Origin of the sequence: Rhodanobacter sp. B2A1Ga4, from assembly GCF_018101315.1 — a bacterium.
GTDB classification, from domain to species: Bacteria; Pseudomonadota; Gammaproteobacteria; order Xanthomonadales; family Rhodanobacteraceae; genus Rhodanobacter; species Rhodanobacter thiooxydans_A.
In genome coordinates, this window is the sequence record NZ_JADBJR010000005.1 from 1 (window position 1) to 230,686 (window position 230,686).

The following is a 230,686-nucleotide window of genomic DNA, read 5'->3' on the forward strand; positions in this document are numbered from 1 at the left end:
CCGCGATCCGGCGGAACCCACCTCGCTGCTGCAGGCCGGCGTGCCCGTCTGCTACGTGATCGAGCGCGACGGCTTCTCCGATGCGCTGATCCTGCAGCGCGCCTGTCGCGAAGCCGGCCTGCCCAACCCGATGCGGCCGCTGGCCGGCACCCGCCGGCGCCGCTCGGTATTCGCGCTGGCCCGGCGCGACGGCAGCCTGCTCGGCCGCAACCGCAAGCGCAACCCGAACGAACCGCTGCGGCAACTGGTGCACTCGCTGGAAGGCATGCCCGAGCGCGACATCCAGATCGTGCCGGTGTCGATCTACGTCGGCCGGGCGCCCAGCCGCGACAGCGGCTGGTTCCGCGTGCTGTTCGCGGAAAACTGGGTGATGGTCGGCCGCTTCCGCCGCATGCTCGCCCTGCTGCTGAACGGGCGCGACACGGTGGTGCATTTCTCCACGCCGGTGTCGCTGCGGCAGATGCTGGACGAATCCGGCGGAATCACCCCGGAGCGCTTCGCGCGCAAGGTGGCGCGGGTACTGCGCACCCACTTCCACCGCATCCGCGCCGCGGTGATCGGGCCGGACCTGTCGCACAAGCGCACCGTGGTCGATGCGGTGCTGAACGCCGAACCGGTGCGCGCGGCGATCGCCGCCAGCGCCGCCAAGGAAAAGATCAGCCACGCCAAGGCCTGGCGCAAGGCGCACCAGCTGGCGCTGGAGATCGCCGCCGACTACTCGCACCCGGTGGTGCGCTCCGCCTCGTTCCTGCTGGGCAACTTCTGGAACAAGCTGTACGACGGCATCTCGATGCACCACTTCGACAAGGCCCGCGCCGCCGCGCCCGGCCACGAGGTGATCTACGTGCCGTGCCACCGCAGCCACGCCGACTACCTGCTGATGAGCTACCAGTTGCACGTGTCCGGTGTGGTGGTGCCGCACATCGCCGCCGGGGTGAACCTCAACCTGCCGGTGATCGGGCCGATCCTGCGCCGCGGCGGCGCGTTCTTCCTGCGCCGCAGTTTTCGCGGCAATGCGTTGTACTCGGTGGTGTTCAACGAATACGTGGCGCAGCTGATCGACCGCGGCGTGCCGATGGAATACTTCATTGAAGGCGGCCGCTCGCGCACCGGCCGGCTGCTGGCGCCGCGCGCCGGCATGCTGGCGATGACCATCCGCGCGTTCCTGCGCGCGCCGCGCCGGCCGGTGCTGTTCCAGCCGGTGTACATCGGTTACGAGAAGCTGATGGAAGGCAAGTCGTACGCCGGCGAACTCAGCGGCCAGCCGAAGGAAAAGGAGTCGCTGCTCGGCCTGCTCCGCGGCCTGAAAGTGCTGCGCCAGCGCTACGGCCACGTGGCGCTGAATTTCGGCGAACCGATCGCGCTGACGCCGCTGCTGGACGCGGCCAGCGACGACTGGCGCGCCGCCGGCGCCGACCCCGAGGCGAAGCCGGAATGGCTGGGCGCGGTGACCAACCGCCTCGCCGCACAGATCCAGGTCAACATCAACCGCGCCGCCGACGTCAACCCGATCAACCTGCTGGCGCTGGCCCTGCTGGCCACGCCGAAGCACGCGATGGCCGAGAGCGACCTGCTGACCCAGCTCGAACTGGGCAAGACGATGCTGGAGGAGCTGCCGTACTCGGACCGCATCACGCTGACCCCGATGAACCCGGCCGCGATCATCGCCTACGGCGAGCAGATGGGCTGGATCCAGCGTGTGCAGCATCCACTCGGCGACGTGCTCACCGCCACCGGCGAGCGCGCGGTGCTGCTCAGCTACTTCCGCAACAACGTGCTGCACCTCAACGCCACCGCCGCGTGGGTGGCCTGCTGCTTCCTCAACAACCGCCGCATGTCGCGTGCCTCGGTGCTGCGGCTGGGCCGGATCATCTACCCGTTCATCCAGGGCGAACTGTTCCTGCCGTGGGACGAAGATGGCTTCGGCGCACAGTTGCAGGCGACCATCGACTTCTTCGTGCGTCGCGGCCTGCTCGAATCCACCGGCGACGGCCGCGTACTGGAACGAGCGCCCGGCCAGGACGACAGCGCGTTCCAGCTCAAGGTGATCGCGCGCAGCCTGATCCAGGCCTTCGAGCGCTACTACATCACCATCGCCGCGCTGGCCAAGAACGGCCCGCACACGATGACCGGCGCCGAGCTGGAAAACGCCTGTTCGCTCACCGCGCAGCGACTGTCCCTGCTCAACGAGCTGACCGCGCCGGAGTTTTTCGACAAGGCGCTGTTCCGCGGCTTCATCCAGAAGCTGCGCGAGCGCCGCGTGGTGTGGACCGACGAGGCCGGCAAGCTCGACTACGACGCCGCGCTGGAAGGCATGGTGCGCGACGCGCGGGTGATCCTGTCGCGCGAGGTGCGCCACTCGATCCTGAAGATCACCCCCGGCGGCGACAAGGAAGCCTCCATGGTCGAGCCCCGCGAGGATGCCGCCGCGCCCGCCCACGTGCCCGCCGACAGCGACGACGCCGCGCTGCACGAACGCCATGTCGACGCCGAGCATCACGAACACGATCGGCGCAGCGGCGGCGACCGTCGCGGCACGCCGCCCGACGCCTGACAACGGCGTTCCTGTAGCATTGCCGGCCATGAACGAACAACCCAAGACCACGCCCGAATCGACCACCCACTTCGGCTTCCGCGACGTGCCGGTGGGCGACAAGCAAAAACTGGTCGGCCAGGTGTTCACCTCGGTCGCGCGCAGCTACGACCTGATGAACGACCTGATGTCGTTCGGCGTGCACCGGCTGTGGAAGCGCCATTTCGTGGCGATCAGCGGCGTGCGCCGCGGCGACCGCGTGCTGGACCTGGCCGGCGGCACCGGCGACATCGCCGCACTGATGAAACCGGTGGTCGGTGATGAAGGCGAGGTGGTGGTGGGCGACATCAACGCGGCGATGCTCGGCGTGGGCCGCGACCGCCTCACCGACCGCGGCCTGGTCGCCGGGCTGCGCTGGGCCCAGCTCAACGCCGAGGCGCTGCCGTTCCCCGACAACAGCTTCGACGCGGTGACCATGGCCTTCGGCCTGCGCAACGTCACCGACAAGGACAAGGCACTGGCCGACATCTGCCGCGTGCTGAAGCCCGGTGGCCGCGCGCTGGTGCTGGAGTTCTCGAAGGTGCAGAGCGAGCTGTTCGGCAAGCTCTACGACTTCCACTCGTTCAAGGTGCTGCCGAAGCTGGGTCAGCTGTTCGCCGGCGACGCCGACAGCTATCAGTACCTGGCCGAGTCGATCCGCAAGCATCCCGACCAGCAAACCCTGAAAGGCATGATGGAGCGCGCCGGTTTCGGCCGCGTCGAGGTGCGCAACCTCACCAACGGCATCGTGGCGATCCATCGCGCGTACAAGTTCTGAGGCCGCCCTGACCCAGATCAGTGGCCGGCCGCACGTCGCGGCGTATGTTGGGGCTCCCTTTCCTGCGAGCCCGCACCATGTCCATCGATATCGTTTCCGAACAGAACGTGCACCTCTTCGACGCGCGCGGCGTGGCCCGCCGCTTCCGTCACTCGGCCATCTTCGGGGCGATCAACGTGCTGCGTTCGGGCGAGACGATGCGTTTCGTCAACGACCACGACCCGATCCCGCTGATCGCCCAGCTGCGCGAGCGCCTGGGCGACAACCTCACGGTGACCTATCGCCAGCGTGACGCCGATGCGGTGGTGATCGACTTCGGCATCACCGGCATGCCGGTCGAATGAGCGGCCGCGGCGCATGAATTATCCCGCCTTCTACGAGCAGGCCCCGCGCATCCGCATGCGCGACCCGCTGGCAGCCTTCCTCGGCGCCGCCGACGACGGCCTGCTGGAATACGCCTATGTCGACGCCGTGCGGCTGGCCGGCCATTCCTGCCCCACCGTGGCCGGTGCCTGGCTGATGGCACGCACGGCATTGCGTGCGCTGTATCCGGGCGAACCGGCCGAGCGCGGCGGCGTCACGGTACGCATGCCGGCCGCCGAGGACGAAGGCGTCACCGGCGTCATCGCGCAGGTGCTGACCCTGGTCACCGGCGCCGCCGCGGGCAACGGCTTCCATGGCATCGGCGGCCGTTTCGTGCGGCAGGCGCTGCTGGGCTACGCGGCCTCGACGGGCGCCGGCGCGGTGCAGTTCCGCCGTCGCGACAACGGCACCGCCGTGGCAGTGGAACTGGACCTGGCCACGGTGCCGGCGGCACCGAACCTGCGCGAACTGATGGTCGCCGCACTCCAGCCCGCCGCCACGGCGGAGCAGCACACGGCGTTCGCGCAAGCCTGGCAGGGTCGCGTACAGCGCCTGCTGCTGGAGCATGCGGACGACCCGCAGGTGCTGCAGCTGACCCGACTGAACTGATCAGGCCTGCTCGCAGGCCGGTGCGCACGCCGGCACCACGGAAGGTGCCGGGCGGCGCCGCGCATTCGCCAGTACCACGCCGCCGATGGTCACCGCGCCGCCGACCAGGATCAGCACATTCGGCACCTCGTGCAGCCACAGCCAGCCAATCAGCAGCGCGATCGGCGGCGACAGGTAGATGAAGCTGCTGACCCGCGAGGCCGAGGCACGGTTCACCGCCATGTTCCAGGCCAGGTAGCCGATGAAGGTGGGCGCGATGCCCAGCCACAGCAGCGCGCCGATACGCGGCCACGACGCCGCCGCCAGCGCTTGCGGCAAATGCCAGCCGAACGGCAGCGCGCCGAGCGTGCCGGCGAAGAACGCGAACGCGGTGACGCCGAGCATGCTGCTGCGCGCGAACAACGCCTTTTGACCCACGAAAAAGATCGCCGAGACGGCCACGCAGACCAGCACCAGCAAGGCATGCGGATCCACCTCCACCCGCTGTCCGCTGGCCAGCACCACCAGCACGGTGCCGATCAGCGCCACCGCCAGACCGATCCAGGTGCGCAGCGTCAATCGCTCGCCGATCCAGAACGCCGACACCGCCGCGGTGGCGGCCGGCACCAGCGAGATCAGGATCGAGGCGGTGCCGCTGGCGATCCGCGTCTCGGCGTAGTTCAGGCACAGGTGATAGACGGTGAGGCCAAGCACGCCGAGCAGGGCCAGCTGCGGCCAGTCACGCCGTGCCGGCAACGGCACGCGCCTCACCAGCAGCAATGCGGCAAAGCACAGCGAGCCGATCAGCAGCCGCGCAAACGCCACCTCACCGGGCGTGAATGACGGCAACGCATAGGCGATCGCGGCATACGCCGACGACCAGGTGAGCAGGGCAATCGCGATGGCCAGCAGCGCACGGCCATCGAGACGATCAACGGTATCCATGGGGACGGATTCCTGTAACGGGGAAGTGCGCATCCTAGTCTTGCCGGTCGCACCGAGGAATAATGCACAAAACCGTTTTCACTGCGTTTAGCCAGCGATCGAATCAATCAGCGGGGGATCCTGCCTTGGAATCGAAAGTCATGGAAGCAAAGCCTGAACTGGACGGCAAGGACTGGCAGCTGCTGGAGGCGCTGCAGCAGGATGCACGCCTGGGCTACGCCGAGCTGGGCCGCAAGGTGCGCCTGTCCGCACCGGCGGTGGCCGAGCGGGTGAAGCGGCTGGAGGAAGCCGGGGTGATCAGCGGCTACCGCGCCACGGTCGACCCCAGGCGACTGGGCTACGGCATCAGCGCGATGATCCGCCTGCGCTGCGACGGCATCACCTGCGCGCGCATCGGTACGCTGGTGGAAGACATTCCCGAGGTGCTGGAATGCCGCCGCCTGGCTGGCGAGGATTCGGCCCTGCTGCACGTGGTGGCGATGTCGATCGGCCATCTCGAATCCGTGCTCGACCGCCTGCTGAAGACCGGCGCCAGCACCAGCACCACCACCCTGATCGTGCTGCAGACGCCGCACGAGAACCGCCCGCTGACCCGCGCGATGTGGAATGCGGCACGCGCGATGTCCGACGATTGAAGCCCTCCCGCTACCGAGCGATCCGATGACCGACCCGACCGACGACCAGCATCCGGCCACGCCCGGCGAAGCACCCTCCAACCCCGAACGCCGCCGCCTGCTCGGCGGCATCGCGCTGGCTGGTGCCGCACTCACCCTCGGCAGCTGCAAACCGTTCGGCGAACGCCCGCCGGCGACGCCCGCAACCACCGACACGGCTCTGGACGCGCTGCTGCGCCAGCACATCCGGCACGTGGTGGTGCTGTACGCCGAGAACCGCAGCTTCAACAACCTGTTCGCGGGTTTTCCCGGCCTTGCCCAGCCGCTGCAGGCGCTCGACACGCCCGCCTACCGCCAGCGCGACCGTGACGGCCACCTGCTGGAGTCGCTGCCGCCGGTCTGGGGTGGACTGGCACCGCACTCGCAACTGGTCGACGGCCGCCATTACCAGATCGACGAGTCGGCGATCAGCGGCCTGCCGAACCGCCCGTTCGTGCTTGCCACGCCCGACGGCGCGCCGCTGCCGCACGGCGTGATCACCCGCGACCTGGTGCACCGCTTCTACGAGAACCAGCTGCAGATCAACGGCGGCCGCAACGACGGCTTCGTCGCCTGGGGCAATACCGGCGCGATGACCATGGGCCACTACGCCGACGGCGCGGCGAACCTGCGGCTGTGGCAGCTGGCCCGCCAGTACACCCTGTGCGACAACTTCTTCATGGGCGCGTTCGGCGGCTCGTTCCTCAACCACCAGTACCTGGCCGCGGCGCAGCCGCCTTACTACCCGCACGCGGATCGCGGCCCGGCGAAATTCCAGATCGCCACGCTGGAAGGCGACGACCCCACCGGCATCCGTCCGAAGCTGGCCGAGGACTCGCCGGCCAGCGCGATGCAGGGCCGCCCCACGTTTGTCACCCACGACGCGCTCACCCCCGACTTCTGGGCGGTCAACACGATCGGCCCGGCCTACGCGCCGGGATTCAGCCGCGACAAGCACGACCCGCGCCTGGCCGATGCAGCCAGCCCGAACACGCTGCCCGCGCAGAGCCACGCCACCATCGGCGACGCCCTGTCCGCCGCCGGCGTCGACTGGGCCTGGTACGCCGGCGCCTGGCAGCTGGCGCTGGACGGCCAGGGCGACGGCAACCACCGCGCGTTCCCGGAAGTGCCGAACTTCCAGCCGCACCACCAGCCGTTTAACTACTTCCGCCAGTTCGCGCCCGGCACCGCGGCTCGTGCGCAGCACCTGCGCGACGCCGGCACGGGCAGCGAGCCGGCCACCAACCACTTCCTCGCCGCGGCCGCTGCCGGCACGCTGCCGCCGGTGACGTTCTACAAGCCGCAGGGCGACCTCAACATGCACGCCGGCTACGCCAGCGTGGACGCCGGCGACCATCACCTGGCGCAGGTGGTCGAGGCGCTGCAGGCCAGCCCGCTGTGGCCGAACATGCTGGTGTTGATCACCGTCGACGAGAACGGCGGCTGGTGGGATCACGTGGCGCCGCCGAAGGGCGACCGCTGGGGGCCGGGCTCACGCATCCCGGCGCTGGTGGTGTCGCCGTTCGCGAAGAAGGGCTTCGTCGACCACAGCGTCTACGACACCGGTTCGATCCTGCGCTTCATCACCCGCCGCTTCGGCCTGCCGAAACTGCCCGGCCTCGCCCTGCGCGAGCAGGCGATGATCGCCGCTGGCGGCCCACCACCGGGCGATCTCACCGCCGCTCTGCACTTCGACTGACGCAACAAACTCCCTCCTCTGCAAGCAGGGGGAGGAGAAAATCCACAAGAGATCCCCGCCATGCGCGAGATGTACCCCGAGATCGAGCCGTACCGTACCCACCGCCTCGCCGTGGATGCAATCCACACCCTGTACGTGGAAGAGTGCGGCAACCCCGCCGGCCTGCCCGTGGTGTTCCTGCATGGCGGCCCGGGCGCGGGGTTGTCGGCCTACCACCACCGCTTCTTCGACCCGGCGCGCTACCGCATCGTGCTGTTCGACCAGCGTGGCGCCGGCCAGTCCACCCCGTTCGCCGAACTCACCGACAACACCACCTGGCACCTGGTTGCCGACATCGAGACGATCCGCGAGCAGCTGGAGATCGAGCGCTGGGTGGTGTTCGGCGGCTCCTGGGGTTCGACCCTGGCGTTGGCCTACGCGCAGACGCACGCCGAGCGCGTGCTCGGCCTGGTGCTGCGCGGCATCTTCCTCGGTCGGCCGCAGGAACTGCGCTGGTTCAACGAGGTGGACGGTGGCGCGTCGCAGATCTTCCCCGAGCGCTGGGCGCGCTTCCTCGCCTTCATCCCCGAGGCCGAACGCGGCTCGATGCTGGACGCCTACTGGCGCCGCCTGACCAGCGACGACGAGGCGACCCGGCTCGCCGCGGCCAGGGCGTGGAGCGCGTGGGAAGGCGGCAGCACCACCTTGCTGCACCACCCCGACGCCGGCGGCGAGTTCGAGGATCCGCACAAGGCGGTCAGCCTGGCCGTGATGGAGGCGCACTACTTCCGCCACGCCATCTTCCTCGAAGCCGACCAGCTGCTGCGCGACATCGGGCGCATTCGCCACATCCACGCCATCATCGTGCACGGCCGCTACGACATCATCTGCCCGATGGCCAGCGCGTACGACCTCAGCCAGGCCTGGCCGGAAGCACACCTGCAGGTGGTGCTGGCCGGCCACAGCGCGGCCGACCCGGCGATCGTGGACAAGCTGGTGGCGGCAACCGATTTGATGGCCGACCGCTACTGCTGAGTTCCCCCACCTTCACCGGCGCCGAGGAAACTCCATGCGCGTACTGGTCACCGGCGCCTACGGTTTCATCGGCGCACACATCGTCGCGGCGCTGGTCGCAGCTGGCCACGACGTGGTCTGCGCGGTGCGCGGCGCGCGCATCGACACGCGCTTTCCCGGCCTCGCGGCGGTCGCCTGCGACATGGCCCGCGACCTGCGCAGCGATGACTGGCTGCCCCGCCTCGCCGGCATCGAGGCGGTGGTCAACTGCGCGGGCATCCTGCGTGAGCGCGGCGCCGACACTTTCGCCGCCGTGCACGAGCAGGCGCCGCTGGCGCTGTTCCACGCCTGCGTGCAGGCCGGCGTGCGGCGGGTGATCCAGATCTCCGCGCTGGGCCACGCCGACGACGGTGCCTTCATCGCCTCCAAGCATCGCGGCGATGCCGCGCTGGCGGCACTGCCACTGGACTGGCTGGTGCTGCGTCCGTCGCTGGTCTACAGCGCGCGCGGCTCCTACGGCGGCAGTTCGCTGCTGCGCGCGATGGCCGGGCTGCCCGGCCTGCTGCCGCTGCCAGGCCGCGGCGGGCAGCCGCTGCAGCCGATCGCCGCCGAAGACGTCGGCGCGGCCGTGGTCGCCGCGCTGGCCCGGCCGCAGGTCGCCGGCGACGTGCTCGAACTGGTCGGCCCCGACGTGCTGGGCTTGCGCGACTACCTGCGGGCCTGGCGCCGCTGGCTGGGCTTCGGGCGCGCGTACGCGCTGGCGGTGCCCACGCCGCTGGTGCGGCTGGCCTGCGCGCTGGGCGAACAGCTGGGTCGCGGCCCGCTCGGCAACACCATGGCGCGCTTGCTCGAGCGCGGCAATGTCGGCGCCGCGGGCGCCATCGATCGCCTGCACGAACGCCTCGGCCTGGCGCCGCGATCGCTGCAGTGCGCGCTCGCCGAGGCGCCCAGCCAGGTGCAGGATCGCTGGCACGCGCGGCTGTATTTCGGCCTGCCGCTGTTGCGCGTGTCGATCGCCGTGCTCTGGCTCGGTTCCGGTGTGGTCGGCTGGCTGACCCCGCCGGCCGAGGTGGCGGTCGCCGCGCCCGGCAGTTCGCTTTCAGCCGGCAGCCTGCTCGCCCTGGCGCGCGCCACCGCCAGCATCGACCTGCTGCTGGGCGCGCTGTGCCTGCTGCACTGGCGGCCGCGGTGGGTGCTTGGCGCGATGCTGGCGATGCTGCTCGGCTACACGCTCGGCATCGGCATCGCGTGGCCGGCGCACTGGCTGGATCCGTTCGGCGGCCTGCTGAAGAACCTGCCGCTGATCGCGGCACTGGCACTGCTGCTGGTGACGGAAGAACGCCGATGAACGACGCCTACGCGCTGCTGAAAACGCTGCACATCCTGTCGTCCACGCTGCTGTTCGGCACCGGCCTGGGCACCGCCTTCTTCTTCTGGTTCACCCACCGCAGCGGCCAGCTTGCGGCGATCGCGGTCGCCGCACGGCTGACCGTGCGTGCGGACTTCCTGTTCACCACGCCGGCGGTGATCGTGCAGCCGCTGTCCGGCTACCTGCTGATGCGACTGCTGGGCTTCGACTGGCACACGCCATGGCTGCAGGCTGCCATCGCGCTATACCTGCTGGCCGGCGCCTGCTGGCTGCCGGTGCTGTGGCTGCAGTGGCGCGCACACCGACTTGCCGACGCCGCGTTGCGCGATGGCACCGCGCTGCCGCCGGCCTACCATCGCTGCATGCGCGTCTGGTTCGCGCTGGGCTGGCCCGCCTTTCTTGCGCTGATCGCCACCTTCTGGCTGATGGTGGCCAAGCCGCCCCTGTAGGGTTGAACCCCGCCCGCGGCCAGCCTGGCAAAAGGCACGGCGGGCCGCTTGCGCGTGCGCGCATCAGGCCACCGGGGCCTGCTGCCCGGCGGCCACCCAGCGGCGGAAACCGGCGTCGTCTACCGGGCGGCTGATCAGGTAGCCCTGCAGGCCGTCGCAGCCCATCTGTTCCAGCGCCTGGCGCTGGAACGCGGTTTCCACACCCTCGGCCACCGCCATGATGCCCAGCCGGTGCGCCACGTCGACGATGAAACCCGCCAGTGGATTGCCGGCGTCGGCCTGCAGCTGGCTGACGAAGGCGCGGTCGATCTTGATGACGTCCAGCGGCAGGTGCTGCAGGTAGCTCAACGAGGAGTAGCCGACACCGAAGTCGTCGAGCGCCAGCCGGAAGCCCGCGTCCGCGAGCTGCTGCAGCGTCGCCTGGGCGCCGTCGAAATCCTGCAGCAAGGCGCTCTCGGTCAATTCCAGGGTAAGCCGCGCCGGCGCAACGCCGGCCGCATGCACCTGCGCGACGAGCCGGGCGGCGTAATGCGGGTGGGCGAGTTGCCAGGCGCTCACGTTGACCGCCAGGGACTTGCCGAAGGCAACACCGTCGCGATCCCAGGCACGCAGGTGCGCGCAGGCCTCATCGACGACCCAGGCGCCGAGTGCGTGGATCAGCCCGGTTTCCTCGGCCAGCGGGATGAATTTGTCCGGCGCCACCTCGCCCAGTTGCGGGTGGCGCCAGCGCAGCAGCGCCTCGGCGCCAAGCAGCTCGCCTTCGGCGGTGATCTGCGGCTGGAAGTGCAGGGCAAACTGCGTGCCCATGCAGTCCTGCTCCAGCGCCGCGCGCAGGCCGCGCTCCAGGCTCAGGCGCCGGTCGGCCTCCTGCTGCATCGGCGGCAGGAACACCCGCACCGTGTTGCGGCCGGCCGCCTTGGCCCGGTACAGCGCGATGTCGGCGCGGCGCAGCAGCTCGGCCACGTCCTCCTCGCCAACGGGGTACACCGCCACGCCCACGCTGGCGCCAACCCCGAGCACACGCCGGCCATCCATCACCGGCTCGGACACCAGCGCGATCATGTCCTGCGCGATCCGTTCCGCACGTGCCTGCACGTCGGGCGGCTTGCGCTCGCGCAAGCCCAGCATCAACACGAACTCGTCCCCGCCCAGGCGCGCCAGCAGCGCGTCGGGCGGCGCGGCGGCGAGCAGGCGTTCGGCCATGGCCTGCAGCAGGCGATCGCCGACGTGATGGCCCAGTCGTTGATGGTCTTGAAGTTGTCCAGGTCGATCAGCAGCAAGGCGCCGCAGCCGCCACGGGCCAGCGCGTCGGCACGCGATTCGGCCAGCCGCTTCAGTGCGCTGGCGCGATTGGGCAGGCCGGTCAGGCTGTCGTGGTAGGCGAGGTGGCGCAGGCTGTGCTCGGCGGCGCGGCGCGTGCCTTCCTCGATCTCCAGCTGCCGCCGGGCGTGTTCCAGTTGCGCCGTGCGCTGGCGCATCTGCGCGGCCAGCGACAAGCTCATCAGCAGCACGAAGGGCAGGAAGGCGAAGGCGTCCAGGTACGGAACCCGGTAGCGGAGCAGGTCGACCACGATGTCGCCCCACAACAGGGCGACGAATTGCACGATCAGGCAACCGCCCAGCAACGCGGCGCGCAGCGTATCGCCGCCGCGGTACTGCGCCCATGCACGGCCGAGCGCCCACAGGAAAACCGCATAGCTGGCCACATGGAATGCCAGGCCCCAGATCGAACCGGTGCCGGTGACGCGATACAGCCGCTCGCCCCAGGGCAGCACGATGGGCTGGTCGATCTCCAGTCGCGAGAAGAACAAGGTGGTCGGCGCCACCGCGTTGACCCACAGGAAAACCGCCGTCAGCAGGCCCATCGCCAGCAGCATGCGCCAGTGGGTACCGGCGCCGACATAGGCGCGGATGAACACCACCATGGGAACGAAGCTCGCAATCGCCGCCGTGATCATCCAGCGCACCGCTTCGGTGGCCGCCGCCAGCGTGTCGGCGCGAAGCAGCAGTACGTTGCCCAGCGCCAGCGCGGCAATACACACACACAGCAGCGCGTAGGAAAGGTAGATGCCCTCGCCGCGCCGCCACAGGCCGATGACCACGAACTGCACGCCGGAGGCGAACGCGATGCCGGTGGTGGCGATCAAGGCTTCGATGAAATAGTCGATCACCGGTGGATCCGCGCCAATCAGCATGCATCCCCTCCCCTGCTTCGAGCTGCCGACGCGTCGCCATCGATCATGGCGACATCCGTACCGCAAGCTTGCACCTTTCGCCGCCAAGAAAAAAGTTTCGCCCGGAATCGCCGCCGGCGCGCACGGGCCTTCCGTCACGGGCCAGCCGCGCCGTGCGATGGCATACTCGTCGCCTCCCCGCACCCGGAGTCGCTGCATGCGCCTGCTTCCCGTCCTTGCCCTCGGCAGCCTCATGCTGCCGCTGGCCGCTTACGCCAACGATCCCAATTCCTACGCCCAGCCCGACCAGGTGCGCGTGACACATCTGGACCTCGACCTCACCATCGACTTCCCGCACCAGCAGCTCGACGGGCAGGCCACGCTGAAACTGGACTGGAAGAACGCCAAGGCGCAGTCGCTGGTGCTGGATACGCGCGACCTGAAGATCGCCCGCGTCGAGGCGCTGGCTGCCGACGGCAAGGCCACGCCACTGACCTACGCGCTGGCCCCGCGCGACAAGGTGCTGGGCAGCAAGTTGACCATTGCCGCGCCGAAGCATCCGGCGCAGGTGCGCATCGTCTACACCACCTCACCTGCGGCGTCCGGCCTGCAGTGGCTGACGCCGGCGCAAACCGCCGACAAGAAACTGCCCTTCATGTTCTCGCAGTCCGAATCCATCCACGCCCGCTCGTGGGTGCCGCTGCAGGATTCGCCGGCGATCCGCTTCACCTACGACGCCAACGTCAAGGCGCCGAAGGACGTGCGCGTGGTGATGAGCGCAATCAACGATGCCAGGCATCCGCTGGACGGCAAGTTCGCGTTCGACCAGCCGCACCCGATCCCGTCCTACCTGCTGGCGATCGCCGCCGGCGACCTCGCGGTGAAGGAGACCGGGCCGCGTTCGGCCGTCTACGCGGAACCGTCGGTGGTCGACAAGGCCGCACACGAGTTCGAGGACACCGAGAAACTGATCGCCGCCACCGAAAAACTGTACGGCCCGTATGCCTGGGGCCGCTACGACATCCTGGTGTTGCCGCCGTCGTTTCCGTTCGGCGGCATGGAAAACCCGAACATGACCTTCGCCACGCCGACCGTGCTGGTCGGCGACAAGAGCCTGGTCTCGCTGGTCTCGCACGAACTGGCGCATTCCTGGTCGGGCAACCTGGTGACCAGTGCCGCGTGGCGCGACATCTGGCTCAACGAGGGTTTCACCACCTACGTGCAGGGCCGCATCACCGAGGCGGTGTACGGCAAGGCGCTGGCCGACGAAGAGGCGCTGCTGTCCGCCCGCGCACTGCAGAAGAGCATCGGTGCGATGGCCGCCAACGCGCAGAAGCTGGCGCCCGATCCGCGCGGCGTCGGCGCCGACGATGCGCTGTCCGACGTGGCCTACGACAAGGGCTCGTGGTTCCTGCGCACGCTGGAGCAGCGCTTCGGCCGCGAACACTTCGACGCGTACCTGAAGGGCTACTTCCACCACTTCGCGTTCCAGAGCATCACCACCGAGCAGATGCTCGACTACCTGAAGCCGAACCTGATCGAGAAGTATCCCGGCAAGATGGGCTGGGACGAGGTGAAGGCCTGGGTCTACGGCGAAGGCATTCCGAAGGACGCGCCGCTGCCGGACTCGCCGCGCTTCAACGCGATCGACCGCGAGCGCAGCGACTTCCTCGCCGGCTCGCTGGCTGCCGACAAACTCGACGCCAAGGGCTGGAACACGCAGGAATGGATGTACTTCCTCGACCGCCTGCCCGACGCGCCGCCGCTGGCGAAAATGCAGCAACTGGACGCCGCCTGGCATCTCACCGGCACGCCGAACGCGGAGATCGGCATGCGCTGGTACAGCCACGCGATCGCCGCCGGCGACAAGGCGGTGTGGAACGCCGCCGCCGAGCACATGACCCGCATCGGCCGCATCTACCTGACCACGCCGTTGTACAAGGCGTTCGTGAAGACGCCGGAAGGCCTGGCCTTCGCCGAGCAGATCTACGCCAAGGCCAGGAGCGGCTACCACCCGCTGACCCAGCAGGTGGTCGAAGGCATTCTCGCCAAGGCGAAGAAGGCGAAGTAACCAAAGCTCCTCCCCCTGCGCAGCAGGGGGAGGTTGGGAGGGGGTAGCTTTTGATCTTCGATCAAGATCAAGAGCACCCCACCCCAGCCCTCCCCTGCAAAGCAGGGGAGGGAGTGACATCCGCAAACCTCACCAAGAAAACCCTCATGCCACCATCGACGAACAGCACCACCCCGCTCTGGAAACGCATGCTGCTGCGTCGGTTGAAATTCCTGGCGTGGCTGGTGGCACTGCTGGCGATCGTGCTGGGTGGCAGCTACCTGTTTGCGCCGCAGTGGCTGCTGCAGGCGAACGTCACGCGCGAGGCGATGGCAGCGCACCTGGAGAAACATTCGGTGCAGGCCGGCGACACACACTGGGTCTACTACGAAGGCGGCCAGGGACCGACCATCGTGCTGCTGCACGGTTTCGACGCCGACAAGAGCGTGTGGCTGGAGACGGCGAAGCTGCTGACGCCGCATTTCCACCTGATCATCCCCGACCTGCCCGGCTGGGGCGATTCCTCGCGGGTGCCCGGCGCCAGCTACAACATCGACGCCCAGGCCGGGCGCCTCGACGCGTTCGTGCAGACCCTGCGCCTGCAGCACTTCCTGCTGGTCGGCCACTCGATGGGCGGTGCGATCGCCGGCGTGTACGCCAGCGAACACCCCGAGCACGTGGCCGCTCTGGCGCTGGTCGACGCATTCGGCCTGAAGGGCAAGGAGAACACGTTCGACCGCGAGGCGCTGGCCGGCAGGAACCCGTTCGTGTACGACGACCGTGCCGGCTTCGAGCGGGCCAGCTTGCTGGCGTTCGAGAAGCCGCTGGACCTGCCCGGCCGCTTCGTCGACGTGTTCATCCAGCGCAACCAGCGCGACCGCGCCTTCATCGAGCGCAGCTTCGACGAATTGCGCGAGCCCGGACAATACCTTTCGGTGCAGAACCGGCTCGGCCAGCTGACCATGCCGGTGCTCGGCCTGTGGTGCCACGATGACAAGATCGTGGACATCTCCGCACTGGACAGCCTGCGCAACGGCCTCACCGCCGCCAGCGCGATCAGCACCAGCACCATCAACGGCTGCAACCACATGCCGATGCTGGAAAAGCCCGAACAGACCGCGCAGATCCTCACCGGCTTCGCGCTGTCGCACTGAGCCACGGCGCGAGCATCGCCGGTTGCTGAACGGATCCGCTCCTCCCTGGCCCATTATTGTGAATTGCGTGTGACACCGTGGGAGAATGCCGTGATGACGCCGCAGTCTGGCGTACCCATGCGCAGGAAGGCAGGACGGTGCAGCAAGTGATGAAGCGAAGTCCCTGGCGCATCTTCGTCGATGCGGTGATGCGGATGTCCGCCACCCGCACCAATTACTGGGCCGAGCTCGGCGTGGACATCGTGCTGTGCCTGTTGTTGCTGGTACTCGGCTGGCGCCGGCATGCAGGCGGCCCGCTGACGGCCCTGCTGGCGCTCGGCCTGGGCTTGTTCGCCTTCAGTTTCATCGAGTACTTCTTCCACCGCTGGATGTTCCACACGCGCATCCCGCTGTTCGCGCAGGGCCACGACCTGCATCACGCGCGGCCGCTGGGCTACGACTCGCTGCCGTTCTTCCTGCCGCCGGCGGTGCTGCTGGCGCTGGCTGGCGTATTCGTGCTGCTCATGCCGACCGGCTTCGCCCTGCTGCTGGCCAGCGCGATCACCTTCGGCTACATCGTCTACGGCCTGAGCCACTTCATCATCCACCACGTGCGCTTCAAGCAGCCGTTGCTACGCCGCTGGGCCGGCGCCCATCACGTGCACCACTATCACCCCGAGAGCAACTTCGGGGTCACTTCGCCGCTGTGGGATGTACTGCTGGGCACGAAGTACGTGCGCCAGCCGCGGAACCGCTGAGCCGGCCGCACGCGGGCGTCAGTCGGCCACGTCGTCGACCAGCCGGTCGAGTTCCGCCTTGAGGATCGCGCCGTGCTGGCGCAGCCAGTCACGCTGTTCACGCCAGTCCGGAAACAGGTTCTCGACCTGCGCCCAGAACCGTGGTGAATGGTTGCGCACCTTGAGATGGCACAGCTCGTGCGCCAGCACGTAGCGCAGCGCCGCCGGCGGCGCCAGCGCCAGCGCGAGGTCCAGGTTGATGCGGTCGCGGGTGTCCAGGCTGCCCCACAGGCTTTTCATCGGACGGATGCGCAGCGAGGTCGGCGCCAGCCCCAGCTGCGGCACGTAGCCGGCCAGCCAGCGCGAGACGTCGCGGCGGATCAGCGTTTCCAGGTGCGAGGCGAGCAGGCCGCGGGCGATCGGCAGCGCACGCGTGTGCGGACGCGGGATCACCAGGGTGAGGCCGGCCGCGTGCGGCTCGATCTTCGGGTAGGTGCCCTCGGCCCAGTCCAGCTCGGCCGTCTCGCCACGCAGCGGGAAACTGCACGGATAGCCCACGCGCAGCGGCGGCAGCGGCTCCACGATCAGGTTCAGTTCGTCGAGCTTCTGCTCCAGCCACTCGGCATGAACGCGCAGGAACGCACTGACCTGGGCCGGGTGGGTGCCGAGAGGGTAGGTCACTCGCGCGCCCTGCGGCGTCACCGTGAGGCGCAGCCGGCGTGCGCGCGGATGGGCGGCCTTCAGCACCCGGATGATGCTGCCGCTCACCGTGGCCAGTTCCAGCCAATCGCCTTCCAGATGCTGCGCCATGATCCTGCCTGCTACTCGCCTGGCCCGTTCTGATCAAAGATGGGGATCCGCCGCCCGCAAGCGGCCGGACACCCAGTATGGCGCGCCGGACGTCGCGGCGGTATGGATTTTTCGTTCAGCTATCGGCCGGGCGCGGCAGGCCGAACCACTCCTCCAGCTTGCCCAGCAACCGCTCCAGTTCCAGCGTCAGCAGGGCGAAACCGGCGTCCAGCTCGGCGTGGGCGTCCTGCTGGCTGTCGCCCAGCTCGTCCATCACCACGTCCAGGAATTTCAGCTTGCGCACGATCAGGTCCTCGCCCAGCACGAAACTGATCCGCTCATCGAAGGTGAGACCGAGCATGAACACCTGCTTGCCATTGCGCAGGTGTTCCTTGACCTCCTCGGCGTCCAGGTCCTGCCGGCGACAGCGGGCGATCGCGCCGGTGGCGGTGGCCGGGTCGCGCAGCTCGCATTCGTCGCCCAGGGCCAGGCCGGCCGGCAGGTTGCCGCTGGACAGCCAGTCGGTCATCAGCACGCGCGGGCCTTCCTCCGGCGCCAGCGGCACCGCCGGGAAGCTGCCCAGCGCCTCGCGGACCTGGCTCAGCGCGTTCTCGGCCGACTTGCGGCTGGAGGTGTCCAGCACCAGCCAGCCGTTTTTCCTGTCGACGTAGGCCGACATCCGGGAATTGCGCACGAAGGCGCGCGGCAGCAGTTCGGTCAGCAAATCCTCCTTGATCCGCTTGCGCTCGCGACCGCCGACCTTGCGGCCTTCTTCCTCGGCGATCTTCTGCACCTTGCGCTGCAGCTCGTCGTTGATCACCGCCGCCGGCAGCAGCTTGTCTTCGCCGCCCACGGTCAGCAGCGTGCAGTGCTTCACCGTGTGCGTGAGCGGCTCGCCTTCGCCGCGCCCGACCGGCGGCACGAAGCCCTTGGTGAACATTTCCAGCGGCCCGCACGGGCGCAGCCGGTGCTCGGCCAGCGCCTCGTCGAGGCGGTCAAGATCGGTGGCGACGGCGGGGGAAAAACGGAACAGCGTGAGGTTGCGAAAGAACATTCAGGATCCGGATGATGGTTGCCCGCAGGCAGGCATTTGTCTGCCCGTTCCCGGTGCGGGCCGGGAACGGGGTGATTCGGCAAGGGGGAAAGTTCAGCGACTGACCGCTGCCACGGCGGCGGCGACGGTGTCCAGGTTGGCCCGGTTCAGTGCCGCCACGCAGATGCGCCCGCTGTCGAGCGCGTAGATCGCATGCTCGTCGCGCAGCCGGTGCACCTGCGCCTTGCTCAGGCCGGAGTAGGAGAACATGCCGGCCTGGCGGTTGATGAAGCCGAAATTCGCGGCACCCAGCGCGGCCAGCTTGTCGACGAAACCGGCGCGCATCGCATGGATGCGCTCGCGCATGCCGCCCAGTTCCTGCTCCCAGCGTGCATGCAGCTCCGTGCTGCCGAGCACGCCGGCGACCAGCGCAGCGCCGTGCGTGGACGGGCTGGAGTAGTTCGCGCGGATGGTCTGCTTGATCTTCGACAGCAGCCGCGCCGCCTCGTCGCGGTCGGCACCGACCATCGACAGCGCGCCGACCCGCTCGCCGTACAGCGAGAACGACTTCGAGTACGAGTTGGCCACCACGAACGCCTCGATTCCCGACGATGCCAGCAGGCGCACGCCGGCGGCATCGGCGTCGGCGCCCTGGGCGAAGCCCTGGTAGGCCATGTCGATGAACGGCAGCAGCCGGCGCTCCTTCAGCAGGTCGACCAGCTGCTGCCACTGCGCCGCATCCAGGTCGACTCCGGTCGGGTTGTGGCAGCACGCATGCAGCAGCACCACGGTACCGGGCTCCAGCCGGCCCAGGTCTTCCAGCATGCCGGCGAAGTCCAGGCCATGGTTGGCCGGGTCGTAGTAGCGGTACTCCAGCAGGGCGAAGCCGGCGGTGCGGAACACGGCGTGGTGGTTGCCCCAGCTGGGGTTGCTGATGGCGATCTTCGCACCCGCTCCGGCCACCTGTTTCAGCAGGTCCGCCGCCACCCGCAGCGCGCCGCTGCCGCCGACGGTCTGCACGGTGGCGACGCGGCCGGCCGCCAGCAGCGGCGAGTCGGTGCCGAACACCAGCTGCTGGGTGAGCCGGTTGTACGCGGGCAGGCCGTCGATCGGCAGGTAACCGCGCGGCTTTGCCGCCGCGACCAGCGCCTGCTCCACCTCGCGCACGCTCGGCAGCAGCGGGATGCGGCCCTGCTCGTCGATGTAGATGCCCACGCCCAGGTTGATCTTGCCGGGGCGCGGATCGGCCAGGTAGGTTTCGGTAAGGCCTAGGATCGGATCGCCCGGGGCCATTTCAACGGAAGCAAAGAAGGACACGGCGGTTACTCGGTTCGGGTAGTGGGAGGGTGGAAGGTTCAAGCCTGCGCGGGCGCGGTCTCATCCGCTGCGTCGCCGGGCCAGGCAGGCGCCGCGGCAGCTGGCGCGCCGAAGCTGAAATCGAACAACTGGCGATCGGCCAGATGCGAGGGTGACACATGGCCCAGCGCGCGGAAAATGTTCTCGCTGCGCCCGGGCTGCTGCTGTTCCCAGGCGGCCAGCATGCGCTGCACCGCCTGGCGCTGCAGGTTGTCCTGCGAACCGCACAGGTTGCACGGGATGATCGGGAACTGCCGCTGCGCCGCGTATTCGGCGATGTCGCTCTCGCGGCAATATGCCAGCGGGCGGATCACCACGTGGCGGCCATCGTCCGAGCGCAGCTTCGGCGGCATCGCCTTCAGCTGCGCCTGGTAGAACAGGTTGAGGAAGAAGGTGGCAAGGATGTCGTCGCGATGATGACCGAGCGCGATCTTGGTGATGCCGTTCGCCGCCGCCCAGGTGTACAGCGCGCCGCGGCGCAGCCGCGAACACAGGCTGCACAGGGTCTTGCCCGCGGGGATCACCCGCGTCACCGTGCTGTAGGTGTCCTGCTCGATGATGTGGAACGGCACGCCGCGCGCGCCGAGGTAATCCGGCAATACATGCTCGGGAAAATCCGGCTGCTTCTGGTCCAGGTTCACCGCGATCAGCTCGAAGCGCACCGGCGCCTTCGCCTGCAGTTGCAGCAGCAGGTCCAGCAAGGTGTGGGAATCCTTGCCGCCGGACAGGCACACCATCACCTTGTCGCCGTCCTCGATCATGCCGAAATCGCCGATTGCCTGGCCTACCTGGCGACGCAGGCGTCGGGCCAGCTTGCCGGCCTCGGCGGCAACGGATGGACGGAGAATGTCGAGCTGGGCGGACATGACGGCAATCGGACGGCGAAGACTTCCCATTGTAACGCCCAGGCAACCGGCTACTGCAGCGGAAAACGGCGCTAAACTAGAAGGACCGCCCCCCGGCCACCGTCACTGCCATGCAGGTTCAGGATCACGCAGAAATCGTCCACCTGCTCGCCGAGTTGCGGATGGAACACCGCGACCTCGACGCAGCGATCGACCAGTTGGCCTCGGCGATCGGCCGCGACGAACTGCAGCTGACCCGGCTGAAGAAGCGCAAGCTGCTGCTGAAGGACAACATCGCCCGGCTCGAGAGCAAGCTGATCCCCGACCTCGACGCCTGAACACCGCATCGGACCACCCATGATCCCGTTCACCCCGATCCGCCTGCAGGACGATTACGTCGTGCTGGAACCGTTGAGCCTGGACCACGTGTCGGCACTGGAAGCCGCCGCTGCCGACGGCGAGCTGTGGAACCTCGCGGTCACCAGCGTGCCGCCGCCGGGACAGGCACGCGGCTACGTCGAGAAAGCGCTGCAGGGCCAGGCCGAAGGACACATGCTGCCGTTCGCCGTGCGCGAGGCCGGCAGCGGCGAGATCGTCGGCAGCACCCGCTATTACGAGATCGACGCCGCGCTGCCGCGCCTGGCCATCGGCTACACCTGGTACGCGAAGCGCTGGCAGAAAAGCCACCTCAACACCGCCTGCAAGCGCCTGCTGCTGGAACACGCGTTCGAGACGCTGGGCTGCGTGGCGGTGGCCTTCCACACTGACGAACTGAACGAGGATTCGCAGCGCGCGATCGAGCGCCTCGGCGCGCAGCGCGAAGGCGTGTTGCGCGCCCACAAGCGCCGCGCCGACGGCAGCCTGCGCAACACGGTCTGCTTCAGCATCCTCGCCGACGAATGGCCGAATGTGGCGAACTGGCTGGGCATGCGGCTGGATCGCCTCGCCGTGCGGTAGGGCGGTACCGCTCGCCGCTGTCGCCACGGCCTCCCGAAAAACAGCGGGCCGTAACCGCCCTACAGCAGACGATTGACCAGCCGGTCCAGCCGAACGCGGTTCAAGCGGCGCAGCAGCTTGCGCACCTCGGCCGGGTAGCGCCGCGGGCTTTCCAGCGCACGGTAATCCGCCAGCCGCGTGGCATGCCGGCGCAAGGCCGCCCACTCCGCCTCGTGCTTCGCCCGCAGCAGGTGCGCGGGATCGCGCAGGACCAGGCCGTTCTCCAGATCCAGCGACCACGCACGCGGGTTGAGGTTGTTGCCAGTCAGCACGGCCACGTCGTCGTCGATGAACAGGCCTTTCAGGTGGTAGCTGTTGTCGCCGTCGCGCCACAGGTGCAGGTTGAGCTGGCCGCTGTCGACCTGCCGGCGATGCGCCCGCACGAAGCGGCGCAGGTTGTTCTCGTACAGGTAGCGCAGCAGGCCGATGGTCTTGAACGGCTGCCCCGGCGGTATGTAGAAATCGTTCGCGCTCTTGTCGCCGACCATGATGTCGATGCGGCAGCCGCGCCGCAGCAGCTGGCCCAGCAGCACCCGCACCTGCCGCGGCAAATTGAAGTACGGGGTCAACACGATCAGGCGCTCGCGCGTGCCACGCAGCAGGTCCAGCAGCACCTCGTTCAGTGTGTTGTCGCTGCGGCCAAAGCCCAGCAGCGGCGTCACCGCGACCTCGCCACTGGCCAGCGTCGCCTGCGGCACTTCGTAGCTCAGGCGCTGCAGCTCCTGGCGGAATTCGCGGATTGCCGGCTGCAGCGATTTCGTGGACGGCACCTCGGCCACGTTCAGCCGCTGCACCGCATCGCTGCCGATGAAGTGCTGCTTGACGAACCCGGCCATCGCATCGGCCAACCCGCCATGTTGCAGCAGGTGGTAGCGGTCGAGCCGGTAGCGCCCGTGGCGCACCAGGTAGACGTCGTTGAGGCTGGCGCCGCTGTACAGCACGGCGTCGTCGATCACGAAGCCCTTCAGGTGCAGCACGCCGAACAGCTCGCGGTTCTGCACCGGCACGCCGTAGATGTCGACGCCCGGGCCGAGCCGCGCGGTGTACTCGCGGTACATGCCCGCATTGCCTTCGCTCTTCTGCTTGCCGATCAGGCCGCGTTGCGCGCGATGCCAGTCGACGAACACCGACACCTGCAACGCCGGCTGCCGCGCCTTAGCCGCATACAGCGCGTCGAGCACCTCGCGGCCGCCGTCGTCGTCCTGCAGGTACAGCGTCACGATCACGATGCGCCGGCTGGCCTGTGCGATCAGGCGCAGCAACTCCTGCCGGAACGCGGCCGGATCGGGCAGCACGCTGATCGCGTCGGCCGGCACCGCGAAGAACGGCAGTTCGGCGCCTGCGCGCGGCCTGCGCCGGAACGGCAACATGCGGCGCGCGAGACGGCCGGGTGCGGTGATCAACTTGTTCATGGCGACATCGGCAGACAACAGCGCGCATCATCGCAAACCGTGCGCGGTACGCCTACCGCCGCTGCTTATCGGCGGCGCGCGGGTGCACCTCGATGGTGGCGGTCATGCCGGCGGCGATCAGGGTGTCGTCCGGCAGGTGGCGGGTGTCGATCGCGATACGTACCGGCACGCGCTGGGCCAGCCGCACCCAGTTGAAGGTGGGGTTGACGTCGGCCAGCAGGTCGTTGCCGGTGGGGTTGTCGCGGTCGGTGATGCCGCGTGCGATGCCGGTGATGGTGCCCTTCAGCTTCACGCCACCGGCCATCAGGCGGATGTCGACCGGGTCACCCACGTGCAGCTGCGGCAGCTTGGTTTCCTCGAAGTAGCCGTACAGGTAGTAGCTGTGGCTGTCGATCAGGGCGAGCCGCGGCGTGCCGGTAGCCGCGTAATCGCCGACACGGATGTCGAGGTTGGTGACGTAGCCATCCACCGGTGCGCGTACCGCGGTGCGCTGCAGATCGAGTTTCGCCTGATCCAGCGACACCTGCGCCTGCTCCACGGCAGCCTGCGCCTGTTCGCGCACTGCCGAGGCCTGCTCGCCGCCCGCCCGGGCCTGCGCCCAGGTGGCGCGGGCGGAATTCGCCGTGGCCGCCGCGTCACTGCGCACTTCCCTGGCGACGACGTCACCGAGTTGCTGGCGACGCGTGGCTTCCTCCTGGCGCATGTCGTACTCGGCCTTGCGTGCGGCGGCACTGGCCAGCGCCGCGCCGATGTTGGCGCCGGCGGCGCGCGCACTCGCCTCGGCGGCATCCAGGTTGGCCTGTGCCTGGTCGACCGCATAGCGGAAGCGCGCGGTATCAATGATGAACAGCAGGTCGCCCTTGTGCACCAGCTGGTTGTCGGCCACGGCCACGCTCGTGACCAGGCCGGAGACATCCGGCGCGACCCGCACCACGTCCGCACGCACGCGGCCGTCGCGGGTCCACGGCGAGTACAGGTAGTGCGTCCACAGGGCATGGCCGAGCAGCGCTGCGACGACGACGACAACGCTGGTGAGGGCAAGACGCAGCAGCAGGGGTTTGTTGTTCATAAGATGGACTCAGTGGATCAGCAGCAGCCCGGCGGCGCCGAACAGGCAGACAAACAGCGCCAGCCGCACCAGCGACGGATGCAGCACGTAGCGATACAGGCCGAGCCGGCCGATCGCCGTGTCGAGCAGCCACATCAGCGGCAGGCAGCCGAGGAAGATGACCACCAGGCCGGGGACCAGGGCTCCGCCGATCGAGATTTCATGAGGCATGGACAGGCTCCTCCGCCGCCGGCATGTACGGCGCCAGCGCCGACTCATCGTCGCGCAGCACGCTGCGCAGTCGATGCAGGTGCAGCAGCACGCGGCGGCTGCCGGCCTGCGCGGCGAACGGGCCGCCGGCGATCCCGGCGAGCGCCTCGGTGACCGCCAGCTCCGCGCGCTGCCAGTTCGCCGCGTCCGGCATGTCGAACAATTGCGCCACGGCCAGCACGGCCTGTTGCACGTGCTGTTCCACGGCACCTGGCAGCTGGCTGCCGGCCATGTCCTGGCGCAGCTCGATCAGGCCGCGGCCGCACTCGTGCACGGTCAGCGCCCACGCCAGCAGGTCGCGCGATTCGCGGCTGTCCGGCCGGGTATGCGTCACCACCTGCAGGAACAGGTCGCGATTGACGCTCTCGAACGCATGCAAAAGCCCCGTCAGCGGCGCACTGGCGGCCAGCACCACCTGCCGGCGCAGCTGGCGCATCTGGCGCTCGCGCTGCCAGCCGGTACCGGTGACCGCAGGGAGCACCATGAAAGCCACCGCACACAGCGCGAACCCGGCCAGTTGTGCCATCGCCTCGTTGATGAACGAGGCCGGGTCGTAATTCATCCGGTTGGTCAGCAACATGCTGGCGACGAAACCGATGCCATAGCCCACGCCCATGGTGGAGATGGCCGTTTGCGCCTGCACGTAGAAGCCAAGGATCAGGAACGGCAGCGTGGCCGCGACGAACATGACATAGCCATCGCTGCTCGGCAGCAGGCCGAAGGTGACGAGGAAAGCCATCGCCATGCCCGTGCCCTGGGCGAACAACGTACGGAAGGCCACCGTCACCGGGTTCGGCGCCATCGCCAGCAGGCCGGCAAAGATGGTGGCGATCAGCATCGCGCTGGCACCGTGCGGCCAGTCGCTGGCCAGCCAGAATGCGCTCAGCGTGATCATCGTCAGGAAGGTGCGCAGTACCGCCAGGCCGGCGCCGGCGTAATCGTTGCCGCGGCGGAACTGCACCCGTTCGACATTGCCGCGCAGGCGCTTCGCGCGCAGCGAGTTTTCCACCAGGGTGAAGTCGTGCAGCTCGTCGGCGAAACGCCGCAGCAGGATTGCGCCGGTGTCGAAATCGATCCGCGCCGGCTCCGGCAACGCGGCGCGCAACTGCTGCGCCAGCACTGGCAGGCTCTGCTCGCAGGCATGCAGCCGCGGCGCCAGCACGGCCGGGTCGTGCTGCTGCGCCGATGGCGGCGACAGCGCTGCGCCGATCGGCTGGTACAGCGCGATCAGTGCAGCGGCGGCATCGCCGCGGCCGCTGCGCTGCAGCCGGTTGATCAGGTGGTGCACCGACTGGAAGGTGGTGGTGGCCGACATGTAGAACTGGTTGATCAGGCGCATGCGACTGCTGCGTGCGCGCGCCTCGGGATCCTCGAAGATCACCGCGGCGCGCAGGTTTTCCAGCTGCACTGCGCCGCGCACGAAGCGCAGGTAGGCCTGCTCCATCTCGGCACGGGCGATCGCGCCGCCGGTGCTGTTGCGGGCAAAGTCGAGAAAGTGGCTGAACTGCTCGCGCGCACTGCGCCGCAGCACCTCGCGCAGGCGGCCCGGCAGGACCAGGTCGCTGACCGCGCCGGCCACGATCACGCCCAGCAGCACCTCGCTCACCCGCATCACCGCCGAATCGAACACGTCGAGCGGGTTGGCGACCGCCGGCATGGTCACGATCGCCGCGCTGTAGCCGGCCAGCACGAAACCGTAGGACATGAAGTTGCGGTACAGCGTGGCGCCGCCGGCGCACAGCGCCACCCACAGCGACAGCGACAGCAGGAACAGCACGCGCTGTTGCGGGAACAGCGCCAGCAGCAGCACGCCGAACACGCTGCCGGCCAGCGTGCCGATCGCGCGGTAGAAGCTCTTGGCCAGCACCATGCCGCTCTGCGGATGCATCAGCAGCACCACCGTGATCATGGTGGTCGAGGGCTTCTCCAGTTGCAGCCACATCGCCAGCCAGGTGGCCGCGTACAGTGCCAGCGCGGCCTTGAGCACGAAGATCCACGCATGGCCCTCGCCAGCGAGAACGTCGGCCAGCCACGGCCAGCGCGACAGCCGCGGCATGGATTCGATGGCGGAGGCGGACATGTTTCAGCCCTGTCCGAGATGGTCCAGGAATTTCTTCAGCAGCTTTTCCAGCTGAACCGACTCGCGCGGCGACAGGCCCGCACCCTGCCGCTCCAGCAGGGCGCAGATCCCGGGCAGGAAACTCTCGACCAGCGCCACGCCTGCCCGGGTCAGGGTGAAGGTGACCTTGCGCCGGTCCTCGCTGCTGCCGTCGCGCGCGATCAGCCCCTTGTCGCACAGCTCATTGCCCAGCCGCGTGATGTTTGCGGATTTTTCGCCCGCCGCCTCGGCCAGCTGCGAGGGATGCAACGCGTACCCCTCGGTGCCGTACAGCATCATCAGCAGGTTGTATTCCGGGTGATTGATGCCCCACGGCTTGAGCAGGGCATTGGCGTCGTCGTGCAGCTGCTTGTAGATGTGCTTGACCAGCCGCACCAGCACCGCCGGTTCGCGCGGAAACGCCGGATACCGCCGGCGGGTGACCGCCAGCCGCTGCTCGGTGGGAACGAAGCTGTTCACGGCGATATCCAATTACCTGTCATGTATTTTATACATATATGTAATATCAATATGTGCATATTATGCCGAGTCCCGCCGCCAGGCAAGCACCCGCCATGCAGGCATGAAAAAAGGCGCCCGCGGGCGCCTTTCGATGATCGGACGAGAACTGCTCAGCCGCCGTGAACGGGGAACGTCTGCGTTTGTCCCGGAGTCGAGCCGGATCGGGTCGGCGCACTGGTCGGCGTGGGCCGGCTGGCGCCGCACTGATAGGCGCCCCACGGCTGCGAGCCGTCGGTCGGCTCGGCCAGCGGCTTGATGGTGTCGGCGTGCATCTTGGCGGCTTCGTTGCGGGCCAGCACTTCGAGTTCGTCGCGCACCTTGATGTCGTTGCGGTCGACCGGGCCGACGCGGTCCATCACCGAGACGGTGACCTTGCCCAGCTCGTGGCAGGAGGAGACGTCGCCGCTCCAGGCCGTGCGCACGTTCTTGGCGGCATCGTCGAGCGTGATGCCCCAGCTGCAGGCGCCGAGCAGGAGGACGGGGACGAGCAACAGCAGGGTCTTGCGCATGGGTGGCTCCGCGACGGTGGCTTGGACATGAAAGAGGCCGGGCATGGCCGGCCCGGCCTCCATCCTAGCGCGGGGACGGCGGCGCGTCCCCCAACCGATCCACAACGCGTGGTGCCGGCGCATGCCGGCACCGCACCTGGGCTCACTTCACCGGCTTGCCGTCGGCGTCGAGCACCTGCACCTCGCCCAGCTTCAGCGCGCGGATCGGCGCCTCGATCTTCTTGAGGTCGCCGACGATCACCCAAGTGAGCTGGTCCGGGTGGATGATCTCCTTCGCCGCCGCTTCCACCGAGGCATCGGTCTGTGCCTCGATGCGCGACTTCAGGGTCTGCACGTAATCATCCGGCCGGTGGTATAACGCAATGCCCTGCAGCGCGCCCATCACCGCCGCGGTGGTCTGGTAGCTGCCCGGCATGCTGCGCACGTCGCCGACCTTGATCTTGCCGATCTCCTGCGCGGTCAGCGGCTGCCCGCCGATCACGCCCTTCGCCTCCTTCAGCATCTCGGCCACCGACGGTGCGGTCTTGTCGGTCTGCACCGGCGCGTACAGCATGAACGGGCGCTGGCCTACCGCGTTCTGCAGGAAGCTGAAGGCGCCGTAGGCCCAGTGCTTGTCCTCGCGCAGGTTCATGTTGAGGCGCGAGGTGAAGGTGCCGCCGAAGGCACCGTTCATGGTCTGGATCTCCAGGTTGTTCGGCGCCTCGGTCGACGGCGCCAGGCTGCCGGCGAGGATCAGGCTCTGCTGCGCGCCGGGGCGGTCGACCAGGTACACGCGCACCTGCGATGGTGGCGCCACCTTGCCGATGTTCTTCGCCGGCACCTTGCTGGCTGGCGCTTTCCAGTTGCCGAACGCGGCATTCAACTGCGGGATGATCTTGTCCAGCGTGGTGTCGCCGGCGACCAGGATCTGCATGTTGTCCGGGCGGATGAAATCGCCCACGAACGCGCGCATGTCGGCGGCGCTCAGCGACTTGATCGAGGCCTCGGTGCCGGTGCCGGTGAACGGGATCGCGTAGGCGTGGCCCTTGCCGTACAGCAGCGGCGGCAGGGTGCGCAGCGCGATGCCGATCGGCTGGCTCTTCTCCTGGGCGATGCCGGCCAGCCACTGGCCGCGCAGGCGGCTGATATCGGTCTCGCGGAACGCCGGGTTGCGCACGATGTCGGCGAACAGGTCGAGCGACGGCTTCAGCTGGTCGTCCAGCGCGTTCAGCGTGGCGTTGCAGTAATCCAGTCCGCAACCGCTGGCGATGATCGCGCCCAGACGTTGCTTGCGCTTGGCGATCTCGACCGAGTCGAGTTCCTTGCTGCCCTCGTCCAGCATCGCCATGGTGAAGCTGGAGGTGCCCAGCTTGCGGCCCTGGTCGGCGGCGTAGCCGGCGTCGAACAGCAGTTGCAGCTGCACCGCCGGCACCGTGTGGCGCTCGGCCAGGATCACCTCGATGCCGTTGTCCAGCTTGCCGCGCTGCAGGGCGGGGAAGCTGAGGTCGGGGAACGTGCCGACCGCGGGCACGCCCTTGCTGCGGTCGACATCGCTCTTGACGGTACGGTAGTCGCCCTTCGCCGACAGCACCGGCGCCGGCGCACCGCTGGCCGCGGCGCGGCCGGCCACGGTGGCCATGTCGGTGTCCTCGACCTTGCCCGGCAGCACGGTCAGCGTGTAGTCGCCCTTGGCGACCCACCGCTTCGCCACCGCGGCGACGTCGGCCGGCGTGGCCGCCATGAGTTCCTTGAAGTCCTTCAGGTAGGCGCCCGGATCGTTGCGGTACAGCTGGCCCTGGGCCAGGATCGAGGCCTGCGTGTTGACCTTCTCCAGCCCGCGCACGAACGAGGCGCGGGTTTCCGTCTTGACCCGCGCCAGCTCGTCGGCGGTCGGGCCGTCCTTCAGGAATTTCCGCCACTCGTCGGCGATCGCCGCCTCGACCCTGGCCGGGTCAGCGCCCTTCTTCACGTCCACCTGCAGGTTGAACAGGCTGGCCAGCACGTGCTGCTCGACGTCGACCGAAACGCTGTCGGCCAGCTTGTCCTGGTAGACCAGCCGCTGGTACAACCGCGAGGTCTTGCTGCCACCCAGCACCGCGGCAGCCAGCTCCAGCAGGTTCTCGTCGCGGCTGCCGCGGCCGGGCACGTTCCACTCGCGGTAGATGCGCACCTGCGCCACGTTGTCGGTCATCGTGCCGCGCGTGGACTGCGTGCGCGGCGCCACCCACGGCTGCGGCCGCGGCACCTGCGGGCCGGCGGCGATGTCGCCGAAGTACTTCAGCATCTTCTCCTTCGCCAGCGCCGGCGTGATGTCGCCGGAGAGCACCACCACCGTGTTGGCGGCGCCGTAGTAATCCTTGAACCACTGCTTCACGTCGCCCAGCGAGGCGGCGTTCAAGTCCGCCATCGAGCCGATGGTGTCGTGGTGGTAGGGGTGGTTGGCCGGGAATGCCTCAGCCTGGATCAGCTCGCTGGCGCGGCCATACGGCTGGTTCTCGCCCTGGCGTTTCTCGTTCTGCACCACGCCGCGCTGCTCGTCCAGCTGCGGCTGGCCGATCGCGCCGAGCAGGTGGCCCATGCGGTCCGATTCCATCCACAGCGCCATGTCCAGCGCGCTGGTGGGCACCGTCTCGAAATAGTTGGTGCGGTCGAGCCAGGTGGTGCCGTTCTGGTCGGTGGCGCCGGCCAGCTCGAACGGCTTGAAGAATTCGTCCTTGTGATTCTCCGAACCCTGGAACATCAGGTGCTCGAACAGGTGCGCAAAACCGGTCTTGCCCTTCGGCTCATAGGAGGAGCCGACGTGGTACCACACGCTCACCGCCACCACCGGCGCCTTGTGGTCCTCGTGCACCACCACGGTCAGCCCGTTCGGCAGGGTGAAGCGGGTCCAGGCGAGTTCGGGGATCTGCTGCGCCTGCGTCGTCGCGGCCGCGGTGGCGGCATCCGGGGCAGCCAGTGCCAGCGGCATCCCGCCGGTCAGGGTAAGCAGGCCGGCGATGAGCAGGGCGAGTGGTTTCTTTGTCACGGTGAACCTCCTGTTTCACGGATAAGTCCACGCAGGCTAGCGACGCCCTGCGGGCATCGCAAATGACTTGTGGCACGGTCGCGGCCGGCCTGTCCGGCTGTCCGGCGGCGGGCGGACAGCTGTCCGCGGACAATGCCGCAGCTGCCAAGCTCACTTGCTTATCATTTATAAATCAATGATTTGACTACATGGCAGCGCTTGGCACGGGGATTGCTCAAACGGGAAGGCAGGAACTTCACTTCATTCATCGGAGACATGACCATGAAATTCGAGACCTTGATGCTGCGCGGCCTGTTCATCGCCTGCCTGGCGGTCTGCGGCCTGATCCTTGGCGCGATGGTGACGACCACGCCGGCCTCTGTGCAGCTCGCCGCCAACAGCACCATCGGCGCCATCCTGCTGGCCGCGCCAACCAGCTGCGCACTGCCACCGGACGGCGTGGTCTGCCCGCAGTTCGGCGGCTGAGCATTCGACGCAGATCGGCACTGACACGCGATAATGGCCGGATGCTGCATGTCATCCTTTTCCGTCCCGAGATCCCGCCGAATACCGGCAATGTGATTCGCCTGTGCGCGAACACCGGCGCTGCGCTGCACCTGATCCGGCCGCTCGGCTTCCAGCTCGACGATGCCCGGCTGCGGCGCGCCGGGCTGGACTACCACGAGTACGCCAGCGTCGCGGTGCATGACGACCTGGCCAGCTGCCTCGATGCGATCGGCACGCCGCGAGTGTTCGCCTTCACCACCCGCGGCCGCGTCGCCCACGTCGACGCCCGCTTCGCCGATGGCGACGCGCTGCTGTTCGGCTGCGAGACCGCCGGGTTGCCGGGCGAGGTGCTGGAAACGATTCCCGCCGAGCAACGCCTGCGCCTGCCGATGTGCCCGGACAGCCGCAGCCTGAACCTGTCCAACAGCGTCGCCGTGGCCGTCTACGAAGCCTGGCGCCAGCTGGGTTTCCCCGGCGCCGCGGACGTCTGAGCCCGGCCGGCGGGCTACAATCGCCGGATGAACGCCGCCACTCCCAACTCCTGGTTGCCGCAACCGCTGCGCAAGCTCGCCGGCCGTGCGCTGGAAGCCGCGCTGAACCACACCTTGTCGCTGGACCCGGACACGCAGCAGAAGCTGGCCGCGTTGAACGGCCGCAGCGTGCAACTGCATCTGCGCGGACCGGAGCTGGCGCTGGCCGTCATCGTCGACGAGGCGCGCCTGAAAGTCGGCCCGCCGCAAGACGATAGCCAGCTGCGGGTCGCCGCCACCCCGGGCAGCCTGCTGGCCATGATGTTCCGCCGCGACGACGACGGCATCGCGCCGGGCAAGGTGGAGATCGCCGGCGACGCCGAACTGGCGCGCCGACTGGAAAAACTGGCCGGCAAGTTCGCCCCGGATTTCGAGGAAGCGTTCGCGCGCACGTTCGGTGACGTGCTCGGCGTGCCGCTGGCGAAAGCCGTGCGCAACGGCCTCGCCCACGCCCGCGAAACCGCCAGCCATCTCAGCGAGGACAGCGCCGACTGGCTGCGCGACGAGGCTCGCGTGGCGATGGCGCCAGGCGAGGTCGAAGGGTTCCTCGACGGCGTGGACGACGTGCGCGAGCGCAGCGAGCGACTGGAATCACGCATCCAGCGGCTGATGCGACGCCTGCAGGGCAACGCCGCGTGACGCCGCTGAAGGTGGTACCGCGCCTGCTGCGGGTCGCCTCGGTGCTGCTGGCGTACCGGCTCGACGAACTAGTCGACGCCACCCACCTGTACCGTCCGCTGAAGCTGCTGCGCCCGCTGGTGTCGCGCCCGCGCATCGACATCCGCGGACTGTCGCGTGGCGCGCGCCTGCGTCATGCGCTGACCGAACTGGGCCCGATCTTCGTCAAGGCCGGCCAGGTGCTGTCGACCCGCCGCGACCTGGTGCCCACGGACATCGCCGACGAGCTGGCGCTGCTGCAGGACCAGGTCGCGCCGTTCCCCGGCAGCGAGGCACGGGCCATCGTCGAGGGCGAACTGAAATCATCGATCAGCCGTCTATACGCCCAATTCGACGAAACCCCGCTGGCCTCCGCCTCGATCGCCCAGGTACACGCCGCCACGCTGCACGACGGCCGCGAGGTGGTGGTGAAGGTGCTGCGCCCCGGCATCGACGCGCAGATCGCCCGCGACGTGAAACTGCTGCGCTCGCTGGGCGAGCTGGCCCAGCGCTGGCACCCGAACGCCGACAAGATCCGCCCGCTGGACGTGGTGGCCGAAGTCGAGAAGATGCTGGAAAACGAGCTGGACCTGCAGCGCGAAGGCGCCAGCGCCAGCCTGCTCAAGCGCAATTTCGCCAGCGGCGTGGACCTCTATGTTCCCGAGGTGCACTGGGAACTGACCAGCGCGCGTGTGCTCACCCTGGAACGCGTGCACGGTATCAGCAGCGACGACATCGCCGCGATCGACGCCGCCGGGCTGGACCGCAAGGCACTCGCCGCCAAGGGCGTGCGGGTGTTCTACGAGCAGGTGTTCCGCGACAACTTCTTCCATGCCGACGCCCACCCCGGCAACATCTGGGTCGACCCGGCGCGCACCGGCGAACCGCGCTTCATCGCGCTGGACTTCGGCATCATGGGCTCGCTGCCCGAGGCCGACCAGTACTGGCTGGCACAGAACTTCATCGCGCTGTTCGAGCGCGACTATGCGCGCATCGCGCAATTGCACGTCGCGGCCGGCTGGATGCCCGCCGACGTACGACTGGATGAACTGGAAGCGGCCGTGCGCACCGTGTGCGAGCCCTACTTCACCCGCCCGCTGGCGCAGATCTCGCTGGCCGAGCTGGTGGTGAAGCTGTTCCAGACCGCGCGCCGCTTCGAGCTGACCCTGCAGCCGCAGCTGATCCTGCTGCAGAAGACCCTGCTCAACATCGAGGGCGTCGGCCGCATGCTCGACCCGGAGATCGACATCTGGGCAGTGGCGCATCCGGTGCTCAAGCGCATCCTGCGCGAACACTACAGCCCGCTGCGCGCCCTGCGCGACGTGCGCAAGCGGCTGCCCGAATGGCTGCACCACGCACCGGAATTTCCCGAGCTGGTGCGCGACGCGCTGCGCCAGATCGGCCGCGGCGAACGGCGCGAGCTGGCCGATCCGCTGGCGCTGGAACTGCAACGGGACAATGCCCGCCGCCAGCACAAGCTGCTCGCCTGCGGCCTGCTCGGCAGCACGCTGCTGATCGGCGCCACCTTGCTGTGGACACTCAATCCGCAACACGGCCCCTGGCCACCGCTCGGCGCCGGCATTGCAGGCCTGCTCGCGTTCGCCATCGGCTGGCCCCGCTCCCGCTGACCGACGCGAGAAACCCATCGGAACGCAGGGTGGACACTGTCCGCCGCTTCACGCCAGGAGCCGGCGGGTAGTGCCCGCCCTACGTTGCCCCATAACCGCACCACACCTCGCTCGACGGGTCCGCATGCTCGACATCCTCTACCAGGACGACGCCCTGATCGCGGTGAACAAGCCGGCGAACCTGGCCGTGCATCGCTCGAAGATGGTGGGCAACGCGGAAGAATTCCTGATCGACCTGCTGCGCGAGCAGGTCGGCGACCACGTGTACCTGGCGCACCGGCTCGACCGCGCCACCAGCGGCGTGCTGCTGGTCGCACGCAGCAAGGAGGTCGCCGCCGCACTGGGCGAGCAGTTCATGGGCCGCTCGGTGCGCAAGCAGTATCTCGTCGTGGTGCGCGGCTGGCCCGAGCCGGCGGAAGGCATGATCGATTATCCGCTGTCAGGTTCGCGCGAAACCGGCCCTCGCCGCGAGGCGCGTACGCGCTACCGCCAGCTGGCCACGATCGAAGTGCCGATCGAACTGGGTCGCTACCCGCAGCAGCGTTATGCCCTGCTGCTGGCGGAACCCGAAAGCGGCCGCTTCCGCCAGATCCGCAAGCACCTGGCGCACATCCACCACCCGGTGATCGGTGACTGCCAGCGCGGCCGCGGCGACCACAACCGGCTGTACAAGCAGCACTTCGGCTGCCATCGCATGCTGCTGCACGCCTGGCGGATTCGCTTCGCACATCCGCTGACCGGCGCTGCCCTGGAGATCGAAGCCCCGCTGGACGCCTCGTATGCCGGGCTGCTCGATCGCTTCGGCTGGACGCTCGAAGAGAAGTGAGCTGGCCGGCGTGAGAAAGGCCGCTCCAGGCTTTCTTCGGCTTCTCGCTGCCCTCCACTCACTCCCCGCTTCTCCCCTACACTTCCCGCATGCTGACCATCAGCCGCACCCTCTCCCTGCCCGAATCCGAACTGGTCGAGCGCTTCCTGCGCGCCGACGGCCCGGGCGGGCAGCATGTGAACCGCACCGAGAGCGCGGTGGAGTTGCGCTTTGACGTGGTCGGCTCGCCGTCGCTGCCGGAGGAGGTCCGCGCGCGCTTGCTGGCCCGGCGCGACCGCCGGCTAACCGCCGAAGGCGTGCTGGTGATCCAGGGTCGCCGCTTTCGCGACCAGGCGCGCAATCGCGACGACGTGCGCGAGCGGCTGGCCGAGCTGATCCATGGCGTGCTGCTGCCGCCGAAGAAACGCGTGGCCACCAAACCGACCCGTGCCTCCAAGGAGCGCCGTCTGGTCGGCAAGCAGCAACGCGGCAAGATCAAGCAGACGCGCTCGCGCAAACCGGACTTCGAATGAACGGACGCCTGTTTACTCCCGCACAGCTACCGGCACAGATGCCCCGCCTGCGTGACGGCTGGCAACGCCGGACCTGCCGCGCCGCGCTGCGCATGGCCGGCTGGAGCCTGGTCGGCGAGTTTCCCGACGTGCCCAAACTGGTGCTGATCGCCGCGCCGCATTCGTCCTGGTGGGATGGGGTGTGGGGGCTGCTGGTCAAGGTGGCGGTCGGCGCCGACGTGCACTTCATGGGCAAGCAGGAGCTGTTCTTCTGGCCGCTCGGCGGCCTGCTGCGCCGGCTTGGCGGCATGCCGATCGACCGCACCGCCGCCCGGGGCGTGGTCGAGCAGATGATCGACCAGTTCCGCCAGCGCGACCGGCTGTGGCTGGGCATTGCGCCGGAAGGCACGCGCAAGCCGGTGAAGCGCTGGAAGAGCGGCTTCTGGCGCATCGCCCGCGAGGCCGGCGTGCCGATCTTCCCGGTGGCGTTCCATTACCCCGACAAGACCATCCGGTTCGGCCCGCTGTTCGACACCAGCGCCGACATGGAGGCGGACCTGGCCCGCCTGCGCGCGTTCTACGCACCGTTCCGGGGCAAGCACCGCAACGTGTGACCATCGGCAGTGCAGCGACGCCCACACGGCGGGCGCCGGATGGACTGCCTGCGCGGCATCGTATGGCTGGGTTTCGGGCTGAACTGGCGCTGCAACCGCGCGGCTGAGCCAGCTGTCCGCGGGCGCCCCGCCTTGTCCGTTCCTGACCCGGTGGGGCCATCCCGTCCCCTTCCTGCGACGCGGAAGGGCACACGCGGGATGCAGACCCGGCTAATAGCATGAATCAATACGTCATGGCACGGCACGTGCTTACCAATAATCACAGAAAATGTGATACTCATCACATTAGTTGAAATGTCCTGCGACTCCGTTACCAGGCGCAGGACACACAAGGGGGAATCCGAACATGCACGTGTTGATCACGGGCGGGGCCGGTTTTATCGGCTCCCATCTGGTAGCGCTGCACCTTGCGCGCGGGGACAAGGTCCACGTGGTGGACGACCTGTCGACCGGGCTGCGCGCCAACCTGGCGTCCTTCGAGGCGTCGCCGAACTTCCGCTTCGACGAGGCGGACATGCTGACCTGGCCGCTGCTGCAGCAGGCTGCCGCCTGGGCGGACCGGGTCTATCACCTTGCCGCCGTGGTCGGCGTGTACCGCGTGATCGCCGAACCGACGCGCGTGCTGGCCACCAACATCGCCGCCTGCGAACGGTTGTTCCGCACCATCGCCGCCAGCGGCTGGCAACCGCAGGTGGTAGTCGCCTCCAGCTCCGAGGTCTACGGCCACCGCCATGCCGAATTGCTGACCGAGGACATGGACCTCAGCGTATCCACCCGCGCCGGCACCCGCTGGAACTATTCGGTCAGCAAGATCGCCGATGAGGCGCTGGCCCTGTCCTATGCGCAGAAATTCGGCATCCCGGTGCTGGTGGCGCGCTTCTTCAACACCATCGGCCCGCGCCAGACCGGCCGCTACGGCATGGTCGTACCGCGTTTCGTGGAGCAGGCGGTACGCGGCGAGCCGATCACGGTGTACGGCGACGGCGAGCAGACCCGTTCGTTCTGTGACGCGCGCGACAACGTGCGTGCGCTCGACCTGCTCGCTTCGCGCGAGAGCGGCGACGCGCTGGTGGCGAACGTGGGCAACGACCGCGAGATCAGCATGAACGCACTGGCCGAGCTGATCCGCCAGCGCGCCGACAGCGACTCGCCGATCACCCACGTGCCGTACCTGAAAGCCTACGGCGAAGATTTCGAGGACATCCAGCGGCGCCGGCCGGACCTGACCCGGCTGCGCACGCTGACCGGGTTCCAGCACCGCTACACGCTGGAAGACACGCTCGACGAGCTCATCCGCGAACGACGCATCTCCCTGACAGGCAGCGAACATGGCCACCGCACCCTGGTTTGTCATCAGTCCTAACGCGCTACTCAGCGTGATCGGGTTGCTGCGCGGTCCGGACCGGACCGTGCCGACGCCTGCGCAGGACTGGCGTACCGCCACGGTGGACGTGGTCATCCCCGCCTACCGCGAGGCGGAGAACATCGCCCATTGCCTGGTCTCGGTGGCGCGGCAGACGCACAAGCCGCGCAACATCATCGTCGTCGACGACGGCAGCAACGACGGCACCGCCAGCCGCGCCGAGCTGACCGCGCAACGGCTGGGCATGAAGATCACGGTGATCCGGCGGCAGGCGTCGATCGGCAAGACGCCCACGCTCAAGCGCCAGGCGCGCGAGTTCGACGCCGACGTGGAGTTCATCCTCGACGGCGACACCTTCCTGGAATCGCCGGACTACATCGCCCGCTGCGTCGAGGAACTGTACAAGGGCGTCGGCATCGCCTCGGTCTGCGGCCGCGTGCTGCCGATGCGCCTGTCCGACCGCCGCCGTCTCGCGGAAACCCCGGAATACACCGTGGTGCTCGGCGGCAGGCCGTATGTCGACCCCAAGTCCAGCCGTTCGCGCCTGCAGCTGATGTGGTGGGGCCTGACCAACATCTACCGCGACTGCCTGTACCGCTTCCTGCAGGGCTTCGTGTTCCATGGCCAGGTGGTCTTCTTCGGCGGCATCACCAACCCGGTGGGTTGCGCCGTGGCTTACCGCCGTGAATACGTCAAGGACCTGTTCGACCGCTACGAGCCTCAGTTCGGTGACAACCTCACCAACTCCGAGGACATCTTCATCGGCTTCGCGCTGATCAACCAGGGCTATCGCAACGCCCAGCTGCTGGACGTGACGGCGCGCTCGGAGGAGCCGCTGGCCACGCGGCTGCCGCGGCAAATCTCGCTGTGGTCGTCGTCTTTCCTGCAGAGCTGCTACTACTTCGACGCGCTGGTGCGCAGCCCGTTCAAGGTGTTCGCGCGCATGCGCCGGCGCTGGCACGAAAAGCAGGGCGAGCACGGCAAGCACATCCAGGAGCTGCGCAAGGTCCAGGAGCCGTACCGACAGGCGTTCGGCGAGGAAGTCACCAAACGCTACGGGCGCCCGCTGGGCTGGATCATCTTGATGTCCGCCTTCGAGAAGATCGGCTTCCCCACCGCGTTGATCGTGATGGCCCTGCTGCGCTGCTGGGAACCGCTGCTTATCACCCTGCTGGCGGAATCGGCGCTGTCGCTGATCGTGTTGACGGTGATCTCCCGCGGCGAGCGCTGGAAGATGCTGGGCAAGGGTCTGCTGGTGACACCGCTGCGCTACGTCCTGATCCTGGCCGAGATCCGCACGATCGGCCAGTTTGCCATCGACCTGTGGATTACGGGGAATCGCAAATGGCGCAAATGAAATCCCTCGCCTGGCTCGTCGGCGCGCTGCTGGCGGCGCCGGCCGGTGCATGGGCACAGAACCCTGCCGTCCAGCCGCTGGACACGCAGGCACGGGCGCTGATGTGGACCGGCCACGCCGATGCCGCCACGCGGACGATGCGCGAATACGTCGCCGGGCACCCCGGCGACCAGGCCGCCGTGCTCGACCTGGCGCGCTACCTGACCTGGAGTGGCGACTATGCCGGCGCCCGCGACGTGCTGGACGCCCATCCGGAAGCGACCCGCAGCAGCGAAGGCCAGGTCGTGCTCGCGTCGGTGCTGGCCTGGGGTGGCTTGATCCGCACGGCGCAGCAAGCCAATGCGGCGCCGCTGGCCGCCGACCCGAACGGCCTGCTGCCCAACTACGCGCAGGCGATCGCCTTGCGCCAGTCGGCGCGACCACGCGAAGCGCTGCCCTACGTCGAGGCGGTCAAGCGCGCCAGGCCGGACGGCAAGGATGCGCGCGACCTGGAGCGTTCGGTTCGCATCCGCACCGATTCCCTCGTGGCGCTGGACTACCAGCACGGCTCCGATTCGGACGACCTCGAGCGCTCGCAACCGACCCTGCGCGCGGAACTGGCGCAAGGCGAGGCGCTGCGCTGGACGGCCGAGCTCGGCCGCTGGAACTACCGCGCGCCGCTGAGCAGCCCGTTCGCCAGCCTCACCGGCGCCCGCTCGCTCGATGAGAACCGCGGGCTGGTCGGGCTGCGCTACGCACCGTCCCTGTACACCACGCTCAGCGCGGCCATCGGCCGTTCCTCGATCGACGGCGGCGGCACCACGCTGTGGCGGCTCGGCGTGGACCAGCGTTTCAGCGACACCTTCCGCGCCGACCTGCTGGCCGACCATGATCGCGTCGCCGCCTCGCCACGCTCGCTCTCGCTGGGGCTGGACCGTACCAGCGTCACCGGTCACGCGCAGTGGACGCCAGACTTCCGCTGGACCGGCGACCTGTGGCTGCGTCGCGACCATTTCAGCGACAGCAACAACAGCACGGACTGGAATGCCGCCATGCGTCGCGCGGTCGTGCGCCAGCCCGGCATCATGCTGGACCTCGGCGCCAACGCGGAGCACTTGTCGTTCGACCACAACCCCGGCCACGGCTACTACGCACCGGACAACTACCGGCGCTACGCGCTGACCGCCAACCTCTACGTCGGGCTCGGCGAAGACGTCGGCCTGTCGGTGCAGGCGGGCCTGGGCCGGCAGCGCGACGAGACCTTCACCGCATGGCGTCGCGCCAACGACATCAGCGCATCGCTGGTGGTCGGCATTTTCTCGCCGTGGCAACTGAGCGTGAACGCCGGCTACAGCGAGCGGGTGCTCAACACCGGCGCATACGAGGGGCGCAGCTGGGGCCTCACGCTGACCCGCCGTTTCTGAGGGTCTGCGCGGGACGGGCATGGATGCAGGCAGGCCGCCGTTGCGCAGCGATATCCAGGCCCTGCGTGGCCTGGCCGTGCTGCTGGTGATCCTGCAGCACGCCCGCGCCGGCTTCATCGGCGCGGGCTGGCTGGGCGTCGACATCTTCTTCGTCATTTCTGGTTTCCTGATCACCGGCCTGCTGGCCAGGGACATCGGTCAGGGCCGCTTCCGCTTCGCCACGTTTTACTTCCGCCGCGCCAAACGGCTGCTGCCGGCCGCGTACGTCACCTTTGCGGTGACCGCGGCAGCCGCGTTCTTCCTGCTCGATGCCAGCGAATGGCAGGATTTCACCCGGCAACTCGCCGGTGCGGTGAGCTTCACCGGCAACTTCGTGCTGCTGCAGCAGACCGGCTACTTCGCGGGCACTGCAGCGCTCAAGCCGCTGCTGCACGTGTGGTCGCTGGCGGTGGAGGAGCAGTACTACCTGCTGTTGCCGGCGGCGCTGCTGCTGGTGCCGCGGCGCTGGTGGTTCGCCGGCAGCGTGCTGGTGCTGGCGGCCAGCTTCGCACTGTGCGTGGTGCTGAGCTACTCGCGGCCCGAGGCGGCGTTCTACCTGTTGCCCACACGCGCCTGGGAGCTGGCGATCGGCTCGCTCGCGGCGCTGGCCGGCGCACCGGGCCCACGCCGGCAGGCCTGGGTGGCGCGCCTGTTCCTGCCGGCGCTGGCCGCGCTGTTCGTGGTGCCGGTGTGGCCGCTGCCCGCACCTCATTTCGCCAACATCGCGATCGTCTGCGTGGCGACCCTGGTCGTGATCATGCGTCGGCACCCCGAGTTGCAGGACCGGCCGCTGCCGAACGTGCTGGCCGCGGTCGGTGACGCCTCCTACTCGCTGTACTTGGTGCACTGGCCGGTCTTCGCCCTGCTCAACAATGTCTACGCCGGCGACCCGTCCTTCGGCACGCCTGCGCCGGCGGTCCTGGCGGGCGCAGTCGCGCTGGCGCTGCTGCTGGGCTTCGCCCTGTACCGCGGCGTCGAGCGGCCGCTGCGCCGGCTTGAACTGCATTCGCCGGGACGCTGGTCGCTGGCCGCACTGGCCGCTTCGCTGGGCCTGGCACTGCTGCCGCTCACCCTCGCCGCGCGCAGCGGCACCCATGCGCTGCGCGGGCCAGCGATCGACTACGCCTGGCTACGCCGCGACAACGTCGGCTTCGACGCGGTGTGTGACGGCTACCAGCGCCTGGAATACACCATGCGCTGCAGCAACGCGGCACACCCGGCCACGATGATCTGGGGCGACTCGTTCGCCATGCATCTGGTGCCGGGGCTGGCCGCCACCATGCCCGGCGGGGTGCTGCAGGCCACCAAGAGCGCCTGCGGGCCGCTGCTGGGTCTGGCACAGATCTACCGCGTGTACACCCGCGAGTTCGCCGAGCGCTGCCTGAGTTTCAACGACTCGGTAATCGCCTACCTTGCCGCGCACCCGGAGATCCGCACGGTAGTGCTGTCCAGCCCGTTCTACGAGTACTTCGACCCGGCGCGGCGCATGCTGCACGTGGTTGACGGGCAGGCGCGAGTGGAACCGCCCGATGCAGACACCGCGCTGGCGGCACTGGCCGCCACCATCGGCCGGGTCCGTGCGCTGGGCCGCCGCGTGGTGATCGTGGCGCCGCCACCGGGCGACGGCTTCGACTACAGCCACTGCCTCGAGCGCAAGGCGCGCAACCGCACGCTGTTCGGCCGCTTCATCGACTGCGACATCCCGCTGGCGCAGTACCGTGCCAGCAAGCGCCGGGTGTTCGCCTTCCTGCAGCGGATCCACGCACAGGCCGATGTCGAGGTGGTGTCGTTCGATGCGTTCCTGTGCGACACGAAGGCGTGCCGCACCGAACTGGACGGTACCTTCCTGTACCGCGACGACGGCCACCTGTCGTACGACGGCTCGCTCCTGCTCGCCCGGCGCATGCACCTGGACGCACTGATCGCGAAGGCGGCGCGCTGACCCGGCTCACGCGGGCGCAGCTCAGCGCCCCGAATGCCCCGGCTCGTCGTAGTCGCGATGGGTCAGCAGGCCGGGGCGGATCAGGTCGATGAAGGCGCGCGCCTCGGCGCTGAGGAACTTGCCCTTGCGCATCACCACGCCGTAGCTGCGTTGCGGGAAAAACTGCTGCATGTTGCGCACGGCCAGGCGCGCGTGGTCGGCCGCGGTGATGCAGATGCCGGTGACGATGGATATTCCCAGGCCCATCGCCACGTATTCCTTGATCACGTCCCAGCCGCCCACCTCGATCGCCACGTGGTATGGCACCTGGCGCTGCTGGAACACCAGGTCGACCAGGCGGTAGGTGGACAACCGTTGCGGCGGCAGAATCAGGCCGTACGGCGAAATATCCTCCAGCGTGATCTTGTCCTTCGCCGCCAGTGGATGGTCCGGCGGCATGATCAGCATCGGGTCGTAGTGCTGTACCGGCGCCCAGGCGATGTCGTTGGGCACGTCCAGCATCGAACCGACCGCGAAGTCGGCCTCGTCCGCACGCAACAGCGCCAGACCGTCCTTGCCGGTGACGTTGGCCAGTTGCAGCTGCACGGCCGGATGCTGCTCGCGGTAGCGGCGCACCAGCTCGGGCAGCAGGTACTGGATGGTCGAGGTACCGGCGGCGATGGTCAGTCGGCCGGCCTGCAGGCCCTTGACCCGGGCCTGGAAGTCGCGGTCCAGCGTGTCCCAGCCCTCCACCAGCGGTCGCGCCAGCTCGTACAGCGCCTCGCCCGCGTCGGTGAGGTTGATGCGCCGGCGGCGGCGCTCCAGCAGGCTCACCCCCAGTTCGCGCTCCAGCGCCTGCAACTGCAGGCTGATCGTGGGCTGCGACAGGAACAGCGCCTCGGCGGCACGGGTCAGCGTACCCAGCTTCACCACGCTGACGAAGGCGCGCAGCTGCTTGTGGCGGTTGCCCTTGTAATAGAAACGGCCGACATCGGCAGGCTCACCGCCGGTGCGCTTTTTTGCTGCGCTGCGGTGTATTTTTTTTGACTTGTTCGGCGCGACCGTGTGCTTTTTCATCGAGGTATTTCAGTAAATTGCATTACAGATTGATTTTATCAATATTAGTGATTGAAACATTCACTTTGTCAAACACACGATTACTGCCCTAGCTTCGAGTCACCCACGACCCGGAGCGAACCCATGGCAGTCCCGCAGGAACGACTCGAACTCGGCAGCGTCGAGATCCACGCCGACCCGGCCAGTTACGCAGGCATCCTCACCCCCGCGGCGCTGGATTTCCTGGCCCGGTTGCACCGCCGCTTCGAGTCCACCCGGCAGCAGTTGCTGCAGGCCCGGCGCGAGCGCCAGGCCGGCTACGACGCCGGCGGCCTGCCGGACTTCCGCGCCGATACGCTGGCGATCCGCGAGTCCGACTGGGCCGTGGCACCGATCCCGGCCGCGCTGCAGGACCGCCGCGTCGAGATCACCGGCCCGGTCGAGCGCAAGATGATCATCAACGCGCTGAACTCCGGCGCGAAGGTGTTCATGGCCGACTTCGAGGATTCCTCAGCGCCCACCTTCGCCAACCAGCTCGACGGCCAGCTCAACCTGCGCGACGCGGTGGACGGCACGATCGGCTTCACTTCGCCCGAAGGGAAGAGCTATCGCGTCAACGACAACCCGGCCGTGCTGGTGGTGCGCCCGCGCGGCTGGCACCTGCACGACAAGTTCTTCAGCGTGGACGGCGAGCCGATGGCCGGCGCGCTGGTCGACTTCGGCCTGTTCGTGTTCCACAACGCCCGCGCACTGCACCGCCGCGACCGCGGCCCGTACTTCTACCTGCCCAAGCTCGAGGCGATGGAGGAAGCCGCGCTGTGGGACGCCGTGATGGCCGCCGCCGAGGACGAGCTGCAGCTGCCGGTCGGCACGATGAAGGCCACCGTGCTGATCGAGACGCTGCCGGCGGCGTTCCAGATGCACGAGATCCTGCATGCGCTGCGCCGTCGCGCGGTCGGCCTCAACTGCGGCCGCTGGGACTACATCTTCTCGTACCTGAAAACCCTGCGCGGCCATCGCGACCGCCTGCTGCCGGAGCGCGGCCAGGTGCAGATGACCGCGCCGTTCCTGAAGGCCTACTCCGAACTGCTGATCCAGACCTGCCACCGCCGCGGCGCGTTCGCGATGGGCGGCATGGCGGCGCAGATCCCGATCAAGGGCGACGACGCAGCGAACGAGGCGGCACTGGCCAAGGTGCGCGCCGACAAGCTGCGCGAGGTCAAGGCTGGCCACGACGGCACCTGGGTGGCGCACCCGGCGCTGGTGCCGGTGGCGCAGCAGATTTTCGATGAGTACATGCCGACGCCGAACCAGTTGGGCGTGCTGCGCACCGACGTGCAGGTGAGCCGCGAACAGCTGCTCGCCGCACCGAACGGCACGATCACCCGCGCCGGCTTCGACAACAACGTCGAGGTCTGCCTGCGCTACACCGCCGCCTGGCTGGACGGCCTGGGCTGCGTGCCGATCCACCACCTGATGGAGGACGCCGCCACGGCCGAAATCGCTCGCGCGCAGCTGTGGCAGTGGCTCCATCATGCCGACGACTCGAACACGGACGCACTCGAGTTCCCCGACCACGCACCGATCGACTTCGCCCTGTTCGATCACGCCGTGGCCGCCCACACCCATCGCCTGCAGGGCAGCCAGCACCCCGGTGCCGCCCGCGCCGACGCCGCTGCCTCCCTGCTCAGCGCGATGACCCATGCCGACCAGCTCGGCGACTTTCTCACCCTGCCCGCTTACGAACAACTCGCCTGATCGACCTCGTGGGAGCGCACAGCGTGCGCCCCTGCAACAACGCCATCACCGGAGCCACGCCATGAAGACCGCCCTGCCCACCGCCGAACAGATCTCGCTGGACTGGAACAACAACCCGCGCTGGGCCGGCGTCCAGCGCAATTACTCCGCCGAGGACGTGGCGCGCCTGCGCGGCACCGTCGCCGTCGAACACTCGCTGGCCCGCCGCGGCGCCGAGCGGCTGTGGAAATCGCTGCACAAGGAAGACTTCGTCAATGCGCTGGGTGCGCTCACCGGCAACCAGGCGATGCAGCAGGTCAAGGCAGGCCTGCAGGCGATCTACCTCTCCGGCTGGCAGGTCGCCGCCGACGCCAACGTGGCCGGCGAGATGTACCCCGACCAGTCGCTGTACCCGGCCAACTCGGTGCCACTGGTGGTCAAGCGGATCAACAACACGCTGCTGCGCGCCGACCAGTTGCACCATGCCGAAGGCAAGGACGAGATCGACTGGCTGGTGCCGATCGTGGCCGACGCCGAAGCCGGTTTCGGTGGCGTGCTGAACGCATTCGAGCTGATGAAGGCAATGATCGAGGCCGGTGCCGCCGGCGTGCATTTCGAAGACCAGCTGGCCTCGGTGAAGAAATGCGGCCACATGGGCGGCAAGGTGCTGGTGCCCACGCGCGAGGCGGTCGACAAGTTGAACGCCGCGCGCCTGGCCGCCGACGTCGCCGGCGTGCCGACCCTGATCGTGGCGCGCACCGACGCCGACGCCGCCGACCTGCTGACCTCCGACATCGACGCCAATGACCGCCCGTTCATCACCGGCGAGCGCACCGTCGAGGGCTTCTTCCGCGTGCGTCCCGGCCTGGATCAGGCGATCAGCCGCGGCCTCGCCTACGCGCCGTACGCCGACCTGATCTGGTGCGAGACCAGCAAGCCGAACCTGGATGACGCGCGCCGCTTCGCCGAAGCGATCCACGCGAAATTCCCGTGCAAGATGCTGGCCTACAACTGCTCGCCCAGCTTCAACTGGAAGAAGAACCTGGACGACGCGACCATCGCCAACTTCCAGAAGGAACTGGGCGCGATGGGCTACAAGTTCCAGTTCATCACCCTGGCCGGCTTCCACAGCCTCAACTACGGCATGTTCGACCTGGCGCATGGTTATGCGCGCCGCCAGATGACCGCCTTCGTGGAACTGCAGGAAAAGGAATTCGCCGCCGCCGAGCGCGGCTTCACCGCGGTCAAGCACCAGCGCGAAGTCGGCACGGGTTATTTCGATGCCGTCACCCAGGCGATCCAGCAGGGCCAGTCCTCGACCACGGCGCTGAAAGGTTCGACCGAGGAGGCGCAGTTCAAGCAGGCATCGGCGGCCTGACGCAAGCCATGGTGTAGCAGCGCACGGGGTGCGCTGCTACACGCTGGACGGTGGCACCAGCGCGATGACCGTCCAGCCCGGCTTCGGCTCCAGCTCACGCCTGGTCGAAGCCACCCGCAACGCGCCTTTCTCCTCCACGCCGAACATCAGCACGCTGTTCGAGCCGTATTGCTCAATGAAGTGCGGCCAGTCGAAGGTGACGGTCAGTTTCGTCGATTTGATCCGCCAGCCCTGCTCCATCATCTCGGCGAAGCGGCCGTGGGTCATTTCCTCGTCGAACAGTGGCGGCGCCAGCAGGCTGCCGGCCAGCGCCGCGCGATCGGTATTCTCCTGCGGCGTGAGGTTGCGCAGCCGGTACACCTTCGCGCGGCCGAATTCCTGCCGGTAGTGCACGCAGGCCAGCGAGTTGCGCTCGCGATGGGTAGACACCGCCAGCAGCCGGCCGATGCCGGTGAGATCGAGGTGGCGTTCGGCATGCGGCGAGGCCGGGTTGCCGAAGAACGTGGCCAGACCTTCCATCCGCGCCAGTCGAATGCCGTCCCAGTCGTCGTCGGCCAGCACCATGCGGAAACCGGCCTCGTGCAGCGACTTGCCGATCGCACGGGCGACCGCATCCGAGCCGAAGACCAGCACGCCGCGCGGCTCCGGCTCCGCCACCTTCAGCCAGATCGCCAGCGGCCGCGCGGTGGCGCTCTGCAGGATCACGGTGCCGATGATCAGGGTGAACACCAGTGGCACCAGCGCCTCCGCGCCGGCCACGCCGAGCTGGTCCAGGCGCAACGCGAACAACGCGGAGACCGACGCCGCCACGATGCCGCGCGGCGCCACCCAGCCGATCAGCGCGCGCTCGCGCCAGTTCAACCCGCTGCCGAAACTCGAGAGCGCCACGGTCAGCGGGCGCACCAGGAATTGCGCGATCAGGAACAACACGATGCCCGCGCCCAGCATGCCGTCCGGCAGCGGCCAGTGCAGCCGCGCCGCCAGCAGGATGAACAGCAGCGACACCAGCACGGTGGTGAGGCTTTCCTTGAAGTCGAGGATGTCGTCGATGTGCACGCCGCGCAGGTTGCCCAGCGCGATGCCCATGATCGTCACCGCCAGCAGCCCCGACTCGTGGGTCAGCGTGTTGGAGATGCTGAAGGCCAGCAGCACCGCCGCCAGCACCGCGTAGTTCTGCAGGTACTCGGGGATCATCTGCCGACGCAGGAAGAACGCCATCAGCCAGGCGGACAACGCGCCGATGCCCACGCCGCAGCCGATCGTGGCGATGAACACACCGATGGTGTGGCCCTCCTGGCGCGACACGATCGCCTCGTAGATCAGCACCGCGAACAGCGCGCCCAGCGGGTCGATCACGATGCCTTCCCAGCGCAGCGTGTTGGCAATGCGCGCGTTCGGGCGCAGCGTGCGCAGCATCGGCGCGATCACCGTCGGCCCGGTCACGCAGGCCAGCGCACCGAACAGCAGCGCGATCGGCCAGGCCAGCCCGGCGACGAGATGGGCGGCCAGCGCCAGCATCAGCAGTGAAGCGATCGCGCCATAGCTGACCAATCCACGCACCGCCTTGCCGATCCCTGGCAGTTCGTGGAAACGCAGGGTCAGGCTGCCCTCGAACAGGATCAGCGCCACCGCCAGCGAGACCATGGGGAACAGCAGCTCGCCCAGCAACTTGTCCGGATCGAGCATGCCACCGACCGGTCCCAGCACGATGCCGGCCAGCAGCAGGAACAGGATCGCCGGCAGCTTCACCCGCCACGCCAGCCACTGCGCCAGGAAACCGATCATCAGCATGCCGGCGAGCATCAGGCCCAGCTCGATCGTCATCGCAATCCTTGGACACCTCGGGCCGCCATCGGAACACGCGGCGGTGCACACGTCCAGCGCCTGAAAAGCAGAGGAGTGCGGCGTGAGGCGTGAGCAGGAGCGGATGCGTGTTTTCCCCGCTGCCCACTTCCCTGCACGCACTCCCGCCCTAAAACCGGCGGTACTGCAGCGCCTCGGCCAGGTGTTCGCGCTCCAGCAACGCGGCGCCGCCATCGAGATCGGCGATCGTGCGGGCTACCCGCAGCACGCGATGATAGGCGCGGGCGGACAGGCCCAGCCGCTCCAGCGCCGATTCGAACCAGCGCCGCTCGGCCGGCCCCAGCGCGCAGTCGCGCTCCAGTTCGCGCGTGCTGATCTCGGCGTTCGGCCGGCCCGCGCGCATCAGCGATTGCCGCCGTGCCTTGAGCACGCGCGCACGCACCGTGGCGGAATCCTCGTCGCGTTCATTGCGTGGCGTACCCAGCTCCGCCAGCGGCACCGGCGGCACTTCCACGCACAGGTCGATGCGGTCCAGCAGCGGTCCGGAGATGCGTGCGCGGTAGCGCTGGATCTGGTCCGGCGTGCACTGGCAACGGGGACTGCCGGCGTAGCCGCAGGGGCAGGGGTTCATCGCCGCGACCAGCTGGAACTGCGCCGGAAACATCGACTGCCGCGCCGCCCGCGAAATCATGATGTGACCTGACTCCATCGGCTCGCGCAGCACTTCCAGCACGTGCCGGCTGAACTCGGGCAACTCGTCCAGGAACAGCACCCCGTTGTGCGCCAGCGAGATCTCGCCCGGGCGCGGATACGAACCGCCGCCGACCAGCGCCACCGCCGACGCGGTGTGATGCGGCGCGCGAAAGGGCCGCCGTCGCCAGTGCTTCGGATCGGTGACCTGGCCGGCCACCGACAGCACGGCGCAGGTTTCCAGCGCTTCCGACTCCGACAGCGGCGGCAGGATGCCGGGCAGCCGCTCGGCCAGCATGGTCTTGCCAGTGCCCGGCGGTCCCACCAGCAGCAGGTGGTGGCCGCCGACGGCGGTGATCTCCAGCGCGCGCCGCGCCTGCAACTGGCCGCGCACGTCGGCCAGGTCCGGCCCGTCGTCGGCGCCACCGTTGCTGGGAATGCCGACCGGCATCGACAGCTCGTGCGCGCCGCGCAGCCAGCCGCACACTTCGGCCAGGGTGCTGGCCACTCGCACGTCCACGTCCGGCACCAGCGCCGCCTCGGCGGCGTTCTCGAGCGGCACCACCACGCGGCGCCCGCGCGCACGCGCACGCAGCAGCGCCGGCAGCACGCCGGAAACGCTGCGCAGCGAGCCGGTCAGCGCCAGCTCACCGAGGAACTCGCAGTCATCCAGTTTTTCGCGCGGCACCTGGCCGCTGGCGGCGAGGATGCCCAGCGCGATCGGCAGGTCGAAACGGCCACCGTCCTTGGGCAGCTCGGCCGGTGCCAGGTTCACGGTAACGCGACGGCCGGGGTATTCGAAGGCGGTGTTCTGGATCGCCACGCGCACGCGATCGCGCGCCTCGCGCACAGCAGCCTCGGGCAGGCCGACGATATTGGTACACGGCAAGCCGCCGGAAAGATGTACCTCGACCATCACCTGCGGTGCGGCGATCCCTTCCTGGGCGCGACTGAGGGTAACGGCAAGGCTCATGCGGCCGCTGATCGCCGGCGCAGGGGGGATGGGTCGCTGACAGGTACAGACATCGAGCGACTCCATCCAGCAGTGCTAATAAATAACCGCCTCCGATCGTTCTCGGGGTGAGGGTGACGGATCGGAGGCGGCTCCCGGGAGGTGGTTGTCACTGACCCGCGCGGGCAGCCACCGTGGCCTCCAGTTCGGCCACGCGTCGCTCCAATTCGTCGACCTTGGCGCGAGTGCGCGCCAGTACCTGGGACTGGACTTCGAATTCTTCGCGGGTGACCAGGTCGAGGCGGCGCAATCCTTGCGCCAGAACGTCCTGGAAGTTGGTTCGCAAATCCTGATGCGCCTGTGCCACCCCTGGCGGTACCAACGACACAAGTCGCAGGGCAATCTTGTCGATATCCTGCCTATCCATCATGGATAGCGCCTCGAGCTCGTCGAGGTAAATATTAGGTGAACGGAAATCGGGGGCGCCATCGGTATGCTCCGTCAAAGATTGTAAGGATTGTCCTACACGAGCCTCGCTCAGGCGACAACACCCGGCCGGACAGGCAAAATGCCACTTTGGCCCTGGCCGATGCCTTCCCAAGGAAAACCCATGAAGCTGGTCGTGGCGATCATCAAGCCGTTCAAGCTGGACGATGTGCGCGAGGCGCTGGCCGAAGTCGGCGTGCAGGGCATCACGGTCACCGAGGTGAAGGGGTTCGGCCGCCAGAAAGGCCACACCGAACTGTACCGGGGTGCCGAGTATGTGGTCGATTTCCTGCCCAAGATCAAGCTGGAAGTGGCGGTCGCCGACGACCAGCTCGACCGCGTGATCGAAGCGATCCAGGCCTCTGCCCGCACCGGCAAGATCGGCGACGGCAAGATCTTCGTGAGCACGCTGGAACAGGTGATCCGCATCCGCACCGGCGAACTCGATCACGACGCGCTGTAACGCCGCGGCCACCCGCGCCGGCGCCCGCCGCACCCGGCCTGCAATACGACTTATGCACAAGTTGTTGGGTTGACCCTGCCCGGACCACCCGATATGTTGTGTGCGTCGGTGCCCGACCAGATGCGACATCGGTCGGGCTTAAAAGGGAATCCGGTGTGACTCCGGAACTGCCCCGCAGCGGTAAAGCGGAAACGAACGCCCCCACATTGCACTGGCCCTCCGTGGCTGGGAAGCGGGAGCAAGTAGGCGGATCGCCCTGATCCTCGTCCGCAAGTCCGAAGACCTGCCGGCACAGCGGGACGAACGTGTCCCGCTGCGTAGTGACGGCTTCCGCGGGGAAGTGCGTCGTGGAGTCGGTCGCCGTCGGGCGGCCGGCTGGCGCGTCGCCTCCGGAATCGTCGCTATCAGGCCCTGCGCGCGGGAGCAGGTGTTTGATGTCCTTCGCCGGAGCCACCTGCCATGCAAGCCCTCGATACCGCCGAACGCGAGCGCGCCGTTGCGCGCGCCGAATCCCCCATCCCGTCCGCCGATGGAGCCGCCTTCGCACTGACCCCGCCGCACAGCGCGGCATCCATGCACGTGACCAAGCGCAACGGCAGCCAGGAGGCCGTCGACGTCAACAAGATCGTGCGCGCGGTGACGCGCAGCGCCGAAGGCCTGCACGCGGTTGATCCGCTGCGGGTGGCGCTGAAGACCATCGGCGGCCTGTACGACGGCGCCACCACCGCCGAGCTGGACCAGCTGTCGATTCGTACCGCCGCTGCGCTCACTGCCGAGGAACCCGAGTACGGCCAGCTCGCCGCGCGGCTGCTCGGCGCCTACATCGACAAGGAAGTCAGCGGCCAGGAAATCCAGAGTTTCTCGCAGTCGATCGCGCGCGGTGCGGAACTGGGCATCCTCAACGAGCGCCTGCGCGACTTCGTGGCCGCCAACGCGCGCAAATTGAATGACGCGATCGACGTATTGGCCACTCGTCGCTTCGAATACTTCGGCCTGCGCACGGTGTACGACCGCTACCTGCTGCGCCATCCGCAACAGCGGCGGGTGATCGAGACACCGCAGCATTTCTTCATGCGCATCGCCTGCGCGCTGGGCGGCAACGAGATCGGCGAGACGCTGGAGCTCTATCGGCTGCTGTCCTCGCTGGAATACCTCGCCAGCTCGCCCACCCTGTTCAACGCCGGCACCGCGCACGAGCAGCTCAGCTCGTGCTACCTGCTCGACTCGCCGGTCGATTCGCTGGAGTCGATCTACGACAAGTACGCCGACGTGGCGAAGCTTTCCAAGTTCGCCGGCGGCATCGGCCTGGCCTATTCGCGGGTGCGCTCGCGCGGCTCGCTGATCCGCGGCACCAATGGCCACTCCAACGGCCTGCTGCCGTGGCTGAAGACGCTGGATGCCTCGGTCGCCGCGGTGAACCAGGGCGGCAAGCGCAAGGGCGCCGCCTGCGTCTACCTGGAATCGTGGCACGCCGACATCGAGGATTTCCTGGAACTGCGCGACAACACCGGCGACGACGCGCGCCGCGCGCACAATCTCAACATCGCCAACTGGATCCCCGACGAGTTCATGCGCCGGGTCGAGAACGACGGCGACTGGTCGCTGTTCGATCCAAAGGTCGTGCCGCACCTGGTCGACAGCTGGGGCGAAACGTTCGATCGCGCCTATGCCCAGGCCGAAACCGACGGTCTCGCGGTGAAAACCGTCAAGGCGCGCGAGATCTACGCCCGCATGATGCGCACACTGGCGCAGACCGGCAACGGCTGGATGACCTTCAAGGATCGCTGCAACGCCACCAGCAATCAGACGGCCATGCCCGGGAACGTGATCCACCTGTCCAACCTGTGCACCGAGATCCTGGAAGTCAGTTCGGCGACCGAGACGGCGGTGTGCAACCTCGGCTCGGTGAACCTGGCGCGACATGTCGCCAATGGCGCGTTCGACTTCGACCAGCTCGCCGCGACCGTGCGCACCGCGGTACGCCAGTTAAACCGCGTGATCGACCTCAACTACTACCCGATCGACACTGCGCGCAACGCGAACATGAAGTGGCGTCCGGTCGGGCTCGGCATGATGGGTCTGCAAGACGTGTTCTTCAAACTGCGGTTGCCGTTCGACTCGGCCGGGGCGCTGGCGCTGTCCACTCGCATCGCCGAGGAAATTTACTTCCACGCCCTCTCGCAATCGTGCGAACTGGCCGAGGCCGACGGCGCGCACCCCGGCTTCGCCGAGAGTCGCGCCAGCAACGGCGAGCTGCAGTTCGACCATTGGCCGGATGCCGCCCCGCATGACCTCGCACGCTGGGATGCCCTGCGCGAGCGCATCAAGCAGCACGGCCTGCGCAACTCGCTGCTGATCGCGATCGCGCCCACCGCCACCATCGCCTCGATTGCCGGCTGCTACGAGTGCATCGAGCCGCAGGTCAGCAACCTGTTCAAGCGCGAAACCCTGTCCGGCGATTTCCTGCAGGTGAACCGCCATCTCGCCGACGAGCTGAAGACGCTGGGACTATGGACGTCCGAAATCCGCGACGCGATCAAGCTGGCGGAAGGCTCGATCCAGGGCATCGCCGCGATCCCCGAACGGCTGCGCCAGATCTACCGCACCGTGTGGGAATTGCCGCAGAAATCGCTGATCGACCTGGCCGCATCGCGCGGCGCCTGGATCGACCAGAGCCAGTCGCTGAACCTGTTCATGGAAAACCCGAACATCGGGCAGCTCTCGTCCATGTACATGTACGCATGGAAGGCCGGCATCAAGACCACGTATTACCTGCGCTCGCGACCGGCGACGAAGATTGCCAAGACCACGGTAAGCGACCAGGCACAGGCAACCGCGGCTGTCGTTTGCTCGCTGGAGAACCCGGAGTACTGCGAGGCCTGCCAATAACGCTCTTGCCCCTCCCCTGCGATGCAGGGAAGGGCGCCCCTTTCTCAGAAGGAACCGCCATGTCCGCCCAACCCATCCGCAACGCCCACATCCTCGATCCGGGTTTCGAACTCACCCTGCGCCCGATGCGCTACCCCGGCTTCTATGAAAGGTACCGCAACGCGATCAAGAACACCTGGACCGTCGAGGAAGTTGATTTCTCGATGGACACGCGTGACCTCGACACAAAAATGTCCGCCGCCGATCGCCACCTGATCCGGCGGCTGGTGGCGTTCTTCGCCACCGGCGACACCATCGTGTCGAACAACCTGGTGCTGAACCTGTACCAGCACATCAACGCGCCGGAGGCGCGCATGTTCCTCTCGCGCCAGTTGTACGAGGAAGCGCTGCACGTGCAGTTCTACCTCACCCTGCTGGACACTTATATTCCGGACCCGGTCGAACGCAACGCGGCGTTTGCGGCCATCGAGACGATCCCGTCGATCCAGCAGAAAGGCGCGTTCTGCTTCAAGTGGATCGACTCGATCCAGGACCTGCGCCGGCTGGAAACACGCGAGCACCGGCGCCAGTTCCTGCTCAACCTGATTTGCTTCGCCGCCTGCATCGAGGGGCTGTTCTTCTACGCCGCCTTCGCCTACGTCTACTACCTGCGCTCGCGCGGGCTGCTGCACGGGCTGGCCGCCGGCACCAACTGGGTGTTCCGCGACGAGAGCGGGCACATGGCGTTCGCATTCGAGGTGGTGCGCACGGTCCGCGCGCAGGAGCCGGAGCTGTTCGACGACGCCATGCGTGCCCAGGTCGAGGAAATGATCGAGGACGCGATCGCCTGCGAGACGCTCTTCGCCGAAGACGTGCTGTCCGGCGGCGTCGCCGGCATGTCGGTGAGGGACATGCGCCAGTACCTCGAGTACTGCGCCGACCAGCGCCTGGCCCAGCTCGACCTGCCGAAGAAATACGGCGCGAAGAACCCGTTCGACTTCATGGACCTGCAGGATGTGCAGGAACTGGCCAACTTCTTCGAACGCCGCGTCTCGGCCTACCAGGTTGGCGTGCAAGGCGAGGTGGCATTCGACATGGCGTTCTGAGCCATTTATCGCAAATTCTTGCGGGTGCGGATAAGGCACCTGGGACATGCAGGCTTGTCACGGAACGGCATTAGAATGACTCGCCGAGCCGCGGCAAGCAGGCAGCGAATCCTGCAACTGCACTCGTCCGAACCGGGGAAAGCCATCGACGATCCGACACCACCAGGCCCGTTGCCTGGCGGCACGGGCACGGCGGATCTCCCCCGCTGCTGCCCACACTCAAGGATCACCGATGACTACTCCCATCCGCATCAGAGTGCTGCCGTTCGCCATCGCCTCACTGCTGGCCATGGCGCCGGTCGCCGCGCAGAACATCACCACGTCCGGCGTCAGCGGCCGGGTGCTGGACGCCCATGGCCAGCCCGTGTCGGGTGCCACGGTGACGATCGTGCACCAGCCGACCGGCACCACCAAGGAAGTGACCACCGACGCCGATGGCCGCTACGCGGCGCAGGGGTTGCGCGTGGGCGGTCCGTTCGAGATCTCCGCGGCCAAGGCCGGCATGGCCGCCGTGGAGCAGGACAACGTGTTCCTGCAGCTGGGCCAGCCATCGTCGATCAACCTGAGCATGGGTGCCAGTGCGCAGCAGGCAAGCAATCTCGGCGCGGTCACCGTAAACGCCTCGACCCTGGCGCAGACTTTCTCCTCGGACAACAAGGGGCTGTCGACCAACATCTCGCAGCGCCAGCTGCAGGCAACCCCGCAGGGCAACCGCTCGATCGACGACGTGGTGCGCCTGGACCCGCGCGTCACGGTGACCGACCAGGGCACCGGCGCGATCTCCGCCTCCGGCATGAACAACCGCTACAACAATATCGCCGTCGACGGCGTGACCCAGGGCGACCCGTTCGGCCTGAACGCGAACGGCCTGCCCTACCAGAAGTCGCCGATCTCGCCCGAGACGATCGCCGAATACAACATCTCCACCGCCAACTACGACACGTCCTCCGACACAGTCGGCGCCGACGTCAACGCGGTGACCAAGTCCGGCACCAACCAGTTCCATGGCGCGCTGTACTACGCCTACCGCAATGCCAACCACCTGGTCGGCGACGCCGGCTGGCTGCCCAGCGACAACCCGGGCTACCACTACAAGGGCTACCAGAAGGACACCACCTACGGCTTCAACGTCGGCGGCCCGATCATCAAGGACAAGCTGTTCTTCTTCGTCTCGGCCGAGCACGAGAAGACCACCGGCATCGGCGCCGATTCGGCCAACGGCCTGGACGACTCGCTGGGCAACGGTCCGTCCACCAGCAACAAGGTCTCGCCGGGCGACCTGCAGAAGATCATCGACGCGGCCAAGCAGCTTGGCCTGACCCCGGGCACGTTCGGCGGCCCGACCGGGCTGACCTACGACGACAAGCGCTACCTCGGCAAGATCGACTGGAACATCACCAACAACCACCGCGCCAGCTTCACCTTCCAGCGCACCAAGGAGCTGCTGCCCGCGGTAGGCGGCAACAGCCCGAACAGTGTGGGCCTGACCAGCTACACCTATACCAAGACGATCACCACCAACAACTACGTCGCCCATGTGTTCGACGACTGGAGCGACAGCTTCTCCACCGAAACCAAGGTCGGCTTCCAGAAGTTCGTGCAGGACACCGCCGCGCCGTTCCAGCAGCCGGCGGTGAACGTGAACCTGTCGCCGACCGGCAAGGGTCCGTCGGTGAACCTGGGCGAGGAGCGCTTCCGCCACTACAACCACATCGATACCAAGAAGTTCAGCGTGTTCCTGGCCGGCACCTATTACGTCGGCGACCACGCGATCAAGGGCGGCATCGATTACCAGAGCAACAAGATCAACAACCTGTTCGGGCAGACCGAATTCGGCCAGTACAACTTCTGGGGCATCGACAACTTCGCCGCCGGCAACTACAACTCGTACATCCTGTTCCACCCGGCGCCCGGCTACACGCTCAATGACATTGCCGGCAAGTGGACCTACAGCCAGTACAGCCCGTTCCTGCAGGACACCTGGCAGGTCAACGAGCAGTTGTCGGTGCAATACGGCGTGCGCGTGGACATCCCGCATTCCAGCGCGCCGCCGGTCTACAACGCCGCGTTCGCGCGGGCCTTCGGCTACCCGAACAACTACACGGTGGGTCCGGGCAACCGCGTGGTCGAGCCGCGCCTGTCGTTCAACTACCTGTTCGACAGCAGCTACAAGACCCAGCTGCGCGGCGGCGTCGGCCTGTTCCAGACCTCGCCGCCCACGGTGTGGATGACCAACCCGTACCAGAACAACGGCATCACCCTGCTCTCCTACAACACGTTCGATCCCTCGCAGGCGGCGTTCAGTCCGGATCCGTTCAACCAGAACATCCCGGCCGGCGGCGGCGCCGGCTCGATCGATACCATCGCCAGGGACTTCCGCCTGCCGACCGTGTGGAAGGCCAGCCTGGCGCTGGACCGCGAGCTGCCGTGGTGGGGACTGACCGCGTCGGCCGAGTACCAGCACATCCAGGTACGCGACGGCATCCTGTACCAGGCGCTGAACTTCGGCGCGCCCACCGGCGTGCTGCCGGACGGCCGCGAGCAGTTCTGGAAGACGCCGGGCGAGGCGCCAGTCTCGAAGGACGCGCTGGCCAACCAGAACCGTGCCTTCAGCACGCAGTCGACCCTGCTCACCAATACCCACAAGGGCAAGTCGGACAGCCTCACCCTGGCGCTGAACAAGCCCTTCTCGGCAAACTGGTTCGGCAACCTCAGCCTGACCTTCAACCACGCCACCGACGTCGACCCGGGCACCGACACGATCGCCTACAACGGCTACCAGCGCGTTGCCCGGCTGAACCCCAACTCCAACGTCGAGGCCACCTCCAATTACAACGTGGCCAAGGCGCTGAAGGCCTCGCTGACCTGGCAGCACGCGTTCTTCGGCGACTACCAGACCCAGGTGTCGGCGTTCTATAGCGGCCACACCGGCATGCCGTACACCTGGGTGTTCAGCAACGACGCCAATGGCGACAGCATCTCCGGCTGGGACCCGGCCTACATCCCGTCCGCCAACGACCCGAAGGTGACGTACGCGCCCGGCACCAGCCAGCAGCTGATCGACCAGTTCCAGGCATTCCTGGCCAACGAGAAGTACCTCAAGGACCACCGCGGCCAGATCGCCGGTCGCAACGGCACGCGCACCGCTTGGGTGAACGAACTGGACATGAGCTTCTCGCAGGAAGTGCCGGGCATCTTCAAGGGCAACAAGGGCGAGCTGCGTCTGGACGTCTACAACATGCTCAACCTGCTCAACAAGGACTGGGGCCAGCAGCGCAATACCGGCATCTACCCGACCCGCACGCTCGCCAGCTACGCCGGCGTGAACGCGCAGGGCCAGTACGTGTATACGCTGCCGAAAGACAAGAACGGCAACTACCAGCCGCAGCTACTGCAGACCTACGACGGTGGCTTCTACGACCCCAGCCGCGTGGTCTCGCGCTGGTCGGCGATGCTGACACTGCGCTACACGTTCTGAGCGACCCGCCACACGCGACACGAACCGCCGGCGCCTCGATGGCGCCGGCTTTTTTTCGGACCCTGGCAGGGCCGTGCCGCCGCCGGCGTGACCGACGGCCTATTGACTACAGATGTAGTCAAGGCGTACGGTGACTACACCTGTAGTCAAACGGCATTCGGCCATGCGCAAACCCACCATCGGCGACCAGGAACTGGCGCTGCTGCAGCACATCGACGACTCCGGCGCCGCCTCGGTCGGCGAGGTGGCGGCAAGTTTCGGCGAGCCGCGCGGGCTGGCCCGCTCCACCGTGCTGACCATGATGGAGCGGCTGCGCGGCAAGGGTTATCTCAAGCGCAAGCAACTGCGCGGCATGTTCCGCTACAGCACCGCCACTGGCGCCGGCGAAGCGGTGCGCAGCGCGGTGGGCAGCTTCGTCGAGAAGACGCTGAGCGGTTCGGTCTCGCCGTTCGTGGCGTGGATGTCGGAACACGGCGAAGTCTCCGACAGCGAACTGGCCGAACTCGAGGCGCTGGTGGCGCAGCTGCAATCGCGACGCAAGGGAGCATGAGATGAACACTCTCGGCCACCTCGCGGATGTGTTGTTCACCCGGCTCGTCTGGACGTCCATCCAGGCCAGCGTACTGATCGCCGTGGTGCTGCTGATCGTGCGCCTGTTGCCACGACTGCCGGCCGCGCTGCGTTGCTCGCTGTGGTGGCTGGTCAGCCTGCAATTGCTGCTCGGGCTGTGCTGGCACGCGCCACTGGCGCTGCCGCTGCTGGCACCGGTCACCACCAGCGCGAACGAGCCATCCATCCCGGCCGCGCTGGCACGCGAACCGGCAGCGTCCATCGCCCTTCGCGCCACACCGACACCATCACACGAGCCAGCACCACACAGCGTCGCGACAGAGTCACCCCTTTCCTGGCGGGTGCTGCTGCCCCTGCTCTGGCTGACGGCCATGCTGGCGCAATTGCCCCTGCTGGCGCGCCAGTGGCGTCGCTCGCGGCAGTTGCTGGAGCAGGCCGCACCATTGGCCGATGTGCCGATGCAGATCCTGTGCGCGCAACGTGCACGCGCGCTCGGCCTGCGGCGTTGCCCACCACTGTACGTCTGCGCCGATATCGATTCGCCCCAGGTGAACGGCCTGCGCCAGCCGGTGGTGCTGTTTCCCGCCGTGCATGCGATGACGCCCGCCGAATCGGCGATGGCCATTGCACACGAACTGGCCCACCTGCGGCGCGGCGACCTGTGGCTGGGCTGGCTGCCGGCCATCGCCTCGCGACTGTTCTTCTTCCATCCCATGGTGCGGTGGGCGATGCGCGAGTACGCCTTCGAACGCGAGGCCGCCTGCGACGCCGACGTGCTGCGGCAGACCGACACGCCACCCCATGCATACGCCCAGCTGCTGCTGCGCCTGGGCGTATCCCGTCCGATCCACGCCGGTCTTGCCGGCGCGTCCCCCACGTTCCAGAACCTGAAGAGGCGACTGACCATGCTCCAGCATGTTGACCCCGTTTCCCACCGGCATTTGCGCGGATGGCTGCTGGTGGCGCTGGTCGCCATGGCCGGCGTGCTGCCTTACCGCGTCACCGCCGCGAACAGCAAACAGCACAATGCCGCGTCGCCGGTGGCCAGCACCACGGCCGTTGCGCCGGCGGCACCGGTGGCCGCCATGCGATCCGTCCCCCCGGCGCCTCCAGCGCCACCCATGAACACACTACCCGCGCCTCCGCCGCCCCCACCGTCTCGCACGCACAGCTTTTCAGCACACCACGTCAGTATCGAAACCTCGTCCGATGCTGCCTACGGTTTCGCCTTGCTCGATGGCGATTCGGTCACGGTCAACGGCTCGGACGCCGACGTCGATGCGGTGAACCGGCTGCGCAAGGGAAACGAGCCCATCCTGTGGTTCCGTCGCGGCAACAAGTCCTACGTGGTTCGCGACAGCACCTACCTCCAGCGTGCCAAGGCCATCTATGCACCGGTAAGCGAGCTGGGAAGACAGCAGGGTGAGCTGGGTGGCGAGCAGGGACGCCTAGGCGGCGAGCAAGGCGGGCTTGGCGCACGACAGGGTTCGCTGGGCATGCGCCAGGGGCAACTGGCCGCCGAACAGGCCAAGCTGGCAGGCGCGCAGGCGGCGCTGGACATGGATCCACACAACGACAAGCGCCGGGCCGAAGTCGAGGCGGCGCAGACACATCTGCAGGCCGGTGAAAACGACCTCGCTCGGCAACAGGACGAGCTGGCGCGCCAGCAGGATGCGCTCGCCAAACAGCAGGATGCGCTCGGCGCAAAGCAGGATGCGCTGGGCAAACGGCAGGAGCAGGCCACCGCTGAAGCCAACCGGCAGATCAGTGCCTTGATCGACGAAGCACTGGCCAAGGGCGTCGCGAAGCCGACGGCCCTGCGCTGAGCGGAATCACGGCCGCCCCGCGACGCATCGTTTTGCCCTCCCCTGCTCGCAGGGGAGGGCTGGGGCGGGGTCGCTCTTCATCAAGTCAAGGTCAAGAGCGTTACCCCCTCCTGACCTCCCCCTGCTGCGTAAGGGGAGGAACCGGACGTAGCGCTCAGCGCCAGGGCCACGCCTTCAGCTGGTACTCGTGCGGCGGCGTGTTGCCGGCCAGGTACTGCACGAAGTAGTCCCAACGACGGCGGGTGGCGTACGGGGTGGCTGCGGCGTAGCCGTGGTGGACATTCGGGATCAGCAGCAGGTCGAAATCCTTGTTCGCCTTGATCAGCGCGTCGGCCACCAGCAGGGTCTGGTAGGGCGGCACGTTGTCGTCCATGGTGCCGTGCACCAGCATCAGGCGACCCTTGAGGTTCTTGGCGAAACTCTGGTTGGCCTGGGCGTCGTAGTTGGTCTTGCCGTCCTTGTCGGTCACCAGCAGGCCCTGCCACTTCTCGGCCCAGTCGTCCTCGTAGTTGCGGTTGTCGTGGTTGCCGCTCTCGGCCCAGCCGACCTTGAAGAAGTCGGGGTAGTGGAACATCGCCGCGGCGGTGGCGTTGCCGCCGCCGGAATGGCCCCAGATGCCGACGCGGTCCAGGTCGATCCACGGATACTTCTTGCCGAGTTCCTTGATGCCAAGCACCTGGTCAGGCAGCGTGTTGTCCTCGACGTGCTCGAAGTAGGCGTCGTGGAACGCCTTGGAGCGCCACGGCGTGCCCATGCCGTCGAGCGCGATCACGATGAAGCCGAGTTCCGCCATCGCCTGGTGGTCGGCGCGTGCGGAGGAGAAGCTGCGCCCCCGCACCGAACCGGTCTGCGGGCCCGGATAGATGTAGTCGATGATCGGGTACTTCTTCGACGCATCGAAGTTCGTCGGCTTGAACATCATGCCGTACAGGTCGGTCTTGCCGTCGCGGCCCTTCACGGTGAACGGGATTGGCGGTACCCAGCCGGCGGCCTTCAGGCGCGAGATGTCGGCGGTGGCCACGCTGGCCAGCTGACGGCCGTCGACCGCGCTGCGCAGCACGGTGACCGGCGGCGTGGTCGGGGTGGAATACGCATCGACGAAGGCCTTGCCGTCCGGCGACAGCGTCACCGTATGGTCGGCCGCTTCCGGCGTCAGCAGCACCGGCTTGCCGCCGTCCAGGCTGACCTTGAAGAACTGCTGGTAGTACGGGTTCACGCCCGCCGTGCGGCCGACGCCGCGGAACCACACGGTGCGCGTCTTCGGATCGACCTTCAGCACCTCGGTGACGTTGCCGTCGCCCCTGGTGATCGCATGCTTGAGCTTGCCGCTGGTGAGGTCGTACAGGTACAGGTTGCCCCAGTTGTTGCGCTCGCTGAACCAGATCGCCTCGTTCGTCTCGGGCAGGTAGCGCCAGTTCACCGCACCATTGCCGCTCTCGTAGTACGTCGGCACCACTTCCTCGAACACCGTGCGCACCTTGCCGGTGTTCGCGTCGGCGATGCGTAACCACTCGTGCTTGTGATCGCGCGAGGTGGAGACGAAGGCCAGCGTCTTGCCGTCCGCCGCCCACTTCACGTCGTCCCAGCCGCCATCGGGGCCGCAGCTGACGTCGTCGCACAGGCTGGAGCGGTGCTGGTCCGGCGGCATCTGCAGGCGCGTGACCTTCTTCGCGGCGACATCGATGATGACGCGCTCGATCATCGTCACGTCCTTGTCGCCGACCAGCGGGTACTTCCACTTCTCCAGCTTCGGATGGCCGACGTTGGTGCTGACCAGGTACATCTCGCCAGTCTTGCGCTGGTCCTGCTGGAAGGTGGCGATCCGCTTCGAATCCGGCGACCACTCCACGATCGCGTTGTCGGTGTGCTTCCAGCCGGCGTTGTCGGTGGCGTAGCCGAAGTTCTCGACGCCGTCGGTGGTGAGCTGGGTTTCCTTGCCGCTGGCGACGTCGCGCAGCCACAGGTTCCAGTCGCGGATGAACGCCTCGCTCTGCTTGTCCGGCGACAGCGCGCCCGGCTCCTTGCCGGTCTTCACCAGCGAGGCGCGGTCGACGCAGCTCGCCTCGGCGGCGGCGAGGTCGCATACGTAGTGCTTGCCGCGCACGGCGACGTCGATGCGGCCGTCCGGCTTCGCCTCGTAGCCGGTCACCGGCAACTTCTCCGCATCGACCGGCTTGCCGCTGGCCTTGCCCAGCGCCGCGGCCAGCTTCACCTGATCGAACAGCGGCGCGGCCTTGCCGCTGGCCGCATCCATCCGCACGAAGTGATCGCCGCCGGCATCGTGGTCGACATACCAGAAGTGGCCGTCATCCAGCCAGTCGACCTTCTGCACCGCGTGATCGACCAGCGGTGCGGTGTTGTAGCTCATGAAGCGTTCCGCCTGCGCGTAGTCGTTCGCGCTCAACGTCCGTCCCTGCGCGGCCACGCCGGCGGACAATGTTCCCATGACCAGCGCGCCAAGCACGCGTGAACTGCCGATCTTCAAACCCATGTTGCGTTCCCCTTGCGGAAGCGGATTCCTGCGGTTGCCGACCCTGGCCCAGATGCACCGAACACCCGATGCTAACGTGGCATGACCGATGGCACCCCTGCCATTGGTCCCGATTGCCCCGCTCATGCCGCAAGATGCGCCACCGCATGGACGCCACGCAACCCGCACCCGTCCTCCATGGAAGCCACCCCCGATGCCGCCTGCCCCGATCGAAGCCCGCCTGCTGGAAATGGTTTTCCCCGACCACACCAATCACCTCGGCACCCTGTTCGGCGGCCAGGCGCTGGCGTGGATGGACAAGGCCGCCTTCATCGTGGCCTCGCGCTACGCACGGCGCACCGTGGTCACCGCGCGCTCGGAGGAGGTGAACTTCCGCGTGCCGGTGCGTACCGGCCAGCTGGTCGAACTGGTCGCCAGCGTGGTCAGGGTCGGCCGCAGTTCGATGCACGTCGAGGTGGAAATGACCGCCGAGGATCCGCTCAGCGGCGACCGCCGGATCTGCACCACCGGCCGCTTCGTGATGATCGCGCTGGATTCCAACGGCTCGCCCACGGCGATCCCGGCGCTGCCGGACACCATCGACCCCGCTTGACGGGCCTGCACCGGCGGTTGCACGCTGCGCCATCCATGTTCCCGGAGCCGCGCCATGTCGCAGCGCCTCAGAGTCATCGGCAATTACCTCTCGCCCTACGTGCGCAAGGTGCTGGTGTGCCTGGAGCTGAAGGGGCTGGAATATGAAGTCGACCCGATCGCGCCGTTCGTGGGCGACGACGAGTTTTCCCGGCTGAGCCCGCTGCGCCGCATCCCGGTGCTGGTCGACGGCGCGCTGGTGCTCAACGACTCCTCGGTGATCTGCCAGTACCTGGAGGACCGGCAGCCCACGCCGGCGCTCTACCCGCGCGACATCGCCGATCGCGCCCGCGCGCGCTGGCTGGAGGAATACGCCGACACGCGGCTGGCCGACGGGTTGATCTGGCGGCTGTTCTATCAACTCGCGATCAAGCGCCACATCTTCGGCGAAGTGCCCAACGAGGCGGTGGTGCAGCACGCGCGCGACCAGGCGATCCCTGCCGCACTCGACTACCTGGAGCAGCAGCTGCCGGACGACGGCTTCGTGTTCGGTGCACTGTCGATCGCCGATATCAGCCTCGCCAGCTTCTTCCGCACCGCCTCGTTCGTGCGCTACGCGATCGACGCGGAACGCTGGCCGCTGATGGCCGCGCTGGTGGCGCAGGTGCAGGCGCTGCCGGTGTTCCGGAAACTGGCCGGCTTCGAGGACTGCATGCTGCGCCTGCCGCTGGCCGAGCAGCGCGGCGCCCTTATCACCGCTGGCGCCCCGCTGACCAGCGACACGCTCGGCACCAGCACGCCGCGCCCCGGCCCACCACGCGCGTCGTGATTGCACCCTCCCCTGCAACGCAGGGGGAGGAGCCATCACGACACACGCGGGCGTGGTCCACCGTGGCGGTGAGGCTGCCCAGCCCGACGATCCGCGTCTACAGCCGCATGGCTTCGAACCGATCCATCGCGATGGTTGTCTTGCATGGATTGGTGACAGCCATCATTGAGCATGTATCCGACGACCCTCACGGCGCACCATGCGCCAACCTTCACCCACCGGAGCCGCCTCATGCAGACCCGCACTCTTGGAAAGAATGGCCCCGAGGTTTCCGCCCTCGGCCTCGGCTGCATGGGCATGAGCGCGTTCTACGGCGCCCACGACGACACCGAGTCAATCGCCACCATCCACCGCGCGATGGATCGCGGCCTCAACCTGCTCGACACCGCCGACATGTACGGTCCGCACACCAACGAGGTGCTGCTGGGCAAGGCGATCAAGGGTCGCCGCGGGCAGGCTTTCATCGCCACCAAGTTCGGCATCGTGCGCGACCCGGACAACCCGGCCGCACGCGGCGTCAACGGCCGTCCGGACTACGTGCGCGCCGCCTGCGACGCCAGCCTCAAGCGGCTGGGCATCGACACCATCGACCTGTACTACCAGCATCGCGTCGACCCGACCGTGCCAATCGAAGAGACCGTCGGCGCAATGGCCGGGCTGGTTGCCGCGGGCAAGGTGCGTCATCTCGGCCTGAGCGAGGCCTCCGGCGCCACGCTGGAGCGCGCGTGCAGGGTGCACCCGATCGCCGCGCTGCAAAGCGAGTTCTCGCTGTGGACGCGCGACCCGCAAACCAACGGCATGCTCGATGCCTGCCGCAAACTCGGCGTCAGCCTGGTGGCCTATTCGCCGCTGGGTCGCGGCTTCCTCACCGGCGCGATCCGCTCGCCGGACGACTTCGACGCCGACGACTACCGGCGCAACAGTCCGCGTTTCATGGGCGACAACTTCACCCGCAACCTGCGGCTGGTCGAGCAGGTGAAATCACTGGCCGCCGACAAGGGTTGCTCGCCTGCGCAGCTGGCGCTGGCCTGGGTGCTGGCGCAGGGCGACGACGTGCTGGCGATTCCCGGCACGCGCAAGCGCTCACGGCTGGACGAAAACCTGGCTGCGCTCGACGTGCGGCTCACCCCCGCCGAGCTCGCCACCATCGACGCGGTATTCCCGCCCGACGCCGTCGCCGGCAACCGCTACGCCGATTCGATGATGCACATGGTGAACGTGTAAAACCCTGCTGCGCGCCTCCCTTGCTGCAGAAGGGAGGCGCGCCGCCGCTGCTCCCCTGCACGCAGGGGAGAGCCGGGATGGGCCCCGCTCTTGATCTTCCCCCGGCAAGCCGCACCCGCAGAGCAGTTAAACTGCGCGCATGAGTACCCCCGAACACTCCCCGCTCGGCAAGGACACGGTCTACGCCGACCGTTACGATCCCGGCCTGCTGTTTCCGATCCCCCGCGCCGACAAGCGTGCCGAGATCGGCCTGGGCGAGGTGCTGCCGTTCCACGGCGTGGACATCTGGAACGCCTACGAATTGTCGTGGCTCGACCAGCGCGGCAAGCCGCAGGTTGCCCTGGCCGAGTTCCACGTGCCGGCGGCCTCGCCCAACATCATCGAGTCGAAGTCGTTCAAGCTGTATCTCAACGGCTTCGCGCAGGAGCGCATCGCGGACGCCGCGACGCTGTCCGCCACCCTGATGCACGACCTGTCCGCGGCGGCCGGTGCAGTGGTCAACGTGCAACTGCGCGACGCACGCGCCGCTGCGCTTCCCGTGATCGATCTGGACGGCCATCTGCTCGATGACCAGGACATCGCCATCGACCACTACGGCCCGCCAAACGCCGATTTCCTGCAGGCCGACACCACCGCCACGCCGGTGGCGGAAACCCTGGTCTCGCACTTGCTGCGCTCGAACTGCCCGGTCACCGGACAACCCGACTGGGGCAGCGTGCAGATCGCCTACCGCGGCGCACCGATCGACCACGCCGGCCTGCTGCGCTACCTGGTCTCGTTCCGCACCCACAACGAGTTCCACGAGCAATGCGTGGAACGCATCTTCGTCGACCTGACGCAGTGCTGCGCGCCACGGCAGCTCAGCGTGTACGCGCGCTACACCCGCCGCGGCGGACTGGACATCAACCCGTTCCGCAGCAGCACGCCGGCCACGCCCGCCAACCCGCGCACGGTTCGGCAGTAGGCCCGCCGACGCGCGCGTCAGTGCCGCGTGAAAGTTCAGCCATGGCCATTCCCACCGGTAATCGACGCTTCAGATCGGCGGCGTTAGCCTCGGTGCCCTGACACCAGGCTTCCCAGCGGCATCCGCCACGTCATCGACACCGGAGTTCCCATGACCCGACCCATGCGTCCCATCGCGCTGTACGGCACCCTCCTGACCGGCCTGCTGCTCGGCGGCTGCGGCAAGCACGAATCGACACCGGCCAGTGCGCCGGCCCCGGCCAGCACCGCTCCGATGGCCATCACGCCAACACCGACACCGCCGCCCGCCACTGCCAGCACGGCCGCGTCACCGCCCGCTCGCACGGCCAGCGTAGCCAGCGCCGCCCCGGTGGCCGCCCCGCCGGCCGCGCCGTTCACGGTGGCCAGGCTGACCCTGGGCAGCACGGTGAACGCCGAGCACCAGGTAACCCGCGCCAGCAACAGCTTCACCACCAACGACAAGACCATCTATGCCAGCGTCGCCACCGAAGGCAGCACCGGCGGCGCCACGCTCAACGCGAAGTGGAGCTACCTGGAAGGCCAGGGCCAGCTGGTCAGCAGCATCAGCCAGTCGATCGCCACCGACGGCCCGGCCATCACCACGTTCAAGGTGCAGAACCCCGACCTGTGGCCGGAAGGCAAGTACAAGGTCGAGATCTCGCTCGACGGCAAGCCGGTGGCGAAGCAGGATTTCCAGATCAGGAAGAGCTGAGCGGGAAACAAGTGGCAAGCAGTGAGCAACGTGCGAGCGCCATGCCGGCGGTTCCGCGTTGCTCACGCATCTTCACTCAAGCCTGCCGGTTCAGCGCCTTGCACCCGATCGCCGGATCGTCGGTGAAGAACGCATCGATGCCGGTGGCGAGGTAGGCGCGGATCTCGGCGATGGAACCGGCCGCATTGAAGTCGTGCGGGTCGCTGCCGTGCCACAGGTCGAGCGGCTGGAAACCGTTCTCGGGACGGAAGGTGTACGGGTGCACTTCGAGGCCGGCGACATGCGCGTCGCGCACCAGCGCCGTCGGCACGCCCAGCACCCGGTTGGCCGTCAGCGGGATGATCGCGCGGATGTCCGGGCCGATCGCGTCCGCATACGTGGCGATCTCGCGCAGCCCGGCCGGCGTCATCATCTGTGCGTAGCTGAGCCTGCCGCCCGCCGCGACCACGTCGTACGGCTGTTCCCCCGCGTCGCCGAGCAGTTGCAGCAGGCGGATGTTGCCGTGCGCACCACCGAGCCGGCCGCGCAGATACCTCAGGTTGCCGACCTCGAACGACTGGATCTCCACCGGCGCCGTGCGGGTATGCTCGTGCGCGGCCAGCGCGGCCAGCAGCGCGTCCTCCATCGGCAGGCCGATGTCCCGGAAATAGCTGCCGTGCTTGATCTCCGGGATGATCCCGATGGCCTGCCCGCGATCCTTCGACCCGGCCGCGACGAGGTCGATCACCTCATCCAGCGTCGCCAGCGGAAACTCGCCGTCATGCCGCGTGCCGCGCAGCTCCGGCAACCGTTCGCGCGCGCGCAGCGTCTTCAGCTCGGCCAGGCTGAAGTCCTCGCTGAACCAGCCGGTCACCAGCTCGCCGTCGATGATCTTGCGGGTCCTGCGCGCGGCGAACCCGGGGTAGCTGCCCACGTCGGTGGTACCGCCGATCTCGTTCTCGTGGCGCGCCAGCAGCACGCCGTCCTGCGTCATCACCAAGTCCGGCTCGATGAAGTCGGCCCCATCGGCGATCGCCCGCGCATACGCCGCCAACGTGTGCTCCGGCAGATGCGCGCTGGCGCCGCGGTGGGCGATCACCTGCACCCTGGCGGCAAGCGGCTTTTCGGCGGCGGCGATGGCAGGTGCGGACATGCCATGGAGCATAAACGAACGCGGCGGACGCGTAGCGACGCCAGCGCGCCTGACGCCATGGGGCGTGCAGGGATCACAAAAGTGGTGCGCCCGGCGGGATTCGAACCCACGACCCCTGCCTTCGGAGGGCAGTACTCTATCCAGCTGAGCTACGGGCGCATGCAAGGCCGCGCGGCAGGCCGGCCGAAGGCCGCTGCCGCGGGGGAGCGCAGTATAGCGGAGTTGCCGACGAGGGGCATGCGCGGCGCGGCGGGATGTGGTGCCTTGCCCCGCACGCGCCCTGTTGCCCTGCCCCTCTCCCGCAGCGGGAGAGGGGCGCACGCGGTTTCAGCGGGCCTTGAGCAGCGCGCCCAGGGTGTCGGGCTTGCTGGTGTCGCGGACCAGGTGCGGGTACTTCAGGCCGTCGTGGTAGTCGATGCGCACGGTCTTGTACTCGTTGAAGTTCTTCACCAGCAATTCGACCGGCTGGTTCTTGTCCTTCGCGGCGGCGGTGACGGCGTCCTTGAGCGCATCGGCGTCATAGTCGTGGCCGTTGACCGCAATCACCGTCATGCCGGGCGAGATGCCGGCCTTGAATGCCGGGCCGTCCCACAGCACGTCGCCGATGGCACCCGCCTTGCCGATCGACAGGCCGAGCGAGTAGGTCAGGTCGGCGGAATGCCGGCGCGCCTCGATCGCCTTCACCGCCTCGGACGGTTTGTCGGTGTAGACCAGCTTCCAGCCGTGCGACTCGATGCCGCCGGTCAGCGGGCCATGGCCGTCCAGACGCGTGCGCAGGTACTTCGCCCAGTCGTACGGCGCGATGTCGTTGAGCGTCTTGACCACGTCCTCGAAGACGTAGGTGTTGACGTCCCACTTGCCGTTCTCCATGCCGAAGAACGCCTTGCCGAAATCGTCGATGCTCTTCTTGCCGCCGCTGAGTTCACGCAGCTTGCCGTCGACGTCGAGCCAGATCATCTGGCCGGCCGAGTAGTAATCCTCGCTGGCCTGGTAGTTGCGGTACGGCAGGGGCGCGCGCTGCGCGATCACCGGATCGTTGGTGGTGTCCTGCACGTTGCGGAAGCTGGCCAGGCCGGGGCGGCCCTTGTCGTAGGTGGCGGCGGTGAAAGCCCACATGTCGCGCGCCTGCTCGGCGTCCCACAGGCCCGAACGCGCCGCCATCACCTGGCCCCAGAACTGGGTCTGGCCCTCGTACACCCACAGCAGGGTGTCGCTCATCGGCTCGTTGAAGTTCGGCGTGGCGAGATCCGCACCGCGGCGGTACTTGCCGTCCCACGAGTGGTTGAACTCGTGCGAGAACAGGTCGCGGCCCAGTGCGTTCTTCTTCCACTCGGTGAAGAAATCGGCCGAGGTGCCATCCTCGCTGGAGCGGTGATGCTCCAGGCCATTGCCGCTCATCTTGTCGCTGAGCGAGACCAGGAAATCGTAGTGATCGTAGTGGTGCGCGCCGTACATCTTGTACATCTGCTGCACCAACTCGCGGAACGGCTTGATCTGCTCCGGCTTGATCTCCAGGTACTTCGCGTCGTCGGCCACGATGTTCATGTGCACCGGCGCCTTCGCGCCCGGGTCGAGATCGATGCGCTTGAAGTACTTGCCGGCGTAGATCGGCGAATCGACCAGGTCGTTGTAGTTGATCGGCTTGAAGTGGATCGTGTCGCCATCCTTCGAGGCCACTTCCAGCGCGGTGCCGGCCTGCCAGCCGGTGGGCAGTTTCACGCTGGCCTCGGTGTTGATCTGGCGCGCGAAATGGCCGGCGGGATAGATCGTCACCGCGTTCCACTGCAGGTTGAGCATTTCCGGGGTCATCACCACGCGGCCCTGGTTGCGATCCTGCGGCGACAGGAACTGGAACGTCACCTCCACGCTGCTCACGCCCTGCGGCACGTCGAGGTGGAAGGCGTACACGTTGAGTGGATCGCGCGTCCACGGCAGCACCTGGCCGTTCGCCTTCACCACCAGCCCCGCCATCTTGTCGATCGGTCCCGTCGGCGAGTGATTGCCGGGGATCCACTGCGGATACAGCAGCGTCAGCGGACCGGCTGCGACCGGCAGCGTTTCATGCACGCGGAAGATCCGATGCACCACGTCGGTGGCGTCCACCGTGACCTTCAAGGTGCCCTGGTACGGCACATCCTGCGGTGCCGGGACATCGGCGAGCGCGGCGAAACTGGCCAGGCCGAAGGCGGTAGCGGCGAGGGCGGAAGCGAGACGGGTGGCTTTCAATGTGTTCTCCGGGGGTGGAAATGGGAAGCCTGGCGGACGCTGCCGCTCGATCCGCATTCCACGGTGCGAGGCGGACAGACCAGGCAGGCTCCGGGAATCGCGTCGCGGAAAGTTGCCGCGACAGGAATCCGAGGCGTCGATGCTAGACCGGCAACGCCGGGCTTCACCCCTGCCGAAGGTCACGACGATGGCTCGCACATGAACCGGTCCGGCCGATCGCGGAGACCTGGCATCCATCTTGCTCGGCTTGCGTTGACGCCCTCACCTTTCCACCCGCGGAAACCGCATGCACGCCCTGTTCAAAAGCCTCCGGCTCGCCGACAACCCGGAGCAGCGCCGCGAGTACAGCCGCTATCTGGCGCTGCGGATGGGACCGATGATCCACGCCCTGACGCTGGTGGGTGCGCTCGCCTATCTGGTGGCGGTCGTCGCCAGCACCCTGGTGCGCCACTCGCCGCTGCCACTGTGGCTGCGCCTCGCGCCGCTGCTTCCGCTGCTGCTGGTGGCCTCGTCGACCCGGCATGTGCGGCAGCCGCGGCTGCTCAGCGCGCTGACCCTGCTGTGCATTTTGCTGCTGGAGATCGGCATCAACCTCAACGGCTTCGGTGACATGCGCGGGCATTCCATGGTGTTGCCCGGGCTGCTGTTGCCGGTGGCGTCGTCGGTGATCTGGCTGGGGCGCTGGGATTTCGTCGCGGCGATGCTGCTGTGCGCGCTGGGGCCGTTGCCGTTGCTGTTGTTCGGCCGCATCGATGGCGTGCAGGTGTTCCAGTACCTGGTCTACATGACGGTCGCGATCGCGCTGTCGACGGTGCTGCGCGCGTTCATGGCGCGCACCCTGTTCGAACAGTTCCGGCTGGAGCACCAGCTGCGCGAGCAGGCCAATACCGACGGCCTCACCGGCCTGCTGTTGCGCAACCGTTTCCTGGAGCTGGCGCGGTCCGCGATGGCCGAGCTGCACCACCAGCAGCAGCCGGCCTGCATGCTGTTCCTGGATGCCGACCACTTCAAGCAGATCAACGACCAGTATGGCCACGCCGCCGGCGACGCCGCGCTGATCGCGCTGGCCGCGACGATGCGCCGGCAGATGCGCCAGGGCGACCTGATCGGCCGCATCGGCGGCGAGGAGTTCGCCATGCTGCTACCCGGCAACAACCTGGAGCAGGCGCGCCAGCGTGCCGAGCAGTTGCGTCAGTCGATACACGAGATCCGGCGCCCGGACGGCCCGCTCACCGTCAGCATCGGCATCGCCGAATGCTCGCCACGCTGCTGCGACGACATCGAGGCCCTGCTGGCGCGCGCCGACCAGGCCATGCGCCAGGCCAAGAACGCCGGGCGCAATCGGGTGGTGTGCAGCCCCGACGATTGCTGAGTGTCGCGGGCGTTACGTCCGCCCGCCCTGTTCCATCCGGCTGTGCCGGATACCGTAGGCGAAGTAGATCACGCAGCCGATCGCCATCCAGAGGATGAAGCGCTCGTAGGTGATCCACGGCAGGCCATAGATCAGCGCCACGGAAAACAGAATGCCCAGGGGCGCGGTGAACCACACCGCCGGCGTGCGGAAGTTGCGCTGCAGGTCGGGCCGGCGCACGCGCAGCAGCATGATCGAGGCGCAGATGATGATGAAGGCGCTGAGCGTGCCGATGTTGACCAGCTCGGCCACCTCGCCGATCGGCAGCAGGCCGGCGACCAGCGCGGTGAACACGCCGATGATCAGGGTCGGCCGCGCCGGCGTGCCGAAGCGTGGGCTGACCTTGGCGAACCAGCCCGGCAGCAGGCCGTCGCGGGCCAGCGCGAACCAGATCCGCGCCGCGCCCAGCATGAAGGCGAACAGCACGCTGGTGACGCCGATCACCGCCGCCGCCGCAATGGTCACGCTGAGCCAGTGCAGGCCGATCGACTCGAACGCGTCGGACACCGAGGCTTCGCCGCCCAGCTTGCTGTAGTGGGTGATGCCGGTGAGCACCAGCGACACCGCGAGGTACAGCACCATCGCGATCGCCAGCGACAGCAGCACCGCCCGCGGCAGGTCGCGCTGCGGGTGCTTCGACTCCTCTGCCGCGGTGGTCAGCGTGTCGTAGCCGAACACCGCGAAGAACACCACGCTGGCGCCGGTCAGCACGCCCTGCCAGCCGAAGTGGCCGATGCCGGTGACGGCATCGACCACCCGCGGCGGCACGAACGGGTGCCAGTTCGCCGTATCGATGTAGAACACGCCCACCAGCACCACCAGCAGCACGCCGATCACCTTGATCGCCACCACCAGGGTATTGAAGCGCGCGCCCCACTCGGTGCGCACAGTCAGCAGCACGGCGACCGCCAGCGACACCGCGGCGGCGATCACGTTGAAGCGATGGCCATCGCTCGGCCCGGCGATGGCGTTGGTGCCGTGCAGGCCGAACAGCTGCTGCAGGTAGTACTGCATGGTCTGCGCGCTCATGCTCTGCTGCGCCCACTCCGGCAGGTGCACGCCGGCGGAGTTCAGCAGCACCTGCACGTAGCCGGACCAGCCGATCGCCACCACCGCCACCACCAGCGCGTATTCCAGCAGCAGGTCCCAGCCGATGATCCACGCGGCGAATTCGCCGAGCACCGCGTAGCCGTAGGTATAGGCGCTGCCGGTGACCGGGATCAGCCCGGCGAACTCGGCGTAGCACAGCGCCGCGCAGGCGCTGCCGACGCCGGCGATGAGGAAGCTGATCGCCACCGCGGGGCCGGCGTTCATCGCCGCCTGCTGGCCGGCCAGCACGAAAATGCCCACGCCGATGATGCCGCCGATGCCGATCGCGGTGAGCTGCCACAGCCCGAGCACGCGGCGGAAATCGCCGCGCGTGCCGGCCTCCGCCTGCAGCTGCTCGACCGTCTTGTGGCGCACCAGCTTGCTGAAGAATCCCATCGCCTGCCCCTGAGTCAAACAAGCGGCGATCATAGCGAATGCGCACGCAGGCACCCAGCGCGGTGCAACACGGTTGCCACCGGACCGCCGAAGTTCCGCGCAAATCCTGCAGGGCGGGCAACGGCCGCCGCTTTTGCCGGAGCAGACAGCCGGCGGGCGATGCCTGCCCTAGCGCAGCGAAGCAGCTGCGGATTCAGCGGGAACAGCGGCCACGCCCGCGCCGACCGACGACGGGCGCAGCCATGGCAGTGCGAGCGCGCTGAGTCCGAACACCAGCGCGATCGCCAACGCGAGATGGCCGTCCAGATGGCCGACGCCGAACCAGCGTCCGCTGAGCAGCGGTACCGCGGCGGTGGCCAGCACGCGCACGCCTTCCGCCCACGGCGCCCAGCGGCGGCCTTCCATCAGCGCGCCGAGCACGCACAGGCCGGCAACCAGATAGATCGCATACAGCAGCAATTCCGGCAAACTGGCCTTGCCGGCCATGCCGAGGAACTGCGTGGTCATGCCCAGCAGCAGCGCGAACTGCAGCAGTACATAGACCTTCAGTGGCCGCGACAGCGGCGGGTCGAAACGCTCGCTCGGCATCACGAAATCCGGCTTCGGGTAGCGCGCCGCCACATCGGCCGGGCGCCAGCCCGGCGGCTTCAGCCACACCAGCAGCTTGTCGCGCCAGCGCCGCGCGTGCCACGCGTCCACCGCGCTATGCCAGTACACCTCGGCGTTCGCCCACAGTGGATTCCAGCTGCGCAGCGGCGAGCGGGTGCCGTATACCGGCGGTTCGTTGTCGTCTTCCTCGACGAAGCTGCCGAACAGGCGATCCCACACGATCAGGATGCCGCCGTAGTTGCGGTCGAGGTAGCGGTCATTCACCGCGTGGTGCGCGCGATGGTTGGACGGCGAGCAGAACACCCGGTCGAACCAGCCGAGCCGGCCGATCTGCTCGGTGTGCACCCAGAACTGGTACAGCAGGTCGATCAGCGCCACCACCACGAACACCTGCAGCGGCACGCCAAGCACGGCCAGCGGCAGGTAGAACAGCCAGCCCAGCAGCATGCCGCTGCCGGTCTGGCGCAGCGCGGTGGACAGGTTGTAACGCTCGCTCTGGTGGTGCACCACGTGCGCGGCCCACAGGATGTTCACCCGGTGCCCGGCGCGGTGCAGCCAGTAGTAGCAGAAGTCGTAGCCCAGCAGCGCGCCGGCCCACACCAGCAGGCTGTCCGCCGGCAGCACGAACAGCGCCAGGTGTTCGACGCACCACGCATAGATACCGATCGTCAGCAGCTTGCCGAACACGCCGACCAACTGCGAGATCACACCCAGCCCGATGCTGTTGATCGCGTCGTTGCTGGCGTAGGCGTCGCGCCCGCGTCGCTTCGCCACCAGCAGCTCGATGCCGATCAGCAAGAAGAACACCGGGGTGGCCCAGGTGATGATGAGTTCCTGTGTATTCACTACCCTGCCCCGTTCGCCGTACCGACGCGCTGCACCGAGCGCGCGATCCACCACAGCGCCAGATAATACGCCGAGAGCACCCACAGACTGGCCAGCGGCAGCGGGCCGCGGAAGCGATCCCAGGCCAGCAGGCTGTCGCTGAGCATGAAGGTGAGTGCGCCGAGCGCGGCCAGTCGCGCGGCCGGTGCCTGCGCATCGCCGCGCCGGGCAAACATCCGCGCGCGCACCAGCGCCTGCCCGCCCATGCTCGCCAGCACCAAAACGTACACGATCACCGGCACGCGCAGCGGCGCGCCGATCGCATCCCACAGCAGATAAAGGTTCACCGCGCCGTAGCCGAGCGTGACCAGCAGCAGCCACGGCCGCGCGGCGAAGCGGCTGTCGCCGAGGAACGCGGCGATGAAGCACAGGTGGCCGCACAGGAACGCCAGCAGTCCCGGCACGAACAGGTCACCCGGCATCATCAGGAACACGTCGCCGAGCAGCGAGCAGGCGATCCCGGCCAGGATCCAGCGCCGGTAGCGCGACGACTGCGCCGGACGCGCGCGCCACGCCAGCACGAAGATCAGCACGGTGGCCAGCGGCTTGCCGCACCAGTGCAGCCAGCGCCAGCCCTGGCCGGGATCGGCAGCAGCCAGCAGCGCGCCGGCGATCGCGGCGATCGCGGCGCCCAGCGTAGCCAGCGCCAGACCGCGCGGGTATGGCGCGGACGCGCAGGCGAAGGTAGCGACGGACATGGGCGATCCGGGTGACGAAGCTTGCCCGATCATAGCCCGGGCGATCGCGTCGGCGATGAACATGGCAAGGGCCTGCGACCATGCCGTGGCAACGGCATGGCCGTGCTCAATCCTTGCCGTACATCCGGCGATACACCGCGCTCACCCGTTCCTCCAGCGCACCACCCTGATGCGCCCGCCTGAACGCGTCGTTGAGCTGTTTCTCGGCGGCGTGCAGATCGCGCAGGAACTGCCGGGCGTCGTCCGACAGGCCACCGTCAGCCATCTGTCGTTCGAGGCTGGCGGCGGAGCTTTCCCGGCGTGGCGGCTTGCGCTGGTTCATGCCCAAGGGCAAGCAAGACGCCTGCCAGTAGCGCCGGCACCGGCGCCACGCAGAATCGACGCCTGGCGCCGGCCTGCCGGCATGGCCGCTGGCGACGGAAACTGCCGCGGCGGGTCACTGATACACGTGCAGCCGGCCGATCGTCCAGGCGTGGTAGGACGCCAGCAGGCCTGGCACAGCGCAGTCGTCGTACAGGCCGTGGCAGCGTTCGCGCAAATCGGTCGCCGCGGTGAAGTACGCGTCGGTGGGCACGCCCGCCGCCTGCAGCACCATGCTGGGCAGGAAGGCGATGTCGAGCAGCGGGTACTGCGGCAACGGCGGACCGGCGACGTTGCTCTTCAGCATGTAGTAGGTGAGGTAGTCGCGGTACGGCCGCAGCGCCGGCGGCAAGCGGCGCGGCAGATCGCGGATCAGGCCGTTGAAGGACGGCTGGTGGTCGCCGAAGTGCAACAGCACGGTCGGCTGCGCGCGGTCAAGGAAGGCATGCTCCAGTGCACGCATGGCCAGGTCCGAAGCGTGCAGGCGCGCGAGGTAGGTGTCGAAGTTCAGCGCGGTGTCCGCCGGCAGCCCGCGCAGCAGGTCGCGGTAGGGTCGCGGCAGCTTCGCCATCGGCTCGTGGTCGTGCGGGCCATGCTGGTTCAGCGTCAGGATCATCAGGAACACCGGCTGCCCCGGCTTCTTCACCTTGTCGTAGATGCGCTTTGCCGCCGCGAACATCTGTGCGTCGCTCTCCTCCCACTCCTCCAGGCCGAGCTCCCCGGCGCCGTACAGGTGGTCGAAGCCGTAGGCCTGGTACGCGTTGCGCCCATTGATGAAGTCGGCACTGGTCGGGTAGACGCCGATGGTGAGGTAACCGAGCCGGCGCAGCTGCAAGGCCAGCGCGTCGTGCACGTTCGGCGCCAGCACGTACGGCGCGTACATGCCGCCGGGACCGAAGATATCCTGCGGCATGCCGGTCAGCGCGGCGAACTCGCTGACCCAGGTGCCGCCACCGAAGGTATGCACGCGCAGCATGCCGTGCGCGCGGGTGCGCGCATCGGGGCGGAACATCGCCACCCGGCACGGCGGCACGTTGCAGGCATCGTAGATCGACGGGTCGAAGGTGCTTTCCTCCAGCACCTGCACGATGTCCGGATACGGTGGCGCCGTGCTGCCGGGGGCGCCCTGCGCGGTGGCGCCCCAGTCCTGCTCGGCCACGGCGTCATCGGCCATCGCCGGCAGCTCCACGTCGGCGTCGTGCAGGTTGACGAAGAAGTTGGTCAGCTGCGCGTCGTCGGACATCTTCTGCCACGCGTTGCGCGAGTGCACCCGCGCGAACGGCCCGCTGGGCAGCATGCACAGCCACAGCGCCAGCGCGCACGACGCGACGCCGCCAAGGCGCATGCCGGCGACGCGCCGCGACCGCGGCCGCGCCAGCACGCGCCAGTCCCAGCGCCACACCAGGTACAGCAGCGGTGGCAGCAGCACGCCCAGGCCGATCCCCACCGTGTACAGGTGCGGATAGTGGCGCAGCGTGTCGAGCAGGCTGGTGCGCACGTAATAGATGAAGTCCGACGGCATCAGCTGCGAATCGAGGTAGCGCAGCTTCAGCACCGCCACTGACTTCAGCAGCAGGAACAGCCCGCCGCCGACCAGCAGCGCCGTGCCGAGCCGACCGAACGCGAACAGCAGCACGCCGGACGTGCACAGCATCAGCCCCATGATGAAGCCGCGCTGCAGCGGCTGCGGCTCCTGCCAGGCGGTGAGCGCGATGCAGCCGGCGAAGAACGCCAGCGCGCACAGCACCACCGCACCCGCCCGCGTGGGACGCAACGACATTCGACGCATGGCTGGAAAGTCCCCCTGCAGGACGGGTATCACCGAAGTGCCATCTTACGGTCTTGCAACGGCAACAAAGCGCCCCCCCGGCACATCGTTCCACTGGCGTTGGGCCTGGCGCCGCTGGCGAGGCGCAGGCCTGCCCCGGCGACGGATGGGCAGGCACCCGGTCACCCTGATCTGCTAATTTCCGCGATCAGTCCCCCCGCATTCCCACGGAACCACCATGTCGCCACGCCCGTTCACGCTCGCCACCCCGCTGCTCGCCCTCGGCACCGCCCTGCTCGCCGGCTGCACCATGCTTCCCTGGCAGGGCGGCAGGACGCCCGACGGCGCGCGCGCGAACGTGGCGATCCTGGAAACCACCGACGTGCACGCGAACGTGCTCAGCTACGACTACTACAAGCTGAAGCCGGACGATTCGCTCGGCTACGAGCGCACCGCCACGCTGATCCGCCGCGCCCGCGCGGAATTCCCCAACAGCTTCCTGTTCGACAGCGGCGACACCATCCAGGGCAGCGTGCTGGCCGACTACCAGGCGCTGGTGAAACCGGTCGCCTGCGACCAGGAACTGTCCATCTACAAGGCGATGGACGCGATGGGCTACGACGGCGGCACCGCCGGCAACCACGAGTTCAACTACGGCCTGGGCTTCCTGTCGCAGGTCACCGGCACGCCGATGAACGTGGACGGCGGCCACACCGACCGCTGCGCCGGGCCGAACTTCCCGCTGGTGCTGGCCAACGTCTACAGCGCGCGCGACGGCAAGCCGATCTTCAAGCCGTGGACGATCGTCACCAGGACCATCACGGCCTACACCCCCGACGGCAGCAAGATCCAAGTGCCGCTGAAAGTCGGCATCATCGGCTTCACCCCGCCGCCGATCCTGGAGTGGGACCAGCAGAAACTGGCCGGCAAGGTCACCGTCAGCGGCGTGGTCGAGGCGGCGAAGAAGTACCTGCCCGAGCTCAAGGCGCAGCACCCCGACCTGGTGGTGGCGATCCTCCACGGCGGCCTGAACACCGCGCCGTACACCCCGGACATGGAAAACGCCGGCTGGTACCTGGCCGGCGTGCCCGGCATCGACGCGCTGCTGCTCGGCCACTCGCACACGGAATTCCCCGGCCCGCGCTACGCCGGCATGAAGGACGTCGACGCCCGGCTCGGCTTCGTGCGCAACGTGCCCGCGGTGATGGGCGGCTTCTTCGGCAAGGACCTCGGCGTGATCCAGCTGGTGCTGAACCGCAAGGGCGGCCGCTGGGTGGTCGACCTGGACAACACCCACAGCGAGGTGCGCCCGATCTGCAAGGCGAAGCACGATTGCGTGCCGGCCGATCCGGCGATCGCGCCGCTGGTGCAGCAGGCGCACGAGGCGGCGATCGCCTACGTCAACACGCCGATCGGCGAGAGCACGCTGCGCCTGAGCAGCTACTTCGCCGACGAAGGCAACATGACCGCGCTGGCGCCGGTCAACGCCGCGCAGATCGACTACGTGCGCCGCGAGCTGCCGCGCCTGCATCCCGAGCTGGCGAACCTGCCGGTGCTGGGCGCCGCCGCCGCCTTCCGCACCGGCTTCGGCGGCCCCGACGACTACACCGACGTCGCCCCCGGTCCGCTCACCCTGCGCAGCGCCGCCGACCTGTACTTCTATCCGAACACGCTGGCCGCGGTGAAGATCGACGGCGCCGGTGTCAAGGCGTGGCTGGAAAAATCCGCCGAACGCTTCAACCGGATCGACCCGGCCAAGGCCAGCGAACAGCCGCTGATCAACAGCCGCTTCACCGGCTACAACTTCGACCAGCTCCAGGGCGGTATCCACTACGTCATCGACGTGTCCAAGCCGGCCGGCCAGCGCATCACCACGCTGACCTACCAGGGCAAGCCGGTCGAACCGACCCAGCCGTTCATCGTGGTCACCAACAACTACCGCGCCAGCGGCGGCGGCCACTTCCCCGGCCTCGACGGCAGCAACATCGTACTGACCGCGCCCGACGGCACCCGCGAGATCCTGGCGAAATGGTTGGAACGCCGGCACACGGTCGGTGCGAAGGATCTCGAACCGACCTCATGGACCTTCGCCCCGCTGAAGACCCGCGGCCCGGTGGTGTTCACCGGCGCCAGCGGCAAGCAGGCTGTGGCGCGCGAGGCCGGCCTCGACAACATCCGCCAGCTGAAGGACCACGGCGACGGCACGGCGACGTATGTGATCGACCTGTCGCGTTGAACGACGCGTTTTTGTAGGGCGGGCACTGCCCGCCGCTCCGGCTTTCTGCTGAGTCCTGGGACGCCTCAGGAGCAAGAGCTTTCGTCCTCCTGCGGAGGCCGAGGTACTTCTCTTTTGCTTGTCCAAAAGAGAAGTACCCAAGAGAAAACGACACCCCGCTTGGCGCTTGCCGCCCATCCATGGGCGGCAAGTCCGTGAGCCGGGGCCGGGCTTTTCGACCGGACTCCTGTCCGGGCGAAAAGGAGTCGACATCCATGTCGACTCCCGCTGCGCGGCCTGTCGACCCCGACTCACCGCCGCGCAAGGGACCCCGGGTAGAGCAGCGGGCCATCGTGGCCCGCACTTTCTAGAAGATCCAAGGCCGCGCCGCCTGCGCCTTTAATGTAATTGGCAGTTGCCGTCCCTCCACGTCACGCGCGCCAAAAACGTCTCGCGCTCCGCTCGTTGAGTCGGCCTCAGGGCCGACCTGCGGGAGACCCGATACAGTACATACTTGATGGCTCGGAAGGTCCGCTTTCGACCCATTGCAGACACTCGAGTATTCGGAACAGTAATTATCCCGCCAACTACTTAGTTGTTTAAGAGATGGAGCGCTACTCGAAAGACTCATCCCGCTCTCGACTGGTGCGACCGAGTATTTCGGTCCACCAATCAATACGACGGCTAATTTGTGCCATCGCTTGTTCTCTGGACGCCTCTTCCGGAGATCCTTGCTCGATTGGAAGGGAGCTCAGAATGTCCTGAATCCTATGCAGAATAGGCACCTCGCGCTCCGAACTGCCCGATCTCTCGCCGCGCTCTGCGATCTCCTCGATGAAGGCACACTTGTCGAGAGCCAATTCGTAGAGCCGATGAGCAACAAGAGGCTGTTGATCAGTGGGATCTGCAAGCCTACAGATCCGGGCGGCGAAGGAGATGCGCGGGACAGAGTCTTCAGCACACCACTGGATGAGCAAGTCATCCGAAATAGTTGGAACGCCCTTCCCCGTAGGGTCTACCGTCGATTCCTCTAAAATCAGATCGCTCACGGCATGCCGGCGCTTTGGATCTTCCAAGCCGAATAGGTAAGTTAGAGCCTCCTTGGGGTGTCGGCGAATGATTGGTGCCAAGAAGTTGCCCGTCGTGCTGGGGAGATAACGGGGGTGGATGGTGCGCGCCTGAACAGCGCGCGATAAGACACCTTGGATGTCTTCGAAGGCCACCGAATGCTTGACAGCGCACGAGATCAGTTCTTCGATCTCATAGTCCAGCCGCTCCTGCGCATGATCGTCGAGCTCGGGCCAATCGATGAGCGTCAAGAAGTCGCGACAGTATCGGCTAAGGAGCTGTTGCTCGGATTCTCTTCGCTCCTTGGCGCTGTAGATGACCATATGCAGAACATCAATGGCGACGTGAATACCTTCTTGGCCTTTGGTCGTAAGGCTATCGAGGATCGTAGTGATACTCTCTACGGAAACGGGTCTGAGCGCGCCGCCGTAACCGAGACTCCGATAGCGCCATAGCGGTGCCAAGTTCGCATCCAGGGCTCGGCGTATCCGCTCGGCCCCCTGCTCGTCCATCGGCACTGAGATTTGAAGGTTCGGGAACCAAGGCCCGATAGCCGGGTTGTCAATCGCGCTGTCCAGTAAAGATGCCGTCATCACCGCGTCCTGTTCCCCCCAAGCGGAAATCAGCCCACAAACAAATGAAGGATTGAGCTGCTCGGGATCGGGTGCTGCTTCGATAAGCGCGCGAATCTGCGCGAAAAGCCTTGGCGCATCGGGTGTTGCTTGAGCCACGCCGCGACCAACCGAAAGCACGTAGTAGCGAGCACTGCCATCGATCAGGGCGGGCAGCAACTCACGCAAGAGCGCCGGATCTACGGCGAGCGCTTGACCCAAGCTCTCGCCTCTGGCGGCTGCTCGATCGGCCGCGTCGGCAATGTCCTCGTCGTTGTCCTCGTGATCAATGGGATCCCGCATCGAGATCATGGCACGGACCTGCGCGCGAAGTCCGGTGGGCGCCACCAATGCCTTGAAGGTGGTTGCGTTCGTTCGAAGTTCACCGTCTACATTCTTGCGCCTCAGAAGCTCGTTGACAGCTTTCCAGGCGTCCAGCCAGCCGTCACACGCGACCAGACGAGGGGCAAGCGCCGCCATGCGATCGGTAAGAAGAGAATCCCCGGCGAAACCAAAGACGCCTCGGCCTAGCGCCGCCCGAATGCGCCGCCCTGTATCGTCAGCTCTGGTAGCGTAGGGCTCGGCGATATTGATAAAGAGCAGATACCACTCCCGCTGTTCTTCAATGCTCTTTGGCCACCACCCGCTGCTGCGCTTGCGTGCGCCGAACTGAAAGGTCGACTGGTTGCGAAAGCCACGGACCCTTAAGGTCTCCTCAAGCAAGACCAGTCCAATGCGTCGCTCGCTGGGCTGGTCGGACGTCAACAGCCGTTCCACGAACTTCGCCCGCTGCGCTCCCGGTGCCATGGTGCCCGAATAGTAGAGCTGAAAAAGCGGCTTGAGTTGATCCAGCGTTTGCTCCCCGGTTCTTCGGTCTATGGACTGCAGGGGCAGAAGGTCAAGCAGGACTTTGACGCATCGATCAAATAGATCCGGGTCATACGCAATGGACTGGACGAGCTGGGCAAGCTTGTCCACTTCAGACTCATGACGCTGACCGGCACCGCCTTCCGCGGCGAAGCGTTCCGTTGCGGCCAGCGCTTGCTCAGGAGTGACCACCGAAAGGCGCAAAAAGATCAGGAAGTCCTTTGTCGAGAGACCGGCCAGATCTGAAAAGAAGCCGCCGGGTTCCAGCCAAAGGCAAACCAGCTTCTTGGCAGCGGATGACGCATGGAGAAAGCTTAGACGGTGAGCGAAGGATGACCGCACTCTCTCCGAAGCGGTGGCACACAGGCGATTCTCAAGATCGGATGCCGGATGCTCTTCCAAGGCTTCGGCGGCAAGCCGATTTGAAACCGCATGCGGCAACAAGGCTCGCCATTTTCCTCGTTCCTGAAGCAACCCACGCCGGCGCAGCTCAACCATGTTGCGTCGGAAGTCTATAGGTGTACTGCTAGCGAATGATGCGAGGATCGCTATTTCCGAGGTTGCCGAAAGATCTTCACCATCGAACGAATAGATCAAGCTGGCCGCTTTCGCGCAACGTAGCAGCTCATCACCGGCGCCACGGGATTGCTCGAACAGCCGCCTGAACAGGTCGCCATCCTTCAGCGAAGAGAGATCGTCCGATTGTTTTGAGGTGGAAGCCAAGGCGAACGCAAGACGGGAGTTGCCTTCACTGGCTGCAATGACAACATGAGCGTCGCTCCAAGACAGTTGCGGGTAACGGCTGCGCAGGAGCGCAGACAATGTCTCATCAGAGACGCCCTCCAGTCGATAGACAGTGGTGTCGTCAGGCAGATCGTCCTGGATGTCGTATTCAATCGTCAGAAGCCCAAGCTTGTTGGCCACCTTTGCCTTGCGCTCGACGAGCGCACGGTGAGACTTCTGACCACAGTTGTCGACGATCAATATCGATCGCTCGCCAAAGCCGGCGAGGGTCTCGATCATCACCTCAGGTGAAGGATCAGGACTGTTCGAAATATCGGTATAGATCGCCCAGTCCTGCGAGAGGGAAGCAGCATTAGTTTGGATACGGGGGTCGAATAGGACCTGCGCCAAACGGGTCTTGCCGACGCCGGACAGGCCGACGAGCCGCACCGTGGTTCCAGCTGCCAGATCGCGCCGGATCGCATTCAAAGCTTGAAGATCGGTCATCGCCTCGACCGCACCCGGAGCGAAGACCCGAGGCTCCTTCCCCACAATGAACTCGGCACTCTGGTCAGTCTCTTTGTAGGCCCACGGCCCGTAGCCATTCCATCCCTGGATCGGCTTGCCGATGCGTTCGCGTACCCAAATCGCGAGTGGTGGAAATTGCTCGACCCAGTCAGCGATCTGGCGCGCACCGAGAAAGTCGACCCTGATTTTGCCTGTCAGTCCATGGTCGTTTAGCACCGTTTCCATGGCTGCTACGCGATTCCGCCGTTTCGGATCAGCGGGATCGTCGCGAGTAGAGGCGATGACATAAGCACCAGTGTCCGGTGCCAAAGCGGCTATCGATGGGCGGATGACTCCTTTGGGAGCCATCTCCGCAACGATCTTGGCAGGCCCAAACAGCTCGGCTTTGACTTGGATGATGGCAACGCTTCTGCCCAAGGGGCCGCCTACATCACAGACAGGTTGACCGTCGACCCGGACATCGACACCTTCGTCCGCTGCCCGCTGGTCCCCACCCCAGAAGACATTGGCAGGATCAAGACCGACACGCTGAATGTGTAAGCGGCAGAGACGGGCCAGTAGCTCTCTGGCCTGTCCGTCGTCCAAGGCTCGCATGTGGTCCGTTTGGACATGGAAGATGGGGTGCATGCCGCGATTGTCGCAAGAACGGAGGGTCTATTGAGCGTGATATAGAGCATCACTGATTAGCCTTTCAAAAAAGTACGCGAGAGCGTCCTCAAATCATGGCTTTGGTCGTTCCAACCCAGCCTTTGGCGAACTTCAACCAACGACCGCTCTTGGCCGAACTGAGACATTCGTGGCATTGAAAAGCCCCGCTCGCAGTCGGACTTTCTTGTTCTTGGCTTTACGGCTTTCGCCACTGCGCTCGAGGTCGGGCACCGAGTCCGGGCCAGGATGGCCCGCTGCTCTACCCGGGGTCCCTTGCGCGGCGGTGAGTCGGGGTCGACAGGCCGCGCAGCGGGCGTTGCCAGGGATGGCAACGCCTTTTCGACAGTACACGGATGTACTGTCGAAAAGCCCGGCCCCGACTCACGGACTTGCCGGGCAGGAGCCCGGCAAGCGCCAAGCGGGGTGCCCCTCTCTTTGGTTCCTTTCTCTCGGGCAAGCGAGAGAAAGGAACTCGCCCTCCGAAGGAGGACGAAAGCTCTTGCCTCTGGAGCTTTTCGCGCCGAACGAAGCAAGAGCATCACCCACGAGCGGGCTCCTACAGAGGCACGACCGAAGGCCTTGTGCGCGGGAGCAACCAAACGATGCGACCCAAGACAAGAACCCTGCGGTGGCGGTTCGACGGCCCCCTCAACGAATCATCACGAACACCGTCACGATGACCAGCAGCACCAGCGGATACAGGCTGGCACGATCAAACAGTCGTGCCGCCTGGCGGCCATCCAGCGTGCGCGCCAGACGGAACGCCGGCGGCAGCAGCAGAACGGTGCCGGCAGCGAGAATGGCGAGCTGGAACAACCAGCCGCCACCCAGCGGCGACAGGCGCGGCAACAACGCGCTGGCGAGTACGGCCAGACCCAGGCTGACCACCACCAGCACGCCGGCCGCGCGCAGGCCAAACACCAGCGGAATGGTGCGTGCGCCGATGCGGCGGTCCTCCTCGATGTCGTTCCAGTCGGCCGGGATGTTCTGTCCGCCGATCTCCCACAGCATCAGCCAGATCAGCGTGCCCAGCAGCCCACGCCACGAGGGTTCGGGAATGACCGCGAACACGGCGGCGATCGGGCCAGCCGACTTGACCAGACCGCTGACCACGGTGCGCCACCAGGTCACCTTGAGCAGCTTGACGTAGACCACTTCCAGCGCCGCTGCGGCGAACACGATGACGAGGATCCGCGGGTTCAGCAGCCAGGTGCCGAGCACGGCCAGCGCGAACCAGCCGCCGAACCACGCCAGCGCACCCTTCATGCTGATCAGGTTCTGCGCCAGCGGGTAACGCATGGCGGATGCCTCCACCGCGTAGCCCGGGGTGATCCCGCCGGCGACCTTTTCCTTGTCGTCCTTCACCCCGATCAGGTCGTTCAGTGCATAGACGGCCGTATAGCCGGCCAGCGCGGTGGCCAGGGACAGCGCCAGCACCCGCCACGACGGGAAGTGCCCCAGCCACAGCAGCGCGACGAAGCCGGGCATGGCGATGTCGAGCACGCCGTGGACGGAACGCGACAAGGCAAGGAAACGCCGCATGGGGTTCAGCCTTTCCTGACGAAGCAGGCCATGTAGTTGATGTCTTCGCGGTTCGGCGCGACCCGGAAGCGGCGCGTCAGCGGGTTGTACATGAGGCTGTCCACCGCCCTGAACTCGAGCCCCGCCGCACCGGCCCACGCGCGCATCTCCACCGGCCGGATCAGCTTGCTGTAATGGTGAGTGCCGCGCGGCAGCAGGCCGAGGATGTACTCGCCGGCCACGATGGCGAAGGCGAACGCCTTGAGCGTGCGGTTGATGGTGGAGAAGAACGCCACGCCGCCCGGCTTGAGCAGGGTGGCGCAGGCGGCGATGACCTGCTCCGGATGCGGCACATGCTCCAGCATCTCCATGCAGGTGACCGCGTCGAAGCTGCCGGGCTCGTCGCGTGCGAGGGTCTCCGCATTGAGCTCGCGGTAGTCGATGGCCAGCCCGCCACGCTGGGCATGTTGGCGGGCGATGCCCAGCGACATCCGCGACAGGTCGATGCCGGTCACCCGCGCGCCGGTCTTTGCCAGCGCTTCGGCCAGGATGCCGCCGCCGCAGCCCACGTCGACCACGCGCGGCGCCGGTACGCCGATGCGCTCGGTGATGAAGCGCAGGCGCAGGTCGTTGATTGCGTGCAGCTGGCCCATCTTGCCGTGCGGGTCCCACCACAGCTGGGCGATGCGGTTGAAGTGGGCGATCTCCGCGGCATCAACATTCGGCGATTCGGTCATGGCTGCTCGTGGTCCGCTGGGTCAGGGTGTGGATGGAGGCTTCGATTTCCGCGCGCGCGATGTCGTTGACGAACACGCACTCGCCCAGCCCCGCGGGCAACGGCACGCGCTGCAGGCCGTTGCGGTGCTCGACGCGGTCGAGCAGCGACTGCCACATCAGCTCGGCGTCGAGCAGGGCGAGCTCGGGGGCGAGGCCGAGGCGCTCGACCAGCGCGAAGATGCGCCCGGCCGCGGCTGCATCGAGCAGGCCACGCCGCCGCGCGATCGCAGTCGATACCAGGATGTCCAGCAGCACCGCCTCGCCGTGCAGCAGGTCGTCGCCGTAACGGGTTTCCAGGCCGTAGCTGAAGGTGTGGCCGAAGTCGACCTTGCGCGCCAGCTCCTCCTCGTGCAGGTTCGGCGCCAGCTCTTCCAGCATGCCGCCGATGGCGTGGTCGAGGATCTCGCCACCGTGCGCGTCCTGGAACGCCGCCGCCAGCGAAGGCGCGCCGTGCTGCTCCAGCAGGCGGAACAGCGCGGCGTCGCGGATCACCGCCAGCTTGACGATCTCGCACACGCCGTTGCGCAGGTGGCGCGGCGGCAGGCTGCGCAGCAGGCTGCGGTCCAGCAGCACCCGGCGCGGCGGCTCGAAGTTGCCCAGGCGGTTCTTGTGGTCGTTGAAGTTGATCCCGGTCTTGATCCCCACCGCGGCGTCGACGTAGCCCATCAGCGTGGTCGGCACCTTGATGTGCGGCACGCCGCGGCGATAGCTGGCCGCCGCGTAGCCGACCACGTCGGTCAGCACGCCACCGCCGATGGCGATGATGGGTTCGTCGCGGCGATGGATCGGGAAGCTGTCCAGCTCGTGCAGCACCGAAAGCCAGGCTTCCAGCGACTTGCCGCCCTCGCCGCCCGGCAGGGTGACGATGCGCGCGTCGACCCGATGGTGCGCGAAATAGGCGCGGATGCGTTCGCCGTGGTACGCGTGCACGCACTCGTCGACCACCACGAAGCGGCGCCCTTCCTGTACGCGGCCCATCGACAGCAGCGCGTCGCTGTGCGGATCGAACACGTCGGCCACGTTGAGCAGGTCGTATTCGATCCGGCGCGTGGCGCTGACCTGCCAGCGCGTGCTCTGCGCCGCGCTCATGTGATGTCTGGCCATGCCGCGCGTTGCGCCAGCACCTCGCGCGCCACGGCCTGTGCGCGCGCGAGGTCGTGGTTACGCCAGTGGCCGCACTGGTCGATACGCGCATATGGCACGGCCTCGGCCACGAGCACGCCTTCGAGGATGGCCTCGAGCGCGTCCTCGATGACGGCGCGGCGGCCCTCGCCAAGCAGGGTGAGGTAGAAACCGGTCTGGCAACCCATCACGCCGATGCCGATGAAGTGCCGCGGCAACAGGCGGCCGTAGCCTTCCAGCAGGAAATGCTCGATCGAATGCAGCTCGGTGCTCGACAGGCAGGCGTCGGCGTTCGGCCGGCGCAGGCGCAGGTCGATGCTGTAGACGATGTCGCCCGCCGCTCCCGCATGAGCGCCACGCAGCTTGACGCTGGGCGCCTTGAGCAGGCGGTGGTCCAGTTCGCCGACGGTGTCGCTGCGCCAGCCCAGTGCCTCGAAGTCGATCATGGTGGTTGCCCGTTGGAACGGCCGATCATTCATGCCGGCTGCGCGATGGCGGCCAGGTGGCGGTAGCTCCGGTCGATCGCCTGCTGCCAGCCCTCGACGTGGTGGTAGAGCTCGACCGAGCCGAAGCCGTCGAAGCCGTGCTCGTTCAGGGCCTTGAAACTGGCGGCCAGATCCAGCGTGCCTTCGCCGGGAATCTCGTGGAAATGCACGATGCCGGTGCGCGTGTTGGCGACCATTCGTTCGAACAGCGCCGGACCGCGCACGCCGCGCAGGTGGGCGACGATCGGCCACGCCCGTTCGAGCACGTCGAAGCTCAGCCCTGGCACCGAGATCAGGTAGGTGAAGATCTCGTCGTCCTGCGGCGAGGCGCCGGCGTACAGGCTGGCGTAGTCGACCAGGGCCGCCGCCTGCGTGATGCCGGCCTGCGCCAGCAGCGCGTCGATGCGCGATCGCCGCGCCGCGTCGGGTGCGCGGTCGGCGAAGTACAACGGGTGGTGGCGATCCAGCAGCAGGTAGTCCGCACTGTCGGGGAAATAGACCAGTGCGCTGGCATCCTCCAGGTCGAGTGCCGGCACGGCATCGTTGCGCACGATCCTGAGGTTGTGGCCCTGGCGCGCATCGGAGATGTGCAGGTAGCGCGCGTGCGGCGCGGCCTGCGCCAGCGCGCCGATGTAGTCCGGCTCGGAGCAGTAGGCGTGGCAGATGTCGATGTGCAGCGCGAAGCGCGGCGAGCCGACCGCGCGGATCAGTGCCAGCCCCTGTGCCAGCGTCTCGATGTACATGCCCGGCTCGGGCTCGATCAGCAGCGTGATGTCCTCGTCGTCGCGGATCTCGCGCAGGCATTCGCGGATACTGTCGACCAGCAGCTCGCCGGGATCGACCTGCGGCTGGCGCACGTGCTCCTCGCGCAGGAAGCCGCTGCCGAAGGTGACCAGCTTGACGCCCAGCCGGCGCGCCACGCGGATGCCGCGCTTGACCAGGTCGATGCGGCGCTTGCGCCCGGCCACGTCCAGCGTCATCAGGGACGGTTCGTGCGGCCGTTGCGGGGTGAAGAAGTGCGAGGCGGTGGCCACGCAGGCCGGCACGATGCCCGTTGCCTCCAGCCGCGCGCGCACGGCGTCGAGGTCGGCCTCGGTGAGGTTGAAGGGGTTGAACTGGTCGCGGTGGAAGGACAGCTCGATCCCCGCGTAACCGGCCCGGGCCACGGCGTCGATCGCCTCCAGGAACGGCAGGTTGGTGAGGCCGAAGGTGCTGTAGCTGAGCTGGATCATGCCCGGGAGCCGTGATGAGCGAGCGGTGGCGGGACTCGAGTGCGCCGCTGGCCCGAACCCTGCGGCTGCAGCACGCACGACGTCGGTTGCGCCACGCGGGCCAGCCTACGTCGAGTTGGTATCCGCGCAGCGTGCGGGCGCGGCGGCACGCTCGCCATGACCCACGTCAAATCGCGCCCGCCGGCGCCTGCGTTGGGATGCCGCAGGGCGCCGGCGGCCGGCTGCAATAGCGCGGCAATAGCAGCGCGCCGGCGCGCTGGAATCCGGTCACTGCAGGGTCAATGTTTCTCGCCGGGATGGGAACAGGATCAAGAGCGGCCCCACCCCGGCCCTCCCCTGCGAGCAGGGGAGGGAGCAACGCCCGACGATGTCGAAATTCCGCCGCTCAGTCGCTCGGCGTATTCCGGTATTTTCCGACGTCGGCTGCTTGCACCGCAGCGGCCTTGTTCGACCACGACTGGCGGATATAGCCGACCACCGCGGCCACGTCGGCGTCGCCCAGTTGCTGCGCGAACGGCGGCATCGAGTACGGCTGCGGGTTGCCGGCGGTGACCGGGGCGAAGCCACCGAGCAGCACGCTGCGGATCGCGTTGATGCCGGTTGGTTCGGTCACCGAGGTGTTGCCGTCCAGCGGCGGGTAGACGCCGGCCACGCCGCGGCCATCCTTGCCGTGGCAGTCGGCGCAGCGCTGCGCGTAGAGCTGGCCGCCGTACTCATGGCTGGCCGCCTGCGCGAACGGCGCAGGCGCGGACTGCGGACGTGGCGGCAGCGACTGCAGATAGACGGCCACCGCCTGCAGGTCGGCGTCGCTCAGGTGCTGGGTGCTCAGGCGCACCACGTCGGCCATCGGCCCGAACGCCGTGCCCTTCGCCGACTGGCCGGTCTTCAGCAGGTCAACGATGTCCTGTGCGCGCCAGCCATCGAGGCCGCCACCCGGTTGCGTGCTGAGGTCCGGCGCGTACCAGTCCAGCTGCGGGATCTGGCCGCCGGTGAGGTGGCGGTCCTGCTCGATGCCGCCGAGCGAGTCGCGCGTGGTGTGGCATTCGTTGCAGTGGCCCAGGCCCTGCACCAGGTAGGCGCCGCGGTTCCATTCCGGCGACTTCGCCGGATCGGACTTGAACTCGCCGGGCTTGAAGTACAGCGCGCGCCACGCGAGCAGGCTGCTGCGCACGTTGTAGGGAAACGCCAGCCCCAGTGCCGTGTCGGGCCGCTGCACCGGCGGCAGCGACTTGAGGTAGGCGAAGATCGCCAGCGCGTCGTCGCGGCTCACCTTGGTGAATGAGGTGTAGGAGAACACCGGGTACAGCAGCTCGCCCTGGCGGCCCTTGCCTTCGTGCAGCGCGCGCCAGAAATCGTCGAAGCTCCAGCGGCCGATGCCGGTGTCCGGATCGGGCGTGATGTTCGGCGCCGGCACGTCGCCGAACGGCGTGCCCAGCGAGCGGCCGCCGGCGTAGCGCTGGCCGTCGCGCGCGGTGTGGCAGGCGGCGCAATCGCCGGCCGTGGCCAGGTATTCGCCGCGCGCGATCAGCGCCGGATCGTGCAGCGCGGCGGCATCCGCCTCGCGTTGTGCCGGCGACGCCGCCGTCAGGCCGGTACGACCGAAGTACAGCCAGCCCAGCACGACTGCCGCCAGCAAGGCCGGCACCCACCATCCACGTCGCCACCACTTCATTGACCTGCTCCGCTCTTGCCCATCACGCACCAGCCCGGCAACGGTTCGGTCTGCGCACTGGCCGGTGCCGGATGCATGTCGGCCGGCGGCTCGTGGCTGGCCAGCCACGCGGACACGGCGGTGATGTCCGATTCGCGCATGCGGTTGGCGACCACGCCCATGCAGTACGGCCCTTCGGCCGCGCGCTGGCGCGTGCGCCACGACACCAGCTGGGTGTTGAGATAGTCGTACGACAGGCCCATCAGGCCCGGCATCATTGGCTCCACGCCGGTGAGCCTGGTGCCGTGGCAGCTGACGCACGACGGCACGCCGCGGGTGGAGTCGCCGCGCATCACCAGTTGCTCGCCGCGCCGCAGGGTCTCCGCCGACACCGCCGGCACCGGCAGTTTCCGGTACGGCACATCCTGCTGCGCGAAGTAGCCTGCGATCTCGCGCAGGTACGCCGGGCTCAGCTGGCGCACCACGTATTCCATCGGCGCGTGCCGGCGCTGGCCGCTCTGGAAATATTCCAGCTGCTGCAGCAGGTAGCCGGCCGGCTTGCCCGCCAGGCGCGGTATCGCCACGCTGTCCGGCGAGCCTTCGCCATGTGCCCCGTGGCAGCTGGTGCACGCGGCGACGCGCTGCTGCATGGTGTCGGGAACCGGTGCGGCACCGGCCTGGGACGCGGCCGCCGAAGCCGTACCACAGATGCCGAACGCGAACAGCACGACGGCCGCGCGTAGCCAGCGGCGCAGGAAAACGAGACGGTTCATCCGTCCATTCTAGGCCCGTGCAATGCCTCTCCCGGGACCGAATCGGCCGGTCGCGACAACCTGCCGCAGGTCGCGGCGACGCCGGCTGGCCGTGCCCAGCACCGTCGAAAGTTGCAAATGCATCTGTTGACCGCAGTGCAACAATCCGCTTAAGGTCGGTGCCATGTCGCCGCTTTCCACGCCCGCACGCATGCACTTCGCCCCGGTTCGCACCGGCCGCATGCCCGCGCGCGCGGGCGCCATTGCCGCCACCATTACCACCACGATTACCACCGGTACCACGGGTCCCGGGCGGAGCGTCGTGCGTAGCTGAGTTTTCCCACGCAACGGCCCGCCCTCGAAGAGGCGGGCCGGCCCATGCCGACACGCCAGCGAGAACGGGCCTCCACCGGAGAGGCCACCGTGATCACCTGTGCACCCGAGCAAGTCCAGCATTTCCCGTTGCCGCCGCCGTCGATGACCCGCATGGGCACGACCCGGCGCCGCGTGCTGGCAGTGGGCGTGATCGGCCCCGGCCGGGTCGGCAGCGCGCTGCTGGAACAGCTGCGCGCTGCCCAGCCGCGGCTGGCCCGCGACAGCGCGCTGGAGCTGAAACTCTGCGGCGTGGTCGCCAGCAAGCGGATGTGGCTGGACTGCGACGACGCCGAACTCAATGCCCGCCACGGCGGCGCGCAGATCTGGCGGCCGAACGACCTGGACGCGTTCGCCGGGCACGTGCGCGGCAACGACGGCCGCCATGCGCTGCTGATCGACTGCAGCGCGAACGACGAAGTCGCCGCGCACTACCCGCGCTGGCTGGCCGCCGGCCTGCACGTGGTGACGCCGAACAAGCTGGCCGGCAGCGGCCCGCTGCCACGCTGGCAGGCGATCCGCGCGGCCTGCGCCGGCGGCGCGCGCTTCCGCTACGAGGCCACCGTGTGCGCCGGCCTGCCGGTGGTGCAGACGCTGCGCGACCTGCTCGACACCGGCGATGAACTGTTCGCGGTGCACGGCATGTTCTCCGGCACGCTGGCCTGGCTGTGCAACCGCCACGACGGCCGCCAGCCGTTCTCTGCGCTGGTGCGCGAGGCGCATGCGCTGGGCTATACCGAACCCGACCCGCGCGATGACCTGTCCGGGCTGGACGTCGCCCGCAAACTGGTGATCCTCGCGCGCGAGGCGGGCTGGCCGCTGTCGCTGGAAGACGTCGACCTGGAAGGTCTGGTGCCGCCCGCGCTGGCCGCGTTGTCGCGCGACGACTTCATGCAGCGGCTCGACGAACTCGACGCGCCGATGGCGGCGAAACTGGCTGCGGCGCGCGCCGAAGGCGGCGTGCTGCGCCACGTGGCGCAACTGGACCGGCACGGCCGCGCCAGCGTGCGGCTGCAGGTGCTGCCGGCCGCGCACGCATTCGCGCATACCCGACTGACCGACAACATCGTGCAGTTCAGCACCCGCCGCTACTGCGATAATCCGCTGTCGGTGCAAGGCCCCGGCGCCGGTCCCGAGGTGACCGCCGCCGGCGTGTTCACAGACTTACTGCGCATCGCCGAGTCACTGGAGGCGCGCGCATGAACTCCTTCTTGCTGGAACCCGCCATGGCCCCACCGCGTCGCGCCAACCCTCCGCAAGTCGCCTGCGCCTTCGCGCCCGCCAGCGTCGGCAACGTGGGCGTCGGCTTCGACCTGCTCGGCCACAGCGTGGCCGGCGCCGGCGACCGCGCCGAGGTGCGCCGCATCGACGAGCCGGTGGTGCGCATCGCCGCGATCCGCGGTTGCGTCACCGAACTGCCCACCGACCCGCGCGCGAACACGGCCGGCACCGCGCTGCTCTCGCTGCGCGAGGCGCTCGGCCTACCGTACGGTTTCGAGCTGACCCTGCACAAGGGCATCGCGCTGGGTTCGGGCATGGGCGGCTCCGCCGCCTCCTGCGTGGCCGCGCTGGTGGCCGCCAACGCGCTGCTGGAAAAGCCGCTGCCACGCGAGGCGCTGTACGCGTTCGCGCTCGACGGCGAGGCGGTGGCCAGCGGCAGCCGCCACGGCGACAACCTCGGCTCGATGCTGCTCGGCGGCCTGGTGCTGGCCACCCACGAACGCCTGCTGCGCATCGACGTGCCGGCCGCGTGGCATTGCGCGCTGGTGCATCCGCACGTGGTGCTGGAGACGCGCCGGGCGCGCGCGGCGCTGGCCGGGCACTACGCGCTGGGCGAGTTCGTGGCGCAGAGTTCGAATCTCGCCCTGGTGCTGGCCGGCTGCTGGCGCGGCGACGCGGCGCTGGTGCGCGAAGGCCTCAAGGACGTGCTGGTGGAACCGCGCCGCGCTCCGCTGATCCCGAACTTCGCACGGGTGAAGCAGGCCGCGCTCGATCACCACGCATTCGGTGCCAGCATCTCCGGCGCCGGCCCCAGCGTGTTCGGCTGGTACGACAACCGCGCCGACGCCGAAACAGCCAGCGTGGCGATGCAGGCCGCGTTCGCCGAGGCCGGTCTGGACAGCGATGCCTGGGTGTCGCCGATCAACGGACCAGCTGCCGCCTTGATCGACGCGATCGAGGCCACCGCATGAGCGCCACCGAACCCTTGCGCTATCACAGCACCCGCGGCGCCGCCCCGGCCGTGCCAGTCAGCCAGGCGATCGCCGCCGGGCTGGCGCCGGACGGCGGCCTTTATGTGCCCGAGTCCCTGCCGCGACTCGATCCGGCCGCGTTCGATCCGCACGGCACGCTGGCCGACACCGCCGCCACCCTGCTGGCGCCGTTCTTCGCCGGCGATGCGCTGGCCGCTGAGCTGCCGGCGATCTGCGCCGAGGCGCTCACCTTCGACACGCCGCTGCACGCCCTGCCGGCACATCCGCACGCCATGATGCTGGAGCTGTTCCACGGCCCCACTTCGGCCTTCAAGGATGTCGGCGCGCGCTTCCTCGCCGCCTGCCTGCGCCGGCTGCCGCGCCGCGATGCACGGCCGCTGACGATCCTGGTCGCCACCTCGGGCGACACCGGCGCCGCGGTGGCCGCCGCGTTCCATCACCAGCCAGATGTGAGCGTGGTGATCCTGTATCCGGACGGCCTGGTCTCGCCGCGCCAGGCGCACCAACTCGGCTGCTTTGGCGACAACGTGACCGCGCTGCGCGTGGCCGGCCGCTTCGACGACTGCCAGCGCATGGTCAAGGCCGCGCTCAACGACGCGGAGCTGCAGGCGGATGTGCCGCTGTCTTCGGCCAACAGCATCAGCCTGGGCCGCCTGCTGCCGCAGATGAGCTATTTCGCGCACGCCGCGCTGGGCTGGTGGCGCGAACACGGCACGCCGCTGAACTTCATCGTGCCCACCGGCAACCTGGGCAACGCGCTGGCCTGCCTGTGGGTGCGCGAACTGGGCCTGCCGGTCGGCGAAGTGCAGCTGGCCTGCAATGCGAACGCCACCCTGCCTGACTATTTCGCCGGCGCCGATTACCAGCCACGCGAAGCCGTCGCCACCCTCGCCAACGCGATGGACGTGGGCGCACCCAGCAACTTCGAACGGCTGCGCTGGACCTTCCCCGATGAAACCAGGCTGCGCCAACTGCTGCACGCACACAGCGTGGACGATGCCACCATCCGCGCCACCGTGCTCCGGCATGCCCGCGAGCATGGTGAGGTCGTCTGCCCGCACACGGCCACCGCACTCGCCCTGCTCGACCGCGAGCACCCGAGTGAAAGTCGTGCCCAGGTAGTGGTCGCCACCGCTCATCCGGCCAAGTTCGAAACCGTGCTGGAACCCCTGCTCGGCCATCCGCTGGCGGTACCGCCAACCCTGGCAGCCTTGCTCGAACGACCGGCGCAGGCGGAAGCCATGGCAGCACGCGACGCGGCACTGAAGCAGTGGCTGCGGGAACATGCAGGGGCACCCCCGACCAGCCCTTCCTGATCGACGGTAGCTGCCCGCCAGTCCTTCCGTCGGGATGTCGTGAATGGATCCGCCTTCGTCGCACCGGCTCACTTGCACTTGAGTACCGGCGGGTCTAATTTCTGGCAGCGGCCCGTCAGTTTGCCGCAGGTCGGAGCCCCCGCCAGCTGTCAGCAGGGACACCCGTTCCACGCCGGTTTGCCGGCACTGTTCGTTGCTTCTATGGAGGGATCACCACATGAACAAGTTGAGCATCGCTTTCGCACTGACCGCACTGATCGCGCTGGGTATGCCCGTGCTCCACGCACAAGAGTCACATGCACAGGACCCTGGTGATTTAGGCAGGCTCTCGCAATCGGCATACGACATGCAGCAGAACGAGTTACGCATGCGGGCAAACTGGTACAACGACCTGCAACACGGCGATCGCCAGACCTCGATCAATTCCCTGGCCAACCTGACCAAGTTGCGCGAAAAACTCGCCGAGGCCTGGCAGACGCTCGGGCTGTCGCCGCCGGTGGCCAAGGCAGTCGCGGCAGCCTATCAGCCGAACTTCTCCCTGAATTCCAGACGCGCCTCGCTGCTGGGCAAGTCGGATGAGGAAATTGCCGCGCTGATCCAGTCCTCGCTGGCCAAAAAGGACTACCTCCTGGCCAACCAGACGCTCATCGATCTGCAGACGAAAAGAATGAAGCTCGGGACGGGCGCCTCGCCCGATGGCATGCACTGATCCCTCGCGTCGGAACACCGATGCGCGATGGCACGGAAACAAGCTGCCCGCATCCACCGATGCGGGCAGCCTGCTGCTGCCTGCTCAGTCCCTGCAAGCCAGGGTTTCATCGAGCACGCCATCAGCAAGGCGCCGAATTGACGGTGACAAGCAGCACTCCGGGCTCAGCCATCGCTGACTCCCCGAGTGGGCCGGAAGTCGGGATGGCTGGGCCGGCATGCTTGCCAGCCACATTGCCCAGCTCACTTGCAGCTGAAACTCCCGGGCATTAGGTTCCCGACGGGGGCCAGCGAGCCTGGCCGCGGGCCGATGCCGGAACAGGGCAGCGGGAGCGACAACCAGCAAAAGTCGACTCTCCGTGCCTTCGATACGTGGTCAACGCGTCAATCGGGAGGGGCTGTCACATGAAAAGACTGATCGTCGTTTGCATGGTTGTGATGCTGGCATCCGGTGCAGTTTACGCACGGAACGCCTTGGCGCAGTCGCAATCTGCGTACAACCTGCAACAGAACGAGATGCGCAGCCAACAGAGTTCCGCCAACGCCCTGCAGCACAACGACCGCCAGACCTATGTCAATTCACTGGCCAACCTGACCAAACTTCGCGCCAAGCTCGCGGAGGCCTGGCAGACCCTTGGCATGTCGCCGCAAGCGGCCCAGGCCGTCGCGAACGCCTATCAACCAAGCCTCGCACAGAACGTCCACCATGTTTCCCTGCGCGGAAAGAGCAGCCAGGAAGTGGCGGCCATGCTTCAGTCTGCCCTGGCCAGCAAGGACTATATGCTGGCCAACCAGACGCTCATCGAATACGAGAAAATCAAGACGGGACTGGGAGCGGATACCTCACCAGACAGCCCGCATTGAAGCCCCGGGCACGGCAATCCGGACACGGATTCCGCACGAAGTCTGGCCGGCATTACGTTCAGTCAGTAGCAGGCGACCTGGCAGGCAGGCCAATGTCCGAAACGGATCCCGTGCATGAATTGTGCGTGCGGAAACAGGCCGCGCATATCGCTTGGCGCTTGAATCAGCCACCAACCAAGGAGGGAATGCCACATGAAGAAAACCATCATCGTCTGCATGTTTTTCGCGCTGGGATCCGCTTCGCTTCATGCGCAGAACACCCAGTCGAATTACGACCTCCAGCAGAGCACGATGCGCATCGATCAAAATGTAAATGACGACTTCCAGCAGCGCTACCGCCAAAACTACGTCAATGCCCTGGTCGACCTGACCAAGCTTCGTGACAGTCTCGCGCAGGCCTGGCAAAGCCTTGGCTTGTCACCGCAAGCTGCCCGGGTCGTGGCGAACGCCTACAAGCCCAATCTCGCGGGGAACATCCATCACGATTCCCTCGACGACAAGAGCAGCCAGGAAGTCGCGGCCATGCTCCAGTCTGCCCTGGCCAGCAAGGACTATATGCTGGCCGACCAGACACTCATCGACTACGAGCAGGGCAAACTGAGTATGGGGACGCGCAGGCCGCCAGCTGGTCACCACTAAGGCCTTCTCCACGACGACCCGGCCAGAGATGACGAAGAACTCGCCGTCCAGGCGTCGAATCCCCCTGTGCGAGGAGGCCTGGCAGCCCACTCATCTGGACACCTGGACGTCCAAACGCCCGTCACACGGCTAATTTCGATTTTTTTGAAAAATTATGTTGACAGGCGTCGATGAACTGCTTTACGGTCGACTCATGTCGCAGCGCAACAGCCACCGCAGCATCGCCAATGACAACCGTCTCCTGACGGTTGCCGGCCTGCTGCAGGCTCGCGGCACGCTCCTTATTACCCTCGTACTCGTACTCCTTATTACCAACGGAGGTGCGGGCTGAGGGCATGTGTCCAGGTAGCTAGAAAAACCTGAAAACACCCGAAGAACCCCGCACCCGGTAACGGATGCGGGGTTTTTTTGTGCCTTCGGCGCCGCCCACAGCGGAGCCATGATGAAAACCCCCGGCCAGCACAACGCACCCGCCAGCGACGACGACGTAGTCGCCGGACGCGTGCGGATCTTCGACACCACCCTGCGCGACGGCGAGCAGGCGCCCGGTTTCTCGATGGACCGGCGCGCCAAGCTGCACATGGCGCAGCAGCTCGAGGCGCTCGGCGTGGACGTGCTCGAAGCGGGTTTTCCGCAGGCCTCGCCGGACGATTTTGCTGCAGTCGCGCAAATCGCCGGGGCGCTGAAAGCCACCACGGTCTGCGCCCTGGCACGCTGCCAGGACGGCGACATCGACAGTGCCGCCCGTGCGCTGCAGGCGGCCCGCCATTCGCGCATCCACCTGTTCCTGTCGACCAGCCCGCTGCATCGCGAGCACAAGCTGGGCATGAGCAAGGCGCAGGTACTGGAGACGGCGGTGCGCGCGATCGAGCGCGCCCGCGGGCTGTGCCACGAGGTGGAATTTTCCGCCGAGGACGCGCTGCGCACCGAACCCGACTTTCTCGCCAAGGTGTTCAGCGCCGCGGTCGCCGCCGGCGCCAGCACGCTCAACGCGCCGGACACGGTGGGCTACACCACGCCAACCGAGATCGTCGAACTGTTCGAGTACCTGCGCCGCCACGTCGTGGGCGCGGAGCGGGTGGTGTTCTCCAGCCACTGCCATGACGACCTCGGCATGGCAGTGGCGAACAGCCTCGCCGCGGTGAGCGCCGGCGCACGCCAGGTGGAGTGCACCATCAACGGCATCGGCGAGCGCGCCGGCAACGCCGCGCTGGAGGAGGTGGTGATGGCGCTGAAGGTGCGCGCGCCGCACTTCGGCGTGGATACCCGCATCGACACGCGCCAGCTGTATCCCACCTCGCGCCTGCTGACCGAGCTGACCGGCCAGGCGGTGCCGCGCAACAAGGCGATCGTCGGCGCCAACGCGTTTGCGCACGAGTCGGGCATCCACCAGCACGGCATGCTCAAGCACCGCGGCACCTACGAGATCATGCGGCCACAGGACGTCGGCATCGCCGAAACCCGCCTGGTGATGGGCAAGCACTCCGGCCGCGCCGCGCTGCGCCAGCGCCTGCAGACACTGGGCCACACGCCGGACGACGCTGCGCTGGACGACATCTTCAGCCGCTTCAAGACGCTGGCCGACCACGGCCGCGAGCTGCACGACGAAGACCTGGAAGCGCTGGCACTGGGCCGCGATCCGCACGCTGCCGGCCCATGGCATCTGGTGCAGCTGCACGCCAGCTCGCACTTCGGCGGCAGCGCCTCGGCCTCGGTGAAGCTGGCCCACGACGACGGCCGCGAGGTGGGCGAAGCGGCGATCGGCGACGGCCCGGTGGACGCGGTGCTGCGCGCGATCGAGCGCGCCACCGGCACGCCGTTGGCACTCACCCGCTTCCAGATCGACGCGCTCGGCGAAGGCGCCGACGCCCAGGGCCACGCGCAACTGAGCGCCCGCCATGCCGAGCGCGACTGGCGCGGCCACGGCAGCAGCACAGACATCGTCGAGGCCACCGCGTTGGCCGCGCTGGTCATCGTCAACCGGATCGAACGCCAGGCGCCGGCCACCGCCGGAACCACCACGCACGCCAAGGGAGTCACTGCATGAGTACGCCATTCGTCTGGCACAACGGCCGCATCAAGCCGTGGGCCGAGGCCAACGTCCACGTCAGCACGCACGCGCTGCACTACGGCTCCTCCGTGTTCGAGGGCGAGCGCGTGTACGCCACCCCGCGCGGTCCGGCCTATTTCCGCCTTGCCGACCACACCCGTCGCCTGTTCGAGTCGGCTCGCGTCTACGAGATCGAGGTCGGCTACAGCGAGGAGGAGATCAACGCCGCCTGCCTGGAGCTGATCCGCGCCAACGCGATGCCATCGGCCTATGTGCGGCCGATCGTGTTCCGCGGCGCCGGTGGCCTGGGCGTGCTGGCGAAGGACGGCGCGCCGGTCGAGGTAGCGCTGATGGCGATGGCCTGGGGCGCGTACCTGGGCGAGGCGGCCGAACGCGGCGCCGACGTGTGCGTATCGTCGTGGCACCGCCCCGCGCCGAACACCATCCCGAGCTGGGCCAAGGCCGGCGGCAATTACCTGTCGAGCCAGCTGATCGGGCTGGAGGCACGCCGCAACGGCTACGACGAAGGCATCGCGTTGGGCCACGGCGGCCTGCTCAGTGAAGGCGCCGGCGAGAACATCTTCCTGGTCAAGCGCGGCAAGCTGCTCACGCCGCCGTCCAGCGCCGGCATCCTGGCCGGGATCACCCGCGACAGCGTGCTCGCCCTGGCCGCCGATCTCGGCATCGCGGTGGAAGAACGCGAGCTGCCGCGCGAGGCGCTGTACTCGGCCGACGAGGTGTTCATGACCGGCACCGCCGCCGAGATCACCCCGGTGCGCTCGGTCGACCGCAAGGCGATCGGCAAGGGTGCGCCGGGTCCCGTCACGCAGCAGCTGCGGCAGGCGTTCTTCGGCCTGTTCGAAGGGCGTACCGAAGATCGCCGGGGTTGGCTCACACCGGTGTACAGCGAAGCCACGGCGCAGGAGGCAGCGTGATGGCCAGGACCCTCTTTGAAAAAATCTGGGATGCCCACGTGGTCGCCGCCGAGACCACCGACACGCCGGCGATCCTCTACATCGACCTGCACCTGGTGCACGAGGTCACCTCGCCGCAGGCGTTCAGCGAGCTGCGCGAGCGCGGGCTGAAGCTGCGCCGGCCGGATCGCATGCTGGCCACGCTGGACCATTCCACGCCGACCCTGCCGGCGAACGCCGACGGCAGCCGCCCGTATGCGAACGCCGAGGCGCAGGCGCAGGTCGCGCAGCTGGAGGCGAACTGCCGCGAGTTCGGCGTCGAGCTGCACGGCTGGGATAGCGCCGAGCGCGGCATCGTGCACGTGATCGGCCCCGAGCTGGGCGCGACGCAACCGGGCATGACCATTGTCTGCGGCGACAGCCACACCTCCACGCATGGTGCCTTTGGAGCCTTGGCATTCGGCATCGGCACCACCGAGGTCGGCCACGTGATGGCCACGCAATGCCTGCTGCAGCGCAGGCCGAAGACCATGGCAATCCATGTGGACGGCCAATTGCCTGTCGGCGTCGGCGCGAAGGACCTGATCCTGCACATCATCGGCAGCATCGGCGTCGATGGCGGCACCGGCCACGTGCTGGAGTACCGCGGCGCGGCGATCGAGGCGCTGTCGATGGACGAGCGCATGACCGTGTGCAACATGTCGATCGAGGCCGGCGCGCGTGCCGGGCTGATCGCGCCGGACGACACCACGTTCGCCTGGCTGAAAGGTCGTCCGCGCGTGCCGCAGGGCGCGGCGTGGGAGACAGCCGTCACGCAATGGCGTGCGCTGAAGAGCGACGACGGCGCGCGTTACGACCGCGAGGTGCGCATCGATGCCGCGGCGGTGAAGCCCACCGTCACCTACGGCACCCACCCCGGCATGGCGATCGCCATGGACGCACCGGTGCCGCCGGCGACGAATGCGCAGGAGCGCCGCGCGCTCGACTACATGCAGAGCAAGCCGGGCCAGCCGATGCAGGGCACGCCGGTGGACGTGGTGTTCATCGGCAGCTGCACCAACTCGCGCCTGTCCGACCTGCGCGAAGTGGCGCGCGTGCTGCACGGTCGACGCGTCGCCGACGGCGTGCGCATGCTGGTGGTGCCCGGCTCCGAGGCGGTGCGCCGCGACGCCGAGCGCGAAGGCCTGCACCAGGTGTTCCTTGCCGCCGGCGCCGAGTGGCGCGTACCCGGCTGCTCGATGTGCATCGCCATGAACGGCGACCTGGCCCAGCCGGGCCAGCTGGTCGTGTCCACCTCCAACCGCAACTTCGAAGGCCGCCAGGGCAAGGGCGCGCGCACCGTGCTGGCCAGCCCGGCCACCGCTGCGGCGAGCGCGGTGGCCGGGCGCATCGCCGATCCGCGCGAGTACATGACGCAGGAGCAAGCCGCATGAAACCCGTCACCCATCTCCACTCGCGCACTGCCGTGCTGGCCGACGAGAACATCGACACCGACCGCATCATCCCGGCGCGCTTCCTCACCACCACCACCCGTGACGGATTGGGCAAGTTGTGCTTCCACGACTGGCGCTACCAGGCCGACGGCAGCGACAACCCCGCCTTCCCGCTGAACCGGCCGGAAGCGCACGGCTGCGCGATCCTGGTCGCCGGGAACAACTTCGGCTGCGGTTCCTCGCGCGAGCACGCGCCGTGGGCGCTGCTGGACTACGGCATCCAGGCGGTGCTGTGCAGCGAGATCGCGGACATCTTTCGCGGCAACGCGCTGAAGAACGGCCTGCTGGCGATCCAGCTCGACGAACTGGAACACCGCTGGCTGCTCAGGCACCCCGGCATCGAGCTGGCGATCGACGTGCGCGGCCAGTTCATCGCACTGCCCGACGGCGGCCGCATCCCGTTCGTGCTGGAACCGTTCGCCCGGCACTGCCTGCTCCACGGCGTCGACCAGCTCGGCTACCTCTTGCAAAACGAGAAGTTGATCACCCATTACGAACAACAGGAGCAAGCGGCATGAAGGCCCATATCGTCACCCTGCCCGGCGATGGCGTCGGCCCCGAGGTCACCGCCGCCGCCGTGGCCGTGCTGAAAGCCGTGGCCGCGCGCTACGAACACGTGTTTGCATTCGAGGAACAGTTGATCGGCGGCGCCGCGATCGACGCCTGCGGCGAACCGCTGCCAGCCGCCGCGCTGGCCGCGTGCCGCCGCGCCGACGCGGTGCTGCTGGGCGCCGTGGGCGGACCGAAGTGGTCCGATCCAGACGCATCGGTGCGCCCCGAGCAAGGCCTGCTGGCACTGCGCGCCGCGCTCGGCGTCTACGCCAACCTGCGCCCGCTGCAAGTGCATCCGGCGCTGGCCAACCTGTCGCCGCTGAAGAACGACCGACTCCGGCACGTCGACGTGCTGTTCGTGCGCGAACTGACCGGCGGCATGTATTTCGGCGCGCGCACCCGCAGCGCCGATGCCGCCACCGACGAATGCAAATACACCGTGGCCGAGATCGAGCGCGTGGTGCGCCGTGCGTTCGCGCTGGCGCGCGACCGCCGTCGCCATGTCACCTCGGTCGACAAGGCCAACGTGCTGGAAACCTCGCGGCTGTGGCGCAGCACGGTGCAGCGCATCGCCGCCGAGTATCCCGACGTGACGCTCGAGCACCAGCTGGTCGACTCGATGGCGATGCTGCTGCTGACCCGGCCCAACCGCTACGACGTGGTGGTCACCGAGAACCTGTTCGGCGACATCCTCACCGACGAAGCCGCCGCGCTGGCCGGTTCGCTCGGCCTGCTGCCGTCGGCGTCGCTGGGCGACGGCCGGTGCGGCGTGTACGAACCGATCCACGGTTCGGCGCCGGACATCGCCGGCACCGGCGTGGCCAATCCGGTCGGCGCGATCCTCTCTGCCGCGCTGCTGCTGCGCCACTCGCTGGGCCTGGAGGCCGAGGCGGTCGCGGTGGAGTCGGCGGTGGAGCAGGTGCTGCGGCATGGCCCGCACAGCCGTGATATCGGCGGCGACGCCGGCACCGACGAGGTGCGCGATGCGGTACTGGCCGCGATCGAGGACCACGCCGACAGCGCCGCCGCATTCTTCTGCGGAGCACGCGCATGCGGCTGATGTGCACTCACCCTTTTCCCAGCGGCCACATGGACGTGTCCGTATTTTCTGCTGCCCCCTGCGCGCATGCGACGCGGATGGTCCCTGCACGCCGTGATGGCGCCGACTCCCTGGCCATCCCGTCGACCTCCCTCGCGCGCCGGGGGCGCTTTTCTTTCCGCAACTCCTGGAATCGCCATGCGCAGTGACCTCATCAAGAGCGGCCCCGACCGCGCCCCCGCCCGCGCCATGCTGCGTGCCACCGGCCTCGACGACGAAGCCATCGCACGGCCGCTGGTCGCCGTGGTGCACACCTGGTCGAACGTCAGCCCATGCAACCTCAACCTGCGCGAGCTGGCGGTCGAGGCGGCGGCCGGCATTCGCGCCGCGGGCGGCACACCGGTGGAGTTCAACACCATCGCGGTCACCGATGGCATCGCGATGGGCACGCCGGGCATGCGCTCGTCGCTGATCAGCCGCGAGGTGATCACCGACTCGATCGAACTGGCGGTGGACGGCCACTGCCTCGACGCGATGGTGGTGCTGTGCGGCTGCGACAAGACCATCCCCGCCGCCGCGATGGCCATGGCGCGGCTGAACATCCCCGGCGTGGCGTTGTACGGCGGCAGCATCGCGCACGGCACCCACGACGGCCATCCGATCACCATCCAGCAGGTGTTCGAGGCGGTCGGCGCGCACGGCGCCGGCAAGATCGACGACGCGGAACTGACCGCGGTGGAGCGCGACGCCTGCCCCGGTGCCGGCGCCTGCGGCGGCCAGTTCACCGCGAACACGATGGCGATGGTGCTGACCACGCTGGGCCTGTCGCCGCTGGGCTACAACGACATCCCCGCCACCCATCCGGCCAAGGGCGCCGCCGCCTTCCGCTGCGGCGAACTGGTGATGGAATGCCTGCGCGCGGAACGCACGCCGCGCGAGCTGATCACGCGCACCTCGATGCGCAACGCTGCGCGCATGGTCGCCGCCACCGCCGGTTCCACCAATGCGGTGCTGCATCTGCTGGCGATCGCGCGCGAAGCCGGTGTCGAGTGGACGCTAGAGGATTTCCAGCCGGCCTCGGAACACACCCCGGTAATCGCCGACCTGCTGCCCGGCGGCCGCTACACCGCGGTCGAGCTGTTCGGCGCCGGCGGCAGCGCACGGGTGGCGCAGGAACTGATCGCCGCCGGCATGCTGGAAGACGTACCCACCGTCACCGGCCGCACGCTGTTCGAGGAGGTCGCCGCCGCGCCACACGCCGCCGCGCAGGACGTGGTGCATCCGGTAGGCGCACCACTGAAGCCGCGCGGCGGCTACTCGATCCTGTACGGCAACCTGGCGCCGGAAGGCTGCATCCTCAAGCTCGCCGGCAAGGGCGCCAGCCATTTCGAAGGCCGCGCCCGCGTCTACGAAAGCGAGGAGCAGGCGTTCGCCGCGGTACAGGCCGGCGACATCGGCAAGGGCGACGTCATCGTGATCCGCAACGAAGGCCCCGCCGGCGGCCCCGGCATGCGCGAGATGCTCGGCGTCACCGCCGCACTGATCGGCCGCGGCCTCGGCGACGACGTGGCACTGATCACCGACGGCCGTTTCTCCGGTGCCACCCACGGCTTCATGGTCGGCCACATCGCGCCGGAAGCCGCGCGCGGCGGCCCGATCGCGCTGCTGCACGAAGGCGACCGCATCCGCATCGACGCCGACACGCGCGCGATCGCCACCGATGCCGACCTCGCCGCACGTCGTGCCGGCTGGCAGGCACCGGCACCGAAGGTCAGCCGCGGCGCGCTGGCCAAGTACGCGCTGCTGGTCGGCTCCGCTTCCGACGGTGCCACCACGCATCCCGGCACCACCGTCTCCACCCCTCAACCCATCCACACCGAAACCCACCAGGGAGTCACCGCATGAGCAGCCACAACCCCCTCGCCACATCCCGCATCGCCGTACTCGGCTACGGCAGCCAGGGCCGCGCGCATGCGCTCAACCTGCGCGACTCCGGCCTCGATGTCGTGGTCGGCCTGCGCCCGAACGGCCCGACCTGGCACAAGGCCAAGGCCGACGGCTTCAACGTCGTCGAGCCGGCCGAGGCGGTGAAGGGCGCCGACCTGGTCGCCGTGCTGGCCCCGGACATGGTGCAGCCGACGCTGTACAGGGAGGCGATCGAGCCGAACATCAAACCCGGTGCCGCGCTGTTGTTCGCGCACGGCTTCAACGTGCACTTCGGCCAGATCAAGCCGCGCGCCGACATCGACGTGATCCTGGTCGCGCCGAAAGGCCCCGGTGCGCTGGTGCGCAGCGAGTACGAGCGCGGCCGCGGCGTGCCGTGCATCTGGGCGGTGCATCAGGACGTCAGCGGCCAGGCCGAGGCGAAGACGAAGGGCTACGCCGACGGCATCGGCGGCGGCCGCGCGATGATCATCCAGACCGACTTCAAGGAAGAGACCGAGACCGACCTGTTCGGCGAGCAGGCGGTGCTGTGCGGCGGCGCCAGCGAGCTGGTGATCAAGGGTTTCGAGACCCTGGTCGAGGCCGGCTACCAGCCGGAAATCGCCTACTACGAGGTGATGCACGAGCTGAAGCTGATCGTCGACCTGTTCTACGAGGGTGGCCTGGCGAAGATGCTGCAGTTCGTCTCCGAGACCGCGCAGTACGGCGACTACGTCAGCGGCCCGCGGGTGGTCGACGCCGGCACCAAGGCGCGCATGAAGGAGGTGCTCACCGACATTCAGGACGGCACCTTCGCGCGCAACTGGATCGCCGAGTACCAGGCCGGCCTGCCGAACTACAAGCGCCTGAAGCAGGCCGACCTCGAGCATCCGATCGAGCAGGTCGGCGCCGCGCTGCGTGCACGGATGCCGTGGCTGCAGCCGAACCAGGCACCTGCTGCCGTCGCGCCGCTGAAGAAGGCTGGCTGACCGCTTCTGCTCCTCCCCCTGTTTCACAGGGGAAGGCTGGGAGGGGATGCGCTTTTGACTTGAAGATCAGGAGCACCCCACCCCAACCCTCCCCTGCCTTGCAGGGAGGGGCACGGTATCGAATCCTTGGGAATTTTTCTCGTGAATGCACCAGCACTGAAAGCCGAAACCACCACCGACCGGCACCCGCTGGCCGGGCAGAGCATGAGCGGCGCCGAAGTGATCGTGCAGGTACTCGCCGACGAAGGCGTCGGCGTGCTGTTCGGCTACTCCGGCGGCGCGATCCTGCCGGTGTACGACGCGGTGTTCCGCCACAACGCCGAGCATCCGCGCTCCGACGGCGGCGAGGCGATGCGGCTGGTGGTGCCCGCCAACGAGCAGGGCGCCGGCTTCATGGCGGCCGGCTATGCGCGCGCGTCGGGCCGGGTCGGCGTGGCCATCGTCACTTCCGGCCCCGGCGCCACCAACATGGTCACGCCGGTACGCGACTCGATGGCCGACTCGATCCCGCTGGTGGTGATCTGCGGCCAGGTCGGCACCGCGGCGATCGGCAGCGATGCGTTCCAGGAGGCGCCGGTCAGCAACATCATGGGCGCCTGCGCCAAGCACGTGTTCCTGGTCACCGACGCCACGCAGCTGGAAGCCACCATGCGCACCGCGTTCACCCTGGCGCGCAGCGGCCGGCCCGGTCCCGTGGTGGTGGACGTGCCCAAGGACGTGCAGAATGCCGCGCTCACCTGGCACGGCAGCGGCGAACTGCTGCTGGCCGGCTACCGCGCGCGGCTGCGCGCGGTCGAGCAGTCGGCGCTGAATGATGCCGATTGCTCGGCGTTCTTCGCCGCGCTGATGCAGGCGCGGCACCCGCTGATCTACGCCGGCGGCGGCGTGATCGCGGCGGAGGCCTCGGCCGCGTTGCGTGCGTTCGTCGACGCCTTCGGGCTGCCGGTCACCACCACGCTGATGGGCCTGGGCGGCTTCGACAGCACCGACCCGCTGGCGCTGCACCTGCTCGGCATGCACGGCACCGCGTATGCGAACTACGCGGTGGAGGATTGCGACTTCGTGCTGGCGCTGGGCGCGCGCTTCGACGACCGCGTCGCCGGCGTGCCGGACAGATTCGCGCCGCGGGCGAAGTTCATCGCCCAGCTCGACATCGACCCGTCCGAGATCGGCAAGGTGAAGTCGGTCGACTGGCAACACGTGGGGCCGATGGTGCGCGCGCTGGAACGGCTCACCGCGTATGGCCGCGCGCATGGCCTGCGGCCGAAGCTGGGCGCCTGGCATGCGCACGTGGCCGAACTGAAACGCGTGCACGCGATGAACTACGACCGCGCCAGCACGCTGATCCAGCCGTACGCGGTGATCGAGGCGATCAACCGCCACACGCAGGGCAACGCCATCGTCAGCACCGGCGTCGGCCAGCACCAGATGTGGGCGGCGCAGTATTTCGACTTCCGCGCGCCGCGCCGCTGGCTCACTTCCGGCTCGATGGGCACGATGGGCTTCGGCCTGCCGGCCGCGATCGGCGCGCAGTTCGCGCATCCGGGCAAGCTCGTCATCGACATCGACGGCGACGCCAGCATCCGCATGAACATCGGCGAGCTGGAAACCGTCACCACTTACGGCCTGCCGCTGAAGGTCGTGGTGCTCAACAACGTCGGCGACGGCATGGTGCGGCAGTGGCAGAAGCTGTACTTCAAGGGCCGCTTCGCCTCGTCGGACAAGAGCCTGCACAAGAAGGACTTCGTGCGCGCCGCGCAGGCCGACGGCTTCGAGTGGTCGCGGCGGCTGGAATGCGCGGACAAGCTGGAGGCGACGCTTGCCGACTTCCTCGCCTACCCCGGCCCGGCCTTCCTGGAAGTGATGATCGACCCGGATGCCGGCGTGTACCCGATGGTCGGCCCCGGCGCCAGCTACGCGCAGATGATCACTGGCGATTTCATCGCCTCGCGCGCTGCGCCGGCCGCGCGCGAGCCCGCCACCTCGAACATGTTCTGAGCCGTGAACTTTTCCACCCGCCCGAGATCACGACCAGTCTTCACCGTCGTCATTCCCGCGAAGGCGGGAATCGCATCACCGCCCTCAAGTGCGATTCCCGCCTTCGCGGGAATGACGAAGCAAGGGCATGTCCCGGCAGGCCAGGGACTCACTAACGGAGCCAATCGCATGAACCACACCCTGTCCATCCTGTTGCAGAACGAAGCCGGCGCGCTGGTGCGCGTGGCCGGACTGTTTGCCGCGCGCGGCTACAACATCGACACGCTGACCGTGGCGGCCACGCACGACCCCGCCGTCTCGCGGCTCACGCTGAGCCTGCAGTGCGACGAAGCGGCACTCGGCCAGATCCTGCAGCAGACGCGCAAGCTGGTCGACGTGCTGCAGGTGGCGCACCCGGCGACGGCGCTGGCTGCATGAATGCCGTTGCGCCACGGACCACCGATGACGATGCGGTGGCGGAAGGCGACCTGCTGGCACAGATCCGCGCCGCGCGTGTCTACGACGTGGCGCAGGAATCGGCGCTGGAGCCGGCGCCGCTGCTCGGTGCGCGGCTGGACCGGCGCGTGCTGCTCAAGCGCGAGGACCAGCAGCCGGTGTTCTCGTTCAAGCTGCGCGGCGCGTACAACTGCATGGTGCAGCTGGGCGCGGCGCAACGCGCGCGCGGCGTGGTCGCCGCCTCCGCCGGCAACCACGCGCAGGGCGTGGCGCTGGCCGCGGCAAAGCTGGGCATCCACGCCACCATCGTGATGCCGGTGACCGCGCCGCAGGTGAAGGTGGACGCGGTGCGCCGCTTCGGCGGGACGATGGTCGAAGTGCTGCTGGCCGGCGATTCCTACAGCGACGCGCAGGCCGCCGCCGCGCGCCTGCAGGCCGAGCGCGGCGCGGTGTTGGTGCACCCGTTCGACGACCCGGCGGTGATCGCCGGCCAGGGCACGATCGGCCTGGAGATCCTGCGCCAGCACCCGCGCCCGCTGCAGGCGGTGTTCGTGCCGGTCGGTGGCGGCGGCCTGCTCGCTGGCGTCGCCGCCGGCATCAAGGCGCTGCGGCCCGGAGTGAAAGTCATCGGTGTGCAGGCCAGCGATTCGGACGCGATGGCACGTTCACTGGAAACCGGCGAACGCGTCACGCTGGATGAAGTCGGCCTGTTTGCCGACGGCACCGCGGTGAAGCAGGTCGGCGCGCTGACCTTCGCGCTGTGCCAGCAGCACGTGGACGCGATGCTGCGGGTGGATGCCGACGCGATCTGCGCGGCGATCCGCGACATCTACCAGGACACCCGCAGCGTAGCCGAACCCTCCGGCGCGCTGGCGCTGGCCGGGTTGAAGCAGTACGCCGCCACCCACGGCGACGACGGCGGCACGCTGGTGGCGATCGTTTCCGGCGCGAACATGAACTTCGACCGCCTGCGCTTCGTCGCCGAGCGCTCCGAAGTAGGCGAGCAGCGCGAGGCGGTGTTCGCGGTGACCATCCCGGAGGAGCGCGGCAGCTTCCGCCGCTTCTGCGCCGCACTGGGCCGCCACGACATCACCGAGTTCAACTACCGCATCGGCGACGCCCGTTCCGCGCACATCTTCGTCGGCGTGCGCATCGCCAGTCGCGACGAGCGCGAAGCGCTGGCGGCCGCCTTCTACGAACAGGAATTCGGCGTGCTTGACCTCACTGACGACGAACTGGCCAAGCTGCACCTGCGCCACATGATCGGCGGCCGCTCGCCGCTGGCACAGGATGAGCGGTTGTACCGCTTCGAGTTCCCCGAGCGGCCCGGCGCGCTCACCGATTTCCTCGGCCGCCTGCATCCGGACTGGAACATCAGCCTGTTCCACTACCGCAACCACGGCGCCGACCACGGCCGCATCCTGGTCGGCATCCAGGTGCCCGCGGCCGAGCTTCCGCTACTGCAGCGCTTCCTCGCCACGCTGGGCTACCCGCACGTGGACGAGAGCGCGCACCCCGCCTACCGGCTGCTGCTGCGTAGCTGACGGCTCAGAACAGATCGATGCTGCCCGCCGCCATCTCGCGCCCCAGCAGGCCACGCGCACTCAGGTCCTCGTAGCCGCAGATGCCGTTGCGGCCGTGCTGCTTCGCGAAGTAGAGCGCCTTGTCGGCGCGATCCAGCGCGCTCGCCGGGTAATCGTGGCGGCCGACGCCGGCGTAGCCGATGCTGACGGTGACGCTGCCCACCTGCGGAAACACATGCTCGGCGATGCGTCGCCGGAATCGCTCCAGCACGGCATGCACGGTGGCCTGTCCGGTCGGGCCGAACAGGATCACGAACTCCTCGCCGCCGAAGCGGAACAGCACATCGCTGCGGCGGAAGCAGGCGCGCATCTGCTGGGCCAGCAGCAGGATCACCTCGTCGCCATAGACATGCCCGTAGTTGTCGTTGATGCGCTTGAAGTGGTCGATGTCGAGAATCGCCAGCCATACCTGCGACTGCTCCGCGGCAGGCGCGGCGGACGGCCCGCGTGCCTCCGGTGCGGCCGCGGCTGCCTCGTGCAGCGCCTGTTCACGCTGGTAAAGCAGCCGCTGCAGCTGGCGCTCGAGGCTGCGCCGGTTGTACAGGCCGGTCAGCTTGTCGCGCTCGCTTTCATGGAGCAGGGCGGTGTAGTTGGCATAGATGCGGGCAAACCCCTCGGTGAGCGGCCGACTGGCTGCCGGCGGCATGTCGCTGTCCAGCTGCAGTGCGCCGATCGCGCGGCCATCGCACAGGATCGGCACGACCAGCCGGTGCATGTCCTGCACCCTTTCCGTCTGCACCTCCAGCCGGTGCATGCAGCGATGCAGCAGCTTCAACGCCGGATCGACCCGGTCCGGATCGTCCGTCTGCAACTGATAGGCGCCTTGCGCGTCCGGCACGCAGCGCACAACATTTTCCACATAGGTGCCGTCGACCGCCCGCTTGGCCAGCACCACCCGGTGCGCCGAAGTCAGTTCGGCCAGCGAAAGCACCAGGCTGTGGTCGAGCGCAGCGACGTCGCGGTGGTGGGTGAATGACGCCACCGAATCGAGCAGACGCGAATGCACGAACGAGTCCGCCAACGCAGACTCCGCCGCCACCGGCATGGAGGTGTCGGCAGCACCGTCGTCGGCTGCGGGCGCGGCGTGCGACGGAACGGTGTCCTCTTCGGTGATTTCGTCTCCGGCCATCAATGCTCCAGGCACCGGCGGCCATGGGCATCGTACGGCGCATGCTTGGCGTCACCCCGAACGGTATCGCCCTCAAGCCATATCGGCTGCCGGGCGCGGGACTTTAGCCGGCCGGTGATCCAGCGCGCTATTCGAGGCGGCAGGGCGCGCTAGACTTCCGTGCATGGTTCCCCCATCCCGCAAGAAGTACTCGCAGCGCAGCGCAGCGCCTGCGTCTGCCACCCGGCCACGGCCCGGCCCGGCGAAAACCACTGCCAGGCCGGTGCGCCCGGCGGACAGCTCGACCCGTGCCACGCGGGTGCTGGACTGGCTGCTGCAAAAACTGCCGACGCGCCAGCGCGAGAAAGCCCGCGACTACCTGGTGCTGACCCGGATGGACCGCCCGATCGGCGCGCTGCTGCTGCTGTGGCCGACCTGGTGGGCGCTGTGGCTGGCGGCTGGTGATTTCCCGCCGTGGAAGCTGCTGCTCATCTTCACCCTCGGCGTGTTCGTGATGCGCGCGGCCGGCTGCGCGATCAACGATTTCGCCGACCGCAAGCTCGACCCGCAGGTGGAACGCACCGCCGGGCGGCCGATCGCGTCGGGACGGGTGACGCCGCGCGAGGCGCTGGCGGTGTTCGCCGCGCTGCTGGCGTTCGCCTTCGTGCTGGTGCTGCTCACCAACCGGCTGACCATCCAGCTGGCGTTCGCCGGTGCCGCGCTGGCGGCGATCTACCCGTTCACCAAGCGCTGGACCTACCTGCCGCAGGTGGTGCTGGGCGCCGCGTTCGGCTGGTCGATCCCGATGGCGTTCGCCGCGGTTTCCGGCAGCGTGCCGCCGGTCGGCTGGCTGTTGTTCCTCGGCAACATCCTGTGGTCGGTGATCTACGACACCGAATACGCGATGGTCGACCGCGATGACGACCTCAAGGCCGGCGCGAAATCCACCGCGATCCTGTTCGGCGACGCCGACCTGCCGATCCTCGGCATGCTGATGGGCACCTTGCTGCTGGCGATGCTGTTCGTCGGCCAGCGTGCGGCACTCGGCTGGCCGTACTGGCTGGCCCTGCTGGCCGCCGCCGGCCTGTTCGGCTACCAGCTGTGGCTGATCCGCGAGCGCGCCCGCGACGCCTGCCTGGCCGCATTCCGCCACAACAACTGGCTGGGGCTGGCGCTGTGGATCGGCATCGTGCTGGCGCTGGCGGTGCGGTAGGAACGCACATTGTCCACAAGGGTGCGCCCCTACAAACGCGTAGAGGGAGACGGCGCCCGCGCCAGCGCCCACACGTCCACCCGCTGCACGCCGGCGCGGCGCAGCACGCGGGCGCATTCGGCCAGGGTGGCGCCGGTGGTCATCACGTCGTCGAGGATCGCCACATGCGCGGGCAGCGCCACGCCTTCGCGCACGGCAAACGCGCCATGCACGTTGCGGCGGCGGGCGAGCGCGTCGAGTTCGGTCTGCGCCGCGGTGGAGCGCCGGCGCAGCAGCGCGTCGTGATGCTGCGGCACGCCGGACGCGCGCGCCAGCGAGCGGGCCAGTTCCAGCGCCTGGTTGTAGCCGCGCCGGCGCAGCCGGCTGTGGTGCAGCGGCACGGCCAGCAGCAGTTGCGGCAGCCGGATCGGACATGGCTCGCGCTGCCACAGCATCGACAGCACGCGGCCGGCAGCGAGGTCGGCGCCGAACTTGTAGCGCGACTCCAGCCGGTCCAGCGGCCAGCCGTAGCGGAACGGTGCCCACGCCGCATCCCACGGCGGCAGGCGACGCTGGCACTCGCCGCACAATGCGGCCGGCGTGGCCAACGGCAAGGCGCAGCGCGCGCAGCAACTGCGGTTGCGTGGCAACTCCTCGGCGCAGGCGGCGCACAGGTCGATGCCGTCGGCGCCGGCTGCACCGCACAGCAGGCAGCGCAGCGGCAGCACGAAACGCTGCAGCCGCCGCCAGGGCGTCATCAGCGCATTCATCAGCGCTGCGGCTTGAACAGGGCCGCGTCGAGGATCGACCACAGGTGGACGATCCAGCCCAGCCACACGATCCACAGCACCGCGGCCAGCACGAACATGACGATCGCGATCAGCAACCGCCCCTGCACCAGCTGGCCCAGCCCCGGGATGAAGAAACTGCAGATCGCCGCGATCACATTGCCGGTACTGCCTTGTCCTTCGCTCATCCCCACATTCCCCGATCAGGTGGTTTCCCCGAGCAGGCGATGGTAACGACAGCCGGGCGCCGTGTCCCGTCAACTATTCGCCAAGGTATCGAGTTGACACACTCCCGGGCGACTTCCACACTTTCCCGCTTCCTGCTGGGAGTACCGTTGCATGCCCGACACTGCCATCCGCCACGACTGGGGCCGCGCCGAAGTGGCCGCGCTGTTCGCGCTGCCGTTCAACGAGCTGCTGCACCGCGCGCACAGCGTGCATCGCGAACACCACGATCCGAACGCGGTGCAGGTGTCGACCCTGCTGTCGATCAAGACCGGCGGCTGCCCCGAGGACTGCGCCTACTGCCCGCAGGCGGCGCGCTACGACACCGGCGTTGCCGCGCAGAAACTGATGGACACCGACGACGTGCTGGAACGCGCCCGCGCGGCCAAGGCCGCCGGCGCCAGCCGCTTCTGCATGGGCGCAGCCTGGCGCGGGCCGAAGGACCGCGACATCCCCAAGGTCGCCGCGATCGTGCGCGCGGTGAAGGACCTGGGCCTGGAAACCTGCGCCACCCTGGGCCTGCTCGGCGACGGCCACGCACAGGCGCTGAAGGACGCCGGCCTCGACTACTACAACCACAACATCGACACCGCGCCGGAGTTCTACGGCGAGATCATCCACACCCGCGAGTACCAGGACCGACTGGTCACGCTGGCACAGGTGCGCGACGCCGGCCTGAAGACCTGCTGCGGCGGCATCGTCGGCATGGGCGAGACGCGCGAGCAGCGCGCCGGCCTGCTGCAGGCGCTGGCCAACCTGCCCGAACATCCGCAGTCGGTGCCGATCAACCAGCTGGTGCCGGTGCCCGGCACGCCGCTGGGCGATACCGAGCCGCTCGACCCCTTCGAGTTCGTGCGCGCCATCGCGGTGGCGCGGATCCTGATGCCGCTGTCGATCGTGCGCCTGTCCGCCGGCCGCCAGCAGATGGACGACGCGGTGCAGGCGCTGTGCTTCTTCGCTGGCGCCGGCTCGATCTTCTACGGCGAAAAGCTGCTGACCACCGGCAACCCGGATGTGGAAGCCGATCGCGCGCTGTTCCGTCGGCTCGACCTGCATCCGATGGAGGTGGTCGAGAGTGCGGGGACGGTGCATGCGGACATTGGCAACAATGAAACCGCCGGTTGCGGCCATGGCTGCGGTTGCAGTGCCGCGGCGTAAGAGCACCCCACCCCACCCCTCCCCTGCTCACCCCGTTGGGGTGAGCAGGGGAGGGAGCAGAGCGCGCGACGCCGGCTTGGCTCCTTCCCCTGCATCGCAGGGGGAGGTTGGGAAGGGGTGCTCTTCACCCCGCGCCGAACACTGACCCATGCCCCGCCCCGACCTCCTGCAACGGCTGGCCGTCCAGACGGCCGAACGTGAACGCGCCAACCTGCGCCGCCGACTGCGCACGATCGACCACGCCGACGGTCCATGGCTGGAAAGCGGCAGCCAGCGCCTGCTGTCATTCTGCAGCAACGACTACCTCGGCCTGGCGCAGCACCCGCAACTGATCGCCGCGCTCACCCGCGCGGCGCGCGAGGAAGGCGTCGGCAGCACTTCGGCGCACCTGATCTGCGGCCACCGCCGTGAACACGCCGAGCTGGAAGAAGCCTTGGCCGTCTGGACCGGGCGCGAGCGCGCGCTGCTGTTCTCCACCGGCTACATGGCCAACCTCGGCCTGCTGCAGGCGCTGCTCGCGCGCGGCGATGTCTGCGTGCAGGACAAGCTCAACCACGCCTGCCTGCTCGATGGCGCCAGGCTCAGCGGCGCCGAGTTGAAGCGCTATCCGCACGCCGACGTGGACGCCGCCGCGCGCCAGCTGGCGGCGAATCCTGACGCGGCGGCGCTGCTGGCCACCGACGGCGTGTTCAGCATGGATGGCGACGGCGCGCCGCTGCGCGAGCTGGCGCAGCTGTGCGCACGCGAGCGCGCCACCCTGATGGTCGACGATGCGCATGGCCTCGGCGTGCTCGGCGCGCATGGCGCCGGCAGCCTCGACGCGGCGAAGCTGGGCCAGCATGAAGTGCCGCTGTTGATGGCCACGCTGGGCAAGGCGCTCGGCTGCAGCGGCGCGTTCGTGGCCGGGCCGGCCGCGCTGATCGAGGGACTGATCCAGTTCGCGCGTCCGTACATCTATACAACCGCGATGCCGCCGGCGCTGGCTGCCGCCGCGCTGGAGGCGGTGCGGCTGGCGCAGTCCGAGGGATGGCGCCGCGAAAAACTCGCCACCCTGATCGCCCGTTTCCGCCGCGGCGCGGCCGAACTCGGCCTGCCGCTGGCGGCCTCGCCCAGCGCGATCCAGCCGCTGCTGCTGGGCGGCGCCGAGACTGCACTGGCGGCGGCACAGGCGCTGGAACGGCAAGGCCTGCTGGTCACCGCGATCCGCCCGCCGACCGTGCCCGCGGGCCACGCGCGGCTGCGCATCACGCTGTCGGCGGCGCACGAGGAAGCCCACGTCGACCGGCTGCTGGGTGCGCTGGAAACGCTGCATCTGCCGGCCACGCTCCGGGCGCCCGGTGGCGACCACGTATAATCGCCGCCTGCTCCGCCGATTCCCCCGCATGTCGATCGTCAACATCTCCGCCTACAAGTTCATCAGCCTGGACGACCTGCCCGCGCTGCGCGAGCGGCTGCTCGCGCGCTGCGAGGCGCTGGCGCTGAAGGGCACGATCCTGCTGGCGCCGGAAGGCATCAACCTGTTCCTCGCCGGCAGCCGCGCACAGATCGACGGCTTCATGGCCACCTTGCACGACGACCCGCGTTTCGTCGACATCGTACCGAAGGAATCGCTATCCGACGACGTGCCGTTCGGACGTCTGCGCGTGCGCATCAAGCGCGAGATCATCACCATGCGCCTGCCCGCGATCCGCCCCGAAGGCGGTCGTGCGCCAGCGGTGGACGCGCCCACGCTGCAACGCTGGCTGGACCAGGGCCACGACGACGAGGGCCGCGAGGTGGTGCTGCTGGACACCCGCAACGACTACGAGACCGATGCCGGCAAGTTCACGCAGGCGGTCGACTACCGCCTCGCCAGCTTCACCGGCTTCCCCGCCGCGATCGCCGCCGACCGCGAACGCTACGAAGGCAAGACAGTGGTCTCGTACTGCACCGGCGGCATCCGTTGCGAGAAGGCCGCGCTGCACATGCATGGGCTCGGCATGGAGCATGTCTATCAGCTCGACGGCGGCATCCTGAAATACCTCGAACAAACCAATGGCACGCACTGGCAGGGCAACTGCTTCGTGTTCGACGGGCGCGGCGCCGTGGACAAACAGCTGCTGCCCGCGCCAGGCACCGACGCATGAGCCTGTACGTCGACCGGCGCGGCCACGGCCCCGTCCCGCTGGTGCTGCTGCACGGTTGGGCGATGCACGGCGGCGTGCTGGCGCCGCTGGTCGAGGTGCTGGAAGACCAATGCACCATGTACGTGGTCGACCTGCCCGGCCACGGCCGCTCGCGTGACTGCGGGTTGCCGCTGGAACCACGCGCCTGCGCCGAGGCGATCGCTACCATCACCCCGCCGGCGTTCTGGCTGGGCTGGTCGCTGGGCGGCACCATCGCGCTGACCGCCGCGCTGGAGCTGCCGCGGCAGGTGCGCGGGCTGGCGATGCTGTGCGCCACGCCGAAATTCGTGCGCGACGCCGGCTGGCCGCACGGCAGCGACGACAAGCTGGTGCACCAGCTGGCCAGCGACCTGGAAACCGACTACCACGCCACCATCGAGCGCTTCCTGGCGCTGGAGGCGATGGGCAGCGCCGACCCGCGCGGCGAACTGCGCCACCTGCGCGAGCTGGTGTTCGCCCGCGGCGAACCCGACTTGCGCGTGCTGCAGGAAGGCATCCGCATCCTGGAAAGCAGCGACCGTCGCGCCGCCCTGCCCGACCTCGCCGTGCGCAGCGCCTGGATCAGCGGCCGCCGCGACCGGCTGGTACCGCCGCAGGCGATGGCCTGGTCGGCCAGCCAGTGCGGCGGCCAATACACCGAAATCCAGCAGGCCGGCCACGCGCCGTTCTTCGGCCATGCCGACGCGGTGGCGCAGGCGCTGCGGCCGTTGCTGTTTCCTTCTTCCCTTGAGCAGGTTCGATGAGCGACTTTCAACTCGACCAACAGCGCGTGCGCCGCAACTTCGGCCACGCCGCCGGCAGCTACGAACAGCACGATGCGCTGCAGCGCGAAGTGGGCGATGCCCTGCTCGAACGGCTGGGTTTCTACCTGGAAACGCCGCTGCGCGTGGTCGACGTCGGCGCCGGCACCGGCCGCGGCAGCGCGCTGCTGAAGCAGAAATACCCCAAGGCCGAGGTGATCGCAGTCGACCTGGCGTTGCCGATGCTGCGCGCGGCGAAGCAGCACAACAGCTGGCTGAAACCGTTCCGCCGCGTCTGCGCCGAAGCCACCCACCTGCCGCTGGCCGACCACAGCGTGGACGTGCTGTATTCCAACCTGTGCTTCCAGTGGGTCGACGACCTGCCGGCGCTGTTCGGCGAATGCATGCGCGTGCTCAAGCCCGGCGGCTTCATGGCGTTCTCCAGCTTCGGCCCGGATACCCTGATGGAGCTGCGCGCGGCCTGGGCCGAAGCCGACCAGGAGCCACACGTGGGCCGCTTCCTCGACATGCACGACGTCGGCGACGCCATGCTCAACGCCGGCCTGCGCGACCCGGTGCTGGACGTGTTCCGCTACACCCTCACCTACAGCGAACCGCGCAAGCTGCTGGAAGAACTGCGCGGCCTGGGCGCCACCAACGCCGACCGCGCACGTGCCCGCGGCCTCACCGGCAAGGCGCGCTACCGGCGCATGCTGGCTGCGTACGAAAGCATGCGCCGGGACGGGCGCATTCCGGCCACCTGGGAAGTGGTCAGCGCGCACGCCTGGGGTCCGCCAGTCGGCCAGCCGCGCCGCGTGCCCGGCGGCGAGGTGGCCACCTTCTCGATCGACAGCCTGCGCGGCTCGCGGCGGCGTTGATTCACGAAGCGACGGCAGCAGGCGCCACTTGCGCCAGCTGCCGGGTATCGATGCGATCACGCCAGCGCAGGAACGGCTGTTCCACCGCGTAGTGCAGCGTGGCGCCGACGGCCAGCACGCCCAGGGCGTACAGCGCGAACGCTGCCAGCCCGTGCACCTGCCAGGGCTGCACAAGCCACGTCGCCACCGCATGCAGCGCCAGCTTGTGGCTGAGATAGAGGCTGTAGGAAATCCGCGCCAGCCAGCCCGCACCCGGCACCTGCCAGCGCGCGGGCAAGCCGATGGCGGCCATCACCCCCAGGGCCAGCGCCAGCGACAGCAGCGGATAACCGAGCACCGACGGCCAGAACCCCAGGCGATCGCGGAACAGCCACAAGGCCAGCGCGAACAGCCCGGTAGCCGCCACGAGCAGGCGGCCGCGATGCGTCTGCCAGCGCATCCATGCCTGCGGTCGACGGACCCGCAGCGCCGCCAGCGCCACGCCTGCGAGCAAACCGTCCAGCCGCGCCCAGGTCGGGTAATAGATGCCTTCGACGAAGCGCAGTCCGAAGGCCGGCCCGGCCATCTCGCGCACCGGCGCCATGTCGTGCAGCCACACGTAGCCGCGCACGATCATCCCGAAACTGACCACGCCCAGGCCCACCGCCAGCGCGCGGCGCGGCGAAGGGCGGCGCATCAGCCACCAGGCCAGCCACGGGAACACCAGGTAGAAATGTTCCTCAACGCACAGCGACCACGCGTGCGAGAACGCCTGGTTGTGCTGGTAGTCGATCAGCAGGTTGAGGGTGAAGCTGAGGAACTGCCAGGCCGGCTGCAGACCCGGCGCCTCGCGCGCCGCCGGCCAGGCGACGTACACCGCCAGCACCGCAAGGAACGCCGGCAGGATGCGGAACGCGCGGCGACGGTAGAAATCCCGCCACGCCAGCGGTTCACCACGACCCAGCGGCGCAAGCAACTGGTAGCCGATCAGATAGCCGCTGAGCACGAAGAACAGGTCCACGCCCATCCAGCCATAGTTCGCCAGCCAGGCGACCTGCTCGCCGATGCCGCCCACGATGTAGGAATGGAACAGCATCGCCCAGACGATCGCCCAGGCGCGCAGCAGGTCCAGTCCGGGGAGTCGCTGCATGGTGCTTCCTGGTGGGGTGGTAAAGCGTGGGAGGCCTGGAGTCTGGCAAAACGAACTGCGTCGATGCGGGCAAGGCCGGGGCAAACGGCGGGCAATCGCATGACAACGGCCAGGTTTGCACAGCTAGGCAGACTCGCCGGCCAGCAACGCCGCGCGCAACGCATCGACGTAGGTGCGGCTGGCGCGCAACACGGTGCCGTCGCGCAGACGCAGCAGGTGGTCGCGGTTGGACAGCGCCTGCAGCTCCGCCACCCGATCCAGCCGCACGATGCTCGAACGGTGGATGCGGGCGAACCGCGCCGGATCGAGCCGGTGACCCAGCCGCTGCAGTGGCTCGCGCAACAGGTGCAGTTGGCCACCCACGTGCAGGCCGGCGTAGTCGCCCTGCGCCTCGATCCAGTCGATCGCGTCCGCATGCACCAGTTGCACGCGATGGCCGAGCCGCACCTGGAAACGCGTGGCGTAACGCGGCACCTGCGCAGCAGCCCCGGCACCACGACGCAGCGCCAGTGCCTGCCGCGCGCGGTCCAGCGCATCGGCGAAACGATCGTCGTCGATCGGCTTCAGCAGGTAATCCAGCGCACGCAGTTCGAACGCGCGCAGCGCGAATTGCTCATAGGCGGTCAACAGCACCACCAGCGGACGCTGCTGCGGTGGCACGGCTTCCAGTACCTCCAGTCCGCTCAGGCCCGGCATCTCCACGTCGATGAAGACCAGGTCCGGCGATTGCGACTGCAGCGCGGCGAGCGCCGTGGGGCCATCGCTGCATTCGCCGACCACGGTGACGTCGGCATGGTCGGCCAGCCGGGCGCGCACGCCGCCGCGTGCCAGCGGTTCGTCGTCGACGATGAGCACGCGCAGCTTCATACAGCCGCCGCCAGCGTGCGGAACGGCAGGCTGATCTCGACCGTGCAGTCGCCATTGGCCGCGAGTGAAAAATCGAAGTCATGCCCGGCGCCATAGAGATGCGCGAGCCGTTCACGCACATTGTTCAGGCCGATCGCGGAGCGTGACCCCGCATCGGCTCCGGCCACCGACGCCACGCCGTTGTTGCGCAGGCGCAGTTGCAGGCGCCCGTCCACGCGTTCGACGTGCAAGGCCAGCCGTCCGCCCTCGGCGCGCGGCGCGATACCGTGGCGAATCGCATTCTCCACCAGCGGCTGCAGCAACAGCGCGGGCACCGCGGCGTGCAACAGGTCGGCGCCGACCCGCAGGTCCAGGGTCAGCCGGTCGCCCAGCCGGATCTTCTCGATGTCCAGGTAGTGACCGGTCAGCGCCAGTTCCTCGGCCAGCGACACCTCGTGCACCTCGCTGCGTTCCAGCGTGGCGCGCAGCAGGTCGGCCAGGCGCGCCAGCATGCGGTTGGCATCGGCGCCGCGCTGCTCGGCGACCAGGGTGGAGACGGCATTGAGCGTGTTGAACAGGAAGTGCGGGTGCAGCTGGTAGCGCAACGCGCGCAACTCGGCGTCACGGGCCAGCGCCAGCGCCTCGCGCACCCGCTCGCGCTCGGCCTCCAGCGCGCGGTAGCGATCGACCACGGCATGGATCGCGCAGAACGCGATCAGCGCCAGCCAGCAGCCGTCCAGCCCGCCGAACAGTCGATGCCAGTCATACACCGGCACCGCCTTCCAGTGCACCGCCAGCAGCAGGGCCAGCGCGTTGTTGGCGATCGACATCAGGTAGGTCAGCGCCAGCAGCGCGAGCACGCTCACCGGCCACGACACGCGACGCTGCAGCGCACGCTGCACGACGACCAGCGGCAGCGTCCACAGCAGGTAGGCAAGCGCATACACGCCGCGAAACGCCAGCGCATGGCCGTGGCCGATCTCCGGCAAGGCCATCACCGTCATGCACAGCACCAGCGGTGCGCCGGCCAGCCACAGCAGCCAGATGGAAGCCGCCCCCTCACGGGCGGTGGCGACACGCATCATGTGGATTCCCTGAAACGGCGCGCGGCCCGCGCCCTGTTCGCCACTCTAGCGCGTGCGATCCGGGTAACTCGAATAGGCCATGGCACTGATCTTCCAGCCCTCGCCCGTGTGCACCAGCTGCCAGGTTTCGCTGCCGACGTTGTTGCGCCGACCATCGACCAGGAAGATGAAATCGAAGTACACCGACGCCACCGCGCCGTCGGTCTGGATGCGCACGTTGGAGAACTGCTCCTCGATACGCTGCTTGCTGTCGCCGATGAAGGCGGCGAAGTGGCGATAGTTGTCGGCGTGCACGCGCGACAGATCCGGCTTCTTCGCCTTGATCTTGCGGTAGGCATCCTCGCCCAGCACCTCGAACCAGGAACCGCCGTCGGCCACGAACATCCCTTCGAGCGCCGTCTTGTCGTGCGCGATGATGGCGGCCTGGAAGCGCTCGACCAGTTGCCCGATCTGCGCCTTTGCCTGGACGTCATCGGCGGCCCGTGCCGTGCCCGGCAGGCTTGCACACGCCAGCACCATCCACAAACCGGAAGCCATCACGATCTTCTTCATGCGCCTTGTCCTCAGGTGGGGTCGAAGCCGCATTGAAGTCGCATGCATGGCGAAGCCACCAGCGTCTTGCGCCAGGCCGTGCCTGGTCGTCGACGAAGCGAACGTGGGTGCTCAGTTGGGCGACGGCTCGGCCACCGGCTGGCGCACGCTCAGTGCCGTGCCGGCTGCGGCCACGATGATCGCCGCGATTGCCAGCCACTGCAGCGCACTCAGCTGCTCGCCCAGAAAGCCGACGCCGGCGACGGCCGCAATGGCCGGTTCCAGGCTCAGCAAGGTGCCGAACGTGCGCGTGGGCAGGCGGGTCAGCGCCAGCATCTCCAGCGAATACGGCAAGGCCGAACTGAGCACCGCCACGCCCAGCGCCAGCGGCAGCAGCGCCGGCGCGAACAGCGCGCTGCCCGCGTGCACGACCCCGAACGGAATGGCCAGCAATGCCGCGATGCAGGTACCCAGGGTCACCGTGTCCGCGCCATGCGCCGCACCCGCCTTCTGGCCCAGCACGATGTACAGCGCCCAGCCCACGCCCGCGGCCAGCGCATACATCATGCCCACTGGATCGAGCGCCTGTGCCTGGGCGCGCAGCGGCAGCAGCAGGGCCAACCCCGCCAGCACCAGCGCGATCCACGCGAAATCCAGCCACCGGCGCGAGCCGAACAACGCCAGCGCGAGCGGCCCGGTGAACTCGAGCGCCACCGCGATGCCCAGCGGAATCGTGCGCAGCGACATGTAGAACACCAAGTTCATCGCGCCGATCGACAGGCCGTAACCCCACAGCGCACGCACGTCGCGCACGCGTCGCGGCGAACGCCAGGGCCGCCGCACCAGCAGCAGGATCAGCGCACCCAGCCCCAGCCGGCACGCCGTGGCGCCCTGCGCGCCGATCAGCGGAAACAGCTGCTTGGCCAGCGCGGCGCCGCACTGGTACGACACCATGCTGACCAGCAGCATGGCGACGGCGAACAGCACCGGGGCGTATTCGGAACGTGGGGACACGGATGAAGCCGGCAGGAAACGGGTGGCCAATGATGCCCGTGGCCGTGCGCAAAGCCCACCGCTGTCACCCGCAGGGCTGCGCACACCTGGGGTCCACCGATCGGCCAGCCGTGCCGCGTATCCCGCGGCACGGCCCCCTCACCGCCATGCACGCATCGCGGCGCAAACGACACACCCGCATGCGGGCTTCGTGCGCAAGGCGCACGAAGCCCGGCCGATCAGAAGCTGTACTTCAGCGACGCGCCCACGCCGTAATCCGGACTGCCATTGGCGAAGCCGGCAAGCGCGTAGGCCTGCACGCGCAGGCTGTCGTTGAACTTGTGGTTCCAGTAGCCGGTGACTTCGCTTTGCGGGGCACCGCCATCGGCGATCCGCTCGCGGTAGTAGTAGTACGCGCCGATGTTGTCGCTGGGGCCGAGCTTGTAATCGGCACCGATGTTCGCGTTGAAGCCGTTCTTCAGCTTGATGTACTGCGAGCTACCGTATTTCATCCAGCCCACGCCACCGAACGCGGTCCAGTCGCCGACAACCTTGTAGGTATCCAGCGAGAGGCCGTAATCGTTCTTGCCGGTGCCCAGGCCCTTGTTCTCGTCGGCAGTGCCAAATTTCACCTTGCCGGTGAGATCCAGGCCGGCGGTGCGATCGGCGCTGGTGAACAGCTCGTAGCCGGCTGACGCCGTGATGTCGCCCAGGCCGGAGGCCGAACCGCTGGAGGTGGTGGTGGTGTTACCGCCGCCGATACCGCCGATGATGTGGCCAAGGCCGCGCCCGAGCGGGTTGCCGTTGTTCACCTTGCCCACGCCGGGGATCACGTTGCCCGCGCCGCTGATGTTGATGTACGGCACGGTGAGCTTGAAGGTCCAGCGGTCGGTCTGGTACGCCGCCGTCACCGGCACCGACCAGATGTCGGTTGTGGTGTCGGTGCCGTACTTGCCGCTGCTGTAGTCGGCGCCTGCGGCAAGGCTGAACTGGTCGCTGCCCGACGTGGCGGCATGGGCCGCTGGCGCACCGATCAGCAGCAGTCCGCCGACGATCATCCAGTGTTGTGGGTTGCGCATGAAGAGTTTCCTTGCTGAAAGAGATATGGCAGCAGGCCCGGCATCACACCGGGCCTGCATGGATTACGACATGCCGGAGAAGCCCGGAATCAGCCGCCCGGGCGACCTGCATGGGTGGGATGGTCCGGAATCTGCGGGCGATCCGGGATCGTGGGCTTGTTCGCGAAGTCCGGCTTGCCGGCAAAATCGGGCTTGCCCGCGTGGTCGGTCGCGCTCGGGCGGTCAGCCATGTGGCCCTTGCCGAACTCGACCTTGGTCACCGAAACGCCGGCGTGCGCATGCGCGCTCGCCGAAGCGCTGCCGGCGGCCTTCGGCGAACGCATCACGTCACCCAGCTTGAAGCCCATGCTGTTGGCGATCTGGCCCCAGCCTTCGCCGGCAGCGCGCGCGGCCAGCACGCCGTTGAGATCGATGCTGGTGCCGTCGGCCAGCACCAGGGTGCCACCGTTCAGCGCGGCCTCGAGTTCGGCTGCGGTCGGATCGGTGATGCCGGCCTGGGCCAGGCTGGCTTCGGCCAGTGACAGCGCGATCTTCACGTTGCCGTAGCCCATCGGGCCGGTGGCGGGGGTGAAGGTGGTCGACACCGTGGTCGTGGTACCCGTGGTAGTACCGGTGCCGGTGGTGGGCGCCGGCTCGGTGAGCGTGATCGCGGTGCCGTCGCGCAACCCCTGCACCAGCGCCTGCGCGTTGGTGGTCGAACCGGCGAACGTGTCGAACTGGTTGCTCAACGTCACCGATTCATGGGTGGCCGTGGTGGTGGTGGTCGTGGTCGTCGTGGTGCCGGCGGTTTGCGCCATCACCGGTGCGAGGGACAACGCACCAAGCACCGCAGCACAGATCAGCGTGTTTTTGAGAGGACGGAATGTCATGGAATGGCTCCAGAGAATGCAACGATGGCGGAATGCCGACAAGACGACGCGGTGTGCTTCCCTGCAGGCAGGCCCCTGTTCCGAATCCGCCTCATGGCACGGCCGATTCGCATGCCGCCGACGTCTCTGCATGCATCTTGGCGTCATGCGCGCACGGCGCACAAGCAGCGACGGCGCTCTTGTTCAGCATGCATTTCACGCGCTGAACAACAGCCGTCATCATTCCTCACGATTGTGTGAACGACTAGGCATTTTTGCCATCACATTGCCCGCATCCAGCGCCGATCGAAACTTTTTGCGATGCGGCCTAACGTGACCCGTTGTGCCGGAAACAGCCGACCAGATGGTCATCAATCATGCCGGTGGCCTGCAGCAGCGAGTAGCAGATGGTGCTGCCGACGAAGCGAAAACCGCGTTTCTTCAGCGCCTTGCTCATGCGGTCGGACAGTGCCGTGCTGGCCGGCACCTCGGCCTGGCTGCGCCAGTGGTTACGCAGCGTCCTGCCGTCGACGAACGACCACAGATAGCTGTCCAGACTGCCAAACTCCGCGATCACTTTCGTTGCGGCGATCGCGTTGTCGCGGGTGGACCAGACCTTCAGGCGATTGCGGATGATGCGCGGATCGAGCAGTCGCTCTTCCAGTTCACGGTCGCTCATCGCGGCGACGCGGGCGATCTCGAAATCGTGGAAGGCCTTGCGGTAGTTGTCGCGCCTGGCCAGCACGGTGCGCCAGGACAAGCCGGCCTGGGCGCCTTCGAGGCAAAGGAACTCGAACAGCGCGCGGTCGTCATGCAGCGGCACGCCCCACTCGGTGTCGTGGTAGTCGCGCATCAGCGCATCGCTGCCCGCGGCCCAGTGGCAGCGTTGAAGTTCGGGGGTCTCGGTCATGGCTGGCGGAAGGTCGATGGGTGGCGCACAACGTAACCCAGGCCGCTAGACTTGTCGCCCCACTCCGTACCGGTTTCCCATGCCCCCCTCGCCATCACGCGGCGCACTGTCCGCGTTGCTCGTCACCATCCTGATCTGGGCCTACAGCTGGGTCGTGATGAAACAGGTGCTGGCGTACGCCGGGCCGTTCCACTTCGCCGCGCTGCGCTACCTGCTCGGCGCCGCCGTGCTGTTCGCCGCGCTGCTGCTGTCGCGGCAATCGCTGCGCCCGCCGCCGTTGCTGCCGACGCTGCTGATCGGGCTGTGCCAGACCACCGCGTTCCAGGGGCTGGAGCAGTGGGCGCTGCTCGATGGCGGCGCCGGCCACGTGGCGCTGCTGGCCTACACCATGCCGTTCTGGGCGGTGCTGCTGGCCTGGCTGCTGCTGGGCGACCGGCCCACCGCGCGGCACTGGCTGGGGCTGGCGCTGGCTGCGTTCGGATTGCTGTGCATCATCGAGCCGTGGCGCAGCATGGGCAGCACGCTCAGCACCACGCTGGCGATCGCCGGCGGTGTCGCCTGGGCCGCCGGCACGGTGCTCAGCAAGCGGCTGTTCCAGCGGCACGCGCCGTCGGTGCTCAGCCTCACGGCGTGGCAGATGCTGCTGGGCGGCAGCGCGCTCGGCGTGATCGCGCTGGCGGTGCCGGAGCGCACGATCGAATGGAACTGGATCTTCATCGGCGGGCTGACCTACAGCGTGCTGCTGGCCTCCAGCCTGGCCTGGTGGTTGTGGTCGATCGTGCTGCAGCGGCTACCGACCACGGTAGCCAGCGTGTCCAGCCTGGGCGTGCCGATCGTCAGCGTGCTGCTGGCCTGGCTGATCCTGCACGAGCAGCCGTCGGCGATGGAACTGCTCGGCATCGTGTTCGTGCTGCTGGGACTGGTCGCGGTCAGCGGCGTGGGCGCGCGGCGGCGCCGCTGAGCGCCATTCAGCGTGCGGGCTTTCGCGCGGCGATATGATGCGCAGCTGCCGAAACCGAAGAAACGTCGATGTTCGATCTACCCCAACTGTGGGCACACTGGGTCAGCTGGCTGAGCGCACATGCCGTGGTGCCGCTGCTGGATACGCTGCACCTGGACGGCTTGAGCGGCAGCCCCGACGACATCGCCGCCGCGCTGCTGATCGCGGCGCTGCAGGTGGGCATCATCGGCCTGGTCTTCCGCCCGCTGGAGACATGGTTTCCGGCCGAGCGCTGGAGCGACCGCCGGCTGACCCGGGTCGACCGCAACTACACGCTGCTGATGCTGCTGGGCATCTTCCCGCTGTTCACCTACCTGGTGCTGATGCCGTTCAGCCACCTGCTCGGCGGCGGTGGCGATGCCGTCGACGCCGGCACCGGTTCGGCGCTGGCGCTGACGCACTGGGTGCCGTGGTTCGACCAGCATCCCTACGTGCTGTTTGCCGTCTACTACGTGATCTACGACTTCGTGTACTACTGGATGCACCGCACCCAGCACGCGATCCCATGGTGGTGGGCGCTGCACAGCATGCACCACAGCACGCGCCAGATGAGCTGCTGGACCAACGACCGCGGCAGCCTGGTGGACGGTTTCATCCAGTCGATGATCCTGGCCACGGTGGGCCTGGTGATCGGCGTGGACCCGGACGAGTTCGCCTGGCTGATGCTGCTCGGCGAACTGGTGCAGAACTTCTCGCACACCAACGTGCGGCTGGGCTTCGGCCGCGTGTTCGACCGCGTGTTCGTCGCCCCGAAATTCCATCGCCTGCACCACATGCTGGTCGATCCCGAGCGGCCGACGCTGCACAACTGCAACTACGGCCAGGTCCTCTCGGTCTGGGACGTGCTATTCGGCACGGCGCTGTACGGCGAGCCGCCGCGGCCGACCGGCGTGGGCGACCCGCTTGTCGACGCCGACAACAACTACGGCCTGGTCGGGCTGCATTGGGCCGCGCTGAAACGTTTCTGGGTCGCCGTGCGCCAACCCGCCGGCTGGCGGCCCGGCGAAGTGGCCTTCGGCGTCGACTACACGCCGATTCCGGTCGGCCAGCTCGACCTGCATGCCCTCGCGCGCCATGCGCCCGCCGTCACTGCCGACGAGGACGCGCCGGCCAGCGGCAGCGCGGCGGTGGAATCCGTGCCGGGTTGATCCGCCCTCGCGCCTACCAGGGCAACGTCTGCAGATCCACGTTGCCGCCGGTCAAAACCACGCCGACGCGCCGGCCGGCGAAGCGCTGAGGCTGTTTGAGGATCGCCGCCAGCACGGTGGCGCTGGACACTTCCACCACCTGCTTCAGCTCCGACCACAACAGCTGCATCGCCGCGATGGTCTCCGCGTCGCTGACCGTGATCACTTCGACGCGATGCATGCGCAGCGCATCGAGGTTGCGTTCGCCGACCAGCGCGCGCAGGCCATCGCATATCGTGTCCGGCACCACCGTGGTGACCCGCGTGCCGTGCGCCAGCGAGCGCGCCGCGTCGTCGGCACCGAGCGGCTCGGCGCCGAACAGGGTCAAGGCTGGATCGATGCCATGCGCGGCGATCGCCACGCCGCTGGCCAGGCCGCCGCCGCCGACCGGGGTGATCAGCGCATCCAGCTCCGGCACCTGCCGCAGCAGCTCCAGCGCGAGCGTGCCCTGGCCGGCCATCACCCGGGTGTCCGCATACGGGTGCACCAGCTCGGCGCCGGTGACGTGCTGCACCTCGGCGCACATCGCCTCGCGCGCGGCCTGGGTCGGCGCGCAGCGATGCAGCACCGCGCCAGCGCGCTCGATCGCTTCGAGCTTGGCGCGTACCGCGCCTTCCGGCACCACCACGTGCGCAGCAATGCCGCGGGTGGCGGCGGCCAGCGCCAGCGCGTTGCCGTGGTTGCCGGAAGAATGGGTGACCACGCCGCGCGCCGCCTGTACGTCGCCGAGCGACCACACCGCATTGCAGGCGCCGCGGAACTTGAACGCGCCGCCGCGCTGCAGGTTCTCGCACTTGAAGTGCAGCTCGGCGCCGCTCAAGGCGTCCAGCGCCGCACTGCGCAGCACCGGCGTGACGCTCGCGTACGGCGCAATGCGCGCGGCGGCGTCGCGGATGTCATCGAAGCTGGGCAAGGCATCCATCACGGTTCGATCTCCACGCCACAACGGAAATGGCGCTCGGCGCCGGGTTCGAGCCGAATCGCCGCGGCGCATTCGGGCCGGTTGAACGCGTCGGCCATGCACTCCATCGGCTCCAGCGCCACCGCGCGGCGCGCATCGCGGCTCACCGTGTCGGCGGTGAACGCGTGCATCACGCCGTGCTCCTGCCACACCGCGATGGCGAAGCCGCTGGCCGGGTCGCGCAGGCGGGTGCGGATGCGGCCGTCGGCGTCGGCGTCAAGGTCGGTGTAGCCCTGGTCGATGATGCTGTCGCCGATCCGCCGCGGCTCGCGGAAATCCAGCGCCGGCGCATCGTCCAGCGCCACGTAGGCTTCCGCGCCGGCCAGCGCGATCAGGTCGGCGCCGGTGCGGATCAGGGTCTGCGCGGGAATCTGCAGCTGCCAGTCGTCGATCTCGCCATCGGTCACGCGGAAGTACGGATGCCAGCCGAGGAAACACGGCGCGGCATTGTCGCCGACGTTGCGCATGCGTGCTTCCAGGGTGAAGCCGCCAGCATCCAGGGTGTACGTTACGGCGAGGTCGATCGCATGCGGATAGCCCGGCTGCGGACGGATCGCGGAAGTGGTCAGGGTGACTTGCGCGCCGCTGTCGTCGGCGCTCAAGGCGGCGATGTCGAAGTCCACGTCGCGCACGAAACCGTGCCGGCTGGCGCGCGCGGCGCCGACGACGCCGGGCTGCAAGTCCTGCGGCTGGCCGTCGAAGCGGTAGCGCGCGTCGGCGATCCGCCCGGCGAACGGCACCATGATCGCGAAGCGCGAACCGGGACGCGCGGCCACTTCGGCCGCGTCGCGGTAGCCATCGGCGAGATCGCGCGTGGCGCCGGCGAAGACCACCTCGAAGCCGAGCAGGGCCGCACCATGCCGCGCGATGCGGACACGCCGACCGCCACCGGCATCGGCCAGCACCACGATTTCCTGACCGCCGAGACGGCTGCGCTCGGCGGCATATCGCGTCGCATTCACGGGGTTCTCCTGCCGTTGAAACACCCCATGTTAACCTGAGCAGTCCCCATTCCCGTTGCCGTTCTCCCATGCACGCACTTCCGCAACAAGCTTCAGCGTCGATCCGCCTCAGCGACTACCGTGCGCCCGCCTGGCGGGTCGAGACGGTCGAGCTGGATTTCGACCTCGGCATCGACGCCAGCGAGTTGTCCGCGCGCCTGCTGCTGCGGCGCGACCCCGCGCAGGACGCGTCGCTACGCTTGGACGGCGAGAACCTGCAGCTGCTGTCGATCAAGCTGGACGGCGAACAACTGCCCGCCACGGCCTATCGCTACGCCGGCAACGTGCTCGAAGTGGACGGCGCCCACGACGGCAGCGTGCTGGAGACCCGCGTGCGGTTGCGCCCGGCGGCGAACACCGCGCTGGAAGGCCTGTACCTGTCCGGCCCGCGCGAGAGCGGCTTCCTGCTGACCCAGTGCGAGGCCGAGGGTTTCCGCCACATCACTTTCTTCCCCGACCGGCCCGACGTGCTGTCCCGCTACACGGTTACCCTGCGCGCCGACCGCGCGCGCTTCCCGGTGCTGCTGGCGGGCGGCGACCCGGATGGCGCTGGCGAACTGGAAGGCGGCCGGCACTGGGCGCGCTTCGTCGACCCACATCCGAAGCCGAGCTACCTGTTTGCCCTGGTCGCCGGCCATCTGGAAAAAATCGAACGCGACTACGTCACCGCCGACGGCCGCGCCGTGCAACTGAAGATCTGGGCCGAAGCCGACGCGATCGACCGCTGCCACTACGCGATGGATGCGCTGGAACGCGCGATGCGTTGGGACGAGCAGGCCTACGGCCGCAACTACGACCTGGACGTGTTCCACGTGGTCGCCACCCATGACTTCAACATGGGCGCGATGGAGAACAAGGGCCTCAACATCTTCAACGCGAAGTGCCTGCTGGCCGCGCCGGACTCGACCACCGACGAGGAGTACCGCCACGTCGAGGCGGTGGTGGCGCACGAGTACTTCCACAACTGGAGCGGCAACCGCGTCACCTGCCGCGACTGGTTCCAGCTGTCGCTGAAGGAAGGGCTGACCGTGTTTCGCGAGCAGAGCTTCTCGGCCGACATGAACTCGGCACCGCTGAAGCGCATCGAGGACGTCGCCCTGCTGCGTCGCGCCCAGTTCCCCGAGGACGCCGGCCCGCTGGCGCATCCGGTGCGCCCGGCGCAGTACAGCGAGATCAACAACTTCTACACCGCCACGGTGTACGAGAAGGGTGCCGAGCTGGTGCGCATGCTGGCCGGCGCGCTGGGTCGCGACGGCTTCCGCCGCGGCATGGACCGCTACTTCGCACGCAACGACGGTCGCGCCGCCACGCTGGAGGATTTCCTCGCCGCGCTGGGCGAGGCGAACGACACCGACCTCTCGCCCTATCTCGCCTGGTACGCCCAGGCCGGCACGCCGCGACTGAAGGCGCAGGGCCGCTACGACGCGGCCGCCCACACCTATACGCTGACGCTGGCCCAGCACATGGCCGGCGCCGCCGCGACCGAGGCCCGGCCGCCGCTGCCGATCCCGGTCAAGCTGGCACTGTTCACCCAGCGCGGCGACATGCTGCCGCTACATATGGACGGCCAGACGTCCAGACCCGCCACCGAACAGGTGGTGGTGCTCGACCGCGCCGAGCAGAGCTTCGTCTTCACCAACGTCGCCACAGTGCCGGTACCGTCGCTGCTGCGCGGGTTCTCCGCGCCGGTGATCCTGGAATGCGATTACACGCCGGACGAGCTGGCCCTGCTGCTGGGCCACGACGCCGATGGTTTCAACCGCTGGGAAGCCGGCCAGCAGCTGGCCGCACGCGCCTACGAGGACCTGCGCGACGGTACCGTCGGTACCGCCCTGCAGGCCTGGTGCGATGCGCTGGCCAAACTGTTCGACAGCGCGGCCCTCGACGATGCCCTGCTGGCCGACCTGCTGACACCACCGGGCGAGGTCGAACTGGCCGAGCGCGAAAGCGCGATCGATCCGCAGCGCATCCACCGCCTGCGCCAGACCCTGCAGCAGCGGCTGGCGCAACGGCTCGGCGCCACCGCCCTGCGCCAGCGTTACGCGGCGCTGGTTGCTCACGCCACGATCGAACTCGACGCACTCAGCCAGGCGCGTCGCCGGCTCAAGCGCCGCGTGCTGGAGCTGCTGGCGCTGCTCGACCACGATGGCGCCTGCGAACTGGCGGCCGCGCAGTATCGCGACGCACCCGGAATGACCGACCGCCTCGCCGCGCTGTCCGTGCTGGTGCGCCACGACGCCCCGCAGGCTGCCGCGGCACTGCGCGATTATCGCGAACGCCACGCCGGCAATGCGCTGGCGCTGGACAAGTGGTTTGCGGTGCAGGCGCAGCTGCCGGGCAAACCGGCACTGGCTCGCGTACGCGAGCTGGAGCGCGACGCCGCATTCACGCTGAAGAACCCGAACCGGGTGCAGTCGCTGCTGGGTGCGTTCGTGCGCAACAACCCGAGCGGCTTCCACCGTACCGACGGCGCCGGCTACCGGTTGCTGGCCGAACGGCTGGTGGCGCTGGATGGGCTGAACCCGCAGGTTGCAGCGCGGCTGGCCACGGCATTCAATGGCTGGCAGCGGCTGGAGCCGCTACGGCGCGAGGCCGCGCATGCGGCGATCGTGGAACTGGCCGGTCATCGCGGGCTTTCCCGCAACCTGGCCGAGATCATCGACAGTGTGCTGAATCACTGATCGAACGCGGCGGCAGCAAGCCTGGCCCGCGCAGTCGCCCTGGCATGCGTGGCGGTGCCACCACGCACGCGGGCGGGATGCTTCATTCAGACGGCCAGATGATCGAGCGCATCGAGCAGGCTCTGCATGCGCGACTCCAGGCTCGGCTGCAGCGCATCGCGCTCGCTGTCTTCGCGGTCGCTCAAACCGTCGATGGCCATCTCGACCCGGCCGAGTTCGACCAGCAGGTCGTGATGCGGATAAACCGGTTGGAAATCGAAGCTCGTGTCCATGGCGCATCCCTCAGTAGTTGGTGACTTGGGGAGAAGCAACCGCCGTGCCACACGTGATCTGGATCACGCTCGATTCGTGCCCGTAATCACACGACTGACGCAGCACGTCAGCTGCTGCCGCGATCGGACACAAAATCCCTTTTCAGTCACCCCTTGTTCACGCATTTGCGGCGAATATCGACCCACGTTCCACGGCAACGACCGTGGTTCGCGCCAGCAGATTTCCGGTTTCTGGCGCCCGGCAATACGGTCATCCTGGATTCCCCCTGTTCCTGAGACCGCCGGGCGTCAGATCTAACAGCACAAGGCCCCGCGGCCGCCAAGCCGCGGGGCCTTGTCTTTGTGGGCCCTGACAGACTTTTCGGCCGCGCAAAAGACGACGGCACCCCGAGGGGTGCCGTCTTGCTTCCTTTCCTGGTACGCGATCGAACCCCTGTCCGTCCGATCTCGGCGCGCGTGGTCGCGCAGCGTCTGCCCCTGAAAGTGCTGGTTCTCCGTAAGCAGGAAATGTGCCAGCCGTCCCTGGCGACTCGCAAGCCGTTGCTGGCGTTACCATGGCGCCCCGTTTCGTCACTTTTTGCACGCTCAGGTCAGTTTGATGCGCCACCCGACCCACTACGACGTCATCGTGATCGGCGGCGGCCACGCCGGCACCGAAGCCGCGCTGGCCGCCGCGCGCACCGGTGCACGCACCCTGCTGCTCAGCCACAGCATCGAGACGATCGGCCAGATGAGCTGCAATCCCGCCATCGGCGGCATCGGCAAGGGCCACCTGGTGAAGGAGATCGACGCGCTGGGCGGCGCGATGGCGCACGCGGCTGACCGCGCCGGCATCCAGTGGCGCACGCTGAACGCGTCGAAGGGCCCAGCCGTGCGTGCCACCCGCTGCCAGGCCGACCGCGCGCTGTACAAGGCGGCGATCCGCCGGATGGTGGAGACGCAGCCGAACCTGGAACTGTTCCAGCAGGCGGTGGACGACCTGCTCATCGAGGGCGGCCGCGTCTGCGGCGTGGTCACCCAGATGGGGCTCACCTTCGGCGCGCACAGCGTCGTGCTCACCGCCGGCACCTTCCTCGCCGGCAAGATCCACATCGGCCAGGCGCAGTACGCCGGTGGCCGCGCCGGCGACCCGCCGGCCAGCACGCTGGCGCAAAGGCTGCGCGAGCTGCCGGTCGCCGCCGACCGCCTGAAGACCGGCACGCCGCCACGCATCGACCGACGCAGCATCGATTTCAGCGGCCTGGAAGAGCAGCCCGGTGACGCGCCGGCGCCGGTGTTCTCCTATCTCGGTTCGCGCGACGAGCATCCGCGCCAGGTCAGCTGCTGGATCACGCATACCGCCGAGCGCACGCACGAGATCATCCGCGGCGCGCTGGATCGCTCGCCGCTGTACACCGGCCAGATCGAGGGCGTCGGCCCGCGCTACTGCCCGTCGATCGAGGACAAGGTGGTGCGCTTCGCGGAGAAGTCCTCACACCAGATCTTCATCGAGCCGGAAGGGCTGGATACGTTCGAGATCTACCCGAATGGCATCTCCACCTCGCTGCCGTACGACGTGCAGCTGGCGCTGGTGCAGTCGATCAAGGGTTTCGAGCACGCGCACATCACCCGCCCCGGCTACGCGATCGAGTACGACTACTTCGACCCGCGCGGACTCCAGCCGTGGCTGGAGACGAAGGCGATCCCCGGCCTGTATTTCGCCGGCCAGATCAACGGCACCACCGGCTACGAGGAAGCCGCCGCGCAGGGCCTGCTTGCCGGTCTCAACGCCGCGCTCGCGGTGCAGGGCAAGGCGCCGTGGTACCCGCGCCGCGACGAGGCCTACCTCGGCGTGCTGATCGACGACCTCACCAGCAACGGCACCATCGAGCCGTACCGCATGTTCACCTCGCGCGCCGAATACCGGCTGCACCTGCGCGAGGACAACGCCGACCTGCGCCTCACCGAACAGGGTTTCGAGCTGGGCGTGGTGCCGCCGGCGCGCTTCGACGCGCTGCGTGCCAAGCGCGACGCGGTCGAGCGCGAGCTGCAGCGCCTGGGCACGCTGTGGGTGACTCCGGGGAACACCCGTGGTGCCGCGGTCGAACGCCAGCTGGGCATCGTGGTCAGCCGCGAAACCAGCGCCATCGACCTGTTGCGCCGGCCCGAACTCGATTACGCGACGCTTGCCGGCGTGCCCGAACTCGGGCCAGCGGTGGAGCGCGACGACGTCGCCGCGCAGGTCGAAGTTCAGGTGAAGTACGCCGGCTACCTCGAGCGCCAGCGCGAGGAGATCGAGCGCCAGCGTCGCCACGAGCACACCGCGATCCCCGCCGGCTTCGACTACGACAAGGTGCGCGGGTTGTCGGCCGAGGTGCTGCTGAAGCTGAAGCGTTCGTTGCCGGCCACCATCGGCCAGGCCGCGCGCGTCAGCGGCGTCACCCCAGCCGCGATCTCGCTGCTGCTGGTGCACCTGAAGCGCCGCGTCGCTTGATCGACCTCTCCTGCTTCCGCTCATCCGCCGCGCACATCCGGGCCACTTCCTTCCCTGCGAGTTGCCGCGCACGCCCCGACGCAAGGGGCAGGCGCCATGGCGGCGCCAGCCCTTGTCCCGTCACCGCACGGAAAAGCAAACCTGCCCTCGGCAGGCGATCACCAGCGCGCCGCGCAGGCATCCGGCCAGCACGATGCATCAGGCTTAGCGAGAACCTGCCTGTACCTCGGCAAGTGATGCGCCCCTTGTCTCGGTCGATGCCGCCAGCTGGTTGTCCGAACTCCCCGAAACCGGCCGGGGAACCAGCCGGCACTGTTTGCCATCATTCCTGACGAAGTGCTTGCAATACACGTCGACGATGGCCAGCGTCCGCCGTGCACGGTCGGACAACAAAATTTTCCAGGCGTGGCTTTCGCCAGGTGAGTTGTCGATGGCCACATTGACGAAAGGCGACTGGGCCATGCCCTGCTTGCGCAGGCCTTCCAGGCTCTCCGTCGCACGCCGTGCTTCCATGTACTGCCCATGCCTGTTGCCGACGAGCACCTTCAACCCGAAGCCCGTGTTCAGGTCGACCGTGTAGGTCTCGTATTGGCCCGCTGGCGCGGTGACCATGATGTTCTGCAAGCTGGCCGTTCGCGACTGGTCCTGGGCGATGCTGCCGCCGCTGGCGCAGGCCAGACCGAGCGCGACGATTGAAGCAATGATCGTGTGTTTCATATAAGCCTCCAGGTGGATCCCCCGGTCCGTTGCGGAACCATAGGCCGATGCAGCGGGACTTGATTCACGGATTCACGATGGATGGTTGTGGATTGACTGATGGTTTGTAGTGAGTCCACCTGCGAAACAGACCGGCCGAAACCTCGGGAATCATCCGGGGTACTGAAGCTGCCCCGTTCGCCGGGTGGCACGAGCCGGGCGCGCTATCCCCGAGCCAGTGCGCGGGGCCACGATCCGGAAGAGCGGCCCGCTGCATCCAGGCCCTCTGCCGCCATGCGACCATGGCATGATCCGTACATTCACCAGCGCGAGGAGTGGGCTCGATGGAAATCTGGATCGGCCGTGACGGCGAACGGCATGGCCCGTACAAGGAAGACGACGTGCGCGCGTGGCTGCGCAGCGGCCAGCTGAGCGCGGCCGACCTGGCCTGGCACGAAGGCCTCGCCGACTGGCAGCCGTTGTCGGTGCTGTTCCCCGATGAAACTCGCAGCGTGCCGGCCGCTCCTTCCACGACGCCATTACCGTCAACCAACGCCGCGACCCTGGAAGATTGTGCCGGCTTCTGGAAGCGATTCGCCGCCTGGGTGATCGATTACCTGATCCTGCTGGTTCCGGTCTTCATGATTGCGCTGTCCATGGGCGCCACCACCGCATTCGAGCATTTCATGACACAAATCCAGGGCGGCGCCACGCCCACCCTGGCGATGGAGGAATACGCCAGGGCCGTTCGTCCGGCCACGATGTGGGCACTGCTGGTGGGCTATCTCTACTACGCCTTCTTCGAATGCTCCGCCTGGCAGGCCACGCCGGGCAAGCTGGCGCTGGGCCTGCGCGTCACCGACCTGGAAGGAAGGCGCATCAGCCTCGGGCGCAGCCTGGCCCGCAACGCGGTTCGACTGACCAATGTCCTGACCGCCCTGATCCCCCTCGTCTGCTATCTGGCGGTGGCATGGACCACCCGCAAGCAGGGCTTTCACGACCTGCTGGCCAAGACCCTGGTACTGAACGGCCGCGCCAGCGAGTTCAAGCCGAGCCAGGCAGCGTCCGGCAACGGCAACACCTTCCGCGCCTGAATCACCCGGCGGCGGTGACCTCGAAAGACCTGCCGCCATCCGGCGCCGCAGCCCTCTCGGTTCACGTGGAACCGCGGCACGCCGGACGCCAGGGAACCCATGCCCAGCGACCGCCGCGGATCATGAGGAAATCGCGGAACAAGTCGGTGGAAATGCTGTGGCTGCCACGAGTGTTTCATGCGCAAGCAATCGGGTGTTCGCATCGGCCGGCAACGTCACGCGCATCTAATCTTTGACGGCGTAGCTTCAGAAAACTTCGTGGCCCAGGTCGAAGCCATGCCTCGAATCGAGCCTGAAAACACCGGAATCTATCGGTTCGACAATATCCTGGTCGAGCCAGCCGCGCACCGACTGGAGCGCGACGGTCGGCCGTTGCCGGTGGAACCCAAGGCCTACATGCTGCTGCTGACCCTGCTGTGCCATGCCGGCGAGATGGTAAGCAAGGACGCGCTGCTGGATATCGTCTGGGGACATCGTCACGTCACACCCGGCGTACTCAACCGGGCGGTTTCGCAACTGCGCCACACGCTGGGTGATTCGTCTGCGGAGCCGCGCTACATCGCCACCGTGCACAGCCTGGGCTTCCGCTTCATCGGCACGGTGCATTACACGCCCCCTCCGGTGGATGGCGCCGTCGATTTGCCGGCCAGGGCACCGCAGCCGCAGCCGTCGGCCCAGGCGCAGGCCTCGAACGGACAAGCGGAGGCCGTGCGAGTCCCTTACCGCCGCCGCTTCGCCGACGGCGACCCGTTCCTGAACTTCATCGACCTGAAGCCATGCCTGGGCCAACTCGCCAATTGGGCGGCCCTGTTGCCATGGGGCGACACGCAACGCCGAGCCATCCTCGCGGTCCTGAGCCTGGAATACGCACGCCTGGGCGAAAGTGGCGTGGCGACACCGTCGCTGGTCTACCACAGGGCGGTACTGGCCGCGCTGGAAGGCGAGCGGGAAGCAGCCATCGCCGTCCTGGGCCAGGCGATCGACGAAGGTTTCCGCGACGACCTTGCCTTGCGGCACGACCTGGCCTGGCGCCCACTGGCCGATGATGCGGACTTCCACCAGCAGCAGCAGCGACTTGACGCACTGCTTGCCACCGAACGGACGCTGCCCGATCCACTGCCAACATCCTGACCGCGCCACGGACAACTCCGTGACTGGGGCGCCGCGTCATGTCTGGCGGCAACACGCGCAAGGAGCTGGCGGCATGGCGCCACCAGCTCCTGCTTCGTTATCGCATGGGCGTAGGCTGCGCCCCGGCTCCGGATCGACCATGCGACTCACCTGCTTGATGCGCCTGCAGGTCACCATTGCGACAGACGTGTCAGGCCATTCGGGCGCGGCCAACCGGATTCAATGGATGTCGATGACAGCCACTGCCTTGTCCGGACCGACCCAGCGGACCTGTTTCACCAGACCGCTCGAATTATCGACGGCCACCGCGGCAACGGTCTGCGGGCCAAGTCCAAGATGACGCTGGCCTTCCCATCTGTTCGCCGCGTGTTGCGCCTGGATGAACCCTGCCGGGGTGTGGCCCACAAAGACCATCAGGTTGTAGCCGTAGTGCAGGTTGGTGGTATAGGTCTCGTACTGGGCGGCACTGACGCTGCCGGCGCAGGCAAGACCGAGCACGATGCTCGTGGCAATGATCAGACGTTTCATGAGTTCCTCCCGGCAGACGCGATGTCTGTGCAGGTGAGTATGGTTTGGTGCCTCCGCTGAGGCATGAGGTATCCGCGGGAAACCGTCTGGAAAGCCTGTCGATTCCGCGGTGGTTCCACGACGAAAAGCACGGCGACGCACCAGGCCGCCGATCCGCTCAGTGCTGTTGCTCCACCTCCGCCAGCTGCGGGCGTCCCGCCTGCTTCGACGCCAGGCGCTGGTCAGACGCGTGGGTCGCAACCGACTGGGGAACCAGCTGGCACCGATGGCCTTCCGCCGGTGCGGCCTGCTTGCAATACACGTTCACGATGGCAACCGTGTCCTGGGCGGCATCGATCAGCCGGATCTGTCTCGCCATGCCCGGGCCGGACGAGTTGTCGATGGCCACCGAGACAAACGACTGCATGGCCATGCCCTGCTTCCGCAGGACTTCCGAATTCTCGGCCGCCCGCTGCGCCTGCATGTACTGCCTGTGCGTGTTGCCGACAAGCGCCGCCAGTCCGTAGCCCGTGGACAAGTCGACGACGTAGGTCTCGTACTGGCCCGGTGCGGCGGTGACCGAGACATTCTGCAGGTTGGTGGTTTGGGACTGGTCCTGGGCGATGCTGGCGCCGGCGACGCAGGCAAGACCGAGCGCGATGCTCGTGACAATGATCAGACGTTTCATAAGACCTCCAGACGGACGCCAATGTCCGTTGGGCCACTCTGGGCTGCAGCTGCAGCTCCTGCTTGATGGATTACGGGAGGATTCGCGAGGATCCACTGATAATTTCCGGTGGATCCGCCGGGGAGATGCGAAGGTCGGCAGGCCCATGGAACCGCTGTCGATCCGCGCGCGCACCGGCGGATCGATGCACGCCGGTTCGAAGATTGCCAGGGATCGGTATCCGGTCTCGCCGGAACCCGCTGCGCATCGAACCGATGGCGAAGCTCGTCGCGTCTGGCCGAGGCATCCGGGCGGCTTGCTATCATCGACGGTCCACCCGGCTGGCGCCGGCAACCAGGGAACCGTGGCCAACTCATGCTCAGCATCGAACAACGCATTGCCAACGACATCGCCGCCAGGACCGAACAGGTACGCGCGGCAGTCGACCTGCTCGACGGCGGTGCCACCGTGCCGTTCATCGCACGCTACCGCAAGGAGGTCACCGGCGGCCTCGACGACACCCAGCTGCGTTTGCTGGAGGAACGCCTGCGCTACCTGCGCGAGCTGGAAGAACGGCGTGCGGCGATCCTCGCCAGCGTCGAGGAACAGGGCAAGCTCGGCGATGCGTTGAAGGCCGATCTGCTCGCCGCCGACACCAAGGCGCGGCTGGAGGATCTGTACCTGCCGTTCAAGCCCAAGCGCCGCACCAAGGCGCAGATCGCCCGCGAGGCCGGGCTGGAACCGCTGGCGACCGGCCTGCGCGAAGACCCCACACTGACCCCGGAAGCGTTCGCCGAATCGTTCGTCGATGCAGAAAAGGGCGTCGCCGACGTGCGCGCCGCGCTGGACGGCGCCCGCGCGATCCTGATGGAGTCGATCGCCGAGGACGCGCACCTGGTCGGCGAACTGCGCGACTGGCTGTGGGCGCAGGGGCAGATCCGCGCGAAAGTGGTCGAGGGCAAGGAGAACGAGGGCGCGAAGTTCCGCGACTACTTCGACCACGTCGAACCGATCGGCAAGATCCCCTCGCACCGCCTGCTGGCACTGATGCGTGCGCGCAACGAGGGCGTGATCGAACTCGAGCTCGCGCCCGCCGCCGACAGCGAGCAGGGCCATGCCGAAGGCGAGGGCCGTGTCGCGGCGCACGCGAACATCCACAACCGTGGCCGCGCCGCGGATGCGTGGCTGCGCGAGACGGTGCGCCTGACCTGGCGCGTGAAGCTGCATCTGCATCTCACCCTCGACCTGTTCGGCCGCGTGCGCGAAGGCGCCGAGGACGAGGCGATCCGCGTGTTCGGCGACAACCTCAAGGACCTGATGCTGGCCGCGCCGGCCGGCGCGAAGACGGTGATGGGACTGGATCCCGGCATCCGCACCGGCTGCAAGGTCGCGGTGGTCGACGCCACCGGCAAGCTGCTGGCCACCGACACCATCTATCCGCTGGAGCCGCGGCGGCAGTGGAACGAATCGCTGGTGTCGCTGGCAAAGCTGTGCAAGCAGCACAACGTGGACCTGATCGCGATCGGCAACGGCACCGGCTCGCGCGAGACCGACAAGCTGGCCGGCGAGCTGATCAGGAAGCTGCCCGAGGCGAAGCTGTCGAAGATCGTGGTGAGCGAGGCCGGTGCCTCGGTGTATTCCGCCTCGGAATTCGCCGCGAAGGAATTCCCCCAGCTCGACGTGAGCCTGCGCGGCGCCGTCTCGATCGCGCGCCGCCTGCAGGACCCGCTGGCCGAGCTGGTGAAGATCGAGCCGAAGGCGATCGGCGTGGGCCAGTACCAGCACGACGTGAACCAGATCAAGCTGGCGCGCGCGCTGGATGCGAAGGTGGAGGACTGCGTCAACGCGGTCGGCGTGGACGTCAACACCGCCTCCGCCGCGCTGCTCGCGCGCGTGGCCGGGCTGTCTGCCTCGGTCGCCGAGAACGTGGTCAAGCACCGCGACGCCAACGGCCCGTTCGCCAATCGCAAGGCGCTGCTGAAGGTGCCGCGGCTGGGCGACAAGGCGTTCGAGCAGTGCGCCGGCTTCCTGCGCGTGTCCAGCGGCGACAACCCGCTGGACGCCAGCGCGGTGCATCCGGAAGCCTACCCGGTGGTCGAGCGGATCATCGCGCAGTGCGGCCGTGAGGTGCGCAACATCATCGGCGACGCCGGCTTCCTGCGTGGCCTCAAGCCCGAGCAGTTCACCGACGAGAAATTCGGCGTGCCGACCGTGCGCGACATCCTGAAGGAACTGGAGAAGCCCGGCCGCGACCCGCGCCCGGAGTTCGTCGCGCCGAGCTTCGCCGAGGGCGTCGAGGACGTGAAGGATCTCAAGCCCGGCATGATCCTCGAAGGCCGCGTCACCAACGTGGCCGCGTTCGGCGCCTTCGTCGACATCGGCGTGCACCAGGACGGCCTGGTCCACGTCTCGGCGCTGTCGCACACCTTCGTCAAGGATCCGCGTGATGCGGTGAAGGCCGGCGACATCGTCAAGGTCAAGGTGATGGAGGTGGACCTGCCGCGCCAGCGCATCGGCCTCAGCATGCGGCTGGACGACGAGCCGGGCCAGGCGCGCGGTGGCCGTCCGGGCGGCGGCAACGATGCTCGTGCCGGCCAGCGCGACAACCGCGGCCCGCGCCCGGGTAGCGGCGCAGCAAAGCCGACTCCTGCGCCGGCCAACAACGCATTCGCCGACGCGCTGGCGCGTGCCACCAAGCGTTGAATTGCCGGCGCCAGGCCCGCAGGCGGCGGCGATGCGCTGCAGCATGCGGTTCCGTATGGAATGCCGTAACGTAACGTCCAGCTAACAAGGCCATTCCGGCCCAGGAGTATCCACATGCTTCGTTCCCGCCATCTGGCCGGTGCCATCGCCACCGCCCTGCTGTTCAGCACGGCTGCTGCCGCCACCGACTTCAGCAACGTCATCGTGTTCGGCGACAGCCTCAGCGACGGCGGCAACATCTCGCTGGCCACCGCGCCCGCGATCCAGCCGCCGCTGCGCTTCACCACCAACCCGGGCACCACCACCGCGGAGAATGTCGCGGCGAAGCTCGGCTTCACGCTGGCCCCGTCCGCCGTCGGCGGTACCGATTTCGCCTGGGGCGGCGCCGGCTTCGTCAACAACGTGGCCCCGGTGCCGACCATTCCGCAGCAGCTGCAGATGTACCTCGGCGCGACCGGCGGCCATGCCGACGGCAACGCCCTGTACCAGGTCTGGGGCGGCGCGAACGACATCTTCTACCTGAGCAGCGCGCTGACCGATCCGAACGCGATCGCCGCTGGCGCGGTCAACGCGGCGCAGACCGAGGTCCACATGCTCGGCAGCCTGCAGGCCGCCGGCGCCAGGTACGTGGTGGTCTACAACCTGCCCGACCTCGGCAAGACGCCCTCGGCCGCGGCCGGCGGCGCCGCCGCGCAGGCCGGCGCCAGCCAGCTTGCCGTGCTCTACAACGGCGTGCTCAACAGCGGGCTCGGGCAACTCAGCAGCAACGGCCTGAACATCATTCCGGTGAACACCTTCGCCCTGCTCAACGAGGTGATCGCCAATCCGTCCGCCTACGGCTTCAGCAACGTGACCACGCCGGCCTGCGGCGCCGGTTCCAGTTCGGTGCAGTGCGGCCCGCAGGGCTCGGGCCTGCCGTACACGTATGCACCGGGCACCGACCAGACCTACCTGTTTGCTGACGGCGTGCACCCGACCACCGCCGCCCACGCGATGCTCAGCCAGTACGTGCTGTCGGTGATCCACGCGCCGGAACAGATCTCGCTGCTCGGCGAAGCGCCGCTGGCGGCCAGTACCGCGCAGAACCGCGTCATGCGCGAGCAGATGCTGACCACCGGCAAGGATGGCGATGTGCGCACCTTCGTCAACATTGATTACGCGAAGCAGCGCTTCGACGCCACCAGCCATTCCCCGCGCACCAACAGCGACAATTTCAACTTCACCCTGGGCGCGAACTTCTTCGCCGGCGAACACGTCACCGCCGGCGTGGCGCTCGGCATCGGCCAGCACAACGCCGATTTTTCCGGTGGCGGCGGCTACAAACTGCAGGACGTCAGCGGCCTGGGCTATGTCGGCTACCACAACGGCGGTGGCTACGTGGGCGGCTACGTCAACTTCGGCCAGTCCAACTTCAAGGACATCGAGCGCCGCCTGAGCATCGGCACCATGCAGCGTACCGAAAGCGGCAAGACCGACGGCTCGCACCTGGGTGGCGGCGCCACCGGCGGCTGGTGGTTCAACCTCAACGACGAGCTGCAGACCGGGCCATTCGCCACCATCGACTGGCAGACCGTGAAGGTCAGCGGCTACAACGAGAACGGCAACGACAGCAGCGCGATGTGGTTCGGCCGGCAGCAGCGCGACTCGCTGCTGGGCACGCTGGGCTGGCGCCTGCGCGGCCAGTGGCAGGTCAACAACCTGCTGATGTCGCCCTACGTCGAACTGGCCTGGAACCACGACAGCAAGGCCGACCCGCGCCTGGTCAGCGCCGGCCTGAACAGCATGAACGGCAGCTTCGCCCTGACCGGCTTCAGCCCGGACCAGAGCTGGGGCACTGCAACGCTCGGCCTGTCCGCCCAGCTCACCCCGAGCGTGCAGAGCTGGATCGGCTACAGCGGGCGTTTCAGCGACAACAGCCAGAAGTACAACAGCGTCAACATGGGCGTGCGGATCAGCCTCTGATCCGGCGAGGCCGCGACCCGGACCGCCGGGTCGCACCATGAAAAAGCCGTCCGCATTTGCGGACGGCTTTTTTGTGGGCCTTCCCGTCGAAGCGGGAGCCTGCAGCGGCTTACTTGTTCTTGCCGCCGGTCGCGATGCCGAGGATGGCCATGGCCTGCTTCTTCAGCGTCGCCGCCACCGCCGGATCGAGCGGCTGCACGTCGCCGCCGACCTGGTGCTGCTTCAGCACCAGCGTGCCGTCGTCGCTCCAGCCGGCGCGGTCGATCGCGCTCGGCTTGCCATCGCGGCTGGCCTTGGTCTCCTGCACGATCGCCCACGGCTTGTCGCCCTTGTAGGCGTAGTCGGTGCTGGTGTAGCCCTTGTCGCCGTAATCGACTTCTTCGCGGATGTACTTCACTTCGCCGGCCTGGCGGAACAGCTGCCAGCCGCGCGAATCATTGGCCTCCAGCTTGGTGCCGTGGCTGATCTTCATGCCGCCGATCTGCGCCTTCGCCTCGGCGAACTCGGCCAGGATCTTCTCGCTGGGCGTCTGTTCGGCCACCAGTTCGATCGCCACGCCGTCGTTCTTGCTGCCCTTGGCCAGCACCGGCGCCTGGATCGGCATCGTGTACTTGCGGTCGCCGTCGGTCAGGGTCGCCTGGATCACGTACAGATCATTCGGCTTCACTTCGGCCGGGTTGAAGCTCAGCGTGAACGGCTGCGGGAACGTGCCGGCCGGCGCGGTCTTGCTGGCCAGCGGGGCGGAACCCGCGGCGGTGGACGACACGTCCGCCAGGTTCAGCACCAGGGTGGCATTCGCCGACGGCGCGGGCGTGCCGGCGCGCAGCGAGATCGTGCCGCTCACCTGGTTCGGAATCTGCGGCGTGGCCGCAGCCGTTTTCGCGGAAGCGGGCGCAGCGGGACCCGCCGGCTGAGACGAATCGGGAGCATTGCTGCAACCCGCCAGGGCCAGTGCCGCAACCGACATCAGCGACAAAACCGTCTTGCGCATGGGGAAAACCTCATCAAACGTGGAATCAAGCACGAGGCCGTTCAGGCGCTTGGCGCCACGACTCTACGCGGGGGAAGTTCCAAGCATAGCCCAAAAGGGGCGGCATCGAAAAGTCAAGCCATCCAATGGCCTACCATGCGCCAGCGTACGCGGCCAGCATCAGGTTGCCGCATCAATGGCGTCGCAGGGCCCGGTGCGCGATGTCACGGCGGCAGAACGCGCCGTCGTAATGGATCCGGCTTAGCGCGGCATAGGCGCTTTCGCGCGCCGCGGCGATGTCGTCGCCCAGCGCGCACACGGTCAGCACGCGACCACCGGCCGTGACGGCGCGGCCCTGTTCGTCGAGCCGGGTACCGGCATGGAAGACCTTCACGTCGCTGTCCGGCAGCGCATCGAGGCCGCTGATCGCATCGCCCAGGCGCACCCGGCCCGGATAACCGCCGGCCGCCATCACCACGCCGATCGCCGGGCGCGCATCCCAGCGCGCCCGGGCATGTTCCAGCCGGCCGTCCAGCGCCGCATCGATCAGCTCGACCAGGTCCGATTTCAGCCGCAGCAGGATCGGCTGCGTTTCCGGATCGCCGAAGCGCACGTTGAACTCGATCACCTTCGGCGCGCCCGACTTGTCGATCATCAGGCCGGCGTAGAGGAAGCCGATGAACGGCGCGCCCTCGGCCGCCATGCCGCGCAGGGTCGGCTCGATCACTTCCTTGAGGATGCGCTGCTCGACCTCCGGCGTGACCACCGGCGCCGGCGAGTACGCGCCCATGCCGCCGGTGTTCGGGCCGAGGTCGTTTTCGTCGCGGCGCTTGTGGTCCTGGCTGGAGGCCATCGGCAGCGCGTGGCTGCCGTCGCTCATCACGATGTAGCTGGCTTCCTCGCCGTCGAGGAATTCCTCGATCACCACCCGCGCCGACGCATCACCGAAGCTGTGCGCACCGAGCATGTCGTGCAGCGCCAGCTCCGCATCGGCCAGGGTCAGCGCCACCACCACGCCCTTGCCGGCGGCGAGGCCGTCGGCCTTGATCACGATCGGCGCGCCCCCGCTCCGATGGGCCTGTTCGCGCACGTAGGCCAGCGCCGGATTCAGTTCGCTGAACACCGCGTAGTACGCGGTGGGAATGTTGTGCCGCTGCAGGAAATCCTTGGCGAATGCCTTGGAGCCTTCCAGTTGCGCGGCGATCGCGCGCGGGCCGAAGATGCGCAGGCCGGCGGCGCGGAAGCGGTCGACCACACCCGCCACCAGCGGCACTTCCGGGCCGACCACGGTCAAGCCGATTTTTTCGCGCTTCGCCAGCTGCAACAAGCCATCGAGATCGTTCATCGCGACGTCGGCGTTGCGCACGCCCGGCTCGCGCGCGGTGCCTGCATTGCCGGGCGCCACGATCACCTCGTCGACCTGCGGGGACTGCCTGAGCTTCCACGCCAGCGCGTGTTCGCGCCCGCCGCTGCCGATGACCAGGACCTTCATGCCGATGCTCCGGGGGAGAGTTGCCGTTGGGGTGGCCGGCTATTGTAGCGGGGTCGCGAGGCAACTCCGGGCCGAGGCGGGAACTTCGCCGGCGAACCCGCTGCCATGCGCGCTCGCGACGGCACCATCGTCGTACACTCGGGCGGCACGGATGCGCGTATCGCTGCCGCATCCCCGGCAACATCATTCGCAATGGAGGTTACGCATGTCCGTACCTGACAGTGGCAAGCCCGCCCATTCCACTTGGCCGGCGGTCGCCGGCACCGCGCTGCGCGTGGCCTTCGGCATGATCTGGGCGGTGAGCGCCGCGCTCACCTGGACTGCCGATTTCGCCAGCCACTACGTGGGCTACCTGCACAACGCCGCCACCGGGCAGCCGGCATGGTCGGCGTGGTGGTTCGACATGTGGATCGCCCTGGTCACGCCGCACGTGGGGCTGTTCGTGTGGGCCACGCGCATCGCCGAGACGCTGCTGGCGCTGGCGCTGCTGCTGGGCTTCGCACGCAAGCTCACCTACATCGTGGGCATCCTGTTCAGCCTGCTGATCTGGAGCACCGCCGAGGGTTTCGGCGGGCCGTATTCGGTGGGCGCCAACAACATCGGCGCGGCGATCAGCTACGTGCTGATCTTCGCGGCGCTGATCGTGATCAACCTGCGCGCCGGCCCCAGCCCGTACAGCCTGGATTACCTGATCGAGCGCCGCTGGCCCGGCTGGCGCCGCGTGGCCGACTGGAACGACAAGCTGCCGCTGGCCGAAGTGCCGCGCCTGCCCTGGCGCGTGCAGGGACCGGCGCTGGCCGGCGTGCTGATCCTGGTGGCGCTGCTGCTGGCCGGCCTGCACAGCGCGTTGAACGTGCGCTCGTCCAGCCCGCAGGCCGCCGCCGCCGCGGTGACGCCGCTGTCGCTGGCCTCCAGCCAGCCCATCGAGAAAGCCCGCGACGCTCGCCTGCCGCCGCTGCAGCCGGGTGACAGCGTGGAGGTGCACATCACCTCCAGCAACGACAGCGTGGAGATCGCCAGCGGCGTGCAGTACCAGGCCTGGACCTTCGGCAAGACCGTGCCCGGCCCGGTGATCCATGTGCGCCAGGGGCAGACGGTGAACTTCACCCTCACCAACCGCGGCACCATGCAGCATTCGATCGACTTCCACTCGGCGATCACTCCGCCCAGCCTGCACTACGTGGACATCATGCCGGGCGAGTCGATCACGTTCTCGTTCGTGGCCAGGGTGCCCGGCGCGTTCCTCTACCACTGCGGCACGCCGCCGGTGCTGCTGCACATCGGCAACGGCATGTACGGCGCGATCATCGTCGACCCGGCCACGCCGCTGCCGCCTGCGCAGGAGAGCTACGTGCTGGTGCAGGGCGAGTGGTACACCCAGCAGGTGTCAGGCAAGCTGATGGCCGGCAACTACGAGAAGATGCAGGCGATGCAGCCGGACGAGGTGGTGTTCAACGGCGCAGCGTTCCAGTACCGCGACCACCCGCTCACCGCCAAGCCCGGCGACCGGGTGCGCCTGTACGTGGTCAACGCCGGCCCCAGCCTGTGGAGCGCATTCCACGTGATCGGTGCGATCTTCGACAAGGTGTATCCCGGCGGCAACCCGGCACAGGCCATCGACGGCGTCTCGACCTACTCCGTCGGTCCCGGCGAGGGTGCGGTATTCGACCTGACGCTGGACGAGGCCGGCCACTACCCGTTCGTCGACCACGCCATGGCGCACATGCAGCTGGGCGCGCAAGGCGTGTTGCTGGTGGGCGGCCCGAACGAGACGGCAGCCAAACCGCCGGTGAGCAAGGCGCCGGTCGTCGCCGCACCCGCCGCGCCGCCGCCGGCTGCCAGCGGTCCGTACCAGTTCGACCCGGCCCGCGGCGCTTCGCTGTACGCCACCAACTGCGCGGCCTGCCACCAGGCCACCGGCCTGGGCCTGCCCGGTGCATTCCCGCCGCTGAAGGACAACCCGGTGGTGCAGGATGCCGACCCCACCAAGCACATCGAGGTGATCCTGAAGGGTCTGCAGGGCCAGGTGATCAACGGCACCAGCTATCCCACCGCGATGCCGCCGTTTGCCGCTGCACTGAACGACGCCGACATCGCCGACATCGCCAACCACGAGCGCAGCTCATGGGGCAACCAGGGCAAGCCGGTCACCGCCGAGCAGGTGAAGGCGGTACGCGGCAGCGCGAAGTGAAGTGAGTCCTGCCGGGCGTTGCCTCGCGGCGTCGCCCGGCAGAGTTTGAAATTCGCAACCGCTCAGCCCAGCAAGGCCAGCAGCGCCGCCCGCGGCAGCTTGCCGGTTTCGTTGCGCGGCAGCACATCGACCAGCTTCAGCGGGCGCGGCAGGAACAGCGGGTCGATCGCACGGCGCAGCGCGTCGAGGATCGCATGCGCCTCCAGGCCCGGTGCCACCGCCAGCGCGGCAATGCGGTGCACGCCCAGCGCATCGCCGTCGTCGAGCTGGAATACCACGCCGTCGCGCACGCCTGGAATCGCCAGCAGGCGCCGGGTGAGATCGGCCAGCGAGGCGCGCTTGCCGGCAATTTCCAGCATGTCGGCATGCCGGCCGCGCAGGCGAAAGCGGCGGCCGCCGTGGGACAGGCTGACGATATCGGCCAGGGTGACCGGCGCGGCCAGTTGCGGTGCCTCCACCGCGGTGCCGTCCGGCTGCGGGTGCAGGTTGCTGCCGTCGTACAACGACCAGTCCTCGTCCGCGGTGGGGCGGCGGCTGGCGAATACGCAGGTCTCGGTGGAACCGAACACTTCCAGCAACGGTGCGCCGAAGCGCTGCTCGGCCGCCCGCGCCAGCTCCACCGGCAGCGGCGCCGTGGCCGACAGCATTGCGGCAACTGGTGCCAGCGCGATGCCCGACTCGACCAGCGCGCGCAGATGCACCGGCGTGGTCACCAGCACCCGCGGCGCCGGCACCTCGGCCAGCGCGGCCGCCACGTCGGCCGGAAAGAACGGGCGCCCGGCATGCGCGCCGGCCTCGCCCAGCAGCGGCAGCAGCACCGACATCTCCATGCCGTACATATGCTGCGGCGGCACCGTGGCGACGATCTCGAAGCGTGACCCGACCACCGCACGCAGCATCGCCAGGTTGCCGGCGTTGCTGGCGTGGAAGCTGGCCCAGGTCTTCGGGTTGGCGCTGGGTGTGCCGGTGGAACCGGAGGTATAGCCGATCGCCACCACCTGGTCGGCAGGAATCGACGGCCACGCCGCTTCGGGTTCAAACGACGATGTGGCATCCAGCGCCGGCAGCTGCCGGTAGCCGTGCGGCGCGGGATCGAGCGCCTGCTCGCCCAGCGCGTAGCAACCCGGGTGCGCCGCCATCACCTCATCCACCGCCTGCGGCGCGCGCGACGACGGCAGCAGGTTGGCCTGGCCGCGCAACGCGATGGCGCAGAACGCGACCAGGAACGCATAGCGGTCCTCGCACAGGTTCACCGCCGCGGTGGCCACCGGCAGTTCCGCCGCCACTGCCTGCACCTGCGCCAGGAAGCATGCCGCGCTCACCGGCGCGCCGTGGCGCCACGCCACCACTCGCGCGGGATCATCCGCAACGAGCAGCGGCAGCCGTCGCGGCGCCTCGTGCTGGTAGGTGTCGTAGACGATGGCCAAGCTGCGGTCTCCCTGATCTTCGATTCGTCACGTGCGGCAGCATCGCGCCGCACGATGAACGGCGGCATGAACGGCGGCCGCTGGCGGCCCACGCCGGTTCAGCCGACGCATGGTCGACACGCTCCCCAAACGCTCAGGCGCGGATGATAGCGCCCGACAGCGCGTCACGGATCACCGTGGGGCTGGCCTGGCCGCCCAGCGGGGCATCCAGCAGGCCATCCAGCGCATCGCCGAAATAGTCCGCCACGGTCTGCGCTGCCCGCGCCGGCGGTAGGCCGTGCGGGTTCGCGCTGGTCGACACCAGCGCGCCGCCGAACGCGCGACACAACGCGGCGGCGGGCTCGTGCGCGGTGACCCGCAACGCGATTCCGGCATGTGCTCCGGCAACCCAGGCCGGTACCGCGGTCGAGCGCGGGAAGATCCAGGTGTGCGGACCGGGCCAGCTCGCGCGCACTTGCTGCAGGATGTCGTTCGGGACCGCGGCCAGTTCGATGTAGCGCTCGACCTGGGCGAAATCCGCGGCGATCAGCAGCACGCCCTGGGTCGCCGGGCGCTGCTTCAACGCGAACACGCGCTCGAATGCGGCGCGGTCGTGCGGATCGCAGCCGAGGCCGAACACCGCCTCGGTGGGATAAGCGAGCACGCCGCCGCCGTGCAGCAGCGCGGCGGCGGCATCGAGTTCGGCGAGGGTAAAGCGCGCCAGCACTCAGGCCCCGGTCTTGCTCGTCGCGGCCTTCTTTGCAGCGGCCTTCTTCGTGGCGGTCTTCTTGGCCGTCGTTTTCTTCGCCGTGGTCTTTTTCGCTGCGGGCTTCTTGCTGGCGGCCTTCTTCACCGCCGTCTTTTTGGCCGGCGCCTCCTTCTTGGCGGCTGCCTTCTTGGCCGCCCCCTTCTTGCCGAAGCGGCCCTTGCGCACCGGCGCAGCCGCCAGCAGTTCCAGGCATTGCGCCTCAGTCAGCTCCTTCGGCTCCTGCTCCTTCGGGATGCGCGCGTTCTTCTCGCCGTCGGTGATGTAGGCACCGTAGCGACCGTTGAGCACCTGCACGCCGTTGCCGAAATCGAGGATCAGCCGGTTCGCCAGCATCTCGAGTTTTTCCTGCACGATCTGCAGTGCACGTGGCAGCTCGATCGTGTACGGATCGTCCTCCGGTTTCAGCGAGGCATAGGTACTGCCCTGCTTCACGAACGGACCGAAGCGGCCGATCGCCACGCTGACCTCGTCGCCGTTCTCGGCCTGACCCAACTTGCGCGGCAGCTTGAACAGTTCGAGCGCCTCGGCCAGGGTGATCGTGTGCATGCTCTGGCCGGGGCGCAACGAGGCAAAGGTCGGCTTGTCTTCATCATCCTTGGTGCCGATCGCCGCATACGGCCCGAACCGGCCCAGCCGCACCGAAACCGGCTTGCCGGTCTTCGGGTCACTGCCCAGTTCGCGCGCACCGGTGGCCTCGCTGCGGTCGACCGACTCGGTCTTCTCGTCCACCTGCTGCTTGAACGGCAGCCAGAAGCGCTCCATCAGCGGCACCCACGCCTCTTCGCCGCGGCTGACCGCGTCCAGCTCGTCTTCCATCTTGGCGGTGAAGTCGTAATCGACGTAACGGGTGAAATGCGCGGTGAGGAACTTGCTGACCGCGCGGCCGACGTCGCTGGGCTTGAAGCGGCGGCTGTCGAGGAACACGTACTCGCGGTTCTGCAGCACCTGGATGATGCTGGCGTAGGTCGACGGGCGGCCGATGCCGTGTTCTTCCAGCGCCTTGACCAGGCTCGCTTCGGAATAGCGCGGCGGCGGCTCGGTGAAATGCTGGTCGGCGGCGATCTCGTGCAGCGGCACCGCCTCGCCCTTTTCCAGCCGCGGCAGGCGACGGCCTTCATCGTCGTCGTCGGCCTTTTTCTGGTCGCTGCCTTCCTCGTACACGGCGAGGAAGCCGGGGTCGATCACGGTGGTACCGCTGGCGCGGAACGAGGCATCGCCACCGGCGACGTCGGGCAGCGCGAACTCCACCGAGACGGTGTTCAGCGTGGCATGGATCATCTGGCAGGCGACCGTGCGCTTCCAGATCAATTCGTACAGCTTGCGCTGGTCGTCGTTGAGAAAGGCAGCCACCGATTTCGGCGTGTGCATCGCCGACGTCGGACGGATCGCCTCATGCGCTTCCTGCGCATTCTTGGACTTGGTCTTGTACACCTGCGGTGCATCCGGCAGTGCCTGGCCGCCGAAGTCACGCGCGATCAACTGACGCAGCTCGGCCATGGCGTCGTCGCCGAGCATGGTCGAGTCGGTACGCATGTAGGTGATCAGGCCGACGTTGCCTTCGTCACCCAGCGCCACGCCCTCGTACAGGCCCTGCGCCACCTTCATCGTGCGACTGGTGGTGAAGCCGAGCTTGCGCGCGGCCTCTTGCTGCAGGGTGGAGGTGGTGAACGGCGCGGCGGGGCGGCGCTTGCGTTCCTTCGAGCTGACCTCGCTGACGGTGAGGCGGCCACGTGCGGCCTGCTTCAGCGCCTCGCGCGCGGACTGCGCATCGGTTTCATTGGTGAGATCGAACTGCTCGAACTTCTTGCCGTTGAGCCTGGACAGGCGCGCGGTGAAGTCACCTTCGGCGTGCTTGAGCTGGGCTTCGATGGTCCAGTACTCGCGCGCCTTGAACGCCTCGATCTCGTCCTCGCGCTCGACGATCATGCGCAGCGCCGGCGACTGCACGCGACCGGCGGACAGGCCGCGCTGCACCTTGCGCCACAGCACCGGCGACAGGTTGAAGCCGACCAGGTAGTCCAGCGCGCGACGCGCCTGCTGGGCGTCGACCAGGTCGTGCGAGAGCTGGCGCGGTGCGGCCACCGCGGCCTTGATCGCCTTGGGCGTGATCTCGGAGAACACCACCCGGTGCAGCTGCTTGCCCTTGGTCAGGCCGCGCTCGTTGAGGATCTCGCTGATGTGCCAGCTGATCGCCTCGCCTTCGCGATCCAAGTCGGTCGCCAGATAGATGTCGTCGGCCAGCTTGGCCGCCTTGGCGATCGCGTCGACGTGCTTCTCGTTGCGCTCGATGACCTCGTAGGCCATGGTGAAACCGTGTTCGGTGTCGACCGCGCCCTCCTTCGGCTTCAGGTCGCGCACGTGGCCGTAGGAGGCGAGGACCTGGAAGTCCTTGCCAAGGTATTTGTTGATCGTCTTGGCCTTGGCCGGTGATTCGACGATGAGCAGGTTTTTTGCCATGAAGCTGGATATCCGAAAGTGAATCACCGGCGCTTCCGTGCCGGGCATATATATAGTTGAAAACACGCCGCGCCAGCGACTGTCAAGCCCGCTGCCCCTGCAAACAGCGCACGACGGCAACTCAGCCGCCGGGCAATTGCTGGTAGCGGTTGCCCGGCAGGCTCGCCACCCGGGCCTCCAGCTCCAGCATCAGCAGCATCGAGGAAAGTGCAGCGGCGGACTGCCCGGTACGCTGCACAAGTTCGTCCAATGTCGCTGGTTCATGGCCAAGTTCGGTCAAAAGCCATCGATACCCGGAATTGTCGCCAGCCCCGGCAGGCCCGCATGCCGCGCCGTCGCCGTCTGCAATCCGTGGCGGCCCGTCCGCCTCGCCGCCAGCCGTGTCGAGCCGCGCAGCCAGTTCGCCGCCAAGCATGCGCGCTGCCGGCGTCAATGTCTCGACAATCTCCACCGCGGTCTCGATCAGCCGGGCGCCGTCGCGGATCAACCGGTGGCAACCCCGGGCCAGTGGGTGGTGGATGGAGCCGGGCAGCGCGAACACCTCGCGGCCCTGTTCGGCAGCCAGCCGGGCGGTGATCAGCGAGCCGGAACGCAGCCCCGCCTCGACCACCAGCGTGCCCAGCGCCAGGCCGGCGATGATCCGGTTGCGCCGCGGGAAGTGATCCGGGCGTGCCGGCGTGCCGGGCGGAAACTCGCTGACCAGCGCGCCCTGCGCGGCGAGTCGCCGGGCCAGCGCATGGTGCTTGCGCGGGTACACCCGGTCCAGCCCGGTGCCGACCACCGCGAGCGTCTTCGCGCCGGCATCCAGCGCGGCCACGTGGGCGGCGCCGTCGATGCCATCGGCCAGGCCGCTGGTGATCGCAAAACCGGCATCCGCCAGCGCCAGCGCAAACGCCCGGGCGTGCGCCAGGCCCACCGCACTGGCGCCGCGTGCGCCCACGATCGCCACCTGCGGATACAACAGCAGGCTGGCGTCGCCGACCACGAACAGCACGGCCGGCGGCTGCGCGATGTGTTCCAGCTGCGGCGGGAAATCCGCTTCGGTACAGCACAGCAGCCGATGCCCGGGTTCGGCCAGCCAGGCCAGGTCGGCGCTCAGCCGGGTCGCGTCGGGCCGGGCCAGCCAGGCCCGGGCTGGCTCACCAAGCCGGGTCGCGTCGCGGCACAGCTGTGCCAGCACTGCCTGGATGTCGCCGCCGGCCGCATCCAGCCGTTCGCGCAGGCCGCCCGGGCCGAGGCCAGGGGTGCGCAGGGCGATCAGCCACGCGCGCAGTTCATCGGGATCGTCCATGTCCATGCCGGCAGTTTACGCAGCGACCCGCAAAGAAAACGGCGCGGTGGGAGCCGCGCCGTGCTGTAGGCAGATGCCGTGATGGCGCCTTGCCGAGGCTTACTCCGGCATGGTCAGGCGGGCGCCGACGTGCACCGGCCGCAGGCCGTCCATCACCAAGCCGTAGCTGACCCGGTCGAAGGTGCGGAACACCATCACGTGGCCGATGTACTCGTCGGGCAACTTGACCGTCTCGCCTACCCCGCGCCGCCAGCTGTTGCTGGCCACGTCGTCGTGGACCGTCTCGCCGGGCTGCATCATCGTGTAGGTCTGGCCGTTGTCGACGCCGTCCTTGGCGCCGATCGACAGCATCACCACCTGGCGCGGGCCGGCCGCGTCCATCGCGTCGGCGAAGCCGATCACCTTGGCGTTGGCCGGCACCGACTTCGGCGCGTGCGGGTAGTAGCTGGCATCGTACGGCTTGTCGTCGATCGGCATGATGCGATCGCCGCTGCGGATTTCCTTGGTGGCGCCGAGCAGCAGCAGGGTTGCCGGATCGCCCGTGCGCAGCGTTTCGGCGGTGCCGATCACGCTGACCTCGACGCCGAGATCGTCGCCCTTGCCGTAGTGGCCGTCGTTGCGGGAATCCTCGCGCCACGGCGCGTTGACCATCGCCGCGTTGCTGTCCAGGTCGTGGGCGACCAGGTCGGCGTTGGCCGCATCACCCTGGTCGAAGCCGCGGAACACGTGGCTCGGCCGCACGATCGCCCAGCGCTGGCCCGGCTCGCCCTGCAGGCCGCGCACATAGATGTTCTGGCCGACGGCGCCGCGCAGGCGCGATTCCTCCAGGCCGACCACGTACGGCGCGGAGCTGACCGCGTTGGAGTCCATCACCCGCATGTCCTTGAGGAACATCTTCAGCTCGGACAGCGGGATCGCCGGCACCGCCTCGCCTTCGCGATGCACGCCCGGTTGCAGGCCCAGGCGCGGCCCGTTGATGAAGGACAGGTTGAGCACGTCGCCGGGGTAGATCAGGTGCGGGTTGCGCACCTGCGGGTTGGCCTGCCAGATCTCCGGCCACAGCCACGGCTTGGACAGGAACTTGGCGGAGATGTCCCAGAGGGTGTCGCCCCGGCGCACGGTGTAGCTGTCCGGATGATCGGCCCGCAATTGCGCACCGGCCGCATAGACGGCCACGGTGACCAGCATGCCGGCCAGCAACACGATAATTTTCTTGATCATTGGCGGGAATCCCCCTTCCCCAGGTGCTCGGTCGAGTGTAACCGAATGATTAACGCGCGCAACAGGCGCGAGTTGGCAAAAATCGTCTGTACTCGGGCGCTTGCCGACGTACAATAAGACACATTCTAGATGGCGCCGCGGGTGGCTTTTTACCAAATCGCCCGCATTTCTGACGCCGAGGTCATGCCATGTCCATCCTTTCGATCCTTGAATTCCCCGACCCCCGGCTGCGCACCCGCGCCGCGCCGGTGACCGTGTTCGACGCGAAGCTGGAGCAGTTCGTCGCCGACATGTACGAGACCATGTACGCCGCCAACGGCGTCGGCCTCGCCGCCACCCAGGTCAACGTGCACCAGCGCGTGCTGGTCGCCGACATGAGCGACGAGCGCAACCAGCCGCTGGCGCTGATCAACGCGCAGATCCTCGAGAAGGACGGCTCGCAGGTCTACCAGGAGGGTTGTCTCTCGTTCCCCGGCCTGTACGCCGATGTCACCCGCGCGCTGAAGGTTAAGGTGAAGGCGCAGGACGTGACTGGCCAGGAGATCATCGTCGAGGCCGAAGGCCCGCTGGCGGTGTGCATCCAGCACGAGATGGACCACCTGGAAGGCAAGGTGTTCGTCGACTACCTGTCGCCGCTGAAGCGCAACCTGCTGCTGAAGCGGCTGGAGAAGCACCGCAAGCAGGCGGTCGGTGCTTGAGCAAGGCCGGCTTGGGTAGCCCCGGCTTGCGGCTGGTCTTCGCCGGCACCCCGGAATTCTCCTTACCCTGCCTCGCGGCCTGTCGCGCCAGCGGCGCCGAGGTGGTGGCCGTCTATACCCAGCCCGACCGCCCCGCCGGTCGCGGCCGCAAGCTCACGCCCAGCCCGGTCAAGCAGGCCGCGCTGGCCGCCGGCATCGCGGTCGAGCAACCCGAGTCGCTGAAGTCCGCCGACGTGCAGCAGGTTCTCGCTGCGTACCGGCCGGACCTGCTGGTGGTGGTGGCCTATGGCCTGATCCTGCCGCGCAAGGTGCTGGCGATTCCGCGGCTCGGCTGCTGGAACGTGCACGCCAGCCTGCTGCCGCGCTGGCGCGGCGCCGCGCCGATCCAGCGCGCGATCCTGGCCGGCGACAGTGAAAGCGGAGTCGACCTGATGCAGATGGAAGCGGGCCTGGATACCGGCCCGGTATTGCTCGAACGACGCACGTCGATCAGCCGCGACGACACCGGCGGCTCGCTGCACGACCGTCTCGCCACCCTCGGCGCGGCAGTGCTGGCCGAGGGCCTGCGCCGCACACTGGCCGGCGAGGCGCTGGCAGCCTCGCCGCAGCCGGAAGACGGCGTGACCTACGCGCACAAGCTGGACAAGGCCGAGGCGAAGCTCGACTTCAGCCGCCCCGCGATCGAGCTGGAACGCCAGGTGCGCGCGTTCGATCCGTGGCCGGTGGCCGAAGGCGAGATCGCCGGCGAGCCGTTGCGGATCTGGGCCGCCCGCGCGATCGAACTCGATCATCATGCCGCGCCGGGCACCGTGCTGGCCGCCGGCCGCGACGGCATCGACCTGGCCTGCGGCACCGGCGCGCTGCGCGTCACCGCGCTGCAGCGCGCGGGCGGCAAGCGCATCGGTGCGATCGACTACCTCAACGCCCGCCCTGAATTGCGGCGCAGCTGATGAAAACCGATACCCGCGCCCTGGCCGCCCGGGGGCTCGCCGAGGTGGCCCTGCGCGGCGCCTCGCTGCGCGACGTGATGGAGCGCGCCGCGCCGCGCCTGGCCGATCCGCGCGACCGCGCCCTGCTGATGGCTCTGCTCAGCGAAGGCGCGCGCTGGTGGCTGCGTTTCGACGCGGCGGTCGACGGCCTGCTGGAAAAATCGCTGCGGCACAAGGACCCGGCCGTGCATGCGCTGCTGGTGCTCGGCCTGGTGCAGCTGGAAATCCTCGAACTGCAGGACTACGCCGCGGTGGCCGCCACGGTCGAGGCGGTGCGCGCGCTGAAGCGGCCGCAGCTGGCCGGCCTGGTCAACGCCGTGCTGCGCCGCTGGCAACGCGAGCGCGCAGGCCTGCTTGCGAAACTTGACGCCAGGCCGCAGACCCGCCACGCGCACCCGGCCTGGCTGGCCGACGCGCTGCAGCGCGACTGGCCGCAACAGGCTGAGGCGGTGATGGCGGCCGACAACGGCGAGCCGCCGCTGATGCTGCGCGTCAACCGCCAGCGCAGCGAGCACGAGGCACTGATTGCACGACTGCAGGTCGCCGGCTACGCCGCCATGGCGCATCCCTGGCTGAGCGACGCGCTGGTACTGCCGCACAGCGCCGACGTCACCCGCATGCCCGGCTTCGACGACGGCTTGTTCGCGGTGCAGGACGGCGCCGCGCAGGTGGCCGCCGACCTCGCCGACCTGCACGACGGCCTGCACGTGCTGGACGCCTGCGCCGCACCCGGCGGCAAGGCCTGCCACCTGCTCGAACGCGCCGACATCGACCTGACCGCGCTGGAGTTCGACGCTGCGCGGGCCGAACGCATCCGCCAGAACCTGATGCGGCTGCGCCTGAATGCCAAGGTGGCGATCGGCGATGCCGGCGCACCGAAGGGCTGGTGGAACGGCCGGCCGTTCGACCGCATCCTGATCGACGCGCCGTGCTCGGCCACCGGCGTGCTGCGACGCCGACCGGACGTGCGCCTGCACCGGCGCGAGAGCGACATCGCCGCGATGCATGCGCAGCAGCGCCGCATCCTGTCCGCGCTGTGGCCGTTGCTGGCGCCGGGCGGCCGGCTGGTCTACATCACCTGCTCGGTGCTGCGCGCGGAGAACGAGGCGATCGTCGGCGAGCTGCTGGCCACGCAAGCCGACGCGCTGGCGTTGGCGTTCACCCTGCCGGCGGGCCAGGCCGCCGCGGTGGGCTGGCAGATCCTGCCCGGCGACGGCGACCTCGACGGCATGTACTACGCGGTGCTGCAGAAGTCCCGCCAAGCAAACGCATGAGTTGGCATGACGCCTTGCCGGGCTATGCTTGGCATCCCCTGACCGCCGCCGACGGAACCCTCCCGCCCGTGAAGCCCTCCCTGTCCCATGCACGCCCGTTGTGGCTGCGCGACGCTCGCCGGGAACTGCTGCTGTTCGGTGTGTTCGCGCTGCTGCTGCTCGGCCTGGGGCTGGGCCTGCGCGATCCGTGGCCGTCCGATGAACCGCGCTTCGCGCTGGTGGCGCAATGGATGGTCGAGCACGGCCAGTGGCTGTTCCCACATCGCGGCCACGAGCTGTACCCGGACAAGCCGCCGGTGTTCATGTGGCTGCAGGCGCTCAGCTACTACCTCACCGGCCACTGGCGCATCGCCTTCCTGCTGCCCTCGCTGGCGGCGGCGCTGACTGCGCTGGCGCTGGTCTACGACCTGGCGCGCCGGCTGTGGAACCATCGCAGCGCGCTGCTGGCCGCCGCCACGCTGCTGGTCACCATCCACTTCACCTACCAGATGCGCAACGCGCAGATCGATCCGCTGTTGCTGGGCTGGATCACCCTGGCCAACTACGGCCTGTTGCGCCACCTGCTGCTGGGGCCATCGTGGCGCTGGTTCGCCGCAGGCTGCTTCTTCGCTGGCGTGGGCGTGGCGACCAAGGGCGTCGGCGTGCTGGCGCTCTTGATACTGGTGCCGTACCTGGTGGCGCGCCGCGGCCACTGGCGGCACCTGGCGCTGCCCACCGGCGGCTGGCGCTGGGCCGGCGGGTTGGCGCTGTTCCTCGTGCCGATCCTGGGCTGGCTGCTGCCAATGCTGCTGGTGGCGCATGCCGACGGCGACCCGCAGCACGCCGAGTACGTGCAGAACATCCTGTTCGGGCAGACCGTGCACCGCTACGCCACGCCGACCGGGCACCTGCACTCGCCGTTCTATTTCCTCGGCATCATCGTGGTCGACTGGCTGCCACTATCGCTGCTGCTGCCGTGGGCCATCCCGGCGTGGTGGCGGCGGCTGAAGCGGCGCGACGCGCGCTTCCTGCTGCCGCTGGGCTGGATCGTGCTGATCCTGCTGTTCTTCTCGCTGAGCCCGGGCAAGCGCGACGTCTACATCCTGCCGGCCTTGCCGATGACCGCGCTGGCGCTGGCGCCGCTGCTGCCCGGCCTGCTGCGCCGGCGCGGTGTGCGCCTCGCGGTGTGTGCGCTGACCACGCTGCTGGCCGGCGCGCTGACCGTGGCGGCGGCGCTGGCATTGCATCGCCACCCGGCCTGGGCGGTGAAGATCGAGCAGAGCCTGGACCCGCGGATCTGGTGGATGCTGCTGGCCATCGGCGTGGTCGGCCTCATCGTCGTCGCCTTGACGCGGGTGCGCCGCGCGCCGCTGGGCTGGCTGCTGTTCGCCGGCGTGCTGTGGAGCGTGTATGGGCTGTGGGGCTATCCGATGCTCAACGGCGACCGCTCGGCGCGCGACGTGATGGTGCAGGCGCGCGCCATCGCCGGCCCCGACGCCACCATCGGCCTGCTCGCCTGGAAGGAGCAGAACCTGCTGATGGCCCAGGGGCCGGTCGCCGAGTTCGGCTTCCTGAAACCGTGGTCGCAGCAATATGCCGAGGCGATCGCCTGGCAGCGGCAGGACCCGGCGCATCGCTGGATCTTCAGCCTCGACGAGGCGATGGGCACGTGCGTGGACCGCCATCGCGCCACCTACGTCGGCCACGCCAACCGCCGCGAGTGGTGGCTGTTCCGGGCCGACGCGGTGGTGCCCGGCTGCGTGCCGGGCGCCAGTGCGGACCAGCAGGCCGACGACACGCTCTGAACAAGAGCGCAGCACCCATTCACCACACGTCCACGGAACGGCACATATGGAAGATGAACCTTCGCGTTACGATGCGGCGCACGCATGCCAAGTCGACGCCGCTGGCCCGTTAGCATGGCCGGACAGGGATTACATGTTGGTTCGACAGGCTTCTCACGTGCGTGCTCATCCGGCTTCATGGCAGATCTGGACCGCTTCACTGCTGCTGGCGGTCATGCCGCTGTGTTTCGCCCTCTCCGGGCGCTTCAAGATCCTGCCGATGACCCTGCTGTTCGTGGCCGGCGTGGTGCTGCTGGCCACGCGGGCGGAAAGCCGGCATGCCTGGCGACTGGCCTGGCCGGTGATCGCCGCCTGCCTGTTGCGCCTGCTGTACGACATCGGCAACTTCTGGAGCCACCGGCTCGACTGGTCCACCCTCGACCTGCCGGCGCAGACCCTGCTGTTCCTGGGCATCGCGGCCGTGTTCACGCTGCCGCTGAAACAACGCGTGATCGCGCTCGGCTTCAGCCTGACTGCCGTGCTGCTCGGTGCGGCCAGCCTGTACCAGCGCTACGTGCTGGGCACCGATCGCCCGTATGGCCTGAACGGCGGTGACTGGGCCGCGGTCGAGTTCGCGATGTACCTGCTGGTGCTGGTGCTGCTGGCGATGCTGCAGGCGTTGCGGCCGGACATCCGGCGCAGCGATCGCTGGCTGCATGTCGCGGCCGTGGTGATCGGCCTGTACGGCGCGGTGCTGACCCAGAGCCGCGGCCCACTGCTGTCATTCGCCCCGGTCTACCTTGGCCTGATGCTGTGGCACGCCGTGCGTTCGCGGCACTGGCGGCGCGTGCTCGCGTTGTTCGCGGTGACCGTGATCGGCATGCTGGCGGTTACCGCCACGCTGCACCGGGAGATGGTCCAGCGGCTGGCCGATGTCCCGACCCAGATCACCAGCTACGACACCGGCGGCAGCGGCGCCGCCGACGCCACGGCCGTCGGCGAACGGCTGGAGATGTGGCGCACGGCGTGGCAGGCCTTCCTCGAACACCCGCTGGCCGGCATCGGCCTGGACCAGTTCGGCGTCTATGTCCGCGGGCAGGTGGCCGCAGGTCAGGCCAGTCCACTGATCGCCAAGTACGTGCACCCGCACAGCGAATACCTCGAATCGGTGGTCGCTGGCGGCCTGCCTGCCCTGCTGGTGCTGCTGCTGTTTCTCGCCGTGCCGCTGGGCTTTTTCGCCCGGCACCTCAACCACGTGCAGGAGCCGGTCGCCGCGGCGACCGCCGCCGGGGTGATGGTGATCGGCATGTATGGTCTATGTGCATTTGGTGACAACGTGTTTTATCGAGCCATGCCGCAATCGCTCTACCTGTTCCTCGTGCTGGGCCTGGCCGTCGACATCGGCCGTCAGCTGTACAACGCTCCGTCCCGCTGACGTCGACCCGCCATGGCCCGTATCAATCTGCTTGCGTGGGACAACCAGCGCGGCCTCAGCCACGACATCCGACTGCTGTCCACGGCGCTGGTCGCGCTCGGCCACCAGGTCCACGTGACCCGGCTTGGTCCGCATCGGCACGACGGTCGCCGCAAGGTGTTGCTGCTTTATTTGCGCATGTGGTGGCAACGGCTGCGCCACGCCGACTGGCGGGCCACGCCGTACGACATCAACATCGCACTGGAGCACGTGCGTCCGGACTGGTTCGGGCTGGCCCGGTGGAACCTGTTGGTGCCGAACCCGGAGTGGCTGTCGCCGCGCAGCCAGCGCTACCTGGCCCGCTACGATGCGATCCTGTGCAAGACCCATCATGCCGTCGGACTGTTCACCGCCCGCGGCTGCCGCGCGCTGCACATCGGCTTCCGCAGCACCGACTGCCTGCAGCCGGAAGTCCCGCGTCAACCGACCTTCCTGCACCTGGCCGGCGCCAGCCGGATGAAGGGCACGCAGCGGCTGCTGGCGTTGTGGCGGCGGCATCCGGAATGGCCGAAGCTGCTGGTGTTGCAGTCGCCGCGCACTGCCACTCCGCCGAGCGGGCCGGTTCCGGCAAACATCGAGCACCGGATCGGCTATCCGGGCGACGTGCGCGAGATCCGTCGGCTGCAGAACGCGCACCTGTTCCACCTGTGCCTGTCGGAGACCGAGGGCTGGGGGCACTACCTGGTCGAGGCGATGAGTTGCGCGGCGGTAGTGATCGCCAGCGATGCGCCGCCGATGAACGAACTGGTCACCCCGGCACGTGGCGTGCTGGTCGGCGCCAGCGACGCCGGGCCGTTCAACCTGGCCACCCTGCATCGCTTCGACGAGGCGGCGCTGGAAGCCGCCATCGAACGCCTGCTGGCGATGCCCGCGCACGAGCGCGCGGCGCTGGGCGAGCAGGCGCGGGCCTGGTTCGAGTCGAACGAGGCGAGCTTCGCCGCGCGGCTGGATGCCGCCCTGCGTCAGCTCGGCTGAGCGGCGCGCGCGCGCAGGTCCGGCGGCGGATCGGCGAACTCGACCAGATGCTGCTCGACGCCGCGCTCGCAACGCAGCAGCCGGCGCGCGCGCGTGTCGTCCACGATGCGATCGTTCGGATTGTCGACGACGTGCTTGCGGGTGGGGTGGTAGAGATGCGTCGCCAGCGCGCTGAAGCGCAGCTCGCGCCGCAGCAGGCCGGCATGGAAGGCGCGCAGGGCCAGCTCGGTATCCTCGCGGCCCCAGCCGGTCATCGCCTCGTTGAAGCCGTTCAGGCGCAGCAGGTCGTCGCGCCAGAACGCCATGTTGCAGCTCTTGATGCCGCGTTGCTTGGTGCCGGGCCGGGCGTACCAACGGGCCAGCAGCGGCAGGCGCAAGGTGTGCCGGCGCCGCTCGATGCCGCGGCTGAAGAAGCCCGGCATGGTCACGTCGCCTTCCAGCAGGCGCCGGGTCAGTGCGGCGTCGGTCAGCACGCGCGAACCCTGCACGAAGCAGCCACGGCGAGCGAACGCCCGATGGTCGGCGATGAAGTGCCGCTCGGCAACCATGTCGCCGTCGAGCAGGATCACGTAGTCGCCCTGCGCGGCGGCGATGGCGCGGTTGCGCGCACGGCTCATGCGCGCGCCGTCGTCGGGCTGCCACAGGTGCACCAGGCGCACCGGATAATCCGCGGCCATGCGCTCCAGCAGTTCACGCGTGGCCGGCTGCGAACCGTCGTCGGTGACGATCACCTCGTGCGGCAGCTCGCTCTGCACGGCCAGCGCGCGCAACACCTGCTCCAGCGCGGCAGGCCAGTTGTAGGTGATCACGGCGACGCTGATGCGCATCACGATGACCTCGCTCAGTCCGTCGCCGGCCGTGCTTCCGACGCACGCCGGCTCGACCGCATCGCCGACCACAGGATCGATGCGGCACGCTGCTGGTTGCGCAGCCACGAGCCGTGGCGCAGGCGCGCCAGCTTCGCGTAGTGCCGCGCCTCGCGCCAGGAAGGAGCCGGCTTGGTGCGGAACTCGTGCTTGACACTCTCCAGGCAGCGCTCGTCCAGGCCGATGTTCCTGGCATAGATCTCGATCAGGCAGCGCGAACGGAACCGGTTGAGGTACTTCGTGGCCGCCGTCTGCCTGCCCCACCAGCCGTTGTTGCCGTGGATGCGGTAATGCACCGCGCCGGTGCGCAGGTAATACTTGCGCGCACCCAGCACGCTGGCGCCGAACACCAGGCAGTTGTCGGCGGACAGCCGCCAGGTCTGGCCCAGCTCCGCCGGCAGCTCCAGCGTGCGGCGCGCCCACAGCGCACGCATCGACAGCGCCGAGGTGGGAGCGCCGTACCAGTGCATCAGCACGTAGGTGCTGATCGCGGTGAAGCCCAGGTCGCGCGACTGCGCGGCGTAGCCCATCCAGCGGTTCTCGTCGCCGAACAGTTGCAGGTCGGAGAACACGAAATCGACGTCGCGGCGGCTGTCATAGAGCTCGCCCAGGCGCGCCAGGTAATCCGGTTCCCAGCGGTCGTCGGCGTCCAGGAAACAGACCACGTCGGCGCGCGCCTGCGCCACGCCGCGCTGGAACGCGACCAGCTGGCCGCCGTTCTCGCCGCACAGCAGGGTCACCCGCGAATCGGCGCCGTAGCGTTCGCGCAGATACGCCGGCGTGCCGTCGGTGGAGCCGTCGTCGACCACGATGACCTGCATCGGCGCGCGGCTCTGCGCCAGCGCGCTGTCGATCGCCGTGCCGACGAAGTCGCGGTAGTTGTAGCTGGTGATGACGACGGCAAAGCTGGTCATGCCGCCGCACCGTCCTGCAGCAGGCGGCGGAAGTAGCCGATGGTTTCCTTCAGGCCGTCCTCCAGCGCCACCGTCGGCTGCCAGCCAAGCCGGTCGCGGGCCACGCCGATGTCCGGCTGGCGCTGGCGGGGGTCGTCCGACGGCAGCGGTCGGTACACCAGCTTCGAGCGACCGCCGACCAGGGCCAGCACCTTCTCGGCCAGCTCCAGCATGGTGTGCTCGACCGGGTTGCCGATGTTCACCGGGCCGGTGAACCCGTGCCCGGATTCCATCATGCGCACCATCGCCTCGATCAGGTCGTCGACGTAGCAGAAGCTGCGCGTCTGGCTGCCGTCGCCGTAGATGGTGATGTCCTCGCCGCGCAGCGCCTGCATGATGAAGTTGCTCACCACGCGGCCGTCGTTCGGATGCATGTGCGGGCCGTAGGTGTTGAAGATGCGCACCACCTTGATGTCCAGCGCATGCTGGCGGTGGTAGTCGAAGAACAGCGTCTCGGCGCAGCGCTTGCCTTCGTCATAGCAGCTGCGGATGCCGATGGGATTGACCTTGCCCCAGTAGCCCTCGACCTGTGGGTGCACTTCCGGGTCGCCGTACACCTCGCTGGTGGAGGCCTGCAGGATGCGCGCCTTCACCCGCTTGGCCAGGCCGAGCATGTTGATCGCCCCGTGCACGCTGGTCTTGGTGGTCTGCACCGGGTCGTGCTGGTAGTGCACCGGCGAGGCCGGGCAGGCGAGGTTGAAGATGCGCTCCACCTCCACGTACAGCGGGAAGGTCACGTCGTGCCGCATCAGCTCGAAGTACGGGTGCGTGAGCAGGTGCGCCACGTTGCGCTTGCTGCCGGTGAAGAAGTTGTCCACGCACAGCACGTCGTGGCCGTCGTGGAGCAGGCGATCGCACAGGTGCGAGCCGAGGAATCCGGCGCCGCCGGTGACGAGGATTCGTTTCATGAGCTGCCGTTCGGTGCCATTGCAGGGAGACGTGCGATGTACGCTTGACCGTGATCAACCGGCGCGGGGGGATTTTGTCATGGATTGCCGGGCAAAGCTGCGACCCATCCGGCTGAACGGACACGGCACCCGCATGCAGGCTAGTCATGGCCTTCGGCTAGAATCCGCCGCATGCCCACGTTCCCGCTGACCCTCGCCGTCATCACCCACAACGAGTCCGGGAGCATCGCGCGCTGCCTGGACAGCGTGTCGTTCGCGGCCGAGAAGCTGGTGGTCGACTCCGGCAGCGACGACGACACGGTGGCGATCGCGCGGGCACACGGCGCGCGTGTGATCCACCAGGACTGGCTCGGCTTCGGCGCACAACGCAATTTCGCCAGTGCACAGTGCGCGCACGACTGGATCCTGGTGCTGGACGCCGACGAATACCTCAGCCCGGAACTCGCCGCCGAACTGCAGCAGCGCCTGCCCGCACTGATCGCCGGCGACGCGGCGGTGGCGTACCTGCGCCGCCGCACGATCTACATGGGCCGGCCGATGCGCTGGTACCGCCCGTCGGTGGGCGAGAAGCTGGCGCGGCTGTACCACCGTGGCCGCGCGCGCTGGAGCGACGCCCGGGTGCACGAGTCGCTGCGCTTCGACGGCGCCGCACCGACACTGCGCGCGCCGTTCGACCACGCCAACAACCCGACCCTGCCGCACAAGCAGCTGAAGGTGTTGCGCTACGCCGAACTGAAATGCCGCGACTGGCTGGACAAGGGCAAGCCGGTGCGGATGTGGCAGGCGCCGTTCGTGTACGTGCTGGCCTTCCTCAAGGACTATGTATTCCGGCTGGCCTGCCTGGATGGCTGGCGCGGCTTCCTGATCGCACAGACCGCGGCCAGCTACGCGCTGTACAAGCGCATGCGTTACTACGAGATGGTCAACCATCCGGAGTCGGTGGCGAGTGCGATGGCCCTGCTCCGCAAACACGAAATCGACCGCTGATGACCAACCGGAAACACTATCTTCTGTATGGCTCCGAGCGCTACGCGCTGGCCATCCTGCGCCCGCTGCAGGAAGCCATCCGCGCCCGCGGCGACGAGGCGGCCTGGTTCTTCGACGGCCCCGGCGCGGAGGACCTGGTCGCTGGCGAACGCCTGCTGAGCGTGGCCGAGGTGCGCGCGTGGCAGCCGATCGCGGTGATCACCTCGTCCAACGCGGTGCCGCATTTTTTCCCCGGCGTGAAGGTGGAGACCTTCCACGGCTTCGACGCCGGCAAGCCGCGGCACATCTATGTGCGTGGCTTCTTCGACCTGTACTGCACCACCGGCCCGCGCGACACCGCGCAGTTCCAGGCGATCGCCGACAAGGTCGGCCACTTCAGCGTGACCGAGACCGGTTTCCCCAAGCTCGACCCTTTCATGCAGGAGATCAGCGGCCCGTTGCCGCCGGTGCGCACGCCGCCGGTGATCCTGTACCACTCCACCTTCTCGCCCTCGTGGAGCGCGGCCGAGACGCTGTACGAGGAAGTGAAGCGGCTGTCGCGCGACGGCCGCTGGCGCTGGATCGTCACCTTCCACCCGAAGATGAACCCGGACACCACCGCGAAGTTCAAGGCGCTGCAGAACGAGTACCTCACCTTCGCCGAGAACGACAACATCCTGGAGCTGTTCCCGCAGGTCGACCTGATGTGCTCGGACACCTCCTCGGCGCTCAACGAATTCCTGCTCACCGGCAAGCCGGTGGTGACGTTCAAGAACCGCCGGCCCGGCCCGCAGCTGATCGACATCGACGAGGCGAAGGACTTCGAGCCGGCGATCGAGCGCGCGTTGAGCCGCCCGCCGGAACTGATGACGGCGATCCGCGCGTACGCCGACGCGATCCACCCCTACCGCGACGGCCGCTCCAGCGAACGCGTGCTGGAGGCGATCGACGCCTTCATCGCCCGCGGCGCGAAGAATCGCCGGCGCAAGCCGCTGAACCTGTGGCGCAAGCTGAAGATCCGCCGGCGCATCGGCTACTGGGGGCCGGCCTGAGCGTGCCGCCGGTCGCCTTGCACGCGCATCGCGCAGGCTAGAATCCCTCCCTGACCTCCCACGAGTCTGCCCGTGCCATCCAGCTCCTACCGCCGTTCCGAACACCTACGCGCCGTGTGGCCCTGGCTGCCGCTGTGGACTGCCGTGGCGCTGCTGGCGATCTTCTCGCACGGGCCGATGCCGCTGTATTCCACCCGTACCCTGGCGGTGGCGTGGGAGATGTGGAGCCACGGCCATTGGCTGGTGCCGTACATCAACGGCCAGCCGTACAGCGAGAAGGCGCCGCTGCTGTTCTGGCTGATCCAGGCCGGCTGGTTCGCGTTCGGCGTCAGCGATGTCTGGCCGCGCGTGCTGGAGGTGCTGTTCGGCGGCGCGCAACTGGTACTGGTCTCGCTGCTGGCGCGGCGGCTGTTCCCGCAGCGGCCGTGGATGGCCAAGGCCGCGCCGTGGATGCTGCTGGCGTTCGGCTGCGCGTTCCTGTTCGGCCTGCAGATCATGTACGACGTGTTGCTGGCGGTGTGGACGCTGGCCGCGTTGCTGTGCCTGACCCCGAAGCCGCAACGCAGCGAGCCGCGCTGGCTGCTGTTCGGTTTGTGCGTGGGCTTCGGGCTGCTGACCAAGGGCCCGGTGATGCTGCTGCACGTGGCCTTTCCCTGGCTGCTCGGCCCGCTGTGGAACGACTGGGCCAGCCAGCACCGCGCGCGCTGGTACGGCCGCGGCGTACTGGCGCTGCTGCTCGGCGGCGCGATGCTGCTGGCCTGGGCGCTGCCGGCCGGGTTTTCCGGCGGCGAGGCATACCGGCAGCGGCTGTTCTTCACCCAGACCGCCGGCCGTGTGGTCGACAAGCTGGCCGCGGGCAAAGACCTGCAGAACCACGCCCAGCCGGTCTGGTTCTACCTGCTGTGGCTGCCGCCGATGCTGTTCCCGTTCAGCGGCTGGCCGCGCGCGTGGGTGGCCGTGGCTGGCCTGCGCCGGCCGCTGGAGCCGGGCCTGCGCTTCGCGCTGTGCTGGCTGCTGCCCACCTTCGTGGTGCTTTCGCTGATCAGCGGCAAGCAGCTGTACTACCCGTTGCCGGAACTCGGAGGCATCACCCTGTTGCTGGCCGGCGCCATCGCCGTGCTGCGCGAACGCCGGCCGAGCCTGGCCGGCAACGGCTGGCTCGGTACCTGGCCGCTGGGCGCGGGCGGCATCGTGTTCGCCGTGGCGCTGTTCCTGCTGCCGTTGCTGGTGGCCGGCAACCACCTGCATGGCGAATGGGCCGATGCCGCGGCGCCATACAGCCGCTATTTCAGCGTGGTGTTCCTGCTGCTGGGCAGCCTGCTGCTGCTGCGCGGCCGCGGCGAGCTGCGCCGGCTGGCGGTGGCCGGGCTGGTCGGCGTGCTCGCGCTCAATACCCTGTTCACGCTGACCCTGTGGCCGCGCTACGACCTGCGCCCCACCGCGCACCTGCTCGGCGCCGCCGACCAGGCCAACCGGGCGATCGCCTTCCTCGGCAACTACGAGGGCCAGTTCCATTTCGAGGGCCGGCTGACCCGCCCGATCGAGGAACTGCTGGGTAACCCGGTGGTGCAGGACCAGGCCGTGCAGGACTTCGCCCGTGCCCACCCGGATGGCCTGATCGTGGTGCGCGTGGACCAGACGGATGCGAACGACCTGCGCTACGCGCTGCTGGTGCAGCCGTTCCGCTCGTCATGGCTGGTGGTCTGGCCGGCCACCTCGCTGGCCGACCTGCGCGCCGGACACACCCCGCCGGAACCGGCTCAGCCGACGCGGATCTATCCGGCCGACGACTGGCGCTACCGCACCCAGCCATGAGCGCCGAGTTGATCGCCAGCCTGCGCCAACAGTGCGGCGGCCCACGCGACGGTGCGCTGCTGCGCTTCTCGCTGGGCAGCGCGCTGCTGGCCGACGGCGACAACGGCGCGGCGATCGACGAGCTGCGCCGCGCGGCAGGTTTCGACCCGGCGTATTCGGCGGCGTGGAAACTGCTCGGCAAGGCCTGCCTGGCCAGCGGCGACGAAACCGCTGCCGCCGACGCCTGGCGCCACGGCATCGCCGCTGCGGCGCAGCGCGGCGACAAGCAGGCCGAAAAGGAAATGGGCGTGTTCCTGCGCCGGCTGGAAAAGCCCCGGCCCTAGAATCGCGCGGGCTTAGCCCTGTTCGCGATCGTATGGGCTGATCAGGCCATCCGCCGAGTAGCGCTTGTACTGCCACTGGTACTGCGCGAAGGCCAACTCCACGCAATCCTGCACGCCCCGGTTGAGCGCGGCGCAGGCGACGGCGAGGTCGGCATCGGCCAGCCCCTGCGGCGCCGGCAGCAGGTGGATGCGATAACCGGCACCTTGCGGCAGCCGCTCGGCGAATGCGTACAGCACAGTCGCGCCGGTGCGCGCGGCCAGCCGCGGCAGCAGCACCATGGTCAGCGCCTCGCGGCCGAAGAACGGCGCGATCTGGCCTTCGCCCGCACGCGGCTTCTGGTCCGGCAGGATGCCGACCGTGCCGCCCGCGGCAAGCCGCTTGTACAGCGTGCGCACGCCAGCGCCGTCCGCGCGCACCTGCTCCGGCGCCAGCGCGCCGCGCACCTTGCGCAGCAGGCCCTCGATCGCGGCGATCCGCGGCGGCCGGTACAGGATCGCCATCGGCGTCTTGCGGCACAGCCAGTAATTCAGCAGCTCCCAGCACCCCAGGTGCGGTGCGGCGATGATCACGCCCTTGCCCGCAGCCAGCGCGGCATCCAGCAGCGCCTCGCCACGCACCTCGCGCACCAGCCCCAGCGCGCGCTCGGCGCCGGCACCCCAGACCTTGACGATCTCGCTGGCCGATTTGCCGCTCTCGGCCATCACCTCGCGCAGCAGCGCCGCCTGCGCCGTCTGGTCCAGCTGCGGCCGCACGATGCGCAGGTTCACCGCGGTGTTGTGCACCGTGCGGCCACCCCGCCACAGCAGCAGGCGGCCCAGGCCACTGCCGATGCCGTGCAGCGCGCGCAACGGCAACAGCGCCAGCAGGCGCAACAGGAGGTAGACGAGGTACATGTCGATACGCATCCGTGCAGTTTACGGGAGGCAACCCCGTGGCAGCGGGCCGCGTCGGCGGCCGGCCGCCTTTCACCGGCCGCGATGGCGCCGTAAGCTAGGCGCTTCGCCACCGTCGTGCGCCCATGATTGCCCTGATCCAGCGTGTAGTGTCCGCCAGCGTCAGTGTCGGCGACGAAACGGTCGGCGCGATCGGCCCCGGCCTGCTGGCGCTGGTGGCGGTGCAGCCGGACGACGGCGAGGCGCAGGCGAAGCGCATGCTGGAACGCCTGCTCGGCTATCGCGTGTTCGCCGACGCCAACGGCAGGATGAACCGCTCGCTCACCGACACCGGCGGCGGCCTGCTGCTGGTCAGCCAGTTCACCCTGGCCGCCGACACCCGTTCCGGCATGCGCCCCAGCTTCACCAGCGCGGCGCCGCCCGAGCACGGCCGGCGCTGGTTCGAGCGGCTGCTGGAGCTGGCCCGCGCCGCACACCCGGGGGTGGAAACCGGGCGCTTCGGCGCCCATATGGTGATCCAGCTGGTGAACGATGGCCCGGTGACTTTCTGGCTCGACACCGGCTGAACGGACGCACAGCGCGCGAGACGCGGCCGGAGCCAGCAAGGCACGGCAACACCGCGATCTGGCGCGATTTTTGCTGGTCCCATTGAAACCTTTTCTCACTTGAAAACTGGTCAAAAAAGCAGCACATCGCTATAATGTCCGGTTCTTGAACCCTGCGGCGGTCGGTGAATGAATAGCAAAGCTCCCCATGAGCAACAGTCGGAAATCAAGGCGCTCATCTCCAAGGGTCTGGAGCAGGGCTACCTGACCTACGCCGAGATCAACGACCACCTGCCTGACGACATCGTCGACCCGGAGCAGATCGAAGACATCATGGCAGTGCTCAAGGGCGTCGGCATCGAAGTGCACGACGCCGCGCCGGACGCCGACCCGCTGGCCGACAAGGCCGGCAGCAGCACCGACGACGAGGCCGCCGCCGAGGAAGCCGTCGCCCTGCTGTCCGCAGTGGACGCCGAGGTCGGCCGCACCACCGACCCGGTGCGCATGTACATGCGCGAGATGGGCACGGTCGAGCTGCTCACCCGCGAGGGCGAGATCGCCATCGCCAAGCGCATCGAGGAAGGCCTCGGCCAGGTGCAGACCGCGCTGGCCAGCTTCCCGCTGACCATCGAGCTGCTGCTGGAGGAATACGACCAGCACCTGGACGGCAAGCGCCGCCTCAGCGAGATCCTGGCCGGCTTCCTCGACCTGGAGGAAGCCGCCGACCTCGCCCGCAAGGAGAAGGAAGCCGCTGCGCTGCTGGCACCGGAGCCCGAGCCCGGTGACGACGACGCCGACGAGGACGCCGACGACACCACCGAGGACGAGGAAGAAGCCGGCCCGACCGGTCCCGACCCGGAAGAGGTCAAGCGCCGCATGGAACTGCTGCGCGACCATTACGCCAAGTTCCAGAAAGCTGCGCCGAAGGCGGCCAGCATCACCGACAAGAAGATCGTCAAGCTGCGCGACCAGATGGCCGAGGAGTTCCTCAAGCTCAAGCTGCCCAGCGCGCTGATCGACGGCTTCGTGCGCAAGCTGCGCGAGGTGGTCAACGACATCCGCCACCACGAGCGCGTGCTGATGGACATCTTCGTCAAGCAGGTGAAGATGCCCAAGGCCGAGTTCATCAAGGCGTTCCCCAGCAACGAGGGCAACCTCGAATGGGTGGCCGAGCTCAGCCGCAAGCGCCAGAAGTGGTCGCCGAACATCAAGACCTACCGCGAGGCGATCGACGCCGAGCAGGAGAAGCTGGCCGCGATCGAGCGCAAGCTGTTCCTGCCGCTGATCGACATCAAGGACATCAACCGCGCCATGGCCAGTGGCGAGGCGAAAGCCCGTCGCGCCAAGAAGGAAATGGTCGAGGCGAACCTGCGCCTGGTGATCTCGATCGCCAAGAAGTACACCAACCGCGGCCTGCAGTTCCTCGACCTGATCCAGGAAGGCAACATCGGCCTGATGAAGGCGGTGGACAAGTTCGAATACCGCCGCGGCTACAAGTTCTCGACCTATGCCACCTGGTGGATCCGCCAGGCGATCACCCGCTCGATCGCCGACCAGGCCCGCACCATCCGCATCCCGGTGCACATGATCGAGACGATCAACAAGCTGAACCGCATTTCCCGCCAGATGCTGCAGCAGTTCGGCCGCGAGGCCACGCCGGAGGAACTGGCCAAGGAAATGGAGATGCCCGAGGACAAGATCCGCAAGGTGCTGAAGATCGCCAAAGAGCCCATTTCGATGGAAACCCCGATCGGCGACGACGAGGATTCCCACCTGGGCGACTTCATCGAGGACGGCAACGCCAGCTCGCCGATCGATTCGGCCACCGAAACCGGCCTGATGGAAACCGTGCGCGACGTGCTCGCCGGCCTCACCCCGCGGGAAGCGAAAGTGCTGCGCATGCGCTTCGGCATCGACATGAACACCGACCACACCCTGGAAGAAGTCGGCAAGCAGTTCGACGTCACCCGCGAGCGGATCCGCCAGATCGAGGCCAAGGCACTGCGCAAGCTGCGCCACCCCAGCCGTTCGGAACAGCTGCGCTCGTTCCTCGACGTCGAGTAATCCGCGACGCCGGCATGACGAAGAAGCCCCGCCGATGCGGGGCTTCTTGTTGGTACCCCCCAGGAATGCACCACCGGCTCGCCACGAAGGCGCGGCTCGTCCTTCAGCGACGGCGCGCACCGGGCACGTGTTGAAAGCCCGGCCCGGCCTGGGCATGCTCGACGGCCAGGGGGAACGTCATGCAATTTTTTCGGTTGGATCACTTCGCGGGCCATCTCAACGAGACCTTCAGGGTCGAGGTCGACCAGATGAGCACGCCCTTCGTCCTGGTCGAGGCGCGGCCACTGCCGTACCAGCCGGTCGCCGGCATGCAGTTCACGCCGCCCCGTTCCGACGCGGCTCGACCAGCCGTTACGCCCCCGCGCTACGGTAAACTGCCACTCTTGCGCGGGCCTATAGCTCAATGGTCAGAGCAGAGGACTCATAATCCTTTGGTTCCAGGTTCGAGTCCTGGTGGGCCCACCAGACATCCGCGGTACGCAGCCCATGCGCCCAGGACGAGCCTGGATGGCGGCACGTTCGCGCCGCAGCCGGCGGACCGCAACCGCTGCATGGACCACGCCTGTCACACCGCCCGAAGTGTGACGAACATCACGATTCACCTGGTCGTGAAATGAAAAAATGTGAACGGTTTCACCTGTATAGCTAACCTCTCGCCGTGAGGCGACCGTCCCAGGCCATCCCCCGGCATAGATGGATCCAAGCCCGCTCTGGCGGGCTTTTCCATGCTTGAAACTTCGCTCCGCCGACCTCATCCCAGCTTTCACGACGCCCACCGAGGACGCCAGCATGGTCAAGGAAAGCGGGATGCAGTATCCGCTGCAGGCCTGGATCGAAGGCCATTACGCGCGCGATTGCGGCGAACCGCAAGAAAAGTGCCCTTACGAGCACGGCTCCACGATGGCTCTCGCCTGGCACAGGGGTTGGCGCAACCGCGAGCAGCTGGATGCCGTGAAAGACCCGGAGGCGGAAGCCGACGACTCTTGAGTCGGCGCGCAAACTGCGGCGACTGCATGGTCCATCGACTTCGCTGCACTACGCTCGGGACAAACGGGTTTTCCTGCTGCCTGCAGGCCGACTCGACGGGAGGAGGCGCCCAGGCCGGATACCATCCACCCTGACCCTGGCTATTCGTGCGGCGACGCCTGCGGCACGTCCGTCGAGCCTTCCTCACGGTCGCGGTACAGCGCCGCTCGCACCAGCAGCATCAGGGTGATCGGGGTGGTCAGGGTGAGGAACACGCCGATCAGGATCTCGTAGAAGATCGGTCGGCCGTGCTGCACCGAGAAGCAGGTGATCGAGCCGGCCAGCATGAAGAATGTGCCCAGCGTGGTGCCCAGCGTGGGCGCATGCACGCGCTGGTAGAAATTCTTCAGCCGCAGCAGGCCGAGTGAGCCGACGAAGGCACACAGCGCGCCGAGCAGCACGAGCACGGCGACGGTGATGGCCGCCCACGGTGGCAGGGCATCGAGATGGCTCATTCGATCACCTGCCCGCGCATCAGGAATTTCGACAGCGCCACGGTGCCGGCGAAACCGAGCAGGGCGATGATCAGGCCGGCTTCGACATACAGCAGGCTGCCGCTGCGGATGCCAATGGTGAGCAGCAGGATCATCGCGTTCACGTACAGCGCGTCCAGCGCCAGCACGCGGTCCTGCGCGCGCGGTCCGCGCACCATGCGGATGATCGAGAAGCTCATCGCCAGCAGCAGCAGGATCTGCGCGAGGATGATGGCGGCAGCGAGCAGGCTGTGGCTCATTGGAAGATCTCCAGCAGGGGCTGCTCGTAGCGCTGTTTGATCGAGTCGATCCAGCTCGCCTCGTCGACCAGGTCCAGCACGTGGATCAGCAACACGTTCGTGCTGGGGTCGTAGCTGACCCAGATCGTGCCCGGCGTGGAGGTGATGATGCACGCCAGCACGGCGAGACCGTAACGGTCGGTGAGGGTCAGCGGGATCGCCACGAAGCCGGAACGCATGCGGCTGTCGCGGCGCAGGATGATCCGGGCCACGGCGATGTTCGAGCGCACGATGTCGAGCACCACCCGCACGAACAGCAGACCGAGCAGCGGGTAGTTGCGCAGGTGCGCCTTCGGCGAGTGCAGCAGGCCGAACACCTTCGCCAGCGCGATGCCCAGCAGCGCACCGAGCAGGATCGTGCCGGGCGCAACGCTCTGGTTCAGCAGCAGCCAGATCAGCAGCAACAGCGCGGACAGGATCGGATACGGCAACCAGCGCCTGATCATGGCGGCGCCACCGCGGCCGGCAACACCTGGTGGATGTACGCGGCCGGCGTGTGGATCTGCCGCGCGGTGTCGCGCAGGTAGCGCAGCGGCGCCTCGACCAGCACGGTCAGCAGCAGGCACAGGCCGAGCAGGGCCAGGATGGACGCGGTCTCGCTGAGGCGCACCTTCGGGAACAGCCGCTCCGGCTCGACCCAGAAGATCTGGATGCCGGCGCGGCACATCGCGATCACCGTGCAGAAGCCGGCCACGATGACCAGCGTGAACAATACGATCGCGCCCGCCCGCGGGCCGGCCTCGAGCATCGGCGCCAGCATGGCGAACTTGGCCAGGAACCCGGACAGCGGCGGCAACCCCGCCAACAGCAGCGCGCAGGCGAAGAAGCTGCCGCCCAGCAGCACGATCGGCGCGGAGATCACCACCCGGCTCTCGTCCTCCTGCGCGTACAGGCCCTCGCCCGCCGATGCTTCGCCCAGCTGCTCGTACGGTTCCAGGCTCAAGGTGTCGTCGGTGTCGTCGTCGCCGTCGGAAGCGAGCAGGCCGGCGACCAGGAAGAACGCGGCGATCGCCAGCGTGGAAATCACCAGGTAGGCCAGCGCACCGGCGGTGACCGCCGGCAGCTGCAGGCCGATCGCGCCCAGCAGGGTGCCGGAAGAGATCAGCACGTTGTAGCCGGCCAGCTTGCCGAGGTCGCGCGCGCCCAGCATGCCGACGGTGCCGGCGATCACGGTGGCCACGCCGCCCCACAGCATCCAGCCGCTGCCGAAATGGGCGGACGCCGGGCCAGCGCCGTCGCCGAACAGCAGCAGGCTCAGTCGCAGCAATACATAGATGCCGACCTTGGTCATCAGCGCGAACATCGCCGCCACCGCCGGCGACGCGGCCGCATACGTGCGCGGCAACCAGAAGCCCAGCGGCCACATCGCGGTCTTGATCAGGAACGCCACGCCGAGGATCGCCGCGCCCGCGTGCAGCAGCGCGCGGGTGCGCTCGGGCACGTGCGGGATCAGCTCGGCCAGCGCCGCCATGTTCAGCGTGCCGGTGACGCCGAAGATCAGGCTGACACCGAGCAGGAACAGCATCGAGGCGGTCAGGTTGACCGCGATGTAGTGCAGCCCCGCGCTGACCCGCCGCGCGCCCGAACCGTGCAGCGCAAGGCCGTAGGACGCCACCAGCAGCACCTCGAAGAACACGAACAGGTTGAACAGGTCGCCGGTGAGGAAGGCGCCGTTCAGGCCCATCAGCAGGAACTGCAGCAGCGGCTGGAAGTGGCCGCCGCGATGCTGCCAGCGACCCAGCGCATACGGCAGCAGCGACAGCGACAGCACGCCGGTCAGCAACACCATCAGCGCCGACAGCCGGTCGGCCACCAGCACGATGCCGAAGCGCGCCGGCCAGTCGCCGATGCGGTACACCGCCGTCAGCGCGCCGTCGGCGGACACCGCCAGCATCAGCGCCGCGGCCAGCAGCACCAGCACGGCACACGAGGCGACGCTCAACGCCAGCACCGTGCGCCGGCGCTTCTCGCCCACCAGCAACTGCAGCGCGGCGACCAGCAGCGGCAGCATGATCGGCGCGACGATCAGGTGATTGCTCACGGCGTGCCGTCCTCGCCGTCGACGTGGTCGTTGCCGGTGAGGCCGCGCGAGGTCAGCAGCACCACCAGGAACAATGCGGTGGTGGCAAAACCAATGACGATCGCCGTGAGCACCAGCGCCTGCGGCAGCGGGTCGGCATACTGCGCGATGTCACCGTCGTGCAGCACCGGATCGGCGCCGGTGCGCAGGCCGCCGATCGAGAAGATGAAGAGATTCACCGCGTAGGAGATCAGGGTCAGCCCGATGATCACCTGGAAGGTGCGCGGACGCAGCAGCAGCCACACGCCGGAGGCGGCGAGAATGCCGATCGCGGCGGCGAGGACCAGTTCCATCAGCCCTGCCCTCCCGTCCCGGTCGCGGGCGCCTGGCGCGGGCGGCGCAACGACTGGTGCGCCAGCGCGATCAACAGCAGCGTGGTGGCGCCGACCACCACGGCGAACACGCCAAGGTCGAACAGCACCGCCGTAGCCAGCGGTATGCGCCCCAGCAACGGCAGATCAAGATACTGGAAGTATGTGGTCATGAATGGACGGCCAAACGCCAGCGAAGCCACCCCCGTCGACACCGCCAGCAGCAGGCCGGCGCCGATCCAGCGCAGCGGCAGCACGCGCAGGTGCGCCTCCACCCAGCGCGCGCCGCGCGCCATGTACAACAGGATCAGCGCCACCGACACGGTGATGCCGGCGACGAAGCCGCCGCCCGGCAGGTCGTGCCCGCGCAGGAACAGGTGCAGCCCGAACAGCAGGATTACCGGGAACATCAGCTGGATGATCAGGCCCGGGATCATCAGGTAATCGGTCAACGAATGGTCGACCGCGCCACCGCCTTCGCCCGCATCCGGCATGACCTGCCGGCGTTGCTGCAGCGGCGCCTTGATGCTCTCGGTGGCCGGGCGGAAGCGGCGCAGCAGGCCGAACACGGTCAGCGCCACGATCGCCAGCACGCTGATCTCGCCCAATGTATCGAAGCCGCGGAAGTCGACCAGGATCACGTTGACCACGTTGCGGCCGCCGCCCTCCGTGTACGCGCGCTCGAGGAAGAAGCGCGAGATCGAGTCGGCCACCGGGTGCATCATCGCCGCATAGGCCAGGCTGGCCACGCCGAGGCCGACCACGATCGCGATCAGTCCGTCGCGGCGACGGCGGAAACGGTGCGTGCGGCTCTCCGGCGCCAGCCCCTCGATGCGCTTGGGCAACCAGCGCAGGCCGAGCAGGATCAGGATGGTGGTGACCACCTCGACCAGCAACTGGGTCGCCGCCAGGTCCGGCGCCGACAGCCACACGAAGCTGACGCACGACACCAGCCCCGCGCCGCCGGTGAGCACCAGCGCGGCGAGGCGGTGGAACTTGGCCTGGCTCGCCGCGCCGATCGCGCAGGCCGCACCGAGCAGCCACAGCAGCGCGAACGCCGGATCGACGCTGGACCAGCGCGGTCGGAAGCCGAACGGCGCGCTGGTCGCGGCCAGGCCGCCGGCCAGCAGCGCCAGCAGCACGATCAGCAGCAACTGCGACTGCAGCCGGCGGCTCGGGTAGCGGCGCTCGATCCATTGCGGGATATCCGCGGCCAGCACGGCCAGCACGCGCTCGAAGATGCGCTTGCCGCTGAGCCGCCCGGTCAGCGGCGCCACCTCGCGCCCCGCAAAATAGCCGCGCAGGCGGGCGTACAGCAGGCAGCCCGCCACGAACGCGAAGATGCTCATCAGCAACGGCGTGGTCACGCCATGCCAGACCGCCAGGCTGTAGTCCGGCAGGTGGCCGGCGCCCAGCACCGAGCTCGCCGCCGCGCGCAGCGACGGGCCGATCACCCGTGCCGGCAGCACGCCCACCAGCAGGCAGGCCAGCGCCAGGAAGCCGATCGGGAAACGCATCCACAGCGGCGGCTCGTGCGGCTGCCGCGGCAAGGTGGCGGGCACGCGGCCGAAGAACACGCCGCGCACGAAACGGATCGAATAGGTCACGCCGAACGCGCTGGCGGCCACCGCGATCACCACCGAAATCGTGTTGAGCAATGGGCCCTGGCGGGCGGCCAGCGTCTCGGCGAAGAACATCTCCTTCGACAGGAAACCGTTCAGCAGCGGCACGCCGGCCATCGCCGCGCCGGCGATCAGCGCCAGCGTCGCGGTGACCGGCATGAAGCGGCGCAGCCCGCCGAGCTTGCGCAGGTCGCGCGTGCCGGCCTCGTGGTCGACCGCGCCGGCGGCCATGAACAACGAGGCCTTGAAGGTGGCGTGGTTGACGATGTGGAAGATCGCGGCGACCACGCCGAGCGCGCTGCCCAGGCCGACCAGCATGGTGATCAGGCCCAGGTGGCTGATCGTCGAATAGGCCAGCACGCCTTTCAGGTCCTGCTCGAACATCGCCGAGTACGCGCCCAGGAGCAGCGTCACCAGGCCCGTCCCGCCGACGATCCAGAACCACTGATCGGTGCCGCCCAGCACCGGCCAGAAGCGCACCAGCAGGAACACGCCCGCCTTCACCATCGTGGCCGAGTGCAGGTAGGCCGACACCGGCGTCGGCGCCGACATCGCCTGCGGCAGCCAGAAGTGGAACGGGAACTGCGCGCTCTTGGTGAACGCGCCGAGCAGGATCAGCAGCAGCGTCGGCGTGTACAGCGCATGCGCGCGCACCGCATCGCCCGCAGCGAGGATCGCGTCGAGGTCGTAGCTGCCCACGACATGCCCCAGCAGCAGCACGCCGGCGAACAGGCACAGGCCGCCGCCGGAGGTGACGATCAGCGCCATCCGCGCGCCGTCGCGCGCCGAAGGTCCGCGGTGCCAGTAGCCGATCAGCAGGAACGAGAACAGGCTGGTCATCTCCCAGAAGAACACCAGCTGGATCACGTTGCCCGACATCACGATGCCCAGCATCGACCCCATGAACGCCAGCAGCAGCGCGAAGAAGCGCGCCAGCGGATCGTCCGGCGACATGTAGTAGCGGGCGTACAGGCCCACCAGCGTGCCGATGCCGCAGATCAGCAGCATGAACAGCCAGCTGAAGCCGTCCACCCGGAACACCAGGTCCAGCCCCAGTCCCGGCACCCACGGGATCACCTGGCGCAGCACGTTGCCGGCGGCGATCGCCGGGTACAGCCAGAGAGAAAGCAACAGGCCGAGCAGCGCCGTGGCGGTCATCAGCCACGCCGCCAGGTTGTGGCTGCGGCCGCGGCCGCGCAGCAGGAGCACCACGGCGCTGGCCACGAACGGAAGGCAGATGATGGCGCTTGGCAGGGCGTTGTCAGGCATCAGTCACTGCGCTCAGTCGAAAGGTTGTCGGTGTCTCCGGCAGAAAAACCGGGGCATGACACCCTGGCCTTTTCATGAGCGTCCGCGCACTTCAGCGGATGGAACGCTTGCGTATCGCGGTCTTGCGGGCTGCCATTGCGACAGCCCGACCCATCTCAGTCGCTTCGCCCGATTCTATAGGCCGGTCCGATCGCCCGTCAAATGCGCCGGTGGCCGCCACGACCCGGCGAGCTTAAGCACTTCGTAAGCGGATCAACGGATAATCTTCCGGCAAGCCGCGCTACCGTGCGACCCTGCGGCCGAAGGAGCCTGTCCGTGCACATCATCCTGGTCGAGGACGATCCCCAGCTCGGCGCGGCGATCCAGCGCGCGCTGGAGCGCCTTGCCTATACCGTCAGCTGGCTGCGCGACGGCCGCGAAGCGCTGCTCGCGCTGCGCGACCAGACCGCCGACCTGGTCCTGCTCGACCTCGGCCTGCCCGGCAAGGACGGGCTCGACGTGCTGGTCGAGGCGCGCCGCCTGCACGTCACGACCCCGGTGATCGTGATGACCGCGCGCGACGGGCTGGACGATCGCGTGCGCGGCCTCGACGCCGGCGCCGATGATTACCTGGTCAAACCCTTCCACCTGGACGAGCTGGCCGCGCGCATCCGCTCGCTGACCCGGCGTGCGCAGGGCCTGGCCGCCAACCGCATCGACGCGGGCGCGTTGAGCCTCGACCTGGGCACGTCCGAGGTGAGTTTCCGCGGCGAGCGGGTCGAGCTGACCAAGCGTGAATTCGCCCTGCTGCAGATCCTGATGGAACGCGGCGGCCGGCTGGTGCGCCGCGAGAACCTGGAGAACTCGCTGTACGGCCTCGACAACATGGTTGGCTCCAGCGCGTTGGAAGTGCTGGTGCACACGCTGCGCCGCAAGCTGAGCTTCGACACCATCCAGACCGTGCGCGGCTTCGGCTACATGATTCCGCGGGAGCCGAAATGAGGTGGGCGAGCCCGCCGCAGCCGGCCAGCCTGCATGGCCGCTTGCGCCTGCTGATCATCGTGGTGCTGCTGGCGGTGCTGCTGCCGCTGGGCGTGCTCAGCTTCCATCGCACCATCACCGAGGTGGACGAGCTGTCCGACGGGCGGCTGGCGCAGTCGGCACGGACGCTGCAGGTGCTGATCAAGCACGCCGACATGCAGGCGCTGCAGGGACGCGCCGACGCGGACACGCTGGTGCCGATCGAAGCCACCCGCGGCAGCCCGCCGAAGCGGCACCGGAACACCTACGAGTCCGAAGTCGGCTTCCAGGTCTTCGACCGGACCGGGCGCACGAGGCTGGCTACCGCGAATCTCGCCGCGCTGCCGCCGCCGGCGACCGGCGACGCGGATTTTCGCGACGTGCAGCAAGGGCGCTACCGCTGGCGCGTGTTCACCCTGCGCGACATGGCCGACGGCGTGGTGATCCGCACCGGCGAACGTTACGACAGCCGCCACGACATCATGCATGCGGTGTGGCTGGAGCACAGCCTGCCGTTGCTGGTCGGCCTGCCCCTGCTGGCGCTGCTGGTGGGCTGGGCGGTAAGGCGCGGACTGCGCCCGCTGGAGGCGCTGACCCGCGCCCTTTCGGCCCGGAAACCGGGCAGCCATGAACCGGTGCGGCTGCCCGCTGCACCGCTGGAACTGCAACCGGTACTGGCCGCGCTGAACGGCCAGCTGGCGCGACTGGAGGATGCACTCGAACGCGAACGCCGCTTCAGCGCCGACGTGGCGCACGAGCTGCGCACGCCGCTGTCCACCGCCATGATCAACCTCGAAAGCACGATGACCACCACCGATCCGGCCGAGCTGAAACTCGGCCTCGGCAATGCCCAGCACAGCATCGCCGGGCTGGCCCGCCGGATCGAACAACTGCTGGCGCTGGCCCGGCTGGAAGCAGGCGCGGCGTCGAGCCAGCGCAGCCGCGTCGACCTGGTGGCCGTGGCGATGGGCGTGATCGAGGAGCTGTCGCCGCTGATCGCCGACAGCGGCGTGGAGCTGAGCTTCGCGCGCCTGGCGCCACAGGTGTCCGTGCAGGGCTACGAGGCCGCGCTCGCGGCCCTGCTGCGCAACCTGGTCGAGAACGCGCTGCGTCACGTACCGGCCGGCGGCCAGGTGCAATTGTCGATCGAACAGGACGAGCGCGTGGCGCTGATCGACGTCATCGACGACGGCCCCGGCATTCCGGCCGAACGCCGCGCCGGCGTGTTCGCCCGCTTTCATCGCGAAGCCGGCAGCCGCGGCGACGGCTACGGGCTGGGCCTGTCGATCGTGCTGCGCGCGGCGCAATTGCACGATGCCACGATCGAACTGCTCGACTCGCCGTACGGCAGCGGCCTGCGCGTGCGCGTGGCGATCCCGCGGCAGTCCTGACCGGCGGAGTCTAAGGCCGCCCGACGGTGAGCACGGTGAAGCTGTCCGGCTCGACCGTGCGGCGGCCATTGGCCTGCCGGGTGGCGCCCAGCCGCGCCGCGGAGAGATACAGCCGGTGCAGCTTCGGATCGAGCGCGAGCGTGCGCGCGCTGGCCTGGGTGGCAACGGTGGCGGTCACGCGGTAGTGGTCGGGATCGTCCTCGTGCACCGCCGTGATCGTGCCGCTCTGGCCGTTGCTGCTGTAGATCATCGCCTCGGCCGCGTCGAACACCACCGCGTCCGGACCATCATCGATCGCCACGTCGGCCACGTGGTGGCCATCGAGCGCATCGAGCACCGTCATCGTGCGGTTGTCGCACACCGCGAACAGGCGGTGGTGCGGGTTGTCGAGCGCCAGTCCGCTCGGCGATTCGCACGGTGCCAGCGGCCAGGTCTGCAGCAGCTTGTCGTGGATCGAATCGAGCTGGACCAGCTCGGACTTGTCCTCGATGTTCACGTAGACATGGCCGGCGCCGTCGGCCACCGCGAACTCCGGCTTGCCGGGCAGCGCGATGCTGCCGACCACCGCGTTCTTCGCCGGGTCGATCACGCTGGCGCTGGCGCTACGGCCGTTGAAAGTCAGCACGTGGTGCGAGGCACCGTCGTACAGGATCGCATCGGGGTTCTGGCCGGTGCCTGTAATCGTCGCCACGGTCTTCAGCGAAGCCAGGTCGAACACCGTCACCGACGCGCTCCTGCCGTCGCTGACAAAGCCGCGCTGCAGGTCGTCGGCGAGGGCGATACCGTGCACACCGGCGGTGTCGGGGATCGTGCCGATCTGCTTGCCGCTGTCCACGTCGACCACCAGCACGCGGTCGCCGCGGCTGACGAACAGGTGGCGGCTGGGCGCATCGAACGCCAGGTAGTCCCAGCCGCCCGGGCCGCCCAGTGCCAGCCGCGAAAGCAGGTGAGGGGCCGGTGGCGTGGCTGCCGCGGCGATCGACGGAAGAACCGCCAGCGCCAGCAGCGCAGCGGGTAGCAGCTTGCGGATCGGTCGTGCCATGGTGGTTACCCTTGACGGAAGGAGATGGCAGCCCAGCTTGTGCGCGATCGCTTACGCGAGCCTTAGCCGGCCGCTTTTTGTACATCGCGGCGGCGCAGCAGCGCATACAGCACCGGCATCACCAGCAGCACCAGCGGCACCTGCACCAGCAGGCCGGCGATGATCGCCACCGCCAGTGGCTGCTGCATCTGCGAACCCTGGCCGATCGCCAGCGCCAGCGGCAGCAAGGTGAGCATCGCGGCCAGCGTGGACATCAGGATCGGCCGCGTGCGGTGCTGTCCCGCCTCATGCAGCGCCTCGTGCAACGGCATGCCGGCGGCGGCCTGTTCGAGTTCGGAGAAATAGAAGATCGCCACCTCGGTGACGATGCCGACGATCATCGTCATGCCCATCATCGCCGAGATATTGAGCTCGATGCCGGTCAGCCACAGTCCGGCAAACACCGCCGGAATCGCCAGCAACGGCATGGCCAGGATCACCAGCGCCACGCGGAAACTCTCGTACAGGAACAGCAGCAGGGTGAACACCAGCGCGATCGCCGCCAGCATCACGATGGTCAGCCCGCGGAACGCCTGCTGCTGCTGCTGATACAGACCGCCGAGCTGGTAGTACATGCCCTTGGGCAGTATCCCCGGTCTGGCCAGCACGGCCTTGACGTCGGCGATGGTGGCGCCGAGGCTGCGCCCGCTGATGCGCCCGGTCACCGCGACCATGCGCTTGAGGTTGTCGCGGGTGATCTGCGGCTGGCCCTGCACCTCGCGCAGCGTGGCCACCCGCGACAGCGGCAGCAGGTGGCCGTCGCTGGCGCGGATCGGCAACGCGGCGACCTGCTCCAGCTGCTGGTGCGCATGCTCCGGCAGCCGCACGCGCACGCCCACCACCTTGCCCGCCGTCGGCAGCTGCGCCACCACGGTGCCGTCGATCGCCGCCGCCACCTGGTCGGTGACGCTGGTCGGGTCGAGTCCTTCCAGCGCGGCCCGGTCCGCATCCACCTGCACGGTCAGCGCATCGCCGGCCGGGTTGATGCCGTCGCGCACGCCGTCCACGCCGCTGATTCGGCCGATCGCCGCGGCCACTTTGCCGGCGGTGGCGGCTAACTGCGCCGGGTCGTCGCCGAACAGCTGGATCTCGATCGGCTGCGGCACCGCCACCAGGTCGCCAATCAGGTCCTCCATCAGCTGCGACAGCTCGATGTCCAGCCCCGGCACCTTCTTCTCGACTTCGGTGCGCACCTGCGTCATCACCTCCTCGGTCGAGGGGCGCGAGCCGTTTTTCAGGCGCACGAAGAAGTCGCCCTGGTTCGCTTCGGTGAGGCCGCCGCCGAGCTGCAGGCCGGTGCGTCGCGAATAGGTGTCGACGTTCGGGTTGGCGCGGATGATCGTCTCGACCTGGCGCAGCAGGCGGTCGGTTTCCTGCAGCGAAGTGCCGGGTTTCGACAGGTAGTCGAGGATGAAACCGCCTTCGTCCATCTTCGGCATGAAGCCGGTACCGACACGGGTGTACGCGAGGCCGCCGACCAGCACCAGCGGCAACACCAGCAGCAGCACCAGCAGCGGCCGTTTCAGCCAGCGCTGCAGCAGGTTCCGGTAGCCCTGCATCATCCACCGGGTGAAACGCCCCGGCGGATGCTCGACCAGGTGGCGTCGATCCAGGAAACGTTCGGCCAGCAGCGGCACCGCGACCCAAGTCAGCAGATAGGAAATGATCAGCGCACTGGCCATGGTCAGCGACAGCGCCTTGAAGAACGCACCGGTCACGCCGGTCAGGAACGCCAGCGGCAGGAAGATCACCACGGTGGCGGCGCTGGAGCCTGTCAGCGGGCGGGTGAACTCCCACGCCGCGCCGGCGATGCGTTCGTGCACCTCGCCTTCGCCCTGATTGAGCCGGCGCATGATGTGTTCGAGCATCACGATCACGTCGTCGATGATCAACCCGACCGCCGCGGCCATGCCGCCCAGCGTCATCATGTTGAAGCTCATGCCGAGCACGGACAGCAGCAGCATGGTGATCGCCAGCACCGAGGGCACCACGATCAGCGCGACCAGGATCACCCGCGTATTGCGCAGGAACACGAACAGCACCAGCCCGGCCAGCACGATGCCGATCAGGATCGCGTCACGCACGCTGGCGGCGGCGCCGGTCACCAGCTGGGTCTGGTCGTACCAGTTGGCGAGCTGCACGCCGGCCGGCATCTGCGGCGCGTAGTCGGCCAGGCGCTGTCTCACTTCGCTGGCGATCTGCACGCTGTTGCCGTCGGGCTGCTGGTAGACCTGCAGCAGCACCGCGTTCTGGCCATCCGCATTGACCCGGATCCACTGCGGCACGTGGTCGAGGCTGACCGTAGCCACGTCGCCCAGCCGCACCACGCCGCCGGGACCGGCGCGCAGCACGATGCCGCTCAGCGCGGCGAGCGTCTTCGGCTGGTTGTCGGCCAGCAGCAGGTACAGCTTGTAGTGGTCGGAGACGCGGCCCATCGCCTGGATCGTCGCCGCGTGGCTCACCGCCGTGGCCACGTCGGCCAGGCTCAATTGCTGCGCGCGCAGCCTGCCCGGATCGACGTCGGCGTGGAACTCGGCCACCTCGCCGCCCTGCACGTCCACCCGCGCCACACCGCTGATCCCGCTCAGCAGCGGGCGCAGCTGGTACTCGGCCAGGTCGTGCAGCGCGCTCGGCGACTGCGTGTGCGAGCGTAGGCTGTAGGCCAGCACCGGGAACGTGGTCGGGTCCATCCGCCGGGTGCTGAGCTGGGTGCCCGCCGGCAGTTGCGGCAGGATCTGCCCGGCCGCCGCATTCACTTCCTGCAGCGCCGCGGCCATGTCCGCACCCCAGTCGAACGTCACCGCCACCTCGGCGCTGCCGCGGCTGGTGGTGGAGCGCACGTCGCGCACACCACGCACACGGCGGATCGCCTCCTCCACCGGCGTGGTCACCTCGATCGCCATCTGGTCAGCCGGGCGGTCACCCGCATCCAGCGACACCTGCACACGCGGGAAAGCCACGTTCGGGAACAGCGCGACCGGCATCAGCAGCGCGCTGGCGAGGCCGCCGAGCGCCAGCATCAGGGCCAGGAACAGCAGCGAACGTCGATGCCGTTGCATCCATGCGGTGACGCTCACCGGGTGGACTCCCGCACCGCATCGCCGTCAGCCAGTTCATAGACACCGAGCACGATCACCTTCGCCTGCGCATCGAGCGGGCCCTGCACGCCGACGGGATCGCCCGCCGGACTGCGCAGCGTCACGTCGACACGCTTGGCATGGCCGTGTTCAAGCTGGAACAGGTAGTCGCCACGTTCATCGTGCAGCACCGCGCTGCGCGGCACGGCCCAGGCGGTGACATCGGCGGTGCGGATCTGCGCATCCAGCGCCGCGCCGGCGACCAGTGCGGCGCCAGCTTCGGCTGGCAATTCGACCTGCGCGCCGAGCAGATGGGTCTGCGGATCGACCGACTGGCCGATCATGCGCAGGCTGCCGACAAAGGCCGCCTGGTTGCCATACACGCTGCGCAACTGCACCGGCATGCCGGCGTGCAGCCTGGCGCCATCCTCCGGTTGCACGCCCAGCTGCGCGACCAGCGCGTGCACCGGGGTGAAGCCCAGCAGCGGCGCATTCGCCGCGAAGCGCTCGCCCAAGCCCACGCTGAGCGTGCCGACCACGCCGTCGGCCGGCGCATTGACGGTTTCCTGCGCGCTGCCGCCGCCGAGCGCGCGCTGCGCCTCCAGCGCGGCCTGCGCATCGGCCTGCGCCTTGCGCGCGCTCGCCAGTTGCGACTGCGTGGCCAACCGTTGCGCCGCCAGCTGTTCGGTACGCTGGAGTTCGCCGCTGGCCAGCTCCAGCGCACTCTGCGCCTGCCGGTACGCGCTGCGCGCCACCGGATCGGGTGCGATCGTCAGCAGCGGCTGCCCGCGCCGTACGCTCTGCCCGGCCGCCACCTGCAGCGCTACCACCTGGCCGCCATGCGCAAGGCTGATCGCGCGCGCATGCTGCGGATCGCCCACCGCGACGCCCCAGGCTTCCACCGTGTCGTGAAAGGTCTGCTGCACCGGCGTGGCGGTGGTCACCGCCACCTGGCCCTGCACCGCCGCGGCTTCTCCTTCGTCATCGGCGGCGCCGTGGCTGCACGCGGCCAGCAGCAGGCACAGCAACGGCAAGAGCAGCGATCGGTTCATGGCGTGGAAGCCTGTGCGGGAACGGAATGAGCGGTATCGCCAAGCTCGGTATTGCCGAGCAGTGCTTCCAGCGCGATCGACTGGGTGGCCTGCTGCTGTTGCACGGCAAGCAGTTCGAGATCGGCAGCCAGCGACTGGCTGCGGATCGCCAGCCAGGTCGGCCAGTCCAGCAGGCCCTGCCGCCACGACTGCTCCGCGGCGCGGCGGGCATCGGCCAGCTGCTGCGCGTGGGCGATCAATGCGTGGCGTTGCCGATCCAGCGTGGTGAGATCGGCGGCCAGTCGCTGCATGTCGCTGCGCGTGGTCAGCACGCGCGCCTCGTAGTCGTCCTTCAGCTGCTGCCGGGTCGCCCGCTCGATCGCGATGTTGCCGCGGTTGCGGTCGAACAGCGGCAGCGTGATGCCGACGGTGAAACCGTGGGTGTAGACGGCGCTGGTGTCGCGCGCGGTGTTGAAGCCGATGTTCAGTGCGGGAAACTGGGCCAGCACGGCCGCGCGCAGTTTTTCTTGCTGCGACTGGTAACCGGCCTGCAGCGCAAGCAGATCGGGTCGTCGCCGCGGCAGGTCGGCCAGTGCCTGCTGCAGCTGCGCCGGCGTCGGCTCGACTTGATATGGCGCGCCAGTCAGGTCGAGCGCGGCATCAGGCGCAAGCCCCAGCAGCACGTGCAGGTCGCTGTCGGCCTGGTGCAGGGCGACCGCGTTGTCGGCCTGCTGCCTGCGCACGTCCGCGGCGGCGTTCAGGCCGGCGCTGGCGCTGTCGTAGGTGAGGTTGCCGGCGGCCAGCGCCGCCTGCACGTAGGGCGTGACCTGTTCCAGCGCCGCCTGCTCGCTGGCCAGCCGGGCCTGCTGCGCGCGCAGGTTCAGCACCTGGCCGAACAGCAGTCGCGCCTGTGCCACGGTCTGCCACTCCGCCCACAACAGGTCGAGGTTCACCTGCTGCGCCTGGCTGCGCGCCGCCGCCCGACGCGACGAGCGGGTGAGCAGCGCGCTGATGTCCTCGCTGAGGCCGAGGTTGTACGCGGTGGTCAGGCCGCTGCCCGAATGTTGCGGGAAATCCGCGCCCAGGCTCAGTTGCGGATCGGGCAGCAGGCCGGCCGCGAAGGCCTGCGCGCGGGCGATGCCCAGCTCGTCGCGCTTGAGCTTCAGCGCCGGACTGTTCGCCACCGCCAGCATCGCCGTCTCGGTCACGTCCAGCCCGTCGGCGGGATCGAAGCGATGCGTTGCCAGCGCTGGCAACGGCATCCCGGCCGTCGGCGCGGTGAGTTGCGTCACGCTGGCCGCGCCTTCGCCCCGGCCCAGCGGCAACGGCGCGTAGCTGGCGCAGCCGGACACGATCAGCGCGACCACCACCGTGCACGCCATCCGGAAAGCGGAGGCGCGACACGAACTCGTCGTGGGGATGCATGGTGGATGGACGGCAGGGTGCATGCCACCATTCTGAAAGCCGCCGCTTAGTTCTTTCTTACCGGCCGGCGGCCTCACGACGACGGCCCCACCACGCGCGGCGCGAGAGTGGCGAAGGCGCCGTCGCGGGCGAGGCCGCAGCTATGGATCGGGCGCGCATCTTGCGGCGAGGCAGCGTTCAACGCGGCGTCGACACGTCCTGTCGGCCCAGCCAGTCGCCCAGCTGCATCAGCACCTGGCCGCGCCCCGGCTCGGCCTCGTTGAACAGCTCGTGGTACAGCGTCGAGAAGAAGCGCGTGGTCAGCTGTCCGCTGGAGGCGGCCTTGCGCGCAAACGCGCGGCTGCCGGCGGGATCGACCAGGCCGTCGCTGTCGGCCACCAGCAGCAGGGTCGGCAGTGCCAGGCTGGCCGCGTCGGCGATGCACGCGGCGCCGGCGCGGAAGATGAAGTCGGCCAGCCGCGGCGTGATCCAGCTGTGGCGCAACGGGTCGCTGCGATAGTCGGCGACCACCTGGCGGTCGTGCGAGAGCTGGTCGAAATCCAGTCCATTGCGCAGTGGCAGGTTCGGCGCAAGGCGACTGAGCAGCCGCGCCAGCGCGATCATCCGCGGCGACTCGCGGCTGCGCAGCGCCGGCGACGAGAGCAGCAGCGCCGGCGGCGCGATGCGGCCGTCCAGTACCGCGCGCGCGGCGACCAGGCCGCCCAGGCTGTGGCCAAGCAGCAGCGGCGGATGCGGCAGGCCGTTGGCGTAGTCGTGGTAGACGGTGGCGAGGTCTTCCAGCAGGTCGTCGCCGTGGCGCAGGCCGCCGCGGCGGCCCGGGGTCCGGCCGTGGCCGCGCTGGTCATAGCCACGCACGGCGTAGCCGCGCTGGTTGAACCACGCCGCCAGTCGCTCGTAGCGGCCGCTGTGTTCGCCCAGCCCGTGCACGATCAGCAGCGCGCCGCGTGCGCCGGCCAGCGGCCAGTCGCGCAGGAACAACCGGTGGCCGTCGGCCATGGCGAGCCAGGCCGTGGGTTCGATGCCGTCCGCAGGACGGTTCTGCAGTGCCGCGTGCATGGGTGGTTCCGCGTCCGTTTTCGTGGCCCGGCGCCGTCGCATGCGCCGGGCCGGGACTGGCATCAATGTTCCGTGACCCGCATGTCCTTCGTCAGCAGGTCGAGCTTGCCTTTCATGTCGGCCTGGGGCTGTGTGCCCGCGGTGCCGTAGAAGGCGGTGTACAGCACCGCGGACGACGGGTCGGCGGCGGCCGGCGCGACCACGGTGTTGATCTTCATCAGGTCGTTCTCGTAGCGCGCCACGCCATTGTAGGGATACTCGCGCGCCGACAGCTTGCGCCAGCGGCTGCTCAGGTCGTCGTCCAGCCCGGCCGGCGGCGCGACATAGCGCTGCACGTTGACATTGTTGTGGTCGTCGGAGGCGGTGTCCTTCCAGACGTTCACGTCGCCCACGTCCCATACCGGCTTGCCGCCGTCCAGGAAGAAGCGGAAGCCGAGCCACAGCAGGTTGTCCGGCTTGACCGGCTGCAGCGAGGACGGGTAGGAGAACGCCACCCGTGGCGAGGCGTAGCTGAAGCGATGGTCATAGTCGAAGCCGATGCGGATGTTCCTGAGCGCGGCCGGCTGCAGCGCCGGGTTGCCGAGGAAGTCCTTCCACTGCGCCAGCGTGCCCTGATAGGTGACGTGGACGAAGCTGCTCATCTCGTCCAGGTCCAGCATGCTGTCGTGCTCGTGGGAGGGCGGCGTGAAGCGCACCAGCATCACGCTGCCGTCCGGTACCGGCAGCATGTACGCCACCACCAGCGCGTTGGCGTAAGGCAGCGTCCACACGCCGACATGCCACGGCCGCTGCCAGCGGTCGAGCCGGGTCGATTCGCGCACGGGCTTGCCCAGCGAGGTGATCTTGACCTTCTCGCCGGCGACCTCGCGCTGGAACATGCCGGTGCGCGCCAGCAGGTCCATGCGCGATTTCGCGTCGCCGTAGAACTTATCCGCGGCCACCCCGTCGGGCCGGCGCAGGCGGATCAGCCCATTGCGCGCGACCCCGCCGGTGGCCACGTAGCCGTTGCCGTCCAGCGCGAAATACTGCGACCGCTCGCCAACGCGCCGCCATTCGCCGTCGCTGGCGCGCACGATCAGGGTGGGGAAGCCGTCCAGCTGGGTCTGCTGGTGCAGCAGTCGCGCCGAGCCGGCGCCGTTCGGGAACAGATTGGCGGACTCCTTCGCCAGCAGTGCCTTCAGCAGCGCGTCGCTGTTGGCGTCCATGCGCGACTGGAATTCGCGGTAGAAGTCACCCAGGCTGGCCGGCAGCGCGAACTGCGCCTTGAGCCGGTCGTTCTGCACGGTGTCGAACAGGTCGATCTGGTAGGTGACGCGCGTGTCCATCACGCCCTTGCCGGCCGGCGCGTCCAGCACCTCGCGGATCGGCAGCGCGTAGTTGAGGTTCTCGTTGGCCGACTTCATCAGCACCACGCCGATCAGCTTGCCATCCTTGCCGAGCAGTGGCCCGCCGCTGTTGCCGGGCGAGGCGGCGGCGGAGAAGCGCATCCATTTCCAGGCACCGTCCTGCTGCTCCGGCGTGTCGGAGGTGTACAGGCCGTCGCGGATCACCACGCCGGTGCCCAGCGCGTTGCCCACCGCGTAGACCACCTGGTTGAGCGCGGGGCTGGCGTCGACCTCCAGCGCCGCGTCGCCCGCCGGCGGCTGCGCCAGCGTGAACACCACGAAATCCTTGCCCAGCGAGAACTTCTCGATCTTGCCGATCGGGTACACGCGGCCGGCGGCGTCGCGCAGTTCGGGTGGCCCCCACAGGCTGTCCGCGCCGGCCAGCAGCACGTGGCCGGCGGTGACGTAGCGGTTGTGGCCGATCGCGAACGCGGTGCCGATCGAGTAGTACTTGTCGGTACGCTCCTGGTAGGGCAGTTGCTCCAGCGGCAGCGGCCGCTCGTAGCTCAGTGGATCGCCGGCCGGCTTGGCCTGCACCACCTCGAAGGTGGCCGCCTGGATCTTCGGCAGCAGCGCCGGATCGAGGCTGGCCGCGCGTGCCGCCGACATCCCCAACAGGCTCAGGCCGGACAGCAGCACCAGCATGCCGAACCGACGGATCACTCCCCCACTCCGTGTACGCATAGATTTCCCTTGCACCGGGGCGGCCACCCGCGGACTCCCCTCGGCATCCTCGCGGACAGCGGCCAGCACGCATCTTGGCACGGCCGCGCGCCGCCTGCATGGCATGCGCGGGCCGCTGCGCGGGCAGGATGCCGATGCCGCGCCGCGCGCCAGCGCGGCGGGGTACGGTTTACAGCTCGGCGCGGAATTCAACGCCGATGATGCGCGGGTCGTTGACGAAGGCGGTGCGGTTGTTGAAGTCGATCGCGCCGGTGATCGCCCGCTTGTCGGTGATGTTGCGGCCGTACAGGGCGACCTCGCGGCGGCCGTAGTCCCAGTTGTAGCCGAGCCGCACGCCGCCTTCCAGCAGCGGCTTGCCCTTGAACTCGGCCGAGTCGTACAGGAAGAAGTTCACCTCGCTGCGGTAGTTCCAGTCGGTGTAGACGAAGAACTCGCCGCTCTCGCCGTACGGGATGCCGTAGCGCGCGGTGAGTGTGCCGATCCATTTCGGCGCGTTCGGCAGGGTATTGCCATCGACCAGCGCATTGCCCGCGGCGTTGAGCGGGTCGAGCACGGTGCAGCCGGAGCCGCACACCGCTACAGCCAGGCCCGGGTCCTTCAGCTGGGTGAAGTTGTAGCTGCCACCGGCGGTGAGCACGAAGTTCGGCGTGAGGTAGGCCTCCAGGTCGAACTCGGCGCCGTAGCCCTCGGTCTTCTTCGCGTTGATCAGGCGGGTGATGTTGATGTCGCCACCCACCGCGGTGAGCTGCTGGTTGTGCATGTTGTAGCCGTACACGTCCGCGTTGAAGCGCACGTGGTTGTCCATGCCGGTGGTCTTCACGCCCAGCTCGTAGCTGGTGATCGTCTCGGGCTTGGCTTGCGAGATGAAGTCGGAGAACAGCACGCGACCCTGCACGCTGGGCGCACGGAAGCCGTTGGCGACGCGCGCGTAAACGTTGACGTTCGGGTTCAGCGTCCAGGTGCCGGTGAGGTCGCCGCTCCAGCGCGAGTCGTGCGGCTGCGCAGTCAGCAGCAGCGGGCCGCCGCCGATCGGCGACAGCACGCGGTCCACCTTGAAGTCGCGCGAGTCGTGCGACCAGCGCGCGCCGGCGCGCAGCTCGAAGTCGTCGGCGAGCTGGTAGTTGGCCGAGCCGAACAGCGCCCACGCCTTGGTGCGCTGGGTCTGCATGGCGTAGCCGTCGAGCGCGTGGTTGTTGAAGGTGGCGTAGTCGAAGTTGCTGATCGCGATGTCTTCGTCGAAGTAATACGCGCCGACCTGCCAGTTGAGCTTGTCCTGGCCATTGCTGGCGAGGCGGAATTCCTGGGTGATCTGGCGGTCGTGCGGCAGCGCGTCGGCGGTCTCCACCGGGAACGGGATGAAGCCCGGGCCCATCGGCTGATGGAACACCGCACCGTAGCCGCCGTCGACGTCGCCGAGGCTGTAGGTGGTGGCGCGCTCCAGCCCGGTGATCGAGGTGAAGGTCAGGTCACCGAGGTTCCACGCCAGGTGCAGGTTGCTGCCCCAGCTGAACAGATGCTGCTTGTTGCGGCCGTCCTGCGCCACCTTGTAGCGGTCGAAGCCGGGCACGAAGCTGGCGCTGCCCAGCTCGATCGCGTTGGCCCGGTTGACCATCGCGCTGCCGTCCAGCCAGCGCGCGTGGCCATTGATCAGCGCGCTGAAGCCGCCGTTTTCGTACAGCGCCTGCAACCGCACGGCGCGGTCGTTGTAACCGCCCAGCACGTTCTTCTGGCCAGTGAAGGTGTTGTCGATCCAGCCATCGCGGTGCTGCGCCAGCGCGGAGACGCGGCCGGACCAGTGCGGACTCAGTGCACCGCCCAGCGCGGCCTCGGCATTCGCGGTGCCAAGCGAACCGTACGAAACGCGGGCGTAGCCGCTGGTTTCCTGGCTGGGCCGCACCGACTCGAACTTGATCACGCCAGCCGGCGAGTTGCGTCCGAACAGCGTGCCCTGCGGGCCGCGCAGCACTTCGACCTGGGCCAGGTCGAACAACGGGAAGCCTTTCAGGATCGGGTTCTCCTGCACGATGTCGTCGTACACCATCGACACCGGCTGCGAGGCATTGAGGTCAAAATCGCTGTTGCCCAGACCGCGGATATAGAAGCGCGGGAACTCGCGGCCGTAGGAGGTCTCGGCATACACGCTGGGCGCGCGCGAGGCCAGCTGCAGCACGGTGTCGCCGGACTGGCCGAACGCCTCCAGCTTGTCCGGGGTCAGCACGGTCAGCGCCATCGGCACCTTCTGCATGTTCTCCACCCGCTTCGAGGCGGTGACGTTGACCGTCTGCAGTTCGGTGGTCTTGGCCGGCTGCTGCGGCTTGGCCGGCGCGGCTTCCTGCGCCAGTGCGGCGCCCAGCGGCAACGCGGCGGCGATGCTGGCGGCGAGTACGGCGAGGCGCAACGAAGTGGCGACGTGCATGGTCGGTCCTCAAATGGCGAAAAGGGAGACGCCGCGGCCGGCCCATGCCGGCGCGTATCGTCGCCGTATTGTCATACAGCGGACTCGCTGGCGAAAGCGAAGCGCCGGCCGGTCAGCGCTGCGCGCCGGCGGGAAACACCGCCGGCAGCCGCAATTCCGCACGCTGTTCGATCTGCGCGGACGAGTGGCCGAGCAGCAGCCGGTAGCTGCCGGCGGCGACGCGCCAGCCGTGGCCGTGGTCGTCGTAGCGCGCGAAGCGCACCGCCGGCAGCGCCAGCCGGACCCGTTGCGTCTGCCCCGGCTGCAGCGTCAGCTTCTGCCAGCCGACCAGCCGCGACACCTGCTTGCCGGGCAGTTGCACGTAGAGCTGCGGCACGTCGGCGCCGGCGCGTTTGCCGGTGTTGGTGACCGCGAACGACGCCGTCACCGCGCCGGCCGCATCGGTGGTGACGGTCAGCGGGCCGTAGCCGAAGGTGGTGTAGCCCAGCCCGTAGCCGAACGGGAACAGCGGCTCGCTGCCGCGACGCTGGAACCAGCGGTAGCCGACGTCGGCACCCTCGATGTCGTAGTCGACCGTGTCGGCGGGCTGGCCTTGCGGCGGCAGGCCGATCGCGGCCAGGCCGGCGCCGGCGATGGTCGGGCGCGGCAGCTGCGACGCGTCGCGCGGCCAGCTGAGCGGCAGCCGGCCGGATGGATCGACTTCGCCGAACAGCAGCCGCGCGATCGCCTCGCCGCCGGCGTTGCCGGGGTACCAGGCCTCCAGCACCGCCGCGGTCTGCGCCAGCCACGGCATCGCCAGCGGGCCATTGTTCTCCAGCACCACCACGGTGCGCGGGTTGGCCTTGGCGACGGCGGCGACCAGCGCGTCCTGCTGGCCGTCCAGCGCCATGCTCGGGCGGTCGAACGACTCGGCCGCCCACTGCTGCACGAACACCACCGCCACCTCGGACGAGGCGGCCAGCTTCGCCGCGGCCGCGATGTCCTCGCCGCTGGCGTAGCTGGCCTTGCCGCCGACGCGCCGGGCGATCGCCGCCAGCGGCGCGGACGGGTGGTACATCACCGGGCCCGGCCACACGGTCGGCGCCAGCCCCGGCACCGCATTGCCGCCCGGCGCGGTCACCGCCGACGAACCGCCGCCGGCCAGCACGCCCTTGTCCGCGTGCGCGCCGATCACCGCCACCGACTTCAAGGTGCGCGCCAGCGGCAGCAGGTGGTCCTGATTGCGCAGCAGCACCGCCCCGGCCTCGGCGGCGCGCTGCGCCACCTTCGCGTCGGCGGCGTAGTCGATCGGCGCTGCCTTGGCGGGGTGGTCGATCGCGCCGACCGCGAACAGGCTGCGCAGGATGCGCTGCACCATGTCGTCCAGCCGCGCCTGCGGCACCTCGCCCCTGGCGATCGCCTCGCGCAGCGGCGCGGCGAAGAACACCTGCGGGTCGAATGTCTCGCCGGCCGATTGCTGGTCCAGCCCGGCCAGCGCGGACTTCGCCGCGCTGTGCACCGCGCCCCAGTCGGACATCACGAAGCCCTTGTAACCCCAGTCGCGCTTGAGCACCTGGTCGAGCAGCCACGCGTTCTCGCACGCATAGGTGCCGTTGACGCGGTTGTACGCGCACATCACCGAGCCGGGCTCGCCGATGCCCAGCGCGATCTCGAACGCGCGCAGGTCCGACTCGCGCGCGGCGACCGGGTCGAGCTTCGCGTTCATCGTGTTACGGCCGGTTTCCAGGTCGTTGACGGCGTAGTGCTTGAGCGTGGACACCACGTGCTGCGACTGGATGCCGCGCACCGCATGGCCAGCCATCACGCCGACCAGCAGCGGGTCCTCGCCGGCGTACTCGAAGTTGCGGCCGTTGCGCGGGTCGCGCAGCAGGTTGGCGCCGCCGGCCAGCAGCACGTTGAAGCCCTTGCGATGCGCCTCGCGGCCGATCATCGCGCCGCCGGCCTCGGCCACCGCCGGGTCCCAGCTGGCCGCGGTGGCCAGGCCGGAAGGCAGTGCCGTGGCGATGTCGCGGCTGTGCGCGTTGAGCGGACGCGCCACGCCCAGCCCGGCGTCGGTTTCCTGCAGTGCCGGCAAGCCCAGCCGCGAGATCGCCGGCGCGCAAGCCGCCGAGCCCAGCGCGCAGGCCGGCGCCGGCTTGCCATCGGAGGCGCTGCCATAGGCGGTGGTGATCAGCTGGAACTTCTCGTCCTGGCTCATCGCCTGCACCACCAGCGCGGCGCGCGCATCGGGGGACAGCGAAGCGTTCATCCAGGGTCGCGCTGGTGGCTCGCCGGCTGCCGTGGCAGTGGCCACCACGGCCAGGGCGAAGGCACAGGCGGACAGACGACGCGAACGACGGGACATGGGCAACCTCGGGCGAAGAAGGAAGGCGGCTGACGGCACCGCGCAGAGTGCTAACGTAACGTTTCCAGCGCAAGCCACTGGCGTCACGAAGCGGCGCTTCGCGCTTGCGTGCAGCGCCGATGGTACCCATCTTTCGGAAAGCCATGTCGTCCCCGCTCGCCGACTTCCATCCTGCCGTCGCCGCCTGGTTCCGCGGCGCGTTCGCTGCGCCCACCGCGGCGCAGGCGGCCGCGTGGCCGTCGATCCGTGCCGGAGCGCACACCCTGGTCGCCGCACCGACCGGCTCGGGCAAGACGCTGACCGCGTTCCTCGCCGCCATCGACGAACTGGTGCGCGAAGGCGTCACCCACGGCGGCGTGCTGGCCGATGCCACCACCGTGCTCTACGTGTCGCCGCTGAAGGCGCTGTCGAACGACATCCACATCAATCTGGAGGCGCCGCTGGAAGGCATCCGCGCCGAGCTGGAGAAACTCGGCCTGCCCGACGTGGCAATCCGCACCGCCGTACGCACCGGCGACACCCCGCAGGTCGAGCGCAACCTGCTGCGCAAAGTGCCGCCGCATATCCTGGTGACCACACCGGAATCACTGTACGTGTTGCTCGGTTCGGCTTCGGGGCGTTCCATGCTGGCGAGCGTGCGCACGGTGATCGTCGACGAGATCCACGCCATCGCCGGCAGTAAGCGCGGTTCGCACCTCGCGCTGTCGCTGGAACGGCTGGAGTCGCTGTGCCAGCGGCGCTTGCTGCGGATCGGGCTGTCGGCAACGCAGAAGCCGATTGAGAAAGTTGCCGGCTTTCTCGTTGGCACAGGTGAAAAACCCGAACTTGCAACCTTGGCTCCTCCCCCTGCTGGCCCACAAGGGACTTCCTTCGGTCGCAGGGGGAGGTCGGGAGGGGGTGAAGCTCTTGATCTAGAGCCCACAAGCAAGAGCACCCCACCCCAACCCTCCCCTGCGAGCAGGGGAGGGAGCTACGCGACCATCATCGACGTGGGCCACACCCGCCCGCGCGACCTTGCCATCGAAGTCCCACCCGTCCCGCTCGAAGCGGTGATGTCGAACGAGACGTGGGAGCTTGTCTACGACCGCCTCGCCCAACTGGTGCGCGCGCATCGCACCACCCTGGTCTTCGTCAACACACGGCGGATGGCCGAGCGCGCGGCGCGGCACCTGTCCGAGCGACTGGGCAAGGAGCACGTGGCGGCGCATCACGGCAGCCTGGCGAAGGAACTGCGGCTGGACGCCGAGCAGCGGCTCAAGCGCGGCGAATTGAAGGTGCTGGTGGCGACCGCCTCGCTGGAACTGGGCATCGACATCGGCGAGGTGGACCTGGTCTGCCAGCTCGGCTCGCCGCGTTCGATCGCCGCGTTCCTGCAGCGCGCCGGCCGTTCCGGCCACAGCATCGACGGCACGCCGAAGGCACGGCTGTTCCCGGCCACTCGCGACGACCTGATCGAATGCACCGCCCTGCTCGACTGCGTGCGCCGCAGCGAACTGGATGCGCTGGTGATGCCGCCGCAGCCGCTGGACGTGCTGGCCCAGCAGATCGTCGCCGAGGTCGCCTGCAGCGAGTGGGACGAGGACGCGCTGTACGCGCTGGTGCGCCGCGCGCATCCCTACCGCGAGCTCACGCGTGCGAATTTCGATGCGGTGGTGCGCATGCTGGCCGAAGGCTTCACCACGCGGCAGGGACCGCGCGCGGCGTACATCCATCGCGACGCGGTGAACCGGCAGCTGCGCCCGCGGCGCAGCGCGCGGCTCACCGCGCTGACCTCCGGCGGCACCATCCCCGACACCGCCGACTACAAGGTGGTGCTGGAGCCACAGGCGATCATCGTCGGCACGGTGAACGAGGATTTCGCGGTCGAGAGCATGGCCGGCGACATCTTCCAGCTCGGCAACGCCAGCTACCGCATCCAGCGTGTCGAGCGTGATCGATTGCGAGTGGAGGATGCGCACGGCGCGCCGCCGAGCATCCCGTTCTGGCTGGGCGAGGCGCCCGGACGCAGCGACGAATTGTCGTTCGGCGTGTCGCGGCTGCGCGAGGAGATTTCCGCGCAACTCGACACCGGCGGCGTATCGGCGGCGGTCGCCTGGCTGCATGATCAACTCGGCCTGGACAAAGCCGCCGCGCAGCAACTGGCCGACTACCTCGCCCGCGCCAAAGCCGCGCTCGGCGTCCTCCCCAGCCAGCACACGCTGGTGCTGGAACGCTTCTTCGACGAATCCGGCGGCACCCAGCTGGTGATCCACACGCCCTGGGGCAGCCGCATCAACCGCGCCTGGGGGCTGGCGCTGCGCAAGCGCTTCTGCCGCCAGTTCAACTTCGAACTGCAGGCGGCGGCGACCGAGGACGCGATCGTGCTGTCGCTCTCCACCAGCCACAGTTTCCCGCTGGAGGAAGTGGCGCACTACCTGCACTCGAACAGCGCCGAGCACGTGCTGGTGCAGGCCCTGCTGGACGCGCCGCTGTTCCCCGCGCGCTGGCGCTGGAACGCCGTCACCGCGCTGGCGCTGCCGCGCTTCACCGGCGGCAAGAAGACCCCGCCGCCGCTGCAACGGATGAAGAGCGAAGACCTGCTCGCCGCGGTATTTCCCGACCAGGTCGCCTGCCTGGAAAACATCGTGGGCGAACGCGAGGTGCCGGATCATCCGCTGGTCAACCAGACCATGCACGACTGCCTGCGCGAGGCGATGGACGTGGACGGGCTGCTGGCGATCCTGCGCCAGCTCGAAGGCGGCGAGATCGCCATCGTCGCGCGCGACCTAACCGCGCCCAGCCCGCTCGCCGCCGAAGTGCTGAACGCCGCGCCGTACGCCTTCCTCGACGACGCGCCGCTGGAGGAACGGCGCACCCAGGCGGTGCAGACCCGCCGCTGGAACGATGCCGACAGCGCCGACGACCTGGGCCGGCTCGACCCCGACGCGATCGCCGCCGTACGCGAGGAAGCGTGGCCGCAGGTGCGCGATGCCGACGAAATGCATGAAGCGTTGACCTTGCTCGGCTTCGTCACGGCAGCGGAGGTCGATGCCAACTCCGGCTGGCGGGAACGGCTGCAGGCGCTGTCGAAGGCGCAGCGTGCGACCCGGCTCGGCGACGTCTGGATCACCGCCGAACAACTGCCGCTGTGGCAGTCACTGCATCCCACCGCAGCGATGCACCCACCGACCGCCGCACCCGCCGAATACACCGCGCAGGCGTGGTCGCGCGAGGACGCCGTGCTGGAACTGGTGCGCCATCGCCTCGGCGGCCTCGGCCCGGTCACCGTGAACGCACTGGCCACTTCGCTGGTCGTCGGCACTGACGAGGTCGAACAGGCCCTGCTGCGCCTGCAGTCCGAAGGCTATGTGATGCAGGGCCGTTTCACCGGCGACGCCAGCGACACCGAATGGTGCGAGCGGCATCTGCTGGCGCGCATCCACCGCTACACCATCGGCCGGCTGCGCCGCGAGATCGAGCCGGTCAGCCGGCGCGCGCTGATGCGCTTCCTGTTCGACTGGCAGCATGTGTCGGCCGCCACCCGATTGAACGGACCGGATGCGCTGGTCGCCACGCTGGCGCAGCTGGAAGGCTACGAGGCCGCGGCCGGTGCGTGGGAAGCGGAGATCCTGCCGGCGCGCGTCGAGGACTATGCGATCAGCTGGCTGGACGAACTTTGCCGTGCCGGCCGTATCGTCTGGAGCCGCCTGCGCACCGGCACGGGCGGTGGCGGCGGCCCGGTGCGCAGCACGCCGATCGTGCTGCTGCCGCGACGCGAGATGGCCTTCTGGACGGCCGTCGCCAGCAGTGACGATGCGCAGGAAATCCTGTTGTCCTCGCGCGCCCAGGCCGTGGCCGATGCGTTGCGTGAGCATGGCGCCCTGTTCTTCGACGAATTGCTGGCCGACACTCGCCTGCTGCGTACCGAACTGGAAGATGCCCTGGGTGAGCTGGTCGCTGCCGGCCGGATCAGCGCCGACAGTTTCGCCGGCCTGCGCGCCTTGCTGCTGCCGGCGGCGAAGCGCGACGGCGCGCGGCACCAGCGCATGCGACGGCATGCGTTTGGCGGGATCGAGGATGCGGGGCGCTGGGCGCTGGCGCGCGGCGCGACGACGGGCAAGGCCGAGCCCGAGGCAATCGAACACATCGCCCGCACTTTGCTGCGCCGCTACGGTGTGGTGTTCTGGAAGCTGCTGGAACGCGAGGCACCATGGCTCCCGCCGTGGCGTGAGTTGCTGCGCGTGTACCACCGGCTGGAGGCGCGCGGCGAGATCCGCGGCGGCCGTTTCGTCGAAGGCCTGGTCGGCGAGCAGTTCGCTCTGCCCGAGGCGATCGCGCCGCTGCGAGCGGCGCGCTCACGCGCTGACGACGGCGAGCTGGTCTGCCTCAGCGGCTGCGATCCGCTGAACCTGGTCGGCACCGTGCTGGCCGGCGACAAGGTGCCGGCACTGGCCGGCGCGCGCGTGCTGTACCGCGACGGCATGCCTATCGCCGCACTGGTCGGCGGCAAGGTCGTGCCGCTGATCGAACTGTCCGCCGCCGACAGCCAGCTGGCAAAGCACGCCCTGCTGCGTTATCCGCCGTCGCCGCCGGAAGCATTGGCGGCGATGCGCTGATGGGTTGCCTGCCGATCCTGCTGCTGTTCCCGCTGGGTTTCGGCGTGGGCTATCTGCTTGCCGGCAACAGTGGCGCCTTGTGGGGTACCGGTATCGGCCTGCTGCTGGGTTTGCTGTCGATGGCCCTGATCATCAAGGCACTGCGCGGGCGTCGCTAGAGCTTGAGATAGACACGCCGTCGATCCATCACCCACACGATCAACCACCACAGCGCGACGAACGCCAGCGCAAACGCCAGCGATGGCACGTACGGGCCGAAGCGCGGCGTCATCCAGCCGGCGAACAGGTGCTGGTAGAGCGGCTCCTGCCAGCCCAGCGCGGGCAGCAGGATCTGCATCAGTTCGGAACCGGCATAGGCGGCAATCGCGTTGACGCCGAAGCGTCGGCCCAGTGCGGGCCAGCCGCGCCGGTCGATCAGTGCGTGGAACGCCAGCAGCGCCAGCGTGGCCCAGCCGGTGGTCCACAGCACGAACGAGGGCGTCCACAGGTTCTTGTTGAACGGCAGCCATGGCGACCACAGCGCGCCAAGCAGCAAGCATGCGATGCCGGCCAGCAACAGCGTCCGGAATTTTTCGCGGCGCAGCCAGCAACCGGCGCGCAGGCCCAGCAAGGTGCTGGCCAATGACGGCAGCGTGGAGAGCAGGCCTTCCGGATCGTGGCCGCGGCCGGTCGCCGGATCGACCAGGTAGACGAAGCGGCCGAACAACGCACTGTCGAAACGGCTGGCGATATTCGCCCACGGCTCCAGCGAGCCGCCGAGCAGGAGCAAGCCCCAGTAGCCGAGCAGCAACGCCGCGATCGCCCACCACTGCGTACTCGGCTTCGTGTAGACCGCGAACAGCGCCACCCCGGCGAAGCACAGCGCGATCCGTTGCAGCACGCCGGGGAAACGCAGGTGCGCTTGCGGCAGCAGCCACGCCGCCACGACATTGATCGCCACGCCCAGCGCGAGGATGCGCAAGGCACGCCACATCGCAGCGCGGGTCAGCGCGGAGGGCGAAGCGCCCTGCTCCAGCCGCGGCAGGATCGCCAGCGCCACCGACACGCCGACCACGAACAGGAAGAACGGAAAGACCAGGTCGGTCGGCGTGCAGCCGTTCCATGCCGCGTGCTCCAGCGGCCAGTAGACATGCTCCCAGTCGCCCGGATCGTTGACCAGCAGCATCGCCGCCACGGTGCAGCCGCGCAGGGCGTCGAGCGAGGCAAGGCGCCGCGCCGGCGTCATGGCGGAGGCACCAGGCTCACCCGGCCCAGCGCATACAACGGCCCGTCGATCGGCGCGGTATAGATCAGGCACAGCGCATGTTCGCCGGCCGGCGCGGGCAGCCGCGCCTCAAGCGTGAACTCGCGCGGGCCGTGCGCGGGATCGGGCAGCGGCATCGTGGCCAGCACGGCGCCGTCGCAGCGGTCGGCACGCACCACCAGCTCGCCGAACGGCGTGGCATGCGGGTACGCCACCACCAGCTTCTGCTCGTGCGCCAGCGCGAAGTTGCGCGGCAACCGCACCGCCTCGACGCGGATCGCGCCGATGCCGTCCAGCAGCGTGGGCGGGAACAGCTGGCAGGTGTTGAACACGTTCACCGCGTACACCGGCTGGGTGCTGGCGGCGTCCGGCGCGGGCTGCAGGAGCAGGCGGAAATCGCTGCCGGGGCAGTTCGCCAGCATCGTGCCGGGCAGGCTCAGCAGCGAGGCGCGATCCAGCACGCGTTCGCGCGGCGTGGCCAGTGCGCTGCCGTCGGCGGCGTAGCTGGTGGCGCGCACGGTGGCCGGCAGGGTCACGTTGAACGGTGCGTCGTAACGCGGCGAGGCCGGCGTGGGCGCGCTGCCGCCCAGCGTGTAACGGATGGCGCCGATGCCGGTCTGGTTGGCCAGCGTGACCGTGGCCCTGCCGGTGGCCAGCGCCACGTTGCGGTCCACCGCGATGTCCACCGCGAAGGCGGTGTCGGCATAGCCGATGCGCTGCGCGCGGTAGCGCGCGAGCTGGGCCGGCAGGCGGGCGAGGAAACCCGGCCAGACCAGCGCGGCCGGCGGCGACCACGCCACTTCGGCCAGCGCGTCCAGCCGCGGGAACACCGCGTGCTCCACGTGCGCCATGGTCGGCATGTGTTCGGTCCACACGTTGGCCTGCACGCCGAGCACGTGCCGCGCCTGCGCCGCGTCCAGCACGGCAGGCACGGTCGGGATGGCGTACACGTTCTGCAGCGACTCCACGCCGAGGCGGCCGGCGTACGCGTCGGCGGCATCGCCCTGCACGTGGTCAAAGTACAGGACCGGTGAGGGCGACAGCACCACGTCGTGGCCGAGCAGCGCCGCCTTGATCGCGCCGTCGGTACCGCGCCAGGACATCACGGTGGCGTCGGCCGGCAGGTGCTCGCCTTCGAGGATTTCGTCCCAGCCGATCAGTTTGCGGCCGTGCTTGTCGAGGTACTGGCCGACGCGGTCGATGAACCAGCCCTGCAGCGTGTTCTCGTTGGCGATACCCAGCGCATGCATCCGCGCCTGCACCGCCGGCGAGGCTTGCCACTGGTCCTTGATCGCCTCGTCGCCGCCGACGTGGATGTACGTCGACGGGAACAACGCCAGCACTTCGTCGAGCACGTTGTCGATGAAGGTGAAGGTGGCGTCGTCGACGTTGTACAGATACGGGTTGACGCCCCAGTCGGTCGATACCGGCGGCCGCTGGCCGGTGACGCCGAGCTGCGGATACGCGGCAACGGCCGCCTGCGCGTGGCCCGGCATGTCGATCTCCGGCACCACGGTGATCTGGCGCGCGGCGGCGTAGGCGACGATGCGCCGGATCTCGTCCTGGGTGTAGAAGCCGCCGTAGCGCGGCGGTTCGCCGTCGTGCCCGGCATCCGGCGGCGTGCGCCACGCGCCGATGCGGGTCAGCTCGGGGTAGCGCTTGATCTGGATGCGCCAGCCCTGGTCGTCGGTGAGGTGCCAGTGGAAGGTGTTGAGCTTGTGCTGGGCCATCTGCTCGAGCAGGCGCTCGATCTCGCCGACCGTCTGGAAATGCCGCACGGAATCCAGCATCAGTCCGCGCCAGGCGAAGCGCGGCTGGTCGCGGATGGACAGCGCCGGCACCTGCACCGCGCCATGCTGCGCATCCGGCGTGAGCAACTGCCATGCGGTCACCGCGCCGTAGAACAGGCCGGCGGCATCGCGTGCGCTGATGCGCATGCCTGCGGGTGTGACGTCGAGTGCGTAGCCTTCGTGGTTCGTCACCGGCGCCGCCGGGTCGAGCTGCAGCACGATCGCGTGCGCCGTGGCCGCGCCGTGTTTCAGCGGCAGGTGCAGGCCGCGCGTGCGCGCGATCAGGTCGGCCAGCCAGGCGCCCGTGCGCCGGGTCGAGGCCGCGTCGTCGGCGAGCACGATCGGCGTGTGCGCGTCGACCGTGAAGTGGCCGGCGTCGACGCGCAGTTGCGCCGGCAGCGGCAACAGCGGGATCGGTGCGTCGGCATGGGCAAGCCCGGCCAGTCCCATCGCCATGGCTGCCCAGCCCAGCAGGATCAAGCGGCGTGTCATCGGCAATCTCCGTGGCGGTGCGTGCACCACGCTAGCAAAAAAACGGGCCCGACAACTTTTGCCCGGGCCCGCGTTGGGGAGAAGTGCGAAGCCGTCCATGGCTCGCGTCAGGTGAAACGGTTCAGAGCTTGAAGCGCAGGCTCAGGTAGTACTGCCGACCGTTGTCGTAGAACGCATACGGCTGTTTCCCGTAGGCCGCGTTCTGGGTGTAGTACTTCAGCTTGGGCTTGTTGAGGTTCATCGCGTCCAGCGACAGCGACATCCAGTCGGTGATGTTCACGCCGAACGACGCGGCGAGGTTGCCGATGCCCTGCTGGAAGTAGGTGTCGGTGCGGCTGACGCCGGCGTAGAACTGCGAGCGGTAGGTGTAGCTGACGCGGGCGTTGAAGCGCTGGTTCTCGAAGTAGCCCGACACGTTGTAGGTGTTCTTCGAGGCGCCCTGCAGCGGCTTGTCGCCGGTGGCATGGGCGTCGGCGTAGGTGTAGTTGGCCTGCACGCCGAAGTTGTCGCCGATCGGCTGGATATAGTTCAGCTCCACGCCGCGGACCTGGCCGTTGACGTTGCGTGGCACGCTGATCAGGTAGTTCGAGAACACATCGTGGCCGGCCGCCTGGCTGGCCTGCATGTCCTTGAAGCTGCGCGTCTCGTTGCCGAAGTTGACGTAGTCCTTCAGGTTCATCGCATACACGCCGGCCGACAGCAGGCCGCGTGGCGCGAAGTACCATTCCACCGCCGCGTCGAAGTTGCTCGATACCAGCGGCTTGAGCTGCGGATTGCCGCCGCTGCCGGTGTGGGTGAGGTCGTCGGCCGACACATAGCCGGCCAGGGCCGAGTAGTCCGGGCGGGTCATGGTCTGCGACGCGGCGAAGCGCAGCAGCAGGTCGTCGGTGACGGCGAGCTTCAGGTTGGCGCTGGGCAGGAACTTGCCGTAGTCGTGCCGATAGGTGTTCCAGTAGTAATCGCCGAAGGCCGAACCGGTGATCGGACCGGTCACCGTGGTCGCCTCGGCATCGGGCGCCGTGCTGGTGTAGCCGATGTCCTCCTTGGTCTTCACGTAGCGCACGCCGACGTTGCCGCTGGCGATGCCGGACTCGAAATTCAGCTGCAGGTAGGCGGCCGAATCCTTCTCCTCGACCTTGTAGACGTCGTTGAAGTAGAAGCGCGAGACGGGATCGCGGTTGGCGAACTTCGCGTCGATCTGCGCCAGCTGGGCCGGTGTCCAGTACCAGATCGGACCCGGGAAGCTGCCGCCGAGCGAGCCGTTGAAGCCGCCCGGATAGCTGCTGTAGGTGCCGGTCGGATAGGCGGCCGGGTTCTGCCAGTCGGAAGCCCAGTTCGGACCCTGCGCCACCTCGAACGGATTCTCGCGGGTGTGCTTGGCGTAGCGGCCGCCGAACTGCAGCGAGGTGAGCGCGCCGCCGTCGAAGCTGAGCTCGCCGTCGAACTGCGCCCAGTCCTCCTTGTCCTTCACCTTGATGCCCTGGCCGCCGAAGATCCAGCCGGCCGACGGCAGGATGCCCGACGGCGAGCTGTTGTCGCCGCCCAGCGTCCAGTTGATCGGCTGACCGATGCCGCGCATGTCCCAGCTGGCGCCGGCGCCGCTGGCGGTGCCCAGTTCGATCACGTCCTGGGTCGGGCTGGAGCCGGTGCCGCGGGTGGTACCGACCTGGCCCTTGATATCGAGGTGGTCGGTGGCGCGCCAGTCGGCGCTGAGCGTGAGGTACTTCGACTCGGACGACGCACCGGGGCGCGAGATCTGGTCGTACACGCCATAGGCGCCGGTGCCGCCGGCGATCGAACCGCTGGTGACCACGTTGTTGTTGATCGAATTGGCGGTCAGCACGCCGCCGCTGGCCAGCGCACTGCTGGCCCACATCATGTAGTTGCGGTTGTAGTTGTCGGCCTTGAGCTTGGAGTAGAAGCCGTTGAGGTCGAGCGTGAGGTTGTCGGTCGGCTTGATCTCGAAGTCGATCACGCCGCCCTTGCGCTCGCGCTGCTGGGTGAACAGCACCGCGCCGATTTCGTTCGGGTAGTACACGGTGTTGCCGCCGACCGTGGTCGGCAGGTAGCCGCCCACCACCTCCTGGCCGTTGCGCTGCAGGCTGCGCTTCTCGTAGAAGCCCTGCACCATCACGCCGACGGTGTTGGCGTCGTTCTTCCAGTTGAACAGGCCGCTGAACTGCGGCTTGGTGTCGCCGGGCAGGTCCGAATACACGCCGCCGATCGACGCTTCGGCGGTGACTGGCTTGGCGAACTCCAGCGGCTTGCGCGTGATGATGTCGACCGAGCCGGCGCTGCCGCCTTCGACGATGCTGGCCTCGGAGGTCTTGTGCACCACCACCTGGCTGACGATCTCCGACGGCAGCAAGGTGTAGCTCACGCTGCGCCCCACCGTCTGCACCTGGCTCAGCACGAACCAGTCGCCGGTGCCCACGCTGTGGCCGTTGACCAGGGTCTGGGTAAGGCTGGGCGCGGTGCCGCGCAGGCTGACGCGATCGCTCTCGTCGAAGCCGCCTTCGCTGGCGCTGGACGAGCTGATGTTGACGCCGGGCAGGCGCTGCAGCGTGTCGGCCACGTTCTTGGCCGGCAGCTTGCCGATGTCCTCGGCGGTGACGACCTCGACGTGCGAGGCCGCGTCCTTCTTCAGCGCCAGCGATTCGGCCTCGCTGTCGCGGATGCCGGTGACGATGACCGTACCGAGCTCCTTCGCCTTCGCCTTGTCGGCGCGGCTCTGGGTGGTGGTGCCGCTCGGCGTGGCGTCCTGCGCATAGATCGCACCGGATACGCACAGGCCGGTGATGATGCTCGCGGCTAGCAATGTCTTGCGGTAATTCATGATCTCCTCCCCTCAGAGGCTGGCTTGAATCAGGACCGGCATGACGACGGTCGCGGACGTTGTGTAGTGGTTTGGCTTGGCGCCGTGTCACCGGATGGCGTTGGTCTCACTCTCCTGATGAACGCTCATCCAGAAACCAGCCTGCGGCGCCAATGACACCAAGCTGGCCGTGCTCGATCAGTCGTACCGGAACCTGTTGCAGATAGGCGCGCATCACGCCCTTGTTGAAGTAGCGTTCGGCGAAGCTGCTGGACAGCAGGAACGGCTGGATCTGCGGCAGGATGCCGCCGGCCAGGTAGACCCCGCCGCGGGCGCCGTACAGCAGCACCAGGTCGCCGACGAAGCTGCCGAGCAGGCCGCAGAACACCTCCAGCGCTTCCACCGCGGCGCCGTCGCTGCCGGCCAGTGCGGCGGCGGTGACTTCGGCCGGGGTCAGCAGGCACGAACGGCTGCCGCGCAGTTCGCACAGCGCGCCGTAGAGTTTCAGCAGGCCCGGGCCGGACAGTGCATCCTCGAACGACACGTGCGCGCGTTCGCGGCGGAACAGGCGCAGGATCTCGATCTCGCGTTCGTTGCCCGGCGCCAGCGACACCTGGCCCGCCTCGGTGGCCAGTACATGCGCGCGCGGGTGGCCCGGCAGCAGCACTGCCGAACCCAGCCCGGTGCCCGGACCCATCACCAACACCGGCCCGCTGGCCGCCGGTTGCGTGGTCTCGATGATCGGCCGGGTCTCGTCGACCGCGATGAACTGGGTGGCGTAGGCAACCGCCTCGAAATCGTTGATCACCGCCAGCCGCTGGATGCCGAGGCCGTCGCTGATCTCGCTGATCGACACCGGCCACGGCAGGTTGCCGTTGACGATCGCGTCGTCCAGCACGTAGCCGGCGCAGGCCACCGCGCAGTGACGCAACTCGCCGCGCAGCGCTGCATGCGGCGTGTTCGCCAGCTGCGCGACGAAATCCTGCAGCATCGCGGCGAGGCCGGACCAGTCGGCGCAGCCGTAGCGGTGGTAGTGCAGCACGCTGACCGGGCGACGGCCGTTCGCATTGCCGACGACCAGACCGATGCGCGCATGCGTGCCGCCGACGTCGGCGGCCAGGAACGGCTGCTGCGGACCCGGCCCTGACGCGCCGACTCCGTTCGCTGCCGACGCCCCGGCTACGGCCGTCGCCGACACTGCCGCCGCATGACGCTGGTTCGCGACTTCCCCCACTACGTTCTCCCGTGGCCGGTGACTCCCCGACCCGGCTGCGCAGACGCGAGCCGGGTACGGCCTGATTCGGGCGGAGTCTGCTGTCAAAATGACAACGTTGTCAACCGGGCGGACAATAATTTTCCGGACATTCGATACGGCGACGCAGCATAGCTGTCATGGCACTCCTGAGCCGCACCTCATGAGATCGCATGAATGGCTTTATACAGCGCATATGCATGCAATTACGCCATGAGATCGCGACCTGCTGCATCGCCACAATGGTGGCTCGCGATGGCCGTCCAAACGGTGCGGCCACGACCATGCATCCGGGGCCAAGCAGGGCGATGGATTGACAACGTTGCACTTTTCGGCAATTAAAGAGACATTCCTGCCTGTCCCGGTCACCCGACCGGCGCGGCACGGCGACTCCGGGGAGAACCATCCATGGCAACCACGCTGGCGGCAGCGCCGTCCGATCGCACCCACCTCGGTCCGATGCTGATCATCGGCCTGCTGTTCTTCATCTTCGGTTTCGTCACCTGGCTCAACGGGCCGCTGATCACCTTCGTCAAGCTGGCGTTCCAGGTCGAGGATGTCTATGCGTTCCTGGTGCCGTCGGCGTTCTACGTGTCGTACCTGGTGTTCTCGCTGCCCGCATCGCTGATCCTGCGCCGCACCGGCATGAAGAAGGGTATGGCGCTGGGCCTGTTCGTGATGGCGATCGGCGCGGTGCTGTTCGGCCAGTTCGTCAGCTGGCGCGAGTTCGCCGGCGCGCTGACCGGGCTGTTCGTGATCGGCGCCGGGCTGTCGCTGCTGCAGACCGCGTCGAACCCGTACATCAGCATCCTCGGCCCGATCGACAGCGCGGCGCAGCGCATCGCGTTCATGGGCATCTGCAACAAGGCCGCGGGCGTGATCGCCCCGTTCGCGTTCGGCGCGCTGGTGCTCAGCGGCATTGGCACCTTCGGCGAACAGGTCCAGGCGGCACCGACGGCGGAAGCACGCGAGGCCCTGCTCAACGCGTTCGCCGGCAAGGTGCACCTGCCGTACATGGTCATGGCCGGCCTGCTGGTGCTGCTGGCGATCTGGATCGCGCGCTCGTCGCTGCCGGAGATCCGGCCCGACGGCGCGAACAGCGAACGGGCGATCGGGCACCGGCACGGCAGCATCTTCAGCTTCCCGCACCTGTGGCTGGGCGTGCTGTGCCTGTTCCTCTACGTCGGCGTGGAGGTGATGGCCGGCGATGCGATCGGCACTTACGGCGCGGGCTTCCACCTGCCGCTGGAGCGCACCAAGATCTTCACTGCGTTCACCCTGAGCGGCATGCTGATCGGCTACGTCGCCGGCCTGCTACTGATCCCGCGCTTCGTGTCGCAGCAGCGCTACCTGGCGATCTCGGCGGTGCTCGGCGTGCTGTTCTCGATCGGCGCCTACCTCAGCCACGGCTACGTCTCGGTCGGCTTCGTCGCCGCGCTCGGCTTCGCCAACGCGATGATGTGGCCGGCGATCTTCCCGCTGGCGATCAAGGGCCTGGGCAGTCTCACCGAACGCGGCTCGGCGCTGCTGATCATGGCGATCGCCGGCGGCGCGGTGGTGCCGCAGCTGTTCGTGCACCTGAAGCAGCACGTCGATTTCCAGCTCGCGTTCGCGCTGCTGATGGTGCCGTGCTACCTGTACATCCTGTACTACGGGCTGGCCGGCCACCGCGTCGGCCAGCACCGGGCGGCGTGAACTAAGCTAGGATGTTCGCGCCGCCGCACCGACGCGTGCGGCGCCGCCGGCACCCTGGCGCGACCGGCGACCAACCCTTTCGATACACGAGGTTCAGCGGGTGCGCAGCGCCACCATCAAGGACGTCGCAGAACGGGCCGGCGTCTCGCTGAAGACCGTCTCGCGCGTGATCAACAACGAGCCTTCGGTGCATGCGCGCACACGCGAGAAGGTGCAGCGCGAGATCGACGCGCTCGGCTACCAGCCCGACCCTTCCGCGCGCAGCCTGCGCAGCACGCGTGCCTATGCGATCGGCCTGGTCTACGACAATCCCAACGCGCACTACATCATCAACCTGCAGCGCGGCGCGCTGGCGGCGTGCCGTTCGAGCGGCTTCGGCCTGCAGATCCATCCGTGCGACGCGTCCTCGTCGAAGCTGGCCGAGGAACTGCGCGAGCTGGTGCATCGCTCGCGCCTGGCCGGGCTGGTGCTGGCGCCGCCGATGTCCGAGCAGCCGGAATTGATTCGTGCGCTGAACGCGGCAAAGGTCCCTTTCATCCGGATCATCTCCGCGCGCAAGGATCCCGCCGACGGCTCGCCCTGCGTCTACGTCGACGACCGCGACGCCGCCTACGCGATCACCGAGCACCTGATCCAGCTCGGCCACCAGCGCATCGGTTTCCTGTGGGGTGGCCGTGAACACCGTTCCAGCCAGGAGCGCTACCAGGGCTACGAGGATGCACTGAAGGACTACGGCATCGCACTCGACCGCAAGCTGATCGTGCCCGGCGACTACACCTTCGACGACGGCTTCCGCGGCGCACGCAAACTGCTGGCGCTGAAGGAGCGGCCCAGTGCGATCTTCGGCTCCAACGACGAGATCGCCGCCGGCGTGCTGGCCGCCGCGCACTCCGACGGCATCAACGTGCCGTACGAACTGTCGATCGCCGGCTTCGAGGACAGCCCGTTCTCCAAGCAGTCCTGGCCCGCGCTGACCACCGCCCGCCAGGCCACCGAGGAGATCGCGCGGCATGCCGCGCAACGGCTGATCGGCGACCTGCAGCGCGCGGCCAACGGCGAACCGATCGACAACCGCAACGAAGGCTTCAGCCCGGAACTGGTGGTGCGCGGCTCCACCGCGCCGCGGCACGCCGCGCCGTCCGGGCGCGGCGCCGGCGGCCGGCGCAAGCCGGCTACTTGACGTTGTCGGTCTGCCCGATGAAGCGGGCGACGTTGTCGTGCAGCTGCTTCAGCGAGGTCTCGTGCGCGTACACCATGTGCCCGGACGGATACCACGCATAGCTGATGTTGCGCTCCAGGCCGGCCGGGATCGGCAGGTGGTGCATCTCGTAGTCGGCGGCAAAGTACGGCGTGGCCAGATCGTAGTAGCCGCCGTGCAGGTAGACCTTGAGGTTGGGGTTGGTCTTCATCGCCATGGCCAGGTCCGGCATCACGTTGGTCGAGGACTGCAGCGCCTCGCCGTGCACGCCGGGCGCCTTGTGCGAGAAGTCCCAGTGGTCGATGTCAGCGAACAGGCGGTACTGCCGGCCCTGGCCGAACTTCAGGTCGCGCCGCACGTAATCGTTGAACGCAGCCACGTAGGCCGAGCTGATCGCCGAGGACTGCGGGTCGTACTCGGAATCCTTGCTCAGCGGGTCGATCGACGGCCCGGCGAAGCGGCTGTCCAGCCGACCGGTGGTGACGTCGCCATCGGCCTGCAGCTCGTGCTCGAACATGCCGCCGGTCACGCGCAGGTTCGCCTTCAGCAAGTAGGCCACCGGCAGGCCGGTGTACTCGTGCAGCTTCTGCGCCACCGCCTGCCTGTGCGCGACATCCAGGCGCGAGCCAGCCATCAGCGCCTGCGCGTAATCGCCCAGCGCGTACTGCTCCACCTCGCGCAGGAACGGCTCCAGCGCGGCCGGCTGCTGCGGCAGCTTGTGGTGGTAGAACGCGGTAGCGGCGAAGGTCGGCAGCGCCAGTTCATATGGCAGGTCGATGCCCGGGTTGAACTCCGGCCCGTCGATGCTGGTGTCGAAGCTGAGGATCTGCGAGAGCAGGATCACCCCGTTCAAGTCGACGCTGTCCTCGTTCTCCAGGATGTTCGCCAGCACCGCCGAGCGGGTGGTGCCGTAGCTTTCGCCGAACAGGTACTTCGGCGAATTCCAGCGGTCGTATTTCGACAGGAAGCGGGTGACGAACTGGGCGAACGCATGGCCATCGCCATCCACGCCGTAAGTCGCCTTCCGGCGCTCCTTCATCTGCTCGTCGCGCTTGGACTTGTCCGCGTCGGCGGCGATCAGCCGGCTGAAGCCGGCACCAGGGGCGTCGATGAACACCAGGTCGGAGGCGTCGAGCAGGCTGTAATCGTTGTTGACCAGCCCGTACGGCGCCGCCGGCGTGTGGCTGTCGTCGCTGGTCACCACCCGCTTCGGCCCGAACGCGCCCATGTGCAACCACACCGTGGCCGAACCGGGACCGCCGTTGTAGATGAAGGTGACCGGCCGCTTCGCCGCCGCCACGCTTTTCTTGAAATAGGCGACGTAGAACATGCTGACCTGCGGCTCGTCTTCCTTGTCGCCACTGCCATGCAGCACCAGCGTGCCGGCCACCGCCTTGTAGTCGACCCGCTTGCCCTCGACCGACACCGAACCCTCGCTGGTCGAAGACTGCGGTTGTACCAGCGCCGCGTCGGGCTTCGACTCGGACGCCGCCTTGTCGTCCTTCTTGTCCGTGCCGGCAAAAGCCGTCGAGGTGAACAGCAACGCGGCAAGCACCGCGGCGAGGGGAAGTTTGCGCATGGGTGGCATCCGGCGGGCGAAGCGCCGAGCTTAGGCTTCACCACGGCCGGCTTTCATCGGCCAGAAGTCATTGCGCAGAAAATTGCGTAACTGCAAAAAACTCAGCCACGGACTGGCCCAGGGCAGCGGAAAGCCCCGCGTTCTATGCCAGAATGCCTCCGCGGAACGGGCAGGGACGACGCGCTTTCGCGACTCGGCGCATGCACATGGCCCAGCGGGGATTCTGGCGAGAGATCAGGCGCCGCCACGTGTATCGCGTGGCGGCTGCGTATGCGATTGTCGGCTGGCTGCTGATCCAGGTGGCGACTCAGGTGCTGCCGGTGTTCCACCTGCCGGACTGGATCGATCAGGCGGTGGTATTGCTGGTCCTGCTCGGCTTCCCGATCGCGCTGGTGCTGGCATGGGCATTCGATGCCACACCGCGAGGCATCGTGCGCACGGACGGCACCATCGGCACCGATTCGATGGCGCCATCACCGGCGCGCCACGCCGGCGTCGCGGTCGGCCTGATCGGCGTGCTGGTCGCAGCCATCGCGGGACTTGGCTGGTGGCATTTCCAGCACGACGCCAGGCAGCCGGTGCAGGGTGTCGCTGCAGCATCCACGTCGACGGCTCGCGCCAACCCGCCGACGGCCGGGCCATCCGCCGGCGCTTCCCTAGCGCCAACACTGCCCGCCAAATCCATCGCGGTGCTGCCGTTCGTCAACATGAGCGGGGATCCGAAAAACGACTACTTCAGCGATGGCATCACCGAGGAAATCCTCGATGCGCTGGCGCAGCTGCCACACCTGAAAGTCGCCGCGCGCACGTCGGCGTTCGCGTTCAAGGGCAAGGCCGAGGACTTGCGCAAGGTCGGTGAAGTGCTGGATGTCGCGACGGTGCTGGAAGGCAGCGTGCAGAAATCCGGCGACGAGGTGCGCATCACCGCGCAGCTGATCGACACGCGTAGCGGCTATCACCTGTGGTCGGAAAAATATGATCGCAAGTTGACCAGCATCTTCGCCGTCGAGGATGAGATCTCCCAGGCGATCGCGGACAAGCTCAAGGTGCAGTTGGCGGGCGGAAGCGGTCAGTCACTCGTCGCACAAAAAGCCGTTGATCCGCGCGCACACGATTTTTATCTGCGCGGATTGACGCTGCTGGCCGTGCGTTCCGTGAGCGAGGCCGTTGATGCCTTCCAGCAGGCGGTGACGATTGATCCCGACTACGCACAAGCATGGGCAGTGCTGGCCGAAGCGCAGGCATTGCTGCCTTCGTATACATCGGTTTCGGAAGAGACCGCCGATACGCATGCGCTGGCTGCCGCGCAACGTGCGCTTGCACTGGATCCTGACGTCTCTCTGGCCTATGTCGCGCAGGGCATCGTCTACACCAACCAGATGCATTGGGCCGATGCCGATCGCGCGTTGCGACGCGCGCTGGCGTTGGCTCCCGGCGACGCCGAAGCGATGGATCAATACGCGCAATTCCTGTACGCGGTTGGTCAACTCGAACCCGCCCTGGCGGAAATCGAGCGGGCGCTGCAACGCGATCCGTTCTCCGGCATCAGTGGCGCCGTGCGTGCGCAGCTCCTGTTCGTGTTGCATCGCGATGATGCCGCGTTGAAACAGATCGAGAGCACACTGGCCGCGCATCCGAACGGGTTGCTGCAGCACCGCATCGCGCTGTGGGTGTATCTCTCCCTGCACCGTTATCCCGAGGCGGAACGGCAGATGCGCCTGTCGAGCCCGTACCACCCCGATGTCAGAACGCTGTTGGTGCGCGGCATCGCCGATCCGCATTTGCGTCCGAGCGCGGTCGAGGCCCTGGAGACGTCACCTGCGCTGGTCGATCTCCGCCATGACGCAATCGTGCACGCATTGTTCCTGGTCGCGCTGGGGGAAAACGAGCACGCCCTCGCCGTTCTCGGGGAGTTTGCAATCAATGGCGACAGCGCAACGCCACAACTGCTTTGGAATCGGGCGTTCGATCCGATCCGCGACGATCCTCGTTTCAAGGCGGTATTGAAGAAGATCGACCTGCCATACACGCCAGGGAAATCCGGCACGCCATGAGCACCCGGCCTTCACTATTTCTCCGAACTCAGGCGCCGCAACGTATGCCGCGCGAGCATGCTGTACGCGGGCGCGGTGTGGGCGTTCGGGCAGGGCTTGTCGCAGTTCAGTCCGACGGTCGGATTGCCGGACTGGGCGACGCGCTGGTTCCTGATTGCGGCGGCCGTCGGGTTCCCGTTCTGGATCGCGTTCGCATGGTTCTATGAATTCACGCCGCAAGGTCTGAAGCGTGAAACGGAGATCGAAGCGGGCGATACCATCACTCGGTCCACCGGTCGCAAACTAGGCAAGCGGATCATCGGCGTGCTGCGATTTAAAGGGACCGATTTAAAGAGCGATTTAAAGGGACGGAGGCAATTAAATCCGCATGCATTCCGTGGCGCCACCAATCACCCCCGCGCGATCACCCCGATCGCCAGCAGCGCCAGCGCCACGCCGGCGAGGTTGAGCCGGCTCAGCCGTTCGCGGAACAGCAGCAGGCCGACCAGCGCGCCCAGCGCGACCACGCCGAGGTTCATGCTGGCGAACACCAGCGCCGGGTGCCCCGGCAGCGCCCGGTGGCCGCGCAGGTAGAACAGGATGTTGCCGAAGTTGGCCAGGCCGAGCAGCAGACCGGCCAGTGCGTTGCGCGCGGTGAAGCGGATCTGCCCGCGCGCGCGCCGCCACAGTTGCAGCGCGAAGGCGACCAGCAGGGCCAGCGCGAACATCGCCTGCAGCGAGGCGCCCAATGGCACGCCGGCCTGCGCCACGCGCTTGAACAGGATGTCGATCACACCGAAACCGCCGAACACCAGAAGCGGATACAACCAGCCGGCGGCGCCGCGTTCCGCCGCGCTCTGCCCGCTGCGCCAGACCATGCACAGCAGCGCGAGCAGGCCCAGCACGATGCCCAACGCCTTGAACGCGGTGAGCCGTTCGCCGAACAGCGCGAACGCGGCCAGCAGCGAGAACAGCAAGGACAGCCGCTGCGCCGCGTCGCTGCGCACGATGCCGGCATGGCGCACCGACGCGGCCAGCGCCAGGAAGATCGTCGGCAGCAGGATGCCCAGCGCGGCGAGCGCCAGCCACGGCACGCCCGGTTCGCGCAGGCTCGCCGGCGCGGGCTGCAGCAGCCACGCAGTGAGTACGCTGGCCACCACGTAGTTCCAGGCGATCGCCTGGCCTACGTCGACCTCGGCGCGCCGCGCCAGCTTAAGCAGCACCGACACCAGCACGCTGCACAGCACGCTGAGCAGGACGTAGATCATGCGTTACTCCAACGACGGTAGACCGTCAGTCTGCCGCCGCATCGGCGCCCGCTCAAAACGCATCCAGTGGAATCTTCAGGTAGCGCACGCCATTGGCCTCGGCCGGCGGCAGCTGGCCCGCGCGCATGTTCACCTGCACCGCCGGCAGGATCAGCGCCGGCATCGCCAGGCTGGCGTCGCGCGCGCTGCGCATGCGCACGAATTCATCTTCGCCGATCCCGTCGTGCACGTGGATGTTGTCGCGACGCTCGGCGCCAACCGTGGTCTCGTGCACGAACACGTCGCGGCCGGCAGGCTTATAGTCGTGGCAGAGGAACACCCGGGTTTCCTGCGGCAATGAAAATATCCGCTGGATCGAGCGGTACAGCGTGCGCGCGTCGCCGCCGGGGAAATCGCAGCGCGCGGTGCCGTAGTCGGGCATGAACAAGGTGTCGCCGACGAAGGCCGCGTCGCCGAGCAGGTGGGTCACGCACGCCGGTGTGTGCCCGGGCGTATGCATGGCCACCGCCTCGATGCCGCCAACCAAGTAGCGCTCGCCGTCCTTGAACAGGTGGTCGAACTGGCTGCCGTCGCGCTTGAAGCCGGGGCCCGCATGGAACAGCTCGCCGAACGTGCCCTGCACGTCGCAAATGTGCTCGCCGATGCCGAGCCGGCCGCCCAGCTGCCCCTGCACGTACGGTGCCGCCGACAGGTGGTCGGCATGCACGTGGGTGTCGATCACCCAGTCCACATCGAGCCCCTGCGTCCGTACGAACGCGATCAGCGCATCGGCCGATGCGTGCCCGGTACGCCCGGACGCGGCGTTGTAATCCAGCACGCTGTCGAACACCGCCGCCTTGCCCGTGGCCGGGTCCCATGCCACGTAGCTGAAGGTATGGCTGGCTTCGTCGAAGAATGCATGTATCTCGGGACGATGCATCGTCATCTCCTTCCACTGCGTGGTGACCGGGGCGCGCAAGGCGCCGGGATGAGGGCCATGATTTCGTTTCCTGCGGATACGGGCGTGGGGATTATCGCCCCTGCGCGACCGCTCGCCGCATCATGCCGATTGCGCGGCCTGCTCCGCGGCGAGGCGCCGCGCGACGCGCGCAAAGCTGGCCGCCGTGGCGGCGTTCGCCGGCGCGAAGAAGAACGCGGTGGCGCGGTCGACGTGGTCGCCGTCGCGGATCGGCAGGCGCATCGAGTGGATGCTTAGATCGCCGAATTCGGGGTGGAAGAACGGCACCGTGATCGCGCTCAGCGGCGCCGTGTGGCAGCGCTGCCACAGTTCGACGAACTCGGCGCTGGCTGCGCCCAGCGCCTCGATCAGCTGGTGGAAGCGCGGGTCTTCCGGATGCGCCGCCTGGTTCATGCGGAACATGCCGAGCAGGTTCAGCGCGCCGTTCTCGAAATCCGGATACAGCCGCCGCCGCGCCGGGTTCATGAACGCGTTCCACAGGTGGTTGTCGGCGAACGGCCCGCCAAAGTCGCCGGAATCGCCGGAATCGCCGAAGCCGTACAGGCATTCGGCCATGCGGTTCCAGGCCAGCACGTTGAACACCGTGTCCAGCACGAAGGCCGGCGCCTGGTACAGGTCCAGCACCTGGTGCATCACCGCCGGCAACTGGAACTGGTGTTCCGGCACGTCGGTGCGGGCCAGTCCCATCAGCGCGAACAGGTAGGCCTCGTCGGTCGGCGACAGCGACAGCGCACGCGCGATCCGCTGCAGCGCCGCGGCGGACACGTTGATCGCGCGGCCCTGCTCCAGCCACGTGTACCAGGTGACGCCGACCTCGGCCAGCGCCGCCACTTCCTCGCGACGCAGGCCCGGGGTCAGCCGGCGCGGCCCGCGCGGCAGGCCGGCCGCCTCGGGGGTGAGCACGGCGCGGCGGGCGCGCAGGAAGGCCTTCAGCTCGGTGCGTTGCATGGAGGTGCGCATGGGCATGCCCGGGTGGTAGTGGGAGTACCAGCAGTGGGGACTGCCTTCCCATGCTAGCGGCGGCGACCTACCGTCGCCTGTCCCCCAAGTCATGCATCCGCAGGTGAGCGTGATGCCGGTCCTGCGGCCATGCATCCGCGGCACCCCCAGCCGCCGACCCCGCACCACTACCGCCCGGTCACAACGCGCCAGCCGCCGACGTCCTTGTACCTGCCCCCCAGGAGATCGACATGTCGTTACTCCCCGTCCCCACTCCCGTCCATGCGTCGCGTACCGACGCGCTTACCGATTTCGTGGCGCATGCCCAGCTGATGCTGGATCCGGCCACCCCGGAATCGGCGCGGCGCGAGGCCGAGCCGCGCCTGCTGGCGCTGCTGCCGATCCTGCAGGCACTGGGCGTGTTCGAACTGTTCACGATCCGCGACCCGGCACTGCGCGCACTGGTGCATGACGAACTGCAGGCCTGCCGCACCCGCGCCGCCTAAACGCTTGCCCAAGCAAAACCGAATACGCATATATTTGCCTTGACAAATATACTCATGGCAATAGAATGCGCGGCCATGAACGCCGAATCGCTCGCCTTCGCCACCCCCAGGGAAAGCCTGGGCGTCCTGCTCGGCCTCGTGCGCGCGGAGATCGTGCGCGCGATGGAGGCGGAACTGGCGGCCAAGGGCCTGAACCTGAGCTTCACCCAGTTCCTGATCCTCAAGCGGCTGGCCCGGCTCGGCCCGATGTCGGCCACCGAGCTGGCCCGCTCGGTGGAGCTGGACGGCGGCGCGATGACCCGCCAGCTCGACCACCTCGAGCACAAGGGCTACCTGCGCCGCTGCCGGCATGAGCAGGACCGCCGCACCCTGCGGATCGAGCTGACCGACACCGGCAACGCGCTGTGGCAGGAGCTGACCGACTGCAACGACCGCGTGCTGACCGCCGCGCAGCGCTCGCTGGACGAGGCCGAACAGGTACAACTGCACGACTACCTGGAGCGCGTGCTGCACGCGCTTCGCGACAAGCACTGACCCCTTCACCCTGGATCTTTCCATGCGTCTGCATCTACTTGCGGCTGCCGCCGCCCTGACCGTCGCGCTGGCCGGCTGTGCCAGCAGCGGCGGCCTGCACCCGGACGGCACGCCGATCGACCCTGCCTCATTGAAGGCAGATCGCAGCCTGGCCAGCCTGTCGGCCGCCGCCTGGCCGGCAACGGACTGGTGGAGCGGACTGGGCGATCCGCAGCTCGACGCGCTGATCGCCGAGGCGCTGCACGACAACCCGGGGCTCGGCGTCGCCGATGCCCGCGCCCGCGCAGCGCAGGCCGAGGCGGGCATCGCCGATGCCGCACGCGAACCCGGCGTGACAGGCGGCGCTGCGATCGCCGGTGCCCGGCCGCCGGCCGCGCTGCTCGGCGACAAGGCGCATTTCGCGCTGGCCAAGTACGGCTACGCCAGCTTCAAGTGGGACCTGGATCTGTGGGGCGGCAAGCGCGCCGCGTGGGAAGCGGCGGTTGGCCAGGCGCGCGCCGCCGAAGTCGATGCCCGTGCCGCGCGCATCGAGCTGTCCGGCAACGTCGCCCGCGCCTACGCCCGGCTCGGTTACGCGTTCACCCAGCAGGATCTGGCTGCCGGCGAGCTGAAACGCGCGGAGCAGTCGCGTGAACTGACCCGCCAGCGCGTCGCCGCCGGCATCGACAATCAGATCGCGCTGAAGCAGGGCGACGCCGAAGTAGCCACCGCCGAGCAGGACGCGGCGCTGGCAGCACGCGCGGTCGATGCCGCGCGATCGTCGTTGTCGGTACTGCTCGGCAAGGGCCCGGACCGCGGGCTGCAGATCGCCCGGCCGCGGCTGCTGGCACCGGTCGCGCTGGCGGTGCCGCCCAACCTGCCGCTGGACCTGCTCGGCCACCGCGCCGACCTGGTCGCCGCGCGCTGGCGCGTCGAAGCCGCCGGCAAGGACATCAAGGTGGCGAAGACCGCCTTCCTGCCGGACATCAGCATCGGCGCGATGGCCGGCGTGGTCAGCATGGGCGGCAACAACCCGCTCAGCCTGGCGGGTCGGTTCTACCAGGTCGGGCCCTCGCTCAGCCTGCCGATCTTCGACGGCGGCAGATTGCGCGCGAACCTGTCCGGCAAGGATGCGCAGTACGACCTCGCCGTGGCCCAGTACAACCAGACCCTGGTCGGCGCGCTGAACCAGGTCGCCGACGAGCTGTCCGCGCTGCAGTCGGTGCAGCAGCAGCTCGCCGCGCAGCAGCGTGCGCAGGACGCCGCGCAGCAGGCCTGGGAACTGGCGCTGCAGCGCTACCAGGCCGGCGTCGGCAGCTACCTGGAAGCGCTCGTCGTGCGCCAGCAACTGCTCGCCGCCAACCGCGGCGTCGCCGCGCTGCAGGCACAGCAGGTCGACCTTTCCGTGCAATTGATCCAGGCCCTCGGTGGCGGCTTCCAGCCGCAGGCCGGGGCGCCCGCTCCCTTCCCGTCGTCATCCCCTTCGCATTCCTGAGGCAGCCCCATGTCCAGCCAGTCCACCCCTGATTCAAGTGGCATCGCGGCCCAGAGCACGGCCGTGCCGAGGAAGAACCCGCGCGGTCCGCTGCTGCGCCTGCTCGGCATCGTGGTACTGCTCGCAGTGATCGGTTGGGCGTTGTGGTATTTCCTCGACGGCCGCTGGTACGAGGGCACCGACGACGCCTATGTCAACGGCAACGTGGTGCAGATCACCCCGCAGGTGCCCGGCACCGTGGTCAGCATCGGCGCCGACGACGGTGACCTGGTGCACGCCGGCGACGTGCTGGTGCGGCTCGACCCCAGCGACGCCGACGTGGCGCTGGCCGAGGCGAAGGCGAACCTCGCCAACACCGTGCGCAAGGTGCGCGGCCTGTATTCCAGCGTCAACGGCGCCCAGGCCGACGTGGCCGCGCGCAAGACCGCGGTGGACAAGGCCCGCGCCGACTACAACCGGCGCGTGGCGCTGGCCAAGTCCGGCGCGATCTCGGCCGAGGAACTGGCGCACGCCAGCGACGCGCTGACCACCGCGGAAAGCGCGCTGATCACCGCGCAGCAGCAGTACCAGACCAGCAAGGTGCTGGTCGACGACACCGTGGTCGCCTCGCATCCGGACGTGCAAGCCGCCGCCGCACGCCTGCGCGCCGCCTTCCTCGACGACGTGCGCGCCACCCTGGTCGCGCCGGTGGACGGCTATGTGGCCAAACGCTCGGTGCAGGTCGGCCAGCGCGTGCAGCCCGGCGCCGCGCTGATGGCGGTGGTGCCGCTGCGCGGCGTATGGGTGGATGCGAACTTCAAGGAGACCCAGCTCACCCACATGCGCATCGGCCAGCCAGTGACGATCGCGTCCGACGTCTATGGCAGCAAGGTGGAATACAAGGGCAAGGTGCAGAGCCTGGGCGTGGGTACCGGCAGCGCGTTCTCGCTGCTGCCGGCGCAGAACGCCACCGGCAACTGGATCAAGATCGTGCAGCGCATCCCGGTGCGCATCGTGTTCGACGACCCGGCCCAGCTGGGCCAGCATCCGCTGCGCATCGGCATGTCGCTGAACGTGGACGTGAGCCTGCACGACCAGAGCGGCCCGATGCTGGCGCAGCAATCGCCGAGCAAACCCGCCTTCAGCACCGACGTCTATCGGCAGCAACTGGCCACGGCCGACCAGGTGATCGGGCAGATCGTCCACGCCAACATGGCCGGCGGCAAGTAACACCAGCAGCTCCCTCCCCTGCATTGCAGGGGAGGGTTGGGGTGGGGTTCGCTTTTGATCTTCAGGTCAAGAGCGACCCCCTCCCAACCTCCCCCTGCTGCGCAGGGGGAGGAGCAAGGCCTCCCATCACCGACCGATCCCGATGACCACCGAATTCCGCCCGCCCAACCTGGCACTGAGCACGATCGGCCTGTCGCTGGCCACGTTCATGCAGGTGCTGGACACCACCATCGCCAACGTGTCGCTGCCGACCATCGCCGGCAACCTCGGCGTCAGCAACAACCAGAGCACCTGGGTGATCACCTCGTTCGCGGTGAGCATGGCGATCGCGCTGCCGCTGACCGGCTTCCTCAGCCGCCGCTTCGGCGAGGTGCGGCTGTTCACCGCCTGCACGCTGCTGTTCGCGCTGACCTCGTTCCTGTGCGGCGTGTCGCAGAGCATGGGCATGCTGATCCTGTTCCGCGCGCTGCAGGGCGCGGTGGCCGGGCCGATGTACCCGATCACGCAGAGCCTGCTGATCGGCATCTATCCGCCGGCCAAGCGCGGCATGGCGCTGGCGCTGCTGGCGATGGTGACGGTGGTGGCGCCGATCGCCGGGCCGATCCTCGGCGGCTGGATCACCGACAACTACTCGTGGCCGTGGATCTTCTTCATCAACGTGCCGATCGGCATCTTCGCCAGCATGGTGGTGGCCAACCAGCTGCGCGCGAAAGTGGAGAAGACCGAGCGGCCGAAGGTCGACTATGTCGGCCTGATCAGCCTGATCATCGGCGTGGGCGCGCTGCAGATCGTGCTGGACAAGGGCAACGACGAGGACTGGTTCAACTCCAGCTTCATCATCGTCACCAGCATCGTCTCGGCGATCGGCATCGCGGTGTTCCTGATCTGGGAGCTGACCGACAAGGACCCGATCGTCGACCTGCGCCTGTTCCGCCACCGCAACTTCACCGCCGGCACCATCGCGCTGATCCTGGCCTACGCGGCGTTCTTCGCCATCGGCCTGCTGGTGCCGCTGTGGCTGCAGCGCAACCTCGGCTACACATCGACCTGGGCCGGCTTTGCCACCGCGCCGATCGGCGTGCTGCCGGTGCTGCTGACCTTCTTCGTGGGCAAGTACGCCACCCGCTTCGACCTGCGCATGCTGGCCTCGATCGCGTTCGTGGTGATGGCCGGCACCTGCTTCATGCGCTCGGACTTCTTCATCGGCATCGACTTCTACCACGTGGCGATGGTGCAGCTGTGGCAGGGCCTGGGCGTGGCGCTGTTCTTCATGCCGGTGCTGACCATCCTGCTGTCGGACCTGCAGCAGAACGAGATCGCCTCCGGCTCCGGCCTGGCCACCTTCCTGCGCACGCTGGGCGGCAGCTTCTCCGCCTCGCTCACCACCTTGCTGTGGGAGCGCCGCGCGGTGAGCCACCACGAGCAATTGACCGAGCACATCACCGCCTACAGCCCGACGGCGCAGGCCGCGATGCACCAGGTCGGCCAAGGCAACCAGCAAGCCGCCGCCGGCGTGCTCAACGACATCATCACGCAGCAGGCCTACCAGATCTCGTTCAACGAGGTGTTCCACGCGCTGGGCTGGATCTTCCTGGCGCTGGTGCTGGTGATCTGGCTGGCCAGGCCGCCGTTCACGCCGAAGGCGCGCCCGGTTTCCGGCGGCCACTGAATCCACGGCATGCATCGACGGGACGGCCCCCGCATGGGGCCGCCCCGCGTGGGAGTGGCGTCAGATGTCGAAGGCGACGCCGACCAGCGCCATCGTCTCGCCGGTGTTCGGGCGATGCAGGCCGCCATTGGAGACATGTCGGAGCGCCACGCTGAAATGCTTCGCCTGCCAGCCCAGCGTGCTGACGAACTGGTAGTGGCTGGAAAGCGCGTGGGTGGCGTGGTTGGTGGCGGCGAGTTGTTCGCTGAAGAACAGCGGCTGGTACCAGTCGCCGGCATCGCCCAGATGGAAGCGCGCGCCTGCGGCAAGCAGCGCTACCGAGTCGCGGTTGGTGTAACGGCTGTTGTCGCTCGCCACGCGGCGGCCGTCGATCCAGCCGAGCGAAACATCCGGTGACCAGGTGAAGCGCGTCCGGCCGAGCGGTTGCGGCGCGAACACCGCCTCGACGAAGGCGGTGTTCGCACCGTAACCGTTCGAGTTGCTGCGGCCGGCCTGCACTTCGAAGCGGGTGGCGGCCGCCGGCAGCGCGGCGGTGACCAGGGCCAGTACGAGTGCGCTGCGAAAGAGAGGACGAAGGGACATGGGGCAACCTCGCGATGGGAATCCTTTTATGTACCGCGTAGTTTACAAAACAGCCGGTGCCGGGCGAAGCCCCTTCTTGGTGCGATTTCGGCAACAGATTGTTGCCCCCGCGATGTAAAAACCCCGGCACGATGGCCGGGGTTCGGTGACGACACGGTCAAGGCCGTTATTTTCTGCCCGCCGGTTGCAAGGTCGGGCTGTCCAGGTCCAGCGCGGTCGCTTCCAGCAGCACGGCCTGCGGATGCGCCTTGCGAATGCCCGCGGCGAACTGCGCGGCGTCGCCGACCACCACCACCGTGCCGGCACCGGCATCCAGGTGCTTGTCCGCGTACTTCTGGACCTGCTTCGGTGTCACCGCCTGCACTTGTTCGATGTACTTGCCGATCTCACCCAGCGGCACGCCGTACACCGCCAGCTCGCCGACCTGTTCGGCCAGGCCGGCGGTGGTTTCCAGGCTGCGGCCGTAGCCGCCGATCAGGGTGGCCTTGCGCGCGGCCAGTTCGTCGGCCGAAACCCGCGTGCTGCCCAGCCGCTTGAATTCGCCCAGCATCAGCTCGACCACCGGCGCCGCCGACGGGTTCTTGGTCTGCGCCGAGGCCAGCCACAGGCCGGCGTCGCGGCGTGGCATCAGGTTGCTGCCGGCGCCGTAGGACAGGCCGCGCTTGATGCGGATCTCCTCGTTCAGGCGCGCCGAGTACGAGCCGCCGAGCACGGCGTTGGCGAGCGTGCCCACGTAGTAGCCGTCGTCGCCGCGCGATGGCGCGGCATGCGCCGCCACCACGCCGGCCTGGCCGGCACCGCGCTGGTCGATCAGCACGACCGCCGGCAGCTGGCTGGCGGCCTTGCCCGCTGGCCGCGCCGGCAGCAGCGTGGCCGGCTTGGCCCAGTCGCCGAAGCTGGCCTGCGCCAGCTGTTGCGCCTGCGCCGGGGTGATGTCGCCGGCGAGCACCAGAATCGCGTTGTCCGGCCGGTACAGCGCCGCGTGCAACCGCTGCACGTCGGCGCGACCGATCCGCGCGATCGAGGCCGGCGTGCCGCCGCGCGAATGGCCGTATGCGCCGTCGCCGAACACGCCGCGGCTGGCCGCCAGCGAGGCCAGCGCGGTGGGCCGGCTCAGCGTCAGGCGCAGGTCGTCGAGCGCCTGCGCCTGCGCCCGCTTCAACTCCTCCGCGCTGAAATCGGGTTGCCTGACCACCTCGGCCAGCAGGCCCAGCGCCTGCGCCAGCTTCGGCGTGGTCACGGTGATGCCGACCGCGCTTTCGTCCCAGCCGGCGGCGGCATCCAGCGAGCCGCCCAGTGCCTCGGCGGCGGCGGCGATCTGCGGCGCGCTCTTGCCGGCGGCGCCCTTGCTCAGCAGGTTCGCAGTGAGGTCGGCCAGGCCGGCCAGCGCCGGCGGGTCCATCTCGCCGCCGCTGCGCACGATCAGCTGCGCGGTGACCAGCGGCAGGCCGGCGCGGCGCACGCTGACCACCCGCAGTCCGTTCGCCAGAGTCTGCGTCGACGGTGTCGGCACGCTCAGCCTGGGCGCAGGACCGGGCGCGGGTGGCGTGGCCGGAAAGTCGGTTGCCGCGGCGCTTCCGGCAGCGACAAGGATGGCCGTAAAGACGGCCAGGCGGCAGGCATGCATCCGACGGCTCATTTCGCTGCTCCCGATGTCGTCGCTGCCCCGGCGGGCTGCGGCAGGTAGTCGATGGTGACGCTGTGCGCGCCGGTGACGTATTTCTGCAGCACGCGGTGCACGTCCTGTTCGCTGACTTTCTGCAGCGCGGCCAGGTCGGTGTTGACGTGCTCCGGGCTGCCGTCGATCAGCGCCGCCTGGCCCAGTGCGAAGGCCAGGCCCTGCGCGGTCTGTCGCTGCTTCAGCTCGCTGGTCAGCAGCTGCGTCTTCACCTTGTCCAGCTCGGCGGCGGGAATCGGCTGGGTGGCCAGCCAGATGATTTCCTCGTGCAGCAGCTTCTCGGCCTCGGCCGGCTGGTGCCCGCTGGCGAGGATCGCGTAGGCGGTGAACAGGCCCGGGCCGACCCGGCCGTCGGCGTCGGCACCAGCTTGCTGGGCCACCTGGTGGCGATACACCAGCGACTGGTACAGCCGCGAGGAATCGCCCTGCGCCAGCAGCGCGGCGGCGACCTTGAGCGGGATGCTGTCGGCCGTGTCGGAAGCCGGCGGCAGCAGCCAGGTGATCGCCACCGCCGGCAGCGGCGCGGTCTCGCTGGTGACGGTGTAGCGCAGGTTCTTCTTGCGCACCGGTTCCCGCGCAGTGACCTGCGGAATCGGCGTAGCCGGCTTCGGGATCCAGCCGAAATACTGGTCGACCCACGCATCGAGCTGCTTCGGGTCGAAATCGCCGGCGACGATCAGGGTGGCGTTGTCCGGGCGGTAAAAGGTTTTATGGAACGCGATCACGTCCGGCAGCGTGGCTGCGTCCAGGTCCTCGATGCTGCCGATGGTCGGGCGTTTGTACGGATGCACGGTGTAAGAGTGCGGGTCGATCGCGTTGAACAGCTTGCCATACGGGTTGGCCAGCACGCTCTGGCGGTATTCCTCCTGCACCACCGCACGCTCGGACTTGAAGTTCGCCTCGTCCACGTTGAGGTTGGACAGCCGCTCGGCTTCGGCCCACAACAGGGTCTGCAGATGGTTGCTGGGTACCACCTCGAAGTAGTTGGTGACGTCGTCGCCGGTGGACGCGTTGTTGGCACCGCCCACGTCCTCGGTGAGCCGGTCGAACTGTTCGGCGTGCATGTGCTTGGTGCTCTTGAACATCAGGTGCTCGAACAGATGCGCGAAGCCCGAGCGGCCCTGCGGATCATCCTTCGAGCCCACGTGGTACCACACCTGTACCGCCACGTTCGGGCTGGCATGGTCCTCCACGCTGAGCACCTGCAGGCCGTTCGGCAAAATGCGCTGGTGGTAGGCGATCGGTGGAATGGCCAGCTCGGCGGCCGCCACGGGCGGCGCCGCCAGCGTGGTGGCGAGAAGGGCAAGGGCGGTCAGCAAGGCGGCCGGGCGCAGTCGCATGGGTTTCATCCGTTCGGCGGAAAGACGCCACCATAGCAAGCCGGATCAAGCAGCGCCCGTGGCATGCAGCCTGCCCCGCCGGCATGGATGGCATGGCGCACGATCTGCGATGATCGGTAAACGCGAGTCCTGTCATGGGGGGTGGCATGTTCCGCTGGATCAAGCACGTCTGGGTAGGCTCCGAACCCGTCGAATTCGTAAGCGCGTTCGGCGTGACCGAATCGGTGGAGCGCCTGCGGGCCACCACGCGCCGCTGGTCGTTTCCGTTCGCCACGCAGGAATGCGCTGCCGGCACGGTAAGGGAAAACCGCGTGTCGTTGCAGCGGGTCATTCCGATGGTCGGCAATTCGTTCAAGCCGTTCTTCATCGGCAGGTTTGAGCAGCGACAGGGCAAGGTGGTGCTGCGCGGCCGCTTCACCATGATGCTGTTGGTGAAAGTATTCATGGCGTTCTGGTTTGGCATGCTCGCGCTGTTCACGGTAGCCGGCTCGGTGGCCGCCACGGCATCGCCGAAGGCCCTCATGTTCCCGCTGGCGGCCGTCGGCATGCTGGGCTTCGGCGTCGGGCTGACGGCGCTGGGCCGGTGGTTTTCCCGGAACGACCCTGTCTGGCTCACTGATGTCATATGCACCGCGCTGCGGGCGCCATCGGATACCTACGCGCCAGGCCGGAACGCGGCGGCTGCCGGTCATGCAGCGGCAGGCGGGACACCCACCTTCATCTACGCGATGACCGGGCTGTTCGTTCTGTTCGGGTTCCTGGGCCTTGTGTCGGCGATCACCGGCATCCAGACCTATCGCGGCGGCCCCGGCGGATCCGTGATCACGCACTATGCAAACGATACGCTGCGCATGGTCGCCGGGGCTGCTTCCATCGCGATGCTCCTCGTCGCCCATGGCATCTATCGCCGGATGCTGTTCGCCTGGAGGGCAGGCTTCGTGCTGCTTGCGGCAAGCATGGCCTACTCGGTCATCGACCCGTTCATACGCACCGACCTCGGGGATGCGCGCGTACCGGCGCTCGCGTTCGGCGGCCTGTCCGTGCTGATCGGCGTGGTCTGGGGGCGCTGGTGGCATGCGCAGCGCCACCACTTCCACGATTGACGACGCGGTGCCGGACACACAAATACACGGCAAACCCGGCAAAGTGCCGCACGGGCGTTGCTCCAGCCACACATCCAGAGAATGCCAATGTCAGCCGCCACCCGATCATCGCTGTTCGCCAACCACAACTTCACCCTGCTGTTCGGCGGCAGCACGATCTCGGCCATCGGCGATCAGTTCACCCTGGTGGCCTTGCCGTGGCTGGTACTGAAGCTCACCGGCGATCCGGCGGCACTCGGCCTGGTGCTCGCCGCGATGGCGCTGCCGCGTGCCGCCTTCATGCTGATCGGCGGCGCAGTAGTGGACCGCATGTCGCCGCGGCGGGTGCTGCTGGGTGCGCGCGGAATCAATGCCTTGCTGGTCAGCCTGCTGACCGTGCTGGTCGTGGCCGGGGCGATCCAGATGTGGATGATCTACGCGCTCGCGCTGGGTATCGGCCTGTCTACCGCGTTCGCCTATCCGGCGGGTTCGGCCATCCTGCCGCAACTGATTCAGCCGCAGCAGTTGCAACCGGCCAACGCTCTGTTCATGGGCATGCGCCAGCTGAGCATGATTGTCGGCCCGGCGATCGCCGGACTGCTGATCAGTGCCGGTGCGCACGCTGATCACGGCAA

At 68.3% G+C, this 230,686-nt stretch carries 186 protein-coding genes, 2 tRNA genes and 1 riboswitch (1 of these 189 cut by a window edge); of the genes, 99 read left to right on the forward strand and 89 right to left on the reverse strand.

Annotation, left to right across the window (positions count from 1 at the left end):
* The 4 genes from plsB to IMW82_RS14740 all read left to right on the forward strand — a co-directional run.
* The coding region (gene plsB, locus IMW82_RS14725) for a glycerol-3-phosphate 1-O-acyltransferase PlsB (RefSeq protein ID WP_211005103.1) at positions 1 to 2,554 on the forward strand (2,554 nt) is incomplete at its 5' end.
* 28 nt (positions 2,555 to 2,582) lie between these two features.
* Positions 2,583 to 3,350: a bifunctional demethylmenaquinone methyltransferase/2-methoxy-6-polyprenyl-1,4-benzoquinol methylase UbiE gene (gene ubiE / locus IMW82_RS14730; RefSeq protein WP_211005104.1), complete on the forward strand. Its 768-nt coding sequence runs from the start codon at positions 2,583 to 2,585 to the stop codon at positions 3,348 to 3,350.
* A gap of 77 nt (positions 3,351 to 3,427) precedes the next feature.
* Positions 3,428 to 3,694, forward strand: a complete 267-nt coding sequence (locus tag IMW82_RS14735; protein WP_108472020.1) for a DUF2249 domain-containing protein — start codon at positions 3,428 to 3,430, stop codon at positions 3,692 to 3,694.
* A 13-nt stretch (positions 3,695 to 3,707) separates the two neighbouring features.
* Positions 3,708 to 4,322, forward strand: a complete 615-nt coding sequence (locus IMW82_RS14740; protein WP_211005105.1) for an FmdE family protein — start codon at positions 3,708 to 3,710, stop codon at positions 4,320 to 4,322.
* Here the strand turns inward: IMW82_RS14740 and IMW82_RS14745 are convergent, their stop codons facing one another.
* Complete coding sequence (locus tag IMW82_RS14745; RefSeq protein WP_211005106.1) at positions 4,323 to 5,246, reverse strand: DMT family transporter; 924 nt, start codon at positions 5,244 to 5,246, stop codon at positions 4,323 to 4,325.
* Between the two features lie 140 nt (positions 5,247 to 5,386).
* Between IMW82_RS14745 and IMW82_RS14750 the strand changes: the two genes are divergently transcribed.
* The 5 genes from IMW82_RS14750 to IMW82_RS14770 are packed head-to-tail and all read left to right on the forward strand — an operon-like array spanning position 5,387 to position 10,409.
* Positions 5,387 to 5,881: an Lrp/AsnC family transcriptional regulator gene (locus IMW82_RS14750; RefSeq protein ID WP_211005107.1), complete on the forward strand. Its 495-nt coding sequence runs from the start codon at positions 5,387 to 5,389 to the stop codon at positions 5,879 to 5,881.
* A 25-nt stretch (positions 5,882 to 5,906) separates the two neighbouring features.
* The gene (acpA, locus tag IMW82_RS14755; protein WP_211005108.1) at positions 5,907 to 7,598 is read left to right on the forward strand and encodes an acid phosphatase; all 1,692 of its coding nucleotides are present in this window, start codon (positions 5,907 to 5,909) and stop codon (positions 7,596 to 7,598) included.
* A 60-nt stretch (positions 7,599 to 7,658) separates the two neighbouring features.
* Entirely contained in the window at positions 7,659 to 8,612 is a 954-nt protein-coding gene (gene pip, locus IMW82_RS14760; protein ID WP_211005109.1) for a prolyl aminopeptidase, read from the forward strand.
* A 34-nt stretch (positions 8,613 to 8,646) separates the two neighbouring features.
* Positions 8,647 to 9,939 carry a DoxX-like family protein gene (locus IMW82_RS14765; RefSeq protein ID WP_211005110.1) on the forward strand — a complete coding sequence of 431 codons (1,293 nt, stop codon included), beginning with the start codon at positions 8,647 to 8,649 and terminating at the stop codon, positions 9,937 to 9,939.
* Positions 9,936 to 10,409 carry a DUF2269 domain-containing protein gene (locus IMW82_RS14770; RefSeq protein ID WP_211005111.1) on the forward strand — a complete coding sequence of 158 codons (474 nt, stop codon included), beginning with the start codon at positions 9,936 to 9,938 and terminating at the stop codon, positions 10,407 to 10,409. The genes IMW82_RS14765 and IMW82_RS14770 overlap by 4 nt, the downstream gene beginning before the upstream one ends.
* A 63-nt stretch (positions 10,410 to 10,472) precedes the next feature.
* On the opposite strand, the gene IMW82_RS17880 is transcribed toward IMW82_RS14770, so the two are convergent.
* Both IMW82_RS17880 and IMW82_RS17885 read right to left on the reverse strand, forming a co-directional pair.
* The gene (locus IMW82_RS17880; protein WP_244754370.1) at positions 10,473 to 11,612 is read right to left on the reverse strand and encodes a bifunctional diguanylate cyclase/phosphodiesterase; all 1,140 of its coding nucleotides are present in this window, start codon (positions 11,610 to 11,612) and stop codon (positions 10,473 to 10,475) included.
* Entirely contained in the window at positions 11,537 to 12,604 is a 1,068-nt protein-coding gene (locus tag IMW82_RS17885; RefSeq protein ID WP_244754371.1) for a diguanylate cyclase, read from the reverse strand. Before IMW82_RS17885 ends, IMW82_RS17880 begins: the two co-directional genes overlap by 76 nt.
* 196 nt (positions 12,605 to 12,800) lie before the next feature.
* Here IMW82_RS17885 and IMW82_RS14780 point away from each other — a divergent pair, with 196 nt between their 5' ends.
* The 3 genes from IMW82_RS14780 (at position 12,801) to IMW82_RS14790 (ending at position 16,524) form a co-directional block, all read left to right on the forward strand.
* The gene (locus IMW82_RS14780; protein ID WP_211005112.1) at positions 12,801 to 14,654 is read left to right on the forward strand and encodes a M1 family metallopeptidase; all 1,854 of its coding nucleotides are present in this window, start codon (positions 12,801 to 12,803) and stop codon (positions 14,652 to 14,654) included.
* Positions 14,655 to 14,842: 188 nt separating this feature from the next.
* Entirely contained in the window at positions 14,843 to 15,787 is a 945-nt protein-coding gene (locus tag IMW82_RS14785) for an alpha/beta hydrolase (protein WP_211005233.1), read from the forward strand.
* 149 nt (positions 15,788 to 15,936) lie between these two features.
* Complete coding sequence (locus IMW82_RS14790) at positions 15,937 to 16,524, forward strand: sterol desaturase family protein (RefSeq protein ID WP_211005113.1); 588 nt, start codon at positions 15,937 to 15,939, stop codon at positions 16,522 to 16,524.
* Positions 16,525 to 16,542: 18 nt separating this feature from the next.
* Here the strand turns inward: IMW82_RS14790 and IMW82_RS14795 are convergent, their stop codons facing one another.
* The 4 genes from IMW82_RS14795 to ttcA all read right to left on the reverse strand — a co-directional run bounded on the left by IMW82_RS14795 (position 16,543) and on the right by ttcA (position 20,547).
* Entirely contained in the window at positions 16,543 to 17,313 is a 771-nt protein-coding gene (locus IMW82_RS14795; RefSeq protein ID WP_108472033.1) for a YgjP-like metallopeptidase domain-containing protein, read from the reverse strand.
* 115 nt (positions 17,314 to 17,428) lie between these two features.
* Complete coding sequence (locus IMW82_RS14800) at positions 17,429 to 18,346, reverse strand: recombination-associated protein RdgC (protein ID WP_211005114.1); 918 nt, start codon at positions 18,344 to 18,346, stop codon at positions 17,429 to 17,431.
* Between the two features lie 93 nt (positions 18,347 to 18,439).
* Positions 18,440 to 19,642 (reverse strand): amino acid aminotransferase, encoded by a 1,203-nt coding sequence (locus IMW82_RS14805; RefSeq protein ID WP_211005115.1) that lies wholly within the window; start codon positions 19,640 to 19,642, stop codon positions 18,440 to 18,442.
* A 38-nt stretch (positions 19,643 to 19,680) separates the two neighbouring features.
* Positions 19,681 to 20,547 (reverse strand): tRNA 2-thiocytidine(32) synthetase TtcA, encoded by an 867-nt coding sequence (gene ttcA / locus IMW82_RS14810; RefSeq protein ID WP_108472036.1) that lies wholly within the window; start codon positions 20,545 to 20,547, stop codon positions 19,681 to 19,683.
* A gap of 110 nt (positions 20,548 to 20,657) precedes the next feature.
* On the opposite strand from ttcA, the gene IMW82_RS14815 reads away from it, so the two are divergent.
* Positions 20,658 to 20,864: a DUF465 domain-containing protein gene (locus IMW82_RS14815; protein ID WP_007513695.1), complete on the forward strand. Its 207-nt coding sequence runs from the start codon at positions 20,658 to 20,660 to the stop codon at positions 20,862 to 20,864.
* Between the two features lie 19 nt (positions 20,865 to 20,883).
* Positions 20,884 to 21,483: a GNAT family N-acetyltransferase gene (locus IMW82_RS14820; protein ID WP_211005116.1), complete on the forward strand. Its 600-nt coding sequence runs from the start codon at positions 20,884 to 20,886 to the stop codon at positions 21,481 to 21,483.
* Between the two features lie 59 nt (positions 21,484 to 21,542).
* Here IMW82_RS14820 and pssA read toward each other — a convergent pair whose 3' ends face one another.
* From pssA to IMW82_RS14855, 7 genes are all read right to left on the reverse strand, one after another.
* Complete coding sequence (gene pssA, locus IMW82_RS14825) at positions 21,543 to 22,934, reverse strand: CDP-diacylglycerol--serine O-phosphatidyltransferase (RefSeq protein ID WP_211005117.1); 1,392 nt, start codon at positions 22,932 to 22,934, stop codon at positions 21,543 to 21,545.
* 52 nt (positions 22,935 to 22,986) lie between these two features.
* Positions 22,987 to 24,003 (reverse strand): HlyD family secretion protein, encoded by a 1,017-nt coding sequence (locus tag IMW82_RS14830; RefSeq protein WP_108472039.1) that lies wholly within the window; start codon positions 24,001 to 24,003, stop codon positions 22,987 to 22,989.
* Positions 24,004 to 24,012: 9 nt separating this feature from the next.
* Positions 24,013 to 24,213, reverse strand: a complete 201-nt coding sequence (locus IMW82_RS14835; protein WP_199909843.1) for a DUF1656 domain-containing protein — start codon at positions 24,211 to 24,213, stop codon at positions 24,013 to 24,015.
* Complete coding sequence (locus tag IMW82_RS14840) at positions 24,203 to 26,332, reverse strand: FUSC family protein (RefSeq protein ID WP_211005118.1); 2,130 nt, start codon at positions 26,330 to 26,332, stop codon at positions 24,203 to 24,205. The genes IMW82_RS14835 and IMW82_RS14840 overlap by 11 nt, the downstream gene beginning before the upstream one ends.
* 3 nt (positions 26,333 to 26,335) lie before the next feature.
* Complete coding sequence (locus tag IMW82_RS14845) at positions 26,336 to 26,830, reverse strand: MarR family transcriptional regulator (RefSeq protein ID WP_211005119.1); 495 nt, start codon at positions 26,828 to 26,830, stop codon at positions 26,336 to 26,338.
* A 152-nt stretch (positions 26,831 to 26,982) separates the two neighbouring features.
* Positions 26,983 to 27,381, reverse strand: a complete 399-nt coding sequence (locus tag IMW82_RS14850; protein WP_108472042.1) for a DUF4156 domain-containing protein — start codon at positions 27,379 to 27,381, stop codon at positions 26,983 to 26,985.
* 142 nt (positions 27,382 to 27,523) lie between these two features.
* Positions 27,524 to 30,385 (reverse strand): pitrilysin family protein, encoded by a 2,862-nt coding sequence (locus tag IMW82_RS14855; protein WP_211005120.1) that lies wholly within the window; start codon positions 30,383 to 30,385, stop codon positions 27,524 to 27,526.
* A gap of 261 nt (positions 30,386 to 30,646) precedes the next feature.
* Here IMW82_RS14855 and IMW82_RS14860 point away from each other — a divergent pair, with 261 nt between their 5' ends.
* The 11 genes from IMW82_RS14860 (at position 30,647) to IMW82_RS14910 (ending at position 41,721) form a co-directional block, all read left to right on the forward strand.
* Entirely contained in the window at positions 30,647 to 30,850 is a 204-nt protein-coding gene (locus IMW82_RS14860) for a hypothetical protein (protein ID WP_108472256.1), read from the forward strand.
* A gap of 41 nt (positions 30,851 to 30,891) precedes the next feature.
* Positions 30,892 to 31,362: a tRNA (uridine(34)/cytosine(34)/5-carboxymethylaminomethyluridine(34)-2'-O)-methyltransferase TrmL gene (gene trmL, locus IMW82_RS14865; RefSeq protein ID WP_211005121.1), complete on the forward strand. Its 471-nt coding sequence runs from the start codon at positions 30,892 to 30,894 to the stop codon at positions 31,360 to 31,362.
* Positions 31,363 to 31,389: 27 nt separating this feature from the next.
* Positions 31,390 to 32,040 carry an SCP2 sterol-binding domain-containing protein gene (locus tag IMW82_RS14870; RefSeq protein WP_211005122.1) on the forward strand — a complete coding sequence of 217 codons (651 nt, stop codon included), beginning with the start codon at positions 31,390 to 31,392 and terminating at the stop codon, positions 32,038 to 32,040.
* Positions 32,037 to 33,686 carry a ubiquinone biosynthesis regulatory protein kinase UbiB gene (gene ubiB / locus IMW82_RS14875; RefSeq protein ID WP_211005123.1) on the forward strand — a complete coding sequence of 550 codons (1,650 nt, stop codon included), beginning with the start codon at positions 32,037 to 32,039 and terminating at the stop codon, positions 33,684 to 33,686. Before IMW82_RS14870 ends, ubiB begins: the two co-directional genes overlap by 4 nt.
* A gap of 124 nt (positions 33,687 to 33,810) precedes the next feature.
* The gene (locus IMW82_RS14880; RefSeq protein ID WP_211005124.1) at positions 33,811 to 34,512 is read left to right on the forward strand and encodes a pseudouridine synthase; all 702 of its coding nucleotides are present in this window, start codon (positions 33,811 to 33,813) and stop codon (positions 34,510 to 34,512) included.
* A gap of 89 nt (positions 34,513 to 34,601) precedes the next feature.
* Positions 34,602 to 35,024, forward strand: coding sequence for an alternative ribosome rescue aminoacyl-tRNA hydrolase ArfB (gene arfB / locus IMW82_RS14885; protein WP_211005125.1), 423 nt, complete (start codon positions 34,602 to 34,604; stop codon positions 35,022 to 35,024).
* Entirely contained in the window at positions 35,021 to 35,617 is a 597-nt protein-coding gene (locus IMW82_RS14890) for a lysophospholipid acyltransferase family protein (RefSeq protein ID WP_108472049.1), read from the forward strand. The genes arfB and IMW82_RS14890 overlap by 4 nt, the downstream gene beginning before the upstream one ends.
* A gap of 346 nt (positions 35,618 to 35,963) precedes the next feature.
* Entirely contained in the window at positions 35,964 to 36,980 is a 1,017-nt protein-coding gene (locus IMW82_RS14895) for an NAD-dependent epimerase/dehydratase family protein (protein WP_108472050.1), read from the forward strand.
* Positions 36,946 to 38,337: a glycosyltransferase family 2 protein gene (locus IMW82_RS14900; protein WP_211005126.1), complete on the forward strand. Its 1,392-nt coding sequence runs from the start codon at positions 36,946 to 36,948 to the stop codon at positions 38,335 to 38,337. Before IMW82_RS14895 ends, IMW82_RS14900 begins: the two co-directional genes overlap by 35 nt.
* Entirely contained in the window at positions 38,334 to 39,740 is a 1,407-nt protein-coding gene (locus tag IMW82_RS14905; RefSeq protein WP_211005127.1) for a tetratricopeptide repeat protein, read from the forward strand. The genes IMW82_RS14900 and IMW82_RS14905 overlap by 4 nt, the downstream gene beginning before the upstream one ends.
* A gap of 19 nt (positions 39,741 to 39,759) precedes the next feature.
* Positions 39,760 to 41,721 (forward strand): acyltransferase family protein, encoded by a 1,962-nt coding sequence (locus tag IMW82_RS14910; RefSeq protein WP_211005128.1) that lies wholly within the window; start codon positions 39,760 to 39,762, stop codon positions 41,719 to 41,721.
* Positions 41,722 to 41,742: 21 nt separating this feature from the next.
* On the opposite strand, the gene IMW82_RS14915 is transcribed toward IMW82_RS14910, so the two are convergent.
* Positions 41,743 to 42,777: a LysR family transcriptional regulator gene (locus IMW82_RS14915; protein ID WP_211005129.1), complete on the reverse strand. Its 1,035-nt coding sequence runs from the start codon at positions 42,775 to 42,777 to the stop codon at positions 41,743 to 41,745.
* Between the two features lie 123 nt (positions 42,778 to 42,900).
* On the opposite strand from IMW82_RS14915, the gene aceB reads away from it, so the two are divergent.
* Both aceB and aceA read left to right on the forward strand, forming a co-directional pair.
* Positions 42,901 to 44,514 carry a malate synthase A gene (aceB, locus tag IMW82_RS14920; protein WP_211005130.1) on the forward strand — a complete coding sequence of 538 codons (1,614 nt, stop codon included), beginning with the start codon at positions 42,901 to 42,903 and terminating at the stop codon, positions 44,512 to 44,514.
* A 61-nt stretch (positions 44,515 to 44,575) separates the two neighbouring features.
* A complete protein-coding gene (gene aceA / locus IMW82_RS14925) occupies positions 44,576 to 45,871 on the forward strand; it encodes an isocitrate lyase (protein WP_211005131.1) in 1,296 nt (431 codons plus the stop codon).
* A 36-nt stretch (positions 45,872 to 45,907) separates the two neighbouring features.
* Here the strand turns inward: aceA and IMW82_RS14930 are convergent, their stop codons facing one another.
* The 3 genes from IMW82_RS14930 to IMW82_RS14940 all read right to left on the reverse strand — a co-directional run bounded on the left by IMW82_RS14930 (position 45,908) and on the right by IMW82_RS14940 (position 49,746).
* Positions 45,908 to 47,695, reverse strand: a complete 1,788-nt coding sequence (locus IMW82_RS14930; protein WP_211005132.1) for a sodium:proton antiporter — start codon at positions 47,693 to 47,695, stop codon at positions 45,908 to 45,910.
* A 148-nt stretch (positions 47,696 to 47,843) separates the two neighbouring features.
* A complete protein-coding gene (locus IMW82_RS14935) occupies positions 47,844 to 49,337 on the reverse strand; it encodes a YifB family Mg chelatase-like AAA ATPase (RefSeq protein WP_211005133.1) in 1,494 nt (497 codons plus the stop codon).
* A gap of 148 nt (positions 49,338 to 49,485) precedes the next feature.
* Positions 49,486 to 49,746, reverse strand: a complete 261-nt coding sequence (locus tag IMW82_RS14940) for an accessory factor UbiK family protein (RefSeq protein ID WP_056389254.1) — start codon at positions 49,744 to 49,746, stop codon at positions 49,486 to 49,488.
* Positions 49,747 to 49,926: 180 nt separating this feature from the next.
* Here IMW82_RS14940 and glnK point away from each other — a divergent pair, with 180 nt between their 5' ends.
* The 6 genes from glnK to IMW82_RS14970 all read left to right on the forward strand — a co-directional run bounded on the left by glnK (position 49,927) and on the right by IMW82_RS14970 (position 60,113).
* Positions 49,927 to 50,265, forward strand: a complete 339-nt coding sequence (gene glnK, locus IMW82_RS14945) for a P-II family nitrogen regulator (RefSeq protein WP_108472059.1) — start codon at positions 49,927 to 49,929, stop codon at positions 50,263 to 50,265.
* 89 nt (positions 50,266 to 50,354) lie between these two features.
* Positions 50,355 to 50,571: riboswitch (cobalamin riboswitch) on the forward strand.
* Positions 50,572 to 50,724: 153 nt separating this feature from the next.
* Positions 50,725 to 53,154 (forward strand): ribonucleoside-diphosphate reductase subunit alpha, encoded by a 2,430-nt coding sequence (locus IMW82_RS14950; protein ID WP_211005134.1) that lies wholly within the window; start codon positions 50,725 to 50,727, stop codon positions 53,152 to 53,154.
* A gap of 59 nt (positions 53,155 to 53,213) precedes the next feature.
* Positions 53,214 to 54,239, forward strand: coding sequence for a ribonucleotide-diphosphate reductase subunit beta (locus IMW82_RS14955; protein WP_108472061.1), 1,026 nt, complete (start codon positions 53,214 to 53,216; stop codon positions 54,237 to 54,239).
* Between the two features lie 232 nt (positions 54,240 to 54,471).
* Entirely contained in the window at positions 54,472 to 57,717 is a 3,246-nt protein-coding gene (locus tag IMW82_RS14960) for a TonB-dependent receptor (protein WP_108472062.1), read from the forward strand.
* A 163-nt stretch (positions 57,718 to 57,880) separates the two neighbouring features.
* On the forward strand, positions 57,881 to 58,267 hold the full coding sequence (locus tag IMW82_RS14965; RefSeq protein ID WP_211005135.1) for a BlaI/MecI/CopY family transcriptional regulator: 387 nt from the start codon (positions 57,881 to 57,883) through the stop codon (positions 58,265 to 58,267).
* Between the two features lies 1 nt (position 58,268).
* Positions 58,269 to 60,113 carry a M56 family metallopeptidase gene (locus IMW82_RS14970; protein ID WP_211005136.1) on the forward strand — a complete coding sequence of 615 codons (1,845 nt, stop codon included), beginning with the start codon at positions 58,269 to 58,271 and terminating at the stop codon, positions 60,111 to 60,113.
* A 154-nt stretch (positions 60,114 to 60,267) separates the two neighbouring features.
* Here the strand turns inward: IMW82_RS14970 and IMW82_RS14975 are convergent, their stop codons facing one another.
* Positions 60,268 to 62,604, reverse strand: a complete 2,337-nt coding sequence (locus tag IMW82_RS14975) for a DPP IV N-terminal domain-containing protein (RefSeq protein ID WP_108472065.1) — start codon at positions 62,602 to 62,604, stop codon at positions 60,268 to 60,270.
* 193 nt (positions 62,605 to 62,797) lie between these two features.
* Between IMW82_RS14975 and IMW82_RS14980 the strand changes: the two genes are divergently transcribed.
* The 5 genes from IMW82_RS14980 (at position 62,798) to IMW82_RS15000 (ending at position 66,923) form a co-directional block, all read left to right on the forward strand.
* The gene (locus tag IMW82_RS14980) at positions 62,798 to 63,196 is read left to right on the forward strand and encodes an acyl-CoA thioesterase (RefSeq protein WP_108472066.1); all 399 of its coding nucleotides are present in this window, start codon (positions 62,798 to 62,800) and stop codon (positions 63,194 to 63,196) included.
* Positions 63,197 to 63,250: 54 nt separating this feature from the next.
* Positions 63,251 to 64,003, forward strand: coding sequence for a glutathione S-transferase family protein (locus tag IMW82_RS14985; protein WP_108472067.1), 753 nt, complete (start codon positions 63,251 to 63,253; stop codon positions 64,001 to 64,003).
* A 231-nt stretch (positions 64,004 to 64,234) separates the two neighbouring features.
* Positions 64,235 to 65,227: an aldo/keto reductase gene (locus IMW82_RS14990; RefSeq protein WP_211005137.1), complete on the forward strand. Its 993-nt coding sequence runs from the start codon at positions 64,235 to 64,237 to the stop codon at positions 65,225 to 65,227.
* 139 nt (positions 65,228 to 65,366) lie between these two features.
* On the forward strand, positions 65,367 to 66,191 hold the full coding sequence (gene queF, locus IMW82_RS14995) for an NADPH-dependent 7-cyano-7-deazaguanine reductase QueF (protein WP_211005138.1): 825 nt from the start codon (positions 65,367 to 65,369) through the stop codon (positions 66,189 to 66,191).
* 150 nt (positions 66,192 to 66,341) lie between these two features.
* The gene (locus IMW82_RS15000) at positions 66,342 to 66,923 is read left to right on the forward strand and encodes a hypothetical protein (protein WP_211005139.1); all 582 of its coding nucleotides are present in this window, start codon (positions 66,342 to 66,344) and stop codon (positions 66,921 to 66,923) included.
* Positions 66,924 to 66,999: 76 nt separating this feature from the next.
* Here the strand turns inward: IMW82_RS15000 and IMW82_RS15005 are convergent, their stop codons facing one another.
* The 3 genes from IMW82_RS15005 to IMW82_RS15015 all read right to left on the reverse strand — a co-directional run bounded on the left by IMW82_RS15005 (position 67,000) and on the right by IMW82_RS15015 (position 70,281).
* Positions 67,000 to 68,055, reverse strand: a complete 1,056-nt coding sequence (locus tag IMW82_RS15005) for a glycerophosphodiester phosphodiesterase (RefSeq protein WP_211005140.1) — start codon at positions 68,053 to 68,055, stop codon at positions 67,000 to 67,002.
* A gap of 82 nt (positions 68,056 to 68,137) precedes the next feature.
* A tRNA-Arg gene (locus IMW82_RS15010) sits at positions 68,138 to 68,214 on the reverse strand.
* A 168-nt stretch (positions 68,215 to 68,382) separates the two neighbouring features.
* Positions 68,383 to 70,281 carry a M61 family metallopeptidase gene (locus IMW82_RS15015; RefSeq protein WP_211005141.1) on the reverse strand — a complete coding sequence of 633 codons (1,899 nt, stop codon included), beginning with the start codon at positions 70,279 to 70,281 and terminating at the stop codon, positions 68,383 to 68,385.
* Between the two features lie 286 nt (positions 70,282 to 70,567).
* On the opposite strand from IMW82_RS15015, the gene IMW82_RS15020 reads away from it, so the two are divergent.
* A complete protein-coding gene (locus IMW82_RS15020) occupies positions 70,568 to 71,653 on the forward strand; it encodes a GGDEF domain-containing protein (protein WP_211005142.1) in 1,086 nt (361 codons plus the stop codon).
* Positions 71,654 to 71,665: 12 nt separating this feature from the next.
* On the opposite strand, the gene IMW82_RS15025 is transcribed toward IMW82_RS15020, so the two are convergent.
* From IMW82_RS15025 to IMW82_RS15045, 5 genes are all read right to left on the reverse strand, one after another.
* Positions 71,666 to 73,177: an amino acid permease gene (locus IMW82_RS15025; protein WP_211005143.1), complete on the reverse strand. Its 1,512-nt coding sequence runs from the start codon at positions 73,175 to 73,177 to the stop codon at positions 71,666 to 71,668.
* Positions 73,178 to 73,345: 168 nt separating this feature from the next.
* Positions 73,346 to 74,632, reverse strand: coding sequence for a sterol desaturase family protein (locus IMW82_RS15030; RefSeq protein ID WP_211005144.1), 1,287 nt, complete (start codon positions 74,630 to 74,632; stop codon positions 73,346 to 73,348).
* Positions 74,632 to 75,369, reverse strand: a complete 738-nt coding sequence (locus tag IMW82_RS15035) for a lysoplasmalogenase (protein ID WP_211005145.1) — start codon at positions 75,367 to 75,369, stop codon at positions 74,632 to 74,634. The genes IMW82_RS15030 and IMW82_RS15035 overlap by 1 nt, the downstream gene beginning before the upstream one ends.
* Before the next feature lie 106 nt (positions 75,370 to 75,475).
* Complete coding sequence (locus IMW82_RS15040) at positions 75,476 to 75,691, reverse strand: hypothetical protein (protein WP_211005146.1); 216 nt, start codon at positions 75,689 to 75,691, stop codon at positions 75,476 to 75,478.
* Positions 75,692 to 75,805: 114 nt separating this feature from the next.
* Positions 75,806 to 77,518 (reverse strand): sulfatase-like hydrolase/transferase, encoded by a 1,713-nt coding sequence (locus IMW82_RS15045; protein WP_211200259.1) that lies wholly within the window; start codon positions 77,516 to 77,518, stop codon positions 75,806 to 75,808.
* 217 nt (positions 77,519 to 77,735) lie between these two features.
* Between IMW82_RS15045 and IMW82_RS15050 the strand changes: the two genes are divergently transcribed.
* Complete coding sequence (locus tag IMW82_RS15050) at positions 77,736 to 79,733, forward strand: bifunctional 2',3'-cyclic-nucleotide 2'-phosphodiesterase/3'-nucleotidase (RefSeq protein ID WP_108472078.1); 1,998 nt, start codon at positions 77,736 to 77,738, stop codon at positions 79,731 to 79,733.
* A gap of 593 nt (positions 79,734 to 80,326) precedes the next feature.
* Here the strand turns inward: IMW82_RS15050 and IMW82_RS15055 are convergent.
* The 8 genes from IMW82_RS15055 to IMW82_RS15090 form a co-directional block, all read right to left on the reverse strand.
* Positions 80,327 to 84,136, reverse strand: a complete 3,810-nt coding sequence (locus tag IMW82_RS15055; RefSeq protein ID WP_211005147.1) for a hypothetical protein — start codon at positions 84,134 to 84,136, stop codon at positions 80,327 to 80,329.
* 669 nt (positions 84,137 to 84,805) lie between these two features.
* Positions 84,806 to 85,699, reverse strand: coding sequence for a UbiA family prenyltransferase (locus IMW82_RS15060; protein ID WP_211005148.1), 894 nt, complete (start codon positions 85,697 to 85,699; stop codon positions 84,806 to 84,808).
* A gap of 5 nt (positions 85,700 to 85,704) precedes the next feature.
* The gene (gene ubiG, locus IMW82_RS15065) at positions 85,705 to 86,415 is read right to left on the reverse strand and encodes a bifunctional 2-polyprenyl-6-hydroxyphenol methylase/3-demethylubiquinol 3-O-methyltransferase UbiG (protein WP_108472080.1); all 711 of its coding nucleotides are present in this window, start codon (positions 86,413 to 86,415) and stop codon (positions 85,705 to 85,707) included.
* The gene (locus IMW82_RS15070; RefSeq protein WP_234411346.1) at positions 86,393 to 87,559 is read right to left on the reverse strand and encodes a sedoheptulose 7-phosphate cyclase; all 1,167 of its coding nucleotides are present in this window, start codon (positions 87,557 to 87,559) and stop codon (positions 86,393 to 86,395) included. Before IMW82_RS15070 ends, ubiG begins: the two co-directional genes overlap by 23 nt.
* Entirely contained in the window at positions 87,541 to 88,056 is a 516-nt protein-coding gene (locus tag IMW82_RS15075; RefSeq protein WP_234411347.1) for an S-ribosylhomocysteine lyase, read from the reverse strand. Before IMW82_RS15075 ends, IMW82_RS15070 begins: the two co-directional genes overlap by 19 nt.
* A complete protein-coding gene (locus IMW82_RS15080; protein WP_108472083.1) occupies positions 88,053 to 89,294 on the reverse strand; it encodes a sugar phosphate isomerase/epimerase family protein in 1,242 nt (413 codons plus the stop codon). Before IMW82_RS15080 ends, IMW82_RS15075 begins: the two co-directional genes overlap by 4 nt.
* Positions 89,295 to 89,679: 385 nt before the next feature.
* A complete protein-coding gene (locus IMW82_RS15085) occupies positions 89,680 to 90,966 on the reverse strand; it encodes a cytochrome c (protein ID WP_211005149.1) in 1,287 nt (428 codons plus the stop codon).
* Positions 90,963 to 91,718 carry a c-type cytochrome gene (locus IMW82_RS15090; protein ID WP_211005150.1) on the reverse strand — a complete coding sequence of 252 codons (756 nt, stop codon included), beginning with the start codon at positions 91,716 to 91,718 and terminating at the stop codon, positions 90,963 to 90,965. The genes IMW82_RS15085 and IMW82_RS15090 overlap by 4 nt, the downstream gene beginning before the upstream one ends.
* A gap of 402 nt (positions 91,719 to 92,120) precedes the next feature.
* Between IMW82_RS15090 and IMW82_RS15095 the strand changes: the two genes are divergently transcribed.
* The 6 genes from IMW82_RS15095 to IMW82_RS15120 all read left to right on the forward strand — a co-directional run bounded on the left by IMW82_RS15095 (position 92,121) and on the right by IMW82_RS15120 (position 97,809).
* Positions 92,121 to 93,272, forward strand: a complete 1,152-nt coding sequence (locus IMW82_RS15095) for a homoserine dehydrogenase (protein WP_211005151.1) — start codon at positions 92,121 to 92,123, stop codon at positions 93,270 to 93,272.
* Positions 93,269 to 94,261, forward strand: coding sequence for a homoserine kinase (locus IMW82_RS15100; RefSeq protein ID WP_211005152.1), 993 nt, complete (start codon positions 93,269 to 93,271; stop codon positions 94,259 to 94,261). The genes IMW82_RS15095 and IMW82_RS15100 overlap by 4 nt, the downstream gene beginning before the upstream one ends.
* The gene (gene thrC, locus IMW82_RS15105) at positions 94,258 to 95,598 is read left to right on the forward strand and encodes a threonine synthase (protein ID WP_108472088.1); all 1,341 of its coding nucleotides are present in this window, start codon (positions 94,258 to 94,260) and stop codon (positions 95,596 to 95,598) included. Before IMW82_RS15100 ends, thrC begins: the two co-directional genes overlap by 4 nt.
* Before the next feature lie 217 nt (positions 95,599 to 95,815).
* A complete protein-coding gene (locus IMW82_RS15110) occupies positions 95,816 to 96,307 on the forward strand; it encodes a hypothetical protein (RefSeq protein ID WP_211005153.1) in 492 nt (163 codons plus the stop codon).
* Positions 96,308 to 96,711: 404 nt separating this feature from the next.
* The gene (locus IMW82_RS15115) at positions 96,712 to 97,170 is read left to right on the forward strand and encodes a hypothetical protein (protein ID WP_211005154.1); all 459 of its coding nucleotides are present in this window, start codon (positions 96,712 to 96,714) and stop codon (positions 97,168 to 97,170) included.
* Between the two features lie 192 nt (positions 97,171 to 97,362).
* Positions 97,363 to 97,809: a hypothetical protein gene (locus tag IMW82_RS15120; RefSeq protein WP_211005155.1), complete on the forward strand. Its 447-nt coding sequence runs from the start codon at positions 97,363 to 97,365 to the stop codon at positions 97,807 to 97,809.
* A gap of 121 nt (positions 97,810 to 97,930) precedes the next feature.
* On the opposite strand, the gene IMW82_RS15125 is transcribed toward IMW82_RS15120, so the two are convergent.
* Complete coding sequence (locus IMW82_RS15125; RefSeq protein WP_159082199.1) at positions 97,931 to 98,146, reverse strand: hypothetical protein; 216 nt, start codon at positions 98,144 to 98,146, stop codon at positions 97,931 to 97,933.
* A 105-nt stretch (positions 98,147 to 98,251) separates the two neighbouring features.
* On the opposite strand from IMW82_RS15125, the gene IMW82_RS15130 reads away from it, so the two are divergent.
* From IMW82_RS15130 to ilvA, 10 genes are all read left to right on the forward strand, one after another.
* On the forward strand, positions 98,252 to 99,856 hold the full coding sequence (locus IMW82_RS15130; protein ID WP_211005235.1) for a 2-isopropylmalate synthase: 1,605 nt from the start codon (positions 98,252 to 98,254) through the stop codon (positions 99,854 to 99,856).
* On the forward strand, positions 99,853 to 100,794 hold the full coding sequence (locus tag IMW82_RS15135; protein ID WP_211005156.1) for a branched-chain amino acid transaminase: 942 nt from the start codon (positions 99,853 to 99,855) through the stop codon (positions 100,792 to 100,794). The genes IMW82_RS15130 and IMW82_RS15135 overlap by 4 nt, the downstream gene beginning before the upstream one ends.
* The gene (leuC, locus tag IMW82_RS15140) at positions 100,794 to 102,206 is read left to right on the forward strand and encodes a 3-isopropylmalate dehydratase large subunit (protein ID WP_211005157.1); all 1,413 of its coding nucleotides are present in this window, start codon (positions 100,794 to 100,796) and stop codon (positions 102,204 to 102,206) included. The genes IMW82_RS15135 and leuC overlap by 1 nt, the downstream gene beginning before the upstream one ends.
* On the forward strand, positions 102,203 to 102,784 hold the full coding sequence (gene leuD, locus IMW82_RS15145; protein WP_211005158.1) for a 3-isopropylmalate dehydratase small subunit: 582 nt from the start codon (positions 102,203 to 102,205) through the stop codon (positions 102,782 to 102,784). Before leuC ends, leuD begins: the two co-directional genes overlap by 4 nt.
* Complete coding sequence (leuB, locus tag IMW82_RS15150) at positions 102,781 to 103,878, forward strand: 3-isopropylmalate dehydrogenase (RefSeq protein ID WP_211005159.1); 1,098 nt, start codon at positions 102,781 to 102,783, stop codon at positions 103,876 to 103,878. Before leuD ends, leuB begins: the two co-directional genes overlap by 4 nt.
* 177 nt (positions 103,879 to 104,055) lie before the next feature.
* Positions 104,056 to 105,762: a dihydroxy-acid dehydratase gene (locus IMW82_RS15155; RefSeq protein WP_211005160.1), complete on the forward strand. Its 1,707-nt coding sequence runs from the start codon at positions 104,056 to 104,058 to the stop codon at positions 105,760 to 105,762.
* Positions 105,759 to 106,769 carry a ketol-acid reductoisomerase gene (ilvC, locus tag IMW82_RS15160; protein WP_211005161.1) on the forward strand — a complete coding sequence of 337 codons (1,011 nt, stop codon included), beginning with the start codon at positions 105,759 to 105,761 and terminating at the stop codon, positions 106,767 to 106,769. The genes IMW82_RS15155 and ilvC overlap by 4 nt, the downstream gene beginning before the upstream one ends.
* 141 nt (positions 106,770 to 106,910) lie before the next feature.
* Positions 106,911 to 108,767, forward strand: a complete 1,857-nt coding sequence (ilvB, locus tag IMW82_RS15165; RefSeq protein WP_211005162.1) for a biosynthetic-type acetolactate synthase large subunit — start codon at positions 106,911 to 106,913, stop codon at positions 108,765 to 108,767.
* Positions 108,768 to 108,935: 168 nt separating this feature from the next.
* On the forward strand, positions 108,936 to 109,184 hold the full coding sequence (ilvN, locus tag IMW82_RS15170) for an acetolactate synthase small subunit (RefSeq protein WP_108472100.1): 249 nt from the start codon (positions 108,936 to 108,938) through the stop codon (positions 109,182 to 109,184).
* On the forward strand, positions 109,181 to 110,746 hold the full coding sequence (gene ilvA, locus IMW82_RS15175) for a threonine ammonia-lyase, biosynthetic (protein ID WP_211005163.1): 1,566 nt from the start codon (positions 109,181 to 109,183) through the stop codon (positions 110,744 to 110,746). Before ilvN ends, ilvA begins: the two co-directional genes overlap by 4 nt.
* Positions 110,747 to 110,750: 4 nt before the next feature.
* Here ilvA and IMW82_RS15180 read toward each other — a convergent pair whose 3' ends face one another.
* Entirely contained in the window at positions 110,751 to 111,914 is a 1,164-nt protein-coding gene (locus IMW82_RS15180) for a GGDEF domain-containing protein (protein WP_211005164.1), read from the reverse strand.
* A 262-nt stretch (positions 111,915 to 112,176) separates the two neighbouring features.
* Here IMW82_RS15180 and ubiA point away from each other — a divergent pair, with 262 nt between their 5' ends.
* On the forward strand, positions 112,177 to 113,106 hold the full coding sequence (gene ubiA / locus IMW82_RS15185; RefSeq protein WP_211005236.1) for a 4-hydroxybenzoate octaprenyltransferase: 930 nt from the start codon (positions 112,177 to 112,179) through the stop codon (positions 113,104 to 113,106).
* A gap of 29 nt (positions 113,107 to 113,135) precedes the next feature.
* Here ubiA and IMW82_RS15190 read toward each other — a convergent pair whose 3' ends face one another.
* On the reverse strand, positions 113,136 to 113,855 hold the full coding sequence (locus IMW82_RS15190) for a ComF family protein (protein WP_211005165.1): 720 nt from the start codon (positions 113,853 to 113,855) through the stop codon (positions 113,136 to 113,138).
* Positions 113,855 to 114,061 carry a hypothetical protein gene (locus IMW82_RS15195; RefSeq protein ID WP_108472107.1) on the reverse strand — a complete coding sequence of 69 codons (207 nt, stop codon included), beginning with the start codon at positions 114,059 to 114,061 and terminating at the stop codon, positions 113,855 to 113,857. The genes IMW82_RS15190 and IMW82_RS15195 overlap by 1 nt, the downstream gene beginning before the upstream one ends.
* 151 nt (positions 114,062 to 114,212) lie before the next feature.
* Between IMW82_RS15195 and bioB the strand changes: the two genes are divergently transcribed.
* From bioB to bioC, 5 genes are all read left to right on the forward strand, one after another.
* The gene (gene bioB / locus IMW82_RS15200) at positions 114,213 to 115,256 is read left to right on the forward strand and encodes a biotin synthase BioB (RefSeq protein ID WP_211005166.1); all 1,044 of its coding nucleotides are present in this window, start codon (positions 114,213 to 114,215) and stop codon (positions 115,254 to 115,256) included.
* 148 nt (positions 115,257 to 115,404) lie between these two features.
* Positions 115,405 to 116,610, forward strand: coding sequence for an 8-amino-7-oxononanoate synthase (bioF, locus tag IMW82_RS15205; protein WP_211005167.1), 1,206 nt, complete (start codon positions 115,405 to 115,407; stop codon positions 116,608 to 116,610).
* A gap of 28 nt (positions 116,611 to 116,638) precedes the next feature.
* On the forward strand, positions 116,639 to 117,382 hold the full coding sequence (locus IMW82_RS15210) for a sulfurtransferase (RefSeq protein WP_211005168.1): 744 nt from the start codon (positions 116,639 to 116,641) through the stop codon (positions 117,380 to 117,382).
* Complete coding sequence (gene bioH / locus IMW82_RS15215; protein WP_108472111.1) at positions 117,379 to 118,164, forward strand: pimeloyl-ACP methyl ester esterase BioH; 786 nt, start codon at positions 117,379 to 117,381, stop codon at positions 118,162 to 118,164. Before IMW82_RS15210 ends, bioH begins: the two co-directional genes overlap by 4 nt.
* Positions 118,161 to 119,039, forward strand: coding sequence for a malonyl-ACP O-methyltransferase BioC (bioC, locus tag IMW82_RS15220; RefSeq protein WP_211005169.1), 879 nt, complete (start codon positions 118,161 to 118,163; stop codon positions 119,037 to 119,039). Before bioH ends, bioC begins: the two co-directional genes overlap by 4 nt.
* Before the next feature lies 1 nt (position 119,040).
* Here the strand turns inward: bioC and IMW82_RS15225 are convergent, their stop codons facing one another.
* From IMW82_RS15225 to IMW82_RS15260, 8 genes are all read right to left on the reverse strand, one after another.
* Entirely contained in the window at positions 119,041 to 120,168 is a 1,128-nt protein-coding gene (locus IMW82_RS15225; protein WP_211005170.1) for an acyltransferase, read from the reverse strand.
* A 123-nt stretch (positions 120,169 to 120,291) separates the two neighbouring features.
* Positions 120,292 to 121,035, reverse strand: a complete 744-nt coding sequence (locus IMW82_RS15230; protein ID WP_211005171.1) for a LytTR family DNA-binding domain-containing protein — start codon at positions 121,033 to 121,035, stop codon at positions 120,292 to 120,294.
* A complete protein-coding gene (locus tag IMW82_RS15235; RefSeq protein WP_211005172.1) occupies positions 121,032 to 122,099 on the reverse strand; it encodes a histidine kinase in 1,068 nt (355 codons plus the stop codon). The genes IMW82_RS15230 and IMW82_RS15235 overlap by 4 nt, the downstream gene beginning before the upstream one ends.
* Before the next feature lie 45 nt (positions 122,100 to 122,144).
* Positions 122,145 to 122,651 carry a nuclear transport factor 2 family protein gene (locus IMW82_RS15240; protein WP_211005173.1) on the reverse strand — a complete coding sequence of 169 codons (507 nt, stop codon included), beginning with the start codon at positions 122,649 to 122,651 and terminating at the stop codon, positions 122,145 to 122,147.
* 111 nt (positions 122,652 to 122,762) lie between these two features.
* Positions 122,763 to 123,644 carry a threonine/homoserine exporter RhtA gene (gene rhtA, locus IMW82_RS15245; RefSeq protein WP_211005174.1) on the reverse strand — a complete coding sequence of 294 codons (882 nt, stop codon included), beginning with the start codon at positions 123,642 to 123,644 and terminating at the stop codon, positions 122,763 to 122,765.
* A gap of 218 nt (positions 123,645 to 123,862) precedes the next feature.
* A complete protein-coding gene (locus IMW82_RS15250; RefSeq protein ID WP_211005175.1) occupies positions 123,863 to 124,702 on the reverse strand; it encodes a transporter in 840 nt (279 codons plus the stop codon).
* 89 nt (positions 124,703 to 124,791) lie between these two features.
* Complete coding sequence (locus tag IMW82_RS15255) at positions 124,792 to 125,571, reverse strand: hypothetical protein (protein WP_211005176.1); 780 nt, start codon at positions 125,569 to 125,571, stop codon at positions 124,792 to 124,794.
* 307 nt (positions 125,572 to 125,878) lie between these two features.
* A complete protein-coding gene (locus tag IMW82_RS15260; RefSeq protein ID WP_211005177.1) occupies positions 125,879 to 126,460 on the reverse strand; it encodes a DNA-3-methyladenine glycosylase I in 582 nt (193 codons plus the stop codon).
* Between the two features lie 79 nt (positions 126,461 to 126,539).
* Between IMW82_RS15260 and IMW82_RS15265 the strand changes: the two genes are divergently transcribed.
* Both IMW82_RS15265 and IMW82_RS15270 read left to right on the forward strand, forming a co-directional pair.
* Positions 126,540 to 127,421: a DMT family transporter gene (locus IMW82_RS15265; RefSeq protein ID WP_211005178.1), complete on the forward strand. Its 882-nt coding sequence runs from the start codon at positions 126,540 to 126,542 to the stop codon at positions 127,419 to 127,421.
* A gap of 68 nt (positions 127,422 to 127,489) precedes the next feature.
* Positions 127,490 to 128,608, forward strand: coding sequence for a sterol desaturase family protein (locus IMW82_RS15270; RefSeq protein WP_211005179.1), 1,119 nt, complete (start codon positions 127,490 to 127,492; stop codon positions 128,606 to 128,608).
* Positions 128,609 to 128,621: 13 nt separating this feature from the next.
* Here the strand turns inward: IMW82_RS15270 and IMW82_RS15275 are convergent, their stop codons facing one another.
* Both IMW82_RS15275 and IMW82_RS15280 read right to left on the reverse strand, forming a co-directional pair.
* The gene (locus IMW82_RS15275; protein WP_211005180.1) at positions 128,622 to 129,569 is read right to left on the reverse strand and encodes a pyridoxal-phosphate dependent enzyme; all 948 of its coding nucleotides are present in this window, start codon (positions 129,567 to 129,569) and stop codon (positions 128,622 to 128,624) included.
* Complete coding sequence (locus tag IMW82_RS15280) at positions 129,569 to 130,570, reverse strand: aldose epimerase (protein ID WP_211005181.1); 1,002 nt, start codon at positions 130,568 to 130,570, stop codon at positions 129,569 to 129,571. The genes IMW82_RS15275 and IMW82_RS15280 overlap by 1 nt, the downstream gene beginning before the upstream one ends.
* 68 nt (positions 130,571 to 130,638) lie before the next feature.
* On the opposite strand from IMW82_RS15280, the gene pepN reads away from it, so the two are divergent.
* On the forward strand, positions 130,639 to 133,290 hold the full coding sequence (pepN, locus tag IMW82_RS15285) for an aminopeptidase N (RefSeq protein ID WP_211005182.1): 2,652 nt from the start codon (positions 130,639 to 130,641) through the stop codon (positions 133,288 to 133,290).
* A gap of 86 nt (positions 133,291 to 133,376) precedes the next feature.
* On the opposite strand, the gene IMW82_RS15290 is transcribed toward pepN, so the two are convergent.
* Positions 133,377 to 133,562: a hypothetical protein gene (locus IMW82_RS15290; protein ID WP_108472124.1), complete on the reverse strand. Its 186-nt coding sequence runs from the start codon at positions 133,560 to 133,562 to the stop codon at positions 133,377 to 133,379.
* Between the two features lie 598 nt (positions 133,563 to 134,160).
* Between IMW82_RS15290 and mnmG the strand changes: the two genes are divergently transcribed.
* Positions 134,161 to 136,035 (forward strand): tRNA uridine-5-carboxymethylaminomethyl(34) synthesis enzyme MnmG, encoded by a 1,875-nt coding sequence (mnmG, locus tag IMW82_RS15295; RefSeq protein WP_108472125.1) that lies wholly within the window; start codon positions 134,161 to 134,163, stop codon positions 136,033 to 136,035.
* Between the two features lie 204 nt (positions 136,036 to 136,239).
* On the opposite strand, the gene IMW82_RS15300 is transcribed toward mnmG, so the two are convergent.
* Entirely contained in the window at positions 136,240 to 136,752 is a 513-nt protein-coding gene (locus IMW82_RS15300) for a hypothetical protein (RefSeq protein WP_108472126.1), read from the reverse strand.
* A 323-nt stretch (positions 136,753 to 137,075) separates the two neighbouring features.
* On the opposite strand from IMW82_RS15300, the gene IMW82_RS15305 reads away from it, so the two are divergent.
* Both IMW82_RS15305 and IMW82_RS15310 read left to right on the forward strand, forming a co-directional pair.
* Positions 137,076 to 137,825, forward strand: coding sequence for an RDD family protein (locus IMW82_RS15305; RefSeq protein WP_108472127.1), 750 nt, complete (start codon positions 137,076 to 137,078; stop codon positions 137,823 to 137,825).
* A 276-nt stretch (positions 137,826 to 138,101) separates the two neighbouring features.
* Entirely contained in the window at positions 138,102 to 138,956 is an 855-nt protein-coding gene (locus IMW82_RS15310) for a winged helix-turn-helix domain-containing protein (RefSeq protein ID WP_211005183.1), read from the forward strand.
* Positions 138,957 to 139,175: 219 nt separating this feature from the next.
* Here IMW82_RS15310 and IMW82_RS15315 read toward each other — a convergent pair whose 3' ends face one another.
* Complete coding sequence (locus tag IMW82_RS15315) at positions 139,176 to 139,484, reverse strand: hypothetical protein (RefSeq protein ID WP_108472129.1); 309 nt, start codon at positions 139,482 to 139,484, stop codon at positions 139,176 to 139,178.
* Positions 139,485 to 139,641: 157 nt separating this feature from the next.
* Entirely contained in the window at positions 139,642 to 140,151 is a 510-nt protein-coding gene (locus tag IMW82_RS15320) for a hypothetical protein (protein WP_108472130.1), read from the reverse strand.
* A 354-nt stretch (positions 140,152 to 140,505) separates the two neighbouring features.
* Here IMW82_RS15320 and IMW82_RS15325 point away from each other — a divergent pair, with 354 nt between their 5' ends.
* Together IMW82_RS15325 and IMW82_RS15330 are read left to right on the forward strand one after the other, a co-directional pair.
* Positions 140,506 to 142,833, forward strand: a complete 2,328-nt coding sequence (locus tag IMW82_RS15325) for a Tex family protein (protein WP_108472131.1) — start codon at positions 140,506 to 140,508, stop codon at positions 142,831 to 142,833.
* Between the two features lie 114 nt (positions 142,834 to 142,947).
* Positions 142,948 to 144,795, forward strand: coding sequence for an autotransporter domain-containing protein (locus tag IMW82_RS15330; protein ID WP_108472132.1), 1,848 nt, complete (start codon positions 142,948 to 142,950; stop codon positions 144,793 to 144,795).
* 109 nt (positions 144,796 to 144,904) lie between these two features.
* Here IMW82_RS15330 and IMW82_RS15335 read toward each other — a convergent pair whose 3' ends face one another.
* Both IMW82_RS15335 and purD read right to left on the reverse strand, forming a co-directional pair.
* A complete protein-coding gene (locus tag IMW82_RS15335; RefSeq protein ID WP_108472133.1) occupies positions 144,905 to 145,786 on the reverse strand; it encodes a YbaY family lipoprotein in 882 nt (293 codons plus the stop codon).
* A gap of 172 nt (positions 145,787 to 145,958) precedes the next feature.
* Positions 145,959 to 147,257 carry a phosphoribosylamine--glycine ligase gene (gene purD / locus IMW82_RS15340; RefSeq protein WP_108472134.1) on the reverse strand — a complete coding sequence of 433 codons (1,299 nt, stop codon included), beginning with the start codon at positions 147,255 to 147,257 and terminating at the stop codon, positions 145,959 to 145,961.
* Positions 147,258 to 147,462: 205 nt separating this feature from the next.
* Between purD and IMW82_RS15345 the strand changes: the two genes are divergently transcribed.
* The gene (locus IMW82_RS15345) at positions 147,463 to 149,448 is read left to right on the forward strand and encodes a multicopper oxidase domain-containing protein (RefSeq protein WP_108472135.1); all 1,986 of its coding nucleotides are present in this window, start codon (positions 147,463 to 147,465) and stop codon (positions 149,446 to 149,448) included.
* Between the two features lie 62 nt (positions 149,449 to 149,510).
* On the opposite strand, the gene IMW82_RS15350 is transcribed toward IMW82_RS15345, so the two are convergent.
* The 5 genes from IMW82_RS15350 to IMW82_RS15370 form a co-directional block, all read right to left on the reverse strand.
* Positions 149,511 to 150,875 carry an AMP-binding protein gene (locus tag IMW82_RS15350; RefSeq protein WP_108472136.1) on the reverse strand — a complete coding sequence of 455 codons (1,365 nt, stop codon included), beginning with the start codon at positions 150,873 to 150,875 and terminating at the stop codon, positions 149,511 to 149,513.
* Positions 150,876 to 151,008: 133 nt separating this feature from the next.
* Positions 151,009 to 151,581, reverse strand: a complete 573-nt coding sequence (locus IMW82_RS15355) for a Sua5/YciO/YrdC/YwlC family protein (protein WP_108472137.1) — start codon at positions 151,579 to 151,581, stop codon at positions 151,009 to 151,011.
* Positions 151,582 to 154,080 carry a DNA topoisomerase I gene (locus IMW82_RS15360; RefSeq protein ID WP_108472138.1) on the reverse strand — a complete coding sequence of 833 codons (2,499 nt, stop codon included), beginning with the start codon at positions 154,078 to 154,080 and terminating at the stop codon, positions 151,582 to 151,584.
* A 121-nt stretch (positions 154,081 to 154,201) separates the two neighbouring features.
* Entirely contained in the window at positions 154,202 to 155,377 is a 1,176-nt protein-coding gene (gene dprA, locus IMW82_RS15365; RefSeq protein ID WP_108472139.1) for a DNA-processing protein DprA, read from the reverse strand.
* Positions 155,378 to 155,470: 93 nt separating this feature from the next.
* Positions 155,471 to 156,592: a LysM peptidoglycan-binding domain-containing protein gene (locus tag IMW82_RS15370; RefSeq protein WP_108472140.1), complete on the reverse strand. Its 1,122-nt coding sequence runs from the start codon at positions 156,590 to 156,592 to the stop codon at positions 155,471 to 155,473.
* Between the two features lie 188 nt (positions 156,593 to 156,780).
* Here IMW82_RS15370 and def point away from each other — a divergent pair, with 188 nt between their 5' ends.
* The 6 genes from def (at position 156,781) to IMW82_RS15400 (ending at position 163,765) form a co-directional block, all read left to right on the forward strand.
* Positions 156,781 to 157,290, forward strand: coding sequence for a peptide deformylase (def, locus tag IMW82_RS15375; protein ID WP_108472141.1), 510 nt, complete (start codon positions 156,781 to 156,783; stop codon positions 157,288 to 157,290).
* Between the two features lie 26 nt (positions 157,291 to 157,316).
* A complete protein-coding gene (gene fmt, locus IMW82_RS15380; protein WP_199909850.1) occupies positions 157,317 to 158,240 on the forward strand; it encodes a methionyl-tRNA formyltransferase in 924 nt (307 codons plus the stop codon).
* Positions 158,240 to 159,553, forward strand: coding sequence for a 16S rRNA (cytosine(967)-C(5))-methyltransferase RsmB (rsmB, locus tag IMW82_RS15385; protein ID WP_108472142.1), 1,314 nt, complete (start codon positions 158,240 to 158,242; stop codon positions 159,551 to 159,553). Before fmt ends, rsmB begins: the two co-directional genes overlap by 1 nt.
* 68 nt (positions 159,554 to 159,621) lie before the next feature.
* Positions 159,622 to 161,337, forward strand: a complete 1,716-nt coding sequence (locus tag IMW82_RS15390) for a glycosyltransferase family 39 protein (RefSeq protein WP_108472143.1) — start codon at positions 159,622 to 159,624, stop codon at positions 161,335 to 161,337.
* A 157-nt stretch (positions 161,338 to 161,494) separates the two neighbouring features.
* Positions 161,495 to 162,751: an O-antigen ligase family protein gene (locus IMW82_RS15395; protein ID WP_345777139.1), complete on the forward strand. Its 1,257-nt coding sequence runs from the start codon at positions 161,495 to 161,497 to the stop codon at positions 162,749 to 162,751.
* A 12-nt stretch (positions 162,752 to 162,763) separates the two neighbouring features.
* Positions 162,764 to 163,765: a glycosyltransferase family 4 protein gene (locus tag IMW82_RS15400; RefSeq protein WP_211005184.1), complete on the forward strand. Its 1,002-nt coding sequence runs from the start codon at positions 162,764 to 162,766 to the stop codon at positions 163,763 to 163,765.
* Here the strand turns inward: IMW82_RS15400 and IMW82_RS15405 are convergent.
* The 3 genes from IMW82_RS15405 to IMW82_RS15415 are packed head-to-tail and all read right to left on the reverse strand — an operon-like array spanning position 163,753 to position 166,492.
* Positions 163,753 to 164,592, reverse strand: a complete 840-nt coding sequence (locus tag IMW82_RS15405) for a glycosyltransferase family 2 protein (protein ID WP_211005238.1) — start codon at positions 164,590 to 164,592, stop codon at positions 163,753 to 163,755. The two genes, IMW82_RS15400 and IMW82_RS15405, sit on opposite strands and share 13 nt — an antisense overlap.
* A 14-nt stretch (positions 164,593 to 164,606) precedes the next feature.
* Positions 164,607 to 165,545, reverse strand: coding sequence for a glycosyltransferase family 2 protein (locus IMW82_RS15410; protein WP_108472146.1), 939 nt, complete (start codon positions 165,543 to 165,545; stop codon positions 164,607 to 164,609).
* Positions 165,542 to 166,492 carry a UDP-glucuronic acid decarboxylase family protein gene (locus tag IMW82_RS15415; protein ID WP_211005185.1) on the reverse strand — a complete coding sequence of 317 codons (951 nt, stop codon included), beginning with the start codon at positions 166,490 to 166,492 and terminating at the stop codon, positions 165,542 to 165,544. The genes IMW82_RS15410 and IMW82_RS15415 overlap by 4 nt, the downstream gene beginning before the upstream one ends.
* Before the next feature lie 171 nt (positions 166,493 to 166,663).
* Between IMW82_RS15415 and IMW82_RS15420 the strand changes: the two genes are divergently transcribed.
* The 4 genes from IMW82_RS15420 (at position 166,664) to IMW82_RS15435 (ending at position 170,648) form a co-directional block, all read left to right on the forward strand.
* Complete coding sequence (locus IMW82_RS15420; protein WP_211005186.1) at positions 166,664 to 167,479, forward strand: glycosyltransferase family 2 protein; 816 nt, start codon at positions 166,664 to 166,666, stop codon at positions 167,477 to 167,479.
* Positions 167,479 to 168,510: a CDP-glycerol glycerophosphotransferase family protein gene (locus IMW82_RS15425; protein ID WP_211005187.1), complete on the forward strand. Its 1,032-nt coding sequence runs from the start codon at positions 167,479 to 167,481 to the stop codon at positions 168,508 to 168,510. The genes IMW82_RS15420 and IMW82_RS15425 overlap by 1 nt, the downstream gene beginning before the upstream one ends.
* 72 nt (positions 168,511 to 168,582) lie before the next feature.
* A complete protein-coding gene (locus IMW82_RS15430; protein ID WP_211005188.1) occupies positions 168,583 to 170,325 on the forward strand; it encodes a glycosyltransferase family 39 protein in 1,743 nt (580 codons plus the stop codon).
* Positions 170,322 to 170,648, forward strand: a complete 327-nt coding sequence (locus IMW82_RS15435) for a tetratricopeptide repeat protein (RefSeq protein WP_211005189.1) — start codon at positions 170,322 to 170,324, stop codon at positions 170,646 to 170,648. The genes IMW82_RS15430 and IMW82_RS15435 overlap by 4 nt, the downstream gene beginning before the upstream one ends.
* 12 nt (positions 170,649 to 170,660) lie before the next feature.
* On the opposite strand, the gene IMW82_RS15440 is transcribed toward IMW82_RS15435, so the two are convergent.
* The gene (locus tag IMW82_RS15440; RefSeq protein ID WP_211005190.1) at positions 170,661 to 171,554 is read right to left on the reverse strand and encodes a lipid A biosynthesis acyltransferase; all 894 of its coding nucleotides are present in this window, start codon (positions 171,552 to 171,554) and stop codon (positions 170,661 to 170,663) included.
* A 113-nt stretch (positions 171,555 to 171,667) separates the two neighbouring features.
* On the opposite strand from IMW82_RS15440, the gene dtd reads away from it, so the two are divergent.
* From dtd to IMW82_RS15460, 4 genes are all read left to right on the forward strand, one after another.
* Complete coding sequence (dtd, locus tag IMW82_RS15445) at positions 171,668 to 172,108, forward strand: D-aminoacyl-tRNA deacylase (protein ID WP_211005191.1); 441 nt, start codon at positions 171,668 to 171,670, stop codon at positions 172,106 to 172,108.
* 168 nt (positions 172,109 to 172,276) lie between these two features.
* Positions 172,277 to 174,151: an RNA polymerase sigma factor RpoD gene (rpoD, locus tag IMW82_RS15450; protein WP_108472154.1), complete on the forward strand. Its 1,875-nt coding sequence runs from the start codon at positions 172,277 to 172,279 to the stop codon at positions 174,149 to 174,151.
* Between the two features lie 389 nt (positions 174,152 to 174,540).
* A tRNA-Ile gene (locus tag IMW82_RS15455) sits at positions 174,541 to 174,616 on the forward strand.
* A 324-nt stretch (positions 174,617 to 174,940) separates the two neighbouring features.
* The gene (locus IMW82_RS15460; protein ID WP_108472156.1) at positions 174,941 to 175,138 is read left to right on the forward strand and encodes an Rmf/CrpP family protein; all 198 of its coding nucleotides are present in this window, start codon (positions 174,941 to 174,943) and stop codon (positions 175,136 to 175,138) included.
* A gap of 140 nt (positions 175,139 to 175,278) precedes the next feature.
* Here IMW82_RS15460 and mnhG read toward each other — a convergent pair whose 3' ends face one another.
* Genes mnhG through IMW82_RS15490 form a run of 6 tightly spaced genes read right to left on the reverse strand, consistent with a single transcriptional unit; the run spans position 175,279 to position 181,231 of the window.
* Complete coding sequence (gene mnhG / locus IMW82_RS15465) at positions 175,279 to 175,632, reverse strand: monovalent cation/H(+) antiporter subunit G (RefSeq protein ID WP_211005192.1); 354 nt, start codon at positions 175,630 to 175,632, stop codon at positions 175,279 to 175,281.
* Positions 175,629 to 175,910, reverse strand: coding sequence for a K+/H+ antiporter subunit F (locus tag IMW82_RS15470; RefSeq protein WP_108472158.1), 282 nt, complete (start codon positions 175,908 to 175,910; stop codon positions 175,629 to 175,631). Before IMW82_RS15470 ends, mnhG begins: the two co-directional genes overlap by 4 nt.
* The gene (locus IMW82_RS15475) at positions 175,907 to 176,395 is read right to left on the reverse strand and encodes a Na+/H+ antiporter subunit E (protein WP_211005193.1); all 489 of its coding nucleotides are present in this window, start codon (positions 176,393 to 176,395) and stop codon (positions 175,907 to 175,909) included. Before IMW82_RS15475 ends, IMW82_RS15470 begins: the two co-directional genes overlap by 4 nt.
* On the reverse strand, positions 176,392 to 177,990 hold the full coding sequence (locus IMW82_RS15480) for a monovalent cation/H+ antiporter subunit D (RefSeq protein ID WP_211005194.1): 1,599 nt from the start codon (positions 177,988 to 177,990) through the stop codon (positions 176,392 to 176,394). Before IMW82_RS15480 ends, IMW82_RS15475 begins: the two co-directional genes overlap by 4 nt.
* Positions 177,987 to 178,322 (reverse strand): Na+/H+ antiporter subunit C, encoded by a 336-nt coding sequence (locus IMW82_RS15485; RefSeq protein WP_211005195.1) that lies wholly within the window; start codon positions 178,320 to 178,322, stop codon positions 177,987 to 177,989. The genes IMW82_RS15480 and IMW82_RS15485 overlap by 4 nt, the downstream gene beginning before the upstream one ends.
* Entirely contained in the window at positions 178,322 to 181,231 is a 2,910-nt protein-coding gene (locus IMW82_RS15490) for a monovalent cation/H+ antiporter subunit A (RefSeq protein ID WP_211005196.1), read from the reverse strand. The genes IMW82_RS15485 and IMW82_RS15490 overlap by 1 nt, the downstream gene beginning before the upstream one ends.
* 315 nt (positions 181,232 to 181,546) lie before the next feature.
* On the opposite strand from IMW82_RS15490, the gene IMW82_RS15495 reads away from it, so the two are divergent.
* Both IMW82_RS15495 and IMW82_RS15500 read left to right on the forward strand, forming a co-directional pair.
* Positions 181,547 to 182,212, forward strand: a complete 666-nt coding sequence (locus IMW82_RS15495; protein ID WP_108472163.1) for a response regulator — start codon at positions 181,547 to 181,549, stop codon at positions 182,210 to 182,212.
* A complete protein-coding gene (locus IMW82_RS15500) occupies positions 182,209 to 183,621 on the forward strand; it encodes an ATP-binding protein (protein ID WP_211005197.1) in 1,413 nt (470 codons plus the stop codon). Before IMW82_RS15495 ends, IMW82_RS15500 begins: the two co-directional genes overlap by 4 nt.
* A gap of 10 nt (positions 183,622 to 183,631) precedes the next feature.
* On the opposite strand, the gene IMW82_RS15505 is transcribed toward IMW82_RS15500, so the two are convergent.
* From IMW82_RS15505 to IMW82_RS15540, 8 genes are all read right to left on the reverse strand, one after another.
* Positions 183,632 to 184,663 carry a YncE family protein gene (locus IMW82_RS15505; RefSeq protein ID WP_211005198.1) on the reverse strand — a complete coding sequence of 344 codons (1,032 nt, stop codon included), beginning with the start codon at positions 184,661 to 184,663 and terminating at the stop codon, positions 183,632 to 183,634.
* A gap of 62 nt (positions 184,664 to 184,725) precedes the next feature.
* Positions 184,726 to 187,779: an efflux RND transporter permease subunit gene (locus IMW82_RS15510; RefSeq protein WP_211005199.1), complete on the reverse strand. Its 3,054-nt coding sequence runs from the start codon at positions 187,777 to 187,779 to the stop codon at positions 184,726 to 184,728.
* Positions 187,776 to 188,831, reverse strand: a complete 1,056-nt coding sequence (locus IMW82_RS15515; RefSeq protein WP_211005200.1) for an efflux RND transporter periplasmic adaptor subunit — start codon at positions 188,829 to 188,831, stop codon at positions 187,776 to 187,778. Before IMW82_RS15515 ends, IMW82_RS15510 begins: the two co-directional genes overlap by 4 nt.
* Entirely contained in the window at positions 188,828 to 190,192 is a 1,365-nt protein-coding gene (locus IMW82_RS15520) for a TolC family protein (protein WP_211005201.1), read from the reverse strand. The genes IMW82_RS15515 and IMW82_RS15520 overlap by 4 nt, the downstream gene beginning before the upstream one ends.
* A 220-nt stretch (positions 190,193 to 190,412) precedes the next feature.
* Positions 190,413 to 191,291: an alpha/beta hydrolase gene (locus IMW82_RS15525; protein ID WP_211005202.1), complete on the reverse strand. Its 879-nt coding sequence runs from the start codon at positions 191,289 to 191,291 to the stop codon at positions 190,413 to 190,415.
* Between the two features lie 62 nt (positions 191,292 to 191,353).
* The gene (locus tag IMW82_RS15530; protein WP_345777140.1) at positions 191,354 to 193,339 is read right to left on the reverse strand and encodes a serine protease; all 1,986 of its coding nucleotides are present in this window, start codon (positions 193,337 to 193,339) and stop codon (positions 191,354 to 191,356) included.
* 190 nt (positions 193,340 to 193,529) lie between these two features.
* Positions 193,530 to 195,776, reverse strand: a complete 2,247-nt coding sequence (locus IMW82_RS15535) for a TonB-dependent receptor (RefSeq protein ID WP_211005204.1) — start codon at positions 195,774 to 195,776, stop codon at positions 193,530 to 193,532.
* A 112-nt stretch (positions 195,777 to 195,888) separates the two neighbouring features.
* On the reverse strand, positions 195,889 to 198,120 hold the full coding sequence (locus tag IMW82_RS15540) for a glycoside hydrolase family 3 C-terminal domain-containing protein (protein ID WP_211005205.1): 2,232 nt from the start codon (positions 198,118 to 198,120) through the stop codon (positions 195,889 to 195,891).
* Between the two features lie 143 nt (positions 198,121 to 198,263).
* On the opposite strand from IMW82_RS15540, the gene IMW82_RS15545 reads away from it, so the two are divergent.
* Together IMW82_RS15545 and IMW82_RS15550 are read left to right on the forward strand one after the other, a co-directional pair.
* Positions 198,264 to 202,715: a DEAD/DEAH box helicase gene (locus IMW82_RS15545; RefSeq protein ID WP_211005206.1), complete on the forward strand. Its 4,452-nt coding sequence runs from the start codon at positions 198,264 to 198,266 to the stop codon at positions 202,713 to 202,715.
* On the forward strand, positions 202,715 to 202,873 hold the full coding sequence (locus IMW82_RS15550) for a hypothetical protein (RefSeq protein WP_211005207.1): 159 nt from the start codon (positions 202,715 to 202,717) through the stop codon (positions 202,871 to 202,873). Before IMW82_RS15545 ends, IMW82_RS15550 begins: the two co-directional genes overlap by 1 nt.
* Here IMW82_RS15550 and IMW82_RS15555 read toward each other — a convergent pair.
* From IMW82_RS15555 to glk, 4 genes are all read right to left on the reverse strand, one after another.
* Positions 202,870 to 203,940 carry a heparan-alpha-glucosaminide N-acetyltransferase domain-containing protein gene (locus IMW82_RS15555; protein ID WP_211005208.1) on the reverse strand — a complete coding sequence of 357 codons (1,071 nt, stop codon included), beginning with the start codon at positions 203,938 to 203,940 and terminating at the stop codon, positions 202,870 to 202,872. The two genes, IMW82_RS15550 and IMW82_RS15555, sit on opposite strands and share 4 nt — an antisense overlap.
* Positions 203,937 to 206,240 (reverse strand): family 20 glycosylhydrolase, encoded by a 2,304-nt coding sequence (locus IMW82_RS15560; RefSeq protein ID WP_211005209.1) that lies wholly within the window; start codon positions 206,238 to 206,240, stop codon positions 203,937 to 203,939. Before IMW82_RS15560 ends, IMW82_RS15555 begins: the two co-directional genes overlap by 4 nt.
* A gap of 121 nt (positions 206,241 to 206,361) precedes the next feature.
* Complete coding sequence (locus tag IMW82_RS15565; RefSeq protein WP_211005210.1) at positions 206,362 to 209,076, reverse strand: TonB-dependent receptor; 2,715 nt, start codon at positions 209,074 to 209,076, stop codon at positions 206,362 to 206,364.
* Positions 209,077 to 209,182: 106 nt separating this feature from the next.
* On the reverse strand, positions 209,183 to 210,289 hold the full coding sequence (gene glk / locus IMW82_RS15570) for a glucokinase (RefSeq protein WP_211005211.1): 1,107 nt from the start codon (positions 210,287 to 210,289) through the stop codon (positions 209,183 to 209,185).
* A 426-nt stretch (positions 210,290 to 210,715) separates the two neighbouring features.
* Here glk and IMW82_RS15575 point away from each other — a divergent pair, with 426 nt between their 5' ends.
* Entirely contained in the window at positions 210,716 to 212,002 is a 1,287-nt protein-coding gene (locus tag IMW82_RS15575) for a sugar MFS transporter (protein WP_211005212.1), read from the forward strand.
* 100 nt (positions 212,003 to 212,102) lie between these two features.
* Positions 212,103 to 213,182 (forward strand): LacI family DNA-binding transcriptional regulator, encoded by a 1,080-nt coding sequence (locus IMW82_RS15580; protein WP_211005213.1) that lies wholly within the window; start codon positions 212,103 to 212,105, stop codon positions 213,180 to 213,182.
* Here IMW82_RS15580 and IMW82_RS15585 read toward each other — a convergent pair.
* Positions 213,175 to 214,779 (reverse strand): peptidase S10, encoded by a 1,605-nt coding sequence (locus tag IMW82_RS15585; protein ID WP_211005214.1) that lies wholly within the window; start codon positions 214,777 to 214,779, stop codon positions 213,175 to 213,177. The genes IMW82_RS15580 and IMW82_RS15585 overlap by 8 nt on opposite strands.
* Before the next feature lie 200 nt (positions 214,780 to 214,979).
* Between IMW82_RS15585 and IMW82_RS15590 the strand changes: the two genes are divergently transcribed.
* Complete coding sequence (locus tag IMW82_RS15590) at positions 214,980 to 216,833, forward strand: hypothetical protein (RefSeq protein WP_211005215.1); 1,854 nt, start codon at positions 214,980 to 214,982, stop codon at positions 216,831 to 216,833.
* A 389-nt stretch (positions 216,834 to 217,222) separates the two neighbouring features.
* On the opposite strand, the gene IMW82_RS15595 is transcribed toward IMW82_RS15590, so the two are convergent.
* The 3 genes from IMW82_RS15595 to IMW82_RS15605 form a co-directional block, all read right to left on the reverse strand.
* Positions 217,223 to 218,080, reverse strand: a complete 858-nt coding sequence (locus IMW82_RS15595; RefSeq protein WP_211005216.1) for an EamA family transporter — start codon at positions 218,078 to 218,080, stop codon at positions 217,223 to 217,225.
* 52 nt (positions 218,081 to 218,132) lie between these two features.
* Positions 218,133 to 218,999 carry an MBL fold metallo-hydrolase gene (locus IMW82_RS15600; protein ID WP_211005217.1) on the reverse strand — a complete coding sequence of 289 codons (867 nt, stop codon included), beginning with the start codon at positions 218,997 to 218,999 and terminating at the stop codon, positions 218,133 to 218,135.
* 120 nt (positions 219,000 to 219,119) lie between these two features.
* A complete protein-coding gene (locus tag IMW82_RS15605) occupies positions 219,120 to 219,998 on the reverse strand; it encodes a helix-turn-helix transcriptional regulator (RefSeq protein WP_244754373.1) in 879 nt (292 codons plus the stop codon).
* 230 nt (positions 219,999 to 220,228) lie between these two features.
* Between IMW82_RS15605 and IMW82_RS15610 the strand changes: the two genes are divergently transcribed.
* The 5 genes from IMW82_RS15610 (at position 220,229) to IMW82_RS15630 (ending at position 225,369) form a co-directional block, all read left to right on the forward strand.
* Positions 220,229 to 220,483 (forward strand): hypothetical protein, encoded by a 255-nt coding sequence (locus IMW82_RS15610; protein WP_108472182.1) that lies wholly within the window; start codon positions 220,229 to 220,231, stop codon positions 220,481 to 220,483.
* A 75-nt stretch (positions 220,484 to 220,558) separates the two neighbouring features.
* The gene (locus IMW82_RS15615; RefSeq protein WP_108472183.1) at positions 220,559 to 221,017 is read left to right on the forward strand and encodes a MarR family transcriptional regulator; all 459 of its coding nucleotides are present in this window, start codon (positions 220,559 to 220,561) and stop codon (positions 221,015 to 221,017) included.
* A gap of 22 nt (positions 221,018 to 221,039) precedes the next feature.
* Positions 221,040 to 222,491, forward strand: a complete 1,452-nt coding sequence (locus IMW82_RS15620) for an efflux transporter outer membrane subunit (protein WP_211005218.1) — start codon at positions 221,040 to 221,042, stop codon at positions 222,489 to 222,491.
* Between the two features lie 9 nt (positions 222,492 to 222,500).
* The gene (locus tag IMW82_RS15625; protein ID WP_108472185.1) at positions 222,501 to 223,700 is read left to right on the forward strand and encodes an HlyD family efflux transporter periplasmic adaptor subunit; all 1,200 of its coding nucleotides are present in this window, start codon (positions 222,501 to 222,503) and stop codon (positions 223,698 to 223,700) included.
* A 142-nt stretch (positions 223,701 to 223,842) separates the two neighbouring features.
* Positions 223,843 to 225,369: a DHA2 family efflux MFS transporter permease subunit gene (locus IMW82_RS15630; RefSeq protein ID WP_211005219.1), complete on the forward strand. Its 1,527-nt coding sequence runs from the start codon at positions 223,843 to 223,845 to the stop codon at positions 225,367 to 225,369.
* A gap of 60 nt (positions 225,370 to 225,429) precedes the next feature.
* Here the strand turns inward: IMW82_RS15630 and IMW82_RS15635 are convergent, their stop codons facing one another.
* From IMW82_RS15635 to IMW82_RS15645, 3 genes are all read right to left on the reverse strand, one after another.
* A complete protein-coding gene (locus IMW82_RS15635; protein ID WP_211005220.1) occupies positions 225,430 to 225,951 on the reverse strand; it encodes an acyloxyacyl hydrolase in 522 nt (173 codons plus the stop codon).
* A gap of 166 nt (positions 225,952 to 226,117) precedes the next feature.
* Positions 226,118 to 227,590, reverse strand: coding sequence for a pitrilysin family protein (locus tag IMW82_RS15640; RefSeq protein ID WP_211005221.1), 1,473 nt, complete (start codon positions 227,588 to 227,590; stop codon positions 226,118 to 226,120).
* Positions 227,587 to 228,969, reverse strand: a complete 1,383-nt coding sequence (locus IMW82_RS15645) for a pitrilysin family protein (RefSeq protein ID WP_211005222.1) — start codon at positions 228,967 to 228,969, stop codon at positions 227,587 to 227,589. The genes IMW82_RS15640 and IMW82_RS15645 overlap by 4 nt, the downstream gene beginning before the upstream one ends.
* 146 nt (positions 228,970 to 229,115) lie before the next feature.
* Between IMW82_RS15645 and IMW82_RS15650 the strand changes: the two genes are divergently transcribed.
* Both IMW82_RS15650 and IMW82_RS15655 read left to right on the forward strand, forming a co-directional pair.
* Positions 229,116 to 230,072 (forward strand): hypothetical protein, encoded by a 957-nt coding sequence (locus tag IMW82_RS15650; protein WP_211005223.1) that lies wholly within the window; start codon positions 229,116 to 229,118, stop codon positions 230,070 to 230,072.
* A gap of 87 nt (positions 230,073 to 230,159) precedes the next feature.
* Positions 230,160 to 230,686, forward strand: the start of a protein-coding gene (locus tag IMW82_RS15655) for an MFS transporter (RefSeq protein ID WP_211005224.1). 763 nt of this gene lie beyond the right edge of the window; 527 of the gene's 1,290 nt are visible here — the first part of the coding sequence; the start codon lies at positions 230,160 to 230,162; its stop codon lies off the right edge, out of view.

Excerpts from the sequence above, each read along its gene's own strand:
- IMW82_RS15085 (WP_211005149.1), bottom strand. The coding sequence starts at position 90,966 with ATGAAGTGGTGGCGACGTGGATGGTGGGTGCCGGCCTTGCTGGCGGCA.
- IMW82_RS15405 (WP_211005238.1), bottom strand. The coding sequence starts at position 164,592 with ATGCGCATCAGCGTCGCCGTGATCACCTACAACTGGCCTGCCGCGCTG.
- IMW82_RS14930 (WP_211005132.1), bottom strand. The coding sequence starts at position 47,695 with ATGACGATCGAGCTGGGCCTGATGCTCGCCGGCATGCTGATGATCGGT.
- queF (WP_211005138.1), top strand. The coding sequence starts at position 65,367 with ATGAGTACCCCCGAACACTCCCCGCTCGGCAAGGACACGGTCTACGCC.
- IMW82_RS15155 (WP_211005160.1), top strand. The coding sequence starts at position 104,056 with ATGCGCAGTGACCTCATCAAGAGCGGCCCCGACCGCGCCCCCGCCCGC.
- IMW82_RS15575 (WP_211005212.1), top strand. The coding sequence starts at position 210,716 with ATGGCAACCACGCTGGCGGCAGCGCCGTCCGATCGCACCCACCTCGGT.
- pepN (WP_211005182.1), top strand. The coding sequence starts at position 130,639 with ATGCACGCACTTCCGCAACAAGCTTCAGCGTCGATCCGCCTCAGCGAC.
- IMW82_RS15110 (WP_211005153.1), top strand. The coding sequence starts at position 95,816 with ATGAACAAGTTGAGCATCGCTTTCGCACTGACCGCACTGATCGCGCTG.
- IMW82_RS15055 (WP_211005147.1), bottom strand. The coding sequence starts at position 84,136 with ATGCACCCCATCTTCCATGTCCAAACGGACCACATGCGAGCCTTGGAC.
- IMW82_RS14835 (WP_199909843.1), bottom strand. The coding sequence starts at position 24,213 with ATGCCTCATGAAATCTCGATCGGCGGAGCCCTGGTCCCCGGCCTGGTG.
- bioB (WP_211005166.1), top strand. The coding sequence starts at position 114,213 with ATGCCCGACACTGCCATCCGCCACGACTGGGGCCGCGCCGAAGTGGCC.
- pip (WP_211005109.1), top strand. The coding sequence starts at position 7,659 with ATGCGCGAGATGTACCCCGAGATCGAGCCGTACCGTACCCACCGCCTC.
- ubiE (WP_211005104.1), top strand. The coding sequence starts at position 2,583 with ATGAACGAACAACCCAAGACCACGCCCGAATCGACCACCCACTTCGGC.
- ttcA (WP_108472036.1), bottom strand. The coding sequence starts at position 20,547 with ATGTCCGCCCAGCTCGACATTCTCCGTCCATCCGTTGCCGCCGAGGCC.
- IMW82_RS14785 (WP_211005233.1), top strand. The coding sequence starts at position 14,843 with ATGCTGCTGCGTCGGTTGAAATTCCTGGCGTGGCTGGTGGCACTGCTG.
- glnK (WP_108472059.1), top strand. The coding sequence starts at position 49,927 with ATGAAGCTGGTCGTGGCGATCATCAAGCCGTTCAAGCTGGACGATGTG.
- IMW82_RS15290 (WP_108472124.1), bottom strand. The coding sequence starts at position 133,562 with ATGGACACGAGCTTCGATTTCCAACCGGTTTATCCGCATCACGACCTG.
- IMW82_RS15645 (WP_211005222.1), bottom strand. The coding sequence starts at position 228,969 with ATGCGACTGCGCCCGGCCGCCTTGCTGACCGCCCTTGCCCTTCTCGCC.
- IMW82_RS15410 (WP_108472146.1), bottom strand. The coding sequence starts at position 165,545 with ATGACCAGCTTTGCCGTCGTCATCACCAGCTACAACTACCGCGACTTC.
- IMW82_RS14980 (WP_108472066.1), top strand. The coding sequence starts at position 62,798 with ATGCCGCCTGCCCCGATCGAAGCCCGCCTGCTGGAAATGGTTTTCCCC.
- IMW82_RS15315 (WP_108472129.1), bottom strand. The coding sequence starts at position 139,484 with ATGAAACGTCTGATCATTGCCACGAGCATCGTGCTCGGTCTTGCCTGC.
- IMW82_RS15005 (WP_211005140.1), bottom strand. The coding sequence starts at position 68,055 with ATGTCCGCACCTGCCATCGCCGCCGCCGAAAAGCCGCTTGCCGCCAGG.
- IMW82_RS15305 (WP_108472127.1), top strand. The coding sequence starts at position 137,076 with ATGGAAATCTGGATCGGCCGTGACGGCGAACGGCATGGCCCGTACAAG.
- IMW82_RS15470 (WP_108472158.1), bottom strand. The coding sequence starts at position 175,910 with ATGAGCCACAGCCTGCTCGCTGCCGCCATCATCCTCGCGCAGATCCTG.
- IMW82_RS15515 (WP_211005200.1), bottom strand. The coding sequence starts at position 188,831 with ATGAACCGATCGCTGCTCTTGCCGTTGCTGTGCCTGCTGCTGGCCGCG.
- IMW82_RS14940 (WP_056389254.1), bottom strand. The coding sequence starts at position 49,746 with ATGATGGATAGGCAGGATATCGACAAGATTGCCCTGCGACTTGTGTCG.
- IMW82_RS14770 (WP_211005111.1), top strand. The coding sequence starts at position 9,936 with ATGAACGACGCCTACGCGCTGCTGAAAACGCTGCACATCCTGTCGTCC.
- IMW82_RS15035 (WP_211005145.1), bottom strand. The coding sequence starts at position 75,369 with ATGTCCGTCGCTACCTTCGCCTGCGCGTCCGCGCCATACCCGCGCGGT.
- IMW82_RS15590 (WP_211005215.1), top strand. The coding sequence starts at position 214,980 with ATGCACATGGCCCAGCGGGGATTCTGGCGAGAGATCAGGCGCCGCCAC.
- IMW82_RS14960 (WP_108472062.1), top strand. The coding sequence starts at position 54,472 with ATGACTACTCCCATCCGCATCAGAGTGCTGCCGTTCGCCATCGCCTCA.
- IMW82_RS15275 (WP_211005180.1), bottom strand. The coding sequence starts at position 129,569 with ATGGATGCCTTGCCCAGCTTCGATGACATCCGCGACGCCGCCGCGCGC.
- IMW82_RS15250 (WP_211005175.1), bottom strand. The coding sequence starts at position 124,702 with ATGCGCAACCCACAACACTGGATGATCGTCGGCGGACTGCTGCTGATC.
- IMW82_RS14745 (WP_211005106.1), bottom strand. The coding sequence starts at position 5,246 with ATGGATACCGTTGATCGTCTCGATGGCCGTGCGCTGCTGGCCATCGCG.
- IMW82_RS14970 (WP_211005136.1), top strand. The coding sequence starts at position 58,269 with ATGAACACTCTCGGCCACCTCGCGGATGTGTTGTTCACCCGGCTCGTC.
- IMW82_RS15260 (WP_211005177.1), bottom strand. The coding sequence starts at position 126,460 with ATGACCGAGACCCCCGAACTTCAACGCTGCCACTGGGCCGCGGGCAGC.
- IMW82_RS14965 (WP_211005135.1), top strand. The coding sequence starts at position 57,881 with ATGCGCAAACCCACCATCGGCGACCAGGAACTGGCGCTGCTGCAGCAC.
- IMW82_RS15125 (WP_159082199.1), bottom strand. The coding sequence starts at position 98,146 with ATGCCCTCAGCCCGCACCTCCGTTGGTAATAAGGAGTACGAGTACGAG.
- IMW82_RS14950 (WP_211005134.1), top strand. The coding sequence starts at position 50,725 with ATGCAAGCCCTCGATACCGCCGAACGCGAGCGCGCCGTTGCGCGCGCC.
- IMW82_RS15230 (WP_211005171.1), bottom strand. The coding sequence starts at position 121,035 with ATGAAGCTGCGCGTGCTCATCGTCGACGACGAACCGCTGGCACGCGGC.
- IMW82_RS15640 (WP_211005221.1), bottom strand. The coding sequence starts at position 227,590 with ATGAGCCGTCGGATGCATGCCTGCCGCCTGGCCGTCTTTACGGCCATC.
- pssA (WP_211005117.1), bottom strand. The coding sequence starts at position 22,934 with ATGAACAAGTTGATCACCGCACCCGGCCGTCTCGCGCGCCGCATGTTG.
- IMW82_RS17880 (WP_244754370.1), bottom strand. The coding sequence starts at position 11,612 with ATGGCCGAACGCCTGCTCGCCGCCGCGCCGCCCGACGCGCTGCTGGCG.
- IMW82_RS15550 (WP_211005207.1), top strand. The coding sequence starts at position 202,715 with ATGGGTTGCCTGCCGATCCTGCTGCTGTTCCCGCTGGGTTTCGGCGTG.
- IMW82_RS15585 (WP_211005214.1), bottom strand. The coding sequence starts at position 214,779 with ATGCGCAAACTTCCCCTCGCCGCGGTGCTTGCCGCGTTGCTGTTCACC.
- dtd (WP_211005191.1), top strand. The coding sequence starts at position 171,668 with ATGATTGCCCTGATCCAGCGTGTAGTGTCCGCCAGCGTCAGTGTCGGC.
- IMW82_RS15025 (WP_211005143.1), bottom strand. The coding sequence starts at position 73,177 with ATGGGATTCTTCAGCAAGCTGGTGCGCCACAAGACGGTCGAGCAGCTG.
- IMW82_RS15425 (WP_211005187.1), top strand. The coding sequence starts at position 167,479 with ATGACCAACCGGAAACACTATCTTCTGTATGGCTCCGAGCGCTACGCG.
- bioH (WP_108472111.1), top strand. The coding sequence starts at position 117,379 with ATGAGCCTGTACGTCGACCGGCGCGGCCACGGCCCCGTCCCGCTGGTG.
- IMW82_RS15335 (WP_108472133.1), bottom strand. The coding sequence starts at position 145,786 with ATGCGCAAGACGGTTTTGTCGCTGATGTCGGTTGCGGCACTGGCCCTG.
- IMW82_RS14990 (WP_211005137.1), top strand. The coding sequence starts at position 64,235 with ATGCAGACCCGCACTCTTGGAAAGAATGGCCCCGAGGTTTCCGCCCTC.
- IMW82_RS15475 (WP_211005193.1), bottom strand. The coding sequence starts at position 176,395 with ATGATCAGGCGCTGGTTGCCGTATCCGATCCTGTCCGCGCTGTTGCTG.
- IMW82_RS15545 (WP_211005206.1), top strand. The coding sequence starts at position 198,264 with ATGTCGTCCCCGCTCGCCGACTTCCATCCTGCCGTCGCCGCCTGGTTC.
- IMW82_RS15270 (WP_211005179.1), top strand. The coding sequence starts at position 127,490 with ATGTTCGATCTACCCCAACTGTGGGCACACTGGGTCAGCTGGCTGAGC.
- IMW82_RS15560 (WP_211005209.1), bottom strand. The coding sequence starts at position 206,240 with ATGACACGCCGCTTGATCCTGCTGGGCTGGGCAGCCATGGCGATGGGA.
- ilvC (WP_211005161.1), top strand. The coding sequence starts at position 105,759 with ATGAGCAGCCACAACCCCCTCGCCACATCCCGCATCGCCGTACTCGGC.
- IMW82_RS15505 (WP_211005198.1), bottom strand. The coding sequence starts at position 184,663 with ATGGCACGACCGATCCGCAAGCTGCTACCCGCTGCGCTGCTGGCGCTG.
- IMW82_RS15540 (WP_211005205.1), bottom strand. The coding sequence starts at position 198,120 with ATGTCCCGTCGTTCGCGTCGTCTGTCCGCCTGTGCCTTCGCCCTGGCC.
- IMW82_RS14935 (WP_211005133.1), bottom strand. The coding sequence starts at position 49,337 with ATGAGCCTTGCCGTTACCCTCAGTCGCGCCCAGGAAGGGATCGCCGCA.
- IMW82_RS15630 (WP_211005219.1), top strand. The coding sequence starts at position 223,843 with ATGACCACCGAATTCCGCCCGCCCAACCTGGCACTGAGCACGATCGGC.
- IMW82_RS15535 (WP_211005204.1), bottom strand. The coding sequence starts at position 195,776 with ATGCACGTCGCCACTTCGTTGCGCCTCGCCGTACTCGCCGCCAGCATC.
- IMW82_RS14870 (WP_211005122.1), top strand. The coding sequence starts at position 31,390 with ATGAACGCCGCCACTCCCAACTCCTGGTTGCCGCAACCGCTGCGCAAG.
- aceB (WP_211005130.1), top strand. The coding sequence starts at position 42,901 with ATGGCAGTCCCGCAGGAACGACTCGAACTCGGCAGCGTCGAGATCCAC.
- IMW82_RS15555 (WP_211005208.1), bottom strand. The coding sequence starts at position 203,940 with ATGACGCCGGCGCGGCGCCTTGCCTCGCTCGACGCCCTGCGCGGCTGC.
- IMW82_RS15415 (WP_211005185.1), bottom strand. The coding sequence starts at position 166,492 with ATGAAACGAATCCTCGTCACCGGCGGCGCCGGATTCCTCGGCTCGCAC.
- IMW82_RS15180 (WP_211005164.1), bottom strand. The coding sequence starts at position 111,914 with ATGGCCGGAGACGAAATCACCGAAGAGGACACCGTTCCGTCGCACGCC.
- IMW82_RS15525 (WP_211005202.1), bottom strand. The coding sequence starts at position 191,291 with ATGCACGCGGCACTGCAGAACCGTCCTGCGGACGGCATCGAACCCACG.
- purD (WP_108472134.1), bottom strand. The coding sequence starts at position 147,257 with ATGAAGGTCCTGGTCATCGGCAGCGGCGGGCGCGAACACGCGCTGGCG.
- IMW82_RS15070 (WP_234411346.1), bottom strand. The coding sequence starts at position 87,559 with ATGGCCAGACATCACATGAGCGCGGCGCAGAGCACGCGCTGGCAGGTC.
- IMW82_RS15320 (WP_108472130.1), bottom strand. The coding sequence starts at position 140,151 with ATGAAACGTCTGATCATTGTCACGAGCATCGCGCTCGGTCTTGCCTGC.
- IMW82_RS15050 (WP_108472078.1), top strand. The coding sequence starts at position 77,736 with ATGTCGCCACGCCCGTTCACGCTCGCCACCCCGCTGCTCGCCCTCGGC.
- ilvA (WP_211005163.1), top strand. The coding sequence starts at position 109,181 with ATGAATGCCGTTGCGCCACGGACCACCGATGACGATGCGGTGGCGGAA.
- mnhG (WP_211005192.1), bottom strand. The coding sequence starts at position 175,632 with ATGAGCCATCTCGATGCCCTGCCACCGTGGGCGGCCATCACCGTCGCC.
- IMW82_RS17885 (WP_244754371.1), bottom strand. The coding sequence starts at position 12,604 with ATGCTGATTGGCGCGGATCCACCGGTGATCGACTATTTCATCGAAGCC.
- IMW82_RS14830 (WP_108472039.1), bottom strand. The coding sequence starts at position 24,003 with ATGAACAACAAACCCCTGCTGCTGCGTCTTGCCCTCACCAGCGTTGTC.
- IMW82_RS14915 (WP_211005129.1), bottom strand. The coding sequence starts at position 42,777 with ATGAAAAAGCACACGGTCGCGCCGAACAAGTCAAAAAAAATACACCGC.
- IMW82_RS14815 (WP_007513695.1), top strand. The coding sequence starts at position 20,658 with ATGCAGGTTCAGGATCACGCAGAAATCGTCCACCTGCTCGCCGAGTTG.
- ilvN (WP_108472100.1), top strand. The coding sequence starts at position 108,936 with ATGAACCACACCCTGTCCATCCTGTTGCAGAACGAAGCCGGCGCGCTG.
- IMW82_RS15255 (WP_211005176.1), bottom strand. The coding sequence starts at position 125,571 with ATGACATTCCGTCCTCTCAAAAACACGCTGATCTGTGCTGCGGTGCTT.
- IMW82_RS14895 (WP_108472050.1), top strand. The coding sequence starts at position 35,964 with ATGCACGTGTTGATCACGGGCGGGGCCGGTTTTATCGGCTCCCATCTG.
- IMW82_RS15325 (WP_108472131.1), top strand. The coding sequence starts at position 140,506 with ATGCTCAGCATCGAACAACGCATTGCCAACGACATCGCCGCCAGGACC.
- IMW82_RS14780 (WP_211005112.1), top strand. The coding sequence starts at position 12,801 with ATGCGCCTGCTTCCCGTCCTTGCCCTCGGCAGCCTCATGCTGCCGCTG.
- IMW82_RS15520 (WP_211005201.1), bottom strand. The coding sequence starts at position 190,192 with ATGGCGTGCACGGTGGTGGTCGCGCTGATCGTGTCCGGCTGCGCCAGC.
- IMW82_RS15115 (WP_211005154.1), top strand. The coding sequence starts at position 96,712 with ATGAAAAGACTGATCGTCGTTTGCATGGTTGTGATGCTGGCATCCGGT.
- IMW82_RS15625 (WP_108472185.1), top strand. The coding sequence starts at position 222,501 with ATGTCCAGCCAGTCCACCCCTGATTCAAGTGGCATCGCGGCCCAGAGC.
- IMW82_RS15345 (WP_108472135.1), top strand. The coding sequence starts at position 147,463 with ATGTCCGTACCTGACAGTGGCAAGCCCGCCCATTCCACTTGGCCGGCG.
- IMW82_RS15600 (WP_211005217.1), bottom strand. The coding sequence starts at position 218,999 with ATGCATCGTCCCGAGATACATGCATTCTTCGACGAAGCCAGCCATACC.
- rsmB (WP_108472142.1), top strand. The coding sequence starts at position 158,240 with ATGAAAACCGATACCCGCGCCCTGGCCGCCCGGGGGCTCGCCGAGGTG.
- IMW82_RS14955 (WP_108472061.1), top strand. The coding sequence starts at position 53,214 with ATGTCCGCCCAACCCATCCGCAACGCCCACATCCTCGATCCGGGTTTC.
- IMW82_RS14750 (WP_211005107.1), top strand. The coding sequence starts at position 5,387 with ATGGAAGCAAAGCCTGAACTGGACGGCAAGGACTGGCAGCTGCTGGAG.
- rpoD (WP_108472154.1), top strand. The coding sequence starts at position 172,277 with ATGAATAGCAAAGCTCCCCATGAGCAACAGTCGGAAATCAAGGCGCTC.
- IMW82_RS15080 (WP_108472083.1), bottom strand. The coding sequence starts at position 89,294 with ATGATCCAGCTCAGCTACAGCACCTTCGGCCTCACCAACCTGCCGTTC.
- IMW82_RS15195 (WP_108472107.1), bottom strand. The coding sequence starts at position 114,061 with ATGAGCGAAGGACAAGGCAGTACCGGCAATGTGATCGCGGCGATCTGC.
- IMW82_RS14860 (WP_108472256.1), top strand. The coding sequence starts at position 30,647 with ATGAAATTCGAGACCTTGATGCTGCGCGGCCTGTTCATCGCCTGCCTG.
- IMW82_RS15300 (WP_108472126.1), bottom strand. The coding sequence starts at position 136,752 with ATGAAACACACGATCATTGCTTCAATCGTCGCGCTCGGTCTGGCCTGC.
- IMW82_RS15435 (WP_211005189.1), top strand. The coding sequence starts at position 170,322 with ATGAGCGCCGAGTTGATCGCCAGCCTGCGCCAACAGTGCGGCGGCCCA.
- bioC (WP_211005169.1), top strand. The coding sequence starts at position 118,161 with ATGAGCGACTTTCAACTCGACCAACAGCGCGTGCGCCGCAACTTCGGC.
- thrC (WP_108472088.1), top strand. The coding sequence starts at position 94,258 with ATGAGCGCCACCGAACCCTTGCGCTATCACAGCACCCGCGGCGCCGCC.
- IMW82_RS14795 (WP_108472033.1), bottom strand. The coding sequence starts at position 17,313 with ATGGCGCAGCATCTGGAAGGCGATTGGCTGGAACTGGCCACGGTGAGC.
- IMW82_RS15460 (WP_108472156.1), top strand. The coding sequence starts at position 174,941 with ATGGTCAAGGAAAGCGGGATGCAGTATCCGCTGCAGGCCTGGATCGAA.
- IMW82_RS15190 (WP_211005165.1), bottom strand. The coding sequence starts at position 113,855 with ATGAATGCGCTGATGACGCCCTGGCGGCGGCTGCAGCGTTTCGTGCTG.
- IMW82_RS15100 (WP_211005152.1), top strand. The coding sequence starts at position 93,269 with ATGAACTCCTTCTTGCTGGAACCCGCCATGGCCCCACCGCGTCGCGCC.
- dprA (WP_108472139.1), bottom strand. The coding sequence starts at position 155,377 with ATGGACATGGACGATCCCGATGAACTGCGCGCGTGGCTGATCGCCCTG.
- IMW82_RS14880 (WP_211005124.1), top strand. The coding sequence starts at position 33,811 with ATGCTCGACATCCTCTACCAGGACGACGCCCTGATCGCGGTGAACAAG.
- IMW82_RS15485 (WP_211005195.1), bottom strand. The coding sequence starts at position 178,322 with ATGGAACTGGTCCTCGCCGCCGCGATCGGCATTCTCGCCGCCTCCGGC.
- IMW82_RS14790 (WP_211005113.1), top strand. The coding sequence starts at position 15,937 with ATGAAGCGAAGTCCCTGGCGCATCTTCGTCGATGCGGTGATGCGGATG.
- IMW82_RS14740 (WP_211005105.1), top strand. The coding sequence starts at position 3,708 with ATGAATTATCCCGCCTTCTACGAGCAGGCCCCGCGCATCCGCATGCGC.
- IMW82_RS14985 (WP_108472067.1), top strand. The coding sequence starts at position 63,251 with ATGTCGCAGCGCCTCAGAGTCATCGGCAATTACCTCTCGCCCTACGTG.
- IMW82_RS14840 (WP_211005118.1), bottom strand. The coding sequence starts at position 26,332 with ATGTCCGCCTCCGCCATCGAATCCATGCCGCGGCTGTCGCGCTGGCCG.
- mnmG (WP_108472125.1), top strand. The coding sequence starts at position 134,161 with ATGCGCCACCCGACCCACTACGACGTCATCGTGATCGGCGGCGGCCAC.
- IMW82_RS15610 (WP_108472182.1), top strand. The coding sequence starts at position 220,229 with ATGTCGTTACTCCCCGTCCCCACTCCCGTCCATGCGTCGCGTACCGAC.
- IMW82_RS14975 (WP_108472065.1), bottom strand. The coding sequence starts at position 62,604 with ATGGGTTTGAAGATCGGCAGTTCACGCGTGCTTGGCGCGCTGGTCATG.
- IMW82_RS15240 (WP_211005173.1), bottom strand. The coding sequence starts at position 122,651 with ATGAAGAAGATCGTGATGGCTTCCGGTTTGTGGATGGTGCTGGCGTGT.
- arfB (WP_211005125.1), top strand. The coding sequence starts at position 34,602 with ATGCTGACCATCAGCCGCACCCTCTCCCTGCCCGAATCCGAACTGGTC.
- IMW82_RS14820 (WP_211005116.1), top strand. The coding sequence starts at position 20,884 with ATGATCCCGTTCACCCCGATCCGCCTGCAGGACGATTACGTCGTGCTG.
- IMW82_RS15135 (WP_211005156.1), top strand. The coding sequence starts at position 99,853 with ATGAGTACGCCATTCGTCTGGCACAACGGCCGCATCAAGCCGTGGGCC.
- leuC (WP_211005157.1), top strand. The coding sequence starts at position 100,794 with ATGGCCAGGACCCTCTTTGAAAAAATCTGGGATGCCCACGTGGTCGCC.
- IMW82_RS15615 (WP_108472183.1), top strand. The coding sequence starts at position 220,559 with ATGAACGCCGAATCGCTCGCCTTCGCCACCCCCAGGGAAAGCCTGGGC.
- IMW82_RS15360 (WP_108472138.1), bottom strand. The coding sequence starts at position 154,080 with ATGGCAAAAAACCTGCTCATCGTCGAATCACCGGCCAAGGCCAAGACG.
- IMW82_RS15605 (WP_244754373.1), bottom strand. The coding sequence starts at position 219,998 with ATGCGCACCTCCATGCAACGCACCGAGCTGAAGGCCTTCCTGCGCGCC.
- IMW82_RS14800 (WP_211005114.1), bottom strand. The coding sequence starts at position 18,346 with ATGTTCTTTCGCAACCTCACGCTGTTCCGTTTTTCCCCCGCCGTCGCC.
- leuB (WP_211005159.1), top strand. The coding sequence starts at position 102,781 with ATGAAGGCCCATATCGTCACCCTGCCCGGCGATGGCGTCGGCCCCGAG.
- IMW82_RS15265 (WP_211005178.1), top strand. The coding sequence starts at position 126,540 with ATGCCCCCCTCGCCATCACGCGGCGCACTGTCCGCGTTGCTCGTCACC.
- IMW82_RS15500 (WP_211005197.1), top strand. The coding sequence starts at position 182,209 with ATGAGGTGGGCGAGCCCGCCGCAGCCGGCCAGCCTGCATGGCCGCTTG.
- IMW82_RS15120 (WP_211005155.1), top strand. The coding sequence starts at position 97,363 with ATGAAGAAAACCATCATCGTCTGCATGTTTTTCGCGCTGGGATCCGCT.
- IMW82_RS15235 (WP_211005172.1), bottom strand. The coding sequence starts at position 122,099 with ATGATGCGTGTCGCCACCGCCCGTGAGGGGGCGGCTTCCATCTGGCTG.
- IMW82_RS15370 (WP_108472140.1), bottom strand. The coding sequence starts at position 156,592 with ATGATCAAGAAAATTATCGTGTTGCTGGCCGGCATGCTGGTCACCGTG.
- IMW82_RS15060 (WP_211005148.1), bottom strand. The coding sequence starts at position 85,699 with ATGCGGCGTTTCCTTGCCTTGTCGCGTTCCGTCCACGGCGTGCTCGAC.
- acpA (WP_211005108.1), top strand. The coding sequence starts at position 5,907 with ATGACCGACCCGACCGACGACCAGCATCCGGCCACGCCCGGCGAAGCA.
- IMW82_RS15400 (WP_211005184.1), top strand. The coding sequence starts at position 162,764 with ATGGCCCGTATCAATCTGCTTGCGTGGGACAACCAGCGCGGCCTCAGC.
- IMW82_RS15225 (WP_211005170.1), bottom strand. The coding sequence starts at position 120,168 with ATGCAGCGACTCCCCGGACTGGACCTGCTGCGCGCCTGGGCGATCGTC.
- IMW82_RS14910 (WP_211005128.1), top strand. The coding sequence starts at position 39,760 with ATGGATGCAGGCAGGCCGCCGTTGCGCAGCGATATCCAGGCCCTGCGT.
- bioF (WP_211005167.1), top strand. The coding sequence starts at position 115,405 with ATGCCCCGCCCCGACCTCCTGCAACGGCTGGCCGTCCAGACGGCCGAA.
- IMW82_RS15040 (WP_211005146.1), bottom strand. The coding sequence starts at position 75,691 with ATGAACCAGCGCAAGCCGCCACGCCGGGAAAGCTCCGCCGCCAGCCTC.
- IMW82_RS14735 (WP_108472020.1), top strand. The coding sequence starts at position 3,428 with ATGTCCATCGATATCGTTTCCGAACAGAACGTGCACCTCTTCGACGCG.
- leuD (WP_211005158.1), top strand. The coding sequence starts at position 102,203 with ATGAAACCCGTCACCCATCTCCACTCGCGCACTGCCGTGCTGGCCGAC.
- ubiG (WP_108472080.1), bottom strand. The coding sequence starts at position 86,415 with ATGACCGAATCGCCGAATGTTGATGCCGCGGAGATCGCCCACTTCAAC.
- IMW82_RS15310 (WP_211005183.1), top strand. The coding sequence starts at position 138,102 with ATGCCTCGAATCGAGCCTGAAAACACCGGAATCTATCGGTTCGACAAT.
- aceA (WP_211005131.1), top strand. The coding sequence starts at position 44,576 with ATGAAGACCGCCCTGCCCACCGCCGAACAGATCTCGCTGGACTGGAAC.
- IMW82_RS15330 (WP_108472132.1), top strand. The coding sequence starts at position 142,948 with ATGCTTCGTTCCCGCCATCTGGCCGGTGCCATCGCCACCGCCCTGCTG.
- IMW82_RS15045 (WP_211200259.1), bottom strand. The coding sequence starts at position 77,518 with ATGCGTCGAATGTCGTTGCGTCCCACGCGGGCGGGTGCGGTGGTGCTG.
- trmL (WP_211005121.1), top strand. The coding sequence starts at position 30,892 with ATGCTGCATGTCATCCTTTTCCGTCCCGAGATCCCGCCGAATACCGGC.
- IMW82_RS14900 (WP_211005126.1), top strand. The coding sequence starts at position 36,946 with ATGGCCACCGCACCCTGGTTTGTCATCAGTCCTAACGCGCTACTCAGC.
- IMW82_RS15490 (WP_211005196.1), bottom strand. The coding sequence starts at position 181,231 with ATGCCTGACAACGCCCTGCCAAGCGCCATCATCTGCCTTCCGTTCGTG.
- IMW82_RS15595 (WP_211005216.1), bottom strand. The coding sequence starts at position 218,080 with ATGATCTACGTCCTGCTCAGCGTGCTGTGCAGCGTGCTGGTGTCGGTG.
- IMW82_RS15075 (WP_234411347.1), bottom strand. The coding sequence starts at position 88,056 with ATGAATGATCGGCCGTTCCAACGGGCAACCACCATGATCGACTTCGAG.
- IMW82_RS14905 (WP_211005127.1), top strand. The coding sequence starts at position 38,334 with ATGAAATCCCTCGCCTGGCTCGTCGGCGCGCTGCTGGCGGCGCCGGCC.
- IMW82_RS14850 (WP_108472042.1), bottom strand. The coding sequence starts at position 27,381 with ATGCGCAAGACCCTGCTGTTGCTCGTCCCCGTCCTCCTGCTCGGCGCC.
- IMW82_RS15090 (WP_211005150.1), bottom strand. The coding sequence starts at position 91,718 with ATGAACCGTCTCGTTTTCCTGCGCCGCTGGCTACGCGCGGCCGTCGTG.
- IMW82_RS15620 (WP_211005218.1), top strand. The coding sequence starts at position 221,040 with ATGCGTCTGCATCTACTTGCGGCTGCCGCCGCCCTGACCGTCGCGCTG.
- IMW82_RS15650 (WP_211005223.1), top strand. The coding sequence starts at position 229,116 with ATGTTCCGCTGGATCAAGCACGTCTGGGTAGGCTCCGAACCCGTCGAA.
- IMW82_RS14765 (WP_211005110.1), top strand. The coding sequence starts at position 8,647 with ATGCGCGTACTGGTCACCGGCGCCTACGGTTTCATCGGCGCACACATC.
- IMW82_RS14890 (WP_108472049.1), top strand. The coding sequence starts at position 35,021 with ATGAACGGACGCCTGTTTACTCCCGCACAGCTACCGGCACAGATGCCC.
- IMW82_RS15020 (WP_211005142.1), top strand. The coding sequence starts at position 70,568 with ATGCACGCCCTGTTCAAAAGCCTCCGGCTCGCCGACAACCCGGAGCAG.
- IMW82_RS15635 (WP_211005220.1), bottom strand. The coding sequence starts at position 225,951 with ATGTCCCTTCGTCCTCTCTTTCGCAGCGCACTCGTACTGGCCCTGGTC.
- def (WP_108472141.1), top strand. The coding sequence starts at position 156,781 with ATGTCCATCCTTTCGATCCTTGAATTCCCCGACCCCCGGCTGCGCACC.
- IMW82_RS15565 (WP_211005210.1), bottom strand. The coding sequence starts at position 209,076 with ATGAATTACCGCAAGACATTGCTAGCCGCGAGCATCATCACCGGCCTG.
- IMW82_RS15130 (WP_211005235.1), top strand. The coding sequence starts at position 98,252 with ATGAAAACCCCCGGCCAGCACAACGCACCCGCCAGCGACGACGACGTA.
- IMW82_RS15210 (WP_211005168.1), top strand. The coding sequence starts at position 116,639 with ATGTCGATCGTCAACATCTCCGCCTACAAGTTCATCAGCCTGGACGAC.
- IMW82_RS15000 (WP_211005139.1), top strand. The coding sequence starts at position 66,342 with ATGACCCGACCCATGCGTCCCATCGCGCTGTACGGCACCCTCCTGACC.
- IMW82_RS15420 (WP_211005186.1), top strand. The coding sequence starts at position 166,664 with ATGCCCACGTTCCCGCTGACCCTCGCCGTCATCACCCACAACGAGTCC.
- IMW82_RS15440 (WP_211005190.1), bottom strand. The coding sequence starts at position 171,554 with ATGCGTATCGACATGTACCTCGTCTACCTCCTGTTGCGCCTGCTGGCG.